Origin of the sequence: Dietzia sp. Alg238-R159, assembly GCF_900537145.1 — a bacterium.
Taxonomy (GTDB): Bacteria; Actinomycetota; Actinomycetes; order Mycobacteriales; family Mycobacteriaceae; genus Dietzia; species Dietzia kunjamensis.
The window spans coordinates 1-230,686 of sequence record NZ_UNRI01000001.1 but is presented as its reverse complement, the minus strand read 5'-3'; the positions used below and the strand labels follow the sequence as shown (position 1 = coordinate 230,686).

Annotated in this window: 203 protein-coding genes and 1 tRNA gene (1 of these 204 cut by a window edge); 85 read left to right on the top strand and 119 right to left on the bottom strand. The window is 71.2% G+C overall.

The genetic code is table 11. The features are described 5' to 3' along the window. Window positions 1-162, bottom strand: the start of a protein-coding gene (locus G6R20_RS01000) for a GtrA family protein (RefSeq protein ID WP_082923818.1). Its footprint begins 363 nt before the window's first position; 162 of the gene's 525 nt are visible here — the first part of the coding sequence; its start codon is at window positions 160-162; the stop codon falls past the left edge of the window. 65 nt (window positions 163-227) lie between these two features. On the opposite strand from G6R20_RS01000, the gene G6R20_RS00995 reads away from it, so the two are divergent. Then, entirely contained in the window at window positions 228-956 is a 729-nt protein-coding gene (locus G6R20_RS00995; protein WP_067714771.1) for a response regulator transcription factor, read from the top strand. Further along, on the top strand, window positions 953-2,065 hold the full coding sequence (locus G6R20_RS00990; protein WP_067714774.1) for a HAMP domain-containing sensor histidine kinase: 1,113 nt from the start codon (window positions 953-955) through the stop codon (window positions 2,063-2,065). Before G6R20_RS00995 ends, G6R20_RS00990 begins: the two co-directional genes overlap by 4 nt. On the opposite strand, the gene G6R20_RS00985 is transcribed toward G6R20_RS00990, so the two are convergent. Then, a complete protein-coding gene (locus tag G6R20_RS00985; RefSeq protein ID WP_143337719.1) occupies window positions 2,019-2,780 on the bottom strand; it encodes a DUF2202 domain-containing protein in 762 nt (253 codons plus the stop codon). The two genes, G6R20_RS00990 and G6R20_RS00985, sit on opposite strands and share 47 nt — an antisense overlap. Window positions 2,781-3,187: 407 nt before the next feature. Between G6R20_RS00985 and G6R20_RS00980 the strand changes: the two genes are divergently transcribed. Further along, window positions 3,188-3,370 (top strand): hypothetical protein, encoded by a 183-nt coding sequence (locus G6R20_RS00980; RefSeq protein WP_067714780.1) that lies wholly within the window; start codon window positions 3,188-3,190, stop codon window positions 3,368-3,370. 91 nt (window positions 3,371-3,461) lie between these two features. On the opposite strand, the gene G6R20_RS00975 is transcribed toward G6R20_RS00980, so the two are convergent. Further along, entirely contained in the window at window positions 3,462-4,232 is a 771-nt protein-coding gene (locus tag G6R20_RS00975; RefSeq protein WP_227022103.1) for an ABC transporter permease, read from the bottom strand. Between the two features lie 103 nt (window positions 4,233-4,335). Here G6R20_RS00975 and G6R20_RS00970 point away from each other — a divergent pair, with 103 nt between their 5' ends. From G6R20_RS00970 to G6R20_RS00940, 7 genes are all read left to right on the top strand, one after another. Beyond that, the gene (locus tag G6R20_RS00970; protein WP_096906235.1) at window positions 4,336-5,730 is read left to right on the top strand and encodes a lipase family protein; all 1,395 of its coding nucleotides are present in this window, start codon (window positions 4,336-4,338) and stop codon (window positions 5,728-5,730) included. Between the two features lie 96 nt (window positions 5,731-5,826). Beyond that, the gene (locus tag G6R20_RS00965; RefSeq protein ID WP_067714788.1) at window positions 5,827-7,275 is read left to right on the top strand and encodes an FAD-binding oxidoreductase; all 1,449 of its coding nucleotides are present in this window, start codon (window positions 5,827-5,829) and stop codon (window positions 7,273-7,275) included. Between the two features lie 464 nt (window positions 7,276-7,739). Continuing rightward, a complete protein-coding gene (locus tag G6R20_RS00960; protein ID WP_067714791.1) occupies window positions 7,740-8,501 on the top strand; it encodes a decaprenylphospho-beta-D-erythro-pentofuranosid-2-ulose 2-reductase in 762 nt (253 codons plus the stop codon). 2 nt (window positions 8,502-8,503) lie between these two features. Then, the gene (locus G6R20_RS00955) at window positions 8,504-10,498 is read left to right on the top strand and encodes a galactan 5-O-arabinofuranosyltransferase (RefSeq protein ID WP_096906236.1); all 1,995 of its coding nucleotides are present in this window, start codon (window positions 8,504-8,506) and stop codon (window positions 10,496-10,498) included. Between the two features lie 67 nt (window positions 10,499-10,565). Continuing rightward, window positions 10,566-13,943 carry an arabinosyltransferase domain-containing protein gene (locus G6R20_RS00950; RefSeq protein WP_240341219.1) on the top strand — a complete coding sequence of 1,126 codons (3,378 nt, stop codon included), beginning with the start codon at window positions 10,566-10,568 and terminating at the stop codon, window positions 13,941-13,943. Window positions 13,944-13,965: 22 nt separating this feature from the next. After that, window positions 13,966-17,331 carry an arabinosyltransferase domain-containing protein gene (locus G6R20_RS00945; RefSeq protein WP_240341218.1) on the top strand — a complete coding sequence of 1,122 codons (3,366 nt, stop codon included), beginning with the start codon at window positions 13,966-13,968 and terminating at the stop codon, window positions 17,329-17,331. 64 nt (window positions 17,332-17,395) lie between these two features. After that, window positions 17,396-17,923, top strand: a complete 528-nt coding sequence (locus G6R20_RS00940; protein ID WP_132062190.1) for a hypothetical protein — start codon at window positions 17,396-17,398, stop codon at window positions 17,921-17,923. 27 nt (window positions 17,924-17,950) lie between these two features. On the opposite strand, the gene G6R20_RS00935 is transcribed toward G6R20_RS00940, so the two are convergent. From G6R20_RS00935 to G6R20_RS00885, 11 genes are all read right to left on the bottom strand, one after another. Beyond that, window positions 17,951-19,444 (bottom strand): acyl-CoA carboxylase subunit beta, encoded by a 1,494-nt coding sequence (locus G6R20_RS00935; protein WP_163375682.1) that lies wholly within the window; start codon window positions 19,442-19,444, stop codon window positions 17,951-17,953. Between the two features lie 56 nt (window positions 19,445-19,500). Then, window positions 19,501-24,570 (bottom strand): polyketide synthase Pks13, encoded by a 5,070-nt coding sequence (gene pks13 / locus G6R20_RS00930; protein WP_163375324.1) that lies wholly within the window; start codon window positions 24,568-24,570, stop codon window positions 19,501-19,503. Window positions 24,571-24,661: 91 nt separating this feature from the next. Beyond that, window positions 24,662-26,608: a long-chain-fatty-acid--AMP ligase FadD32 gene (fadD32, locus tag G6R20_RS00925; RefSeq protein ID WP_163375321.1), complete on the bottom strand. Its 1,947-nt coding sequence runs from the start codon at window positions 26,606-26,608 to the stop codon at window positions 24,662-24,664. 174 nt (window positions 26,609-26,782) lie between these two features. Further along, window positions 26,783-27,736 (bottom strand): cutinase family protein, encoded by a 954-nt coding sequence (locus G6R20_RS00920; protein ID WP_067714811.1) that lies wholly within the window; start codon window positions 27,734-27,736, stop codon window positions 26,783-26,785. A 189-nt stretch (window positions 27,737-27,925) separates the two neighbouring features. After that, the gene (locus tag G6R20_RS00915; RefSeq protein WP_067714813.1) at window positions 27,926-28,420 is read right to left on the bottom strand and encodes a DUF732 domain-containing protein; all 495 of its coding nucleotides are present in this window, start codon (window positions 28,418-28,420) and stop codon (window positions 27,926-27,928) included. Beyond that, window positions 28,417-30,375, bottom strand: coding sequence for an alpha/beta hydrolase-fold protein (locus G6R20_RS00910; protein WP_163375319.1), 1,959 nt, complete (start codon window positions 30,373-30,375; stop codon window positions 28,417-28,419). Before G6R20_RS00910 ends, G6R20_RS00915 begins: the two co-directional genes overlap by 4 nt. Before the next feature lie 240 nt (window positions 30,376-30,615). Further along, window positions 30,616-31,740 (bottom strand): alpha/beta hydrolase family protein, encoded by a 1,125-nt coding sequence (locus tag G6R20_RS00905; RefSeq protein ID WP_096906241.1) that lies wholly within the window; start codon window positions 31,738-31,740, stop codon window positions 30,616-30,618. A 196-nt stretch (window positions 31,741-31,936) separates the two neighbouring features. Further along, window positions 31,937-34,027, bottom strand: a complete 2,091-nt coding sequence (locus tag G6R20_RS00900) for an arabinosyltransferase (protein WP_163375317.1) — start codon at window positions 34,025-34,027, stop codon at window positions 31,937-31,939. A 16-nt stretch (window positions 34,028-34,043) separates the two neighbouring features. Next, the gene (locus G6R20_RS00895; protein WP_096906243.1) at window positions 34,044-35,081 is read right to left on the bottom strand and encodes a decaprenyl-phosphate phosphoribosyltransferase; all 1,038 of its coding nucleotides are present in this window, start codon (window positions 35,079-35,081) and stop codon (window positions 34,044-34,046) included. Further along, window positions 35,078-35,713 (bottom strand): phosphatase PAP2 family protein, encoded by a 636-nt coding sequence (locus G6R20_RS00890; RefSeq protein ID WP_069388758.1) that lies wholly within the window; start codon window positions 35,711-35,713, stop codon window positions 35,078-35,080. The genes G6R20_RS00895 and G6R20_RS00890 overlap by 4 nt, the downstream gene beginning before the upstream one ends. Then, entirely contained in the window at window positions 35,697-37,697 is a 2,001-nt protein-coding gene (locus G6R20_RS00885) for a glycosyltransferase (protein ID WP_240341217.1), read from the bottom strand. Before G6R20_RS00885 ends, G6R20_RS00890 begins: the two co-directional genes overlap by 17 nt. A gap of 174 nt (window positions 37,698-37,871) precedes the next feature. On the opposite strand from G6R20_RS00885, the gene G6R20_RS00880 reads away from it, so the two are divergent. Next, window positions 37,872-38,609: a peptidylprolyl isomerase gene (locus tag G6R20_RS00880; protein WP_096906244.1), complete on the top strand. Its 738-nt coding sequence runs from the start codon at window positions 37,872-37,874 to the stop codon at window positions 38,607-38,609. A 34-nt stretch (window positions 38,610-38,643) separates the two neighbouring features. Here G6R20_RS00880 and G6R20_RS00875 read toward each other — a convergent pair whose 3' ends face one another. Then, window positions 38,644-39,906 carry a DUF5129 domain-containing protein gene (locus tag G6R20_RS00875; RefSeq protein ID WP_240341216.1) on the bottom strand — a complete coding sequence of 421 codons (1,263 nt, stop codon included), beginning with the start codon at window positions 39,904-39,906 and terminating at the stop codon, window positions 38,644-38,646. A 239-nt stretch (window positions 39,907-40,145) separates the two neighbouring features. On the opposite strand from G6R20_RS00875, the gene G6R20_RS00870 reads away from it, so the two are divergent. Then, window positions 40,146-41,549, top strand: coding sequence for a hypothetical protein (locus G6R20_RS00870; RefSeq protein ID WP_096907384.1), 1,404 nt, complete (start codon window positions 40,146-40,148; stop codon window positions 41,547-41,549). Window positions 41,550-41,628: 79 nt separating this feature from the next. Here the strand turns inward: G6R20_RS00870 and glf are convergent, their stop codons facing one another. Beyond that, on the bottom strand, window positions 41,629-42,828 hold the full coding sequence (gene glf, locus G6R20_RS00865) for a UDP-galactopyranose mutase (protein WP_069389387.1): 1,200 nt from the start codon (window positions 42,826-42,828) through the stop codon (window positions 41,629-41,631). A 409-nt stretch (window positions 42,829-43,237) separates the two neighbouring features. On the opposite strand from glf, the gene G6R20_RS00860 reads away from it, so the two are divergent. Next, window positions 43,238-45,385 carry an N-acetylmuramoyl-L-alanine amidase gene (locus G6R20_RS00860; protein ID WP_240341215.1) on the top strand — a complete coding sequence of 716 codons (2,148 nt, stop codon included), beginning with the start codon at window positions 43,238-43,240 and terminating at the stop codon, window positions 45,383-45,385. Between the two features lie 180 nt (window positions 45,386-45,565). Here the strand turns inward: G6R20_RS00860 and G6R20_RS00855 are convergent, their stop codons facing one another. Both G6R20_RS00855 and G6R20_RS00850 read right to left on the bottom strand, forming a co-directional pair. Then, window positions 45,566-46,399 (bottom strand): HAD family hydrolase, encoded by an 834-nt coding sequence (locus G6R20_RS00855; protein ID WP_067714844.1) that lies wholly within the window; start codon window positions 46,397-46,399, stop codon window positions 45,566-45,568. Further along, complete coding sequence (locus tag G6R20_RS00850) at window positions 46,396-47,217, bottom strand: lysophospholipid acyltransferase family protein (protein WP_067715100.1); 822 nt, start codon at window positions 47,215-47,217, stop codon at window positions 46,396-46,398. The genes G6R20_RS00855 and G6R20_RS00850 overlap by 4 nt, the downstream gene beginning before the upstream one ends. Window positions 47,218-47,279: 62 nt before the next feature. Here G6R20_RS00850 and G6R20_RS00845 point away from each other — a divergent pair, with 62 nt between their 5' ends. After that, complete coding sequence (locus tag G6R20_RS00845) at window positions 47,280-47,795, top strand: PaaI family thioesterase (protein ID WP_067714847.1); 516 nt, start codon at window positions 47,280-47,282, stop codon at window positions 47,793-47,795. 30 nt (window positions 47,796-47,825) lie between these two features. On the opposite strand, the gene serS is transcribed toward G6R20_RS00845, so the two are convergent. After that, window positions 47,826-49,088: a serine--tRNA ligase gene (gene serS / locus G6R20_RS00840; RefSeq protein WP_163375315.1), complete on the bottom strand. Its 1,263-nt coding sequence runs from the start codon at window positions 49,086-49,088 to the stop codon at window positions 47,826-47,828. Between the two features lie 60 nt (window positions 49,089-49,148). Then, complete coding sequence (locus tag G6R20_RS00835; protein ID WP_067714851.1) at window positions 49,149-49,592, bottom strand: ankyrin repeat domain-containing protein; 444 nt, start codon at window positions 49,590-49,592, stop codon at window positions 49,149-49,151. Between the two features lie 47 nt (window positions 49,593-49,639). Here G6R20_RS00835 and G6R20_RS00830 point away from each other — a divergent pair, with 47 nt between their 5' ends. Both G6R20_RS00830 and G6R20_RS00825 read left to right on the top strand, forming a co-directional pair. Beyond that, entirely contained in the window at window positions 49,640-50,758 is a 1,119-nt protein-coding gene (locus G6R20_RS00830; RefSeq protein WP_240341214.1) for a septum formation family protein, read from the top strand. After that, window positions 50,755-51,105 carry a metallopeptidase family protein gene (locus tag G6R20_RS00825; RefSeq protein ID WP_067714854.1) on the top strand — a complete coding sequence of 117 codons (351 nt, stop codon included), beginning with the start codon at window positions 50,755-50,757 and terminating at the stop codon, window positions 51,103-51,105. The genes G6R20_RS00830 and G6R20_RS00825 overlap by 4 nt, the downstream gene beginning before the upstream one ends. A 27-nt stretch (window positions 51,106-51,132) precedes the next feature. On the opposite strand, the gene G6R20_RS00820 is transcribed toward G6R20_RS00825, so the two are convergent. The 3 genes from G6R20_RS00820 to G6R20_RS00810 are packed head-to-tail and all read right to left on the bottom strand — an operon-like array spanning window position 51,133 to window position 53,254. After that, window positions 51,133-51,765: a histidine phosphatase family protein gene (locus G6R20_RS00820; RefSeq protein WP_163375313.1), complete on the bottom strand. Its 633-nt coding sequence runs from the start codon at window positions 51,763-51,765 to the stop codon at window positions 51,133-51,135. Next, complete coding sequence (gene pheA, locus G6R20_RS00815) at window positions 51,762-52,694, bottom strand: prephenate dehydratase (RefSeq protein ID WP_163375311.1); 933 nt, start codon at window positions 52,692-52,694, stop codon at window positions 51,762-51,764. Before pheA ends, G6R20_RS00820 begins: the two co-directional genes overlap by 4 nt. A 20-nt stretch (window positions 52,695-52,714) precedes the next feature. Further along, a complete protein-coding gene (locus tag G6R20_RS00810) occupies window positions 52,715-53,254 on the bottom strand; it encodes a hypothetical protein (RefSeq protein ID WP_163375309.1) in 540 nt (179 codons plus the stop codon). A 67-nt stretch (window positions 53,255-53,321) separates the two neighbouring features. Here G6R20_RS00810 and G6R20_RS00805 point away from each other — a divergent pair, with 67 nt between their 5' ends. The 3 genes from G6R20_RS00805 to G6R20_RS18595 all read left to right on the top strand — a co-directional run bounded on the left by G6R20_RS00805 (window position 53,322) and on the right by G6R20_RS18595 (window position 56,581). Then, window positions 53,322-54,014: a hypothetical protein gene (locus G6R20_RS00805; RefSeq protein WP_067714865.1), complete on the top strand. Its 693-nt coding sequence runs from the start codon at window positions 53,322-53,324 to the stop codon at window positions 54,012-54,014. Next, a complete protein-coding gene (locus tag G6R20_RS00800; RefSeq protein WP_240341213.1) occupies window positions 53,995-54,876 on the top strand; it encodes a CPBP family intramembrane glutamic endopeptidase in 882 nt (293 codons plus the stop codon). The genes G6R20_RS00805 and G6R20_RS00800 overlap by 20 nt, the downstream gene beginning before the upstream one ends. 223 nt (window positions 54,877-55,099) lie before the next feature. Continuing rightward, complete coding sequence (locus G6R20_RS18595) at window positions 55,100-56,581, top strand: LCP family protein (protein ID WP_240341212.1); 1,482 nt, start codon at window positions 55,100-55,102, stop codon at window positions 56,579-56,581. Window positions 56,582-56,591: 10 nt separating this feature from the next. On the opposite strand, the gene G6R20_RS00790 is transcribed toward G6R20_RS18595, so the two are convergent. From G6R20_RS00790 to G6R20_RS00775, 4 genes are all read right to left on the bottom strand, one after another. Beyond that, window positions 56,592-57,485 carry a hypothetical protein gene (locus G6R20_RS00790; protein ID WP_163375307.1) on the bottom strand — a complete coding sequence of 298 codons (894 nt, stop codon included), beginning with the start codon at window positions 57,483-57,485 and terminating at the stop codon, window positions 56,592-56,594. Between the two features lie 165 nt (window positions 57,486-57,650). Continuing rightward, window positions 57,651-58,559 (bottom strand): DUF5926 family protein, encoded by a 909-nt coding sequence (locus G6R20_RS00785; protein ID WP_069389507.1) that lies wholly within the window; start codon window positions 58,557-58,559, stop codon window positions 57,651-57,653. A gap of 91 nt (window positions 58,560-58,650) precedes the next feature. Continuing rightward, window positions 58,651-59,481, bottom strand: a complete 831-nt coding sequence (locus G6R20_RS00780; protein ID WP_069389506.1) for a glycerophosphodiester phosphodiesterase family protein — start codon at window positions 59,479-59,481, stop codon at window positions 58,651-58,653. Between the two features lie 3 nt (window positions 59,482-59,484). Next, window positions 59,485-60,327 (bottom strand): DUF4328 domain-containing protein, encoded by an 843-nt coding sequence (locus G6R20_RS00775; protein ID WP_227022109.1) that lies wholly within the window; start codon window positions 60,325-60,327, stop codon window positions 59,485-59,487. Between the two features lie 60 nt (window positions 60,328-60,387). On the opposite strand from G6R20_RS00775, the gene G6R20_RS00770 reads away from it, so the two are divergent. After that, window positions 60,388-60,756 (top strand): DUF488 family protein, encoded by a 369-nt coding sequence (locus G6R20_RS00770; protein ID WP_069389755.1) that lies wholly within the window; start codon window positions 60,388-60,390, stop codon window positions 60,754-60,756. A gap of 201 nt (window positions 60,757-60,957) precedes the next feature. After that, window positions 60,958-61,161 (top strand): cold-shock protein, encoded by a 204-nt coding sequence (locus tag G6R20_RS00765; protein WP_007629661.1) that lies wholly within the window; start codon window positions 60,958-60,960, stop codon window positions 61,159-61,161. A gap of 159 nt (window positions 61,162-61,320) precedes the next feature. On the opposite strand, the gene msrA is transcribed toward G6R20_RS00765, so the two are convergent. Beyond that, window positions 61,321-61,962, bottom strand: a complete 642-nt coding sequence (gene msrA, locus G6R20_RS00760; protein ID WP_119193495.1) for a peptide-methionine (S)-S-oxide reductase MsrA — start codon at window positions 61,960-61,962, stop codon at window positions 61,321-61,323. Between the two features lie 110 nt (window positions 61,963-62,072). On the opposite strand from msrA, the gene G6R20_RS00755 reads away from it, so the two are divergent. Next, window positions 62,073-62,276 carry a hypothetical protein gene (locus G6R20_RS00755; RefSeq protein ID WP_067714882.1) on the top strand — a complete coding sequence of 68 codons (204 nt, stop codon included), beginning with the start codon at window positions 62,073-62,075 and terminating at the stop codon, window positions 62,274-62,276. A gap of 13 nt (window positions 62,277-62,289) precedes the next feature. Here the strand turns inward: G6R20_RS00755 and G6R20_RS00750 are convergent, their stop codons facing one another. Then, the gene (locus tag G6R20_RS00750) at window positions 62,290-62,733 is read right to left on the bottom strand and encodes an NUDIX domain-containing protein (RefSeq protein ID WP_227022110.1); all 444 of its coding nucleotides are present in this window, start codon (window positions 62,731-62,733) and stop codon (window positions 62,290-62,292) included. A gap of 158 nt (window positions 62,734-62,891) precedes the next feature. Here G6R20_RS00750 and G6R20_RS00745 point away from each other — a divergent pair, with 158 nt between their 5' ends. The 3 genes from G6R20_RS00745 to G6R20_RS00735 all read left to right on the top strand — a co-directional run bounded on the left by G6R20_RS00745 (window position 62,892) and on the right by G6R20_RS00735 (window position 66,605). Further along, complete coding sequence (locus tag G6R20_RS00745; RefSeq protein ID WP_067714888.1) at window positions 62,892-63,494, top strand: superoxide dismutase; 603 nt, start codon at window positions 62,892-62,894, stop codon at window positions 63,492-63,494. A 202-nt stretch (window positions 63,495-63,696) separates the two neighbouring features. Further along, window positions 63,697-65,760, top strand: a complete 2,064-nt coding sequence (locus G6R20_RS00740) for a neutral/alkaline non-lysosomal ceramidase N-terminal domain-containing protein (RefSeq protein WP_163375304.1) — start codon at window positions 63,697-63,699, stop codon at window positions 65,758-65,760. A 77-nt stretch (window positions 65,761-65,837) separates the two neighbouring features. Beyond that, window positions 65,838-66,605, top strand: coding sequence for an SDR family NAD(P)-dependent oxidoreductase (locus G6R20_RS00735; protein WP_119193494.1), 768 nt, complete (start codon window positions 65,838-65,840; stop codon window positions 66,603-66,605). Window positions 66,606-66,721: 116 nt separating this feature from the next. Here G6R20_RS00735 and G6R20_RS00730 read toward each other — a convergent pair whose 3' ends face one another. Together G6R20_RS00730 and G6R20_RS00725 are read right to left on the bottom strand one after the other, a co-directional pair. Next, on the bottom strand, window positions 66,722-67,471 hold the full coding sequence (locus G6R20_RS00730; RefSeq protein ID WP_163375302.1) for a hypothetical protein: 750 nt from the start codon (window positions 67,469-67,471) through the stop codon (window positions 66,722-66,724). 225 nt (window positions 67,472-67,696) lie between these two features. Next, a complete protein-coding gene (locus G6R20_RS00725) occupies window positions 67,697-69,376 on the bottom strand; it encodes a TM0106 family RecB-like putative nuclease (protein ID WP_163375300.1) in 1,680 nt (559 codons plus the stop codon). A 111-nt stretch (window positions 69,377-69,487) separates the two neighbouring features. On the opposite strand from G6R20_RS00725, the gene G6R20_RS00720 reads away from it, so the two are divergent. Both G6R20_RS00720 and G6R20_RS00715 read left to right on the top strand, forming a co-directional pair. Continuing rightward, complete coding sequence (locus G6R20_RS00720) at window positions 69,488-70,333, top strand: DUF6474 family protein (protein WP_163375298.1); 846 nt, start codon at window positions 69,488-69,490, stop codon at window positions 70,331-70,333. Beyond that, window positions 70,330-70,986, top strand: coding sequence for a copper resistance CopC family protein (locus G6R20_RS00715; RefSeq protein ID WP_163375296.1), 657 nt, complete (start codon window positions 70,330-70,332; stop codon window positions 70,984-70,986). The genes G6R20_RS00720 and G6R20_RS00715 overlap by 4 nt, the downstream gene beginning before the upstream one ends. Window positions 70,987-71,254: 268 nt before the next feature. Here G6R20_RS00715 and G6R20_RS00710 read toward each other — a convergent pair whose 3' ends face one another. Next, window positions 71,255-72,820, bottom strand: a complete 1,566-nt coding sequence (locus G6R20_RS00710; RefSeq protein ID WP_069389401.1) for a succinic semialdehyde dehydrogenase — start codon at window positions 72,818-72,820, stop codon at window positions 71,255-71,257. 136 nt (window positions 72,821-72,956) lie between these two features. On the opposite strand from G6R20_RS00710, the gene G6R20_RS00705 reads away from it, so the two are divergent. Next, complete coding sequence (locus G6R20_RS00705) at window positions 72,957-73,751, top strand: MerR family transcriptional regulator (RefSeq protein ID WP_069389402.1); 795 nt, start codon at window positions 72,957-72,959, stop codon at window positions 73,749-73,751. A 55-nt stretch (window positions 73,752-73,806) separates the two neighbouring features. Further along, the gene (locus tag G6R20_RS00700) at window positions 73,807-74,694 is read left to right on the top strand and encodes an oxidoreductase (RefSeq protein ID WP_096907387.1); all 888 of its coding nucleotides are present in this window, start codon (window positions 73,807-73,809) and stop codon (window positions 74,692-74,694) included. Between the two features lie 136 nt (window positions 74,695-74,830). Here the strand turns inward: G6R20_RS00700 and G6R20_RS00695 are convergent, their stop codons facing one another. The 3 genes from G6R20_RS00695 to G6R20_RS00685 form a co-directional block, all read right to left on the bottom strand. Beyond that, entirely contained in the window at window positions 74,831-75,895 is a 1,065-nt protein-coding gene (locus G6R20_RS00695) for a hypothetical protein (RefSeq protein WP_096906256.1), read from the bottom strand. 124 nt (window positions 75,896-76,019) lie between these two features. Beyond that, entirely contained in the window at window positions 76,020-77,537 is a 1,518-nt protein-coding gene (locus G6R20_RS00690) for a phospholipase D-like domain-containing protein (RefSeq protein WP_096906257.1), read from the bottom strand. Next, a complete protein-coding gene (locus G6R20_RS00685; RefSeq protein ID WP_069389254.1) occupies window positions 77,534-78,700 on the bottom strand; it encodes an amidohydrolase family protein in 1,167 nt (388 codons plus the stop codon). Before G6R20_RS00685 ends, G6R20_RS00690 begins: the two co-directional genes overlap by 4 nt. Window positions 78,701-78,833: 133 nt before the next feature. Here G6R20_RS00685 and rraA point away from each other — a divergent pair, with 133 nt between their 5' ends. Further along, window positions 78,834-79,316, top strand: a complete 483-nt coding sequence (gene rraA, locus G6R20_RS00680; protein WP_067714919.1) for a ribonuclease E activity regulator RraA — start codon at window positions 78,834-78,836, stop codon at window positions 79,314-79,316. A 64-nt stretch (window positions 79,317-79,380) separates the two neighbouring features. On the opposite strand, the gene G6R20_RS00675 is transcribed toward rraA, so the two are convergent. The 7 genes from G6R20_RS00675 to G6R20_RS00645 form a co-directional block, all read right to left on the bottom strand. Continuing rightward, window positions 79,381-79,791, bottom strand: a complete 411-nt coding sequence (locus G6R20_RS00675; protein WP_132062233.1) for a hypothetical protein — start codon at window positions 79,789-79,791, stop codon at window positions 79,381-79,383. A 111-nt stretch (window positions 79,792-79,902) separates the two neighbouring features. Then, entirely contained in the window at window positions 79,903-80,457 is a 555-nt protein-coding gene (locus G6R20_RS00670; protein WP_096906259.1) for a hypothetical protein, read from the bottom strand. Next, window positions 80,457-80,756 (bottom strand): RNA-binding S4 domain-containing protein, encoded by a 300-nt coding sequence (locus G6R20_RS00665; RefSeq protein ID WP_227022113.1) that lies wholly within the window; start codon window positions 80,754-80,756, stop codon window positions 80,457-80,459. The genes G6R20_RS00670 and G6R20_RS00665 overlap by 1 nt, the downstream gene beginning before the upstream one ends. Before the next feature lie 25 nt (window positions 80,757-80,781). Next, window positions 80,782-81,150 (bottom strand): hypothetical protein, encoded by a 369-nt coding sequence (locus G6R20_RS00660; protein ID WP_096906260.1) that lies wholly within the window; start codon window positions 81,148-81,150, stop codon window positions 80,782-80,784. A gap of 88 nt (window positions 81,151-81,238) precedes the next feature. Continuing rightward, a complete protein-coding gene (locus G6R20_RS00655) occupies window positions 81,239-82,711 on the bottom strand; it encodes a glutamate synthase subunit beta (protein ID WP_067714930.1) in 1,473 nt (490 codons plus the stop codon). After that, window positions 82,704-87,305 carry a glutamate synthase large subunit gene (gene gltB, locus G6R20_RS00650; protein WP_163375294.1) on the bottom strand — a complete coding sequence of 1,534 codons (4,602 nt, stop codon included), beginning with the start codon at window positions 87,303-87,305 and terminating at the stop codon, window positions 82,704-82,706. The genes G6R20_RS00655 and gltB overlap by 8 nt, the downstream gene beginning before the upstream one ends. Before the next feature lie 263 nt (window positions 87,306-87,568). After that, entirely contained in the window at window positions 87,569-89,083 is a 1,515-nt protein-coding gene (locus G6R20_RS00645; RefSeq protein WP_163375292.1) for a hypothetical protein, read from the bottom strand. A 184-nt stretch (window positions 89,084-89,267) separates the two neighbouring features. On the opposite strand from G6R20_RS00645, the gene G6R20_RS00640 reads away from it, so the two are divergent. Continuing rightward, window positions 89,268-90,605 carry a DUF4921 family protein gene (locus tag G6R20_RS00640; protein WP_227022114.1) on the top strand — a complete coding sequence of 446 codons (1,338 nt, stop codon included), beginning with the start codon at window positions 89,268-89,270 and terminating at the stop codon, window positions 90,603-90,605. 52 nt (window positions 90,606-90,657) lie between these two features. Here G6R20_RS00640 and G6R20_RS00635 read toward each other — a convergent pair whose 3' ends face one another. Beyond that, complete coding sequence (locus tag G6R20_RS00635) at window positions 90,658-91,221, bottom strand: hypothetical protein (RefSeq protein ID WP_227022115.1); 564 nt, start codon at window positions 91,219-91,221, stop codon at window positions 90,658-90,660. A gap of 110 nt (window positions 91,222-91,331) precedes the next feature. Between G6R20_RS00635 and G6R20_RS00630 the strand changes: the two genes are divergently transcribed. Beyond that, on the top strand, window positions 91,332-92,483 hold the full coding sequence (locus G6R20_RS00630) for a DUF4185 domain-containing protein (RefSeq protein WP_163375290.1): 1,152 nt from the start codon (window positions 91,332-91,334) through the stop codon (window positions 92,481-92,483). A 51-nt stretch (window positions 92,484-92,534) separates the two neighbouring features. Here G6R20_RS00630 and G6R20_RS00625 read toward each other — a convergent pair whose 3' ends face one another. After that, window positions 92,535-94,049 (bottom strand): AAA family ATPase, encoded by a 1,515-nt coding sequence (locus G6R20_RS00625; protein WP_067714942.1) that lies wholly within the window; start codon window positions 94,047-94,049, stop codon window positions 92,535-92,537. Between the two features lie 224 nt (window positions 94,050-94,273). On the opposite strand from G6R20_RS00625, the gene G6R20_RS00620 reads away from it, so the two are divergent. Together G6R20_RS00620 and G6R20_RS00615 are read left to right on the top strand one after the other, a co-directional pair. After that, a complete protein-coding gene (locus tag G6R20_RS00620; RefSeq protein ID WP_163375288.1) occupies window positions 94,274-94,945 on the top strand; it encodes a hypothetical protein in 672 nt (223 codons plus the stop codon). Window positions 94,946-95,052: 107 nt separating this feature from the next. Then, on the top strand, window positions 95,053-96,174 hold the full coding sequence (locus G6R20_RS00615) for a glycerate kinase (protein ID WP_096906263.1): 1,122 nt from the start codon (window positions 95,053-95,055) through the stop codon (window positions 96,172-96,174). A 25-nt stretch (window positions 96,175-96,199) separates the two neighbouring features. Here the strand turns inward: G6R20_RS00615 and G6R20_RS00610 are convergent, their stop codons facing one another. Continuing rightward, window positions 96,200-96,844, bottom strand: a complete 645-nt coding sequence (locus G6R20_RS00610; protein ID WP_067714949.1) for a maleylpyruvate isomerase family mycothiol-dependent enzyme — start codon at window positions 96,842-96,844, stop codon at window positions 96,200-96,202. Between the two features lie 104 nt (window positions 96,845-96,948). On the opposite strand from G6R20_RS00610, the gene G6R20_RS00605 reads away from it, so the two are divergent. Beyond that, complete coding sequence (locus G6R20_RS00605) at window positions 96,949-98,523, top strand: FMN-binding glutamate synthase family protein (protein WP_067714951.1); 1,575 nt, start codon at window positions 96,949-96,951, stop codon at window positions 98,521-98,523. Here G6R20_RS00605 and G6R20_RS00600 read toward each other — a convergent pair. From G6R20_RS00600 to G6R20_RS00590, 3 genes are read right to left on the bottom strand one after another with little or no spacing between them, the layout of a single operon-like run. Further along, on the bottom strand, window positions 98,520-99,155 hold the full coding sequence (locus G6R20_RS00600) for a hypothetical protein (protein ID WP_163375286.1): 636 nt from the start codon (window positions 99,153-99,155) through the stop codon (window positions 98,520-98,522). The genes G6R20_RS00605 and G6R20_RS00600 overlap by 4 nt on opposite strands. A 46-nt stretch (window positions 99,156-99,201) precedes the next feature. Further along, complete coding sequence (locus G6R20_RS00595; protein WP_194307384.1) at window positions 99,202-99,684, bottom strand: DUF779 domain-containing protein; 483 nt, start codon at window positions 99,682-99,684, stop codon at window positions 99,202-99,204. Next, window positions 99,684-101,207 carry an aldehyde dehydrogenase family protein gene (locus tag G6R20_RS00590; RefSeq protein WP_067714957.1) on the bottom strand — a complete coding sequence of 508 codons (1,524 nt, stop codon included), beginning with the start codon at window positions 101,205-101,207 and terminating at the stop codon, window positions 99,684-99,686. Before G6R20_RS00590 ends, G6R20_RS00595 begins: the two co-directional genes overlap by 1 nt. A gap of 213 nt (window positions 101,208-101,420) precedes the next feature. Between G6R20_RS00590 and mftM the strand changes: the two genes are divergently transcribed. Continuing rightward, a complete protein-coding gene (gene mftM / locus G6R20_RS00585; protein ID WP_082923826.1) occupies window positions 101,421-102,254 on the top strand; it encodes a mycofactocin oligosaccharide methyltransferase MftM in 834 nt (277 codons plus the stop codon). Window positions 102,255-102,314: 60 nt separating this feature from the next. On the opposite strand, the gene G6R20_RS00580 is transcribed toward mftM, so the two are convergent. The 7 genes from G6R20_RS00580 to G6R20_RS00550 form a co-directional block, all read right to left on the bottom strand. Further along, on the bottom strand, window positions 102,315-102,986 hold the full coding sequence (locus tag G6R20_RS00580; protein ID WP_269502984.1) for a response regulator transcription factor: 672 nt from the start codon (window positions 102,984-102,986) through the stop codon (window positions 102,315-102,317). Continuing rightward, window positions 102,983-104,350 (bottom strand): ATP-binding protein, encoded by a 1,368-nt coding sequence (locus G6R20_RS00575; protein WP_067714959.1) that lies wholly within the window; start codon window positions 104,348-104,350, stop codon window positions 102,983-102,985. Before G6R20_RS00575 ends, G6R20_RS00580 begins: the two co-directional genes overlap by 4 nt. After that, the gene (locus G6R20_RS00570; RefSeq protein ID WP_069389263.1) at window positions 104,347-105,510 is read right to left on the bottom strand and encodes an iron-containing alcohol dehydrogenase; all 1,164 of its coding nucleotides are present in this window, start codon (window positions 105,508-105,510) and stop codon (window positions 104,347-104,349) included. Before G6R20_RS00570 ends, G6R20_RS00575 begins: the two co-directional genes overlap by 4 nt. Window positions 105,511-105,535: 25 nt before the next feature. Further along, entirely contained in the window at window positions 105,536-107,068 is a 1,533-nt protein-coding gene (locus G6R20_RS00565; protein WP_163375284.1) for a VWA domain-containing protein, read from the bottom strand. Next, window positions 107,065-108,138 carry a MoxR family ATPase gene (locus tag G6R20_RS00560; RefSeq protein ID WP_067714965.1) on the bottom strand — a complete coding sequence of 358 codons (1,074 nt, stop codon included), beginning with the start codon at window positions 108,136-108,138 and terminating at the stop codon, window positions 107,065-107,067. The genes G6R20_RS00565 and G6R20_RS00560 overlap by 4 nt, the downstream gene beginning before the upstream one ends. Window positions 108,139-108,259: 121 nt before the next feature. Next, window positions 108,260-109,531, bottom strand: coding sequence for an NDMA-dependent methanol dehydrogenase (mdo, locus tag G6R20_RS00555; RefSeq protein WP_067714967.1), 1,272 nt, complete (start codon window positions 109,529-109,531; stop codon window positions 108,260-108,262). Between the two features lie 227 nt (window positions 109,532-109,758). Continuing rightward, the gene (locus tag G6R20_RS00550; protein WP_082923828.1) at window positions 109,759-110,970 is read right to left on the bottom strand and encodes a GAF domain-containing protein; all 1,212 of its coding nucleotides are present in this window, start codon (window positions 110,968-110,970) and stop codon (window positions 109,759-109,761) included. A 150-nt stretch (window positions 110,971-111,120) separates the two neighbouring features. Between G6R20_RS00550 and G6R20_RS00545 the strand changes: the two genes are divergently transcribed. Further along, window positions 111,121-112,911, top strand: a complete 1,791-nt coding sequence (locus tag G6R20_RS00545) for a long-chain fatty acid--CoA ligase (RefSeq protein ID WP_163375282.1) — start codon at window positions 111,121-111,123, stop codon at window positions 112,909-112,911. A 61-nt stretch (window positions 112,912-112,972) separates the two neighbouring features. Here the strand turns inward: G6R20_RS00545 and G6R20_RS00540 are convergent, their stop codons facing one another. Continuing rightward, entirely contained in the window at window positions 112,973-114,781 is a 1,809-nt protein-coding gene (locus G6R20_RS00540; protein WP_069390383.1) for a long-chain fatty acid--CoA ligase, read from the bottom strand. 174 nt (window positions 114,782-114,955) lie between these two features. Between G6R20_RS00540 and cysK the strand changes: the two genes are divergently transcribed. The 5 genes from cysK to G6R20_RS00515 all read left to right on the top strand — a co-directional run bounded on the left by cysK (window position 114,956) and on the right by G6R20_RS00515 (window position 119,053). Further along, window positions 114,956-115,891: a cysteine synthase A gene (gene cysK, locus G6R20_RS00535; protein WP_163375280.1), complete on the top strand. Its 936-nt coding sequence runs from the start codon at window positions 114,956-114,958 to the stop codon at window positions 115,889-115,891. Further along, a complete protein-coding gene (epsC, locus tag G6R20_RS00530) occupies window positions 115,891-116,499 on the top strand; it encodes a serine O-acetyltransferase EpsC (RefSeq protein WP_205475691.1) in 609 nt (202 codons plus the stop codon). The genes cysK and epsC overlap by 1 nt, the downstream gene beginning before the upstream one ends. 92 nt (window positions 116,500-116,591) lie before the next feature. After that, the gene (locus G6R20_RS00525; protein WP_163375278.1) at window positions 116,592-117,914 is read left to right on the top strand and encodes a glycosyltransferase 87 family protein; all 1,323 of its coding nucleotides are present in this window, start codon (window positions 116,592-116,594) and stop codon (window positions 117,912-117,914) included. Then, window positions 117,862-118,683 (top strand): formate dehydrogenase accessory sulfurtransferase FdhD, encoded by an 822-nt coding sequence (gene fdhD / locus G6R20_RS00520; RefSeq protein ID WP_083249846.1) that lies wholly within the window; start codon window positions 117,862-117,864, stop codon window positions 118,681-118,683. Before G6R20_RS00525 ends, fdhD begins: the two co-directional genes overlap by 53 nt. 49 nt (window positions 118,684-118,732) lie before the next feature. Continuing rightward, window positions 118,733-119,053, top strand: coding sequence for a rhodanese-like domain-containing protein (locus G6R20_RS00515; RefSeq protein ID WP_069390379.1), 321 nt, complete (start codon window positions 118,733-118,735; stop codon window positions 119,051-119,053). On the opposite strand, the gene G6R20_RS00510 is transcribed toward G6R20_RS00515, so the two are convergent. Next, entirely contained in the window at window positions 119,031-120,668 is a 1,638-nt protein-coding gene (locus G6R20_RS00510) for an MFS transporter (protein ID WP_163375276.1), read from the bottom strand. The genes G6R20_RS00515 and G6R20_RS00510 overlap by 23 nt on opposite strands. Before the next feature lie 85 nt (window positions 120,669-120,753). Between G6R20_RS00510 and G6R20_RS00505 the strand changes: the two genes are divergently transcribed. The 10 genes from G6R20_RS00505 (at window position 120,754) to G6R20_RS00460 (ending at window position 134,650) form a co-directional block, all read left to right on the top strand. Further along, a complete protein-coding gene (locus G6R20_RS00505; RefSeq protein WP_172812124.1) occupies window positions 120,754-121,341 on the top strand; it encodes a TetR/AcrR family transcriptional regulator in 588 nt (195 codons plus the stop codon). Then, window positions 121,338-123,149, top strand: a complete 1,812-nt coding sequence (locus tag G6R20_RS00500) for an NTP transferase domain-containing protein (protein ID WP_067714994.1) — start codon at window positions 121,338-121,340, stop codon at window positions 123,147-123,149. Before G6R20_RS00505 ends, G6R20_RS00500 begins: the two co-directional genes overlap by 4 nt. 123 nt (window positions 123,150-123,272) lie before the next feature. Beyond that, on the top strand, window positions 123,273-123,737 hold the full coding sequence (locus G6R20_RS00495) for an Rrf2 family transcriptional regulator (protein ID WP_163375274.1): 465 nt from the start codon (window positions 123,273-123,275) through the stop codon (window positions 123,735-123,737). Between the two features lie 115 nt (window positions 123,738-123,852). Then, the gene (locus G6R20_RS00490) at window positions 123,853-125,130 is read left to right on the top strand and encodes a globin domain-containing protein (protein ID WP_163375272.1); all 1,278 of its coding nucleotides are present in this window, start codon (window positions 123,853-123,855) and stop codon (window positions 125,128-125,130) included. Window positions 125,131-125,363: 233 nt separating this feature from the next. Beyond that, window positions 125,364-126,641 (top strand): MFS transporter, encoded by a 1,278-nt coding sequence (locus G6R20_RS00485; RefSeq protein WP_069390171.1) that lies wholly within the window; start codon window positions 125,364-125,366, stop codon window positions 126,639-126,641. Further along, on the top strand, window positions 126,638-130,411 hold the full coding sequence (locus G6R20_RS00480; protein ID WP_067715001.1) for a nitrate reductase subunit alpha: 3,774 nt from the start codon (window positions 126,638-126,640) through the stop codon (window positions 130,409-130,411). The genes G6R20_RS00485 and G6R20_RS00480 overlap by 4 nt, the downstream gene beginning before the upstream one ends. Further along, window positions 130,411-132,066 (top strand): nitrate reductase subunit beta, encoded by a 1,656-nt coding sequence (gene narH / locus G6R20_RS00475; protein ID WP_069390164.1) that lies wholly within the window; start codon window positions 130,411-130,413, stop codon window positions 132,064-132,066. Before G6R20_RS00480 ends, narH begins: the two co-directional genes overlap by 1 nt. 4 nt (window positions 132,067-132,070) lie before the next feature. Beyond that, window positions 132,071-132,793 (top strand): nitrate reductase molybdenum cofactor assembly chaperone, encoded by a 723-nt coding sequence (narJ, locus tag G6R20_RS00470; protein WP_069390165.1) that lies wholly within the window; start codon window positions 132,071-132,073, stop codon window positions 132,791-132,793. Further along, window positions 132,790-133,611, top strand: a complete 822-nt coding sequence (gene narI, locus G6R20_RS00465) for a respiratory nitrate reductase subunit gamma (RefSeq protein WP_067715008.1) — start codon at window positions 132,790-132,792, stop codon at window positions 133,609-133,611. The genes narJ and narI overlap by 4 nt, the downstream gene beginning before the upstream one ends. Window position 133,612: 1 nt before the next feature. Then, window positions 133,613-134,650: a tellurite resistance/C4-dicarboxylate transporter family protein gene (locus G6R20_RS00460; RefSeq protein WP_269503020.1), complete on the top strand. Its 1,038-nt coding sequence runs from the start codon at window positions 133,613-133,615 to the stop codon at window positions 134,648-134,650. Window positions 134,651-134,709: 59 nt separating this feature from the next. On the opposite strand, the gene G6R20_RS18430 is transcribed toward G6R20_RS00460, so the two are convergent. Next, the gene (locus G6R20_RS18430) at window positions 134,710-134,847 is read right to left on the bottom strand and encodes a hypothetical protein (protein WP_167457859.1); all 138 of its coding nucleotides are present in this window, start codon (window positions 134,845-134,847) and stop codon (window positions 134,710-134,712) included. An 87-nt stretch (window positions 134,848-134,934) separates the two neighbouring features. On the opposite strand from G6R20_RS18430, the gene bluB reads away from it, so the two are divergent. Then, window positions 134,935-135,543, top strand: coding sequence for a 5,6-dimethylbenzimidazole synthase (gene bluB, locus G6R20_RS00455; protein WP_067715013.1), 609 nt, complete (start codon window positions 134,935-134,937; stop codon window positions 135,541-135,543). Between the two features lie 18 nt (window positions 135,544-135,561). Here bluB and G6R20_RS00450 read toward each other — a convergent pair whose 3' ends face one another. From G6R20_RS00450 to G6R20_RS00425, 6 genes are all read right to left on the bottom strand, one after another. Further along, window positions 135,562-136,476 carry a VOC family protein gene (locus tag G6R20_RS00450; protein ID WP_069390167.1) on the bottom strand — a complete coding sequence of 305 codons (915 nt, stop codon included), beginning with the start codon at window positions 136,474-136,476 and terminating at the stop codon, window positions 135,562-135,564. A 119-nt stretch (window positions 136,477-136,595) separates the two neighbouring features. After that, on the bottom strand, window positions 136,596-139,256 hold the full coding sequence (locus G6R20_RS00445; protein ID WP_240341211.1) for a multicopper oxidase domain-containing protein: 2,661 nt from the start codon (window positions 139,254-139,256) through the stop codon (window positions 136,596-136,598). A gap of 38 nt (window positions 139,257-139,294) precedes the next feature. Continuing rightward, a complete protein-coding gene (locus G6R20_RS00440; RefSeq protein WP_163375270.1) occupies window positions 139,295-140,104 on the bottom strand; it encodes a substrate-binding domain-containing protein in 810 nt (269 codons plus the stop codon). Between the two features lie 3 nt (window positions 140,105-140,107). Then, window positions 140,108-140,371: a MoaD/ThiS family protein gene (locus G6R20_RS00435; protein ID WP_227022118.1), complete on the bottom strand. Its 264-nt coding sequence runs from the start codon at window positions 140,369-140,371 to the stop codon at window positions 140,108-140,110. Between the two features lie 31 nt (window positions 140,372-140,402). Then, window positions 140,403-141,449, bottom strand: coding sequence for a GTP 3',8-cyclase MoaA (gene moaA / locus G6R20_RS00430; RefSeq protein ID WP_163375268.1), 1,047 nt, complete (start codon window positions 141,447-141,449; stop codon window positions 140,403-140,405). 77 nt (window positions 141,450-141,526) lie between these two features. Continuing rightward, window positions 141,527-142,957, bottom strand: coding sequence for a solute carrier family 23 protein (locus G6R20_RS00425; protein ID WP_240341210.1), 1,431 nt, complete (start codon window positions 142,955-142,957; stop codon window positions 141,527-141,529). A gap of 76 nt (window positions 142,958-143,033) precedes the next feature. On the opposite strand from G6R20_RS00425, the gene glp reads away from it, so the two are divergent. Beyond that, window positions 143,034-144,284, top strand: coding sequence for a gephyrin-like molybdotransferase Glp (glp, locus tag G6R20_RS00420; protein ID WP_163375266.1), 1,251 nt, complete (start codon window positions 143,034-143,036; stop codon window positions 144,282-144,284). An 83-nt stretch (window positions 144,285-144,367) separates the two neighbouring features. Next, window positions 144,368-144,844: a BLUF domain-containing protein gene (locus G6R20_RS00415; protein WP_163375265.1), complete on the top strand. Its 477-nt coding sequence runs from the start codon at window positions 144,368-144,370 to the stop codon at window positions 144,842-144,844. 105 nt (window positions 144,845-144,949) lie between these two features. Here G6R20_RS00415 and G6R20_RS18425 read toward each other — a convergent pair whose 3' ends face one another. The 4 genes from G6R20_RS18425 to G6R20_RS00400 all read right to left on the bottom strand — a co-directional run bounded on the left by G6R20_RS18425 (window position 144,950) and on the right by G6R20_RS00400 (window position 147,504). Then, entirely contained in the window at window positions 144,950-145,105 is a 156-nt protein-coding gene (locus tag G6R20_RS18425) for a DUF6131 family protein (RefSeq protein WP_096906278.1), read from the bottom strand. Between the two features lie 94 nt (window positions 145,106-145,199). Continuing rightward, entirely contained in the window at window positions 145,200-145,862 is a 663-nt protein-coding gene (locus tag G6R20_RS00410) for a TenA family protein (RefSeq protein ID WP_163375263.1), read from the bottom strand. Next, on the bottom strand, window positions 145,859-146,479 hold the full coding sequence (locus tag G6R20_RS00405) for a class I SAM-dependent methyltransferase (protein ID WP_163375261.1): 621 nt from the start codon (window positions 146,477-146,479) through the stop codon (window positions 145,859-145,861). The genes G6R20_RS00410 and G6R20_RS00405 overlap by 4 nt, the downstream gene beginning before the upstream one ends. Next, window positions 146,476-147,504, bottom strand: coding sequence for an AraC family transcriptional regulator (locus tag G6R20_RS00400; RefSeq protein ID WP_067715039.1), 1,029 nt, complete (start codon window positions 147,502-147,504; stop codon window positions 146,476-146,478). Before G6R20_RS00400 ends, G6R20_RS00405 begins: the two co-directional genes overlap by 4 nt. 102 nt (window positions 147,505-147,606) lie before the next feature. On the opposite strand from G6R20_RS00400, the gene G6R20_RS00395 reads away from it, so the two are divergent. After that, window positions 147,607-149,925, top strand: coding sequence for a fatty acid desaturase (locus G6R20_RS00395; RefSeq protein ID WP_163375259.1), 2,319 nt, complete (start codon window positions 147,607-147,609; stop codon window positions 149,923-149,925). A 7-nt stretch (window positions 149,926-149,932) separates the two neighbouring features. Here G6R20_RS00395 and G6R20_RS00390 read toward each other — a convergent pair whose 3' ends face one another. Beyond that, entirely contained in the window at window positions 149,933-151,018 is a 1,086-nt protein-coding gene (locus tag G6R20_RS00390; RefSeq protein WP_163375257.1) for an NADH:flavin oxidoreductase/NADH oxidase, read from the bottom strand. A gap of 85 nt (window positions 151,019-151,103) precedes the next feature. Here G6R20_RS00390 and moaCB point away from each other — a divergent pair, with 85 nt between their 5' ends. After that, window positions 151,104-152,159, top strand: a complete 1,056-nt coding sequence (gene moaCB, locus G6R20_RS00385; RefSeq protein ID WP_163375255.1) for a bifunctional molybdenum cofactor biosynthesis protein MoaC/MoaB — start codon at window positions 151,104-151,106, stop codon at window positions 152,157-152,159. After that, the gene (locus G6R20_RS00380; RefSeq protein ID WP_163375253.1) at window positions 152,156-152,608 is read left to right on the top strand and encodes a molybdenum cofactor biosynthesis protein MoaE; all 453 of its coding nucleotides are present in this window, start codon (window positions 152,156-152,158) and stop codon (window positions 152,606-152,608) included. The genes moaCB and G6R20_RS00380 overlap by 4 nt, the downstream gene beginning before the upstream one ends. A gap of 5 nt (window positions 152,609-152,613) precedes the next feature. On the opposite strand, the gene G6R20_RS00375 is transcribed toward G6R20_RS00380, so the two are convergent. From G6R20_RS00375 to G6R20_RS00330, 10 genes are all read right to left on the bottom strand, one after another. Continuing rightward, entirely contained in the window at window positions 152,614-154,152 is a 1,539-nt protein-coding gene (locus G6R20_RS00375; protein WP_163375251.1) for an HNH endonuclease signature motif containing protein, read from the bottom strand. 88 nt (window positions 154,153-154,240) lie between these two features. Further along, window positions 154,241-154,867: a nucleosidase gene (locus G6R20_RS00370; RefSeq protein WP_163375250.1), complete on the bottom strand. Its 627-nt coding sequence runs from the start codon at window positions 154,865-154,867 to the stop codon at window positions 154,241-154,243. Between the two features lie 34 nt (window positions 154,868-154,901). Further along, window positions 154,902-155,510, bottom strand: a complete 609-nt coding sequence (gene thpR / locus G6R20_RS00365) for an RNA 2',3'-cyclic phosphodiesterase (RefSeq protein WP_240341209.1) — start codon at window positions 155,508-155,510, stop codon at window positions 154,902-154,904. A gap of 34 nt (window positions 155,511-155,544) precedes the next feature. After that, entirely contained in the window at window positions 155,545-155,931 is a 387-nt protein-coding gene (gene crcB / locus G6R20_RS00360; protein ID WP_096906286.1) for a fluoride efflux transporter CrcB, read from the bottom strand. Continuing rightward, entirely contained in the window at window positions 155,918-156,325 is a 408-nt protein-coding gene (locus G6R20_RS00355) for a CrcB family protein (protein ID WP_163375248.1), read from the bottom strand. The genes crcB and G6R20_RS00355 overlap by 14 nt, the downstream gene beginning before the upstream one ends. A 14-nt stretch (window positions 156,326-156,339) precedes the next feature. Beyond that, window positions 156,340-157,191 carry a maleylpyruvate isomerase family mycothiol-dependent enzyme gene (locus tag G6R20_RS00350; RefSeq protein ID WP_163375247.1) on the bottom strand — a complete coding sequence of 284 codons (852 nt, stop codon included), beginning with the start codon at window positions 157,189-157,191 and terminating at the stop codon, window positions 156,340-156,342. Beyond that, complete coding sequence (locus G6R20_RS00345; protein WP_163375245.1) at window positions 157,188-158,045, bottom strand: thioesterase family protein; 858 nt, start codon at window positions 158,043-158,045, stop codon at window positions 157,188-157,190. Before G6R20_RS00345 ends, G6R20_RS00350 begins: the two co-directional genes overlap by 4 nt. After that, a complete protein-coding gene (locus G6R20_RS00340; protein WP_240341208.1) occupies window positions 158,042-158,779 on the bottom strand; it encodes a TetR-like C-terminal domain-containing protein in 738 nt (245 codons plus the stop codon). The genes G6R20_RS00345 and G6R20_RS00340 overlap by 4 nt, the downstream gene beginning before the upstream one ends. 435 nt (window positions 158,780-159,214) lie before the next feature. After that, window positions 159,215-159,562: an Lsr2 family protein gene (locus tag G6R20_RS00335; RefSeq protein WP_069389515.1), complete on the bottom strand. Its 348-nt coding sequence runs from the start codon at window positions 159,560-159,562 to the stop codon at window positions 159,215-159,217. Between the two features lie 142 nt (window positions 159,563-159,704). After that, window positions 159,705-160,397 carry a CbiX/SirB N-terminal domain-containing protein gene (locus G6R20_RS00330; protein WP_163375242.1) on the bottom strand — a complete coding sequence of 231 codons (693 nt, stop codon included), beginning with the start codon at window positions 160,395-160,397 and terminating at the stop codon, window positions 159,705-159,707. Window positions 160,398-160,478: 81 nt separating this feature from the next. Between G6R20_RS00330 and G6R20_RS00325 the strand changes: the two genes are divergently transcribed. Continuing rightward, window positions 160,479-161,264, top strand: coding sequence for a lysophospholipid acyltransferase family protein (locus G6R20_RS00325; protein ID WP_163375240.1), 786 nt, complete (start codon window positions 160,479-160,481; stop codon window positions 161,262-161,264). Window positions 161,265-161,291: 27 nt separating this feature from the next. Here the strand turns inward: G6R20_RS00325 and G6R20_RS00320 are convergent, their stop codons facing one another. The 4 genes from G6R20_RS00320 to G6R20_RS00305 form a co-directional block, all read right to left on the bottom strand. Then, window positions 161,292-162,158 (bottom strand): NAD(P)-dependent oxidoreductase, encoded by an 867-nt coding sequence (locus G6R20_RS00320; protein WP_163375238.1) that lies wholly within the window; start codon window positions 162,156-162,158, stop codon window positions 161,292-161,294. After that, window positions 162,155-162,937 (bottom strand): phosphoadenylyl-sulfate reductase, encoded by a 783-nt coding sequence (locus G6R20_RS00315; RefSeq protein WP_163375236.1) that lies wholly within the window; start codon window positions 162,935-162,937, stop codon window positions 162,155-162,157. The genes G6R20_RS00320 and G6R20_RS00315 overlap by 4 nt, the downstream gene beginning before the upstream one ends. After that, complete coding sequence (locus tag G6R20_RS00310) at window positions 162,934-164,628, bottom strand: nitrite/sulfite reductase (protein ID WP_067715396.1); 1,695 nt, start codon at window positions 164,626-164,628, stop codon at window positions 162,934-162,936. Before G6R20_RS00310 ends, G6R20_RS00315 begins: the two co-directional genes overlap by 4 nt. A 92-nt stretch (window positions 164,629-164,720) precedes the next feature. After that, on the bottom strand, window positions 164,721-164,900 hold the full coding sequence (locus tag G6R20_RS00305) for a hypothetical protein (RefSeq protein ID WP_143337720.1): 180 nt from the start codon (window positions 164,898-164,900) through the stop codon (window positions 164,721-164,723). Window positions 164,901-165,137: 237 nt separating this feature from the next. Between G6R20_RS00305 and G6R20_RS18420 the strand changes: the two genes are divergently transcribed. Beyond that, window positions 165,138-165,287, top strand: a complete 150-nt coding sequence (locus tag G6R20_RS18420) for a hypothetical protein (protein WP_172812132.1) — start codon at window positions 165,138-165,140, stop codon at window positions 165,285-165,287. A 57-nt stretch (window positions 165,288-165,344) separates the two neighbouring features. Here the strand turns inward: G6R20_RS18420 and G6R20_RS00300 are convergent, their stop codons facing one another. Further along, window positions 165,345-166,235 (bottom strand): patatin family protein, encoded by an 891-nt coding sequence (locus G6R20_RS00300; protein WP_240341207.1) that lies wholly within the window; start codon window positions 166,233-166,235, stop codon window positions 165,345-165,347. 55 nt (window positions 166,236-166,290) lie between these two features. On the opposite strand from G6R20_RS00300, the gene G6R20_RS00295 reads away from it, so the two are divergent. Both G6R20_RS00295 and add read left to right on the top strand, forming a co-directional pair. Beyond that, a complete protein-coding gene (locus G6R20_RS00295; protein WP_163375235.1) occupies window positions 166,291-167,760 on the top strand; it encodes an alanine/glycine:cation symporter family protein in 1,470 nt (489 codons plus the stop codon). Beyond that, window positions 167,757-168,749: an adenosine deaminase gene (add, locus tag G6R20_RS00290; RefSeq protein ID WP_163375234.1), complete on the top strand. Its 993-nt coding sequence runs from the start codon at window positions 167,757-167,759 to the stop codon at window positions 168,747-168,749. Before G6R20_RS00295 ends, add begins: the two co-directional genes overlap by 4 nt. Before the next feature lie 42 nt (window positions 168,750-168,791). Here add and G6R20_RS00285 read toward each other — a convergent pair whose 3' ends face one another. From G6R20_RS00285 to G6R20_RS00240, 10 genes are all read right to left on the bottom strand, one after another. Beyond that, the gene (locus tag G6R20_RS00285) at window positions 168,792-169,175 is read right to left on the bottom strand and encodes a hypothetical protein (protein WP_205475688.1); all 384 of its coding nucleotides are present in this window, start codon (window positions 169,173-169,175) and stop codon (window positions 168,792-168,794) included. 30 nt (window positions 169,176-169,205) lie between these two features. Continuing rightward, on the bottom strand, window positions 169,206-170,216 hold the full coding sequence (locus G6R20_RS00280) for an LLM class flavin-dependent oxidoreductase (RefSeq protein ID WP_163375232.1): 1,011 nt from the start codon (window positions 170,214-170,216) through the stop codon (window positions 169,206-169,208). 13 nt (window positions 170,217-170,229) lie between these two features. Continuing rightward, the gene (locus tag G6R20_RS00275) at window positions 170,230-171,888 is read right to left on the bottom strand and encodes an AMP-binding protein (protein ID WP_163375231.1); all 1,659 of its coding nucleotides are present in this window, start codon (window positions 171,886-171,888) and stop codon (window positions 170,230-170,232) included. A gap of 154 nt (window positions 171,889-172,042) precedes the next feature. After that, window positions 172,043-172,378, bottom strand: a complete 336-nt coding sequence (locus G6R20_RS00270) for a hypothetical protein (RefSeq protein ID WP_163375229.1) — start codon at window positions 172,376-172,378, stop codon at window positions 172,043-172,045. Window positions 172,379-172,416: 38 nt separating this feature from the next. Beyond that, window positions 172,417-173,067, bottom strand: coding sequence for a hypothetical protein (locus tag G6R20_RS00265; RefSeq protein ID WP_163375227.1), 651 nt, complete (start codon window positions 173,065-173,067; stop codon window positions 172,417-172,419). A gap of 53 nt (window positions 173,068-173,120) precedes the next feature. After that, window positions 173,121-176,318: a type I restriction endonuclease subunit R gene (locus tag G6R20_RS00260; RefSeq protein WP_163375226.1), complete on the bottom strand. Its 3,198-nt coding sequence runs from the start codon at window positions 176,316-176,318 to the stop codon at window positions 173,121-173,123. Window positions 176,319-176,877: 559 nt separating this feature from the next. Then, a complete protein-coding gene (locus tag G6R20_RS00255; protein ID WP_163375225.1) occupies window positions 176,878-177,300 on the bottom strand; it encodes a hypothetical protein in 423 nt (140 codons plus the stop codon). Window positions 177,301-177,848: 548 nt separating this feature from the next. Further along, a complete protein-coding gene (locus G6R20_RS00250; RefSeq protein WP_163375224.1) occupies window positions 177,849-179,042 on the bottom strand; it encodes a restriction endonuclease subunit S in 1,194 nt (397 codons plus the stop codon). Beyond that, window positions 179,039-180,646: a class I SAM-dependent DNA methyltransferase gene (locus G6R20_RS00245; protein ID WP_163375222.1), complete on the bottom strand. Its 1,608-nt coding sequence runs from the start codon at window positions 180,644-180,646 to the stop codon at window positions 179,039-179,041. Before G6R20_RS00245 ends, G6R20_RS00250 begins: the two co-directional genes overlap by 4 nt. Then, window positions 180,646-182,619, bottom strand: coding sequence for a DNA-binding protein (locus tag G6R20_RS00240; RefSeq protein WP_163375221.1), 1,974 nt, complete (start codon window positions 182,617-182,619; stop codon window positions 180,646-180,648). Before G6R20_RS00240 ends, G6R20_RS00245 begins: the two co-directional genes overlap by 1 nt. A gap of 180 nt (window positions 182,620-182,799) precedes the next feature. Here G6R20_RS00240 and G6R20_RS00235 point away from each other — a divergent pair, with 180 nt between their 5' ends. The 3 genes from G6R20_RS00235 to G6R20_RS00225 all read left to right on the top strand — a co-directional run bounded on the left by G6R20_RS00235 (window position 182,800) and on the right by G6R20_RS00225 (window position 185,369). After that, on the top strand, window positions 182,800-183,411 hold the full coding sequence (locus G6R20_RS00235) for a hypothetical protein (protein ID WP_163375220.1): 612 nt from the start codon (window positions 182,800-182,802) through the stop codon (window positions 183,409-183,411). Between the two features lie 35 nt (window positions 183,412-183,446). Further along, complete coding sequence (locus G6R20_RS00230) at window positions 183,447-184,064, top strand: hypothetical protein (protein ID WP_163375219.1); 618 nt, start codon at window positions 183,447-183,449, stop codon at window positions 184,062-184,064. A 246-nt stretch (window positions 184,065-184,310) separates the two neighbouring features. Next, on the top strand, window positions 184,311-185,369 hold the full coding sequence (locus G6R20_RS00225) for an NAD(P)-dependent alcohol dehydrogenase (RefSeq protein ID WP_067715405.1): 1,059 nt from the start codon (window positions 184,311-184,313) through the stop codon (window positions 185,367-185,369). 9 nt (window positions 185,370-185,378) lie between these two features. Here G6R20_RS00225 and G6R20_RS00220 read toward each other — a convergent pair whose 3' ends face one another. The 3 genes from G6R20_RS00220 to G6R20_RS00210 are packed head-to-tail and all read right to left on the bottom strand — an operon-like array spanning window position 185,379 to window position 186,893. After that, window positions 185,379-185,630: a hypothetical protein gene (locus G6R20_RS00220; RefSeq protein ID WP_163375218.1), complete on the bottom strand. Its 252-nt coding sequence runs from the start codon at window positions 185,628-185,630 to the stop codon at window positions 185,379-185,381. Continuing rightward, window positions 185,611-186,588, bottom strand: coding sequence for a WXG100 family type VII secretion target (locus G6R20_RS00215; protein ID WP_240341206.1), 978 nt, complete (start codon window positions 186,586-186,588; stop codon window positions 185,611-185,613). Before G6R20_RS00215 ends, G6R20_RS00220 begins: the two co-directional genes overlap by 20 nt. After that, window positions 186,585-186,893 (bottom strand): hypothetical protein, encoded by a 309-nt coding sequence (locus tag G6R20_RS00210; protein WP_163375216.1) that lies wholly within the window; start codon window positions 186,891-186,893, stop codon window positions 186,585-186,587. The genes G6R20_RS00215 and G6R20_RS00210 overlap by 4 nt, the downstream gene beginning before the upstream one ends. A gap of 210 nt (window positions 186,894-187,103) precedes the next feature. Here G6R20_RS00210 and G6R20_RS00205 point away from each other — a divergent pair, with 210 nt between their 5' ends. After that, window positions 187,104-187,694, top strand: coding sequence for an HD domain-containing protein (locus tag G6R20_RS00205; protein WP_163375215.1), 591 nt, complete (start codon window positions 187,104-187,106; stop codon window positions 187,692-187,694). Between the two features lie 4 nt (window positions 187,695-187,698). Continuing rightward, window positions 187,699-188,556, top strand: a complete 858-nt coding sequence (locus G6R20_RS00200) for a hypothetical protein (protein ID WP_163375214.1) — start codon at window positions 187,699-187,701, stop codon at window positions 188,554-188,556. Between the two features lie 57 nt (window positions 188,557-188,613). On the opposite strand, the gene G6R20_RS00195 is transcribed toward G6R20_RS00200, so the two are convergent. After that, window positions 188,614-188,687 (bottom strand) — tRNA-Asp (locus G6R20_RS00195). 60 nt (window positions 188,688-188,747) lie between these two features. After that, on the bottom strand, window positions 188,748-189,320 hold the full coding sequence (locus G6R20_RS00190; protein WP_240341205.1) for a hypothetical protein: 573 nt from the start codon (window positions 189,318-189,320) through the stop codon (window positions 188,748-188,750). A 235-nt stretch (window positions 189,321-189,555) separates the two neighbouring features. Between G6R20_RS00190 and G6R20_RS00185 the strand changes: the two genes are divergently transcribed. Together G6R20_RS00185 and G6R20_RS00180 are read left to right on the top strand one after the other, a co-directional pair. After that, window positions 189,556-192,480 carry a PD-(D/E)XK nuclease family protein gene (locus G6R20_RS00185; RefSeq protein ID WP_240341204.1) on the top strand — a complete coding sequence of 975 codons (2,925 nt, stop codon included), beginning with the start codon at window positions 189,556-189,558 and terminating at the stop codon, window positions 192,478-192,480. Then, complete coding sequence (locus tag G6R20_RS00180; protein WP_163375212.1) at window positions 192,477-195,917, top strand: UvrD-helicase domain-containing protein; 3,441 nt, start codon at window positions 192,477-192,479, stop codon at window positions 195,915-195,917. Before G6R20_RS00185 ends, G6R20_RS00180 begins: the two co-directional genes overlap by 4 nt. Window positions 195,918-195,952: 35 nt before the next feature. Here G6R20_RS00180 and G6R20_RS00175 read toward each other — a convergent pair whose 3' ends face one another. Beyond that, window positions 195,953-197,095, bottom strand: a complete 1,143-nt coding sequence (locus G6R20_RS00175; RefSeq protein ID WP_163375210.1) for a DNA gyrase subunit A — start codon at window positions 197,093-197,095, stop codon at window positions 195,953-195,955. Window positions 197,096-197,382: 287 nt separating this feature from the next. Between G6R20_RS00175 and G6R20_RS00170 the strand changes: the two genes are divergently transcribed. Beyond that, complete coding sequence (locus G6R20_RS00170; RefSeq protein ID WP_163375209.1) at window positions 197,383-197,766, top strand: hypothetical protein; 384 nt, start codon at window positions 197,383-197,385, stop codon at window positions 197,764-197,766. A 31-nt stretch (window positions 197,767-197,797) separates the two neighbouring features. Here G6R20_RS00170 and G6R20_RS00165 read toward each other — a convergent pair whose 3' ends face one another. Further along, complete coding sequence (locus tag G6R20_RS00165) at window positions 197,798-198,652, bottom strand: tyrosine-protein phosphatase (protein ID WP_163375208.1); 855 nt, start codon at window positions 198,650-198,652, stop codon at window positions 197,798-197,800. Between the two features lie 175 nt (window positions 198,653-198,827). On the opposite strand from G6R20_RS00165, the gene G6R20_RS00160 reads away from it, so the two are divergent. Beyond that, entirely contained in the window at window positions 198,828-200,555 is a 1,728-nt protein-coding gene (locus G6R20_RS00160; protein WP_240341203.1) for an AMP-binding protein, read from the top strand. Window positions 200,556-200,598: 43 nt separating this feature from the next. Here G6R20_RS00160 and G6R20_RS00155 read toward each other — a convergent pair whose 3' ends face one another. Then, window positions 200,599-201,048, bottom strand: a complete 450-nt coding sequence (locus G6R20_RS00155; protein ID WP_096906314.1) for a DUF4870 domain-containing protein — start codon at window positions 201,046-201,048, stop codon at window positions 200,599-200,601. 126 nt (window positions 201,049-201,174) lie between these two features. On the opposite strand from G6R20_RS00155, the gene ppc reads away from it, so the two are divergent. Then, window positions 201,175-204,036, top strand: a complete 2,862-nt coding sequence (gene ppc, locus G6R20_RS00150; RefSeq protein WP_163375207.1) for a phosphoenolpyruvate carboxylase — start codon at window positions 201,175-201,177, stop codon at window positions 204,034-204,036. A 15-nt stretch (window positions 204,037-204,051) separates the two neighbouring features. Here the strand turns inward: ppc and G6R20_RS00145 are convergent, their stop codons facing one another. Genes G6R20_RS00145 through G6R20_RS00130 form a run of 4 tightly spaced genes read right to left on the bottom strand, consistent with a single transcriptional unit; the run spans window position 204,052 to window position 207,291 of the window. Beyond that, the gene (locus G6R20_RS00145) at window positions 204,052-205,233 is read right to left on the bottom strand and encodes an MFS transporter (RefSeq protein WP_163375206.1); all 1,182 of its coding nucleotides are present in this window, start codon (window positions 205,231-205,233) and stop codon (window positions 204,052-204,054) included. A 26-nt stretch (window positions 205,234-205,259) separates the two neighbouring features. Continuing rightward, entirely contained in the window at window positions 205,260-205,991 is a 732-nt protein-coding gene (locus G6R20_RS00140; protein WP_067715445.1) for a LysE family translocator, read from the bottom strand. Beyond that, window positions 205,988-206,683 carry a methylated-DNA--[protein]-cysteine S-methyltransferase gene (locus tag G6R20_RS00135; protein ID WP_082923858.1) on the bottom strand — a complete coding sequence of 232 codons (696 nt, stop codon included), beginning with the start codon at window positions 206,681-206,683 and terminating at the stop codon, window positions 205,988-205,990. Before G6R20_RS00135 ends, G6R20_RS00140 begins: the two co-directional genes overlap by 4 nt. Beyond that, window positions 206,680-207,291, bottom strand: a complete 612-nt coding sequence (locus tag G6R20_RS00130) for a sigma-70 family RNA polymerase sigma factor (protein WP_082923859.1) — start codon at window positions 207,289-207,291, stop codon at window positions 206,680-206,682. Before G6R20_RS00130 ends, G6R20_RS00135 begins: the two co-directional genes overlap by 4 nt. A gap of 189 nt (window positions 207,292-207,480) precedes the next feature. Here G6R20_RS00130 and G6R20_RS00125 point away from each other — a divergent pair, with 189 nt between their 5' ends. Then, window positions 207,481-208,527, top strand: coding sequence for an alpha/beta fold hydrolase (locus G6R20_RS00125; RefSeq protein WP_167492357.1), 1,047 nt, complete (start codon window positions 207,481-207,483; stop codon window positions 208,525-208,527). Window positions 208,528-208,570: 43 nt separating this feature from the next. Here G6R20_RS00125 and G6R20_RS00120 read toward each other — a convergent pair whose 3' ends face one another. The 5 genes from G6R20_RS00120 to G6R20_RS00100 all read right to left on the bottom strand — a co-directional run bounded on the left by G6R20_RS00120 (window position 208,571) and on the right by G6R20_RS00100 (window position 212,299). Further along, window positions 208,571-208,999: a hypothetical protein gene (locus G6R20_RS00120; protein ID WP_163375205.1), complete on the bottom strand. Its 429-nt coding sequence runs from the start codon at window positions 208,997-208,999 to the stop codon at window positions 208,571-208,573. Further along, entirely contained in the window at window positions 208,996-209,331 is a 336-nt protein-coding gene (locus G6R20_RS00115) for an MTH1187 family thiamine-binding protein (RefSeq protein ID WP_163375204.1), read from the bottom strand. The genes G6R20_RS00120 and G6R20_RS00115 overlap by 4 nt, the downstream gene beginning before the upstream one ends. 88 nt (window positions 209,332-209,419) lie before the next feature. Continuing rightward, complete coding sequence (locus G6R20_RS00110) at window positions 209,420-210,625, bottom strand: LLM class flavin-dependent oxidoreductase (RefSeq protein WP_163375203.1); 1,206 nt, start codon at window positions 210,623-210,625, stop codon at window positions 209,420-209,422. A 25-nt stretch (window positions 210,626-210,650) separates the two neighbouring features. Beyond that, window positions 210,651-211,547, bottom strand: a complete 897-nt coding sequence (locus tag G6R20_RS00105) for an SDR family NAD(P)-dependent oxidoreductase (protein ID WP_240341202.1) — start codon at window positions 211,545-211,547, stop codon at window positions 210,651-210,653. Then, on the bottom strand, window positions 211,544-212,299 hold the full coding sequence (locus G6R20_RS00100) for an SDR family oxidoreductase (RefSeq protein ID WP_240341261.1): 756 nt from the start codon (window positions 212,297-212,299) through the stop codon (window positions 211,544-211,546). The genes G6R20_RS00105 and G6R20_RS00100 overlap by 4 nt, the downstream gene beginning before the upstream one ends. 220 nt (window positions 212,300-212,519) lie before the next feature. Here G6R20_RS00100 and G6R20_RS00095 point away from each other — a divergent pair, with 220 nt between their 5' ends. The 4 genes from G6R20_RS00095 (at window position 212,520) to G6R20_RS00080 (ending at window position 216,222) form a co-directional block, all read left to right on the top strand. Next, window positions 212,520-213,926, top strand: coding sequence for an NAD(P)-binding protein (locus tag G6R20_RS00095; protein ID WP_163375201.1), 1,407 nt, complete (start codon window positions 212,520-212,522; stop codon window positions 213,924-213,926). Further along, window positions 213,923-214,576, top strand: a complete 654-nt coding sequence (locus G6R20_RS00090) for a TetR/AcrR family transcriptional regulator (RefSeq protein ID WP_163375200.1) — start codon at window positions 213,923-213,925, stop codon at window positions 214,574-214,576. The genes G6R20_RS00095 and G6R20_RS00090 overlap by 4 nt, the downstream gene beginning before the upstream one ends. Continuing rightward, a complete protein-coding gene (locus G6R20_RS00085) occupies window positions 214,573-215,514 on the top strand; it encodes an alpha/beta hydrolase (protein WP_132062312.1) in 942 nt (313 codons plus the stop codon). The genes G6R20_RS00090 and G6R20_RS00085 overlap by 4 nt, the downstream gene beginning before the upstream one ends. A gap of 156 nt (window positions 215,515-215,670) precedes the next feature. Next, a complete protein-coding gene (locus G6R20_RS00080; protein WP_120286520.1) occupies window positions 215,671-216,222 on the top strand; it encodes a YceI family protein in 552 nt (183 codons plus the stop codon). A 186-nt stretch (window positions 216,223-216,408) separates the two neighbouring features. On the opposite strand, the gene G6R20_RS00075 is transcribed toward G6R20_RS00080, so the two are convergent. Next, on the bottom strand, window positions 216,409-217,005 hold the full coding sequence (locus tag G6R20_RS00075; RefSeq protein WP_163375199.1) for a hypothetical protein: 597 nt from the start codon (window positions 217,003-217,005) through the stop codon (window positions 216,409-216,411). 229 nt (window positions 217,006-217,234) lie between these two features. On the opposite strand from G6R20_RS00075, the gene G6R20_RS00070 reads away from it, so the two are divergent. Further along, complete coding sequence (locus tag G6R20_RS00070) at window positions 217,235-217,645, top strand: hypothetical protein (protein WP_163375198.1); 411 nt, start codon at window positions 217,235-217,237, stop codon at window positions 217,643-217,645. Between the two features lie 74 nt (window positions 217,646-217,719). On the opposite strand, the gene G6R20_RS00065 is transcribed toward G6R20_RS00070, so the two are convergent. The 6 genes from G6R20_RS00065 to G6R20_RS00045 form a co-directional block, all read right to left on the bottom strand. Then, window positions 217,720-218,628, bottom strand: a complete 909-nt coding sequence (locus tag G6R20_RS00065; protein ID WP_163375197.1) for an alpha/beta fold hydrolase — start codon at window positions 218,626-218,628, stop codon at window positions 217,720-217,722. Window positions 218,629-218,729: 101 nt separating this feature from the next. Then, window positions 218,730-218,855: a hypothetical protein gene (locus G6R20_RS18965; protein WP_275898228.1), complete on the bottom strand. Its 126-nt coding sequence runs from the start codon at window positions 218,853-218,855 to the stop codon at window positions 218,730-218,732. Continuing rightward, window positions 218,852-219,232, bottom strand: a complete 381-nt coding sequence (locus G6R20_RS00060) for a hypothetical protein (RefSeq protein ID WP_240341201.1) — start codon at window positions 219,230-219,232, stop codon at window positions 218,852-218,854. Before G6R20_RS00060 ends, G6R20_RS18965 begins: the two co-directional genes overlap by 4 nt. Beyond that, the gene (locus tag G6R20_RS00055) at window positions 219,219-220,472 is read right to left on the bottom strand and encodes an AI-2E family transporter (protein WP_163375196.1); all 1,254 of its coding nucleotides are present in this window, start codon (window positions 220,470-220,472) and stop codon (window positions 219,219-219,221) included. The genes G6R20_RS00060 and G6R20_RS00055 overlap by 14 nt, the downstream gene beginning before the upstream one ends. A gap of 41 nt (window positions 220,473-220,513) precedes the next feature. Next, complete coding sequence (locus G6R20_RS00050; protein ID WP_163375195.1) at window positions 220,514-221,620, bottom strand: hypothetical protein; 1,107 nt, start codon at window positions 221,618-221,620, stop codon at window positions 220,514-220,516. A gap of 101 nt (window positions 221,621-221,721) precedes the next feature. Next, a complete protein-coding gene (locus G6R20_RS00045) occupies window positions 221,722-222,849 on the bottom strand; it encodes a phosphotransferase family protein (RefSeq protein ID WP_240341200.1) in 1,128 nt (375 codons plus the stop codon). Window positions 222,850-223,031: 182 nt separating this feature from the next. Between G6R20_RS00045 and G6R20_RS00040 the strand changes: the two genes are divergently transcribed. From G6R20_RS00040 to G6R20_RS00020, 5 genes are all read left to right on the top strand, one after another. Then, complete coding sequence (locus tag G6R20_RS00040; RefSeq protein WP_163375194.1) at window positions 223,032-223,670, top strand: TetR/AcrR family transcriptional regulator; 639 nt, start codon at window positions 223,032-223,034, stop codon at window positions 223,668-223,670. A 167-nt stretch (window positions 223,671-223,837) separates the two neighbouring features. Continuing rightward, entirely contained in the window at window positions 223,838-226,102 is a 2,265-nt protein-coding gene (locus G6R20_RS00035; protein WP_163375193.1) for a catalase, read from the top strand. An 88-nt stretch (window positions 226,103-226,190) separates the two neighbouring features. Further along, window positions 226,191-226,751: a polyketide cyclase gene (locus G6R20_RS00030; RefSeq protein ID WP_163375192.1), complete on the top strand. Its 561-nt coding sequence runs from the start codon at window positions 226,191-226,193 to the stop codon at window positions 226,749-226,751. After that, window positions 226,738-227,625 carry an alpha/beta fold hydrolase gene (locus tag G6R20_RS00025; protein WP_163375191.1) on the top strand — a complete coding sequence of 296 codons (888 nt, stop codon included), beginning with the start codon at window positions 226,738-226,740 and terminating at the stop codon, window positions 227,623-227,625. Before G6R20_RS00030 ends, G6R20_RS00025 begins: the two co-directional genes overlap by 14 nt. A 50-nt stretch (window positions 227,626-227,675) precedes the next feature. After that, a complete protein-coding gene (locus G6R20_RS00020; protein WP_061228629.1) occupies window positions 227,676-227,915 on the top strand; it encodes a zinc-ribbon domain-containing protein in 240 nt (79 codons plus the stop codon). Between the two features lie 9 nt (window positions 227,916-227,924). On the opposite strand, the gene G6R20_RS00015 is transcribed toward G6R20_RS00020, so the two are convergent. After that, window positions 227,925-229,379 carry an MFS transporter gene (locus G6R20_RS00015; protein WP_163375190.1) on the bottom strand — a complete coding sequence of 485 codons (1,455 nt, stop codon included), beginning with the start codon at window positions 229,377-229,379 and terminating at the stop codon, window positions 227,925-227,927. Between the two features lie 172 nt (window positions 229,380-229,551). On the opposite strand from G6R20_RS00015, the gene G6R20_RS00010 reads away from it, so the two are divergent. Together G6R20_RS00010 and G6R20_RS00005 are read left to right on the top strand one after the other, a co-directional pair. Continuing rightward, window positions 229,552-230,079, top strand: coding sequence for a hypothetical protein (locus tag G6R20_RS00010; RefSeq protein WP_163375189.1), 528 nt, complete (start codon window positions 229,552-229,554; stop codon window positions 230,077-230,079). 218 nt (window positions 230,080-230,297) lie between these two features. Beyond that, on the top strand, window positions 230,298-230,564 hold the full coding sequence (locus G6R20_RS00005; protein WP_163375188.1) for an XRE family transcriptional regulator: 267 nt from the start codon (window positions 230,298-230,300) through the stop codon (window positions 230,562-230,564). The last annotated feature ends 122 nt before the right edge of the window (window positions 230,565-230,686 follow it).

The window sequence follows — 230,686 nt, the reverse complement described above, 5'->3', positions numbered from 1 at the left end:
GAAGAACCGGACGGCCTGCGTCTTCAGGTCGGTCGGGCGGGCCGGGTCGGACTCGTGGCGGGCCTCGAGGGGGTCCACGGCGCCCCGCAGGGAGTCGAGGACGGAGTCCTCCGGCGGGTCCGCCGGGCTGCCGTGGATGGGTCCGCCGCTGGATGTCGTCACGCGACCAGGGTAGATCGCCGGCCGAGGGCACGGCGTCACGCACTGCCGAGGGGGACACTGGAGGCGTGAACTCCCCCGACCCCGCCGCCCGCCGCCGCGTCCTGGTGGTGGACGACGAACCCCACATCCGCCGTGTCCTGCGCGGGTATCTGGAGGCGGACGGTTTCGCCGTCGACGAGGCCGGTACCGCGGCCCAGGCCCGGGAGCTGGTGGGCGCCGCAGACCTCGTCCTGCTCGACATCGGACTGCCCGACGGGAACGGCCTCGACCTGCTGCGCGACCTGCGGGCGGTGTCACCGGTGTACGTGATCCTCGTGACCGCCCGCGCCGAGGAGGTCGACCGGCTGATCGGCCTCGAGGCCGGGGCCGACGACTACGTGGTCAAACCCTTCAGCCCCCGCGAGGTCACGGCCCGCGTCCGCGCCGTCCTGCGCCGGGCACGCGAGACGGGTCCGGTGGTGGTCGCCACGCCGCCGCTCACCGTCGGTGCGCTGACCGTGGACGTCGGGGCGCGCGAGGTCGCCGTCGACGGATCGGCGGTCCCGCTCACCCCGATCGAGTTCGATCTGCTGGCCACCATGACGGCCGCCCCGGGGCAGGTGTTCAGCCGCCGACAGCTCCTCGACGCGGTGTGGCAGGACGGGTACTTCGGGGACGAGCGGGTGGTCGACGTCCACGTGCGCGGGTTACGGCGGGCCCTCGGGGACGATCCGGCGGCACCCCGCTTCGTGGCCACCGTGCGGGGCGCGGGCTACAAGGTCCTCCGGCCGGCGGGTCACGGGGGTGCGCGATGATCCGGACCCTGCGCGGGCGATTGTTCCTCTCCCACCTCTCGGTGGCCGTGGTCGGTGTGATCGTGGTGCTGGTGGTGGTCCGGCTGACGGCTCCGATGCTCTTCGACGACTCGCTCCGGCCCGGCGGTCCCGGTGGGGTCGGTGGGGTCGGAAACCGCGGCGCCGGCCCGGGTCTGCGCTCGACCGTCGCCGACGCGGTCACCACGGCCACGGTGTGGGGGGCGGTCGCCGGCGTCGCGGTCGCGCTCCTCGCCGCCGGGATCGTGGGGAGCCGCATGCTCCGGTCGCTGGCGGAGGTGGGGGCCGCCACCACCGCGATAGCCGCCGGGGACTACACCCGCCGCATCACCCGTCCCCCCGAGCGGGAGATCGCGGCCCTGGCCGACGACGTGACGACGCTCGCCCGGACGATCGACCAGACCGAGGCGCGCCGGATGCGTCTCATCTCGGAAGTCGCACACGAGATGCGCACGCCGCTCACCGTGATCGACGGGTACGTGGAGGGCATCGCCGACGGCGTGTTCGGCGTGGAGGAGTTGCGTCACGTGCGTGCCGAGAGCGCCCGGCTCCGGCGCCTCTCCGAGGACCTGTCGACGCTGTCCAGGGGCACCGAGGGCCGCCTCGACCTCGCGCCGACGGTCACCGACCTGGCCGAACTGGTGCGCCTCACGGTCGAGCGGCTCCGGCCCCGGTTCGCCTCGACGGAGGTCGACCTGCGGGTGGAGTTGCCCGACGACGAGGTGCGCCTGACGGTCGACCCGGACCGCGTGGCGCAGGTCGTCGAGAACCTGGTGGTCAACGCACTGGCCGCCACCGAGCGCGGCCGGGTGACGGTCTCGGTGAGCGGCACCTCCGGCGGGGCGGAGATCACCGTCGCCGACACCGGCATCGGCCTGGACGACGACTCGGCCGAGCGCGTCTTCGAGCGGTTCCATCGCGGGCCCGGCGGACACGCCGGCGGATCCGGCCTCGGTCTGACCATCGGACGCCAACTGGCCCGGGCCCACGGGGGCGACCTCACAGTCGCCTCCCGGGGCCCGGGCCAGGGGTCCACCTTCGTGTTCAGCCTCGCTCGAACGCCGCCAGGTGCTTCTCCGATCCGTCCCTGAGGTGCTCGTACACCGCGTCCAGATCGGGTTGCTCGGTGGCCGCCATCGCGGCCTCGAGATCGGCGATGTCGCGTCGCTCGAGCTCGGCGCCCACCGCCAGCGCCTCGGACTTCGAGGTCAGGCCCCGCTCCAGCCAGTCGTCGTACAGCTCCTGGAGCTCCGGGTAGTCGTACACTCCCGGGGTGGAGCCGACCGACGGGTCGGGCAGGTCGTGGTTCGCGAGCAGGGTCGCCGTGGCCTCACCGTGCCGGGCTTCCGCAGCCGAGATGTTGTCGAACCGGCGGTCCGGCCACGCCTCGCCCAACGCCACGTACAGGTCGTGGGCGAGCCGCTCCTCCTCGCGCATCATCGACAGGGTCTCGGCCTCCTCGGCCGACAACGTACCGGCGGGCGCGGGGACCTCGAGCCCGTGGCCCTGCTGGCCTGGCTGGTCTCGCTGGTCTCGCTGGCCGTGCTGGCCGTGCTGGCCGTGCTGGCCGTGCTGGCCGTGCTCCTGCCTACCCGGGCCCTCTCCCTGGCGGCCCTGCCCGGGCACGCCGACTCCCTGGGGCCCTCCGGTCTGTTCCTGTGTCGCCACCGTCGCGACCCGGGTGCCCTCCGTGGGCCCGTCGGACCCGGCCAGCGCATATCCGCCGACCCCCGCCACCGCCAACGCACCGACGGCCGCGACCGCGCCCATCGAGCGACGGATCGTCCTGTTCGAGTTCGCCATCATGATCCTCACCTCGTCCTGCCCCGCGGGTGGGGCCTCGTGTGTCGGTTCGTCCGACACCTCGATTCCACCGCCTCCGCGTGAAGCACCCGAGGGGTCTCCGTGAGGATCACGTGAAGATCGTCACCCCCCTTGCGATCAGGTCTGCGACGTGCAATTCTTTCTCCACTGCGGGCACACAAGCCCGCTTCTGGTCGAACCGGAAACGGCACATCCGCCGACTGCGTTCGATTCCGCGGGAGCGATCCGTTCCGGCCACCCCATCTCACCCGGCGCCCTCACCACCAGGTCCGCGCCATTCCCGGGTAGCCGTCGTCGCCTCCACCCAACGCATCCGAGCACGGCTCGTCGTCTCGTCACCAGTGGACGTGGCGGCTGTGCAGCTCGCTTCCCGACCAGGAGGAATCCCCATGTCGCAGTACCGAAATCCCGCCATGAACAACGCGCCGACCGCGTTCTCGTACACGCCGACCGGCCGGGCCATCCCGCCGTCATCGCCGCTGCGGACTCCGAACCGTCGCCCGGTCTCGCCGTCGTACACGCCCACCGGCCGCGTCGTCCTGTCGACGCCGGCCACCCGCGGCTCCGCCTGAGCGCGAGCCCACCGCACCGCTACTCGCGCGCGGCGCCCACCGTCCGGCCCACCGGCCGACAGTCGGGCGTCGTGCGCGAGGCGTCTCCCGGCTACAACCGGTCGGCGGCCACGAGACGGGTGGTCACCACCAGGGCTATCGCGCCACACGCGAGGATCCCGGTCGAGACGAACAGTTGCATCACCCCGGCCTCCCACGGACGGGCACCGCCGAGCACCATCCCGACGAACGCCCCGGGGATCGTGACCAACCCGATGGTGCGCGTCTGGTCCAGCGAGGGCTGCAGGGAAGTCGCCGCCGCCTCGCGGCACACCATCATCCGCGCGGGGATGTCCGTGAAGCCGAGCGACAGCGCGGCCTCCACCTCACCGTGACGGGTGGCGAGTTCGTCGTGCGCGCGGCGGCCGGACAGGCCCGCCACCGCCATGGCGTTGCCCAGGAAGATCCCCACCACCGGGATGACCGACAATCCGTTGGGGCGGACCACCCCGGCCGCGAGCAACCCCAGGACGATCACCGCCGCCGGCAGAGCCACCGCCACCGCGCACCACAGCGCATCACGCACGGTCACCCGCGCCGCACCAGCCTGAGGCGCGCTGCGCTGCGCCAGCCTCCGGGCCGCGGCCCACGAGGCGACGGACGCCATCACCACCGCGAATGCCGCCACCAGCCACGGCCGGTCGGCCACGTACCCGATGATCAGCGAGAGCGCCACGAGCTGGACGGCCGCGCGGATCGACGTCCACGGGATCTCCCACTCCTGCCCCGTGCCGCCCAGCCACGCCGCCGTCGCGCCGATAACCACGAACAGGACGACGGCCACCGCCAACGCCGGCCCGATCTCGATCATCGTCGACCCCACGTGGGAGAGCCTACGACCGACCCGCCCCGACCGGGAGGGTCCGGCGAGGTCGATGTGCCGACCGCCCGGTGGCCATGTCCGAGGCGCGCGATACCGTACGCGCATGAGGTCGCGGCGTCCCCTCCGTCCCGCCCGCGCAGTCGCCGCGGCAATCGTGTCCCTGGCCTGCGCGGTGGCCGGGGTCCCGTCCACCGCCGCGATGCCGGCACCGGCGCCCGGGTCCTCGCCCGCGGCACCGCCCGATCCGCTGGCGGCGTTCCGACCGGCACCCCCGCACGAGCGCACGCCGGAGCGATATCTGCCCAGCCCGTCACCGGATCCCTGGTACTCCGCACCGCCCGAGGTCGATCCCGCCACGGCCCCCGGGACGATCCTCGACACGAGGCCGGTGACGATCCCGCCGCACAACGTCCGCAACTTCGGCCGCGGCTGGCAGGTGCTGGTCCAGAGTCTCGACTCGCACGACCGGCCGCAGCAGATCGTCTCCACCATCATCGAGCCGGCCACCCCCTGGACAGGGCCGGGTCCGCGACCGCTCGTGTCGTTCAACGTCACCATCGATTCCCTCGGCCTGACGTGCATGCCGTCGCACACGCTGCCGCACGAGCTGAACCTCGAGATGCCACCGTTCCTGCAGATCCTCGCCGACCGCGGGTACGGGCTGGTCGTGACCGACTTCCAGGGACCCAAGGCCGCGTACGCGGCCGGACGGGCCAACGGCCGGGCGGTCCTCGACGGGATCCGAGCGGCCCGCGCCTTCGTCCCACCCGGTGAGAGCGGCCCGATGTTCGTCGACTCGCGGGTCGTCCAGGTCGGTTACTCCGGCGGCGGTATCGCCACCGGCTGGGCCGCCCAGCTGCAGCCCGTCTACGCGCCCGAGTTGACCGGTGTGCTCGTGGGGTCGTCCGTGGGCGGTGTCCCCGCCGACTACTCGGAACTGTTCGACACGATGGACGGCAACCTCGCCTCCGGGCTCTACCGAGCAGCGGTACTGGGGATCGCGCGCGAGTACCCCGAGCTGTACACACTGCTCAGCGACGCCGGGGACGTCGCCGCCCACGGGCTCCGCGACTCGTGTGCCGCCGCCAACACCGCGTCGGGGCTGTTCCCCGTCCCGCTGGCGACGCTGATTACCACCGACCCGCGGACTGACCCGACCGTGTCAGAGGTGCTCGCCCGCAACCGGCTGGGCACCGCCGACCCGGCCCACGGCGCGGACCCGCGCGAGGTGCCGACCGGCCCGGTGCAGGTGTGGCACGGGGACGCCGCCGCGCCGATCGGGCCCGGCCCGGGCTCGTCGCGGGGTCCCGGAGACCCGTTCGTCCCCGAATGGACGGCCCGGCAGCTGGCCGACGAGTGGTGCGCGGCCGGTGCCGACGTCGAGTACACGCCCGTTCCGGGCGAGCACATCCTGGCCGCCTACACCGCGGTGGGCCCGGCGCTCGACTGGGTCGACGACCGCGCCCGCGGGGTCCCGTTCACCACCGGCTGCCGATAGCGTCACCAGCGGTCGGGCGCGCCGGGGGCGTTGCGGACGTCACGCCGGGGCCGTCGCGGGGTGGGTCGGGAGCCGCTGAGCGGTACCCTCGACCCTGTGAGCACCGCCCAGAACTCCTCCCCGGCCCAGTCCGCCCTGGACACCGAACTCAAGCGCCTCACCGGCTGGGGGCGCACCTCTCCCGCGATGAGCCACGTGCTCACCCCACGGTCCGTGGAGGAGATATCGGCAGCCGTGGCGGCGGTCAACGACGCCAACGCGTCGAGCCCCGCCCACCTGCACCGCGGCGTGGTGGCCCGCGGGCTCGGTCGCTCCTACGGCGACAGCGCCCAGAACTCCGGCGGTCTCGTGCTGGACATGAGCCACTTCAACCGCATCCACGAGCTCAACGCCGAGAAGGCGCTGGCCGTGGTGGACGCGGGCGTGAACCTCGACCAGCTCATGCGCGCGGCCCTGCCGTTCGGCCTGTGGGTTCCGGTGCTCCCGGGCACCCGGCAGGTCACGGTCGGCGGCGCGATCGGTCATGACATCCACGGTAAGAACCACCATTCGGCCGGGTCCTTCGGCAACCACGTCACCCGCATGGAACTGCTCGTCGCCGACGGCCGGGTGCTGACCCTGGAGCCGAGCGGTACCGCCGACGACCCGGAGGGCACCCTGTTCTGGGCCACGGTCGGCGGCAACGGCCTGACCGGCGTGATCCTCAAGGTGTGGATCGCCATGACCCGCACCGAGACCGCCTTCTTCCTGGCCGATTCCGATCAGACCGGGTCGCTCGACGAGACGATCGCCCTGCACACCGACGGTTCCGAGTCGAAGTACACCTACTCCTCGGCCTGGTTCGACGCGATCAGCGCGCCGCCGAAGCTCGGCCGGGCAGCCGTGTCCCGCGGGTCGCTGGCCACCCTCGCCGAACTCGAGGAATACGCGCCCAAGCTGGCGAAGAACCCCCTGGCGATGGACGCCAAGCCGCTCATCACCTTCCCGGACATTTTCCCCAACGGGCTCGCGAACAAGTACACCTTCGGCCCCATCGGCGAGGTGTACTACCGGCTCGGGGTCACGTCCCGGAACCAGATCAAGACGCTGCCGGCGTTCTACCACATGCTCGACCTGTTCTCCGAGTGGAACCGGGCCTACGGGTCCAAGGGATTCCTGCAGTACCAGTTCATCGTCCCGCCCGGCGAGGTCGAGGGCTTCAAGGAGATCATCGGCGACATCCAGCGCTCGGGGCACTACTCGTTTCTCAACGTCTTCAAGCTCTTCGGCCCGGGAAACCAGGCGCCGCTGTCCTTCCCCATGGAGGGATGGAACGTCTGCGTGGACTTCCCGATCAACAGCCGGCTCAACACGTTCGTCAACGAACTCGACGCCAAGGTCATGTCGATGGGCGGCCGCCTGTACACGGCCAAGGACTCCCGCGTCCCGGCCGAGCGCTTCCACGCGATGTACCCTCGGATCGATTCGTGGATCGCCACCCGCCGGGGGATCGACCCGAACGGCGTGTTCGTCTCCGACATGGGGCGTCGCCTCGAGCTGATCTGACGGTCGACCGGGGCGGGGCCTCCCCGCCGCCGCCGCCCGGCTCCACGGCCGCGACGCGCCTCCGCCGGGGGACCGCCGGCGGGGGCTACACACGACCCCGGCCCGGCGTCACACTGGAGGATGTCCTCGGACCACGAGCGTCTACCGACGCGTCCGAAATGGAGCCCGCCATGATCCTCCGCGCCGCTGTCGCCGCAGTCGCCCTGATCGTGACCACCCCGCCCTCGGCGGTGTGGGAACGGTCCCCGAGCAGACCGGCCCCGTCACCCACCTCGGTACGCCCACGGCCACGCGCACCGCGCCGAGCCGGGCCCGGACGACCTCGATTCATCTGATCCGGGCGGCCGGGGGCCGGCCGGACCGGGCCACCGCGCAGCGGCGCACACCGCCTCGCGCCCGTCCCGATCCACCCGCCACCCGTGAGGGGCGCAGCAGCGTCGGACCCCCTCGGTAGACTCCTGCCCATGATCAATGCCGTCGGCGTCCCCCAGACCCTGCTCCTCCTCGGTGGTACCTCCGAGATCGGCCTGGCCATCTGCGCCGAGTACCTCCAGCAGGGCCCGATGCGCGTGATCCTCGCCTGCCTGCCCGGAGACCCGGGGGTCGACGACGCGCGCGCGGAGATGACCGCCGCCGGTGCGAGCGCGGTGGAGGTGGTCGACTTCGACGCCGCCGCGACCGAGTCCCACCCGGCCGCGTTCGAGCAGATCTTCGCCGGCGGGGACGTGGACGTGGCGATCGTCGCGTTCGGCCTGCTGGGTGAGAACGAGGAACTCTGGTCCGACCAGCGCAAGGCCGTCCAGATCGCCCAGATCAACTACACCGGCGCGGTCTCGGTGGGCGTGTTGCTCGCCGAACGGATGAAGTCGCAGGGTTACGGCCGGATCATCGCCATGAGTTCGGCCGCGGGTCTCCGTGCCCGCCGCTCCAACTTCGTCTACGGCTCCACCAAGGCGGGGCTGGACTCCTTCTACACCGGCCTCGGGTACGCGCTGGCCGAGCACGGGGTGGACGTCCTGGTCATCCGGCCCGGCCAGGTCCGCACGCGCATGTCGGCGCACGTCAAGGAGGCGCCGCTGACCATCAACAAGGACGAGGTCGCCCGCATCGCGGTGAAGAACGCCGGAGCCGGTAAGGGCGCGGTCTTCGCACCTGCCGCGTTCGGCGGGGTCATGGCCGTGCTCACGCACGTCCCCCGCCCCATCTTCCGCAAGCTCCCCTTCTAGGGATGCCGGTGGCGCTCCGGGGGCTCGGCCTGGCCGGCGCGGCGACGCTGCTGGCCGCCGTCGTCACCGCGGTCGTCCTCGCCGGGTTCTCCCTCGTCTCCTTCCCCGCCTACGGCAACTCCAACGTCCTGCGGGCGCTGACGGTCGTCGGTCAGGTCGCCGCCATCGCGCTGGTGGTGCTGGGGATACTGTCCGTACGCGCCGGCGAGCAGCCGGGCGGTCGGTCCGCGCTGGTCCGTCTGGGTAAGCTCGCGGCCCCCACCGGCTCCGCGTTGCTGGTCGCCGCCACACTGGGGATCCCGCTCGCCGCATCGCGGTTGTACCTGCACGGCGTGAGCGTGGACCAGGAGTTCCGCACCCAGTTCCTCGGTCGCTCGGCGACCTCGCTCGGACTGCCCGACATGGCGTACGCCGACCTGCCCTCGTTCTATCCGTCCGGCTGGTTCTGGCTGGGCGGGCGGTTCGCCAACCTCGCCGGCCTCGAGGGCTGGGCGGCGTACAAGCCGTGGTCCATCCTCTCGCTCGCGATCGCCGCCGCGCTGGTCACCGTGCTGTGGACCCGCCTGTTGCGCACCGACCTCGGGGCGGCGGTGGGACTGGCGTCGACCTCGATCATGCTCGCCTACGGCAGCCCCGAGCCCTACGGCGCGATCGTGGCGCTGTTCCTCCCGCCTGTGCTCATCCTCGCGTGGCACGCCGTCAACCCCACGGCGCGGCACGCCGGTCGCGGTGCGGCCCTGACCACCACCCTGTTCCTGGGCGTCTCGGCCAGCATGTACACGCTCTACACGGGTCTGGCGGCGGGCACCGTCGTACTCATGGCGCTGGTCGCGACCGTCACCGCCGTGTTCGCCGGCCGCCGCGCCGACCGTGCGGAGGACCGTGGGACCGACCGCGCCGACGGGGCACATCCCGCCCGTGAACCCCTCCCGCTCTGGCTGCCCGCGGTCCGGCTCGCGGCGATCGGGTTCGGCTCCATCGCGATCGCGCTCATCGTGTGGGCGCCCTATCTGCTCGCCGCCCTGCGCGGAACCCCGGCCGACTCCGGGACGGCGATGCACTACCTGCCCGACGCCGGCGCCCGCCTGCCGCTGCCCATGACCGCCGGCGGCCTCACGGGCTGGGTGTGTCTGGCCGGTCTGGTCTGGATCGTCGCCCGAGCGTGGACCTCGCGCCGCGCTCAGGCGCTGGGCCTGGGCGTGGTGGCCGTCTACCTGTGGTGCCTGGCCTCGATGGCGATCACCGTCCTGGGCACCACCATGCTCGGTTTCCGCCTCGAACCGGTGCTCATCGGTCTGCTCGTGGTGGCGGGCGTCTTCGCGATCACCGATGTCGCCGGCCTCGCCGTGCGCCTCGCCGGGCGCCAGAACGGCACCGACCGGCCCGCTGCGGAGGCGGCCGACCGGCGTCGCCGGGCCACCGCGGTGGTGGGGGTCCTGGCCTCACTGGCCGCACTCGCCCACGCTCAGGGCATCCCCGATCACCTGCACGAGGAGATCCGGCTGGCCTACACCGACACCGACGGTCACGGAGAGCGGGCGGACCGCTACCCGCCCGGGCCCGAGTCCCACTACGCCGAGGTCGACGAGACCATCCGGGAGGCGTTCCCCGGCCGGAGGCGGACCGACCTCGTCGTCGTCAGCACCGCCGATGCCTTCCTCGCCTACCACCCGTACCTGGCCTACCAGGCCGTAACCTCCCACTACGCCAACCCCCTGGGGCGGTACGCCGACCGCAACGAGGCCATGCTCCGGTGGGAGGACGCCACCAGCGGCGCCGAGCTGCACGCCATGATGGACCAGACCCCGTGGCGCGGCCCCGACGCGATCGTCACCCGCCGGTCGGGCGACGGATACGCACTGCGCCTGGCCGAGGACACCTACCCCAACGACCCCAACGTGCGACGGTTCGGCGTCACCATCCCCGCCGAGGCCGTCGAGGGCCCCCACTTCGAGGTCCACGACGTGGGCCCGTTCGCCGTGATCGTGGTGCGGTGATCACGTGGTGACGACGCGGGGAGCGGGTGACGGCCGCGGGTCCGGTGACGACCCGGGAGCAGGGACCGTGCCAGGGGGTGACGACGACGAGGTGCGCGACACCGACCGTGAGCGTCCCCTCGGACTGCACCCCTACCCCGGAATGGCCCGCCACCGCCGGTGGGCGATCATCACCGGGTTCCTCGGTGCGTTCCTCGCCGTCCTCGCCGGGATACTGCCCGTCGACCAGGACACCACCCGTGTGCAGTGGACGGCCGGGCCCGACTACGCCCCGGTCACCGCGCCCCTGGTCTCCGGGCGGCCGCTCGACCTGACGATCACCGCCCCCTGCGCGCCGCTGGCACAGGTGCCGGAGAACACGATCGTGTTCTCCACCCTCCCGCAGGACGCCCCCGGGCGGATCTCCGACGGGCTGGTCGTCCAACGCGTCCGGGACGCCGCGGGCGATCCCGTCATCGAGGTCGCGGTCCGCAACATCACGCTGCTGTCCGTGCCGTTGTCGACCCTGCGCGACCCCGCGTGCGAGACGCTGCACGTGCGCGCCGAGACCGGGATCCTCACCGCAGAGTTCACCGGCCTCGAACGGGACCCCGACGACGCCGACGACGACGTGCGCGCCGCCGTGCCCGGAAGCATGCGGCCGCAGGTCACCGGCGTCTTCACCGACCTCACGGCCGCGACCGCACCCGACGGGCTCGGTGAGTCGACGGTGGAGGTGACCGTCGACTCCCGCTACTCGTCCAGCCCCACGCTGCTCAAGCTGGTGCTGATGGTGATCGGCGTCCTTGCCACCCTCGCGTCCGTGGTGTTCCTGCACCGCCTCGACGGCATCGACGGCCGCTCGGGTCGACGGTTCGTGCCCCGGTCCTGGTCGCGACTGTCCGGGGTCGACGGCGTGGTGATCGGCGTCCTGGGTTTCTGGCACCTCGTGGGCGCCAACACCTCCGACGACGGCTACCTGCTGACCATGGCCCGCTCCGCCGGGCCCAGCGGGTACATGGCCAACTACTACCGCTGGCTCGGCTCCCCCGAGTCCCCGGTGGGGTGGTACTACGAGATCCTGCGGGTGTTCGCCGAGGTGTCCACGGCCAGTCCGTGGATGCGCCTGCCCACCCTGGTGTGCGGAATCCTGTCGTGGCTCATCATCAGCCGGGAGGTCGTCCCCCGGTTGGGCAGACTCGCCCGCACCTGGCGCGGACCGCGCTGGACGGGGGCCGCCCTGTTCCTCGCGTTCTGGATGGCGTTCAACAACGGGCTGCGGCCCGAGCCCGTGATCGCGCTGGGCGCCCTGCTCACCTGGTCGCTGGTGGAGCGGTCCATCGCCACCCGCCGCCTCGTGCCGGGCGTCGCGGCGATCGGTGTGGCCGCGTTCTCCCTCGGTGCCGGCCCGACCGGGCTGATGTGCGTGGCGGCGCTGGCCGCCGGCGCACGCGAGTTCGTCCGCATGGTGCGCCGCCGCGCGCAGGTGGTCGGATGGGCGGCGATCCTCGGACCCGTGCTGGCGGTGGGCCTCGCACTGCTCTACACCGTGTTCGCCGACCAGACCCTGGCCGCGGTCCTCGAGGCCACCCGCATCCGCACCGAGCTCGGTCCGAGTCTGCCCTGGTACGGGGAGAAGGAACGCTGGGAGGCACTGTTCGGGGTCTCCGCCGACGGCGGGGTCGCCCGGCGCTTCCCCGTCCTGCTCATGCTCATGTGCCTCGTGCTCGTCTCGGCCGTGATGCTGCGGCGTGGGCGGATCCCCGGCGCTGCCGCGGGGCCGTCCCGCCGGCTGATCGGCGTGATCGCGGGATCGTTGCTGTTCCTGGTGTTCACGCCCACCAAGTGGACCCACCACTTCGGGGTGTTCGCCGGACTGGCCGGAGCCCTGGCGGTGCTGGCCGTGATCGCGCTGCGCTCCTCGACGGTGTCGCTGAGCCGGAACCGCTGGCTGGTGTGGGCGGCGCTGTGCCTCGTCGTCGGACTCTCCACCGCCACCGACAACACCTGGTGGTACGTCTCCGACTACGGCATCCCCTTCTCGGACTCCTTCCCCGCCATCGGCGGGGTGCAGATCCAGTACGTCGCGTTCGTCGGCGGATTCGTGTGTCTGCTCATCGCCGGGCTCATCCACTCCGGGATCCTGCCCGACGACCCCGGCGCCGCCCTCCGCGTCCGCATCAGACAGGCGGTGCCCTTCCTGCGCACGCACGCCGACACCCCCGCGTCGCGACGGCGGGACGGGGGCTCCGGGGACACGGCCCGCCCGCGCCGGCGCGCCGGGATCGGCGGCGCCCCGCTGACGGTCGTCGCGTTCTCCGTGGTGATCTTCGAACTGTCCTCCGCGGTCATCGCCGTGTTCGCCCAGACCCCGGCCTACACGGTCGGGCGCGGCAACATGCGCGCCCTGGCCGGCGAACCCTGCGCACTGGCCGACTCGGTGCTGGTCGAGGAGGACTCCAACGACGGCCTGCTCGGCGCCATCGGGGCCGGGCCGGAGATCTCCCTCGGAGCCGGCGTGGTCAACGGCTTCGCCCCCAACGGTCTGCCGGACTCCATCACCGTCGACAGCACCGAGGCCTCCGGCTCCCTGGCGACGTCCGAGACCGGTGAGCGCGACCCCGGCGACGGCGTGGACGCCGGCACCACCGGTGGCCGCGGCGCCGTGACCGTCAACGGCTCCACCGTGGCCCTGCCCTTCGGCCTCGACCCGGACACCACTCCCGTCCTCGGCTCGTACCGGCGCGGGCCGCAGGTCGCCGCCGAACTCACCAGCGCCTGGTACCAACTGCCCGCCCGCAGCCCCAACCGGCCGCTACTCGTCATGGCCGCCGCCGGCCGGATCGGGAGCGGCGACCTGCGGATCGAGTACGGACGCCCCGGCCGGGTCGGCCCCGCCGGACCCACCGATTTCGAGGTCATGGGGTCCATGTCCCCCATCGACATCGGGCCGGCCCCCGCCTGGCGCAACCTGCGCATCCCGCTCGAGTCGATCCCCGCCGAGGCCGAGGTCGTCCGCGTGGTCGCCACCGACGGCAACCTCGATCCCGACCAGTGGCTCGCTGTGACCCCACCACGGAACCCGCGCCTGCGCACCCTCGACGAGGTCGTCGGCCACACCGACCCGGTGCTCGTCGACTGGGTGGTGGCACTGGCGTTCCCGTGCCAGCGACCGTTTGTGCACAACGGTGGCGTGGCGGAGATCCCCCGATACCGCATCCTCGCCGACCGGGAATCCTCCTCCGCCGCGAACTGGTGGCAGAGCGCCGGCGGCGGCGGACCCCTGCTGTGGACCACCCAGACGGTCGAGGCGATCACGGTCCCCACCTACCTCGACCACGACTGGTCGAGGGACTGGGGTTCGCTCCAGCGGTTCGAACCACTGGACCCGCAGGCGAGTCCGGCCGAACTGGTCCGCGGCAGCGAGTTGCGGTGGGGCTGGACCACGCCGGGTCCGATGAAGTGATCGTCGCCTAGAATCGGTCGTCGTGTCAGACTCCTCGCCGGCCCCGTCCCCGGAAACCGCCCCGGCCACCGGCCCGGTGGCCGGCTCGGTCGCCGCCGACTCCCGCGTCAAGCGACTCCGCCTCATCTCGATAGTCAGCGGACTCCTGGGGACCCTGTGCTTCCTCTCCCTGCCGTTCCTGCCGGTCGAGCAGACGACCTCGACCGTGCAGTGGCCGCAGAACGGGTCCGTCGACTCGGTCACCGCCCCGCTCATGGCGCACTCCCCGCAGCGGTTCACCGCCTCCGCACCGTGCACCCTGGTCGCGGATCTCCCGGAGGACGGGGGCATCCTGCTGGCCACCGCGCCCGCCGGCGGCGAGGAGGCCGGCGACCGCGCACTGTTCGTGCGCGCCTCCGCCGAGACGGTCGACGTGATCTCGCGCAACCGGGTGATCGTCTCCGCACCGCGAGACCGCGTGGAGGCCGGCGACTGTACCCGGCTCAGCGTGGTCGCGGCCCCCACCTACGTGGAGGCGGCGTTCGAGGGGATGGACGATCCCGCGGCCACCCGCAGGGTGGACGCCGAGGACCTGCGCCCGATGGTGGTGGGCGTCTACACCGACCTGCCCTCGGACACAGCCGTGCCCGACGGTCTCGGCGCCACCGTGGAGGTCGACTCCCGGTTCACTACCGACCCCACCGCCCTCAAGTGGGCCGCCATCGTGATCGGCCTGCTGGCCACCGCGGTCGCCCTGTGGGCCCTGCACGCACTCGACCAGACCGACGGCCGGCGCGCCCGCCGCTTCCTGCCTCGCGGCTGGTTCAAGATCCGGCCGCCCGACGTCGTCGTGATCGGCACACTCGGCATCTGGCACTTCATCGGCGGCAACACCTCCGACGACGGCTACATCCTCACGATGGCCCGCGCCGCCGACCCGGCCGGGTACATGGCCAACTACTACCGCTGGTACGGGGTCCCCGAGTCGCCCTTCGGCTCCCCCTACTACGACCTGCTCACGCTGTTCGCACAGGTCTCCACCGCCAGCCCGTGGATGCGCCTGCCCGCGCTCGTCGCGGCCATCCTCTGCTGGCTGGTCATCAGCCGCGAGGTCCTGCCACGCCTCGGCCGGGCCGCCCGCACCACCCCGGTGGTGCTCTGGAGCGCCGCCGCCGTGTTCCTCGCGTTCTGGATGGCGTTCAACAACGGCCTGCGGCCCGAGCCCGTCATCGCGCTGGGGGCCCTGCTCACCTGGGTCTCCGTCGAACGGGCGATAGCCACGCGCCGGATGCTCCCGTTCGCGATCGCGGTGATCATCGCCTCGTTCTCACTGGCCACCGGCCCCACCGGCCTCATGGCCGTCGCCGCCCTCATCATGGGGCTGCGGGCGGTCGTCCGCACCGTGGTCGTGCGCGGCCGCCGGATCGGCTCGTACCTCGCCCTGATCGCCCCGGTGCTGGCCTCCGGCACCATGGTGCTCATCGTCGTCTTCGGCGTCCAGAACCTCGCCGCCGTCCTCGAGGCCATCCGCGTCCGCGGCGAGATCGGCCCCAACCTCAACTGGTTCGAGGAATTCGTCCGCTACTACTACCTGATGATCCCCACGGTGGACGGGTCCCTCGCCCGCCGCCTGCCGGTCCTGCTCGTGCTGCTGTGCCTGGCGCTGGTGATCGGCACCATGCTGCGCCGCGGCAAGGTGCCCGGCGCAGCCTCGGGACCGGTCTGGCGCCTGGTCGGCGTGGTCGTGGGCACCGCCTTCTTCATGATGTTCTCGCCCACCAAGTGGACCCACCACTTCGGTGTGTACGCCGGCATCGGCGGGGCGATCGCCGCGTTGGGCGCCCTCGCGATCTCCGCGTCCGCCGTCCGGACGGCCCGCAACCGCACGTTGTTCCTGGGCGTCATCCTCGTGGTGGTCGCGCTCGCCTTCGCGGGCCCCAACGGTTGGTGGTACGTCTCCAGTTACGGCATCCCGTGGTGGGACAAGGCACCCAGCGTCCGCGGCATCGACGCCGCCACTGTGCTGCTCGCCCTGGCCGTGCTCACGTTCGCCTACGCCGGCTGGCAGCACCTCCGTCGTGACTACATCGGTGAGCACGCGCCCCGCACCTCGGCGGGTCGTCGCCGGGTGCGGACCTTCGCCGCCGCCCCCATCGCGGTGGTCGCGGGACTGCTGGTGGTCTTCTCGTTCGCCTCGTTCGCCAAGGGGATCCACAAGCAGTACCCGGCCTACACCATCGCCGCCGGGAACGTGTCCGCGCTCGCCGGCAACCCCTGCATGCTCGCCGACCGCGTCCTGGTCGAGCCCGACGCGAACGCCGGCATGCTGGACCCGCTCGACGCCACCCCCCTGCCCGACGGGTCGATCGACCCGCGGGACCGGGCCGCCGCCATCGAGGCCGGGGAGAACACCGCGTTCACCCCGGACGGTGTCGCCCCGGACCTGTCGGCCGACGCGGTGGTGGCCGACCCCGGCGCCGCCAACACCACCTCCGAGCCCGGCGGCGGCCCGTCGGTCAGCACCGGGGAGAGCGCCGGCACGGCCGGCGGCCGCGGGGCGGAGGGCGTGAACGAGTCCACGGTGGCCCTGCCGTTCGGGCTCGACCCCGCCACGACCCCGGTGCTCGGGTCGTTCTTCGTGGGCCCGCAGCGGGAGGCGAGCCTGGAGACCGGCTGGTACCGCCTGCCCGAGAACCGCGAGTCCCACCCGCTCCTGGTGATCTCGGCGGCCGGCCGGATCGGCCGCTACGACGCCGACGGGCTCTACGAGTACGGCCAGGAGGTCGTGGTCGAGTTCGGCCGGTCCGGCGACGCCGGGGTCGACACGGTGGGCGAGCCGGTGGTGCCGTTCGACATCGGTCCCGCGCCGACGTGGCGCAACCTGCGGGTGGACATGCAGGACGCCCCCGCCGACGCCGATGTCATGCGGGTCCGGGTCGACGACAACGACCTCACCCCCGAACAGTGGACCGCCATCACCCCGCCGCGCGCACCCGAGCTCGTGACGGTCCAGGAGATGGTCGGGTCGGAGTCGCCCGTCCTGCTCGACTGGGCGGTGAGCCTGCAGTTCCCGTGCCAGCGGCCGTTCGAGCACTACGCGGGTGTGGCGGAGTTGCCGGAGTTCCGGATCCTGCCCGACCGTCCGCTCGCCGTGAGCGCCACCAGTACGTGGATGTCCTACGAGGCCGGTGGGCCGCTCGGGTGGATCGAGACCGCCCAGCGTGCCCGGACGATCCCGTCGTACCTGCGCCACGACTGGAACCGTGACTGGGGTTCGATCGAGGCGTACACGCCGCTGGGCACCTATCAGGAGGACCCGCCGGCGCCCGCGGAGGTGACCACCGGGAACGAGACCCGTTGGGGCTGGTGGCAGCCCGAGGGGCCGATCCTGGTGACCGACCCGGAGTAGGCCGCACCGCGGTACCGGGAGAATGTGGTGTGCCGACACGCCCACCGTGGGTACCGTGTCGGCTATGAGCATCTCAATGACCCGGTACGCCGCTTCGGCCGCGATGGTCCTCGCCCTCGGGGTGTCGACCGCATGCTCGTCCGACGACCCGGAACCGGATTCGACCAACCGCGGCGGAGGAGAGACGGACGGTCAGACCTCGGTCGAGAACGTCTTCATCGCACCCGCCTACGCGATCGACTGTTCGCTGCAGGTGGACGCACCCGCTCAGCTGAGCTTCACCGCGGTCAACGACAGCTCCACCGAGGCGGAGACTCTCTCGGAGATCACCAGCCCCGCCGCGGAGCGGGTCGAGATCGACGCCCCCGCGGGTGCCCTCGAGATCGCCCCCGAGTCGTCGATCGCCGCCGGTCAACCAGTGGAGAACGTCGAGGACGCCGACGCACCCGACCGGCCGTTCAGGTCCTTCATGTTCGGTCTCGACGACAGCGCCGAGCCGGGGAAGTCGATCCCGGTCACCTTCACCTTCGAGCGGGCGGGGGACATCACCCTCCAGGCGGCCGTCGACGCCTGTCCGAACCAGTCCGAGTAGCCGCCCAGTCGACCCCGCCCGCGGCGGTCACATGGGCGCGATGGGGTGCTTACGCGGCGGCTCGTTGCTGATCTTGTCCCGCAGCTGGTTCAGCGCACCGCGCAGCACCAGGCGGGTCTGCGACGGCTCGATCACGGCGTCGATGTACCCGCGCTCGGCGGCGGTGTACGGGGTCGCGATGAACTCGTTGTACATGTCGATGAGCTGCTTGCGGAGCTTGGGACCCTCCTCGGGGCCCGCCTCCTCGATCTGCCGACGCTGCAGCAGATCGACCGCGCCCTCGGCGCCCATCACCGCGATGCGAGCGGTCGGCCACGCGAAGTTGAGGTCGCCACCGAGGTTCTTGGAGCCCATCACCGCGTAGGCCCCGCCGTAGGCCTTGCGCACCACGAAGGTCACCTTGGGCACCGACGTCGCCGCCACCGCGAAGCCCATCTTGGCGCCACGGTGGATGATGCCCAGCTTCTCCTGCTCCACACCCGGGAGGTAGCCGGGGGTGTCCACCACGAAGACCAGCGGGATCGAGTAGGCGTCGCACAGCATCATGTGCCGGGTCGCCTTCTCCGAGGCGTCGATGTCGAGTGCGCCGGACAGGTGGAGGGGCTGGTTGGCGATCACGCCCACCGGCTCACCGTCGACGCGCGCGAAGCCCGTGATGATGTTGGAGGCGAACTGCCCCGACGTCTCCATGAACTCGCCGTCGTCGAACATCCGGATCAGCACGTCGTGCATGTCGTACGCGGCGTTGTCCGAGTCCGGGATGATCGTGTCGAGCTGCAGGTCCGACTCCGTGGTCTCCGGCTCGAGTCCCGGGTTGATCCGCGGGGCCTTCTCGCTGGCCGACGACGGCAGGTAGCTCAGCAGGTTACGCACGTACATGAAGGCGTCTTGCTCGCTCACGGCGACGTGGTTGACGTTGCCGTTCTTGGCCTGCTGCAGGGCCGAGCCGAGCTCGTCCATGGTGACGTCCTCGCCGGTGACCTGCCGGATCACGTCGGGCCCGGTGACGAACATGTACGCCTGGTCCTGGACCGCGATCACGAAGTCGGTGGTCGCGGGGGCGTAGACGGCGCCGCCCGCGCACTTGCCCAGCATGATCGAGATCTGGGGCACGTACCCGGAGGCCGGATACTGCCGCCGGGAGATCTCGGAGTAGTAGGCCAGCGAGGTCACGGCGTCCTGGACTCGCGCGCCACCGGAATCGTTGATGCCGATGATGGGGCACCCGACCTTGATCGCGAAGTCCATGATGGCGCAGACCTTCTTGCCGAAGCCCTCGCCGACGGACCCGCCGAACACCGTGTTGTCGTGCGCGTACACGGCCACCGGGCGGCCGTCGATGGTGCCGCGGCCGGTGACCACGCCGTCACCGAACGGGTTGTCCGGGCTACCGGGCGCCTTGGCGAGCTGGCCCATCTCCACGAAGCTGCCCGCGTCGAGGAGTTCGGCGATCCGCTGGCGGGGAGGCGTCTGACCCGCGGCGTCGCGGCGGGCCTTGGCCCGTTCGCTGCCCGGATCCATGGCCTGCTCGGTCTTGACCCGCAGTTCAGCGAGCTTCTCCGCGGTCGTCTTGGCCGTCACGCGTCTGTCCCCTTCCGTACGCCCGCGTCGAGCTCGGTGAGCCGACGCGCCAGATGCTTACCGACGGTACCGACCACCGGTTCGTCGACCATCGCGAGGTGGTCCCCGTCGAGCTGGACGACCTCCAGGTCGCCGACGATGCGGGCCCAGCCGCCGTCCGGGTCGATGTGTGCGTAGCGGGGCTCGAGCTCGATCGCCCCGTCGTGCATCCGCTCCGCGCGGTACAGCACGAACGGCACCTCGGCGCCGACACCGGCCCAGGTGGACAGGTCCGCGCTCTGCAGGATCCGGTTGTCGACGAAGCTGGCCCGCTGGTGTTCGATGACACCGCCGCCCATGGCGTTGGCCTCGGCACCCAGTGCCCCGAGCAGCATATCCAACACGCCGTCCTCACCGTGCTTGGCCAGGAAGTCCCGCGGGACCTCCACGTCCAACCCGTAGGTGCGCTTGGCGAACTCCGAGTACCGACGCCACCGGGCCTCGGCCTCGTCGAGGGTGTCGGGGATCGGCTCCGACGGCTGCACGGTGTCCAGCAGGACCACCAGCGCGACCTCGTCGCCAGCGGCCCGCAGTTGCCGGGCCACCTCCACGGCCAGCGCGCCGCCGAAGGACCAGCCCCCCACGGCGAGCGGACGGCCGGCCGCGATCTCGCGGATGCGGTCCAGGTAGCTCGCGGCCCGCTCCTCCAGCGGCCCCTCGACGCGCTCGACGCCGTACACCGGGGTGTCCACGCCGAGTCGGTCGACCAGCGGCTCGTAGACGAACGACGACCCGCCGGCGGCGTGGAAGAGGAACAGCGGGGTGGCCTCGGTCGACCCCTCGGCCAGCACGCGAATGTTGCCCTCCACCGCGACCTCGGTGAACGGCCGGAGCAGGTCCGCGACCTCGGCGATCGTCGTGGCACCGGCGACCTGCGCGGCGGTGATCTCGCCGCCCGAGCGGGCCGAGAGCCGCTCGGCGAGAGCGACCCGGGTCGGCTCGTCGACCGGGGGCAGCGCGCCCGTGACGCCGGGTGCCGCGGCGCCGGTGACCACGGCCCACGCACCGAACGCCATGCGCTCGGTGTCATCGCGCGGCGCGATGGCGACCGAGGCGTCATCGCCGCCGGAGCCCTCCTCGGACGCCGGCGCGTCACCGCGCAGCGCGGCCACGTCGACGGCGCCCTCACCGCGGGCCTGCTGGGCCGCCAGGTCGCCGACCCGGTCCGGGTTCTCGACGGCGAACCGCACCATGTCCGCGACATCGTCGAGCGACGCGTCGCGCATCGCCTGCAACTCGAGCGGCGGGATGGCGAACTCGTGCTCGACACGGTTCTTGATCCGCACCGCCATGAGCGAATCCAGGCCGAGATCGAGCAGCGGGAGCTCCCTCGGCAGGTCGTCGGGGCTGTATCCCATCGAGGAGCCGATGATCCGGGCCAGGCGGTCACCGATCGCTTCGCCGGAGTCGGGGTTCCAGCGGGTGTCGACCTCGTCGTCGTCGTCCTCGTCGTCGACCACCGGCGCGTCGGACTCACTCGACACGTAGTGCTGCTCGGGCGCGGAGTCCGGGGCGATGGGGGCGCCGCCGGTCACGGCGCACTCGGCGACCAACACGAACGCCGCGGTGGCGTCGCCGGCGCGGGCGTGGACCTGCACCGACGCGCCACCCGGGTGCGGGGTCATGGTGGTGGTCACGGAACCGGCGGCCGGCAGCATGCCGGGCCGGTTCACGGCGGTGAGGGTCGCACCCTCGAGCACCGACGCCGCGGCGGCGGTCATCAGCGCGTCGACGCTGGGCACCACCTCGGCACGGACCTGCCACGCGTGGCGACCGTCGGGCAGCGCGACGTGCGAGCCCGGCATCCGGCCCTCGCCCGACCCGCCCCCGGCGGTGACCTTGGGCCACAGGGTGCGGCGCTTCCACGCAGTCCCCGGCACCGGCGCGTACCGGCCGGGGCCCGTGACGTAGCCGTGGATCATCTCCACGACGCTGGGCACGTCGATGGTGTGACCGTGCACGTACAGCTGCGCGACGGCGTGCAGGAGCGTGTCGGCCTCGGACTCCTTGCGCTTGAGCGCATGGAGCAGGTTGGGCTCCATGAGGCCGGCGTCGAAGCACGTCGCGGCCACCGACATCGCGGCCACCGGGTTGGGGGCCAGCTCGAGGAACGTCACGTACCCGGCGTCGACGGCCTTGCGTACGGCGTGGGTGAACCACACGGAGTGCCGCATGCCCTTGACCCAGTACTCCTCCGCGTGGACCGGCTCGTGACCGGCGCGGTAGAAGGTCTCGCGGTCGACGGAGGAGAACAGGCCGGAGGTGAGCTCGCGCGGCTCGAGACCCGCGATCTCCGCGGCCAGCTCACCGAGGAGCATGTCCACGTCCGAGGTGTGGCCGGCGCCGCGGACCTGCAGCTGGCGGGCGAACTTGCCCTGCTCCTCGACCCACGCGACGAAGTCGGCGACGGGCTTGGCACGGCCGCCGACCGTGGTGTGGGTGGGCGCGGCGTAGACGGCGGGCTCGACGGAGGCGAACTGCGGGTTGTCGGCGATGATCTGCGCGATCTCCTCGGCCGAGTACTCGACCAGCGCCATCGCGCCGGCCTCATCCTCCGAGACCTGCCCCTCGGCGTCGCCCATGAGACGCGAGCGCACGCAGATCACGCGGACGGCGTCCTCGAGGCCGAGGCCACCGGTCGCGTAGGCCGCGGCCACCTCACCCATCGAATGCCCGATCACGGCCTCGGGCTTGGCCCCGAGCGCGCGCAGGGTGTCGACCAGCGCCACCTGGATGGCGAAGATCCCGACCTGGGAGTTCTCCAGCTCGTACGTCTGTGAGTCATCGAGGATCAACTCCGCGATCCGGTAGCCGGCCTCGAAGTCGATGAGCTCGTCCACCGCGTCCAGGCACGAGGCGAACAGCGGGTTGGACAGGTAGAGCTCCTTGGCCATCTTCCGGTGCTGGGACCCGAAGCCGGAGAACACCCACACGTCGCCGGTGCCGGCGGGGGCGTCGGCGCTGAACACGCCGGGACCGGGGTCGCCGGCGGCCAGCGCGCGCAGGCCCGCCACGAGCTCATCGCGGGTGTGGCCCACGACGGCTCCGCGCGAGCGACCGTGGTTGCGGGTGGCGAGGGTGCGGGCGACGGCGCCCAGGTCGACCGAGTCGTCCTGCGCCTCGAGCCAGTCCGCGATCTGACCGGCCGTGGACTTGCGGCGCGACGGCAGGGAACCGGAGACGACGAGCACGGTCGCGGGGGCGCCGGGCACGGAGGTACCGGTGGTGGCCAGCTCGTCGGCGTTGCGCTCCACGGCCTCGGCCACGCAGCGTGCGATGTCGTCCGCGGCGGCCGGGGTCGCGGCGGCCGGGGCCTCGGGGGCCGGGGCTTCGGCGGCAAGGGCGTCAGGGGTGGCGACCTCGCCGGCCCGGACGTCGGAGACGGAGTCCTCGTCGACCGTGGTCTCCTCCGACGCGCGCACCGGCGCCGGCTGGTACTCGGCCACCACGACGTGCGCGTTGGTGCCACCGAACCCGAACCCGGAGATGCCGGCCAGGGCGCGCCCGCTGTAGCGCGGCCACCCGGTGGTCTCCGTGACCACGCTCAGTCGCGCGGCGTCGAAGTCGATGTACGGGTTGGGGCCCGCGAAGTTGATCGTCGGCGGCAGGGCGTCGTTGGTCATCCCTAGGATGATCTTGGCGAGGCCGGCGGCCCCGGCGGCGGACTCCATGTGGCCGAAGTTGGTCTTGGCCGAGCCGAGCAGCGTGGGGCGGTCGGCCTCGCGGCCGCGGCCGAGCACCTGGCCCAGGGCGGTGGCCTCGATGGGGTCCCCGAGGATGGTGCCGGTGCCGTGCGCCTCGATGTAGTCGACCTCGCGCGGGTCGACGCCGGCGTCGGCGTAGGCCTGGCGCAGGACGGCGACCTGAGCGTCGGGGTTGGGTGCGGTCATACCGTTGGAGCGACCGTCCGAGTTCACGGCGGACCCCTTGATGACGGCGAGGATGTCGTTGCCGTCCCGTTCGGCCTCCGACAGGCGCTTCAGGATGAACACTCCCCCGCCCTCCGACCGGCAGATGCCGTTGGCATCGGACGAGAACGCCTTGATCCGCCCGTCGGGGCTGAGCGCGGCACCGGTCTTGGCGAAGCCCATGGTCGCGGCGGGCGCGAGCATCATGTTGACACCGCCGGCGACGACCAGGTCCGATTCGTGCAGTCGCAGCGAGTTGACGGCCTCGTGGATCGCCACCAAGGACGTCGAGCAGGCGGTGTCCAGCGTCATGGACGGGCCGCGGAAGTCGAACGTGTACGAGACCCGGTTCGAGATGATCGAGTTGGAGGCGCCGGTGACCGCGTACGGCGAGGCCGCAGCGGAGTCCGAGGTGAGGAACACCTGGTAGTCGCTGGAGGACGATCCCATGAAGACGCCGACCTCGTGGCCCTTGAGGTCGCTGGCGGGCAGGTGGGCGTTCTCCAGGGCCTCCCAGGTGAGCTCGAGTGCGAGCCGCTGCTGCGGGTCGACCATCTCGGCCTCGCGGGGGCTCATGCCGAAGAACTCGGCGTCGAAGTCCCGGACCTCGGCGTCGTCGAGCCAGCCGCCACGATCGGGCGCCTCGGACAGCACCTGCTGGACGTAGGCGTCGCCGGACCACTCGGACCAGCGGGTCGCCGGGCGGGGGGTGGTGGCGTCCCGACCGGAGGCGAGTAGCTCCCAGGTCGCCTCCGGGGTGTCGGCGCCGCCGGGGAAGCGGGTGGCGAACCCGATCACGGCCACGTCGAACTCCATGCCCGCGCCGCGGTCACGGAACGTGTGGAAATCGGTGGGCGCCTCGGATTCGACCGGTCCGTTGACGACGTACTCGGCCAGCGAGGCGATGGTGGGGTGCTGGTAGGCGACGGTCGCGTCGAGTGGTCGACCGATGAGGTCCTCGAGATCGGCGGACAGGGACACCGCGTCGCGGGACGACAGGCCGTATTCCTCCAGCGAGCGGTCGTCGGTGACCTTGGAGATGTCGAGCCCGGTGGCCCGGCAGACCCAGCCCCGCATCCATTCGCGGAGCTCTACTACCGTCATCTCGCTCTGTGCCATCGTCCTGGCTCGCCTTTCCTCGGGTGTCGTCCGGTGTGTCCCGTCGCGGCGGGGCACCCGTGGTGCTTGAACCGGCCCGGCCGGGCGGACGCTACTGCGCCGGCAGGTCCGGGAAGGCGGTCTGCTGGTGACCCCCGCGCAGGGTGCCGTCCACGTAGGCCGCCTTGCACGCGCGCCGCGCGATCTTGCCGCTGGACGTGCGGGGGATGGATCCGGCGGGGACCAGCAGCACGTCCTGGGCGGTGACGCCGTGACGTGCCGAGATCGTCGTGCGGACCGCGTCCGCGATGGGGCCCGGGTCGGCCTTGCCGGCGCCGGGTGCGCGCTCGCCGACCACGACGAGCGTCTCCGAGGAGTCATCGGCGGCGATCTCCGCGCCGTTACGCGCCTCCATCGGCAGCTGGTTGGCCGGCACCGAGAACGCGGCGACGAATCCGGGGCGCAGCGCATCGGAGGCGCCCTGCGCCGTGTTCTCGAGATCCTGCGGGTAGTGGTTGCGGCCGGCGACGATCACCAGGTCCTTGACGCGGCCGGTGATGTACAGCTGACCGTCCACATAGGCGCCGTAGTCGCCGGTGCGCAGCCATCGAGCGTCGGAGGGCACGGTCCCGAACTCCCGGACCGTGCGGGACCCCTCCTCGAGGCACTCGACGAGCCGGTTGCCGAAGGTGGCGTCCGACTCCTCGGGGCGCCCCCAGTAGGCGCGACCGACGTTGGTCCCGTACAGCCAGATCTCGCCGACGCGCCCTTCGGGCAGCTCCCGCCCGGTGCCGTCGTGCTCACCCGTGGCCTCGTCGATGTTCGCCTCGACGATGGTGGCCCACTGGCTCGGTGCGACGTACCCGCAGGCGACCTGCGGGATCGCGTCCTCGTTGCCTTCCACCTGCGCCGGGTCGAGGACGGTCATGACGCCCTTGTTGAGGTCCGACCGGTCCACGTGGATGACGATCGCCTCGTCGTCGCGGCGCGGCGAGGAGACGAACAGGGTCGCCTCGGCCATCCCGTAGGACGGTTTGATGACGGTCGGTGCGAGCCCGTAGGGCGCGAAGGCCTCGTTGAAGGCACGCATGGAGGCGGGGGTGACCGGCTCCGAACCGTTGATGATGCTGGTCACGCCCGACAGGTCGAGGGTCTCGCCGTCCCTCGGCAGCCCTCGGCGTGCGGCGTGCTCGAACGCGAAGTTGGGGGCGGCGGCGAACACCCCGTCGCCGTCCGACATCGCGCCCAGCTGCGAGACCCAGCGACCCGGGCGCTGCACGAACGCGCGGGGGCTCATCACCGTGATGGTGGCCCCGCCCATCGCGGGCAGGATCACCGTCAGCAGGCCCATGTCGTGGAACAGCGGCAGCCAAGTGACCCCGCGGGACGCGCGGGTCAGCCCGAGCCCGTCGAACAGCTGCATGACGTTGGTGACCACGTTGCGGTGGGTGATCTCCACACCGGCCGGTACGCGGGTCGAGCCGGAGGTGTACTGCAGGTAGGCGATGTCGTCGGCGCCGAGATCCGGTCTGGTCCACCCCGAGCCGAGCTCCGCGGGGATGGCGTCGACGGCGACGGTGCGCGGACGCTCTCGCGCAGGCAGGGAGCGGAACAACGTCCGGACCCCGGCCGCGGAGTCGGTCGAGGTGAGGATGACCGCGGGCGTGCAGTCCGCCAGGACCGCGTGGAGGCGGTCGTGGTGACCGGGCTCATCGGGGTCGAACAGGGGCACCGCGATGAGCCCGGCGTGGATGGCCGCGAAGAACGACACGATGTAGTCGAGGCCCTGCGGCGCGAGGATCGCGACCCGGTCCCCCGGCTTCGCGACCTGCTGGAGGCGGGCGGCGATGGCGTAGAGCCGGTCACCGAACTGCGACCATGAGAGTTCGTGCACCTCGCCGTCACGGGAGGACGAGTAGTCGATGTAGCGGTAGATCAGCCCGTCCTCGGCAGGATCCTCGCGGGCGGCGGAGACATTGGCTTCGACGAAGTCGACAAGGGTGGTGCGATCAGGGATGACGATCGCCCCACCGGCGTCGTGGTACTGCTCGAACTCCACGTTGCTCCGTTCCGATCCGTCTTACGTTGGTCGACGTCGTCGACCACGGAAATGCCGGGTGCACTGACGACAAGCTTGGTCGATCCTACAGCGTGCCCCAGAGCGCATCCGAACTCCGAATCATCCGGCTCGTCAGGCGTGTCGCAGGCCGAGCCCTCGGGAGGCGTGGACGGGTCACCCGTGGGCGATCTCCGGGGCGGCGTCGACGAGCTCACGCACGTGCCCGATCGTCCACTCCGGGACCGTCGTCCCCTCGATCACGTCCGGGTTGGTCGCGTACATGGCGTGGATCGCGTTGTTGGCGACGAACTCCTGGAACCGGGCGGCGCCGTCCACGACGTTGAGCGGGGCGTTGCAGATCAGGTCTCGGGAGTCGCAGATCTGGGCGGTCCTGTCGCCGAGTTCGCCGAAGCCACCCGGGCGGGGCCCGGTCATGGTGGCGCCGGCGATGAGCTGGGTGAGCCCGGTGGCCGGCTGTAGGGAAATCTCCATCCCCTGCCCGTTTCCGGGCGACAACCCCGGCGACTGACCCTGGCCCGGCACGCGGCGGCCGTCGGCGATGAGGACCGATCCCCGGACCAGGTCGGCGGGCACCGGCCCGTTGCCGGTACCGATCTCGCTGGTGAGGTCACCCGCGATCACCGCACCCTGGGAGAAGCCCAGGAGCACGAACGACGTGTACGGGCACCGCTCGTGCGTGGCGGCGAGCTCGGCGCGGGCCCTCTCGGTGCCCTCCGCCCGGCTCTGGTCGTAGGGGATCTCGTTGGGCGCCTGCGGGTTCCTGAACTGGGCCACGTAGGGGACGGTGAACACCTCGAGCCGGTCGTCCGGGTACTGCTCGCTCAGCGGGTCGGTAATCGTCCTCAGCAGGGCGTTGGGCAGGAAACCCGGGTTGTACGGGTCGTCGGTGGGGCTGCTCTCCCAGGTCCCCGGCACGGCGACCATCTCCACGTCCGGACAGTCCGCGGGCTGGGTCAGCTCCGGCTCCCCCGGGCCGGGCAGGGGCCCGTCGGGACCCGTGGGCAGCCCACGATTCCCGATCCACCATCCGATGCCCAGCACCAGCAGGACCACCAGCACGAGTGCCCCCAACGAGCACCCGAGACGACGGCCTCTCCCACGACGCATTCCGCGAGCCACGATACGAACTCCTTCCCGGCCTCCCCGCTCGACTGGGGCGGGTGGCCGACGACCGGTCAACGCCCCGGTGGCGCTGCGGGTTCCGGGAGCACCGGGAGGGTGTCCCGTCTCACCCCGGGGCGACACGTGCCGGGTCCTGCCGGACCGGGCGCCGCGGCGCTGTGTGCATTCGTCGGACTACGGACAGAGCTGGCCCGCCGAGGCGTCCACCACGACGCGGGAGAGCTCGTCGACCTCGCGATCCGAGTACCCGCCCGCCGAGATCTGACCGGCGACCGCGTCGGCGATCGTCGTCGTCTCGTCGGCGGCGCCCCCGGTCGTCCGGATGCGGCAGATGGTGTTGCCGGCGGCGACGAGCGAATCGGAGAGGTCCGCGGTGTCGATGCCCTCGCTCTCCAACGCCGCGAGATACCCGCGCTCCCGCGCGCCGACGGCCGGGGCGGTGTACCCGGAGGCGTCCGGATCGACGGGTGCGGGCGCCTCCGTGTAGCGGCCGGAATCCTCCGTCGCGGGAACGCGCGACACCCCGGGTGATCCGCTGCCGCCCGGGGGCGGGGCCAGCGTCTCGGAGTCGGGCACGCCGGAGACCGTCGAGTCCCCTCCGCCGCAGGCGGTGAGCATCCCACCGCCGACGAGCAGCGCGGCGGTCAGCGTCGCCAACCGGGTTCTCACGACGAGATCTCCGCCCGGCCACCGCTCACGGTGATGCGGCCGCCCTCGAACTCCATCTCCTGACCGTCCCGCGTGGTGCGCAGCGGGCCGGTCGGGTAGCCGAGCCGTCCGCGTTCGTAGTCGACCGTGCCCCAGGCGTCGAACACCGGCCCACGGGGGATCACGTGGGCCCCGGTCCGCGGGGACCAGTAGATGTACCCGCCCTGGAACCGGCTGAACGCGCCGTCCCGGGTGCTCAGGGCGATCTCGTCGGTGGTCGGGTAACCCAGCTCGGAGTTCTCGGCGCCGGCCTCGCGATAGGTCTCGAGGATCTTGCCCTCGACGACCTTCGGGCCCGTCTCCTCGGACCAGTAGACGGTCCCGCCCTGGAAGCCCTGGACGACACCCGGCTTGTTGGGGTTGGTGATCTCGTCTGTGGTCGGGTAGCCGAGCTCGCCGCGCTCGGCGCCGCGCTCCTGCCACATCGCCCGGATGCCACCGCGGACGGCGTGCGACCCGGTGGTGGGCGACCAGTAGATGACGCCGTTCTGGAAGGTGGAGAACCGGCCGCGGCCGTCCGGGGTGGTGGTCTCGCCCGAGGTCGGCAGCCCGAGCACCCCGTCGGGGCCGCCCTCGGCCTGGTAGGCCGCGCCGATCGCGCCGAGGACCGAGTGGGCCCCGGTCCCCTGCGACCAGAAGGCGCGGCCGAAGCGGAAGTCGGTGGCCTTGCCGCCGCGGACGTCGTACTCGCCGGTCAGACACGGCCCCAGGCCGGGCTGCCGCTCGGCGAGGCGTGCGATGTCGCCACTCGCCGCGCACGGCTTCTCGACGTTCTCGATCCCCACCGCCGTCGCGAACTGCGGCCATGCCTGGGTCATCTCGAACTGCCAGTACGGCCAAGTGTGCGTGCCGGACGGGCGGAAATTGGCGGTGACCTCGACCCCGGCGGCGCGGGCCCGGTTGACGAAGGTCTGCGTGGTCATCCGCGAGAGCAGCTCGAGGCCGTAGCCGGGGAAGTTGGTCGGGATGTCCGGCAGGCCGGACGGCTGGTCCCAGGGCCCGGTGTTGCCGCTGCCGGCGGAGACGTAGACGCTCTGCCCGCGCATCTTCTCGGTGTGGAGCTTCGGGTCCTGTTCCTGCCAGCGCCGGGACCCGAGCGGGCCCCACATGCTCTCGGCCGGGTAGCCGCCGGCGTCCTGCATGGCCACCTTGACCGCCTCGGGCATCCCGAAGCTGGTGGTGTCGAGGAAGCCCGAGTAGCTGGCGGCGAAGTCGAAGTGATCCGGGTAACGCTGGGCCAGCATCATCGCGGCCGTTCCGCCCATGGACAGTCCGGCGACGCCGTGCTTGTCACCCACCCGCCAGTCGCGGGCCAGTAGCGGCGGCAGTTCCTGCATGAGGAACGTCTCCCACTGGTACGCCGAGCCCTTGGCGTCGGAGACCCAGTCCGTGTAGAAGCTCGACTCTCCACCGATCGGCAGGACGATGACGGCGTTCTTGGCGTCGAAGAACTGCGAGATCTTGGTCTCGAGCGTCCAGCCGCTGGCGTCGTCGCGGGCCCGCAGCCCGTCGAGCAGGAGCAGGGACGGGTAGGTGCGCTCGGGGTCGGCGTTCCACTGGGCCGGGAGCATGAGCTGCACCTGGATCGCCTGCTCCATGGCTGGTGACCGGACCCAGAGTGCCACCCGGTTGGCGGACTTCCACTCGACCTTGTCGAGCCGGACACCGGACGGCGGCGTCGACGGCACGCGCAGGGTCGGCGCCTCGGGCGCAGTGGCGGGACTCTCCGCGGGGGTCGACCGCGCCGGGCTCTCCGCCGGGCTCGTCTGCCCCGGGGTCGGCCGGGACGGCGTCTCCTGTGCCGCCGCGACGGGCGGGAGGACGAGACCGGAACCCACCACGGACGCCACGAGGGGAGCCGCGAGGAGGGACGCCCACCGGTGCCGGGGGCTCGCGTCTGAGCTGGGGGTCGCCATGTGTTGTTCTCTTCCTTGCCGCGTCGTCTCGCCGAATAGTTAGTGGGCGCGCGTCAGAACGACCCGCGCCACATGTATCCGGAGCCCGGGTCCGTGGTGCGCCCGCGGGTTCCCCTCCCGCGGCCGAACCCGGTGGTCAGATGCGACCGGGGCCCCGCACGAGAATCTACGCGCGGGGCCCCGGTGTGACGGGTGAGGACTCGCTGACGGGAGTCCGATTCGTCGGCTAACTCTGCGCGATCACCACGCGTGGGCGTCCATCACGTCGAGGATCTGCGCCGAGCGGGCCGCGATGAGGTCGTCGTTCCAGTAACCCCAGCCGTGGATGCCGGTGGTGCGGTACTCGAACGTGGCCTTGTTCGGCGCGGCGTTCATGGTGTTCTGGAACGCCAGCGTCGAGCCGCGGGACAGGCCCTCGAGGATGATGCCGTTGAACGTGTTGAACACGGACTGCAGGCTGGAGGGCTGGTCGTACCGGCCCGGGATGGCGGACCCGGCGGTCACGTACATCGGGATGTCGCGCAGCTTGGCGGCGTTGAGCAGCGGGTCGTGCTCGCCCCACTTCGGCGAGCCCGGCAGACCCCACATGGCGAACGGGTCGCACTTGCACTGGTCGAACATCGCCAGCGGGATCATGGTGTACATGCCCGGGGCCGTGGGGTTCATGTAGCCGGAGAACACCGAGACCTGCTTGAACTGGTCGGGATGCTTGGCGGCGAGCGTCGCGGCCGCGGAGCCGCCCATCGACAGGCCGGCGACGGCGTTGTTGTTCGGGGCCACGCCGAAGTGGGCCTGCAGGTAGCCGGGGAGCTCCTCGGTCAGGAACGTCTCGTACTTGTACTCGAGCAGGTTGCCGCCCAGGTTGATGGGCCGCTCCCAGTCGGAGTAGAAGGACACCTGGCCGCCGACGGGCATGACCAGGGTGATGTTGTCCTGCAGGAAGATGCGCTGGGCCTGGGCGTCGTGGGTCCACGCGTTCCAGTCGTCACGGGCGCGCAGCCCGTCGAGCAGGTACAGACCGGCGTTGCCGCCGAAGCGGGCCGGCTGGACCTGGACCTTGATGTCCCGCTTCATGGCCGGCGAGTAGACGTTGCACAGCTGGACCCAGGAGGCGACCGGGTCCCACTGGCAGCCGGGACGCAGCCAGTTACGGAAGCCCACCGGGTTCTCGTCACCACCGGCCGGCCGGAACGCGGGGGCGGCGGGCGGCGCGGCAGCCGAGCCCGCGGACCCGAGGCTGGCCGACGAGCCCTGCTCGGTCGCCTGGGCACCGGCCAGGGCCGGGGCGCCGACGACGAGCCCTGCGGCCGTCGCCAGTGCGGTGAGCCCGGCGGCGAACCTGCGCCGGAGGGTGGAGTGGGACATTCGTGTGTTCCTTTGTTCGTTCCTGGTGCCCGGGAGGGCATCGGTGACGTTCATCGGACCGGCCCCACCAGGGGGAGGACCGGAACTGCGACATCGAGTTCATCGATACTGTCGCGCACTTTGGGGCAGGTGTTACAGGTCGGGGACCATTTCGACCCCCGACTGTTACCGTTTCGAGACAACAGCGTGCGCAACACTACCGAGTGCCCTGATACTTCTCCACTTCCTCCGGCATCGGCAGCCCGCACCTCTGGACCTCGTACGCAGGGATTCTGTTGATCCTGTACTCGGCGTATGAGAATGCATTCACCACGTTGGACCAGCGCCTCTCGAGGGTCAACGGGGCCGTGTAGGACTCGATGAGTGCCTGCGTGGCGGGACACTGGAGCGCGACCTCGGCCTGGTTCACCCAGTTGACGTCGATCCACCGCGGGAAGTTGACCGGGTCCTCCACGACTCCGGTGCGCGCGAGCACCCAGTCGTACGGCAGGAACTTGTCATGCCCGATCCGGCCGTCCTCCATACGGTCCGTGTGCGCGGCCAGCGGCGAGGCGAGCCCGACGGTGTCGTAGACGTCCACGTCGAGCGGCAGGTTCATGCTGGTCATGCCGAGGTTGAGGAACACCACCGTCTTGAGGGGCTCCTCCGGCAGCTCGAACGGTGCCAACCCGGGCATCGGTCGGTCGTAGGACACCACGTCCCACCGGTCCTGGAACCCCGGCACCGGGAGGAATACCGCGCCGGTCCGGTTCCGGGTGACGTCGTTCACCAGGGCCCGCATCCGGGGGAAGTCCAGATAGTCCTCGGCGAGCAACGGGTGCCTGTGCCCGGTCCGCTGGATGTAGAACTGGCGCTCGTCGACGATCCCCGCCGACGTGATCGACTCCGGTTCCTCCCGGAACGGGTTCTCGGTGACCTGGACGGTCACCGCCCAGCCGACGACGACGAGCCACGCGGCCGCGATCGCCGGGACCGCCACCCGGCGCACCGAGGCCTCCGCGGACCCGCTGGCGGGACCGACGGGGAGGGGCACCACCGAGACCGGCAGGAGCAGGAGGAACAGAGACGGCAGCAGCACGCGGCCGTGCATGAAGTCGCCGCCGACGCGGATGACGTAGAGCAGCATCACCAGTGCCACCACGAGGAACACGATCGTGACGACCGGGGTGGAGCGGGCCCGGCGGCGCAGCCGCGGCAGGCGACCGCCCTCGTCGTCGTCGTGGTCGTCGGCGTCGTGGTCGTCGGCGCCCCCGCCATCGCCGCCACCATCGGCGGCGCCACCATCGGCGCCCCGCGGATCCGCTATCGTCCCTCCGGATCTGCTACTCCAATCCGGGTAGCGGATCCGGAGCGGGAATAGCGGATTTCCGGGGCGGGGGGCGAGGCGGGCCCGGAGGGCGACCATTCCCGCGACGAGCACGGCGGCCAGCGGCACCAGCAGGACGTACGGCGACAGCAGGTTCCACAGGTACTCGGCGCCCTTGTCCCACTTCGACCCGCCGGCGTCCTTGGCCACGGCCGTGAGCGGGTACGGCAGCGCGTAGAACGACATCCGCCAGACCTGGTAGACCACCGGGACCGTGCCGGCGAGCACCACCAGCCACCCGAGGTGACGCCACGACTGGTGGGCGACGGCCATCAGCGCCAGGAACGCCGCTGCGGCCAGTGCCATCTCGGGGCGCACCAGGGGGCCGAGCCCGGCGAGGAAGGCGATCGCGGCCGTGCCCGGGGTGGGTAGGCAGCCCAACCGGCCCTCACGATGGGGCGCCCGGGCCCACAGTTGCAACCCCAGCCACATGGCGCCGATCCAGCAGATGACCAGGCCCGTCTCGAGACCCGAGGTGGCGAAGTCGCGGGCCGGGGGCAGCATCACGTAGACCAGCACGCCGAACGGCAGCAGCACCATCGGCCCACCGGCCGGTGCGCGGCGGGTGCCGCGGTACATCACGCGGGTGCCCAGCATCGCGAACACCACCGCGAGCATGCTCAGCGTGAGCGCCACACCCAGGACGACCAGTTCGAGCCGGTACCCGACGATCTCGTGGACGCCGTAGATGAGGTACGTCCACAGCGTGGAGGTGTTGGACTCGACCCGCTCCCCCGCGTTGAACACCGGGCCGTTGCCGGCGATGAGGTTGCGGACGGTGCGCAGGACGATGAGGCCGTCGTCGGCGATCCACCGGCGCTGCCAGGCGCCGGCGAAGAAGACCGCCACCACCACCACGACCCCGGTCCAGAAGACCGCCCCGGTGCGCCCGAACCGGCGCGCCGCCGCCACCTGCGACATCGTCCGTCCGCCGGACTCAGGCGATCGACGGGACGATATAGACGCCGATCACGACGGTGAGGACCCACAGCGCCGCGAGGACCTGCAGGACGCGGTCGCCGAGGGCGATGTCCTCGGGCTCGCCTGCCTGCGCGGCGTCGACGTCGACCGCGTAGCGCAGGACGGCAATGGTGAACGGCACGATCGAGATCTGCAGCCAGATCGCCGCCCCGTTCGGCTGCGTCGGGTCGGAGCCGCGGTCGTACGCCCACAGGGCGTAGCAGAGCACGAGCACCGTCGCCGAGAGCGTCCAGACGAACCGCAGGTAGGTGGGGGTGTAACTCTCCAACGCCTTGCGGATCTTGGCGCCGGTCTTCAGGTGCAGGCTCAGCTCGGCGTAGCGCTTGCCGGCGGCCATGAACAGCGAACCGAACGCCATGACCAGCAGGAACCACTGCGAGATGTCGACCTCGGCGGCCGCGCCACCGGCGACCGCGCGCAGCAGGAAGCCGGAGGAGACGAACGCGATGTCGAGCACCGGCTGGTGCTTGAGCCCGAAGCAGTACATGAGCTGCAGGACGATGTACACGGCCACGACGATCGCCAGGGCCGGGTGCGCCAGCAGCACCGAGATCGCGATCGACGCGATGATGAGTACCACCGCCATGCCGTACGCCAACCCCACGGGCAGGACGCCCGCCGCGATGGGGCGGAACCGCTTGGTCGGGTGGGCGCGGTCGGCCTCGACGTCCAACGCGTCGTTGATGAGGTACACGCTCGAGGCGGCCATGCAGAACGCCACGAACGCGATGAACACCGAGAACAGGACGCTGCCGTCGGTGAGGGTCTGGGACCCGGCCGCCGCGGGCGCGGCGATGACGAGGACGTTCTTGACCCACTGACGCGGCCGGAGCGCCTTGACCATGCCGTCGAGGAGGTTCTTGGGCGGCGCGCCCTTGGCATCCTCCTCCGCCTCGGCGATGTCGTCGATCTCGTTGGCGGTGTGCGGTTCGGCGCCGAGGAGGTGGTGGTCTGCCCCGCCCCGGGTCACCGGCGCTCCGGACTGATCGGTCATCGCTTCTCCTCGCGGTTCTGGGTGACGCCTGGGCCCGCCGCGCCGTCGCGCAGTGTCTCGGGCAGCACGCTCTGGACGGCGGCCGAGGGCCACACGGCGCGGGTGAGCGCAGCGCAGCCCGCGCCGACCGCGGCTCCGGCGAACACATCCGAAGGGTAGTGGACTCCCAGCACCAACCTCGACGCCAGCATGACCGGCACGAGCGCCGGCGCCACCGGGACCCCGACCACCGACCCCGCGAGCAGCGCGAACGCGGTGGTCGACGTGGCGTGGGACGACGGGAAACTGAGCTTGGAGGGGGTACCGACGCCGACGGTCACCGCGGGGTGGTCCGGGCGCCGCCGACGGATGACGCGCTTGACGACGACGGAGGTGGCATGGGCGCCGACGCTGCCGAGGCCGACCATCGCCCACCGACCGCGGCGGGCCGGATCGACGGCCATTCCCGTTGCCGCGACCGCCATCCAACCCAGCGCGTGCTCGCCGACATGCGATAGCGTCACGGCCGCCTCCCGGGAACCGGGCACGGCCAACAGCTGACGCTGGATCGCCGCCAGCAACCGGACCTCGCCGGTCGGTACGGGGATCTCCACGGCGGGATCGGACACCACCGGATCAGGATTCGAAGACACGGCCCCAGGCCTCCTTGGTCACGAGATCGGCGTGGGAGTCGCGGTAGCGGCGGCGCATCTCCGGGAACCGGCGGAACAGCTCACGGTGCACGGCGGCCGACTCCTTGAACAGGGCGGCGGCGAGGTCGCGGTCGCGCTTGCGGTAGACGACCCCGCGACCGTCGGCGGTGGTGACGGTCGCGCCGTCGACCCTGCTGAGCGAGTACCAGCGGGCCTCGATCGGCGGGAAGTTCGCCTGCGGCACCTCGTGGTGCGTCTTGTCGTCCCTGCTCAGGGTGTGGGCAAGGCCCCGCGCCAGCGCCACCGCCTTGCGGACCGGGCCCCTCGGCTCGGAGTGGATGCCCGCCGGGCCACCCGACGGTGCGGGCAGGTCGACGGCCGACGGGATGACCACCGCGTCGGGGAACTCCGCCCGCATCGCGCGCACCTTGGGCAGCGCGGTGGGCAGCAGTTCGTACAGGGCCTCCGGCCCCCTCAGGAAGTCCCGGATGGCCTCGATCTGGATGGCGACCGTCGAGTACTCGAGGCACACCAGGTGCTTGACCAGCGCCTTGAGGCTGGACTGCATGATGCCCCTGTGGTCGCCGTCGTGGTACATCGACGCCACCACCAGGCGGTTGCGCAGGTGGAAGTAGGCCTGCCAGTCGATCGCGTCGTCCTTGTCCGACCACGCCATGTGCCAGATCGCCACGCCCGGCATGGTGACGGTGGGATGGCCGGCCTGCCGCGCGCGCAGCCCGTATTCGGCGTCGTCCCACTTGATGAACAGCGGGAGCGGCTGCCCGATCTTCTCGGCGACCACGCGCGGGATGAGGCACATCCACCAGCCGTTGTAGTCCACGTCGATGCGGCGGTGCAGCGGCTTGGGGTTCTCGCGGTCCGTCAGCTGGTAGCGCGAGAAGTCGTAGTCGTAGTCCGCGTGCGGGGCGGCGGTCCACATGAAGTCGTGGGCGCCCACCACCTCGCCCATGGTGTGCAGGTGGCTGCGTTCCTGCAGGTTGAGCATCTGCCCGCCGACCAGCATCGGGACCGTGGAGAAGCGTCCGAACGCCAGGGCCCGCAGGATCGAGTCGGGCTCGATCTCGATGTCGTCGTCCATGTACAGGATGTACGGGGAATCGGTCAGCCTGCGCGCCTCGTACATGATGCGGCTGTAGCCGCCCGAGCCGCCGAGGTTGGGCTGGTCGAAGATGTGGAGTCGGTCCCCGAGGAACTCCGCCGCCTCCGCGAAGCCGGGCTCGTCGCGGACCTTGCGGTCGCCCTGGTCGGGCATGAGGACGGCGTCGATCACGGCGTCGACCTCGGGATCGGAGGTCAGTGCCCGCAGCGCGGCCACCGCGTCGCCGGGCCGGTTGAACGTGGGGATGCCGACGGTGACCCGCCGGTCGTTGGGCACCTGTACGGCCGGGTCGGGCGTGCCGTCCGGGCGGGCGTCGGGACGCGTGGGCGGTGCGTCGACCGAGGAGTACCACCCGCCGGCGAGCAACTCCACGTCCGTGTCGGAGGTGAGGTCGAACCAGATCCAGCCGCCGTCCTCGAACGGGCCCAGGTCGCAGACGAACTCGACCGTCGTCACCTGGTCGGCGCGGCCCGGTTCGCCGACGACGTCACCGGTGACCGCGATCCGCGAGCCGTCGATCTTGGAGCGGTACAGGTCCACGCGACCGGAACCGCGCACCGTCAACCGGAGGACGACCTCGCCGAGGACGGACCAGCGCCGCCAGTACGCCGCGGCGAACGCGTTGAAGTAGGTGGCGAACGAGACCTCGGAGTCGGCCCCGATCCGCAGGGAGGTCCGGGCGGAGGAGTGCGCGCGCCGGACGTTGGTGGGCGCCTCGGCGAGGTAGAGCGAGCGCACGTCGAGCGGTTCACCGGCCCGCGGCAGGATGATGCGTTGGAGGCATTCCCGGCCACGTGGAGCGGAGAGCGCGACGACCGACCGCTCGATCTCGTCGATCAGTTCGTGGTGGCCGTGGTGTTCCATGTGTGCCAGTCCCCGTCCCGACGGCCGGGGGCCGCCCTCATCAGCCTTGCTGCGCCTCGCCCTGCCCGCACGGCGGGCAGGAAAGCCGGGTCGATCGTACCCGTCGGGGGCGTGATGCCCAGTCCAGCACGCGCCGCGGCCCACCCGGGCCGGCGGAAGAAGTAGGTTCGTCCCATGCACCTCACCGGATCCGCCCGCCGCCGCCCGACCGTCCGCACCGCCCTGGGGGTGCTCGCCCTCGCCACGCCCCTCGCGCTCGCCGGGTGCGGCTCCGATGACGCCCCGTCCGACGACGCGGCGACCACCGGGGCGACCGCGGCGTCCCAGTCCGAGGGCCGCGAGTCCGGCGGGTCCACCGGGGGCGCTGTCGAGTGCCCGCCCGCCGAGGGCGCAGCGGAGCGCACCACCTCGTTCGACTCGGCCCCGCCGATGTGCCTGACCGACGGCGTCGACTACTCCGCCGTCATCACCACCGACGCCGGCCCCGTCACCGTGGACCTGCTCGAGGAGAAGGCCCCGGAGACGGTGAACAACTTCGTGTTCCTGGCCCGCAACAAGTACTACGAGGGCATCACGTTCCACCGCGTCATCCCCGGCTTCATGATCCAGGGCGGCGACCCCCAGGGCACCGGCAGCGGCGGCCCGGGATACGAGTTCGCCGACGAGCTGCCCGAGTCCGGCGAGTACGAGATCGGGTCGATGGCCATGGCCAACGCCGGACCGGACACCAACGGCTCCCAGTTCTTCATCGTCACCGGCGACTCCGGCGTCTCCCTGCCGCCGGACTACAGCCTCTTCGGCACCGTCACCGACGGAATGGACGCCGTCACCGCTATCGAGGACGACGGCAGCCCGCAGGGCCGGCCGCAGACGCTGCACACGATCGAGTCCGTGGAGATCGTCGAGGGCTGAGCCCGCCCGGGCCGGACGCCCGGGCCGGGCGGCTCTAGTACCCGCTCGACCCTCCGCCGCCGGAGAACGACGCGTTCGAGTAGCCGGTGGTGGTGGAGCTGGCCGCCTGCGCCGCCTGCACGTCGTGCGCGTGCCAGCTGGAGACCACATAGAACGGAACGAAGCCGTTGTAGCCGTACCCGGCCCGCCAGTCCCGGTCGTACAGCCGGGGCGCGTGGCGGTCGCCCGCGTCGTCCGCCGTCTCGACGTCCGCCATCTCGCGCGCCCGGATCGCCTCCACGACGATCCGGTAGTCGACGACGAGCCGGGCGTAGCGGTCCATGAAGTCGGGCGCCTGCGTATCCCGGGCCAGCTCGTCGGCGCGGGTGTCCAGTGCCCGGGCCTCGGCGGCCAGTCGCTCGTCCTTCGTCCCCAGCGCCGCGGCGAGCATGTCCTCGTGCAGCTCGCCGAGCTGGCGACGCCGCACCTCGGCGTCGCCCTGCTCCATGCGGAAGAGCTGGTCGATGTTCTGCTCCGCCGTGGTCATCTGGTCGACCGTGGTGTGGGCGGTGTCGATGTCACCGGCCTTGGCGCGGAACTCGGCGTCCGTCGAGTCGGGCCGCAGGTCACCGATCCGGCCCATGACGGTGTCCAGCGCGAGGAACCGGCCGCGCACGTCCTCCCACTGGGAGCGCAGCTCGTCGTCGGCCAACGGGGAGGTGAGCGAGTTGGCGCGGATGTCCAGCCCGCTGAGCTCCCCCGCGACCCGTCCGTATTCGCGGGAGACCCGGTCGTACCGCTCCCTCGCCGTCGTCGCCTTCTTCTTGCGGCTCGCCGCGACCCCGGCGCCGACCGCGCCCGCGACGACCACCCCGGCCCCGGCGAACGCCCACGGCAGCCACGCCGGCGCGGGCTCGGGCTCCGGCGCCTGCACGGTGGGATCGGCCGCCGCCTGCGCACCCGCCAACAGCCCGACCGCGTGGTTCTCGCGCCGCATCGGGTCCTTCATCGCCTCGAGCGAACCGTCGAGGTGGCCGCCCTCGAAGAGGTCGAGCGCGGCGCACACGTCGTCCCCGCAGTAGATGCCGACGTCACGCGCCTCCGTGTCGTTGGCCACGATCAGGGTCCCCGGCGCCCACTTCTCCCTGTCCTCCGCCACGAGATCCGGTCGCTCGGCCTGGGCGAAGCGCTCGGTGGTGTCGTTGAGGTTGTCGCCGTCGTCGTCGAAGACCAGGTACTCGACGCGCGCCACCTGCGGCGGGAACGCGATGCGCCCGGTCTCGGTGCGGAGCAGGTCCTGGTCCCCGGGTGAGAGCACGCCCGCGCGGTCGGTGATGCCGACCTCGACCGTCTGCGCCGGGGCCGGCGCGGGGGCGGGGGGCCGGCGCCTGCGCGCGGGCCGGCGCGAGCGGGAACAGCAGGAGCAGCAGTCCCGCGACGCCGGCGAGCACCACGAGCAGGCGCAGGGCCGGGGCGGTCGTCGTCCGTGTCATGACCCGAGCCTAGTGCCGCAGGTGGGCGGTGGCGGCGACACCGGTCGGCGATAGTCTCGACCGGGTGTTCGTCCTGGAAACGCTCATCGCCCTCACCGTCGCCCTGACGACCGCGTTCGGCGGCCTCGTCGCGGAGGACCTCATCACCCGAGACGCCTCGTGCACGATCTCCTCCGTGCCGGACCTGTGGTCCGAGGCCTGCACGTCCCCGTCCCGGCTGGGCTGGTTCGTCGGCACCCTCGTCGTGCTCGTCGTGGCGATGGCCGTGCGGGCGTGGCTCCTCGCCCACAACGGCACCCTGTACTACCTGCGCCTGCTGCCGGCCGAGAGCGCGGACCGGATGCGCGCCGCGGTGGACGTGGCCAACGCGCGCAGCCTGGGCTTCCGTTCTGCCACCGGGTGGTTCGGCACCGCGAACGAGGTGGTGGACCTGCGCCGCGAGGTCGACCACGTCTCCGACGAACTCGAGCGGGCGATGAACGACGACGACGACGCGACCGGCTTCGTCCTGGCCCCCAACCTCGCGTTCCCGGCGGCGCTGGCGGTGGGATACGACGTCCTCCTGCGCGAGCGCACCCACCTCGCCGAACTGCCGATCGAGGCCCGCAGGCGCCGCCTGCCCGGCGGCGACACGGGCGTGCGGACGGTGTACTTCGACGACGGCGACGACATGTGGGCCGAGCGCCGGTGGCGCTCCCGCCGCAGCCAACCGGGAGCCGAACTGTCGATGATCACCCTCCCCGCCGGGTCGGCGACCGCGGCGCGGGCCGACCGGACCTCCGTGCAGAGGGTCTGGCTCTCCCTCCAGCTGGACGGGGGCGGTCCGGTGTCCGAGGTGGACGCGGGGCATCCACTGCGGGAGGCGGCGGACCTCGTCGTCGTCGTCGCCCCCACCGGCGGCGCGGGCGGCCCCACCGACGGCTCGGACGGCTCCAACGGCTCCGGCGGCGCGCGCGGCGCCGGATCGGACACCACCGCGACCCTCCGCCCCTGGACTCTCCCCGCCGGACGGTGGTACCCGGGCGCGAGCGGGCGACAGATAGACCGGCGGGCCTTCGCTCGGCTCGTCGAGGAACTGTCCGGCGCGGTCGAACAGGTCCTCGACGACTACCCGGAGGCGCAGGTCCTGCTGTCCGGTCGGATGCCGCGGAGTGTGGCGTTCGCGCTGGGCTACGTGATCTCCCAGCGCAAGGACGACCGGATCGAGGGCAAGCGCGCGGCCCTCCACCCGACCCGGGCCGACGACACCCGCGCCGAGCGCGCCCAGGCCCGGGCGGAGAACGAGGGGCTGAGCTCGCTGAGCCGCTTCTGGACCTCGGTCACCCCGGTGCTCGAACACCTCGGCGAGGCCAAGCCCACGCTCGTGCACGCGGCCCAGCGCGATGCGGTCGTGCGCGGGCTCGTCGCCCCGGCCGGCAGCACAACCGCCGAATCCGCTACCCCGACTGGGGATCCGCTATCCCGATAGGAGTAGCGGATCCCCATTCCGAGTAGCGGATCCTGGGGGTCAGGCACGCGGTACGGGCCCGGCGCCGCGGCGAGCAGGCTCAGCCCTCGAGCGGCGCCCCGTCGCGCAGGTGCGGCGCCAGGGTGTTGTCGAACATCGTCAGCGCCGAGGCGATCGCCATGTGCATATCGAGGTACTGGTAGGTGCCCAGCCGGCCGCCGAAGAGCACCTTGTTGGCGGCGGTCTCGGCCTTGGCCCGCTCGCGGTAGGCGGCCAGCCGCTCACGGTCGGTGGACTCGTTGATCGGGTAGTACGGCTCGTCGTCGCGCTCGGCGAAGCGGCTGTACTCGCGCATGATCACCGTCTTGTCGGTGGGGTAGTTCTTGCGCTCCGGGTGGAAGTGGCGGAACTCGTGGATGCGGGTGTAGTCGTATTCCGCGTCGTTGTAGTTCATCACCGGGGTGCCCTGGAAGTCGCCGGTGGGCAGCACCTCGGTCTCGAAGTCCAGGGTGCGCCAGCCCAGCTCGCCGTCGGCGTAGTCGAAGTACCGGTCCAGCGGGCCGGTGTAGACCACCGGCGCGTCGGGGCTCGCGGCACGGACGGCCTCGCGGACGTCGAACCAGTCGGTGTCGAGCACCACGTCGATCTTGTCGTCCGCCGCCATGTTCTCCAGCCACGCGGTGTAGCCGTCGACGGGCAGGCCCTCGTGGGTGTCGTTGAAGTAGCGGTTGTCGAACGTGTACCGCACGGGCAGGCGGGTGATGTTGCCGGCGGGCAGGTTCTTGGGGTCGGTCTGCCACTGCTTGGCCGTGTAATCCTTGATGAACGCCTCGTACAGCGGGCGGCCGATCAGGGAGATGGCCTTCTCCTCGAAGTTCGCCGCGTCCTCGGCGGAGAACTCGGCGGCCTGCTCGGCGATGAGCGCGCGAGCCTCGTCGGGCGAGTAGTAGCGGCCGAAGAACTGGTTGATGAGACCCAGCCCCATGGGGAACTGGTACGCCGTGCCCTTGTGCATGGCGAACACGCGGTGCTGGTAGCCGGTGAAGTCGGTGAAGCGGTTGACGTACTCCCACACCCGCTCGTTGGAGGTGTGGAACAGGTGCGCGCCGTACTTGTGGATCTCGATGCCGGTCTCCGGCTCGGGCTCGGAGTAGGCGTTACCGCCGATGTGGTGGCGCCGATCGAGCACCAAGACGCGCTTGCCGAGTTCGGTCGCCGCCCGCTCGGCGACGGTCAGGCCGTAGAAGCCCGACCCCACCACGATGAGGTCGTAGGTGTCCCACTGCCGTTCGCCTGCCATAACCGTCGGGCCTTTCCGTAGTACGTCGCCGCGGTGTCAGCCGGGTAGTGCGTCCGCCGGCCGCTCGCCTGACCGCGCGCCGGTCGGCGCGGGTGCGGGTCCCAGGGTATCCGGCGGGTCGGGGGTGGGTTCAGGGCACGCCGACGACGACGAGGTGGACGATTTCTCGAGACGACCGCGGTGACCCACGGTGCAGGTGGGGCGTCGGTGCCGTCGTACGCCGGTTCGAAACTACATCCCTGTAGTCCCAATATTCACGTCTTTATCACTTGGTTTCACGAGTTTCTTGGATAACATTGACCCCGTTCGTCACATTCGTCCCAGTGGTCGCGCTCCGGTGCGGCCTCCGGGCAGTTGTGCCCCGCAGGTGAGCAGCTTCGGGACACAGACATCTGATCTGGAGAAGCCCTTGAGAACACGACGCCGCCCCCTGTACGTCAGTGGTCGACGCCGGACCCTCGCCCTGGCGGTGGCGGTCGCGGCGTCCGTCGTCACGCCCCTCGCCGTCTACGGGGCGGACCAGGTCGTCCAGTCCGGCGACGACATCGCCACCACCGCGGGCAGCGCCCTGCCCACCGCCGAGACCGAGGTCCCGCTGGCCGAGGCACCTCCGGCCGTCGGCGTGGAGACCGACATCGCCTCCGGAGGCACCACGGTCCGCCAGGTCACCTCCGACACACCGTTCTCGATGGCTGGCGTCACCTGGAAGGGTCACAACCCGGCCGCCGTCGCCACCCTGCGCGCCCAGAACCCCGACGGCACGTGGGGCCCCTGGTACGAGGCCGAGTCCACCGACGGCAAGGGCGAGAGCGTCACCGGCACCGGCGGCACCGAGCCCGTCTACCTGGGGACCGACACCACCGCCGTCCAGATCACACTCTCCGGGATCGACCTCGCCGACACCTCGCTGGCCGACGCGCCCGAGGTCACCGTCCCCGACGACGAGGCCGCCCCGGCTCCCGCGGAGCCCGCCGAGGACGTCGCGCCCGCCGCTGATCCCGGCGCCGCTGACGCGGACGTTGCGGCCACCCGCGCGGCCGGACCCGCCGCCCCCCGGACCTCTGCTCCCGCCGCGCCCGCCGGCCCGACGTCCGAGCCGGCCCGGCCGGCCGCCGACGGTACCCCGCCGGTTCCGACCCGGTACGCGGACATCAAGCCCGTCGCCGAGACCTCGGGCCTCGACGCCGGCTCGGGCAGCGCCGACTCGATCGAACCCGCCTCGGTCAAGGCCGTCCTACTCTCCCCCGACGACACCCCGACGCCCGATCCCGAGGCGTTCGCCGACATCACCGCCTCCGGCGGCAGCGGCACGCACGGGGACATCGCGGCCAGGCAGCCGTCGATCATCTCCCGCTCCGGCTGGGGCGCCGACGAGTCGATCCGCTGCCGCAGCGCGAGCTACGACCCCACCCTCGCCGCGGCGGTCGTGCACCACACGGCGGGCAGCAACAACTACTCCCGCGAGGGGTCGGCCAGCGTCATGCGCGGCATCTACACGTACCACGCACGCACGCTCGGCTGGTGCGACGTCGGATACAACGTGCTGGTCGACAAGTACGGCCAGGCCTTCGAGGGCCGCCACGGAGGACTCAGCCGCAACGTCCAGGGCGCCCACGCCGGCGGCTTCAACGGCAACACCTGGGGCATCTCGATGATGGGCGACTACTCGACCGTCTCCCCGTCCGACGCCACGATCCGCAAGGTCGGCGAGATCATCGGCTGGCGCCTGTCGGTCGCGGGCGTCGACCCCAAGGGCTCCGACACCCACTACTCCGAGGGCACCTCGTACACCAAGTACTCGTACGGCACCGCCGTGCGCCTGCCGAACATCTTCGCCCACCGCGACGTCGGCCTCACCACCTGCCCGGGCAACTCCGGGTACGCCAAGATGGGCCAGATCCGCGACATCGCGGCCTCCTACGCCAAGAGCGGCGGGGGCGGCGCCCCGGCCCCGACCCAGCCGAGCCCCAGCCCGGGCACGGGCGGTGGCACCGGTGGCGGCGGTGGCACGGGAGGTGGCACCGGTAGTGCGGATCTCCCGTCGGTCATCACCCAGGGAAGCGTCCAGGAGGCCGTGAACTCCGCATTGCGGACAGTCCTCACCGGGGGCAAGCTCGATCCCGCGACCCTGACCCGGATCCTCACCGGCGGCAAGTCGCTGTCGGACATCCCGCTCGACGCGGGGTCGGTGCAGGACGCCATCGGCCTCGACGCGGGCTCGGCGCAGAACCTACTCAGCCGCGACTTCTCCGGCCTCGCCCAGAAGCTGTCCGGCCCGCTCGGCAAGGCACTGTCCGGAGTCCAGCGCTTCGGCGACGTCTCCCTGGTCAAGCACGAGAACGGCGCGCTGTACTCCTCCCCCGAGACGGGCACGCACCCCGTGTGGGGCGTGATCGGTGACGCGTGGGCCGCCCAGGGCTTCGAGCACGGTCCGCTCGGACTGCCGGTCTCCGCGGAGGCCGAGCGCGCCGACGGAACGGTCGCCCAGCGGTTCGTCGGCGGCACGCTGGTCTACGACCCGGCGACGCGGGAGCTCACGGTCGAACCGAACCCCTGATCCTCGGCCGGCGCCGCCCGATCACCGGGCGCGCGCCGGCCGACCACATCGTGCGGACCGGGTCCCACCAGGTGTGCACCCCTCCTCCACCCGGGGCGGCGTGCACACCGGGGAAGTGGTGGGGACCGGTCCGCATCCCATTTCGACCCATTTCGACAGGGCCCCGGTCGGGTCAGGCGCTCAGCCCCACCAACGCCGTAGGACGTGCGCGATCCCGGCTTCGTCGTTGGTGAGCGTGACCTCGTCGGCGGCCGCGTGCACGGAGGGGATCGCGTTGCCCATCGCGACCCCGTGATCGGCCCAGCGCAGCATCTCCAGATCGTTGGGCATGTCGCCGAACGCGACGGTGACCGGAACCGCGTCGGACGGGACGGCCGCGCCGGCCGCCGTCCCCGCCGCGATCCGGGACAGCCCACTCGCCTTGGTCACACCGCGGGCCGCGAACTCGATCAGCCCGTCGGTGGTCGAGTAGGTGAGATCCGCCAGGTGGTCCACCTCCCCGCGCAGTGCCGCCACCATGTCGGCGCTCGGCATACCGGGGACCCGGGCGAGCAGTTTGAGCACCGGCTCGGAGAGGACCTCGTCGTGACCCACCTCGAGGTGCGCGGGATGGATCCAGGCGTGTTCGTAGTCCGGGCTGGCCACGAAATCGGCATCCGCGGCGTCGGCGCCCAGGCGCTCGGCCGCGATCCCGCTGCCGGGCAGCAGCCTGCGCAGCACCTCGTCGATCGCGGCGAGCGTTTCGGGATCGAGAAGACTGGTGGCCAGGAACTCGCCACTGTCGGTGTCCATGATGACGGCGCCGTTGGCGCAGACCGCCAGGGGCGCGACGGGCAACTGGTCGACCACCTGGGGCAGCCAGCGTGGCGGGCGTCCGGTGGCCAGGACGAACGTGGCCCCGTCCGAGACGAGGTCCGCCACGACGGCCCGGTTCGCGGCCGGGACGAGGTGATCGTTGTCGATCAGGGTCCCGTCGACGTCGGAGGCGACGAGCAGCGGTCGGGAACGGGTCACGGAGCGTCCGGGCCCGCCGGTCCCTCCGGCTCGTCACCGGCACCGGCATCCGGGTCGACCGCATTCCGGGCACGGCGACGCATGCGTTCCGCGTGCTCGGCCTCGTCCAGGGCGGTGGCCTCCTCCAGCGTGGGAGCGGAACCACCGAGGCGGGCGGGCACCCAGTTCGCGCCGGCCGGGTAGGCGCCGTAGCGCTCCGCGTACTCCTGTTGGAGGCGCTCCAGGGTGGCCTGGATGCGGGAGCGCAGCTCCTCGGTGCACTCTTCGACGGGCTCGTAGGCCCGCATCGGCTCGCCGACCTCCATCATGATCGGCACCTTGGGGCGCAGGAGCTTCTTGGGCAGGCCCTTGGTCCACACCCGCTGCGATCCCCACAGGGTCACGGTGATGATGGGGACGTCGGCCGCCAGTGCCATCCGCACCGCACCCGACTTGAAGCCCTTGACCTCGAAGCTGCGGCTGATGGTGGCCTCGGGGAACACACCGACCAGCTCGCCGGCCCGGAGACGGGCGACGGCCTCGTCGAAGGACGCCTTGCCCGCCGTCCGGTCGACGGGGATGTGCTTGAGCTCGCGCATGATCGGCCCGGACACCTTGTGGTCGAACACCTCGACCTTGGCCATGTAGCGGATGAACCGCTTGTGCACGCGCGCCGGGATGCCGCCGTAGACGAAGTCGAGGTATCCGGTGTGGTTCATCACCACCACCGCTCCACCGACCTCGGGGAAGTTGCGCTCCCCGCGAATCGTGAGGTCCAGGCCCTGGACCTTGAACATTGTGCGGGCGAACCCGATGATCCCCGTATAGAGCAGCTCCACGGCCACCAGCGTAGCCGCCCGCACCGACACGGGTGCCCGCCCCTGCCGGTAGGTTCGGCGGGGTGGATGACGCCCCCTTCGATTCGGTCGACCCGGTGGCACGCAGCCGCCACTACTCCTGGCCGGCCCTGCCAGATGCTGCCGCGCCCGGCGCGCACGCGGGTCTGGAGGCACTGCGCCTCATCATCGACGGCGAGCGACACCTCTCCCCCGGCGCACACACGCTCGGCGTCCGCTTGTCCGCGGCCGAGGTGGGCGCGGTGACCATGACGGCCGAGCCCGCGGAGTGGGCACTGAACAACGGCGGGACGGTCCACGGCGGGATCGTCTCCGGGTGGGTGGACACGGCGCTCGGCTACGCGACGGCGACGGTCGTGGAGGAGGGCGTCGGCTACAGCACCCTCGACCTCACCGTGCGGTACATCCGGGCGCTCCGGTTGGAGCGCACGCCCGCCACGATCCGCGCGGAGGTCGAGCACGCGGGCCGGTCGACGTGCGTGGTGCAGGTCCGGGTCACCGACACCGACGGCCGCACGTGCGCCAGCGCGAGCGGCGTGATGATGCTGTTCCGCCCGTGACCCGGGCGGCGGCCCGCGAGGCGCCCGGGGTCAGCGGATCGGCTCGAGCACGTCCTTGCCGACGAACGGCCGCAGCGCCTCCGGCACCACGACGGAGCCGTCGGCCTGCTGGTGGTTCTCGAGGATCGCCACCAGCCACCGCGTCGTGGCGAGGGTGCCGTTGAGGGTGGCGGCGGTCTGCGTCCGACCCTCGTCATCGCGGTACCGCACACCCAGGCGGCGGGCCTGGAACGTCGTGCAGTTGGAGGTCGAGGTGAGCTCGCGATAGGTGCCCTGGGTGGGGACCCACGCCTCGCAGTCGTACTTCCGGGCCGCCGAGGAACCGAGATCGCCACCCGCGATGTCGATGACGCGGTACGGCAGACCCATCGCCTCGAGCATCTCCTTCTCGAACCCCAGTAGACGCTTGTGCTCGGCGTGGGCCTCCTCGGGCTTGCACCACGAGAACATCTCCACCTTGTCGAACTGGTGGACGCGGATGATGCCGCGGGTGTCCTTGCCGTGGCTCCCGGCCTCGCGGCGGAAGCAGGAGGACCAACCGCAGTACCGCTTCGGCCCGTCCGACAGGTCGAGGATCTCGCCCTGGTGGTACCCCGCGAGCGCGACCTCGGACGTGCCGACCAGGTAGAGGTCGTCGGCGTCGAGCTTGTAGACCTCGTCGGCGTGCGCGCCGAGGAACCCGGTGCCCTGCATGATCTCCGGTCGCACCAGGACGGGCGGGATCATCATCGTGAAGCCGTTGGCGGTGGCCTTCTGCGCCGCCAGCTGCAGCATGCCCAGCTGCAGCAGTGCGCCGTAGCCGGTGAGGAAGTAGAAGCGCGCGCCGGAGACCTTGGCACCGCGCTCCATGTCGAGCAGCCCCAGGCTCTCGCCGAGCTCGAGGTGGTCCTTCGGTTCGAAGTCGAAGGTCGGGATCTCGCCGACGCGCTCGATCTCCACGAAGTCGTCCTCGCCGCCGGCGGGCGTGCCCTGCTCGACGACGTTGGACAGGAGCCGCTGGAGTCGCTCGACCTCCGCCGCGGCGGTCTTCTCGGCCTCCTCGGCGTCCTTGACCGCCTGCTTCAGCGCGCCGGCGGCCTCGAGCAGCGCGGGCCGCTCGTCGGGCGAGGCCTGGCCGACCTTCTTGCCGTGGGCCTTCTGCTCGGCGCGGGCACCGTCCGCGGCCGCGATCGAGGACCTGCGGGCCTCGTCGGCGGTGAGGAGCTGGTCGACCAGCGACGGATCCTCACCACGGGTGCGCTGGGAGTCGCGGACGACGTCGGGGTTCTCGCGGAGCAGCTTGAGATCGATCACGCACCTCAGCCTAGCGGCCCCACCCGACCGGCCCGAGCCGCGACCGTGACCGCGGGTGGATCAGACGCCGAACAACTCGAGGAAGGCGTCCTTCTCGAACATCCGCGCGGTGTCGACCGCGGTGGGCGTCCCGCCGTAGGGGTCCGCACCGGCCTCGAAGAGCGCGCGGACGACCTCGCCGTACCCCTTGAACACCGCTCCCGCCAGCGGCGTCTGGCCCCGGTCGTTGGCGCGGTCCACCTCGGCGCCGCGCTGGAGCAGGGCGCGGACGGTGTCCGGGTGCCCGTTGTAGGCGGCGAGCATCAGCAGGGCGTCGCCCCGCTCGTTGGTGAGGTCCGGGCTCACCCCGGCGTCGACATACGCCGCGAGCCGCTCGGTCTCGCCGTCGCGGGCCAGCTGGAACAGCATCTGCGCGAACTCGAGGACCTCCGGGTCCACCCCGTCCCGCGGCGAGCGCACGTCGCCGTCCGCACCGGCCGGCTCGTCGTGGTTCTGTCCGCTCATGCAGAGGATCCTATCGGGACCGCACGATTGCGGCATCATGGAAGGCGATGACCACTTCCACCCGATCGTCGCGCCGTGGTCGATCGCTGCTCCGCACACGGGGCGCGGTCATGGCCTCCCTCCTCGCCATCCTGTCCGGCGGGGCGGTCACCGGTGCGCTCATGGCGTCGGCGATCAACGATCCCAACTCCTCCCGCGCCGAACGCATCGCGGCGGTCGTCCCGCAGGTCGACCCGCGCACCCTGTCCGGGCCCGCGTACGCCGAAGCCGCGCCGGGCACCTGCCTGACCTGGTCGCTGGACGCCGCGGACCGCGTCACCTCGTTCGACACGGTGGACTGCTCCGAACCGCACCGGTTCGAGGTGGCGGCCCGGATCGACCTGTCGGAGGTCCCCGGTTTCGGGGAGAGTGCGCCGCTGCCGGTCAGTGCCGAGCTGGCGCCGGTGGGGACCGAGCGCTGTCTCCCGCTGATCTCCCGGTACGCCGACGGGCGCGAGGTCGATCCCGGCGGCCGCTTCACCGGGCTCGTCGTGCCGCCCTCCGAAGAGGGCTGGGACAAGGGCGACCGGAGCGTGCTGTGCGGTGTCGCCGCCGCCGAACTCGACGGACGCTCCGCCCTGTCGACGGGCACGTTCGCCCAGGCAGACCAGCACCGCCGATGGGAGCCGGGTACCTGTCTGGGCTTCACCGACGAGGGCCTGCCCGGCGCGACCACGCCCTGTTCGGAGGACCACTCGATCGAGATCGTCGCCGACGTGGACGTCTCCGCCGTGTTCCCGGAGGGGCCGGTCCCGCCGGACCCCCGACAGCAGTCCGAGCTCACGGCCGACGCCTGCCGGGAGGCCGGTGTCGCCTACCTCGGTGACGCCGAGGCACTGCGGCGGACGACCCTCATCTCGACGCTGGTCAACCCGATCACGGAGGTCTCGTGGCAGACGGGTAGCCGGACCGTCAACTGCGGGTTGATGAAGGCCGCGGAGCCCGGCCCGTTCGCGGTACTCCGGGGATCGGCGCGCCAGGGCGTGCTGGTCGACGGAGCCACCCCGGTCGCTCCCACCACCACCCAGATCCCGCCGCCGGGTCAGCCGCCGGGGGGCGTCCCCGGAGCCCCGACCGACACGGGCCAGGGCACGGTGTCGGTACCGGTGCCCGGCGGGACGCCGTGAGCCTCCGCGTCACCGAGACGCGATTCGAGGAACTGGTGGACGACGCGTTGGACTCGGTGCCCGACGCGCTGTTCGAGGCGATGGACAACGTCGTCGTGCTCATCGCCGACCGCCACCCGGACGAGCCCGACCTGCTGGGCCTGTACGAGGGGGTGGCGCTGACCGAGCGTGACACCACCTACTCGGGGTTCCTCCCGGACACCATCACGATCTACCGGGGCGCACTGTGCGCGTTCTGCTCCACCGAGGAGGAGCTGGTCCACGAGGTGGCGGTGACGGTGATCCACGAGATCGCGCACCACTTCGGGATCGACGAGGAGACGCTCCACGCGCTCGGCTGGGGCTGAACTCGATCGGGGCTGAGCCCGCCGCCGTCAGTACCCCGGCCGCCCCAAGTGGTCGCCCCACCGCTCGCACGCCCAGCCGCCGCCATCCGGCGCGAGCTCGATGACCCCGCAGTTGGGGATCCGGTTGTCCAGCGCCCACTGCGAGGGGACGGCGCCGGCGAACACGGCGAGCATCCGCATGAGCGTGCCATGCACCACCAACACCACGTCCACGGCGTTGTCGAGATGGGACTCGCGCAGCTCGGTGATCAGCGGCATCGCCCGGTCCTGCACGTCCAGGGCACTCTCGCCGTCGGGGAGCCGGGCGTCGAGGTCGCCGAGTTCCAACCAGTCACGCACCACCCGGTTGTAGGCCAGGAGCGCCTCGGTACCGGTCTGCATCTCGTAGCGGCCGGCCTGCACCTCGTGGACGCCGGGCACGGCCTGGGTGGGCAGGCCCATCTCCCCGGCAATGAGCCCGGCGGTCTCGCGGGCGCGGGCGGCCTCGGAGCTGAGAACGACGGACGGCCTGATTCCCGAGCCGGCCAGCTCCCCGCCCACCAGCCGTGCCTGATCGCGTCCGAGGTCGGTGAGCGGCGCGCCGGGCAGGGCGGTGTCCAGGGCGCCGGCGACGTTGGACGGGGTCTGTCCGTGGCGGACCAGGTGGAGGCGGGCGCTCACCCCGCGTCCTCCCCGCGTCGCAGGCGGTCGAGCCAGTCGATCTCCTCGGCGCGGTCCGGTGGGGGCGCACCGGCCTCACCGCCGCCGGCGACGGGCCACGACCCGAGGTAGCGCAGGTCGGCGGTCCGGTGACGCAGCGCGACGAGCGCCTCCGCCACCGCGGGGTCGTCGATGTGCCCGACGAGGTCGACGTGGAACAGGTAGGTGAACCGCTCGACGCGGGTGGGCCGGGAGCCGATGCGGGTGAGGTCGATGTCGCGGATCGACAGTTCGGTGAGCGCCTGGACCAGCGAGTTGGGCTCGTGGGGCAGCCCGAAGATCACGCAGGTGCGGTCGCTGCCGGTCCGGGGCGGTGGCGGGGCGGGCCGTCCGACCAGCACGAACCGGGTGCGCGCCCCGCCGATGTCGGCGACGTTCTCGGCGAGCGGGACCAGACCGTTGATCTCGCCGGCCCGGCCGGGCGCGGCGGTGGCGTCGGCGGTGCCGGCGGCGACCTCCTCGGCGCCGGCGGCGGTGGAGGAGGTCGTCTCGATGTGGGCCCGGGGCAGGTTCATCCCCACCCAGCGGCGGACCTGCGCCGCGGCGACGGGGTGGGTCCGCAGGACGCGGACGTCGTCGGCGGCGGTGCCGGGCCGCACGAGGATGGAGAACACCACGTCGAGTTCGGTCTCGGCGAAGATCTGCAGCCGGTCCCCCACCGCGAGCGCGTCGCTGGTGGGGTTGACGGTGCCGTCGACGGAGTTCTCGAACGGGACGCACGCGTAGTCGGCGGTGCCGGCGCGGACCATGGCCAACGCCTCGTCGGGGGTGCCGGCGGGGACCGCCTCGGCATCGGCGAGCAGCGCCGAGGTGCGCGCGTCTGCGCGCAGTCGGTGCAGGGCGGCATCGGTGAAGGTGCCGGGCGGGCCCAGGTAGGCGACGGTGACCACGACGACAAGACTAGCCAGCGTCAGGGACCGTCGGCCGACGCGAGGTCCGCCGAGACGGCGTCGACCCGCCCGTCGGGCACGAGGGCGCACGTGACCACGTCGCGGATCGCCTCCCGGGCCGACCTCGACAGGCCCAGGATCCGGGCCGGGTCCGGTCCTGCGAGCGCCGCGCGGACGTCCGCCCCGGTCATGGCGGCCACGGCGCCGGCCAGAATGGCCCACACCTGGTCGGCGTCGGCGCAGCGGGGCACCAGGCCGGAACCGAACCCCACCCCGGAGTGGGCGGCCACGGCGAGCAGGTCCGCGAGGTGGTCGGCGGCGGGCCCGGGGCCGGCCAGCCCGGGGGCCACGTCGACGACCGCGGGGGTTCCCGCGGCGAGCACCCCGGCCACCGCGTCGAGCGCGGGCAGGCCGGTGGCGGCCGCGGGTTCCACCTCGACCGGGGCGGGCGCCGACCACCGCGCCAGGGCCGACACCATCGACGCCTCGTCCACCACGAGGTCGTCCAGCAGATCCGGCCGGGAGGGACCGCGACCGAGCAGTTCGAGCGACACCGTCATGGCCTCAGGTCTACACCCCGCGCGATGACCTCAGGACCACACCCCGCACGTTGCTACGCTCTCCCCGATGGGTACCGACGACTCCCCCGTGCCCGAGTACGCGGCCGACTACACCCCCGCACCGGACGACGCCCCGGACGCCTCCCACCTCACGCCCGAGGAGAAGCGCGGGCCGCGCACCGTCCACGTGGCACTGGGGTTGCTGGCCGCGTTGCTCGTCGCCGCCGTGGCCACGAACCCCGCATCGGTGCTGCCCCGCGACTCGACCCTGGCCGGCACCTACTACGTCGACGAGGGCTCCGGGCTCGAGTTGCAGGTGCCGGTCGGCTGGCGTGTGATCGACGACCCGGAGTTCGGCAGCGTGCAGCTGCGGCCGGTCGGCACCGGTCGGGCCCTGGACACCCGCATCCTCGCCGGGCCCCTGGAATCCGGGATCGCCGCCGCCGCGATCACCGATGACCAGGGGGCCGCCACCGCGCTCGCGGAGACCATCCAGTTGTACGTCCTGGGCGTGTCCGGGACCCGTGACGAACAACGGATGGCCCCCGTGGACAACGAGGCGGGGACGGGCGCCGCGATCTCCTACGTGGTGGTCCCGGACGGCATCCCCGACCAGGACTCCGGCGGCCTGGTCTACACCGCTGTCTTCGGTTCCGAGGACAGCCGGTGGTGGGTGGCGTACGTGACCACCGCGCAGCAGTCCGCTCCCGGCGTCCGGTGGATGGACCGGATCGTCGACCATGTCCGGCTCCCCGAGTGACCGCGTGGCGGTGAGCGGGTCGATGCCACCGGCTTCCGGCGCGGGACGGGTCCGCGCGGCTCTCTCGCCCCGCGAGGCGTTCGCCCGGTATGCGGCTCGGTTCGACCCGGTGACCGACCCCCGTGTCCGCCGGCTGCTGGTGGCCGAGCTCGTCGTCGTCCTGGCCGTCACCTTCGGCCTGTCCGGCGCCTACGCCGTCCTCGACCTGGTCTCCGCGCTTCTCGCACCGGCGGACCTCGGGGAGCAGACCGCCGCCCTCAACGTCTCACGCTCGGAACATCCGTGGCTCGACCTGGCCTACCAGGCGCTCGGGGTCCTGCGACTGCTGGCGTGGGCGCTGCTGCCGCTGGTGCTGCTCGCGCATTCCGGGCTCGGCGCACGGGCCGTCGGGCTGGTGCGCGACCGTCCGGGCCGTCAGATCGCGTGGGGGCTCGCGCTGACCGCCGTCATCGGCGTCCCCGGGCTGGCGTTGTACCTCGGCGCGGTCGCCGCCGGCGTTAATCTGCAGGTGTCGGCATCGGGCCTGGGCGAGACGTGGTGGCGGCCCGTCGTGCTGGTGCTGTCCGCCGCCGGCAACGGCGCCGCCGAGGAGATCCTCGTGGTGGGGTACCTGCTCATCCGGCTGCGCCAGCTGGGGGTGCCGCCCGCACTGGCCCTGGCGGCCAGCGCCCTGCTGCGCGGGTCGTACCACCTCTACCAGGGGTTCGGCGGCGGGCTCGGGAACCTGGCGATGGGTGTGGTGTTCGCGTTGTGGTGGATGCGGACCCGCCGGCTGTGGCCGCTCGTGCTGGCGCACACGCTGCTCGACGTGGTCGCGTTCCTCGGCTACGCGCTGCTCGCCCCGCACCTGTCGTGGCTGTGACCGCCCGACTCGTCGCTGTGACCGCCCGGCCACCGCTCCGCGCCCCGTACCGCTTCAGGTTGCGCGTCCCGATTGGTCCATTCGGGCAGCGCACCTGGCCGAATTGCGGACATAGGGGCAGCGCACCCCGGCACAGCGGGGCGGCCCACGCGGTTGTGACGCGTGTCCCGCCGGGGCCGTGGGACCCGCCGACCGCGGCACCGGCCAAGTAGAGTCCGATCCCATGACCGACGACTCCAGGCGCCGGCACCTCACCCCGGAGGAGGCCGCCGAGCTCCGGCGACGCGCGCGCGAACGCCGTGGCTACGCCGACCCCGGCGCGCCGCGGGACCCGTCGGCCAGGCCCGACCGGGGCGACCGGGCCGCCCGGCGGGACCCTCGCGACGCGGGCCCTCGAGACGCGGGCCCTCGAGACGCGGGCCGCGAGCGTCCGGTGGGTCGCACCGGCTATCAGCCACGCCAGCAACCGGAGCCGCTGTCCCCGGAGGAGCGGGCCCGCTACGCCGCCCGGGACCGCCGCGACCCGCGTGCCGGACGCGACCCCCGCGACCCGCGTGCCGGACGCGACCCCCGCGACCCGCGTGCCGGACGCGACCCCCGGGACCCGCGGCAGCCCGCCGGTGCACGGGCCGGCTCGCGCGACCCCTACCGGAGGCCCGTCGACCGCCGCGGCCGGCGACCCGACCGTCGCCCCCCGCGCGGGGCGGCGGGGACGCCGCGCGGCCCCCGCAGCCGCCGCACCCCGCGGCGCCGGATCGGGCCCCTGCGGATCCTCGGACTGGTGCTGGTCGTCGTGCTCACGCTCGGGGTGGTGAGCGTGCTGTGGGCGGATTCGAAACTGCAGCGGATCGACGCGCTGACCGACTACCCGGGGCGAGGCGGCAACACGCCCGGCACCGTCACCCTGCTGGTGGGCACCGACTCCCGCGAGGGATTGACCGCCGAGCAGCAGGCCCAGTTGTCGACCGGGTCCGAGTCGGACGCCGGCGGCAAGCGCACCGACACGATGATGCTCGTCTACACCCCCCGCGGCGGGGACCGGACGATGCTCATCTCCCTACCCCGTGACCTGCTGGTCGACATCCCCGGTTACGGCGAGAACAAGCTCAACGCGGCCTACACCTTCGGCGGTCCACCCCTGTTGGCGCAGACCCTGGAACAGCAGTCCGGGGTGCGGATCGACCACTACGCGGAGATCGGATTCGGTGGCTTCGCCGGGATCGTCGACGCGGTCGGCGGCGTGGACATCTGCCTCGACGAGCCGATCAACGACCCGCTCGCCGGACTCGACCTCGCCGCCGGGTGTCAGACGCTCGCCGGCCCGCAGGCGCTGGGCTTCGTGCGCACCCGCTACGGCTTCGCCGAGCAGGACCTGCAGCGCGTCCGCAACCAGCGACAGTTCCTCGGTGCGCTCATGCGCAAGACGCTCTCGCCCGGGAACCTGCTCAATCCGTTCACGGCCGTGCCGCTGGTGAACTCAGCGTCGGAGGCGGTCACCGTGGACACCGGCGACCACATCTGGAACCTCGCCATGGTGATGCGTCGACTCAGTGGTGACCCGCTCACCGTGACCGCGCCCCACGACGGGATGGCCTCCGGGTCCGTGGGCTCCTACCTCGTGTGGGGCCCCACGACGACCGGGTTCTTCGACGCGGTGGCCTCCGGGCGGACCCCGGGACCGGAGTTCCTCGACACCGGGCCGTGAGCGGCGGAGCTCAGCCGGCCGGGGTGATGGAGACGATCCCCCACGTGCCGCCGGGGTTCTCGGCCACGCGGACGCGCTGCCGGATCAGCACCGGGTCGGCCCCCGGCGGGTACTCGGTGAGGTCCACCTCCAGCAGGGTCGGTGACAGTTCGCGTACGTCCACGCAGTGAGTGGTGCCCTCGGGGACCCGCTCGACCCCCTCGACGCGCAGCTGCTCCTCGGTCATCCGGCTGGAGGGGGCGACCGCCTCGAAGGCCTTCTCGGCCGAACGCTCCACGTAGTAGGCGTGATCGAAGGCCAGCACCGCCCCGGCCGGCGTCTCGAGCGAGCCCGGCCCGGACCCCACCACCCGGCCGGGTTCGGCCACCTCCACGCACCCGGTGTCCCTCTCGTCCGCAGGGCTGACGGCCCCGCGGGTGACGACGAACCCGAGGACCGCGGACCCACCCAGCACCGCGACCCCGGCGGCCGCCAGCAGGGCGATCCGTGCCGGGCGGCGATCGAGCACCGCGGGGGCCGGCGGCGGTTCGTCATCGGGTCGGCCCCGGTCCGCGGGCGGGGCCCCGAGCGAGAGGGTGGACAGGTCGTCCGTCTCGCGCCTGGTGCTGCCGCTGCCGGCCGGTCCCGCAGGGGAGCGCAGTTCGCTCGTCGCCGGGGCGTGTGCGTCGCCGACGGCGCCGAGGGTGATGCGGGTGGGGGGCGGCGCATCGGCGGACGGTTCGCGCTCACCCGACCCGGCCCGCGCGGCATCCGAGCCACCGGCCCCGCCGGCCGACCGGCCCGCGGCGGGGACGCCGGGCATCGCGTGATCGGGGGTCGGCCCGGTCCGCAACCACGGCGGAACCGTCACCTCCGGGAGCCGGGGGGCCTCGTCGTCGTCGCCCGTCCTCGGCCGGTCGGCCACGCCGCCCCACCCCCTCACTCCACTCCGCGTCGACTCATCGCGTGACGGGTCATCGCGTCACGGGCGACCGCGGTCGCCATCGGAGTGGATCCTAGAGGCCGCCGCGCCCGGCCGGGGGTTCATACCGTGGGGGCCGGGCGCGTGGTGCTAGCGGGGAGCCGCCGTCTAGCGCAGGGTCACCTGACGGGCGCGCAGACCGTCGCGGGAGGACCGCTCGTCCGAGGTGAGGGGCGTGTCGTCGGCCAGGGCGTCACGCAGCGCGGCGTCGAGTGCCTGCAGACCCGGCGCCCATTCCTGGTGGTGCATCTCGCGGTCCAGGTCGAACACCGGCACCAGGACCCCGTGCGTGCGGAACGACCCGGCGAAGCGGGACCCCTCACCCAGATGGAGCGCGCCGGCGGCGTGCACGCGGGCGAGCGCCTCGAACAGGTCGTCCTCGTTCTCCGGCCGCACCCAGCGGATGTGTGCCTTCTCGCCGGCGTCGACCCACCAGGCGGCCTCGATGCCGTCGGCGGAGACGCGCGCCGAGGGCATCATGACCTCGTTGGCGTTGCGGATCGCCTGCTCGATCTCGGGCCCCACGTCCACGCCGTCGGCGACCCACCACGAGAAGTCGTCGTGGACGACGATCTCCAGCGGCGCATCGGCGACCACGACGTCGGCCAGTGCCGGGGTGGAGTCGGTCGGGTGCGACGAGGTGAGGGTCTCCCCGCCACCGGCGCGGGTCGCCCAGTCGACCGCGTACGCGAGATCGGCTGCCGGGTCCGGCCCGTGGACCTGCACCTGCAGGCCGACCATGGCCTGGCCGCCGAGCTCCTCGTCGCGGACCAGGCCCGCGATGGCGCCGGGCAGGACGGTCGCCAGCGTGACCTCCCGCCCACCGTCGACCGTGGTGAGGCGCGCGGTGGCCGACGGCACGAACTCGCGCATCGCCACCATGTCGCATTCCCCGGCGAACCCGGCGAACGGCCGCGGCTCGACGCTCAGTTCCTCACGCTCGGCCGCGCGCGCGGCGATCTTGGCCTGGCGGTTGCCGCCGGCCTTGGGCTCGTTGTTCCGATTGCGTCTACCCACGATCACCACGATACGGTGCGCCCCCGCCGACCGCCCGCGTAGGCGTCGGACTCGAACCCGGACTCGGGCCCGGGCTCGGCCGACCCGCCCGTCAGGCGCCCGCGGGCCCCTCGGTCCGGGGCGCGCCGCCGTCGAGGACGGTCAGCGCGCGCGAGGGGACGTTGGTGCCGACCCAGTCCACGCCGAGGTCGCGGCACAGCAGCAGGTCGGCGGGGTCGTCGACGGTCCAGCAGTAGGTGCCCATCCCCCGCGACCGCCAGTACTCGACCAGCCACGGCCGCGCCCGCAGCGTCCCGATGCTCGGTCCCATCAGCTGGGCACCGAGCCCCTCGGCCGGCCACGACTTGACGATGTTCCGACGCTCGCGCAGCTGCACCGTCGGCACGTCCGGGGCGAGCCGCCGGAACCGCCGCACGGCCGCGACCGAGAAGCTCATCATCACCGCGCGGGAGTCCGCGAACGACGCGGCCCGGTCGAGGCCGAAGTACGTCAGCTCGTCGCGCAACGCCGTCTCGACCCGGCCGCCGGACGGCACCGGGTGCTTGGTCTCGAGGAACAACCGGACGTCCGGGTACGCCTCGGCCATGACGAGGAAGCTGCGCAGCGTGAGCACCGTTTCGGGGGCGCGGTGCACGGGGTGCCACGACCCCACGTCGAGCGCGGAGATCTGCTCGAGGGTGCTGGCGTGGACCCAGAGATCCCTGTCGGCGACGCGGGTGGTGCGGGGGTCGTGGAGCAGGACGGGCACGCCGTCGGAGGTGAGGCGGACGTCCACCTCGAGCGCCTCGGCGCCCTGCTCGAGGGCCTGCTGGTAGGCGACCCGGGTGAGTTCGGGGAATTCCGCGGAGGCGCCGCGGTGTGCGACGACCCCGCTGCGGGTGGAGACGGGCGAGGGCAGGTGGGTGGTCGCGGGGACCGTCACGTCTCAATCCTTCCGGGTTGCTGACGCTTCCAGGATCCCCGCCGCGATGAACCTGCGGGTGAACCGCGGGGAAGGGTCACTGAAACTCCTCATGACGCCCCGGGTCTCCCGGACCGCCCACGCCGCGGCGAGTGCGGCGAGGGCGGTGAGCAGCACGGTGTCCGCGGCGGCCTGGGGGCCCTCCCCGCTGCCGCGCCACAGGGCGACCGCGACCGCCAGGGCGTTGACGGCCCAGGCCGCCCACCACCGCCGGAGGTCCGATCGGGACGGGGCGCGGGTCGACGCCCGGCGCAGTTCCTCGAGGTAGACGGGCAGGCGGAAAAAGTTGACGACGACGAGGAGGGCACCCACCCACAGGCCCGCCCGTGATCGGGGGTCCCGAACCGGTCCGTACGCCCGTCGCCGCATCTCCACCAGCCAGGCCGTCGCCGTGACGGCTGCGGCGATGCCCACGGCGATCGCGACGATCCCCGTCACCCAGACCAGGGCGGTGGTGAGGGCCTCGAGCCACCACGGCGCGAGGCGGTCGGCGTACCAGACCAGGGCGGCGTAGCGCAGTCCGTGGGCCACGGCGGTGGCGAGGAACCAGGCGCCGGCCGCCCGCATGATCCCGGGGGCGGCGGTGGCGAACCGGGCGGGTGCGGGTCCTGTCGTCTGCTCGAGGCGGCGCGGGATCGCGACCGGCGGCAGTCCCCACCGCGGGGTGCCGGGGTAGGACGGGGTGCGGTCGCGCCACGCCGGCCCGGTGCGGTGCCGCGGGACGGGCGGCCGCGTCACGGGCGTGGGGGGTCGCCACGGCGGGTGCGCGACCCAGCGCCACTGCCCCTGCCGCCGCGGTGTGGTCATGGCGACCATGCTGGCACAGCCCGGGTGGCGTCGGACGGCGCTGTGCCGGAGCCTGGGTCCATGTCCGTCTACTGCGTGCGCGTCCACGACCTCGTCTCGGGAGAGGCCGACCCGGCGGGGGCCCACGTCGTCCTCGTGGACCGGCTGTGGCCGCGGGGCGTACGCAAGGACTCCCTCGGTCACGACGACTGGTGCCGGGACGTGGCTCCGTCCGCCGACCTGCGCCGGGGGTTCCACCGCGGTGAACTGGACTTCGAGCACTTCGCGGAGAGGTATCGGGAGGAGTTGTCACGCGATCCCGCCGCCGGGGAGGTGGGCCGCCTGGCGACGCTGGCGGCCCGCGACGACCTGGTGTTGGCCTATGCGGCGAAGGACACCGAGCACAACCACGCCCTCGTTCTGGCGGACGAGATCAGGCAGCACATGTAGCCGTCGTCACATCAGGGGTGACGGATCGCGACGGCGTGTGTATGGTCTTCCTCAGTAGTTGAAATCGTTCGTTGTATTTCTGTAGATCCACCGTCCTTGAGAGAGGGCAGTGCGGCACCGCAGGGAAACACACAGCACGCTCTCTGCTGCAGCACCTGGGATCCCGACAAGCGGGGTACCGACTCTCGAAAGGACGCCAATATGGCTACCGGCACCGTTAAGTGGTTCAACGCTGACAAGGGCTTCGGCTTCATCGCCCCCGACGACGGCTCGGCCGACGTCTTCGCCCACTTCTCCGCCATCCAGGGCTCGGGCTACCGCTCGCTCGAGGAGAACCAGCAGGTCTCCTTCGACGTCGCGCAGGGCGCCAAGGGCCTGCAGGCGGAGAACATCACCCCGATGTGATCTGACGTCAGAGCGATCTGACGTCCTTCGGAATTAACGAGAGGGCCCGGCAGGAGAGATCCTGCCGGGCCCTCTCGCATGTCCGATGCGCCTGACCCCTCGGCGCGACCCTCCGCTCCCGCGCCCGGTCAGGCGCGGGAGCCCCCGGTCAGATGGGGGTCAGATGGGGCAGGCGACGCCGCTGCGCACGTGGCAGTCGTAGCCCCCCGGGTTCTTGACCAGGTACTGCTGGTGGTAGTCCTCGGCGTAGTAGAAAGTGCCGGACCGGACCTCCCCCAGTTCGCCGATCTCGGTGGTCAGCGGGCCATAACCGGCGGCGTCGAGCTCCTTCTGGTAGCCCTCGGCGATGCGGCGGGCCGCCTCCAGCTGCTGCGGCGTGGTGGTGAAGATGGCCGAGCGGTACTGGGTTCCCCTGTCGTTGCCCTGGCGCATCCCCTGCGTGGGGTCGTGCCACTCGAAGAACGTGGCCAGCAGCTTCTCCACCGGCAGTACCTCGGGGTCGAAGACCACCAGCACGGCCTCGGTGTGGCCGCTCGCCCCGGTGCAGGTCTCCTCGTAGGTGGGGTTCGGCGTCCACCCGCCGGCGTACCCGGCGGCGGTGGTCCAGACGCCGTCGAGCTGCCAGAGCACCTTCTCCGCACCCCAGAAACAACCCATGCCGAGCACGATCGTCTCGTGCCCCTCCGGGAACGGCGGGACCATCGGGTTTCCGGTGACGATGTTCGCCGGCGCCACCGGCACCGGGTCGGCGCGGCCCGGGAGCGCCGCCTCGGCGTCGACGACCGTGGTCGCGGTACGCATGGCGGAGTGTCTGATCGCGTCTTGTAGCCAGCCCATGCCGCCAGGGTAACCCTCCGGCCCGTTCGTGATCCGGACGTGATGTGACCAATGCCATAGTCGGCGCTAGGGTGGTGACCAGTTCGACCGAGGGGGAGCTCGACGTGACCGCTACACAGCCCGCCGCGCAGCGCCTGCGCGCCATCCTCGACGGCGAGCCGCCGCAGCCCTTCGAGGGGTCCGGCTGCAGCGATCACGTCCGTCGCCGCAACCTCCACGTGAGTGTCGCCGTCGCCCTGGCGCTCCTGCTCGTGCTCGTCGTCCTCCTGGTGATCTGACCAGGGACGGTCATCACGTCAGACAGTCTCGGGCGACGCGCACCAGCAGCGGGGCCCACGGCGCACAGGCGTCCTCCGGCAGCGTCGCGATGTGGGCCATTTCCGCGGCCGCCACCCAGCGCAACTCCGCTATCTCGGCCCGGTGCTGCTGCCCGCCGTCCACCTCGGCGGCGAAGACCTCGGAGACCAGGGAGAAGCCGGGCTCGTTGGCGGTCGCGGTGTCGAACCGCCCCAGGGGGGTGAGCCGATCGGGGGCGATGGCCACCCCCAGCTCCTCGTCGATCTCCCGGGCGGCGCACGCCCGGGGCGACTCCCCGGCCTCCCACTTCCCGCCGGGCAACATGAACCGGTCGGTGCCCGCCTTGCGGACGGTCGCCACCGCACCGTCGGGTCGGGTGAGCACGACGGCCGACACGGAGATGATGCCGCCGGCCGGGGCCGTATCAGAGTGATCCACGACCCCGATCATGGCAGGCCATCGGCTCGGCTGGCAGCCCGCGGTCGCGCAGCACGACGCACCGGTGGACGGATCACTATGGTGGAGGTGGACGTCGTGACGGGCGCCACGGGGACTCCCGTGCGCAGCCCGCCACCCAACTGAAAGGACACTCCACTATGGCCGAGTACGTTCTTCCCGATCTCGACTACGACTACGGCGCTCTCGAGCCGCACATCTCCGGCGAGATCATGGAGCTGCACCACTCCAAGCACCACGCGACCTACGTCAAGGGCGCGAACGACGCCATCGAGCAGCTCGCCGAGGCCCGCGAGGACGGCAGCATCGCCGCCAAGGCCCCGCTGCTGAGCAAGAACCTGGCCTTCCACCTCGGTGGCCACACCAACCACTCCGTGTTCTGGAAGAACATGTCGCCGAACGGTGGCGACAAGCCCGAGGGCGAGCTGGCCGCCGCGATCGACGCCGAGTTCGGATCGTTCGACAAGTTCCAGGCCCACTTCAACGCCGCCGCCACGACCCTGCAGGGGTCGGGCTGGTCCGTCCTGGGCTGGGACCACATCGGGCAGCGCCTGATCATCCAGCAGCTCACCGACCAGCAGGGCAACATCTCGATCAACATCACCCCGCTGCTCATGCTGGACATGTGGGAGCACGCCTTCTACCTGCAGTACAAGAACGTCAAGCCGGACTACGTCAAGGCCTGGTGGAACGTCATCAACTGGGCGGACGTGGCCGAGCGCTACGCCGCCGCCAAGGGCTGACCGACAGGTCACGCGCCACACGGCTCAGCAGAGCTCGCAGCGGCCCGGGCGGGGATCTCCCCGCCCGGGCCGCTGCCCGTCGGTCGGCGCAGATCGCCCGCCCACCTCCACGAGACACCCCCCGGACGAGTGTCCACTTGGGTAGCGTCAGCCGCGATGCGATGATGCGAATCACCGCGGTACGCGCACCCGGGGAGAGTCGATGTCCGCCAACCGAACGTCCGCCAACCGAATGGCCGTCAACCGCCGCACCGTCCTGGGCGGGGCCGCCGCACTCGGCGGGGTCGCCGCGCTGCAGTCACTCCTGCCAGCCGTGGCACAGGGCCAGTCCACGGCCATGTACGTCGGCCGCGGCATCGGGGACATGACCGGAGAGCCGCTGGGCGCGGGCATGAACGGGTACGCGGACACCGAGCAGCAGTCCGTCGGGCTGCATCTGCGGCAGCGGGCCCGCGCCTTCGTCTTTGCCGACTCGCCGTCGTCACCCCGGTTCCTCCACGTCACCGCCGAGATCGGTCTCGTCTTCCAGTCGATCCAGCAGGAGGTGCTGCGCCGGTTGGCCGCCGAGTTCGGCGACACCTACCACGAGGGCAACGTGGTCATCACCGCCACGCACACCCACGTGGCACCCGGCGGGACATCCGGCCATCCGATGGTCGACCTGTCGATGCTGGGCTTCCGGCCGGTGACGTTCGAGGCCAACGTGGCGGGGATCGTCGACGCCGCACGGATGGCGCACCAGGACCTCGCGCCGTCGAGCGTCGGGGTCACCACCGGCGCGCTGCACGACGCCGGCGTCCAGCGTTCCCGCGGGTCGTTCGACCGCGACACCCCCGAGGAGCGGGCGCAGTTCCCGGCGGGGATCGACCCGCGGTCGCAGTCGTTGCAGATCACCCGCGACGGCCGGCTCGTGGGCGTGCTCAACTGGTTCGGCGTCCACGCCACCTCGATGACCTCCCACAACACGATCGCGTCCTCCGACAACAAGGGCTTCGCCGCATGGCACTGGGAGCGGGAGGTGGCCGGGCAGGACTACCTCGACGGCCGCACGCCGGAGCTGGTCACCGCGTTCGCGCAGACCAACCCGGGCGACGTGAGCCCCAACCTCGACCTGGCCCCCGGCCGGGGACCGACGCCCGACGAGTGGCTCAACACCCGGATCATCGGCGAGCGACAGTTCGCGGCCGCGCGCGACCAGGTGGACAAGGGGGTCCGGCCGCTCGGCAACGGGATCGACGTCCGGCACCGCTGGGTGGACATGTCGGCCGTCGAGGTGCGGCCCGAGTTCACCGGCGACGGGCGCCCCCACCGGACGACGGTGGCGGCCCTCGGCGCGTCGTTCGCGTCGGGCAGCCAGGAGGACGGCGGCGGCGGGGACGAGCTGCCGTTCGCCGAGGGCGACCGAGGCGGCAACCCCGTCATCGCGGCGATCACCGACGTGGTGATCCCCGCCTGGCTCCGCGAGGCGCACGGCGCCAAGGACGTCCTGCTCCCGGTGGGCCTCGTACCGCAGGCCGTCCAGCGCGTGTACCCGTTCCACCTCGTACGCCTGGGCGGGCACTATCTGTTCACCCTCGGCTTCGAACCCACCGTGGTGGCTGGTCTACGGCTGCGGCGCACGCTCGCGGCCGAACTCGGCGTGGCCGAGGACCACGTCACCGTCCAGGGGTATTCAAACGCCTACGGGCACTACGTGACGACGCCCGAGGAGTACTCGGCGCAGAACTACGAGGGCGGCGCGACGATCTTCGGGCCGTGGACGCTCCCCGCGATCCAGCAGACGGCCGCGGAGCTCGCCCGCTCGATGCGCGCGGGCACCCCGCTCGACCCGGGCACCTCGGAACGGGACCTCACCGGACAGATCCCCGTATCCCCGCTGGGCAACCCGCTCGTCGACACCCCGGCACCGCTGCGGAACTTCGGCGACGTCCTGGACCCGCCGCTCACGGAGTACCGCATCGGACAGCGGGTCGTGGTGCGGTTCTGTGGCACCCACCCCAACTCCGACCTGCGCCGGGGAGACACCTACCTCGCTATCGAGCGCCGGGAGGGCGACCGGTGGGTACGGGTCCACGACGACGGCGACTGGTCCACGATGATCGTGTTCGAGGGCCTGCTCACCGTGACGAACGCGCTCATCACCTGGGACATCCCGCCCGGCACCCCGGCCGGCGCCTACCGCGTGGTCTACACGGCGTCGGGCCGCGGGATCGACGGGCGACTGTTCCCCGTAAGGGGGGAGAGCCCGGCCTTCGACGTGCGCTGACAGCGGGTCTGGGACACTGGGGACGTTAATGCTTGCACTTCCTAGTGCTCGCGTCGTCTACAGAAAGGACATCGCCCGTGGACATCAAGGGTGCTTCCGTCATCGTCACCGGCGCCGCCTCCGGCCTGGGCAACGCCACCGCGCGCTCGTTCGCCGAGAAGGGCGCGGTCGTGTTCGGCCTCGACCTCCAGCAGTCCATCGACAAGGCGGTCGAGCAGGGCATCGATGAGGGCATCACCCTCATCGCCGCCGACGTCACCAGCGAGGACGACGTCAAGGCCGCCATCGCCAAGGCCACCGAGGCCGCGCCGCTGCGCGTGGTGGTCAACTGCGCCGGCATCGCCCCGGCCGCGCGCATCGTCTCCAAGAAGGGCGTGCACGCGCTCGACCTGTTCCAGACCTGCATCTCGGTGAACCTCGTGGGCACGTTCAACGTGCTGCGCCTGGCCGCCGAGGCCATGTCCACCCAGGACACCGTGGACGAGGACGGCCAGCGCGGCGTCATCATCAACACCGCCTCCGTCGCCGCCTACGAGGGCCAGGTCGGCCAGATCGCCTACGCCGCCTCGAAGGGCGGCGTGTACTCGATGGGCATCTGCGCCGCGCGCGACCTCGCGCAGTTCGGTATCCGCGTCAACACCATCGCCCCGGGCACCATCGAGACCCCGATGCTGAAGGGTCTGACCGAGGAGTTCCAGAAGTCTCTCGAGGCCGCGATCCCGTTCCCGTCGCGCCTCGGCCGCCCGTCCGACTACGCGCAGCTGGCGAACGCGATCGTCGAGCAGGACTACCTCAACGGCGAGAGCTTCCGCATGGACGGCGCCCTGCGCATGGCGCCGCGCTAGCAGCCCCACCGGGCCCGGACCCAGCGTCCGGCGCCTGTGCCGGTACGACCGAGGCCCGCCCCCTGCGAAGGGGGCGGGCCTCGGTGCTGCGCGCGGGTCAGGCGGTGCGAACAGGGTCAGCCGCGACCGTTGTCGAGCGCGGGGCCGGGGGCCGGAGCCGGAGCCGGCGCCGGGGCGACGTCGGGGGCCGGCGCCCACGGCAGCGGCGGCAGCGGGGGCAGGGCGATACCGGCGGCGGTGAGCGACGCGTGGATCTCCGGGAGGAAGTAGATGCCCGCACCGACAGCGGCGACCGAGCCGAGACCGAGGGTCGCGGGGACGAGCGAGCCCGTGCCCGGCAGGGACCCCGCGTCGGACCCGAGGACGACGGTCGCACCCTCATCGATCCCCAGCGAGCCGGCGATGGGCGCGTAGAGCGGGGCGAGCGAGCCGGTGGTCGGCTCACCGAGCAGCGCCGAGCCCGAGGTGTCGACCGAACCGGTGCCCTCGGCCGGGGTGAAGATGTCGACCGAACCGGTGGCCTCGGAGACGGATCCGGCCAGCGGCGCGAGCGAGCCGGTGGAGGGCTCACCGAGCAGCGCCGAACCCGCGGTGTCGAGGGAGCCCTCGCCGGTGGCGTTGGCATCCAGGATGAGCGAACCCAGGTTCTCGGGGACGGAACCGTTACCGGCGGACTCGCCGCTACCGACCGAATCGCCGCTGCCCGCGGACTCGGTGCTGCCCTCCGTGGAGCCGCCGACGAGGCTGCCGAGGTCGATGCTGCCGGACGCGTCGCCGTCCTGCGCGGTGGCGACGCCGGTGGCGCCCGAGATGGCCAGGGCAGCGGCGGCCGCGACCGCTGCCGCCTTGCGGGTGGTGAACGTCATTGCGTCTCCTCGTGTGGAAAAGGGGTTCCCAGGCGCGGAGGCTCGTGGCCGACCCACCCCGGGCGGGGTCTGTGGGACGTGAGAACAGCGTTACGAGAACGAGGTTCATCGGTCCATGCCCCACCCTAGCCACACTTTCAGGTGATCAACGGCGAGAACTCAGTTAAATCCTAGTTAGAAGAAGCTCCCGAAATCCGCTCACGCACTGCGGATATCACCGCGTACTCAGCCGAGGCGGGAGATCCACTCACGCACGGCCCGGGTGGCCTGCACGTCGTCCTCGTTGTAGGTGAGGATGCGGTCGCGGCCAGTGTCCCGCTCGACGCCCCGCGCCGCCTGCGCGTCGCGGTACCAGCCGAGCGAGGCCTCGCCGCCGGCCTCGGGATCCCGCCACGTGAACCCCGCGGCCGGGGCGACCACCTTCAGCCCGAGGCCAGAGGTGGAGACGAACTGGGTGGTGACCGCCTCGTGGACGTCCACCCAGAGCGGGGAGGAGATGAAGCGCCGGACCTCGGCGACGGACGGGACCCCCTTGACGACGGCGACGGTGCCCTCCGGACCGAACCTGCCGGCCGACGAGAGCAGCCACCCGTTCTCCGCGGATCGTGAATAGCAGTAGGCCCGGAACGACCGCCCCTGCCCGGCCGCCCGGTCGCGGATGCCGGTGAGCCAACGCCAGAACTCCGCGAACGACCGCCCCTCGTCCGGATCCGGCAACCGCGCCCAGGTGGCGAACGGCCTGTACCCCTCGGCCTCCAGGGGCCGCCCGTCCCTCAGCGTGAGCAGGGTCCCCCACAGATAGGCGCCGTCGTCGAGGTGGCTCTCCAGGTCGACGTCCACCTCGATGTCCGCCCGCGGGATGCTCGGCCGGGCCACCTTGGGCACCACGACCTCACCGTCGCGGTGTGCCCTCGCCCGCAGGACCGCGTCCGAGAACGACTCGCCGTTCCAGTCCGTGGGCCGGTCCGGTCCGGCCTCCGCCAACTCCGCCACCGTCCGGATCCCCCGGGCCCTCAGCGACCCGACCTGTCCGCCGCCGACGACGAGACTGACGTCATCGGCCACGACGAGCCGGTCACGGCAGCCCTCGACGGGCCCGTCCCGATCGTCCCAGCCCTCCCACCAGGGGCAGGTGCGGCATTCGCCGATCCGGCTGGGTTCGGTGTCGAGCTCACCGCGCACCACCGCCAGCCGCGTGGCGTGGGTGCGGTCTGCGGCGTCGAGCACCGGCCCCAGGTCGTGCACCACCGCGCGCGCCGAGCCCAGCCCCAGCACCGCGCCCACCGGGGACTCCGCCGCGTGCCCCACGGCGGCGAGCAGCCGCCACGCGTGGACGAGCCGGTCCAGATCCGCGGGGTGACGCCGCACCCGGAGAGCGGGGTCGGGCGCAGGGGACCAGTCGAGCAAGCGGGTCACCGTCGCCGTCGACGCGGTCCTCCCCCGCCGCGGATCGACCACCTTGTGATTAACCACCAGCACCGGCGCGTACCCGCCGCCGGGCACGGCCGCCAGGGTGCACCGGAGGCCCGCCCGGCCCTCGTGCGGATCGGCGGGAAGAGCCGCGCCCCACACCAGCGTCGCCCCGTCGGCCAGGGCCCGGAGTGTCGCGCTCTCGTCGTCGTCGCCCGGTACGTCCCCCGGCAGATCGGTCCAGTGATCCCCCACCACGTCCACCACCACGGTGTCGGGGCGCGCGTCCCGCAACGCGCGCTCCCGCAGGCCCGCGCGTCGATCGGCCGCCGCCATCGCCCGCAGACGCACGCCCTCGTCGAGCGGCGCCGTCCGCCACCACCCCGGTCGCGCATCACGTTCCCGGGCCACGCGGTGCAGACATCTGGCCCCCGAGGCCGGCCCCACCACCGCCGCATCGGGGGCGCGGTACGTGGTGCTGCCGGCGTCCTCCATCGCCGTCCATCATGGCCCAGCCGCGGCCCACACGACGGTCCGGTCCTCAGTGCGGGCCGATTCGCCTAGGCTGGAGACCTGATGTCCGCGACGAGAGAAGGATCGACGCCCATGGGCAAGCTGACGACCTACCGCGACAAGCGTGCCGAACTCCGCGCCCATGCTTCGGCGCTCAAGTCCACGGCCATGAAGGAGGCCAAGCTCGCGGCCAAGGAGACGCGGAAGAAGGCCAAGGAGGCGCACCGCGTGGAACTGGCCGAGGCCAAGGAACGCGCCAAGCTCGAGCGCAAGAACGCCGAACGCAAGGCGAGGCGCGCCGAGAAGCGGGCCGAGAAGCGTGACAAGCTCGACCGCAGATCCGCCAAGCGGAACCGCAAGAACGAGAAGGTCCACGCCAAGCAGGAGCGCGCCACCATCAAGCGCGAGGCCAAGCTGCTGGCCAAGGACCGCAAGCTCGCCGAGAAGATCGACTCCGCCGGCCGCAAGCACGAGTACCAGCTCGCCGAGATGGAACTCAAGAAGCTCGAGGGCACCAAGCTCAACAAGGATGACCTGCAGCGGTGGCTGAGCATGGCCAAGGTCGCCACCCCGGTGCTGCTGCCGATGGTCTACAAGGCCGTCTCCAACGTGCAGGGATCGGCCGGCAAGCCCTCCGGCCCCGGAGGCGTGGACCTCGAGGCCGCCGGCATCAACGCCACCGGCCCCGGCGCCGCCCTCGGTGTACGCATCGTCCGCCTCGAGCAGACCCTCGACCAGCTCGACGTGAGCCGCGGGAGCGAGCGTGAGGTCAAGGATTTCATCTCTTCCACCCGGGGCAGGCTCACGGACCTGCGGACAGCGGTCGAGACCGCCGAGACCACGCCCACCGCGCAGCGGCGCGAGATCCACTCGTCGATCTCCGGCGAGCTCGACCGCATCAACAAGGACATCTTCGCCCGCCTGGGCGTCAAGGCGTGACGGCGCTCCAGGGCCGGCTGGCGTCCGTCGCGGTCGCTACCGCCCTGGTCGGCGGCGCGGCCGCTCCCGCGGTGGTGCTCGCACCGGTCGCCGGCGCCCACTCGGTGTTGGTCTCCATCGACCCGGAGGACGGATCCGAGCTGGACACCCCGCCCGACGAGATCGTCCTGACCTTCAACGAGGAGATCAACCAGAGCTTCGCCTCCGTCGCCGTCACCGCCGGGGACGACCGGGCCACCCGGGTCGTAGGCGACCCCTCGGTGGCGGGCGAGACCGTCACGGTCGACGTCGATGATCTCGGGACCGGCGCCTACACGGTCGGCTACCGGGTGACCTCGTCCGACGGGCACGTGGTGAGCGGATCGTCGGTCTTCACCGTGACGGGCGGGGGCGGCGGCGCGGAGGCCGGCGCAGAGTCCGGCTCGCAGCCCGCGGCCGGCGGGGAGCCCGGCTCGGAGTCCGGCTCGCAGCCCGCGGCCGGTGGAGACGCCTCCCCGGCGGGCGGGTCCGACACCGGGGCCGGCGACGAGGCGGGCGTCGCCGATGAGACCTCGGGCGAGGACACCGGCGTCAGCCCCGCGATCTGGGTCGTCGGCGGACTGGCGATCCTGCTCATCGGTGGCGCGTTCGTGCTGCTGCGCCGCGGTAACTGACGGGCGGGCACGCCGAGCGGCGAGCGGTGCAGCCGCTCCCCCGCCCGGCGTCTCGCTCCCGCGCCTGTACACGTCAGCCACACCCGCGTCCGCGCGTGGCGTCTGGCCTGCCCCTCGGGGCGCGCGAGACGCCATGCCCGGACGCGGCTGTATCACGAGATCGAGCGGCCGTATCACGAGTCGGGCCGCGGCGGCAGCACGAGGCGGGCCGGGGCGGCCGCGGGCTCCCGCCACTCGCGCGGGCCCGGCCACCCGCGCGAGCTCCCGCCTACCGCCCCGGCAGGAAGCGCATGGCGTCGGTGGCGGGCGCGAGCAACTGCTGCCACCGCGTGCGGGGCAGGAACGACGGCCCGCCCATGTGCACGACGCGCTGAGTGGCGATCGTCTGCGCCTCGGTGTACTTGAGCAGTCCCTCGTCGCCGTGGCGTCGGCCCACACCGGAGGCGCCCATGCCGCCCATCGGGCCCGCGACGGAGCCCCAGCCCGCGACGTAGCCCTCGCCGACGTTGACGGTGCCGGTCCGCAGGCGCGCCGCGATCTGCTCGCCCTCGGAGTCGGACCCCGCGAACACCGACGAGTTGAGCCCGTACTCGGTGTCGTTGGCCTCGGCGATCGCCTCCTCGACCGAGTCGACCGGGTAGATCGACACGACCGGGCCGAAGGTCTCCTCGCCGTAGCAGGTCGCGCCGGAGGGCACGTCGGTGAGCAGGGTCGGCTCGTAGAACAGCGGGCCCAGGTCCGGCCGGGCGCGTCCGCCGGCCAGGACGCGCGCGCCCTTGGCCACCGCGTCGTCGACGTGTGCGGAGACGGTGTCCAGCTGGTCACGGGAGATGAGGCTGCCCATCTCGGCCTCGAAGTCGTAGCCGGGCCCCACGCTCATGGACTGCACACGCGCGGTGAGCTTCTCGATGAGCTGCGGCGCGACGGAGCGCTCCACGTAGACCCGCTCGACCGAGATGCACAGCTGACCCGAGTTGGAGAAGAACGCGCGCGTGGCGACCTCGGCCACCTCGTCGAGGTCGGCACCCTCGGTCACGATCATGGCGTTCTTCCCGCCGAGTTCGGCCGAGAACCCGATCAGGCGCTCGCCGCACTGGCGGCCCAGCGTGCGGCCGGTCGCGGTGGAGCCGGTGAACATGAGGTAGTCGACGTTCTCCACGATCGCGCCGCCGACGGTCCCGCCCGAACCGGGCACCACCTGGAACAGGTCGCGCGGCAGGCCCGCCCGGTAGAGCATGTCGGCGGCGGCGAGGGCACAGAACGGCGTGATGGAGGCGGGCTTGATCACCACGGCGTTGCCCGCGAGCAGGGCGGCGAGCGCGTCGGTGGCGGCGAGGTTGAGCGGGTAGTTCCACGGCGCGATCACGCCCACGACGCCCTTGGGCTGGCGGCGCACCACGGCCTTGGTCAGTCCCGGCAGCATGCCCTGGACGCGCTTGGGGGCGAGCAGCCCGGGCGCGGTCCGGGCGTAGTGACGCGCGGTGATGAGGCAGTCCAGCACCTCCTCCTGTGCGGAGGCGCGGCTCTTGCCTGTCTCTGCCTGCACGATGTCCATGAGTTCGCCGCGGTTGCGCATGATCTGCTTGGCGAAGCGGGTGATGACGGCGACCCGGTCGGCGACGTCTCGTTCGGCCCACGCGACCTGCGCGGCCCGGGCCCGCTCGACGGCGGCGGTGACATCGTCGGCGGTGCCGGCGGGGATCTCCGCGAGCGGGTCACCGGTGAAGACCTCGGTGATCATCGCCGACGGGCGGCTTGAGGGATCGGCCCGGAATTCGGGGATCGCGACGAGGTCGCGGAGACGGTCGTACACATGGGGCGCGGGTCGGCTCATGGCACCGAGGCTACCGGCGGGTAAGGAAGAGCGGTACCGCCTGCCACCGTTCTTCGCCCGCCGGTCGCGGAAACCCGGGCTTGACCCTGACATCGCGTCAGGCCCCACGCTCGTGGATGTGAGAGATGCTGGAGACATGACGACGAGAGACGGGCTCACCGTGGGAGCGGTCGCCGCGCTGGTCGGGGTGAGCGTCCGGACCCTGCACCACTGGGACCGGATCGGGTTGGCGCCGGCGAGCGGCAGGACGTGGTCGGACTACCGGGTGTATGACGACGACGACGTCGCCCGCCTCCACCGGATCCTGGTCTACCGCGAGCTGGGCTTCCCACTCGCGGAGATCGGGGACCTGCTCGATGACCCGGAGGCCGACGCCCTGGCTCACCTGACCCGCCAGCGGGAGCTGCTGGTCGGACGCATCTCGCACCTGCAGGAGATGGTCTCCGCAGTCGACCGCATGAAGGAGGCGATCGATATGAACGCACCACTGACCCCTCAGGACAGGGCCGAGATCTTCGGCACGGACTGGAAGGAGGAGTACCAGGAGGAGGCCGAGCACCGCTGGGGCGACACCCCGCAGTGGGCGCAGTCGCAGGAACGCACGGCGCGCATGTCCAGGGAGGACTGGAAGCAGGTCAAGGCCGAGGGCGACGCGCTCAACGTCGACCTCGCCGCCGCCAAGCGTGCCGGCATGGACCCGGGGGCGCCGGAGGCCGCGGAGCTGGCCGAGCGCCACCGCGCATCGATCGGGCGGTTCTACGACTGCACGCATGCGATGCAGGTCTGCCTGGCGCGGATGTACGTCGAGGACCCACGCTTCGCCGAGACGTACGACGTGCACGAGCCGGGCCTGACTCAGTGGCTGGTCGCCGCCGTCGAGGCCAACGCCCGGGCGCACGGCGTCGACCCGGACACCGCCACCTGGGAGTGAACTGCCCCGCATGAGCCGGTGGGCGATGTCGGACGGCGGACGTACCCTGGCCCGCATGAGCCGATGGACCACCGCCGACATCCCTGACCAGACCGGCCGGACCTTCGTGGTCACCGGGGCGAACTCCGGGCTGGGCCTGCAGTCCACCCGCGCGCTGACCGACGCGGGCGCCCGCGTGATCATGGCCTGCCGTGACACGGGCCGCGCCGAGACGGCCCGCGCGGGGCTCGCGCACCCGGACCGCGCCGAGGTCGTCGAACTCGACCTGGCCGACCTCGAGTCCGTGCACGCGGCGGGTGAGCTGCTCGCGGGCCGCTCGCCCGACGTGCTCATCAATAACGCGGGGCTGATGAACATCCCACGGTCGCGCACCGCGCAGGGCCACGAGATGCAGTTCGGCGTCAACGTCCTCGGCCACTTCGCGCTCACCGAGCACGTCGCGCCGGCGCTCACCGACCGGGTGGTGTGGCTGGGCTCGATGATGCACCGCTTCGGCACGGTGGACCCCGACGACCTGGACTGGACCCGTCGCCGCTACGCCCCGATGCCGGTGTACGCCGCCTCCAAGCTGGCCTGCGTCATGCTCGCCTACGAGCAGCAGCGTCGCCTCGAGGCCGCGGGGTCGTCGCTGAGGGCGGTGGCCGCGCACCCCGGTTATTCGGCGACCAATCTGCAGTACCGCAGCGGCAGCCGCGTGCAGGACCTGCTGATGAAGGGCGTGGAGAAGATCCCGTTCCTCGTGCAACCGGCCGAGCGTGGGGCCCTGCCGCAGCTCTACGCCGCGACCGTGGAGTCCGTCGCGGGCGGCGCGTACATCGGCCCCGACGGCCCCGGCGAGCTCACCGGGTACCCGACGACCGTGAACTCCACCAAGGCCTCGCACGACCGCGAGGTCGCCGCCGCACTGTGGGACCGCTGCCGGGAGATGAGTGCGCAGGGGTGAGTGGTCAGGGGTGAGTCCGCAGGGGTGACCGCCCGCGGGTAACCGCTGGCGGCGCGGCCTACCGCCCGGCCTTCCGAGTGGCCCCGCAACGATTTGCCCGGGCCCGCGTGGAGGGGACGACGACGAGCCCGGGCCCCTACGCGCGCCGGCGGACGAAGGCCAGCAGCAACCCGCCCAGCAGAATCGTCCCGGCGGCGACGCCGACCAGCGCGGTGGTCCCCACGCCGGTCACGGCCAGCTCCGCGGGGGCAGACAGCTCGGCGGGGGCCGACTGCTCGCCGGGTCCTGCGGCGGCATTCCCCGCGGTCGTGGCGATGGCGGCAGGCGCGGCCGCGGCGCCGAGGGTCGCGCCCACTCCGCCGGTTCCGCCCTGCGTGTCCCCGGCGGGACCGTTCGCGCCGACCGGGGAGATGTCTGCCTCGTCGTCGTCAACCTCGTCGTCGTCGACCTCGTCCGTCGCGTCCTGCCCACCGTCGGCGGCCGCCGCCTCGGCCTCGGCGCGACGGCGCTCGTTGTCCTCGTACGGATCCTGCAGCGCGGCGATCTGGACCGCCTCGATACTCCCCGCCAGCGCGCCGGGCAGCTGGGTGCCGGCGGCGTCCGCGGCGTCGGTGAGCAGCGCGCCGCCCTCGGCCGAACCCTCGACCAGCCCGTGCCAGAAGTCCAACTCGTGCGGATAGAGCTCGCCGGCCTGCTGCCGCTCCCCCAGCGCCGTGAAGAAACCGCCCGCGAACTGCACGCTCAGTACGGGGAAGATGTACTCGGGGATCGCGATCGATCCCAGCCCGATGGTGCCCGACCCGAGCGACCCGGTCGGGTTGGCGTAGACGGACCCCGGCAGGCTGCCCGAGGACGCCACGGACGCCGCCGCGGACCCTCCCGCCGACCCCAGCGCCTCGAGCGGCGCCACCGAACCGAGGGTCTGCCCCAGGGACAGTCCGGCGTCCGCCACCGGGGCGCTGCCCGTCTCGCGCAGACCCTCGGACCCGAGCGCCCCACCGCCGATGACAATCTCCTCGGGCAACTGGCCGACCAACTGGTCCACACTGCTGTTGCCCGTCTCCGCGGGCAGCGCCGAACCCGACCCCGAGTCCCCCTGCGCGTACGCCACGGCGGGGACCGCGACCGCCGCCACCACGGCGGTCGTGACGGCGGCGCCGAGGCGCCTGGTCCGGACTCCGGAACCACGGGTCTGGGGCATCGGGCACAGCCTCTCGTCGCAGGGGCGGGCCTGTGCGACCCGCGCACGCTGAGCGTACTACTGCGGTGCCGCCCGCCCGTAGCGCCGGCTGTCCGGCCGGACCCGATCCGCCGCCGGACCCGGCCTACTGCAGCGCTGAGGTGAGACGTGCGACGTTGTCGACGTACCGCCCCGGCCACGGGCGGCTCATCCACGTCTCGATGCCCAACGTGGTGCAGTCCTCAAGGTAGGAGTCCACCACGTCGTTGAGCTCCGCGACCGCCTCGCCGCCCAGGGCCAGCAGACTGATCTCGAAGTTGAGGTTGAACGAGCGCTGGTCCATGTTGCTCGAGCCCACGATCCCGGCGTAGTCGTCGATCAGCACCGTCTTGGTGTGCAGGACCGCCGGGGAGCGGAAGCGGTGGATCACCACCCCGGCCTCGAGCAGCGCGCGGTAGTAGGACCGCTGGGCGTGGTGGACGAGGAACTGGTCGGCGTGTTCGGGGACGAACAACTCCACCCCCACCCCGCGGAACGACGCCGACGTGATGGAGTGCAGGAGAGCGTCGTCCGGCACGAAGTACGGGCTGACGATCCGCACCCGCTTCCGTGCCTGGCCGATGAGCTGGGTGAACATCCGCAGCCCGGGCTGCGTCCTGTACCCCGGGCCGGACGGGACCAGCTGGAACGCGCTCACCGGGTCGCCCGCCGTGGGATCCCCGCCCTTGCGTCCGGGCGCCAGTGGTGCGCCCTGCGCCACGTCCTCCAGCGTGCCGATCACCTCGCCGGACTCGGAATACCAGTCCACGGCGAACACGCTGTCCATCGCCTGGACGATCTCCCCGCGGACCTCCATCATCAGATCGACCCACTCGCGGCCGAGCCGGGCGTTGCGTGAACTGCCGTAGTGGCGCTCGATGAGGTTCTGCGACCCGATGAACCCGTGCACCCCGTCCACGATGAGCATCTTGCGGTGATTGCGTAGGTCCGGCCGCCTGAACCGGCCGCGGAACGGGTTCACCGGCAGCATCAGGTGGAACTCCACCGGGGTCCGCCGCAGCCGCTTCCGGAGCTTCGTGAACCCCCGGTAGCGCAGTGACCCGAGGTGGTCGACCAGCACCCGGACCACGACCCCCCGATCGGCGGCCTCGACCGCGGCGGTGAACAACTCGTCGGTTTCGGAGTCCCACGACTGCGCGTAGAACTCGATGTGCACGTGGTCCCGGGCGGCACGGACCGCCTCGGTCATCGCCGCCAACGACCGCGTGTAGTCCGAATGCAGGCCGATGAAGTCCCCGGACATGGCGGGGATCGCGGTGAGGGTCCGGTTCATCTCCAGGATGGTCCGCACCCCGGGCCCCACGCGCACTCCGTCGGGAACGGTGGGCCGCTTCTCGAGCGCCCTGGCATAGAGATGGTTCGCCTCGGCCTGGATGAGGTGCCGTCGCCCGGTGATGTAGGGATTGCCCAGCAGGAGGAACAACGGCACCCCCACCACCGGGATGAAGAGGATGGCGAGCAGCCACGCCTGCGACGACGACGGCTGCCGGTTCTCGGGGACCATCCCCAGCGCGAGGATCTTGATGACGTACTCGGTGATGAGCAGGCCCGAGGTGACCCCTGCCGGGAAGGACAGGTCGAGACCCACCACTGTGGGGTTCACTTCGTCTGTCGGGTCAGGACAGTCCCGAGGGCGAGGGCACGGGGGTCGATCACCGTTCCGCCCCGCATCGTCCACCGCACCACGCCCGCCAGGGCACGCTGGGCGTACACCGAGTCCGCAGAGCCCAGCTCACGGGTCCCGGGCAGGACGACGAACGCGTCGTCGTCGGCGACCGCGGCGAGGTCCGCGCGCAGGCCGACCCGGATCTCACCGCGGTCCCGCAGGCCCACGACCCCGGCGGTGCGCGTGGCCATCCACCCGGCGACGTCGGCGAGATCGAATCCCCGGCGACGGGCCTCGGTCCACACGACCGACAACCCGAGCCGGGCCGAGGCCACGGCGTCGATCGTGCCGTCGCGCAACGCCTCCCACAGCAACTCGCGGTTGGCGGCGTCCCGGATCGGCGGGTCGAGCCGCGCGACCGCAGCGCCGCCGTGGGTGACCTCGGAGACCAGCGCAAGCATGTGCGGGCTGGTCGAGGCGGTCACGGCCAGTCCGTCCGCCCTGGCTTCGCGCAGCAGGGGCAGTTCCTCGTGGTCGGACACCGCCCGGACGTGCAGCCGGCCACCCGTGCGCCGGCAGACCTCGAGAAGCCCGGGCAGATCGTCCACCCCGGCGTCCACCGCGAACAGCCCGCCGGCCTCCGCGACCTCCTCGGCGGCCGCCACCACCTGTGCGGAATCCAGGGTCGGCGCACCGGCGACACCCTTGCCGGCGGCCACCGCCGACACCCCGAACACGCCACGATCCAGCAACGTCCCGAGCCCGCCGAGATTCCCCGGAACCGCCGCGCCCCACAGGCCGACGTCCACCGTGGACTCGCCGGTCACGTCCTGTCTCCAGCGGTCCACGTCCTCGGGGGTGATCGCGACCGGGTCGCCGTCGGTTCCGTAGTCGATCACCGAGGTGATCCCGCCCTGAGCCGCCGAACGCGTGCCCACCGCGACGTCCTCGGTACTGACGTGCGGGTCGACGAGTCCCGGCATGAGGACCACGTCATCACCGAGCGCGATCGTGTGGTCGCCCGCCAGACCGATGTCCCGCGCCTCCGACCCCGTCCGCACCGACGAGATCACTCCCCCGTCCACCGTGACCGCCGCCTGTTGGATGCGATCGTCGATGACCGCGCGCCGGGCGTGGATCAGGAGTTCGTACTGGGCCACGGGTGGCTCCTTCCGGGTTCTCGGACGATGGCGGGGCACCCTTCACCCGACATTGTCCCCCACGGCGGGCTCCCCCGCGGGAGCGCGGCCGGATAGCGTTGCCATGACCAGACCACGCCCCAGGAGGCCCCGCATGACCGACACCCCCGCCGGATTCGTCCACACCGCAGACCTCGTCGACGAGATCGGCGAGGACGTCCGCAGCTGTGACACCCAGTTCCGCGACCTCGGTGGCCGGACGGAGTTCTTCGGCCCCGTCTCGACCGTCCGGTGCTTCCAGGACAACGCGCTGCTCAAGAGTGTGCTCGGCGAGCCCGGCGAGGGCCGGGTCCTGGTGATCGACGGCGGTGGCAGCCTCCACACCGCGCTGGTGGGAGACCTCATCGCCGAGCTCGGCCGTTCCAACGGCTGGGCCGGGGTCGTGGTCAACGGCGCCATCCGAGACTCGGCGGTCGTGGGCGGCATGGACTTCGGATGCAAGGCCCTGGGCACGAACCCGCGCAAGTCCAGCAAGACCGGCGACGGCGAACGCGACGTGACCGTGAGCTTCGGCGGGGTCGACTTCGTCCCCGGTGACACGCTCTACGCCGACTCCGACGGGATCGTGGTGCGCTGACCCGACCGGGTCGTTCGTCGCACCCGCCCGAGCGCCTGCGGGGTGTGCCCGCGGGCGGGGTCGCTCAGGAGGCTCCCCCGAGGCTCGCGACCGGGATGGTGAGCACGTCGCCGATCGAGGCCTCGGGACCGTAGCTGCCCAGGGACCCAGGCGCATAGGAGCCCGTCGCGTTGGGCAGCTCCACCGACAGGATGACCGAACCGGCGTTGATGAGCCCGGTGAGCAGGTCCGTCAACGAGCCGGTCCCGAGCGACCCGTAGCCGAGGCTGAGAGTGGAGACGGCCGCGGCCGCGGGCTCGAGGTTCATGCACCGCAGAGCGTCGGTGTGGGTCGTGATGTACAGGCATCCGGCGGCGGCGTCCGGATCCATCGGATCCACGCGATCGATCTGCTGTGCCGTCGCCGTGCCGGCACCGGTCAGCAGCGCGGTGGCGGCGAGTGCCGAGACGGTCGCGGCGAGGGTGGTCGTGCGCATCGGGATCCTCCGGGTCGTCGCCCCGCCCCACGGCGGGGTCTCACCCGGGAGATGGTATCGGGGGTCACACCCGGGCGGCGCGCGACGCGGCGTCCCGGCCTGCTCGGTCGATCAGGCCTCGCGGCGGATCCAGCGCAGCAGAGGCCCGAGTGAGACCCGGTCGGTGAGGTCCAGCCCACCCAACTCGAGCATGGACTCCTCCTCCGGGGTGCGCTCGGATTTGCGACGCAGCGCCGCGAGAGCGGTCTTCACGCCCAGCCGCTGCCGGAATCCCAGCTGGTCCGGGGTGACCACGCCCCGCAACTGGAAGAGCTTGAGATCGCGGAGCTGATCGCCCGAGAACTCACTCGACATGAGCTCGATCCGGGCGTCATCGGTGACCGGGGTCGGGCCCACCATGACGACCGCGACCCGGCGCCCGGCCTCGACGAGCGCCTCCCAGTTGTCGCGGATGAACGCCGAACCACCCAGCCCGCCAGCCGCCCGCATCCCGGTGACGAGGACGACCGTCCCGGCGACGACGAGTTCGGCCGGGTCCACGGAGTCGTGATGGGTGGCCCGGGTGTCGAATTCCTCGGCGAGCCAGGTGGCGTAGCGCCTGGCGCCGGGGTCATCATCGTGCAACACGACCGGAGCCTGGATCGTCCGCCGCGTCTCGTCCGCCATCAGGCCTCTCCCCGTCCGTCGCGCGCGACCACCCGGGCTGCGCGGCCCCCGATCTCCACCACGTCGCCGTCGACCAGACCGCGACCGCGACGGGTGTCCACCTCGTCGTTGACGCTCACGGCGCCGGAGGTGACCGCGTCCTTGGCCTCGGCACCCGAATCGAGCAGTGATGCCAGCTTGAGGAACTGCCCCAGCGTCAGCTTGCTGCTCAGGTCGCATTCGACGTCGTCGACGGGTGGACCGGCCGGCGGGGGTGTCACCCGGCCGGTCCGTCCTCGTCCTGCGATGTGGCGGCTCATACGCCCGAGCCTATCGGGCGCGCCGTCACGCGAGCGGACCCGTCCTCGCGGGCTGATCGCCGGGCAGGTCCCCGCGGCCGCGTCGCGTCACCAGGGCCAGCCCCGTCCCGCCGGCCACCAGTGCCGCAGCGGCCAACGCCAGCGCGATGATCTGCACGCCCGACATGCCCGAGGCGTCGTCGACCTCCTGCTCGTCCACGTCGGGGGACTCGCCCCTGGACGGCAGTGGTGGCAACTCGCTCAGCACGGGCAGGTCCGTCACCACGGCCCGGCCGCCCGGTCCCGGGAGCTGGGCGCCCGGTCCCGGCAGCTGGGCCGGGGCCACTGGCGCCCCGCCCAGGACGACCGCAGCGCAGAGCGCGGCGATCATGCTGGCGGGGCGACGGCGGACCATGGATGCCTTCCGAGACGAAGGCCGGGCGGCCTGATATCAGAATAGACCTGATCTTAGGTTCCATTAAGGTCAGGCGCCACGGCGGATCTCAGCGCTGTGCCACGTCCGTCGGTCGGACCGGCTCCGGCAGCGCCGTCTCCCCCATGAGGAAGCGATCCACCGAGGCGGCGGCGGCGCGCCCCTCCGCGATGGCCCACACGATGAGCGACTGCCCGCGGCCCATGTCGCCGGCCACGAACACGCCGTCGACATTGGTCGCGTAGGTGCCGTCACGGTCCACGTTTCCGCGGTCGGTGAAGTCCACCCCCAGGTCGGAACAGAGTCCGGCCTTCTGGGCACCCGTGAAGCCCATCGCCAACAGCACCAGATCCGCCGGGTACTCGAAGTCCGTACCGGGAACGGGCTCGAAGCGCCCGTCCACCATCCTCACCTCGGAACCCTTGAGGGCGGTGACGTGCCCGTTCTCCCCCACGAACTCGGCGGTGGACACGCCGTAGACGCGCTCACCGTTCTCCTCGTGGGCGGAGGCCGTGCGGAACATCAGCGGGTACATCGGCCACGGGGTCGAGGCCGCACGCGTCGCCGGCGGGCGGGGCATGATCTCGAAACTCTTGACCGACCTGGCCCCCTGACGGGTCGCCGTGCCGAGGCAGTCCGCGCCGGTGTCGCCGCCACCGATGATGATGACGTGCTTGTCCCGCGCGTGGATGGCGGGCAACCCGTCGGCATCCACCACCGGGTCGCCGACCGCGGCCTTGTTGGCCAGGGGCAGGTAGTCCATGGCCTGATGGATGCCCTCCAGCTCACGGCCGGGCACGGGCAGGTCCCGCCTCATGGTGGCGCCGCCGCTCAGCACCACCGCGTCGAACTGCTCCCGCAGCTGCGACGCCGTGATGTCCTCGCCGACGTTGACCCCGGAACGGAAGACCGTTCCCTCGGCCTCCATCTGCGCGAGACGCCGGTCGAGGACCGCCTTCTCCATCTTGAACTCGGGGATCCCGTAGCGCATGAGTCCACCGATGCGGTCATCACGCTCGAACACCGTGACGGAGTGTCCGGCGCGCGTGAGCTGCTGCGCGGCGGCCAGACCCGCCGGGCCCGAACCCACGACCGCGACGGTCTGACCCGTACGGAACGACGGGATCACCGGTGCCATGCCGCCGTCGGCCCACGCGGCCTCGGCGATCTCCACCTCGATCTGCTTGATCGTCACGGGCGGCTGGTTGATCCCCAGGACGCAGGAGCCCTCACACGGCGCGGGGCAGAGCCGGCCGGTGAACTCAGGGAAGTTGTTGGTCGCGTGCAGACGGTCGACCGCCGCGTCCCACTTCCCGCGGTGCACCAGGTCATTCCACTCGGGAATGATGTTGCCCAGCGGACACCCCTGGTGGCAGAACGGCACACCGCAGCTCATGCAGCGGGAGGCCTGGGTCTTCAGGTGATCCTCCGGGAGGGTCGTCGACTCGTAGACCTCCTTCCAGTCCATGATGCGCAGGTCGACGGGGCGGCGTTCGGGCAGCTCCCGCTCGGTGTGCTTGAGAAAGCCCTTCGGGTCAGCCATTTGCGGCCTCCATGATCGCCTCGTCCACGTTGCGTCCGTCCTTCTCCGCCTGCTCGATGGCCAGCAGCACGCGCTTGTAGTCGCGCGGCATGACCTTGGCGAAATGATTCACGTTCTGGGCCCAACCACCGAGGATCTCCCGGCCCCGGGCCGAATCGGTCTCCTCCACGTGGCGCTCCACGATGCCGCGGAGGAATTCCACGTCCTCGCTGGTCAGCTCGTCGGTGTCGACGAGCTCCACGTTGAGGTTCTCGGGCAGGACGCCCTGCGGGTCGTAGAAGTAGGCGACGCCACCGGACATGCCGGCCGCGACGTTGCGTCCCGTCTCCCCCAGCACGACGACGCGTCCACCCGTCATGTACTCACAGGCGTGGTCGCCCACGCCCTCCACCACCGCGGTGACGCCCGAGTTGCGCACGCAGAAGCGCTCGCCCACGATGCCGCGGAGGAATACCTCGCCGGCGGTGGCGCCGTAGCAGATCACGTTGCCGGCGATGATGTTGTTCTCGGCCGCGAAATCGGGGGCGGCGTCCTCCGCCGGGCGGACGACGATGCGTCCCCCGGACAGTCCCTTGCCCACGTAGTCGTTGGCGTCACCGAACACCCGCACGGTCACGCCGGAGGCGAGGAACGCCCCGAGCGAGTTGCCGGCGGACCCCGTGAAGCTCAGGTCGATCGATCCCTCCGGGAGCCCGGCACCACCGTGCGCCTTGGAGATCTCGTGGCTGAGCATGGTGCCCACCGAGCGGTTCACGTTGCAGATCGGGTAGCTGCCCGCGAACGGCCCCGTCGCGGGATCAGCGATCACGGAGCGGCTGTCCTCGATGAGCCGGCGGTCGATGACGCCCTCGAGCTTGTGGTCCTGCGACTTGGTGTTCCGCAGGTCCTGGTGCATGAACGGGGACTCCGCCTGGGCGAAGATCGGCGCCAGGTCGAGCTTCGCGACCCGCTTGTTGTGGGCGAACGCCCGCGACTTGTCGAGGCATTCGGAGTGTCCGATCGCCTCGTTCAGCGAACGGAACCCGAGCTCGGCGAGGTACTCGCGCACCTCCTCGGCGATGAACTCCATGAAGTTCACCACGTACTCGGCCTTGCCGTTGAACCGCTCGCGCAGGATCGGGTTCTGGGTGGCGACACCGACGGGGCAGGTGTCGAGATGGCACACGCGCATCATCACGCAGCCGGCCACGACGAGCGGAGCCGTCGCGAATCCGAACTCCTCGCCGCCGAGCAGCGCCGCGACGATGACGTCGCGCCCGGTCTTGAGCTGCCCGTCGACCTGGACGACGATCCGATCCCGCAGGCCGTTGACCAGCAGGGTCTGCTGGGTCTCGGCGAGACCCAGCTCCCACGGGCCGCCCGCATGCTTGAGCGAGGTCAGCGGAGACGCGCCGGTGCCACCGTCGTGGCCGGAGATGAGCACCACGTCGGCGTGCGTCTTGGACACACCCGTCGCGACGGTGCCCACACCCTGCTCGGCCACGAGCTTGACGTGGATCCGGGCCTCGGGGTTGGCGTTCTTCAGATCGTAGATGAGCTGCGCCAGGTCCTCGATCGAGTAGATGTCGTGGTGCGGCGGCGGCGAGATCAGCCCGACGCCCGGGGTCGAGCCACGAACCTCGGCGACCCACGGGTAGACCTTCCCCGGCGGGAGCTGGCCGCCCTCGCCCGGCTTGGCGCCCTGGGCCATCTTGATCTGGATATCGGTGCAGTTGGCCAGGTAGTTGCTGGTCACACCGAACCGGCCTGAGGCCACCTGCTTGATGGCCGACCGGCGCCAGTCACCGTTGGGGTCGGGGCTGAAGCGGTCGATCGACTCGCCGCCCTCGCCCGAGTTGGACCGGGCGTGGAGACGGTTCATGGCGATCGCCAGCGTCTCGTGGGCCTCGGCCGAGATGGAGCCGTAGCTCATCGCGCCCGTGGAGAACCGCTTGACGATCTCCGAGACGGGCTCGACCTCCTCGATCGGCACCGGGGGACGGGTCCCCTTCAGCTCGAACAGGCCGCGGAGGGTGGCCAGACGTTCCGACTGGTCGTCGACGAGCTGGGTGTACTCCTTGAAGATCTCGTAGCGACCGGAGCGCGTGGAGTGCTGGAGCTTGAACACCGTGTCCGGGTTGAACAGGTGGTACTCGCCTTCCCGGCGCCACTGGTACTCCCCGCCGATCTCGAGCTCGCGGTGCGCGGCCTCCTCCGGCCGCGGCAGGAACGCGAAGCGGTGGCGACGGGCCACGTCCTCGGCGATCTCGTCGAGCCCGATGCCGTCGATGGGGCTGATCGAGCCGGTGAAGTACTCGTCGCACAACTCCTGCGAGAGCCCCGTGATGTCGAAGAGCTGCGCACCCGTGTACGAGGCCAGGGTCGAGATGCCCATCTTGGACATCACCTTGAGCACGCCCTTCGCGGCGGCCTTGCGATAGTTGGCGCAGGCCGCGGGGGTGTCCACCCCGGTGAGGTGACCGGTCTTGACGAGCTCGTCGATGGACTCGAACGCCATGTACGGGTTGATCGCCTCGGCGCCGTACCCGAAGAGGACCGCCATGTGGTGGACCTCGCGGGCGTCTCCGGATTCGACCACGAGGCTGACCCGGGTACGGGTCTTCTCGCGGACGAGGTGGTGGTGCACGGCTGAGGTGAGGAGCAGCGACGGAATCGGCGCGTTGCGCTCATCCGACTCCCGATCCGACAGCACGATGATCGTGGCGCCATCCTCGATGGCGTGGGAGATCTCGCGGCGGATCCGCTCCAGGGCGATGCGCAGGCCGCGGCCGCCGTGAGCGACGTTGTACAGGCCGCGGACGACCACCGATCGCAGACCGGGACGGGTCTCGCCGGCCGCCATCAGCGTCGACAGCTCGTCATTGCCGAGGATCGGGTTGTCCAGGCGGATCTGGCGGCACGACGCCGGGCCCGGGTGGATGAGATCGCCCTCGGGGCCGAGCGTCACGCCGTAGCTGGTGACGAGCTCCTCGCGGATCGCGTCCAGCGGCGGGTTGGTGACCTGGGCGAAGCGCTGCGCGAAGTAGTCGAACAGCATCCGTGAGCGCTCCGACAAGACCGGCAGCGGCGTGTCGGTGCCCATCGATCCGATCGCCTCCGCACCCGCCCCGGCCATCGGCGAGACGAGGATCCGGAGCTCCTCCTCGGTGAATCCGAAGACCCGCTGCCTCAGCACGACACGCTCGTGCGGCATGTACGGGTGGTCGACCTGCGGGAGATCCCCGAGTCGGACCATGCCCTCGTCGAGCCACTGCTGGTACGGGTGCTCGGCGGCCAGCTCGGTCTTGATCTCCTCGTCGTCGATGATCCGCCCCTGGGCGGTATCGACCAGAAACATCCGGCCCGGGCGCAGGCGGGTCTTGGTGACGACCTTGTCCTGGGGGATGTCGAGGACGCCGACCTCGGAGGCCATGACGACGAGCCCGTCGTCGGTGACCCAGATCCGGGACGGGCGCAGACCGTTGCGGTCGAGCACGGCGCCGATCACGGTGCCGTCGGTGAACGTGATCGACGCCGGTCCGTCCCATGCCTCCATGAGGGAGGCGTGGTACTCGTAGAACGCCCGCTTGGCCGGGTCCATCGTCTCGTGGCGCTCCCACGCCTCGGGGACCATCATGAGCACGGCGTGGGGCAGGGTGCGCCCTGCCAGCGTCAACAGTTCCAGCGCCTCGTCGAAGCGCGCGGTGTCGGAGCCGCCCGGGGTGCAGATGGGCAGTGCCGCCGACAGGTCCTCGATGTGCTCGCTGGACATGAGTGACTCGCGGGCCCGCATCCAGTTCTCGTTACCGCGGGCGGTGTTGATCTCACCGTTGTGGGCGACGTAGCGGAAGGGGTGGGCCAGCGGCCATGCCGGGAACGTGTTGGTGGAGAAGCGGGAGTGGACGATGCCCAGGGCGGACTCCACACGCTCGTCCTGGAGATCCAGGTAGAACTCCGGGAGCTGCTTCTCGGTGAGCATGCCCTTGTAGACGAAGGTGCGAGGGCTCAGGGACGGGAAATACACGGTCTCCGAGCCGAGGTCACCCTTGCCGGGCCCCTTGGAGCCCAGCTCGTGCTCGCAGCGCTTGCGCACGACGAAGCACTTGCGCTCGAGGTCCAGCTCCGTGAGCAGCGCCCCTCCGGGGCCGGCGGCCTTGACGAAGATCTGGTGGATGCTGGGCTGCGCGTCGCGTGAGATCGCGCCGACCGTGGAGTCGTCGACCGGGACCTCACGCCACCCGATCACGGACACGCCCTGTTCGGCGGCGATCCGCTCCACCATCCGCATGGCGTCCATCGCGAGCATGCGGGACTGGGGGAGAAAACAAAGGCCGGTGGCATATGCACCGGCCTCAGGCAGTTCTACGTTCTGCTCCTCACGCATCACTTCGCGGAGGAACAAGTCCGGTACCTGGATCAACAAGCCCGTGCCGTCACCGGTGTTGGCCTCGGCGCCAACGGCGCCGCGGTGCTCGAGGTTCACCAGTGCGGCGATCGCCTTCTCGACGATGTCCCGGGACTTGCGTCCGTACATATCCACAACGAACGCGACGCCACACGAGTCGTGTTCGTATTCAGGGCGGTACAGGCTCTTGGGGCCGGGAGTCGTCATCATGTATTCGCCTTCGCTTGTCGACGGGCGGACTCCGTGGTGTCTGGAGCACCCGTACTCAGAGGACCGAAGTGCTCTGGCTCGGAAATAATATGGGCAGAAGGGGCGCAGCACACAAATCGGGAAAGTCAAACTGTGGCCCCTGACATGGGAAGCCGAGTCCACCTTGTGAGATTTCTCTCAGGGTACGCGCCTCACGCCCACCCGAGATGGCGGAAGGCCCGCCCCGGGCGAATGCTCCCGGGCCGGGCCTTCTCTCAGATAACTCACCGAATGAACGGCATTGGTGGCAACGTGACACCGTCCGGCAGCGCGACTTCGTAGTCACCCAACGATCCGGTCATCACGATGGCGGCATTGACGCCCACCGCGGCGCCTCCGACTCCGGCGACACCCGGCTCGCCCCCACGCCCGTTCGGCGTCGGGGGCCCGGGCGCAACCGGCGGCGCGGCGACCGCCGGCGCTGCCGCGACCGGAGCGGGGAGGCCCGGCAGCGGCGGAAGCGCGAGCCCCATGTTGGCGCCCACCTGCAGGATCATCGGTGCAGCAGCCACGGAACCGCCGATGAGCGCGACAGGCAGCAGCAGCGGCAGTGACCCCACAGCCGATCCTGCGGACCCGAGTGGGGCCAGCGACGCCGTGAGGGACCCGAGAGGAGCGAGGGAGCCGGTGGCCGATCCCGGTTCGAGAGATCCCATCGGCAGGGAGCCCTCAGACGAGCCTTCCTCCAGCGACCCTTCATCGGACCCGGCCGACAACGGTGCGAGGGAACCCCCGTCGAGGGAGCCCTCCAACGAGCCGTCGAGCGAACCCTCCCCCGTCCCGTTGCCCGAACCGGCATCAGAACCGGACGACAACGGCGCCAGGGACCCCTCCACCGACCCGTCCTCCGAACCCATGTCATCCGACCCGCCATCGGAACCCGCCGACAACGGCTCCAGCGATCCTCCCACCGATGCGAGAGGCAGGGAGCCCAGAGCAAGGGACCCGGGCGCGAGTGAACCGAGGTCGACCGACCCCTCCCCGGGCTCGTTGTCCGACCCGCCCTCAGAACCGGCCGACAACGGCGCGAGCGAACCCGCATCCAGCGACCCCTCCAACGACCCGTCACCCGAACCCAGATCATCCGACCCGCCCTCAGAACCGGCTGACAGCGGCGCCAGCGAGCCATCACCCGCCTCGGAACCGGACGATCCGAGCGCCAGGAGCAGAGTCACGGCCACGAGCGATCCGCCCTCGGCGGAACCGGGGTCCAACGACCCGTCGTCCGAGCCGGCATCCGAGCCCGCCGACAACGGCGCCAGGGAACCCGCATCCAGGGACCCCTCCTCCAGCGACCCTTCGTCAGAGCCCACGTCATCCGACCCGGCATCGGACCCCGCGGACAACGGCTGCAGCGAGGCTGGGTCCAGGGAGCCGGGGTCCAGCGAACCGGGGTCGAGCGATCCCGGGTTGAGCGATCCGGTGTCCGGGGACGACCCCGACGGCACGGAGCCGGGGTCCAGCGAACCGGGCCCCGAGAGATCATCCGAGCCGGTATCGGAACCGGCGGACAGCGGCTCCAGCGAGCCGGGATCCAGCGAGCCGCTCGGTATGCCTCCGTCGAGCGATCCGCCCTCACCCGACCCGGCCGAACCGAGCAGCAGTTCGAGGTTCAGACCGAGCTCGCCGTTGAGCGACCCGGTCTGGGCACCTGCGATCGCCGGCGAACCGGCGGCAGCGAGCAGCGCTGCGCTGGTGAGCGCCGCCGCCCTCAGATGTCGTGCGCGTTTCGAAGACATAGTCGATCCTTCTCTCGGTGTCCCTTGCTTCTGCCGGAGGATGCAGCGGATCGCCTGCACCGATCCCCTTACCTGACCTAAACATCGCGTAAACTCAGAATACTGTTACCTAGATCACATTACTACCGGTGAAACGACATATATTTGACCTCGTCAGCGGCCTGCGGCCACCTACGCTCGATGGGTGACCACTGCGCCCCACACCCTGTCGTCCCCGGTCCCGCCGCTTCGCCGCATGGCGGACGGCACGGTCAAGCAGACCAATCCGTTCACCGGCACCGAGGTGTGGACCGTGCCCGGTCGGGCGCACCGGCCCATCGACCACTCCCCCGGGCGGGTCACCGCGGTGGACCCGTCCGCCGCGGAGGCGCACTGCCCGTTCTGTGTGACCCGGCTGCGCGAGACCACCCCGGAGAAGGCGCGCGTAATCCGCGACGGCGACACCTGGCGGGTGCTCGAGGAGGTGTCCGCCGACGAGCTCGATGCCACGACCCCGGAGTTCCGGCTGTTCGGCAATCTCTTCGAGATCGTCTCACTGGACTACTGGAAGGCCGTGCACGGTTACCGCATCCCGGCCCGCGCGGCCGCCCACCAGTCCGCGTATCTCGCGACCCCGTCCGGCGCCGAGCACGTCCGCGCGCTGGTCCGCGCCCGCATCGCCGCAGCGCAGGGCGACCCGTCGGCCGTGGATGCCATGGGCCCGGCCGAACTGGCCACGCACTCGGAGAGCTTCTTCGGCGGCTGTCACGACGTGGTGGTGGCACGCCGTCATCTCACCGACGGCGCCACCGCCAGCGACCGCCACGCCGCGTCGGGCGACCTGACCCCCGCCGAGCACGAGCAGTTCACCGCCTTCACGGTCCGCGCGATGCGAGGCCTGTACCGCGACAACGCACACGCGCGGTACGTGTCGGTGTTCCAGAACTGGCTCGCGCCCGCGGGCGCCTCGTTCGCGCACCTGCACAAACAGCTGGTGGCGATCGACGAGATCCCCGCCAAGACCGCCCGCGAGGCGGCCGCGCTGGGCGGCGACACCGACCTCTACAACCGGCTCGGTGTGGACCACGCCGCGGCCGAGGGGTTGGTGCTGGCGGAAAACGAGCACGCGGTCGCGGTGGTGGGCGTGGGGCACCGCTACCCCGCGCTGGTGGTCTACTCGCGGTCGGCGGCGAGCGCGCCGTGGGAGCATTCGGCGGCCGAGCTGCGCGGCGTCTCGGATCTGCTGCACGCCTGCCACGCGGCGACGGGTCGGCTGGTGCCGTGTAACGAGGAGTGGCACACCCGCCCGCCTGAACGGGGTGTCGCGGCCATGCCGTGGCGGATCGTGCTGAAGTGGCGCATCTCGACACCCGCCGGTTTCGAGGGCGCGACCGGCGTCTACGTCAACACGATCGACCCGTGGGGCTTGCGTGACCGGGTGGTACCGCGCCTGGCAGAGCTCCGCGCGCAGGGCCGGATCGCCCACATGGCGGTGGGCACCGAGTGCGGGGACGTGCGGGGGGCACTTCGGTACGGGCGGTGAGGACGACGACGACGACGAGGTGGTGGCCACGCCCGGCCGGCGGGAGGGCGGGTCAGTGGCCGCGGACGCCGAGGCCGCGGACGCGGCCGGAGGCGCGTGAGACGACACGCGTGTGGATGACGCCCCGCGCGGGGGCGGCGGTGGCCTCACGGATGCCCGGGACGGAGGCCGGGATCACCACCGGCGCGGCGAGACCCGCGTCGAGCAGCATCGCGGTGGGCGTCTCCTCCGAGCCGCCGTTGATGCTGCAACACAGTTGATAGGCGTCCTCGTCCCGCCAGATATTGACCCAGTGGACGTCGAGTCCCTCACGGGCGGCCCGGCGACGCAGCGCCGACGAATAAGGGCACCCCGGCCTCCACAGCACCACCACGGCGCGACCCGCGTCGGCGACGGACCGCACGGTCTGGAGTGGCTCGTGACCGGAGGCGCGCAGCGGGGAGTTCCACAGGGCCAGCACCAGTGCCGCGACGAGCACCACGGCCGCCAACGGCGCGCCGTGTCCGAACCCGATGAGCGTCCACGCCGTGGCACACCCGAGCGCCAGAACGGCTGCGGGGCCGAGCCAGTGGCCGGGGACGAGCTCCCGCCCGGCCCGTGCGAAGGGATGGGTCACGCCGATGACCATACGCCCCGCGGTTCGGGGCGTGGGGCCCGCTTCGCCAGAATTGTGACCTGACAACGAGTCTGGTGCCGCCCGACCGGTTGCGCGGTAGCGTCGGCCCCATGACGGATCCGCCGCCGCCCACTGCGTCCCGCACATCGGCCACCCGCAAGGTCCGGGACCTCACCGGACCCGGGATCACCACGGTCTTCGGGATGGAAGGGACGGATCTGGGCATCCTGACCCGGACCCCGTCCGGGCGCCTGCTCGCGGTGTTCGGCGACACCTTCGCCGGCGCCGGGATGGGCGCCCCCCATGTGGGGCGTCCGCACCCGGGTATCGAGCAGTGTGCCCCCACCACGGATGAGCGTCCCGGACCCGGAAACCCGGACTGGCGCTCCCCCGCCGGATTGTTCTCCGACACCGTCGACCTGTCCGAGGGGCTCGAGTGGACGGACGCCGCCGGCCCGGGCCCGCGGGACTACGCCGCCCAGCTGATCGACTATGTGCACGGCCGCGGTTGCTCGACCGTCCTCCCGAGCGACGTGCTCACCATCGGAGACACCATGTACCTGCACGTCATGGTCAACGACGGCCTGGGCACCGTCACCCGCACCCGGATCCACCGGTCGACCGACGACGGCCGGACCTGGGAGCCCACGGGGGCGGAGTTCTCACCCCTCCTCGAGGGCGGCCATCGCCAACTCTGGACGTGGGAGCTCGGCGGGGACGGGTTCGTCTACGTCCTGTCCACAGGGTTCCAACGGGACAAGGGCGTCATCCTCATGCGGGTGCGTGAGGAGCACCTCGCGGATCCCGACCTCCGCAGGTGGCAGACCTGGGGCTTCCGGAAGGGCGCCTGGGGCTGGGGCAATCCCACGACCATCGTGCTGCCCGGCCGGATCGGCGAGATGTACCTGCGTCGGTGCGAGGACTTCTGGACCCTCACCTACTTCGATGCCGAGCACTACCGCATCGACTGTCTGACGTTCCCGCACATCGGGGCCGACCTGCTCGACCGCTCGGTCACCACGCACACCACGCTCCTGCACGGGAGTGCGTGGGGCGACGAGTCGGACGGTTCCGACCCCGGGGCCGGGCCCGCGCGGGTCGCCCAGCTCTACTGCGGCTGCCCGGTGCCGGGATCCACGCCAGAGGAGTGGCACTTCGTGGTGAGCCAGTGGAACACCCACGACTCGGCCGCCGGGCCCGCCGGGTGGCCGTATCGGTCCATGCAGTTCGTCGGCTCGATCCCGCGCCCTCCGCGCGACTGAACCAGGATCGCGGCTCAACCAGGGGCCCGGCGGACCAGGGGCCCTGGCGGCTCACGCCCAGGGCAGTGGCCCCAGCTCGCGTTCGGCCCACCGGTGCACGGCGGCGTGGTCGCGCACGTCGAGCCCGGCGGTGTCCACCTCTATCGCATCCGGCCACGGCGGCGTCGCCACCAGCTGGGAGTCCAGGACCTCCACCGTGGCCTCGGACGGGTCGGCGCCCACGGCCGCCCGCGCGGTGATCCGCCGAACCAGCTCGTCGCGGGGCGCGGTGCACGCGATCTCCACCAGCTCGGCGTGCGCGTCCACGGCCACGGTCTCGGCCTCCGCGCGGCGCCGTGGCTCCAGCCAGGTGGCGTCCAGCACCACCGTTCGCCCCTGCGCGAGCAGCCCGGCGGCGCGGGCGAGCATCTCCGCGTAGACCGCGTCGATCGCCGCGTCCGAATACCGGTCGGCGGCGGCGCCCGCGATCTCCCCGCGGACCACGTCGGAACGCAGCAGGTCCGCCGACAGCGCCTCTGCCAGCGGCGCGGCCAGCGTGGACTTACCGGACCCGGACACCCCGCCCACCAGCACCAGACGGACACGGCACCGCAGCAGTGAGTCGACCGCCCGGTCCGCCAACACCAGCGCCCGGCGGGCCTCGCCGCCGGCGGCCCCGTCGTCGGCCTGCTCGGCGCGGATGGCGGTCACCTTGGAGCGGACCAGGGCACGGTAGGCGATGTAGTGGTGGACCAGCGAGGGCGGCGCGTCATCGCCGGAGAAGTCGCGGTAGGCCTCGAGGAGGACGACGGCGAGGTCCCGCGCCCCCGCGGCGTCGAGATCCATCGCCAGGAATGCGATGTCAAGCATCGCGTCGCCGAACCGGAGCCGGTCGTCGAACTCGAGGCAGTCGATCACCCGCGGTCCGTCGTCGGTGAGGTAGACGTCGGCGGCGAGGAGGTCCCCGTGGCCGTCGACGACCCGGCCGGCCGCCACGCGGGACCGCAGCAGCGGGGCCCGCCCCCGCAGATAGCCCGACGCCAGGGCCGCGATGTCGTCGACGATCTCCGGGGCGTCCCTGCCCACGTCGAGTCCGCGCAGGTGGTCGAGGGACTCCGCCCACAACCGCGCCACCGCGGCGGGGGAGCCCGCGGCGTCGATCTCCTCCGAGCGGGGGCTGGCGGCGTGGAGGTGGTCGATCTGCCGGGCCACCTCGCGGATGCCGGCCACGATGTCCGGATCGCCGTCCCCGGTCGAGCCCTCCTGCCGCGACCGCACCAGCGCGGCGAGGCTCCGGTGCGCGGGGAGGCGACGCATCCGCACGACGTGATCGATCACCTCGCCGTCGGGGCCCCTCACCTCCAGCACGCCGGTGTAGACGTCCGGGGCCAGTCGACTGTTGAGCTCGACCTCGCGGCGGCTCTGCTCCGCCCGCGCCTCGACGGTGGTGTTGTCGAGGAAGCCGAGATCCAGTGGCTTGCGCACTTTGTGAGCCTGGTCACCCCAGAGGATGATGAGCGCACTGTGGGTCTCCACGAGGCCCGGAGGGCCCGGCGTCGCGGGATCTGATGCTCCGGACACGGTCATGGACCCAGCCTAGGCAGGGACGACGCCGCCCGTGGCGCCTCCGACGGACCCGCCCGACCCCGCGGGTACACGCGAGTGACCGGAGTGTTACATCAACGCGCCCTCACGATTCGGACCCCTTGCGCTCTCCCAGACCGCTTGTAGGGTCGCTGACGCACCTCGCTTCCGACCGGGGTGCCCGCGATGAGAGACATCGGGGTCGATGTAGATCGGAGACGTGCTCTATGACGAACACTCACCGGAAGACCACCAACCGCACCACCGCGAAGATCGCCGCCGTCGGCGCGTTCGGACTCGGTGCCGCCATCGCGTTCCCGGGCCTGGCCGCCGCGGAGGCCCCCACTGACCCCACCGCCAGCCTCGCCGACATCACGGGCGAGGACGGCAGCCTCGAGGGCGCCCTGGGCACCGACCTCGACCTCGACCTGGGCAGCCTGGCGTTCAACCTCAACCTCGATGCCGAGACCCCCAACCCGGGCTCCGTCGAGCTGGGTAGCCTCGGCGTCTCGCCGAACACCGGCAGCGCGCTGATCGACGGCAACTCCGGTTCCGCCGAGGACGAGACCGAGACCGCGACCGGGTCGGCCACCGGCTCCGCCGACGAGGATGCGACCGACGCCGACGCCGACAGCGGCTCGCTGGGCAGCAGCGACGAGACCACCGATGACACCGACGGCGTCACGACCGCCGCGGTGACCGAGGAGGCCCCGGCCACCAGCGGTTCGCTCGGCAGCAGCGACGAGGCCCCCGCCGACGAGACCGCAGCCGAGACCGGGTCGCTGAGCGGCTCGCTCGCCGGCCTGAGCTCGGGCGCCGAGGACGGCGACGGCACCATCGTCGACGCCGGCGCCGAGCTCGAGGCCGACGCCGGACTGAACTTCGGCTCGCTGGGCTGATAACCCCCGCGTCCACGACGCGCCTTCCCGGCCCGGGATCGTGACCCTCCCCCTCACGATCCCGGGCCGTCGTGTGTCCGCCGACACTCATGGGGGATGATGCAGGTGTGACGATCGTCGTGGCCTGCGGGGCCTTCAAGGGCTCCCTCACCGCTGTCGAGGCGTGCCACCACGCGGCCGAGGGCGCCCGTCGGGCGCACCCCGACACCGATGTGCTGGAACGCCCGGTCGCCGACGGTGGGGGCGGCAGTCTCGAGGTGATGGTCGCCGGCGGCGCCCGGACCGTGCCCGTCACGGCATCGGGGCCCACCGGCGAGCCGGTCGAGACCTCGTTCGCCGCCATCGACCCCGACACCGCGTTCGTGGAGATGGCGGACGCCTGCGGCCTGCTGCGACTGCCCGGCGGCGAGGCCCGCCCCCTGGAGGCGTCCAGCCGCGGGGTCGGCGAGGTGATGCTGGCCGCGCTGCGATCCGGCCGCGGCAACATCCACCTGGGCATCGGCGGCAGCGCGTCCACCGACGGCGGCGCCGGGATGCTCGCCGCTCTCGGTGCGCGTTTCCTGGACTCCTCCGGCACGGAGCTGCCCGACGGCGGCGGCGCGCTGGTCAACCTCGACCGGATCGACCTCGACGGCCTCGACCCGGCCGTCCGCGCCGCCCGCATCCTCGTCGCCTGCGACGTGGACAACCCGCTGCTCGGTCCGCTGGGCGCGGCCCGCGTCTACGGCCCGCAGAAGGGCGCGATCCCGGACCAACTCGACGAGCTCGAGGCCGGCCTGACCCGCCTGGTGCGGGTCCTGCGAGCGCAGGGACTCGACGTCGACCCGGATGCGCCCGGCTCCGGCGCGGCCGGCGGGGTCGGCTTCATCGCCCGTGAGCTGCTCGGCGCCTCCCTCGACCCGGGGTTCGAGGTGCTCGGCACCCTCACCGGTCTCGAGGACGTCCTGTCCGCCGCCGACCTGGTGATCACGGGCGAGGGCCGACTCGACGACCAGACCATGCACGGCAAGACCCCGATGGGAGTGGCGGCCCTGTGCCGGTCCCACGCCGTCCCGGTGGTCGCGGTGTGTGGCCGCCTGGATCTGGGGGCCGACCGGGTCGCCGAGGCCGGGTTCGCGGCGGCGGCCGCACTCACCGAACGGGAACCCGACCTGGCCCGTTCCATCGCCAACGCGGGCCCGCTGCTCGAGGAGGTCGCCGCCGAGGTCGTCTCCCGCATCCTGCCCTGAGGCGGCGTTGTCACCAGCGGTGCGGTCAGCCGATACGCCGGCGCAGTTCGTCCACTCCCCCGCCGGACAGCTCGTCGAGGAACACCGGCCGGCCCGCCATGGCCATCACCAGCGCCAGCGTCGGCCCCTCTACCTCCGGACCTGCGCCGGCCTCGAACGGCCCGTCGGTCGCCCGTAGGCGCAGTCCCTTCACGAGCCTCGCACTGTTCACCGCGAAGTCCTGCGACGCATAGAACCGCGCGACCCCGGTCAGGGGATCGACGGGGTAGGCGCGGGTCAGGCCGAGGGGCCGGCGGATGTCCTCCGCGTGCACGATCGTCTCGCCGAGCCACGCCGCGGGGTCCCCGAAGGGTGACACGCGGAGCGACGACGAGTCGACGAAGTTCTCCAGCGTCCCGCCGGGGCTGTCGCGGAGCTGCTCCCGCATCCTCCGCCGGTTGTGCTTGTCGGTGTCGAACCCCGCACCCACGATGCTGCGGACCCACCGGACCCGGCCCGTCCGGGCGACCGCCGTCAGATGGGCGAGGACCTTCTCCACGCTCCACCGGGTGCACAGCGACCCGGTGCGCCACTCCGCGTCGCGCAATGCCCCCAGCTCGTCGGCCAGGGCCGCGCGTTCCACGTGGATCGCCGCCCACAGTCGGTCCCGGTCGGCACGGGTGCGGCCCATGAGAACTCCTCCGTCGCGGTTGGGGTGGTCTCATCGAACCACGCGGCCCCGCCCGGCGGTGTGGTCCATGATGGAACCGTCCCCGCCCCCGACTGGAGGTCGACATGCGCAAGTGGCTCCTCGGCGCGCCCCTGGCCGCCCTGGCCGCGGTCGCGGCCACGGACCTGCGGCAGACCAGGTTCCCGATCCTGCGGACGTTCCCCGTCCTCGGACACGCCCGCATGGCGCTGACCGCCATCGGACCCGAGCTGCGGCAGTACATCGTCGCCAGCAACGACGAGGAACGGCCGTTCACCCGGGATCAGCGCGACTGGATCTACGAGTCCGCCGAGTCCCGGGGGACCACGTTCGGGTTCGGTACGGACAACGATATCGAGTTCCTCGAGGGCTACCCGATCATCAAACAGCGCACCTTCAGTGACGTCACCCTGTCCGCGCTCCCCCATTCCGGACAGCAGCTCCCGCTCCCGCCCGCCAAGGTGCTCGGCGCCGCCCGCGGCCGGGCCCGCGCGTTCCGGCCGGACTCTTTGGTCAACATCTCGGCGATGAGCTACGGCTCGCTCTCCGCGCCCGCGGTCGAGGCTCTGGGTCGGGGTGCCGCCCTCTCGGGAGCCCTCCACAACACGGGTGAGGGCGGCCTGAGCCCCTACCACCAGAACGGCGCGGACCTCATCTTCCAGATCGGCACCGCCTACTTCGGGGTCCGCGACGACCGGGGACGGTTCGACATCGACAAGCTGGTCGCGCTCACCGAGAAGCACCCGATCCGGGCGATCGAGATCAAGCTCTCCCAGGGCGCCAAACCCGGCCTGGGCGGGCTCCTCCCCGCCGCCAAGATCAGCGAGGAGATCGCTGCGATCCGCGGGATCCCGATGGGTGAGGACTGCGCGAGCCCCTCCCGGCATACCGCGTTCAGCGACGTCGACTCGATGCTCGACCTCGTCGAGGACATCGCCGACCGCACCGGCCTGCCCGTCGGCATCAAGTCGGCCATCGGCGACATGACCTTCTGGGAGGAACTCGCCACGGCGATGGTCCCGCGCGACCGCGGCGTCGACTTCATCACGATCGACGGCGGGGAGGGCGGCACCGGCGCCGGTCCGCTCGTGTTCACCGACGCGGTGTCCTTGCCCTTCCGCCTCGGCTTCCCGCGCGTGTACTCGGTCTTCGCCGAGGCGGGACTCACCGACGACGTCGTGTTCATCGGCGCCGGCAAGCTCGGCATCCCGGAGAACGCCGTGGTAGCGCTCGCACTGGGCGTGGACATGATCAACGTCGCGCGGGAGGCCATGCTGTCAGTGGGGTGCATCCAGGCGCAGAAGTGCCACACCGGCGGCTGCCCCACCGGTGTCGCCACCCAGAACCCGTGGCTGGTGCGCGGGGTGGAGCCCACCGCGATGGCCGAACGCTGCTCCAACTACATCCGGTCGCTGCGTCGCGAACTCGTCAAGGTCGCCGGCGCCGTCGGCGTCCCCCACCCCGGCCTGATCGGCCCCACCGACGTCGAACTCGCCCGCGGCACCCGGGACTCGCACACGCTCGCCGAGATCTACGGCTACGGCGACGGCTGGGGGCTGCCCGGGCCGGACGACGCGCGGGCCGTCACCGAGATCATGGTCGCCGCCGGCGTCGCCGAGCACACCGCGGCGATCACCCCGCCGGGCGTCGAGCCGGACTAGTCGCTCCCGGCGGCCCCCGCGCGCAGCAGTCCCAGCTCGCGGTTGAGGTTGGCGTGGGCCTGCTTCTCCCACATGTCGCGACCCGCGCGGGTGAGGAACACGGATTTGCGCTCGAGCAGTCCCTCGAGCGCGGCGATCCGCCCGGCGACAAATCTCTCGCCCGGGACGTGGGCGAACTCGTGCCGCACGTCCGCGGCGTAGGTGTCGTAGGTCTCCGGGTCTGCGCCCAGGACGGCCAGGTCGGCGTCCGAGAGGACGGCCCCGTCGAGGTCCCCGGGCTCGACCCGGTGCCCGCCCATGAGACGGACGAGGCGCGCGACCTCCTCGACGGGCGCGGCGGGGTCGAGCAGTTCCTCGGCCAGCGCCGCCGACTTCTCGTTGTTCTCCGCGCCCGCGGGATCGAACACCGCGGCGTGCAGCCACGCGGCCAGTCGGACCGCCGTGGCGTCGAAGGTCTCCCCGTCCGCCTCGAGCGCGTCCACGGCCCGGAGCACCGCCCGCAGGTGCGTCTCGTTGTGGTACCGCCGCTTCGGCTCGTTCCAGCGTCTCAGCAGGTCAGCCCGCAGCTCGGGGGTGAGGAACCCGACGGGGGCGTCGAGCGGGTCAGCGGAGGCCGTGCGATCCGTGTCCATGGTCGGACTCTACCGCCGAACCTGCGCTGATCCGCGCCGGATCGGGTTACTCCTCCAGCTCCGAGCCCAGCCTCGGTGGGAACTCCTCGAGTGCGGCGAGCTCGGCGGTGTCGAACGTGCGGGCCCTGGACAGGAACCGCTTGCCGGTGGGGTTCTCGAGGCTGAACCCCGAGCCCCGTCCCGGGATCGCGTCCAGCACCAACTGCGTGTGTTTCCACGTCTCGAACTGGGAACCCGAGATCCACACGCGGACCCCGGGTGCCAGGTCCAGCTCCCCCACCAACACGTCGCGCTGCCCCACACGGAACTCACCGTCGGGATAGCACATGGGCGCCGAGCCGTCGCAGCACCCGCCGGACTGGTGGAACATCACCGGGCCGTGCCGGCCGACGAGCTCGCGGATGAGCTCGACGGCCGGCTCGGTCGCCACGAGGCGCGGCGGTAGGTCGGCGGGCGCGCCCTCCGGGGGGAGCGCCCGCGCGGCGATGCGCACGCTCCCGCCCGAGGGCAACCCGCACACGTCGTCCATCAGAAGAAGCCCTGCGGCTTGCCCGAGTAGCTCACGAGCAGGCACTTGGTCTGCTGGTAGTGGTCGAGCATCATGCGGTGGTTCTCGCGGCCGATGCCGGACTGCTTGTAGCCGCCGAACGCCGCGTGCGCCGGGTACTGGTGGTAGGTGTTGGTCCACACGCGGCCGGCCTGGATGGTGCGGCCGGCCCGGTAGGCGGTGGTGCCGTTGCGCGACCACACACCGGCACCGAGTCCGTAGAGGGTGTCGTTGGCGATGGTCATGGCGTCGTCGAAGTCGGTGAACGAGCTCAGGGACAGGACCGGCCCGAAGATCTCCTCCTGGAACAGCCGCATCTTGTTGTGACCGCGGAAGACGGTCGGCTGCACGTAGTAGCCACCCGCCAGGTCACCGTCGAGCTCCGCCCGGGCGCCGCCGGTGAGCACGTCCGCGCCCTCCTGCTTGCCGATGTCGATGTAGGACAGGATCTTCTCCAGCTGATCGCCCGAGGCCTGCGCGCCCAGCATGGTGTCGGTGTCGAGCGGGTTGCCCTGGGTGATTTTGTTGGTGCGCTCGATCGCGAGTTCGGTGAACTCGTCGAAGACCGACTTCTGCACCAGCGCGCGCGAGGGGCACGTGCACACCTCGCCCTGGTTGAGGCCGAACATCGCGAACCCCTCGAGTGCGGCCTGCCGGAAGTCGTCGTCGGCGTCCATGACGTCGGCGAAGAAGATGTTGGGGCTCTTGCCGCCCAGCTCGAGGGTCACCGGGATGAGGTTCTCGGAGGCGTACTGCATGATCAGCCGCCCGGTGGTGGTCTCGCCGGTGAAGGCGACCTTGCGGATCCTCGGGTTGGAGGCCAGGGGCTTGCCCGCCTCGGCGCCGAAGCCGTTGACCACGTTGAGCACGCCGGGCGGGATGAGGTCACCGATCACCGACAGCAGGAACAGGATCGACGCCGGGGTCTGCTCGGCCGGCTTGAGCACCACGCAGTTGCCCGCGGCCAGTGCCGGGGCGAGCTTCCACACCGCCATGAGGACCGGGAAGTTCCACGGGATGATCTGGCCGACCACGCCGAGCGGCTCGTGGAAGTGGTACGCCACCGTGTCCTCGTCGATCTGTGAGATCCCGCCCTCCTGCGCGCGGATACACCCGGCGAAGTAGCGGAAGTGATCGATCGCCAGCGGGATGTCGGCCGCCAGACACTCGCGGATCGGCTTGCCGTTGTCCCACGATTCGGCCAGGGCGATGGCCTCGAGGTTCTCCTCCATGCGGTCGGCGATCCGGAGCAGGACCAGCGAGCGCTCGGCGGCGGAGGTGGCGTTCCAGGCCGGGGCGGCGGCCCACGCGGCGTCCAGGGCCGCCTCGATGTCCTCGGAGGTGCCGCGGCCGACCTCGCAGAAGACCTGACCGGTGATCGGGGTGACGTTCTCGAAGTACTCGCCCTTGACGGGTGCCACCCACTCGCCGCCGATGTAGTGCTCGTAGCGGCTCTCGTAGGACATCACCGAACCATCGGCGCCGGGCTGTGCGAAAACGGGCATCGTGCCCCTCCTTCTCCTCCGCGCGACCCCCGTGGTCGTCGCTGTGATGTAGGACACTATCCGCGGCGGGGTTGCAGCAACGTTGCACGACGGACGATTCCGTCCGACTCCGTGCGGGCACTGCCCGACCGGACAGGCCCCACCCGTTCGACCTGCCGGAATCCACCGCATCCCCTCGCCGCGGACGTCCCGACCGCCCTACCGTCAGCCCCCATGGAGACCACCGCGAGACCCGGGGCGACCCGAGAGATTTCCGCGATCCGGGGCGGACCGGGCCGACGCTTCGGGGCGTTCACCGTCGTGGCCGACGCCCATCGGGTACGGATCGGGCACGACCTCAGCCACGACGAGGTGAGCGAGGCGGTGATCCCGGCCATGTCCCGAGACCTGCTCGACACCGGGGTCCTCCACACCGTGGACGAGTTCCACCGGGCCGTGACCGCGCTCGTGACCTCCCGGGACGGGAGCTGGCAGGAGTGCTGGTCCGACTACTACCGGTCCTCGATCGCAGCACTGACAAACGGCCACTGCCCGTTCTCCCCGGTCCACGACCGGGCGGTGGCGGAGTTGGTCGGCGACTCGGCGCTGGAGATCGGGTGTTGCTTCGGGTTCCTGTCCCTGCGGCTCTCACGGGAGGGGGCCGGGACCATCGCGGCAGATCTGGACCCCACCGTCCTCAAGCTGCTCCGGACCTGCGCACCGGCCGGTGACACCCTGCCGACCCCCGTCTGTCTCGACGCGCGGACGACTCCCTTGGCGACGGACACCGCGGACACCGTCTACCTCGTCCACGTCCTCGAGCACCTCGACGAGGACGCCGGCTGGGACATGGTCCGCGAAGCCCTCCGTCTGGCGCGACGCCGTCTGGTGATCGCCGTCCCCTTCGAGGCGGTGGCGGTGGCACAGTACGGGCATGTCCGGACCTTCGACATCCCCACACTGACGAGCCTGGCCGCCCGGATCGCGACGGTCGGACACGGCCGGTCGGCCGGTATCCGGACGAGGGTCGACGAACACCACGGGGGATGGCTCGTGGTGGACACGTGAGTCCTCTCGCCACCCGCCCTACTCCAGCCCCGCTCGCCTCCCACCCCCGCCCGTCGCCGGTCAGAGCAACCCCTGCCGACTGGCCACGTACACCGCCTCGGCACGCCGGGAGACCTTGAGTTTGCGCAGGATGTTGCTGATGTGGAACTTGGCGGTGGTGGCCGAGATGAACAGGGCCTGACCGATCTCCTTGTTCGACATCCCCTCCGCCAGCAGCGTCAGGACCTCGATCTCCCGGGCCGACAGGGCCTCGGACGCCGAGCCCCCGCCCTTGAGAGCGTCGAGCACCATCGACGCGGTCCGGGTGTCGAAGGCGCTCTGCCCCGCCGACACCGACCGGACGGCGGTCACCAGCTCGGTGACATCCACGTTCTTGACCACGTACCCACGTGCTCCGGCCCGGACCGCACGCACGACTATCGCCTTGTCGAGGAAGGTGGTGAGCACCAGCGGGGCGACGTCGGGGAACAGGTCCCGGACCGCTGCACAGACCCGCAGTCCGTCGAGTTCGGAGCCGCTCCCTAGTTTGAGGTCGATCACCGCGACGTCCGGGCGGGTCGAGGTGATGACCTCCAGCGCCGAGTCCGCGGTCGACGCCTCCCCGACCACCTCGATATCGGGTTCCCGCTGCAGCATCAGCCGCAGCCCTTCTCGGAGGACCGCGTGATCGTCCACCAGGACGGTGCGGATCGTCGCCGGTGGGGTCATGGGGCCGGCCGCCGACGGGGTCATCGGACCGGCCGCCGGTCCGCACCGTCGACGCGGGGCGCCACCACCGTGATCGCCACCCCGCCCAGCTCGGACTCCGCGATGCTCATCACGCCCCCCACCAGTTCCGCCCTCTCCCTCATGTTGACCAGCCCGTGGCGCTCGTCGGGGGACCCGGTCCGGGCCGCTTCGAGCAGGTGGCGCAGGTCCTCCGGCCGGCCCTCGCCGTCGTCCTCCACGGTCAGACCCACGGCCTCGTCACTGAAGTCCACAGTCACCACCACTCCGTTCCCCCGCGAGTGTCTCGCGGCGTTCGCGAGCGCCTCACCGGCGATCCGGAGCAACTCGTGCTCGATCTCGTGGGTCGTGGGGAACTCGCTGCCGAGGAGCCTGACCTCGGTGGACATGCTCGACGGGACGTGGAGACGGCAGAGATCCTCGATCAGCCGACTCAGGCTCCCGTCACCGTCGTCGATCGTGCGGAGGGCGTAGATCACGGACCGCAACTGTTCGACGGCCTGGTCGGTCAGATGCACCGCCTTCTCGAGCAGCGGCCGCTGCTGCTCGGCCCGTCCCACCGCGTCGAGGCCGAGTTGGAGATGCATCCCCGCGCCGAGGACGAGCTGGGACACGCTGTCGTGGAGTTCCCGGGCCATCCGCGACCGTTCCACGTCGAGGATCCGCTGGCGATGCGCGGCGTCGAGCTCCCGGTGGGCGATCTCGAGTTCGGAGTTCCGCCGGGACAGCTCCACCACGTGCCCCCGGGCCTCCTCGTACGCCTCCTCCGCCCGCGCGAGCAGCGTCTCCTTGTCCCGGAACAGGACGGAGTTGTGCAGGGCCACGGCCGCCTGCGCGGCGAGGATCCGCAGGACCACGGTGTCGATGTCATCGGCCGGTCTCCCGGGGTGGCGCCACGACGCCAGCCCGCCGATCACCCCGCCGTGCAGGATCAGCGGCACGGTCACCGCGTCGGGGCCGCCGGCCTCGGCCACCTCGGCGGAGCGGCCGCCCCGGAGCACCGCGAGCAGGACGTTGACCACACCCTTGGGCAGACCGTCCGGCACCGGCGCGAGATCCCGCCCCTCGAACGCCACGAAGCGCCCCTCGGGGTCCACGAGGACGTGCCGTGGTTCGACGGACGGGAGCTGACCGTCCCGGAGGGCCACCAGCGCCCACTGGGCGTCGAGCTGGTCGTACGCGACCCTGAGGACGGACAGCATCAACTCCTCGGGCCCCTCGGCGGTCCGCACCAGCGCCCCGGAGACGCGATCGAGTGCGTGCATGGACCGTCGCAGCCGCGATTCGGCCGCACGGTACTGGTCGAAGAAACTTCTCTTGACCGACCGCAGGCCGAGGAGTGAGTCCAGGTCCGTGGGCCCCTCGGTCATGACGCCTCCCGATAGAGCCGTTCGACGTCCTCGAGGGTGACGGGACGCGGATTCGTGGCCATGCAGAGATCGTCGAGCGCGTGCGCGGCCAACGTGGGGATGTCCTCGCCCCGGACTCCCAGGAGCGAGAGTCCCGACGGGATCCCGACCGACGCGGAGAGGTCCCGGAAGCGGTCCGCGACCCGGTCCGTCACCTGGCCGCCCCGGGAACCGACGGTGACGCCGGCCGCGCGCGCCAGGCCGGCCATGCGGTCCGGAGGCATCACCACCCCGTTGTGTCGGACGACATGGGACAGCAGGACCCCGTTGATCTGGCCGTGGGACGAGTCGTACCGCCCGCCCACCGGGTGGCTCATCGCGTGGACCGCCCCCAGCACGGCGTTGCTGAACGCCATCCCCGCCTCGAGCGACGCCAGCGCCATGTCCTCCAGCTGCACGTGACTGAGCCTCTCGCCGGCCGCGAGCCTGTCGAGCGACCGCGCGCACAGCTCCACGGACCGCAGGGCGTGGGAGTCCGTCAGCGGGCCCGCCGCGCGCGAGAAGTACGCCTCCACCCCGTGCGAGAGCACGTCGATCGCGGTCGCCGCCCCCACGTCCTCGGGGACGGTCGCATGGGTACTCGGGTCGATGACCGTCACGTCCGGCACCAGCGACCGACTCACGATGGTCACCTTGGTCCGGCGGTCCGAGTCGTTGACCACGCAGAACTGCGAGACGTCGGCCCCACTGCCCGCCGTCGTCGGCACGGCCACCACCGGGGGCAGCGGCAGCCGGACACGGTCGACCCCCTCGTACTCGAGGACGTGCCCGCCGTTGGAGACGACGAGCGCGACCCCCTTGGCGGCGTCGATCACCGAGCCGCCGCCCACCGCCACGATCACGTCGCACCCCGAGGAGTGATAGGTCTGCGCGCCCTCGAGGATCTGGGACGCGCGCGGGTTGGGGCGGACGTCGGACCACACGACCGGCTCGGCACCCTGTGCCCTCAGCCCCTCGACGACCGTGCCCGGCCACGGGGTGAGTTCGAGCCACGGATCGGTGACGACGAGGGGGCGACGTGCGCCCAGTCCCATGGCGGCGGTCGCGGCCTCGGGCAGGGCTCCGAAGCCGAAGAGGATCTCCGGCGCGTGGAACTTCGCCACCCGGCCTTCCGACGACATGACCTCACGATAGGCCCGGGGCATCTCAGGCGAGCGAGCTTCCCAGCAGACCTGCCCGTTCGGACAGTTCCGCGGGGTCACGCGCGGTCACCACCCCGTCCAGGTATCGCGCATACGCGCTCAGTCCGCACGTGGGCCGGTTCCAGTACCTCCGGGCCTCCGGGGTGATCCACGCCATCCGGTGGGCCCGCCTGCTGATGCGGCCCACCAGGTCCTCCCGCGGATCGAGCCCGTTGCTCCGCCCGTCACCCACGATGAGGACCGAGGTCCGGGCGTCGATCAGGTCGCCGTGGCGGTCGAGCAGCTCGGCGAACATCCGGCCGTAGTCGCTGCTCGCCTCGAGATCCAGTCCGGGTGCGGACAGGACGGTCGCCAGCGCGTTCTCGCCGGACGACGACAGGAGGTGGTCCGTCACGTCGACGGGTCGGTCGACAAAGGCGACGACCGAACACCGGTTGACCTTCTGGTGCAGGCTCTGGGCCAGCCGCAGGACGAAGCCGGTGACGGGCCGGACCGAGAGCGACACGTCGACCAGGATCAGCAGCTTGAGCGGACCGGGGACGCGGGTCCGGTTCATGATGGTGAACGCCTCGCCGTCCGTCGCCCACGCCCGACCCAACGTGGAGCGAGAATCGAGCAGTCCGCGGGCGAACGGTCGCGATCGTCGGCGGGGGGCGCCACGGATGCGGCGCATCACCTCGTGGGACGCGCGTTCGAGGTCGGCGCTGTCGGTCACCTCCCGGCCACCCCGGACCTCGTCGTCGTCGACACGTCCGTCGGTGGCGTCCTCCGGGAGGCTCTTCAGGAACGCGAGCACCGCGTCGACGAACATCCCCGCCTGCTCGCCTCTCAGATCCCCGCCGTCGTCACCGTGCGCCGCATACACCTGACGGGCGTCGTAGCCGTCGAGGGTCCGCAGGACGTCGAGCGCGTCCGCCCATTCCAACGACTCCTCACCGGACACCGAGATCGCGGAGGACCCCATCTCGCCGACATGGTCCGATGACGCGCGGTCCACCTCGATCTCGTAGGTGACCGAGGACTGCCACCGCTCCGCCCCCTCCTGGACCGCGAACTCCTCCTCCCCGGTCGCGGTCGAGAAGTCTGAGTCGTCGTAGTGCATGTCCTCGTTCCGCCGGCTCGTCTCGTCTCCCTCGACCAGATCCCCGATCTCGGCCGGGTCCAGGTCCGACGGGGTGGAGGGCGAGGACTCGTCCGTGTCCAGCTCCAGTTCGTCGGGCAGTCCGCCCACCTGCGGGGCGCCGCCGTGGGCCCCTCCGGCGTCCTCGGTACGGGTGGTCAGCACGCCCAGGAAGAAGCGGTCGAACACCGCGTCGAATCCCCGGTTCTCCCGCTGGTACTTGACCGTCACCGCACGGAGCGCCGCCCGCAGGGCCTCGGGCCGGGACGTCCCGACCATCGCGAGGACTGTCCGCAGCTCCACCACCTCGGCCGGGGAGACCGCCACCTCGCGCTCCCTGAGGAGTCGGCCGAACGCCACGGAGGCGATGTCAAGGACATCCGAGGGCGAGAGGCGGGACGCCGTCCCGGTCGTCATCGCCGTCCGGTCCCGCGCCCGGCCCCGCTGCGGGCCCGACCGGCCCCGAACGCGGCGGAGGTCGACGCCCCGGTCGCATCGGCGGCCGCCCTCATGTCCCGCCCGTTCCCTGCCGGCTCCTCTCCGGGGGCGCCCCCACCGCCGAGCACGCCGCGGGCGACATCGTCGTCGGACCGGTACTTCAGAAGGGCGGCGGACAGGACCCAGCCGAGCTCCGGACCGTCTCCTCCCCACACCGACGCGGCGCGGGCCGCGTCCACCACCTCGGAGATCGACGGAGGCTTGCGCAGCGGCATCTCGCGCAGTCGCCGCGCCTTCTCCACCACATCGGCCGCCACGGTCTCCGGAACCTCCGGTGCGCGGGATCGGACGATCTCCGTCTCCCGTGCGGCGTCTGGGAAGTCCACGTGGAAGTGCAGGCACCGGCGCTTGAGGGCACTCGACAGCTCCCGGGTGTCGTTCGAGGTGAGGATCACCCAGGGGGTGGTGCGTGCGCGGTAGGTGCCGAGCTCCGGGATCGTCACCTGTTTCTCCGCGAGCACCTCGAGCAGCATCGCCTCGAGCGACTCCTCCGTCCGGTCGATCTCGTCGATGAGCAGGACCACCGGGTCCTCGGACATGATCGCCTCGAGCAGCGGCCGAGTGACCAGGAAGTCCTCACCGTGGATCCCCACCTCCATCTCCGCCAGCGCGGCAGAGGCGGCGGCGAGATCCTCGTGCACCTGCAGTTCCACCGTGATCCGATCCCGGAGCATCTGGACGTGGAGCAACTGCTTGGCGTAGTCCCACTCGTACAGTGCCCGGGCGTCGTCGAGTCCCTCGTAGCACTGCAGCCGGACTAGCCGCCGACCGAACGCGGAGGCGAGCGACTTGGCCAGCTCGGTCTTGCCCACACCGGCCGGCCCCTCCAGCAGCAGCGGCCTGTCGAGGACCGTCGCCAGGTGCACGACCGTCGCGAGTTCCCGGTCGATGATGTAGCCCGTCCCGCGGAGCGCCTCCTGCAGGACCTCCACGTCGATCACCGCGTCCGCGGGACCCACCTCGTCGGGGCGATCGTCGATGACGTCCATGGTCGGGCCCTTCCCGTGTTCTGGATGGTGGTGTCCCCCCGGGGGGCGCGCGGGACGGATCCGCTCGCCCGCCCCCGGGGAGGACCTGGTGGGGTTAGTGCGACCTGCCGGCGCGAGACGGTCAGTACGAACCGGTCATCGCGTGTTCGACCATCGGGATCAGTGACTCGACCGTGGACTCACGCGGGTTACCCGGGGTGCACGCGTCCCCCATCATGTGTTCGGCGATCCTGCGGATGTTCTCCGCCGAGGTATCGATCCTGTCGCCCTTGCCCTTGTACTTGCCCGTGTCCATCTGGTTCTTCTCGTACAGCCCGGGCGTGATCTGACTGAAGTTGTCGGGGATACCGACGTCCTTGGACAACCGGATGGCGGCCTCCACCGCGGCGTCGGCGGCCTGGACGGTCGTCATGTTGCGGGTGTCCACGCCCATCTGCGGCGCGAGTTCGGCGTAGCGCTGGTAGCGGGACGGCAGGTTGTACTCCCACACCCGGGGCAGGGCGATCGCGTTGTTCAGACCGTGGTGCGTGTCGTAGTAGGCGCTGATCGCGTGGGACATCGAGTGGATCATGCCCAGGCCGCCCGAGTTGAACGCCTGCGTCGCGATGTACTGCGCGTTCATCATCCCGGTCCGCGCCTCGAGGTTGCGGGGGTCGTACACGGCCGTCGTGAGGTTGTCCGCCACGAGTTTGGTCGCGTACAACGCATTGCCCAGCGACGGGGCGAAGTCGAGCCGCGAGACGTACGGCTCCGAACAGTGCGCGAGGACGTCGAAGCCGCAGTAGGCGGTGAAGTGCTGGGGGCAGGAGTAGTAGAGGAGCGGGTCGTCCATCGCCAGCGAGACCAGGCTGGCGTCGTCGAACGCGACCCACTTGTGCGGGTGGTCCATGTCCGAGGTGTCGGTGATCACGTAGGCCCACGAGGTCTCCGCACCGGTCCCCGCAGTGGTGGACACCGCGATGTGCGGCGGGTTCTCGAAGTTGGTGGACTTGGAGAAGCCCTGGAACTCGTTGATGTCGCGGCCGTCGTGGGCGATCACCACGCGCGCGCCCTTGGCGGCGTCGTGGCTGGAGCCACCGCCCACCGAGATGATGCCGTCGCACTTCTCCGAGTTGTAGAGGGCCGCGGCGTCCATGACGTTGTAGTCCTTCGGGTTGGACTCGACCTTGTCGAAGACCACGACGTCGAGCCCCTGATACTCGATCTTGCCCTTGAGCTCCTCGATGATCCCCGACCCGCGTAGTCCGGTGGTCATGATGAGAACCCGGGTCATCCCCAGCTTCTTGGCCTCCACGCCGAGGATGTCGTGTGCTCCGACACCCAGCAGAGCCTTGGGGAGAGGGTGGAACTCCTTGATCGGCATGTCCCAGATCTGATTCAGTTCGATCGCCATCGTGCGCCTCCTGCTCGAGCGACCCCCACCTTCGGCGGGGCGGTGAATGTGACACCGATCACTCTTGCCCGGCGGCCGCCCTGTCCGGAACAGCTACTGCGGTGTTCTGTCCACCCGGCACACACGGACAACCCGGATGGCACCGCCGCACCTACCCGAACGGACGGGCCCGGGCCGATTCGTCCCCGACATTCAGGCCACCGTCGCCGTCGCGATCCCCGCGCCCCTCACGCCCCGAAGCGCTGATCGAGGACGCGACACCGCGCCTCGGCCGCCGCGACGGTGGAGGCGTCCGCGTACCGGGACCGGGCCAGGCTCCGCCACGCGGCGAGGTCCTCCCGCCCGGCGCCGGCGACCCAGGCCCTGAGGACGGGGAGCCGATCAGCGGACAGGACCGCGGCCCGCACCATCGAGTGGAGCTCGAGCCGCAGGTCGGCCACCCCGGGAGCGTCCGAGGCCGGCAGGATAGGTCCCGGATAGGAGGCCACCGCCTTCATCACGTCCCCGGAATCGAGTGCGTCCGTGACCTCTCGGACGTCGGTGACCAGAGCGCCCGGGGCCAGGCGGTAGGGCCTCGAGGCCACCACATCCGGCCCGAACACCCGCCGGAGGCGGGAGACCTCGGCGCGGACGCTGACCTCGTCGAGCCTGTCGTCGGCGAGCAGTTCCGCGAGCGCCCCTCCCGTCAACCCCTCCGGATTCGCGTCGAGCAGGACACAGATCTCGGCATGCCTGCCGGTCAGGGCACGCCCCGCGCCTCCCGGGCCGTCCCCGTCGAGGACGCCGGCCCCCGCACCGAGCACCCGCAGCCTCACACGCCCTCCGAGGGGGTGGTCGACCCCGCCTCGCCGGGGGACGACGAGGCCGGCGGCCGTGCGCAGCTCGCCCTCGGCGAGCATCACCGTCGCCCGTATCAGCGCGAGCATCTGGTCCGAGGTGGCGCTGCTCGGGCCGGTGACGTCGATGAGCCCGATCAGTTCACCCGTGGCGGGGTCGTGGACCGGCGCCGCCGCACAACTCCATTCGTGGGCCATCTCAAGATAGTGCTCGGATCCGCGGACCCGCACCTCGGTGTCGTGCCTCAGCGCGAGCCCCGGCGCGTTGGCCCCGACCGCCTCGTCCGTCCAGACCGCGCCGGGGATGAACGCCATGGACTCCGCGCGGGACCTGACCCCGCGGTCACCGATCACCCGCAGCAGTCGTCCCCGCTCGTCCGCGACAGCGACGATGTGCCCGCTGGAGACCACCCCCGGGACGAGGACGGACTCGACCACCGGGAGGACCGACGCCATCCGGTGCTGCGCCACGTGGCGGGAGAGGTCCGGACCCTCCAGTTCGACCGACGGCGCGACCACCGTGGGGTCGATCCCCCGGTGCCTGCTGCGCTCCCACGACTCGGCCACCAGCAGGCTCGCCGCGGGTCCCGTACCCCCGAACATGACGCTAGTGTAACCCATATCACAGTAACGAGGATCACGAACCTGACGCGCCCCTCATAAACGGATCTAAACAGACCGTGATGAACACGGATGGCGAGCAACCCTCTACACTTGACAGTGATACAGGCCACACATGACCTAAGGATCGCGATGACGACCGAGTTCGCCACCCCTCCCGCCTCGAAGCCCTTCCCCGTTCCGAACCTGGCCAGACTGGTGTTCAAGAACGCGGAGGAGGCCCCGAACGACGTCGCAGTGCTGCGCCGCGTCGGTAGCGACTGGAAAGAGGTCACCTGCGCCCAGTACCTGGAGGAGGTCAAGGGCGTGGCCAAGGGCCTCATCGCCCGCGGCGTCAAGCCGGGGGACCGCCTCGCGATCATGAGCCACACCCGCTACGAGTGGTCGCTGATCGCCTGGGCGGCCTGGTCCGTCGGCGCGGTGACGGTGCCGATCTACGAGACCTCGTCGTCGGCCCAGTGCAACTGGATCCTCACGGACTCCGGGGCGACCGTCGCGGTGGTCGAGGACCTCGACCTGCGTGGGGTGCTCGCCGCGGAGACCGAGTGGCAGGGCGACATCCTCGTCATCGAGAACGATCTCGTCGCCCAGCTCACCGAGGCCGGCGCGGCCGTCTCCGACGAGGAGCTCGAGCAGGCCTCGCTGGCGATGGGCCACGAGGACCCCTGCGCGATCGTCTACACCTCCGGCACGACCGGCAAACCCAAGGGCTGCGAAATCCTGCACGGCGGGTTCGGCGGCGTCGTGGTGGCCGTGGAGGAGCAGCTCCAGGACGCGTTCGTACCCAACAGCCGCACCCTGATCTTCCTGCCGCTGGCCCACGTCCTCGCCCGCATCCTGGAGGTGGCCTGCTTCTACAAGCGCGTGGCCGTGGCGCACGAGCCGGACACCACCAAGGTCATGGAGCGCCTCGGCGAGATCCACCCCACCTTCCTGGTGTCGGTGCCGCGCGTGCTGGAGAAGGTCTACAACTCCGCCGCGGCAAAGGCAGAGAACGCCGGTGGCGCGAAGGCCAAGATCTTCAAGGCCGCCGTCCAGACGGCCATCGACTACTCCAAGGCCCTCGAGAACGGCGGCCGGCCGTCGGCCGCGCTGAAGGTCAAGCAGAAGCTCTACTCGAAGCTCGTCTACTCGAAGCTGCACGACGCACTGGGCGGCGAATGCGACCGCATCATCTCGGGCGGTGGGCCGCTGGGCGCCCGCCTGGGCCATTTCTTCCGCGGCGCCGGGTTCGACCTGCTCGAGGGCTACGGCCTGACCGAGTCCTCGGGCGTCCTCACCGTCAACCCGACCAACCGGGCCAAGATCGGCACCGTCGGCACGCCGATCCCGGGCGTCACAATCCGCATCGCCGAGGACGGCGAGGTCCTGGCCAAGGCCAAGACACTGTTCAAGGGCTACTGGCGAAACCCGGAGGCGAGCGAGGCCGCGTGGACCGGCGAGTGGTACCACACCGGTGACATCGGCGAGCTCGACTCCGACGGCTACCTGTCCATCACGGGTCGCAAGAAGGACCTCATCGTCACCGCCGGCGGGAAGAACGTCTCGCCGTCACAGCTCGAGGACCTGCTCACCTCCGACCCGCTGATCAGCCAGGCCGTCGTGGTGGGCGACAACCGCAGCTACATCGCGGCGCTCGTCACGATCGACCCGGAGACGTTCCCGGCGTGGCGGGACAGACACGGCAAGACCGGCGAGGTCTCGGACCTGCTGCAGGACGGCGACCTGGTCGGCGCGGTCCAGGACGCGGTGGACCGGGCCAACAAGTCGGTCTCCCGCGCGGAATCCATCCGCAAGTTCAAGATCCTCGCGGCCGAGTTCTCCGTCGAGTCCGGCGAACTCACTCCCACCCTCAAGCTCAAGCGCAACGTCGTGCACGACCGGTTCGACAGCGAGATCGAGTCGCTGTACACCGGCGCCTAATCCGCCGATCGTGGGAGCGCCCGGGCCCGGACGGGTTCCGGGCGCTCCCACATCCGCCCGATCAGACGTACATGCCCTCGATCTGCTCGGCGTAGTGCTGCTCGACCACGTGCCGCTTGACCTTGAGGGTCGCCGTCAACTCGCCCGAGTCCTCAGTGAAGTCGCGGGGCAGTACGACGAACTTCTTGACGCCCTCGGCGTGTGAGACCTGCCGATTGGCATCGTCCACGGCGGCCTGGATCTCGGCGCGCAGCGCGGGGTCGGTGACCAGGTCCTCGACCGGCCGGCCGCTGCGATCGTTCTCCGCCGCCCAGTTCTCGAGCTCGACCTCATCCACCGTGATCAGCGCGGAGACGAACTTACGGGCCTCACCGATGAGGACCGCGTGGCCGACGAGTCGATGCGCCCGGATCGCGTCCTCGATCTGCCCCGGCGAGACGTTCTTGCCGCCGGCGGTGACGATGATCTCCTTGGCGCGACCGGTGATCGTCAGGTATCCGTCCGCGTCGAGCGAACCGAGGTCACCGGTGGCGAACCAGCCGTCGCGGACGGCCTCGGCGGTGGCCTCCTCGTTGTTCCAGTAGCGGTCGAAGATCAGCTCGCCGGCCAGTTCCACCTCACCGCTGTCGGCGATCCGGACGCTCGTCCCGGCCACGGGTCGCCCGACGGTGCCGATGCGCTGGCAGCCGGGACCGTTCACGGTGGCGGCGGCGGTGCTCTCGGTGAGCCCGTAGCCCTCGTAGACGGGCACGCCGACTCCGCGGAAGAAGTGCGAGATGCGGTCGGGCAGGGCGCCGCCGCCGGAGATGGCGTACTCGCACCGGCCGCCGAGCGCCTCGCGGATGGCCTTGTAGACGAGCAGGTCGAGCGCCTTGTACCGGGCGGCGTGCAGGAGCGAGGGCCGGCGCGCGTCGTCCAGTCCGTCGTTGCCGCGCAGACGGCTGTCCTCGATGGCGACCGCTTCGGCGCGCTCGAAGATCCCCCTCTGCACCGCGCCCTTGGCGGCGGCCTTCGTGGCGATCCCGTCGCGCACCTTCTCGAAGACGCGGGGGACCCCGAGAATCATGTGCGGCCGGAAATCGGCGAAGCGCGGGAGGATGGTGGAGGTGTCGTCCCAGAAGCCGACGGTCGCGTCACCGAGGTAGACCGTGTAGGTCACGGCGCGGGCGAGCACGTGGGCCAGTGGCAGGAACATCAGGACCTTCTTGCCCTGCTGCGCCATCGACCCGATGGGGTGGTCGAGCAGCGCGTGACACTCCGACAGGAGGTTGCGGTGGGTGATCACGCAACCTTTGGGCCGTCCGGTGGTGCCGGAGGTGTAGATGATCGAGGCGGGGGTGTCGAGCTCGAGAGTGGCCACCGCGGCGTCCAGGGTCTCGGCCTCGACGGACTCGCCGTCGGCCTCGAGGGCCTCGAGCCCGCCGTCGTCGAGGTAGAGGATCCGGGTGCAGGTGTCGGGGACGGTCGTGTCTCCGACGACGACGACGTGTTCATCGTTCTCGGCCACGAGAACCTTCGCCGCGGAGTCGGCGAGAATCCATTCGAGTTGCCCCGCCGAGGATGACGGGTAGATCGGCACGGTGATGGCTCCGGCGGTCCAGACGGCGAGATCGACCAGCACCCATTCGAGGCGGGTTCCGGCCATGAGCGCCACCCTGTCCCCGGGCTCGACGCCGGCCGCGATGAGTCCGGCCGCGATCCTGTCCACGCGCTCGACGAGTTCGGCGTTGGAGACGGATCGCCACCGGCCGTCGACGTGATGGTCGAACGGGACCGCCCGCGGCGCCGTGGCGGCGCGCCCTCGCGCCACCACCGGGATCAGGTCGGAACGTATGAAGTTTCGCTGGGCGGGGACGGTGATCTCGCGCATGCCGGAGGCGGCCTTTCGGGCGACGATGAAAATGGAGCGCAGTCGATTATCGGCCCGCCGGGCGCTCGTGGCAATCAGGGGACCATTCCCTGGCCACACCCTCGTGCCCTGTCGTCCCATCACGTACACTCACGGATAGACAGACCTGTTCATTCTTCAGAACGGAACCCCCACATGGCGCAGATCTACTCCGACATCAGCGAGACCATCGGCAAGACCCCGCTGGTCCGCCTCAACTCCCTGACCGAGGGACTGCAGGCCACCGTCCTGGCCAAGCTCGAGTCCGCGAACCCGGCCGCCAGCGTCAAGGACCGCATCGGCGCCGCCATCATCGACGACGCGGTGGCGTCGGGCGGCCTCAAGCCGGGTGGCACCATCGTCGAGGGCACCTCGGGCAACACCGGTATCGCGCTGTCCATGGTCGCCGCGGCCCGTGGATTCAAGGCCGTGATCGTCATGCCCGACACCATGTCGGTCGAGCGCCGTGCCGTCATGCGCGCCTACGGCGCCGAGCTCATCCTCACCCCCGGCTCCGAGGGGATGAAGGGCGCGGTCGCCAAGGCCGAGGAGGTCGCGGCGACCCGCGAGAACGCGGTCCTGGCCCGGCAGTTCGCCAACCCCGCGAACCCGGACGTCCATCGCCGCACCACCGGCCCGGAGGTCTGGGAGGACACGGCCGGGGAGGTCGACGTCTTCGTGGCCGGCATCGGCACCGGTGGCACCATCTCCGGCGCCGGCGGCTACCTGCGCGAGCAGAAGTCCGACATCCAGATCGTGGCCGTGGAGCCCAAGGACTCCCCGCTGCTGACCGAGGGCAAGGCCGGTCCGCACAAGATCCAGGGCCTGGGCGCCAACTTCGTGCCCGAGATCCTGAACCGTGAGATCTACGACGAGGTCGTCGATGTAACCCTCGAGGATTCGCTGGAGATCGCCAAGCGTCTCGGCAAGGAGGAGGGCATCCTCGCCGGTATCTCGTCCGGTGCCAACGTGTGGGCCGCGCTCGAGCTCGCGAAGCGTCCCGAGAACGCGGGCAAGACCATCGTCGTCATCGTGTGCGACTACGGCGAGCGCTACGTCTCCACGATGCTGTTCGAGGACTACCGCGACTGATGTCGGGAATCTCCGACCGCCCGGTGGGGTTCTGGCGCACCCTGCGCGAGGACCTCGCCGCGGCGCGCGCCCACGACCCGGCCGCCCGCGGTGACGTCGAGAACGCCGTCGTCTACTCCGGCCTGCATGCGATCTGGATCCACCGCCTGTCCCACCGACTCTGGAACGCGGGGGGGTTCGGTCGGACCGCCGGGCGCGTCCTGTCCCAGTTCTCACGGTTCCTCACGGGGATCGAGATCCATCCCGGCGCCACCATCGGCCGACGGTTCTTCATCGACCACGGGATGGGCGTCGTCATCGGTGAGACAGCGGAGATCGGCGACGACTGCATGCTCTACCACAGCGTCACCCTGGGCGGGGTCTCGCTTAAGCAGACCAAGCGTCATCCCACGCTCGGCGACCGTGTGACCGTGGGCGCCGGCGCGAAGATCCTGGGTCCCGTCGAGATCGGCGACGACTCCTCGGTCGGCGCCAACGCCGTCGTCGTCAAGAGCGCCCCCGCCGACTCGATCGTCGTGGGCATCCCGGGCGAGGCACGGCCTGCCAGGTCCACCAAGGAGGAACTGCGCGACGCGCAGTTCTACATCGATCCGGCCATCTACATCTGAGGCGGATCCCATCGAGAAGACCGTTCCGCACGCATCGCCCGAGTGACGGCGTGCGGAACGGTCTTCTCGTTGACGGACTAGGCTCTCCGGCTGTGCGGACGCTTCCCACCACCTACTGGCTGCGCGCCCCGCTGGCGCTGCTGGCCCTCGCCTCGGTCGTCATGGTCCTGCGGGCGCCCGACGAGCGGACCCCGTGGTGGGGCATCACCGGGAACTTCCTCGACGTCAACGTCTACCGCTGGGGCGGCAGCGCCGTCCTGAACTCGATCCCGTTGTACGACGGACTGCTGACGGGTGACGACTCCGGGCGCTTCTACCCGGAGATGCCGTTCACCTACCCGCCGTTCTCCGCACTGCTGTTCACCCCTCTGGACCTGGTGACCCCGCGGCTCATGGAGGCGGCGTGGCTCGCGCTGACCCTCGCTCTGCTCTACCTCGCGGTCCGGATGTGCCTGCGCGCACTGGACTACCGCCCGGACCGGGTCACCGCCCAGGTCTCGCTGAGTCTCGCGCTGATCGCCCTGTCCACCGAGCCGGTGCGGACCACCGCGTGGTTGGGCCAGATCAACATCGTGCTGCTGGTGGCGGTGCTGGCCGATCACCTCGCCTGGAGGTCGGGCCGCCGGTGGGCGGGGATCGGTTCGGGTCTGGCCGCGGGCATCAAACTCACCCCGGCGTTCTTCTGGGCGCACTGGGTCCTCACCGGACGCTGGCGCATGGCGGTCGTCTCCGGGGCGGCGTTCGCAGGCACCGTCGCCCTCGGCTTCGTGCTGATCCCCCGCGACGCCGCGGACTACTGGTCGGGGACCCTGTTCGAATCCCAGCGGATCGGGCACGACGCCATGTTGGCCAACCAGTCCCTGCGGGGTGCCATGGCCCGTCTCGCCGGCACGGAGATGGCGCCCACCTGGGCGTGGCTGCTCGGGGCCGCGGTGGTGGCGGCCGTCGGCCTGGGCGTCGCCGCGCTGGCCCATCGCGCCGGGCACCAGCTCCTCGCCCTGACGTTGGCCGGACTGACGATGACCATGGTCTCGCCGTTCTCCTGGGGCCACCACTGGGTGTGGTTTGTCCCGCTACTCGTGCTGACCGTGCACTACGCGATCGCCGCCCGGCGCTGGTATCTCTGGCTGCTGCCGGCGCTGCTCTGGGCGGCCACCGCGAACTGGGTGCAGAGCTTCCCCGACCCGAACTTCCCGGACGACCGCTGGGTGGCGATGGGCCTGTTCATGCTCGGCGGCGACATCCCGCCGGTCATCTACACCGTGATCACCAACGCCTACCCGCTGACCTGGTTGGCCGCGGTGGGGCTCGCCGCCCTCCTGCTCCTACGCGCCGGCCCGGACGGCGCTAGGCTGCGCGACTATGGGACGGCGGACGACTCGTCACCCGGCGCGCAGGATTCTCGCCGCGGGTGACGTCAGGCGAGAGGTGGCGACGCTCGCCGTCGAGGAACCACTCGAGATCAGGGTCGGCGGCCAGCCGTTCGTCGTGACCATGCGGACGCCGGGCGACGACATGGACCTGGCGGCGGGCCACCTGGTCTCCGAGGGCGCCGTCTGGAACCGCGAGCACCTGCCCGAGATCTGCTACTGCACCACCGTCAGTGGCCGGACGGAACAGGACTACAACACCCTCACCGTGACCCTGTCACCGGACATCCCGGAGCCCCGCTCCGCGCGGGCGTCCACCATGAGCAGCGCCTGCGGCGTGTGCGGCGTTGACTCGATCGACGAGGTCCGGCGCTCGACCCACTTCCCGGCCGAGCCGGCGGAGCCGCTCATCGATCCCGCGGTCCTGCTGTCCCTGCCCGACCGGCTCCGCGAGCACCAGCGGGTCTTCGACAAGACGGGGGGCGTCCACGCGGCGGGGCTGTTCTCCCCCACCGGCGAACTGCTGTGCCTGCGTGAGGACGTGGGGCGACACAACGCGGTGGACAAGGTGGTCGGCTGGGCGTTGCGCGAGGGGCGATTGCCGCTGCGCGGGGCCATCCTGCAGGTCTCCGGCCGGGCCTCGTTCGAGCTCGTGCAGAAGGCGTCGATGGCGGGGATCTCGCTCCTGTCCGCGGTGAGCGCGCCGTCATCGCTGGCGGTGGACCTCGCCGCGGGAACCGGCGTGACCCTGGCCGCCTTCAGCCGGGTCGACCGCGCCACCATCTACACCCACCCCGAACGCATCCGCGATTGACTCACCCCAACCCTGGCGAACTAGATACCCCCCAGCGTATCTTTCAGGCATGGTTTCCACGACTGACATAGACACCTTCGCCTCCCACCACCAGGAGGGCGCCCCGCTCATCGATGTCCGCGAGCCCCACGAGTACATCGCGGGCCACGTCCCCGGCGCGCGCCTGATCCCCCTGGGCGACGTCGCTTCCGCCCCGGATGTCGCGCCCGAGGGGACCACCGTCTTCGTGATCTGCGCGTCCGGCAATCGCAGCAAGTCCGCCTGCCGGGCGCTGGAGGCCCGGGGCATTCCGGCCGTCAGCGTCGACGGAGGGACCAGGGCCTGGGCCGCGAGCGGACGACCCGTGGTCACCGGTCCGGACGCGTCGTGACCCCCTGCGATCCGGCCACCGGGTAGCCACTCGTTCCACCGGCCGCGCCGACCGGGGCGGGATCGGCGCCGGGGTCGGGGTCGCCGGGGGCGTCAGTGTCGGTGTCGGTGTCCCCGAGGGCGACGTACCCGCGACCGGGCGCGACGAACAACAGCAGGACCGCCGCGCCCGCGGCCACCATCCCCAGGGTGAGGAGCGCCGACGAGATGCCGTCCGCGAAGATCCCGACGGCCGCGTCGACGACGGCCTGCCCCGCCGGCCCGGCCGCGGCGCCGAATTCGCGGGCGCCGGCGAAGGAACTTTCGACCGCCTGCCGGCCGGCCTCGGGGACGCCGGGCAGGACGTCGACGATCCCCGCGGCGTAGCGCCCGGCCAGGATGCTGCCCGACAGCGCGATGCCGATCGCGGCGCCGACCTCACGCATCGCGTCGTTGACGGCGGCGGCCACGCCCTGCTCGTCGGACGGGACGTCCGAGACGATCGCCGACGTCGCCGGTGCCGTCGACAGCCCGAGCCCGATACTCGAGACGAGCATGGGCCAGAGGATGTCCCAGTACCCGGAGTCCACGGACAGCCGGGAGAGGAAGACCATCCCGGCCGCGATGGCCCCCACGCCCACCACGGACACCGCCCGCAGCCCCACGGCCGCGGTGATGCGCGGGGACAGCAGCGAGAAGACCATGACCGGCACGACCATCGGAGCCAGGGCCAGCGAGGCGGACAGGGCGTCGTAGTCCTTGACCAGCTGGAGGAACTGCACGATGAGCAGGAAGAACCCGAAGATGGTGAGGAACTGCAGCGCCACCGACACCGAGCCGGTGGTGAACCCGCGTCGGCGGAAGTAACGCACGTCGAGCAGGGGGTCCGCGACGCACAGCTCGACCAGGACGAAGGCCACGACGCTCACCGCCGCAACGAGGAGCGCCACGATCACCAGCGGCTCGGAGTAGCTGGTGTGCGCGCCCTCGATGAGTCCGAAGACCACCCCGCCCACCGCGAGGGCGGAGAAGACCGCCCCGAAGACGTCCGGCCTGCCGACGCGGGAGGCCACGGACTCGCCGATGGTGAAGGCGGCGACCAGGACGACCAGGCCGATGACGGCGTACACGCCGAAGATCGCCTTCCAGGTCCACACCTTGAGCATGAGCCCGGATCCGAGCAGGCCGATGATGCCGCCGACCCCGGCGAAGCCGGCCCACATGCCCACGGCCGCACCCCGGCGATCCGGCGGGAAGCTTGCCGTGAGCAGGGACAACGTGGAGGGCATGACGAAGGCGGCGCCGACACCGGCCACCGCACGGAGCATGATCACCCACAGCGGCGAGTCCAACCACAGGGGCAGCGCCGAGGAGACGGTGAACAGCGCCAGGCCCACGATGAGCGTGGCCCGGCGGCCGAAGCGGTCCCCCAGCGCACCGGCGGTGAGGACGAGCGCCGCCAGTGCCAGCGTGTAGGAGTCGACGATCCACGTCAGCTCGGCCTGGGTGGCACCGATGTCCACGGCGATGTCCGGCAGGGACGTGTACAGGGCGGACATCGTGGCCACCACCAGGGACACGGCCACGAGGTTGACGACCAGCAGCCACCGCCGCCGACCCGCACTCATCTCCAACATATCTGCCTCCGCTCCACGGAAACGATACCGTCGGTATCGCATGGTGCGCCCACCCTAGCGCACCGGACAGGCCACAATGGAGGCCATGTCGACCCCGGATCCGCGGCGCGCCCGCTCGCAGGGCAAGTTGCTCGACGCGGCGGCGTCGCTGTTGCTGTCCGGCGGCGCGGCGGCCGTGACCGTCGACGCGGTGACCCGGCTGTCGGGGGTCGCCCGCACCACCCTGTACCGCAACTTCCCGTCGACGGACTCGCTCATCGCCGCGGCGTTCCGGCGACTGCTGCCCACCCCGACACGCCCCCCGGCCGACCTGCCCGTCCGGGAGCAGCTCGTGCACCTGGCCGCCTCGATGACGCAGCTCATCCAGGACGCGCCGCTCCAGCAGTCGATGTTGGGGTGGCTGGCGATGGGCCGCGACGCCGGTGACGACGACGAGGTGGGCAGGCTCCGCCGCAGCGTGGTCGAGTCCTATACCGAGCCTCTGCACGCCGTCCTCTCCGATGCGGAGGAATCCGGAGCCCTCATCCCCGGCGACCGCGATCTGGCCGTGGCGCAGCTGGCCGGCCCCGTCGTCCTGGCCCGGATGATCGGCCTGCGCCCGTACACCGATCAGGACGTGGAGCGACTCGTCGACGACTTCCTCCGCGGCCGCCTGGCCGAGGACGCCGGATGACGGACGGCGGCACCTCGGACAGTGCTACCGCGGTCGCCGTCGGCGCGATCGTCCTCACCGGGGGTCGCGCGAGTCGCCTCGGCGGGGTCGACAAGGCGCGACTGGCGGTGGCGGGTCGGCCGATGGTCGAGGCGGTGCTCGGCGCCGCCCGGGCGGTGGCGGGCCCCGTCCGCACCGTGGGCCCCGGGGGCGACACCCGCGAGGATCCGCCCCACTCGGGACCCGTCGCCGGGATCGCCGCGGGACTGCGGGCGCTCCCGCCGTCGGTCGACCTCGTCGTCGTCGTCGCCTGTGACCTGCCGGACCTCGACGCCGCCACCCTCCGCGCCCTCCTCGCCGCGCTCCGGCCCGCCGCCACCACCCACGCCCCCGGCGCGGCACTCGCCGTCGACGTCGCCGGGCACGACCAGTATCTCCTCGCCGTGTGGGACCGCCGCGCCCTCGCCGCGCGCCTGGCCGCCCTGGAGGCCTCCGGCGGCGTGAGCGGGCGACCGGTACGGGCCCTGTACGACGACGAGGAGGTCGTCCGCGTCCCCGTCGGCGACCCCGCACGCGACGTGGACACGTGGGCCGACCTGGCCGGACACGGACCGGTCGCGCTCCCACACGTGGGGGCCGTCCTGCGCGCCGGGCTGACCCCGCTGCCGGCGGACGTGCGCCCGCCCCTGGCAGCCGTCGGCGCGGTACTCACCTCACCGCTGGTCGCCGAGGACCCGATGCCGCGGGGGCCGGTGTCGGCGATGGACGGTTACGCGCTGGCCGGGCCCGGCCCGTGGCGACTGTCCGGTACCGCCCGCCGCGCCGGGGACGGTTCGTCGGCGAGGCTGACCCACGGCACCGCGGTGCCCATCGCGACCGGCGCCCTCGCCCCCGCCGACTGCGACCGCGTACTGCGGCACGAACTGGTGACGGTGACCCCGGCCCCCTCCGGCCCCCCGGTGGTCGCCGCCCTGCCGGGGGGCGACGGGGTGAACGACCTCCGCCCCGTCGGCGAGGACTGGCCGGTCGGTCACGAACTGGCCCCGGCGGGCGTCGAGCTCGACGCCGCACTGGCGTCCGCGGCCCTGTCCGCGGGGGTGACGGGGGTCCCGGTCCGGGGGCCGGTGCGCGCGACGCTGGTCACCACCGGTGACGAGGTCCTGCCCGCCGACACGCCGTCGCCGCTGCCGCCGGGTCGGATCCGCGACACGGTCGGCCCGCTGCTCGGCGGGGTCCTGGCGCGGGCGGGGTTCGTCGGCGTCGGCCCGCCCGGGCACTGCGCGGACACCCCGGACGCGCTCGACGCGCTGCTCGACGCCGGCTCCGGCTCCGTCGACGCGACGACCGGCGACGTGGTGGTGCTGGTGGGGGCCACCGGCCGCGGGGTGGCCGATCTCCTCCGCCCGGCCCTGGCGCGCACGGGCGCGCGGATCGTCCTCGACGGGGTCCGTGTCCGCCCGGGAGGGTCGCAACTCGTGGCCGTCCTCGCCGACGGGCGCATCCTGCTGGGGCTGCCCGGCAACCCGCTGGCGGCGGTGTCCGCGGCGGCGACCACGGGCCGGGCGCTGGTCGACGCCCTCACCGGCCGCCAGCGCACACCCGTTTCGAGGCGCGTCCACGGACTGGCCGACCTGGCCACCCCGGGCCGCTCGCGGATCCTGCCCGCCCGACCGGACGGCGCCGGCGGCTGGCACCTTGCCGACCGCGTGCGCACCGCGCACCTGGCGGATCTGGCGGGCGCGCCCGCCCTGGCCGTGGTGCCCGAGGGCGGGGGCCCCGACGCCGACGCCGGGGCCGACGACCTCGTGGAGATCATCGACTGGATCTGACCGGCCCGCGGCGGGGCGTTCCCGCAGGTCGGAGGGCGGCCCCAAATGACCAGTTCAGAAGGTATTTGAGATCACCGGCATCAAATGCGCCCGACCAGCTCGCAATATGGCACGCTCGGCGTTGTGCAGCTGTCCCGGTCCTCCGATCTCGCGCTCCGCGCTCTCATGCGCCTCGCCGTCGCCGATGAGCGCGGCGACCGCATGACCGCCGCGGCGATCGCGGAGTCGGTGAACGCCTCGACCTCCCACGTGGCCAAGCTCGTCTCCCGGCTCGTCGACCTGGGCCTCGCCGAGTCCCGGCGCGGCCGGGGCGGGGGGCTCGTCATCACCGAGGCGGGCCGACACGAGTCGGTCGGGTCATTGCTGCGCGAACTGGAGGGCCCCGGCGAGGTCGTCCAGTGCGAGGGTCCGACGCCCTGCCCGCTCGCGGGCAACTGCGGTCTGCGACGAGCCCTCGTCGACGCTCGCGAGGCGTTCTTCACCGCCCTCGACCCCCTCACCGTCGAGGGCATCGTCCGGGCACCCACCCGGCAGGTGTCCCTCAGCCTCGCCACCGCCCCACGGCCGGACCCCGGCCCGGGGTCCTGACCACCCGCATCACCCCCCACCCCGCATCACCCCCCACCCCACATCACCCCCACCCCGCAGTCCGGCCCCCACGGTGCCCGGGCCACCCCGTCACGCCCCGAGAAGGAGATCCCCCATGACCACGTCGCTCACCACCCTGGAGTCGATCCTCGCGCACCCCCGCGAGCTGTCCGAGGAACACGCCACCGTCATCCGCGCGACCCTGCCGGTCATCGGCGCCCACATCGACGAGATCACGCCCGTCTTCTACCGGACGATGTTCGCCGACAACCCCGAGCTCCTCCGCGACACCTTCAACCGCGGCAACCAGAAGCTGGGCGCCCAACAGCGCGCGCTCGCGGCGTCGATCGCGACCTTCGCCACCCTGCTGGTGGACGGCCGGAGCCCGGTCGACATGCTCTCCCGGATTGGGCACAAGCACGCGAGCCTCGGCATCACCCCCGACCAGTACCAGGTGGTCCACGACCACCTCTTCGGCGCGATCGTGGAGGTCCTGGGCGAGGCGATCACCCCGGAGGTCGCGGCGGCGTGGGACGAGGTCTACTGGATCATGGCCGCCGTCCTGGTGGACTTCGAGAAGGCCCTCTACGCCGAGGCGCAGGTGGAACCGGGGGACGTCTTCCGCATCGCCACCGTGATCGCCCGGGAGGACGTGACGGATTCGGTCGCCGTGTTCACCCTCGGTGGTCCCGACGGCGAGCCGCTGCCCGACTTCCGCCCGGGCCAGTACACCTCCGTCGGCGTGGTCCTCCCCGACGGCGCGCGCCAGCTGCGTCAGTACTCCCTGTCGACGGCACCGGGCGAGGGCACGTGGCGCATCGGTGTCCGCCGGGTCGACGCCGAGGTCCGGGGCGGGCTCGGCTGCCCCGCCGGCGAGGTCTCGGGCTGGCTGCACGCCCACGCCGAGGTCGGCACCACGATCCAAGTCACCCTCCCGTTCGGCGACCTCGTCCTGGACGCCGCCGGGATCGGCCGCGACCAGGACGCCGCGCCCGTGGTCCTCTGCTCGGCCGGGATCGGCATCACCCCGATGCTCGGGATGGTCGCCCACCTGTCGGCGACGGAGGACACCCGTCGCGTGCTCGTCCTGCACGCCGACCGATCGCCGGCCGACCACGTCCTCGCCGAGGAGGTCGCGGGCGAGTCCTCGCTGCTCGCCGACGCCGAGGTGCACACCTGGTACGAGCAGGGGGCGGACACCGTCGCCGGCCCGGGCGCGGTCCACCCGGGATTCATGGACCTGGCGACGGTCGAACTCCCCGAGGGGGCGCACGTCTTCCTCTGCGGGTCGACCGGCTTCCTCCAGTCACTGCGCCCGCAGTTCCTCGAGGCCGGCGTGCCCGCCGAGCGGCTCCACGCGGAGTTGTTCGCCCCGAACGACTGGCTGGTGTAGTCCCGCCGGCGTGGGCCCGGATGGCCTCCGTCCGGGCCCACGCGCAGCCCCGAAAGGCGCGTGCCCGAGTGTATTTGACCTGTAACAACTCGTGGGCGTGTGGACGAACTCGCGGACACTCGCCGCGATCTGGCAGACACTCGGGGTCCGGGCGGTTCCCCCTCGAACTGGCCCGGCGCAGCGAGACAAAACACAGATCCGACGCAGCGAGAGCCGACGCGAAAGGACCCATGGTGTCCTCAGCACCAGATTCCGCGACCCGCGATGCGGGGCCCCCTGTCGTCCCCGACCCGGGGAAAGCGAACCTCGCACTGGCCCTGTGCTTCTCGGGATTCCTTCTCACCTTCTGGGCGTGGGCCCTGATGGGACCGCTGGGCGCGACGTACAAGGACCAGTTGGGACTGACGTCGTTCCAACAATCGCTCGTCGTGGCGTTGCCGGTCGTGGTCGGGTCACTCGGCCGGATCCCCGTCGGCGCGCTCACCGACCGCCTCGGCGGCCGCACGATGTTCCCGCTGATCGCCGCGCTGACGATCCTCCCCACCCTGTTCGTCGGGTTCGTCGACAACAGCCTGACCGTCCTGCTCATCGGCGGATTCTTCCTGGGCATCGGCGGCACCTCGTTCGCCGTCGGCGTCCCCGCCGTCAACTCCTGGTTCCCGCCGAACCGGCGCGGCACGGCGATCGGCATCTTCGGCGCCGGCATGGGCGGCACGGCCATCGCCGCGTTCACGACCCTGCGGCTCCGCGAGGCGTTCGGCGACCAGGCGCCGTTCGTCCTGGTCGCGATCCTGCTGGCCGTGTACGCGGTCGTCGCCCGGATGCTCCTAAAGAACTCGCCGACCTGGACGCCCGCCCAGGGAAACTGGGTGGTCAAGGCGGCCAGGACCCTCGCCCGTCCCGTCACCCTCAAACTGGCCTGGCTCTACGCGATGGGCTTCGGCGGGTTCGTGGCGTTCTCCGTCTATCTGCCCACGTACCTGCACAACTTCTACGAGTTGGAGACGGAGGACGCGGCCCTGCGGACCGCCGTGTTCGTGGTGATCGCGGTGGCCTGCCGACCCCTCGGCGGCGCGCTGGCCGACAGGTTCCCCGGCGCCTGGGTGCTCATCGTGAGCTACACCGTCACCGGGTTGATGGCCGCCGCCGCGACGGAGCGCATGCCGCTCGTCAGCGCGGATGCCGGCACCTTCTACCCCGTCGGGACGGCGGTCTTCCTGTTCATGGCCGCGTCGCTGGGCACCGCCTCCGGCGCCGTGTTCGCCCTGGTGGCCGAACTGGTCGAGCCCACCGCGGTCGGGTCGGTCACCGGCATCGTCGGTGCCGTCGGAGGCCTCGGCGGCTTCGTCCCCCCGCTGCTGCTCGGCTACTTCTGGACCGCCCACGGCAACTACCGCGTCGGGCTGCTCCTGCTCTTCGTCCTCTCGATCGCCACCGCCGCCCTCACCTGGCTGTGGTTCCTCCGTACCCGTCGCAGTGAGCCCGCCGCCACGGAAAGGACCCCGGCATGACCAGCATCGACTCCCCCCGCCCCGCCTCGCCGACGCCGGAGGGCCGCGGCACCGGGTCCGGTCGGATGGACGGCCCCGCCTCCGATGCCCTGCTGCGGGCCGGCCGGTTCTTCCGCCGGGGGGAGGCCTCCGACGACCTGCGGACCGTCACGCACTCCGGCGGGCGGGAGTCGGACGTGTTCTACCGCGACCGCTGGAGTCACGACAAGGTCGTCCGCTCCACGCACGGCGTCAACTGCACGGGCTCGTGCTCGTGGAAGGTGTACGTCAAGGAGGGGATCATCACCTGGGAGTCGCAGCAGACCGACTACCCGGACATCGGCGACGACATGCCCGGTTACGAGCCCCGCGGCTGCCCGCGCGGCGCCGCCTTCTCCTGGTACACCTACTCCCCCACCCGCGTGCGCTACCCCTACATCCGCGGTCGGTTAATGGAGCTGTGGCGCGCGGCCCGCGCGGAGCACTCCGACCCGGTGGACGCGTGGGCCTCGATCGTCGAGGACCACGAGAAGACCGCCTACTACAAGCGGGCCCGCGGCCACGGCGGACTGGTGCGCTGCCGGTGGGAGGACGCGATGGAGATCGCCGCCGCCGCCCACGTCTACACGGCCAAGACCTCCGGCCCGGACCGCGTCGCCGGGTTCTCGCCCATCCCGGCGATGTCCATGGCCTCGTTCGGCGCCGGCTCCCGCTTCATCGAGCTGTTCGGCGGCTCCATGCTGTCGTTCTACGACTGGTACGCGGACCTGCCCGTGGCCTCGCCCCAGGTGTTCGGCGACCAGACCGACGTCCCAGAGTCCGCGGACTGGTTCAACTCGTCCTACCTCATCATGTGGGGCTCCAACGTCCCCGTCACGCGCACCCCGGACGCCCACTTCATGACCGAGGCCCGCTACCGGGGCCAGAAGGTGGTGGTGGTCTCCCCCGACTACGCGGACAACACCAAGTTCGCCGACGAGTGGCTGCACCCGCACCCCGGCACCGACGGCGCCCTCGCCATGGCGATGGTGCACGTCGTCCTCACCGAGTTCTACGCCCGCCGGTCCACGCCGGAGTTCGAGTCGTACGCCAAGAAGTACACGGATCTGCCGTTCCTCATCACCCTGCGCACGCGCGGGGACGGGTCGGTGGTCCCGCACAAGTTCGTCACGGCGGACATGCTCGCCGACGGCGTGCTCGAGGCGGCCCCCGGGGAGAACGCCGCGAACAAGACCGTCCTCATGGACGCCGTGACCGGGCGCCCGGTGGTCCCGAACGGCACCCTGGGCGACCGGTTCGGCGAGCAGGGTGCCGGGAACTGGAACCTCGACCTGGGTGACATCGACCCCGCGTTGAGTCTGCTCGACACCCTGGAGGGCACCGCCGAGGTCGTCCTGCCCCGCTTCGACACCGTGCGTGGCGACGCCGGGACCATCACCCGCGGCGTGCCCTACCGGACGGTGAGGGGTGACGACGGCGAGGACCTGCGCGTCACCACCGTCCTGGACCTGATGATGGCGCAGTTCGGCGTGGCCCGCCAGGGCCTGCCGGGCAGCTGGCCGAGCGGTTACGACGACCTCGAGCCCTACACCCCGGCGTGGCAGGAGCAGCACACCGGCGTGCCGGCCGCCCAGGCCGAGCGGATCGGTCGCGAGTTCGCCCGCAACGCCCTCGAGTCCGGCGGCCGGTCCATGATCCTCATGGGCGCCGGCACCAATCACTGGTTCCACTCCGACGTCATCTACCGGGCCTTCCTGGCGCTGACCATCCTCACCGGGACGCAGGGTGTCAACGGTGGCGGCTGGGCCCACTACGTCGGGCAGGAGAAGGTCCGGCCGCTGACCGGGTTCCAGCAGGTGGGAATGGGCCTGGACTGGTCGCGCCCGCCCCGGCAGATGATCGCCACCGCCTTCTTCTACCTGCACACCGGACAGTGGAAGTACGACTCCTACGGGGCCGACGTCCTGACCGCCGCCACCGGCGAGAACCGCTTCGCCGGCCTGAGCACCCCGGACCTCGTCGCGATGTCGGCCCGGCTGGGCTGGATGCCGTCCTACCCGACCTTCGACGCCAACCCGCTGGACCTGGGCGCGGAGGCCGCCGACGCCGGGGTGCCGGCGGCCGATCACGTGGTGGGCCGGATCAAGGACGGGTCACTGCGGTTCGCCGCCGAGGACCCGGACGGCCCCGGCAACGCGCCCAAGGTGCTCACCGTGTGGCGCTCCAACCTGCTCGGGTCGTCGGCCAAGGGTGACGAGTACTTCCTCCAGCACCTGCTGGGCACCGACTCGTCACTGCGCGCCGACCAGGCGCCGGAGGGCCACCGCGGGCGGGACATGGTGTGGCGGGAGGACGCCGAGGACGGCAAGTTGGACCTGCTCACCACGCTCGACTTCCGGATGACGTCCACGACCCTGTTCTCCGACCTGGTGTTCCCCGCGGCCACCTGGTACGAGAAGCACGACCTGTCGTCGACGGACATGCACCCCTTCGTGCACTCGTTCAACGCCGCCATCAACCCGCCGTGGGAGACCAAGACGGACTTCGAGACGTTCCGCCTCCTAGCCGAGAAGGTCTCCGAGCTCAGCCACGGTCACCTCGACATCCGGACCGATGTGGTGGCGACGCCGCTGGGGCACGACACCCCGGACGCGCTCGCCAACCCGGGCGGCACGGTCTCGGACTGGAAGGACGGCTCGTGTGAGCCCGTCCCGGGGAAGAACTTCCCCAAGATCACCGCGGTCGAGCGCGACTACCGCCTGCTCGGGGAGAAGTTCGGGTCGCTCGGCCCGCTCGCGGAGGAGGTCGGCATGCCCGTCAAGGGACTCATGCTCAAACCCGACAAGGAGATCGGGGTCCTGCTCAAGTCAAACGGCGAGACCCGCAAGGGCGTCGGGAAGGGTCGACCGCGGCTCGACACCGACATCCGGATGTGCGAGGCGATCCTCACCCTGTCCGGGACGACCAACGGACGGCTGGCGACGCAGGGGTTCGAGCAGCTCGAGGCCCGGACCGGCCGCGAGCTGGCGGACCTGTCGCGGGGCGAGGAGGGCAAGCGCATCACCTTCGCGGACACCCAGTCCCGGCCCCAGCCGGTCATCACGTCCCCCGAGTGGTCGGGGTCCGAGCACGGCGGCCGGCGGTACAGCGCGTTCGTCATCAACGTCGAGCGGCTCAAGCCGTGGCACACGCTCACCGGGCGGATGCAGTTCTTCATGGACCACGACTGGATGGCCGAGATGGGCGAGCAACTGCCGGTGTACCGGCCGCCGCTCAACATGCACCAGCTCTACGGCGAGCCCGTCCTCGGCTCGGATGACGGGTCCGGCGGCGCGGCGCTGACCGTCCGCTACCTCACCCCGCACAACAAGTGGTCGATCCACTCGGAGTACCAGGACAACCTCCTCATGCTCAGCCTGTCCCGCGGCGGGCCGACCATCTGGATCAGCAAGGAGGACGCCGAGCTCATCGGCGTCGTGGACAACGACTGGATCGAGGCGGTCAACCGCAACGGCGTCGTCGTCGCCCGCGCCATCGTCTCCCACCGCATGCCGGCCGGAACGGTCTACATGCACCACGCGCAGGACCGCGTGGTCGACGTGCCGATCGCGGAGGCGTCGGGCAAGCGCGGCGGTATCCACAACTCGGCAACCCGCATCCTCATCAAACCGAGCCATCTCATCGGCGGGTACGCGCACTTCAGTTACGCGTTCAACTACATCGGCCCCACCGGAAACCAACGTGACGAGGTGACGGTCATCCGCCGTCGCTCCCAGGAGGTGCAGTACTGATGCGCGTCATGGCCCAGATGTCCATGGTGATGAACCTGGACAAGTGCATCGGCTGCCACACCTGCTCGGTGACCTGCAAGCAGGCGTGGACCAACCGGTCCGGCACCGAGTACATGTGGTGGAACAACGTCGAGACCCGACCCGGGCAGGGGTATCCCCGGACGTACGAGGACCAGGAGCGGTGGAAGGGCGGCTGGGAACTCGGCAAGAACGGCCAGCTCAGGCTCAAGGCCGGCGGGCGGATGAAGAAGCTGCTCCAGATCTTCTCCAGCCCCACAATGCCGTCGATCGACGACTACTACGAGCCGTGGACGTACGACTACGACACGCTCGTGTCCTCGCCCCTGCAGGAGCACACGCCGGTAGCCCGGCCGTACTCGCTCATCAGCGGCAAGCCGATGAAGATCTCGTGGTCCGCCAACTGGGACGACGACCTGGGCGGTTCCCCCACCCACCTGAAGGACGACCCGATCCTGGCCAAGGTGAGCGAGGAGATCAAGGCGGAGTTCTCCGAGACCTTCATGTTCTACCTGCCGCGCATCTGCGAGCACTGCCTCAACCCGTCGTGCGTGTCCTCGTGCCCGTCGGGCGCGATGTACAAGCGGGTCGAGGACGGCATCGTCCTGGTGGACCAGGACCGCTGCCGCGGCTGGCGCCAGTGCGTGACCGGCTGCCCGTACAAGAAGGTGTACTTCAACCACCGCACGGGCAAGGCCGAGAAATGTACGTTCTGCTTCCCCCGCGTCGAGGTGGGCATCCCCACCGTGTGCTCGGAGACGTGCGTGGGACGCCTGCGGTACATCGGACTCATCCTCTACGACGCCGACAGGGTGCTCGAGGCGGCCTCCGAGCCGGACGAGCACAAGCTGCTCGCCGCGCAGCGCTCGTGTTTCCTCGACCCGAACGATCCCGAGGTGGTCGCCGCGGCCCGCGAGGCCGGCATCCCGGACGACTGGGTCGAGGGCGCCCAGCGGTCGCCGATCTGGCAGCTCATCTCCCGGTTCGAGGTGGCCCTGCCGCTGCATCCGGAGTACCGCACCATGCCGATGGTCTGGTACGTCCCGCCGCTGTCGCCCATCGTCGACCGGGTCGCCGCGGACGGCGGTGACGGCGAGGACGCCGACACCCTCTTCGGCGCCATCGACACCATGCGCATCCCCATGGAATACCTCGCGGAGCTGTTCACCGCGGGCGACGTGGACGCCATCCAGGTGGTGCTCAACCGACTGGCCGCGATGCGCACCTACATGCGTGACATCAACCTCGGCCGCGAACCCCGTGCGGAGATCTGCGACGCCGTCGGGATGACCGAGGAGGACGTCTACGACATGTACCGACTCCTGGCCCTGGCCCACTACGACGAGCGCTACGTGATCCCCACCGCCCACCAGGAACAGGCCCACTCGCTGGAGGAACTGGCCACCGAGTGCAGCCTGGACTACGAGGGCGGGCCCGGGATGATGGGCGAGTCCGGGCCGTTCGGCGAGGGCTCGGGTGACCAGGCCCTGCCGATCGCCGTCGAGAGCTTCCACGCCCTCAAACAGCGGCAGACCTCGGACACCATCGCGTCGCCGGGCGACAAGTCCAGAAGGGTCAACCTCCTCAACTGGGACGGTCTCGGCACGGGCGGCCTGTTCCCCGGAAGCAAGGACTAACGCGATGGGTGCACAATTCCTGGCCGGAACCGGCTTCGGGAGCGACCTGTTCGCGCGGGTGCGTCGGGCGGTGGGTCCCGGCAGCGGGCCGGCGGTGGGCCGCGGCGCGCCCGGCGACCCCGCGCTCTACCAGGCCGTCTCACTGCTGATCGACTACCCGACCGCCGAGCTGATCGACCGGCTCCCGCTCGTGCGCGAACTGGCCGGGGAGCGGGGCGCCGTCGCGCGGCCACTGCTGGGTCTGGTCGACCATCTGGAGTCGACTCCCCTCGACGACCTGCAGTCGGAGTACGTGGAGACGTTCGACATGCGGCGCCGCTGCTGCCTCTACCTGACCTACTACCGGTACGGGGACACTCGCAAGCGCGGCACCGCACTCGTCGACTTCATCGAGACGTACAAGGCGGCCGGTGCCGAACTCGGGGCCGGGGAGCTCCCCGACCACCTCGGCGTGGTCCTCGAGTTCGGTGCGCAGTGCGATCTCGACGGCTGCCGTGCACTGCTCGTCCAGCACCGCGCCGGTCTCGAGTTGCTGCGGATCTCGTTGGCCGACCGCGGCTCGCCCTGGACCGGCGCGCTGGAGACCGTCTCGGCCACCCTCCCGGCTATCGGCGGGCACGACCGCGACGCCGTCAGCAGACTCGTCGCCCAGGGGCCGCCCGACGAGGAAGTCGGCCTGGAGGCGTTCACCTCCTCGTCCTACCTGGAAAGCGGGGCCCGGCCATGATCGGAACGACTGCAGCCGAGGTGACGATCCTGGACATCTTCCTCTGGGTGATCCTGCCGTACGTGTGCCTGGCGATCTTCGTCGTGGGCCACTGGTGGCGGTACCGCTACGACAAGTTCGGGTGGACCACCCGTTCCAGTCAGCTCTACGAGTCGCGCCTGCTCCGCTGGGGCAGCCCGCTGTTCCACTTCGGCATCCTCTTCGTGGTCGGCGGCCACATCATCGGCCTGGTCATCCCCAAGTCGTGGACCGAGGCCGTGGGCATCAGCAACGACGCCTACCACTGGATCGCGGTGATCACCGGGGCGATCGCCGGCTTCTGCACCGTGGTCGGACTCGTGATCCTCATCTACCGTCGCCGCACGGTCGGGCCGGTCTTCTCCGCCACGACCGTCAACGACAAGGTCATGTACGTCTTCCTGGCCGCGACGATCTTCCTGGGCATGGCCAACACCATCGTCGGCAACATCCTCAGCCACTACGACTACCGCGAGGAGCTGTCGGTGTGGTTCCGAGGCATCTTCTGGTTCCAGCCCGATCCGGCACTGATGCTGTCCGCGCCCATGTCGTTCAAGCTGCACGCGATCGTGGCGTTCCTGCTGTTCGCCATCTGGCCGTTCACCCGCCTGGTCCACGTGTTCTCCGCGCCGATCGGCTACCTGTGGCGTCCCTACGTCGTGTACCGGTCGCGTCCGGCAGGCCAGTTCGGCAACCGCCCGTACCGCCGGGGCTGGATGCGCGAGGACGTCGGCGACGTGAGCCGCGAGATCGGCGCCGGGCGGGCCCGGTCCGGATCGAGCCGCGTACCACGTCACTGAGGTGACCCGGTCACGCAGCCTCCCGACGCCCGCGCGACTGTCTCCGGGGTACTTCGCCATGGTCATGGCGACGGGGATCGTCGCCGTGGGAGCCGGGCAGCGGGGCTGGGAGACGGTGTCCGTGATCCTGATCGTGCTCACCGCGATCGAGTACGGGATCCTCGTGCTCCTCACCTTGTGGCGGCTGATCGCCTTCCGCGCCGAGGTCGTCGCCGACCTGCATGACTCCCGCACCGCGTTCCTCTTCTTCACGTTCGTCGCGGGGACGAACGTTCTCGCGGTGGCGCTCGCGGGGCGGCACCTGCTCGTGGCGTCCGTGGCGCTCCTCTGCGTCGGCGCGGCCGTCTGGATCGTGCTCGGCTACACGGTCCCCTGGGTCGCGGTCCTGTCCCGCGACGAGCGCCCCGTGGTCGCGGAGGCCAACGGCACCTGGTTCATCTGGGTCGTCGCCAGCCAGTCGGTGGCCGTCGCCGCGGCGACCCTGGAGCCCCACTTCGAGTCGGCCCGCGACGCCCTCGCGATCGTGGCCGTGGCGTCCTGGTCGGTCGGCGTCGTCCTCTACGTGGCGTGCGCGGTGTTCGTCTCGCTCCGGCTCATGCTCTACCCGCTGGATCCGCGGGAGCTCGATCCCCCGTACTGGGTCTCGATGGGGGCGGTGGCGATCACCGTCGTCGCCGGCGCACGGATCGTGGAGATGTCCAGCGCCCCGATGGTCGACGCCGTGCGAGGACTCGTCGCGGGCCTGGTCGTGGTGTTCTGGTGCTTCGCCACCTGGCTCATCCCGGCCCTGGTGGCGGTGGGGGTGTGGCGTCACGGGATCAAGAGGGTGCCGTTCCGATTCGAACCCACCTGGTGGTCGATCGTCTTCCCGCTCGGCATGTACGCCGTCGCGGGGATGTACCTCGGGCGGGCCGACGACCTGCCGATCGTCGCCTGGATCGGCGAGACGTGGATGTGGGTCGCGGTCGCGGCCTGGCTCATCGCGCTCGTCGGCATGATCCGATCCAGACTCCCGCGGGTCACGCGGGTCCCGACATGACGGGCCGGAGTGGCGGTGCCGAACCCGCCCCGCCGTCAGGGGCGGGACGGGTCGAACCGTCAGCGCCGGCGGTTGCGCATCTTCTCCGCGAACTCGCGGGCCTTGCGCTGGTTCTCGGGCTTCGAGGCCTCGCGCTTGACCACCTGTACGGCCTTGAGCGCGATCCCGCTCCTCAGTGCATTGCGTAGGAATGCCATCGTGTACCTCCATGTCCGGGGGCGCCAGTCTAGAGTCGGTGGGCCCCTACCGCGACCGGCCGAGAGTGGAGTCCGAGGAGTACGGATATGAGAAGTGACGGCGACGCCCTGTGGCGCATCCTGTCGACCCGCCGCGACCATCGTCACTTCCACCCGACACCGGTCGCGCGGGAGACCATCGAGCGACTGCTCGAGGTCTTCGCGGTCGCGCCGAGTGTCGGACTGAGCCAGCCGTGGCACGTCACGGTGGTCGAGGACCGCGCCGTACGGGAACACATCCACTACGGCTTCCGCGCGGTCCGCGCCGCCGAGGCCGAACGGTTCGGCGGCGAACGCCGCGAACTGTACGACTCGCTCCGCCTGGAGGGCATCCTCCAGGCGCCCGTGGGCCTGGTGGTCAGCCATGTGCCGCCGCCGGGTCCGATCCTCGGGACCACCAGCGTCCCGGCGGCGACCGAGTACAGCGTGGTCGCCGCGATCACCCTGTTGTGGCTGGCGGTGACGGCGGAAGGCCTCGGTATGGGATGGGTGAGTCTCGTGGAACCCGGCCATCTCTCCGACAGCGTGCGGCTTCCGCCGGGCGCACGCCCTCTGGCCTACCTGTGCCTCGGGTACCCTGCCCTGGAGCTGGACGAACCACTGTTACAGACCGTCGGGTGGGGACGTCGTTCCCCGCTGTCCGTCGACTGGGTCTGACCACGCCGGGGACCGGGGTCAGGCCCGCTCGACCCCGACCTCGATGACGGTCCCCCACGGGTCGTCGAATCGCAGGACCGCGCCGTCGTGACGTGTCTCGATCCGGTGGTCGGCCAGTCGCTGCCGGAGTGCGTCGACATCGTCCGCGGTGGGCAGCTCGATGTTCACCCGGCCCAGGCCCAGGGCCGCCGCGCGCGGGCCGGCGCCGGCCGTGCCCCAGGTGTTGACCGCGATGTGATGGTGGTACCCGCCGGCGGCGATGAACAGTGCCGAACCGACGTCGCTCATCACCTCGAAGCCGAGGGCGTCGACGTAGAAGTCGCGGGCTGTCCCGATGTCGCCGACCTGGAGGTGGACGTGCCCCAGTGCCGCGGACGTCCCGATCGACGAACCGGCGACCGGCGGGGTGAGGTGCGTGCGCAGGAAGGCGTTGGGGTCAAGCGGGTTGGTGGCCACCTTCAGCAACCCGTGGGGCTCGGTGGCCCAGGTGTCGCGGGGCCGGTCGGTGTACAGCTCGACACCGTTGCCCTCGGGGTCGTCGAAGTAGAACGCCTGACTGTAGAGGTGATCGGCGCTGCCGGTGAAGGATCTCGGCGCATGCCGGGCGACCGAGGCGACGGCCGCGGCCAGCGACGGCTCGTCGTCGAACATCACCGCGGTGTGGAACAGTCCGGCCTGCCCCTGCCTGCGCGGCGGCAGCTCGGGCATGCGGCGCATCCGCACGATCGGTCGACCCGCCCGGCCGAGCACGGCGGTCTCGCCGGCCTGCTCGAGCACGTCCAGGGCCACGCCGTCGGCGTAGAACGCGATCATCGAGTCCAGGTCCCGGACCAGGAGTTCGACCGCGCCCATGCGCGTGTCCGCCGCGAGCAGGTCGTCGGCCGGGCGCTCGGCCAGGCTGCGGGGATCGGGGTTCTGGACGTAGACGGGCATGGTGCCCTCCTTGCTCTCGGCATCGCGGTTGCGTGATGTGTCATCTATATCAACCGGCCCACCCGCTCGCCTATTCCGTGATGCGTCACCCACCCCCGCGGGACCGCCGGCCGGGGCGCCTACTCAGTGACGTCGAGGAAGCCCGCCGCGCCCTTCTCGGCGTCGGCGAACGAGTGGTCCACGAACGTGTAGCGCCCGGGCTCGACGAAGGTCATCTCCACGAACCCGCCCTGCGACGGGGCCAGGTCGAGCGCCTGTGCGCCCCCGTTCCCACTGCCGAAGGCGTCCCGCCCGTCCCGCAGCAGGTAGGCGCCCTCCTTGTACACGGTGTCGAACTGTGACCCCACCACGTGGAAGCTCGTCCCGTCACTCGGTCCGGCCGCCACCACCCACACGCGCACGGTCTCGCCGACCCGGGCGGTCAGCGGGTCCCGCCGGTACTGGGTCGCGTGCCCGTTGAACATCACCAGGTCGGGCTGCCCGGCCGCGATCTTGCCGGAGTCGAACGGCTCGTCCTCGGCACCGAGGTACGACTCGGACTGGACCAGGGCGTACTCGCGGTCCACCTCGGTCAGGCCCGGCGGGTCCACGATGAGCGCGCCGAACATCCCCGCGGCGACGTGGCCGCTCATGGGCGCGGTCGCACAGTGGTAGAGCCAGGCGCCGGCCCGAGTCACGGTGAACCGGTACTCCAGCTCCTCGCCCGGCGGGATCGTCCGCATCACCTCGTCGGGACTGACGTCGCCGGCGTGGAAATCGATCGAGTGTCCGATGGTCCCCTCGTTGCGGAGGGTGACGATGAACGTGTCACCCACCGTGCCGCGGAGGGTCGGGGCCGGCAGCCCGCCGTTGTAGGTCCACACGGGCCGCACCACCCCGGGCGCGAGTTCGCCGGTGGTCTCCTCGACCGTGAGGGTGATCCGGTGTTCGCGGCCCGTCGGGGCGGGTGCGAGGGCCGGGTCGCGGGTCACGAACTCGTCGGAGGGCGGGGCCAGCACGTCGATCGCCTCGGCGGGGGCGATGCCCGCGGCGCCCCCGGCCCCACCATGGGCGTCGTGCCCGGCGGCGGGATCACCGCCCTCGACCCGGACCTGGAAGGTCATGCCCATCGCCCTGTGCCCGGCGATCGTGCACCATCCCTCGAGGGAACGCCCGACCACGCCGGCGTCCACCGTGGCGGTTCCGCCCGGGTCGACCCTGCCCGAGCCGGCCCCGTTGGTCAGGTACAGGTCGTGCACCGTCGTGTCGTCGTCGTTCGTCAGTTCGATCACCAGCCGGTCGCCGGCGGGGACCGTCACCGTGTTCGGTTCGAACCTCATCCCCACCGCCGTGACCTGCACGGTCGTCGTGTTCCCGGTCGGGGTGACCGACGCGGCCTGACCGGTGCGGCGGAGTGGCGAGGACGGGTCGGCGGCGAGCGCGGCCCCCGTGGCGAGGACCACCACCAGCGCGGCGGACAGCGCGCCGACCAGATTCCGCCGACGGCCGGGCGCGATCTCCGGCCGGGACGTGCCCGGGGTGACGCGGGCGGGCTTCTCCCCGGCCTCGCGGGCCGCGGCCGCGCCCCGGATGACGGCCAACTGCGCGCGGACGGCGCGGATCATCACCGGCAGGAACAGCGCGAACCCTCCGAACGCCAGCGTGGAGCCGACGACCCGGGTCCAACTGGTCCCACCGGGCACGAGGAAGACGGCCAGGCCGGCGTTGACCAGGACGAGGCGGAAGGCGACCAGGCGGTTCATCTCCACCATCCCCGCCCGCACCGCCGCCGGACCACCCCGCATCACGGTGGGCATGAGGAAACTCATCGCCCCGAAGAGGATCTGGGCGGCCGCACCGGCGAGCAGCGGGGTCGTGACCTGTCCCAGTTCGCCGATCCTGCCGGTCGCGACGAGCCACGTCGCCCACCCCAACGACACCGGCAACCACACCAGCCCACACGCGATACTCATCGAGGCGAACTCCCGCGGCGGCGCCGTGCGCGCGGTGCGGACGAGGTGGACCAGGTGCCACAGCACGGCCAACAGGTACACGCCCAGTGCCGTGGCGGTCACCGGCGTCACGCCCGCGAGCGAGCCCGCCGCGGCCACCACCACCGCGACCGACATCACCCCCAGGGACCGGACCGCTGCCGCGTCCTGACCGGCGGCCATGGGGGTGCGCAGTACCGTCGCCCAGAAGGTCACCAGGGTGGTCAGGACGGTGATCCCGACGAACCCCAGGACGTTGACCGCGAGGTGGAACGCGTGCAGGCGGACGGCCCACTCCCCCGGGACGCCGACCCCCATGAAGGCACCGGCCACCGCCCCGGCGGGCAGGAACGCGGCCGCCACGGCGTAGTACCGGACGATCGGCCGGAACCGGGTCGGTTCCGCCGCCCGCAGCTGCCCGACCAGGTCCACGACGTACCAGGCCACCGCGCCGCCCACGACCGTGGCGCCGGTGACGATCGGGATCGGCCACGACCCGATCATGCCCACGACCAGGACCACGATCCCGGCGTTGAGCAGCATGATCCTGCGCACCTGGAGCGCGCGTGACGCCTCCGGGGGTCGCCGGTGCAGCAGGGTCTCGGTGAAGTGCTGGCCCCACACGAGGATCGAGTTGGTGAGCAGGCCCAGGGTGAAGACGTGGACGATCGTCCACGTCGCGGCGGGCACCCACCGGTGGACCACACCCAGCAGCACGAGGGCGATCATCCACAGCTGCACGGGCCGGGTCGCCCGGCGGTGCCACGACCCCTTCCGCCGGGACGGGGTCCGGGGTGCCGCGGTGTCCATACCGCCGAGTCTAGGGCCGCCCCGAACCGCGCAGACGCCTACTGCGGCAACGGCGCCAGCCCGGCGTTCTCGAGGGCGCGACGGCCGCGGTCCGACGTCACCAACTCGAGGAACTCGCTCGCGGCCGCGCGCTCGGCCCCGGCGTCCGGTCCGTCCTCGGCACCCGGGATCCTGGCCACCGTGTACCGCGTCGTGCCGGCGTCCTGCGCCAGCTCCCAGTCGCGCTGGTCGACCTCGGCCAGCGCGACCCAGCCGTGGGACGCGGCGACATCGGTGCGGTAGACGATGCCCACGTCGAGTTCATGGTCCGCCAGGCGGGCCGCGAGCGCGCGCGAACTCGGATCACGGGGGACCCCCGGCGGGGTGGCCACGCCCGCCACGGCCAACAGCGACTCCGCCGCGCGACCGCAGGGGACGTCCAGCTCGCACAGCCCCACCCGCAGGTCGGGCCGTTCCAGGTCGCGGAGGCCGGTGACCTGGCGCGGGTTGCCGGACGGGACCGCGACGACGACGTGGTTGCGCGCGAACACCACCGGTTCGACCGCCACTCCCGTATCGACGAGCCACTGCATGGAGCCCTCGTCCGCGGAGGCGAAGACGTTGATGTCGTCGCGGGCGGGCATCCCCTCGGCGATCGTGTCGGAGCGGCCCAGTTCCAGGCTCACCCGGACCCCGGGGTGCTCGTCCTCGAAGACGTCGACCATCTCGGTGAACGCCTCGGACAGGGACGGCGAGGCGGCGACCCCGAGGGTCATGACGGGGGAGTCGGGCTCCGGCTCGGCGCACGCGACGGTTCCCGAGCACGCCAGGGCGAGAGCGAACGCGCTGACAGCCCGGCCCCGGTTCACCGATCAGCCTCCGGCGAAGGGAGGCAGTACGTCCACCTCGGAGACACCGTCGATCGAGGCGTGGGGGTCCCGGGTCGTCTCCTCACCCACGAGGAACGACGACACGGTCACGATGCTGGCCAGCGGCTCGCCGTGTCGCTCGCAGACCTCCCGCGCCAACTCCCCGACGGTCGTGGCCTGTGTGTGCAGCCGTTCGCGGGCGGTACCCGCGGCGTCCTCGGCGGCCGCGTAGTACCCCACGGTGATCACTCTCGGTGTCCTGCTCACGACGTCAACCCTATCCTCCGGCACTGACACGTCAACCACCTATGGCGCCCATCGACCGCCGCGGCCTGTGGAAGGCGGTGCCGCCGATGCCGTGTCCTGCCTGCTTGCCCCACATCGCGCCGCGCCAGACCTCGGCGATCTCGTGGTCGGGCGCGCCCGACCTCAGCACCCCGAGGACGTCCGTCTCGTCGTCGCTGAACAGACACGACCGCACGGTCCCCTCGGCGGTGAGGCGGGTCCGGTCGCAGGCGGAGCAGAAGTTCCGGGTGACGGTCGCGATCACCCCGACCGTCGCGGGCGCACCTCCCACGGTGCGTCCTGCGACCCGCCACATCTCGGCCGGCGCGGACGGGTCCTCGCGCCCGGCGGGAACGAGGTCGAAGCGGGTGCCGAGGGAGTCCAGTACGTCCTGCGCGGTCACCATCTCGGCGCGCGACCACGTGTTGTCGGCGTCGAGCGGCATCTCCTCGATGAAGCGCAGTTGCACGCCCTCCGCCAGGGCCCACTCCAGCAGGTCGGGCGCTCCGGGCAGGGTCGCCCGCAGGGGCACCGCGTTGACCTTCACCGGGTCCAGGCCGGCCTCGACCGCGGCCCGGACGCCCCGCAGGACGGACGGCAGCCGGTCCCGGCGGGTGAGTTGGGCGAACTCGAGGCGGTTGACGGTGTCCAGGGAGATGTTGATCCGGTCCAGACCGGCCTCGACCAGCGCGCCGACCCGGTGTTCGAGCCCCACGCCGTTGGAGGTCATCGCGATCGGCAGGTCGGGGCACTCGGCCCGCGTGCCGGCGATGATGCGCTCGAGGTCGGCCCGCATGAGGGGTTCGCCCCCGGTGAAGCGGACCTCGTGCACGCCCAGCTCGCGGTGCGCCAGGGCGACCAGCCGGATCACCTCGTCAGCGGTCATCCGCGCGGCGTCCGGGATGGGCGGCAGCCCTTCCTCGGGCATGCAGTAGGTGCAGCGCAGCGAGCACTTCTCGGTCAGTGAGACGCGCAGGTCGCGGGCGACGCGGCCGAAGGAGTCGACGAGCAGCGGGGTAGCGGGGCGCGTGGAGGGGCTGCGGGTGTCCGGTTCGGTCACGGCGCCCACCTCCCTCCGCGGTCGCGTGGCTCCGAGTGTAGGGGGCACCGTCAGGCGGCGCGCGACCGCCCGTCCGGTCACCTACCCGCCGTGTCCCCGTTCGCGGCGCGCCCCTGTGGGGTGGGGACGTCCGGGGCGGGGACGTCCGGGTTCGGCCCCAGCAGCGTGAGCTCGTGGATCTCGTCGCGCTCGGCCTGGTCGCGCAGCTGTGGCGCGATCGCCCGTCCCAGGTGGTAGCCCAGGACCACCACGAGGGTGCCCAGCGCGATGCCGCCGAGCTGGAAGTCGTCGGTGATGAGCAGGGTCGTGTCGCCGACCGCGATCACCACACCCGCCGCCACCGGCACCAGGTTGAGCGGGTTGCCGAAGTCGACCCGGTTCTCCTTCCAGATCTTGGCGCCGAGCAGGCCGATCATGCCGTAGAGCACCACCGTGATGCCGCCGAGCACGCCGCCCGGGGTCGCGGAGATCACGGCCCCCAGCTTGGGGGAACACCCCAGCACGATCGCGGTCAGCGCGGCCACCACGTACGCGGCCGTCGAGTACACCTTGGTCGCGGCCATCACGCCGATGTTCTCGGCGTACGTCGTCGTCGCCGATCCACCGAACGAGGTCGCCAGCACGGTTCCCGCGCCGTCCGCGGCGAGGGCCCGGCCCATCAGGCCGTCGGTCTCGGTGCGGGTGATCTCGCCGATCGCCTTGACGTGCCCGGCGTTCTCGGCGATGAGCGCGATGACGCCCGGCACCACGAGCAGTACGAACGCCAGCGAGAAGTCGGGCGCGTGGATACCCACCACGCCGGCGGCCTCGTCGGTCATCGGCGGCAGCCCGATCCACGGCGCGTCCCACACTCCCGACCAGTCCACGCGCGGGCTCTCGGGCCCGGTGACCAGGTCGAGCACCCAGGACAGGACGTAGCCGAAGACCAGGGACAGGAAGATCGCGATCCGCCCGGCGAAGCCCTTGAGCCCCACGGTCATTCCGATCAGCACGATCATCACCGCCAGTGCGACCCACTGGTCCTGCGGCCAGTACGTCTCCGCCACCACCGGCGCCAGGTTGAAGCCGAGCAGCATCACCACGGCGCCGGTCACCACCGGCGGCAGGATCGCGGTGACCACGCGGCCGCCCACGACGTGCACGATCAGGCCCACCACCAGCAGCGTCGCGCCGGCGACGAGCATGGCGCCGGTCACCTCGGCGCTGGTGCCGCCCTGCGCGCGGATCGCGGCGACCGCGCCGACGAATGCCACCGAGGTGCCGAGGTAGCTGGGGACCTGCCCCTTGACCACCGCGAGGAACAGCAGGGTGCACACGCCGGAGAAGAGGATCGCCAGCTGCGGGTTGAGCCCCATGATGATGGGGAAGACGAATGTCGCGCCGAACATCGACACCACGTGCTGGGCGCCGATCCCGATGGTCCGCGGCCAGCTCAACCGCTCCATGGGGGCGACCACCTCGCCGGGTCTGATGTTCTTGCCGTCGCCGTGTACCGACCAGAGACCCACTTCTTCCCCACTCTCGCTGCTTCCGGCCGCACTCGCGCGGACCGTAGGCACAGTACAACGCGGTTACGGTGGTGACATGACCTCCCTGCCCGACAGGCCGAGCCGCCCGTCCCCCGCCGAGTACCGCGAGCTCCTGCGTGCGCACCTGGAGCCGGTTCTCGAGCGGGCCGCCCGCAGTACGCACCTGCCGCTCGCGGCGTGCGCGGACTCGGTGCTCTCGGCGGCGTTGCGGGCGTCGGTCGACCTGCCGCTGTTCGTCAACTCGCAGATGGACGGGTACGCGGTGCGCTCCGCTGACGTCGCGGGGGCGGGACCCGACTCGCCGGCGCGGCTGACGGTGGTCGGGGCGGTGCACGCCGGTGACGGGCCGGGACCCGATGTCGACGACGACGAGGCCTGCAAGATCATGACCGGTGCGCCCGTCCCCCGGGGTGCCGATTGTGTGGTGCCCATCGAGGACACGACCGTGAGCGAGACCGACCCCACTGTCGTCCTGGTGCATGCGCCGCGGTCGCGGGGCGAGTTCATCCGTCGCCCGGGGGACGATGTCCGGGCCGGCGACGTGGTGATCGACGCCGGGGTGCGGTTGCAGGCGCGGCACCTTGCGGCGGCGGCCTCGCTCGGGGAGTCGGGACTCGATGTTCGGCCGCGGCCGCGGGTCGGGGTGGTGGCCACCGGCTCCGAGCTGGTGGCGCCGGGGCAGCCGCTCGCGCCCGGGCAGATCTGGGAGTCCAACTCGATCACCCTGGCCGCCGCGCTCAAGGCGTGCGGCTGCGAGGTCACCACGACGCTCATCAGCGGCGATGACCGCGCGGCGTTCACCTCGACTCTCGACGCGGCCGCCGGGGACGCCGACCTCGTGGTGACCGTCGGCGCGGTGTCGATGGGCGACGCCGAGGTCGTGCGCCAGGTGCTCGCCGACCGAGAGGGCGCCCGTTTCGCCCCGATCGCCATGCAGCCCGGCGGCCCGCAGGGGCTCTCGAGCTGGCGTGGCACTCCCGTGGTGTGCCTGCCGGGCAACCCCGTGAGCGCGATGGTGTCGTTCGTCGTGCTCCTGCGGCCGGTCATCCTCGAGGCCGTCGGCCGCGCGCCGGTCCGCCCCGTCCGCGCCCGCCTGTCCCGCGACGTCACCTCGCCTGCCGGGCGGGTGCAGTACCTGCGGGCGGCGCTGGCCGCGGACGGCGACGGCCGGCCCACCGCCGATCCGGTCTCGGGCCCCGGCTCGCACCTCGTGGCCTCGATGGCCCGGGCGGACGTGTTGATCGAGATCCCCGCCGACGTCACCTCACTGGAGTCCGGCGCCGAGGTCGACGTCCTGCCGCTGTAGGGGCACGCCGTACAGTCCGGGGGAAGGTGCGTTGACCAGCCTGCGCACGTCGTACTTCGCCGCGGGCGAGAACGGGGGTCCCGATGCGTTCCGACGCCGAGCCGACCGCGGTGCCGGACGAGGGCCTTCTCAAGTACCTCGTGTACACGAGTACGCCGACCAGGCAGATGGTGCCCGAGGACTTCGAGTCGATCCTGCGCACTGCCAGGCACCGCAATCGTCGCGTGGGGATCACCGGCATCCTGCTCTTCCGGGACGACTGCTTCATGCAGTTCCTCGAGGGCCCACCGGCCGAGATCGATGCCCTCCTGGACGACATCATCGCCGATGAGCGGCACCACCACCTCCGCGTGATCCTCACCGAGACGACCGTCGACCGCAGCTTCCCCGATTGGCGCATGGGATTCGGGACGCCCGGGGCCCACGAGCCGGCCGGCCTCCACGGCGTGCGCGACAGTTTCAACGTCCTCGCCGCCGGTGCGGACGGGGGCACGGTGCGACGGGCGGCCGACGACGTGTCGACCTGGTTCAAGGCGAAGGAACACTCCGCCGCGTCCTGACCCGGCTCAGCAGACGGGTAAATGACGAGCGTCCGACGCACCCGCTACTAGCGGGATGTGCGCCGGACGCTCGTGCTCACCCCGGGTCAGATGTGACCCGGCGTGTCAGAACCAGTGTTTACGTCCACCGACCGCGCGGCCTGCCGCACCGAGGATGACGAGGATGACGCCGATCGCGATGAGCACGAGTCCGATCGTCCAGAGGATGGGGATGTCCAAGAGGAATCCGAGGATCAAGAGAATTGCGCCAAGAATGATCATGTAGTCGTCCTTTCACCGTAATTTTTCAGGAACGACTGTGCGTACCCACGTCCCACAGAGTCCGCGACCGATCGCGCCCGGTCACGCCCGCGCCTCATCCTGTGCTGTCGAGCGCTTGCTGCCAGAAGTCGATCTCCAGCCGGGTGGCCGTGCGGAACACCTCGGTGAGCTCGTCGAGGCGGCGGCCGGTGAGTCCGCCCTCGGACAGCACGTCGAGCTGCTCGATCGCGGCGCGGGCGGCGGCGGTGAACTCCGCGCCCGAGTACTCGGAGATCCATTCGCCGTACGGGTGCTCGCCGTCGTGCTCGGCGAGCCGGGGCACCAGGTGCGCGCCGATCTCGGCGTAGCCGATCGTGCACGGGGCCAGCGCCACATGCAGGTCGAGCAGGTCCCCCGCCATGCCGGAATCCAGCACGTACCGGGTGTAGGCGACGGTGGCCTGCTTCTCGGCGGCGGCCTCGAGCTCGGCGCGCGGGATGCCCCACCGTTCGGTGAGCCGCAGGTGTAGCTCGGTCTCCGCGAGGATCGCGCCGGTGGCCCGGTGGGCGGCGGTGATGTCGGCCAGGGTGCGGCTCTTGTAGGCCGCCAGCGCGTTGGCGCGGGCGAATTGCACCAGGAAGTGGAAGTCCTGCACGAGGTAGTCACGGAACACCGCGAGCGGCAGCGTCCCCCGCCCGAGTTCGGTGACGAACTCGTGGCGCGTGTACGCCTCCCACTCGGGGCGGCAGCGGTCCTTGAGGGTCTCGAACAGGGTCACTCGGCTCTCCCGTCGTGGGCGGACATCAGGCGGGCGACCATCGCGCCGTGAGGTCGGACTCCCGGCCCGGTCCGCGTGTAGGTCTCGATCACCTCGAAGTCTGCCATCCGCAACTCCTCCGACAGGGCCTCAACCGACCAGCGGTAGGCCCCGGCCACGGCGTGATCGAACCGTTCGACCTCCGCACCGTGGAAGAACCCGAGCAGTAGTCCGCCGCCGGGGCGCAGACACCGCGCCATCCGCAACAGCGTCGGTCGCACGGTGGCCGGCTCGTGGTGGATGAGCGAGTACCAGGCGAGAATCCCGGCGACCTCGCCGGGCGACCGGGGTAACGCGTCGAGGTCACCCACCTCGAATCGACACCCGGGATGAGCTCGGCGGGCGTGACTCACGAACTCCGGTACCTGGTCGACTCCGCGCACGTCGACGCCCCGGGCCGCCAGGTGGCCCGTCCAGTGCCCTGGGCCGCAGCCTGCATCGATCAGCGGCCCGTCGAGCTGATCCGCCCAGCGCGCGACCAGCTCGAGGTCCGAGGGGTGGACCGACGCGATAGAACCGAGGTGGTCGATGTACTCCTGTGCGCGGCTCGAATACGCCGCTCCGACCTCCCCGGTCACGACGACCTCCCCCGTCGGCGACTCGGCTGTACACCCTCCCACCGGCGGAAACTGCGGGAGAAGGTCGCGGTCTCGGAGTAGCCCAGCTCGGCGGCCACCTCGGCCACCGGGACGTCGTGCACCAGCAGCTCGAGCGCCCGCTGATGCCGCACCTCGTCGACCAGCGTCCGATACGAGGTCCCTTCCGCTCCGAGGTGGCGTCGCAGGGTGCGGACATCGACGTGCAGTTCCGCCGCCACGTCCGCCATCGACGGCCAGGTCCCGCGCTCGTGCCGGAGCCGGCTGCGCACCTGGCCGGCCACGCCGACCCGCGCGAGCCTGTCGGCGAGGAGCTCGCGGCACTGCCGCTCGAACACTCGCGCCGTGTTCTCGTCGCCCTGCGGCAGCTCGGCCTCGAGGGCCTGTCGCGAGACGGTCAGCCGGTTGCGCGCGGCGTGCGGCGTGACCGTGTCCGGCGCCAGGCCCCACGCGTGCCCGACCAGCGCCGCGCTCTCCGGGCCGAGGGTCGTCTCGAGCGAGACCGGCCCCAGGTCGATCCGGGCACCGCGGAACGCCGCGGCCAACCCTGCCAGGTCCCGCTCCACGACGAAGGTGCGCACGTCGGCGGGGATCTGGTCGTCGGCGGCGACCAGGACCGCCCCGCCGTCCGGGCCGTCCACCTCGAGAGAGAACTGCACGTGGGTCGGGGACAAGGCGAGATAGGGGATCGCGCGATCGATCGCCGCCCGCACGGTGGGGCCCGCGAGCATCATGAAGCCGATGACGCCGGTCCGTCCGATGGTGGAGTGGGCACCGACGCCCGCCCCCAGCCCGGGCCGGTCTCCGAGGCGCGCGAGCAGGGTGCGGATCACCGTGAACTCCTGGTGCGCCCAGATCTGCGCGGTCTCGTCGTGGAGGTCGCCGGGATCGAGGCCCGTGCCGGCCAGGCACTCCGTCGTCGTCATCCCGTGGGCCAGCCCGCCCTCCACCATGATGCGGACGCCCTCGGTGCCCCGCGGCACCGCCCATACCGGCGAGGAGTCCATCGGCCGACCGTAGCAACACCGGGCGGCGGATGTCCGAAAATGCCAACTCTGCGCCCGTTTGCGACCTTCCCGCGCCCGCGTCGGGTGGTTAGCGTCACAGTCATGACTCTCGCCGCACGCGCAGGAACCGCCCAGTCAGCCGGCCCCACCGGCCTCGCCGACGAGATCCGGGCGCTGTACGCGCGGGCCAAGGCCGCCGTCGGCGAGGACGACCTGGCGCACATCCGCAACGTCACCGCCTACGGCCGGGCGATCGACGCCCGTCGCCGCGAGTTGCTGCGCGAGGGCGGGCCGCGGGCGATCCGGCGGGCCACGGCGCTGGAGATGATGTACCGGCTCATGCAGTTCTCCGAGCTCGGGCACAACATCGTCCACGGCAGCTACGACCACCTGCCCGGCAACGGCGACTATCACTCCGACCGTTACGAGTGGGACTTCAACGTGGACGTCGACCACTGGAAGACGATGCATCACGTGGGCCACCACCCCAACACGAACATCGTCGGCAAGGACCACGACCTCGGCTACAGCATCTTCCGCGGCAGCGCCGGACAGGACTGGTACGGCCACCACCTCGGTCAGGTGGCGCTCATCTCGGCGCTGGCGGCAGCGGCCCCGGCAGCGGCTCCGTTCTTCCTGGCCAACATCGCCCGCAAGGTTTCCGGCGACCCGTTCTTCAGCGCCTATACCCTGCGCTCGCCCGCCCGGATCGCCGGACGCGACCTGAGGCGTCGCTTCATCGACGAACCGTTCCGCTCGGGGTGGAAGCCGCTGCCCACCCTGCTGGCCAACTACTCCGGCGGCGTCACCGGCTACATGGCCGTGTTGTTCCTCGTGTTCATCGAGCACCACGCCGGCGAGCTGGAGCTGTTCACCGACCCCGGCCCCGACGAGACCGCCGACCAGTACTACGAGCGACAGATCCGGGCGACCCGCAACTTCCTGCCCAGCATGCAGATGGACGACGCCCTCGCGCGGGTCCTGGAGGAGGAGGTGCCGTTCGCCGATCGCCCCGACCTGCGGATCTTCTACGGCGGCCTCGACACCCACGTCGAGCACCACCTCTTCCCCGACCTACCGCCGTCGATGCAGCGCCGGATCGCCCCGGAGGTTCGGGCCATCGCTGCCAAGTACGGGCTTCCGTACCACGAGACGCCGCTACTCGAGACGGTGCCGCTGATCGCCAAGACGCTCACCGGGCTGTCGGTCCCGTTCGGCGAGCGCGAGTTCGGCCGCCCCTCGACACTGTTGCGCGACCCCGCCTCACTCGTACGCCGCGTGCGCGCCGGGCTGTCCTACAGGCCCCTGCCCGAGTCGCCGTACCTGGACAAGCCGCGCTTCCACAACGTGCCGGTCAGGGTCCTGTCCGCGACGCCCGTCGCCGACGGCCAGGCCGTGTCGGTGCGGTTGGCCCGCCCGCGCGGCTGGGAGGACATCGGGTGGGATGCCGGAGCGTACGTGTCGCTCCGGGTCGCCGGCGGAGGCGATCGCGCCGGCGATGGTCAGGGCGGCGAGGAGTCGGTCCGCCAGTACAGCCTGGTCCGCGACAGTTCGGACGCGGAGGCGGATGCCGGGGGCGCCATGGAGATCTGCGTCAAGCGCGTCGAGGGCGGGCGGGTGTCCACCCGGCTCAACGACTCGTTGCGCGCGGGCGACCACGTGACACTGGTCGGCGTGCCGCAGTCCTCGGGCGACTTCCCGACGCCCTCGCCGGGTGCGAAATCCCTGCACATCGCCGGCGGGGTGGGGATCACCCCGATCATCAGTCTGTTGCGCCGCATCGCCCGCGACGCGCGCCGCGGCCAGCCCGACGGAGCCACCGGTACCCGCCCCGACGCGACGCTGCTGTACGTCAACCGCGACGACCGCTCGATCATCTTCGAGTCCGAACTCCGCGAGCTCGCCCGCGACTCCGGCATCACCCTGCACCTGTTCACCGATGCACCGTCCGCGCGCGAGGACCTCTCCACCTGCCGACTCGGCCCAGAGCTCCTGCAGCGCGTGGTCCCCGACGCCGCCGATCGCGAGACCTACGTGTGTGCCCCGGCCGCGCTCATCGACCTGACGCGCGGGTGGCTGCGTGACCTGGGCCAGCCGGCCGGGCGGTTCCACGCCGAATCGTTCACCGCGCCCGAACTGGACCGGCCCGACGACGACGGCAGTCGCTACACCGTCCGTTTCCGCCGCACCGGCACGGCGGTGGAGATCGACGGTGCCACCACCCTGCTCGAGGCGGCCGGCCGCGCCGGGATCGCCGTGTCCACCGGCTGCCAGCGCGGGCTGTGCAAAGCGTGTGTGACGCCCAAGCTCAGCGGCACCATCCGCGCGGAGGCCGCCGACCGTGCACCCGGCGCCGTCGCGCAGGAGCGCGTCACCGTCTGCACCGCGTTGGCCTGCTCGGACGTCGAGCTGGATCTCTAGTCGGCCGTCACCACTTCCCGCGCGTGTACTGCGGCGGGTACGGCGTCTGCCGCCAGTCCAGGCCGAGTTCGGCAGCCGCGCGCTGTGGCCAGGCGGGCTCGCGCAGCGCGGCGCGCCCGAGGAACACCACGTCAGCGCGCTCGTCGACCAGCAGCTGTTCGGCGTACTCCGGGTCACTGATGAGCCCCACGGCGCCCGCCAGGACTGCACCCGACGCGCGCACCTCCTCGGTCAACGGCACCTGGTAGCCCTGCTCCAGTTCGACCGGCGGCCGGTCGGGGGTGTTGGCGGCCGAGGAGACGTCCACCAGGTCGACCCCGTGCTCGGCGAGCCGGCCCGCCAACCAGCGCGAATCCTCCGGGGTCCAGCCGCCGGGCACCCAATCCGTGGCCGAGATCCGGACGAACAGTGGCTTACCTTCCGGCCACACCTGCCGCACCGCGTCGCAGATCTCCAGCAGCAGCCGGGCCCGGTTGTCGCGCGAACCGCCGTAGGAGTCGTCCCGCTCGTTGGACAGCGGCGAGAGAAACTCGTGGATGAGGTACCCGTGGGCGGCGTGGATCTCCACGACGTCGAACCCGGCGTGGTCGGCGCGGCGGGCGGCGTCGGCGAACGCGGTCACCACCGCGCGGATCCCGTCGACGTCCAGCGCCTCCGGTCTCGTCATGTCACCGAACCCGATCGCCGAGGGCGCGACCGTCGTCCACGCACCCTCCTCGGGCGGAAGTGAGCCGACCGGGTATCCGGGCCACGCCCGGTACGCCGACGCCTTCCGCCCGGCGTGCGCCAGCTGGATGCCGATCGCCGCCCCCTGGGAGTGCACGAAGTCCACGATGGGCGCCCACGCATCGCGCTGCGTGTCGTTCCACAGCCCGGCGTCCTCGGGACTGATCCGCCCCTCCGGCACCACCGCCGAGGCCTCCGCGAGGATCAGGCCGAACCCGCCCTGCGCCCGCGCGCCCAGGTGCACGAGATGCCACGGCGTGGGCACCCCGTCACGGTCCTCGCACGAGTACTGGCACATCGGCGAGAGCCACACCCGGTTCCGGATCTCGAGGTCGCGGATACGGATCGGTTCGAAGAGCATCGCCATGTCCGCGATTAAACCCGCACCCCGTGACGCCCCGCCTCGCCGCACCCCCGGAGCCCGCCGCACACGGCCGACTACCGTGAACGGCATGACTGACGCGCCGACCGGACAGGGCTCATCACCCGAGCCGCAGCTCACCCACCTCGACGCCGAGGGCCGCGTGCGCATGGTCGACGTCGGCGACAAGGCCGTCACCACCCGCACCGCCACCGCCGAGGGGATCTTCCGCACGCGCCCCGACGTCGTGACCATGGTCGCAGGAGACTCGCTGGGCAAAGCCGACGTCCTGGCCACCGCCCGCCTCGCCGGGATCGGCGCGGCCAAGAAGACCTCCGAGCTCATCCCGCTGTGCCACCAGATCCCGCTGAACTCGGTCAAGGTGCACTTCGACCTCGACGACGAGGCCGGCGAGATCCACGTGAAGGCCACCGCCAAGACGACGGGCAGGACGGGTGTCGAGATGGAAGCCCTGACCGCCGTCTCCGTGGCCGGGCTGACGCTGCACGACATGGTCAAGGCCATCGACCCGCTCGCCACCATGGACGGGGTCCGCCTCGCCGCCAAGACGGGCGGCAAACGCGGTGACTGGACGCGAGAATCCGAGGAGACGACCGGGAACGACGACGACGAGGTGACGCGCGCGAACACCGGGCCCGCCGCGCTCGATTCCGGCCGAAGTGGTGTCGTCGTCGTCTCCTCCACCGCCGCCGCGCACGGCCACCGCGAGGACACCACCGGCCCCGCCATCGAGGGTTGGCTCCTCGAGCGCGGTTTCTCGCCGGTCGAGGTGCACGTGGTGGCCGACGCCGACATCGCCACGGCCGTCACCGAGCACGTCCGCCGCTCCCCCGCGGTCCTGTTCACCACCGGCGGCACCGGGGTCGCCCCCGACGACCGCACGCCGGAGGCCACCGCGCCGCACCTGGAGCTGGAGCTGCCGGGGGTCGCCGAGGCGATGCGGGCCCGCGGCCTGGCGGCCACGCCGACGGCGGCGATGAGCCGCGGGCTCGCGGGCTTCGCCGGACGTACCCTGGTGGCGAACCTGCCGGGCTCGACGGGCGGAGTCCGCGACGGGTTGGCGGTCCTCGACGACCTGCTCGAGCACCTGCTCGACGTCCACGCCCACGGAGGAGGACACCGATGAGCGTCTCCAGTCCGCTGGTGGACATCACCGACCGGGAGATCGACCCGCGCGAGGTCGAGAAGGCCGTGTGGACCAGCGCCGACGGGGCGATGGTGACGTTCTCCGGCGTCGTGCGCGACCACGACGGGGGCCGCGAGGTCCACGACATCGAGTATTCGGCCCACCCCACGGCCCGGGACACTCTCGCCCGGCTCTGCGACGAGGTCGCGGTCGAGCACACCTCGGCGGCCGATTCCGGGCGTACGGTCCGCGTGTCCGCCGTCCACCGCGTGGGCGTGCTGCCGGTGGGCGAGGTCGCGGTGGTGGTGGTCGCTGTGGCTCCGCATCGGGCCGAGGCGTTCGCGGCGTGTTCGGAGCTCATCGAGCGKCTCAAGCACGGGGTGCCCATCTGGAARCGGCAGCGCTTCACCGACGGCGTCTCCGAATGGGTGGGCGTCGGCGACTGCTGAGTTGGTCAGGCCGGCCGTCTGCGGGGTCGGTACCTGTCCTGACCCGGCGGATTGATGAGTGTGCCGTCGTCGGCGACGATGCGGTCGGCGAAGGCGTTCCACTCGCGTTCCCAGATGGCGTCACGGGCACGGGCCAAGGGGCCCTTGGGTCTGGTGCGGTGTTCGTGTCCGGTGTCGGTGATGATGACGAGTTCACCCAACGGCCCGGACCGGTAGGCGTTGGTCCCGAACGTTTTCTCCCGGTGGTGTTTGCGGCACAGGCAGACGAGGTTCCACTCGGTGGTCGGCCCGCCGAGCTCGGGGTCCTTCGTGTTGAACGCGATCACATGGTCCACGTCGCAGGCCTCGGCGGGAACCGAGCACCCGGGGTGGCGGCAGGTCCCGTCGCGCATGCGGATTCGCTCGGCCATCGCGGGGGTGATCACGTAGCGCAGGGCGTGCTCGGGGGAGTCGAGCACGCCGGGGGCGGGGTCGATGAGCTCGAACCGCACGCTCGCGTCGTCGCCCTCGAGCAGTTCCGTGCAGAGCCAYTCGACGCTGCTGTAGGTGCCGTGGACGAACTCGACACGGTTGGGCAGGCCCCGGGCCGCGGAGGCGATCACGCTGATGCGGATCGGCTGACCGGCCCGCGCGGCGTTGCCCAGCGTGGGCCGGGGGAGGTCCGCCCCGAGCCTGACGTCGCCGAGTKCGATGCCGTCGTGCTCGGACGCAGGGGCAGCGGCAGGGTCGGTCGCGCAAGGGCTGGTCGCGGACGGGYCACCAGCAGGCGGATAGACGGCGAGCGCGGCGAGGGCGTCGGCGCGGAGCTGATCCAGGGAACCGTCCAGTCCGTCCGCCGAGGCGGCYGACGCATCGGTCTCGATGCGACGACGRAGGAGYTCGGCATCGGCGGCGGTGAGCYTGGCCCACATCGTGGCCATGCCGTTCCGGTCGCCGCGGAAWCGGACCGAGCGGGTGGCGGCCGCCGCKGCGGYGGCGTCCTGCGCGGCAGCCGGGTCGTGTCGCTCCACGGCGTCATCGATCGCCGAGTCCACYGCGTTGCGGGTCGGCCGGTCGCCACCGTCGAGATCGTCCGTGAAGCGCGCGACCACCTCGTCCTCCACGRCCGACACGATCGCGTCCGGCACCTCCGCCAGGCGACAYGCGATATCGACCGCCAACTGCTCGGGCAGYAGCCCGCGGTCGACCGTGGATCGCAGACGGGGCAGCCGCCGGTGGATCTGCGTCCCGGCCGTCACCAACCGCGCGGCGTGCCARCACGTGAGCTGRCACGCCGCCACGAGGTGATCGCGGGCCCGGGCCTCCGGATCCAGCCGGGCGTACGCGGGTCGGCGYGAACCGGCGCCGGCCTCGTCGGCCTGCTCCGCCTGTGCCTGSKCGGMCCGGGCGAACTGTTCGACCAGGACATGCGCCGCCTCCAGCCGTGTGGCCCCGGCGCGGTTCTGCGCCAGCGTCGCGGCACGGGCCGCCTCGCTGACGGCCTCCATGTCGACCATGCCGAGGGGCTCGGGTACGGCGAACAGCGCACTCGTCGTCGTCACCATTCCACCCCCTCCGCCACTGACATCGAACCTACATTCGACAGTACCCGCGCCGGCGCATTAGTACAAGAGTTCGATCATCTTCGATCACTCACCCCAACCGGGTACCCACCCACTGCGCCAGGATCCGCGCGCAGGCGTCGACACCCTCGACCCACGTGGTGCCCGCGGACTCGTCGGCGGCATCCGAGACGTGCTTGACCAGTCGCGTGGGCACGCCCAACATCGCGCCCGCCGCGGCCACCGCATACCCCTCCATGTCCACCAGGTCGGCGATCCCGGCCAGACGGTCCCGCACCGGGCCGCCCGCGACGAAACTGTCGCCGGTCGCGAGCACTGGCGCAGCCGATCCCCCGGGCCCCGACGGCGCGGCGGCGTGCTCGGGGGTCACCGCACGCAGGGCGGACAGCGCCAGCGGCGGGCCGTCGTGCCGGCCGGTGACGGCGTGCAGGGCGGGGTCGTCGAAGTCGTGCTGGAACACGGTCGCGATCTCGTGCGTGCCCTCCATGCCCGGGTGCAACCCGCCCGCGGTGCCCACGTTGACCAGTTCACGCGGCCGTGCCCCGCCACCGAGCGCGTGCGCGACGGCCACGGCCGCGCGCAATTTGCCGACGCCGGTGACGAGCACCGGGAAGTCGGTGACGAAGTGCCGTGCCTCCTGCTCCAGCGCGACGACGACGAGAGGGTGAGCCGGATCGACGGTCCCGATGAGTTCCACGCGCCATACGGTAGCCGTCGCGGGGCCTGTCCGTTCACCCCCCGGGCGGGTCCCACCAGCGTCGCTCGCCCGCACCCAGCGGCAATCGGGCGACGACCTCGTGGCGGGCCCGGCCCCGCGGCCCCTCGCCGAGGAACGAGTCGACGAGTGCGATCTCGGAGACCTCCCACCGGCTGCTCGTGAAGGTGTCGAGCACCCGCAGCCAGGCGGTCGCATCGTCGCGACCACCGAGCCGCGCGAGCGTGAGGTGCGGACGGAACCGGGCGCCGTCCGGGACGCAGCCCGCCGCGTTGGCGGCCGAGCGGACGCCCGCCGCGAGCGCGTGGAGCGGCCGATCCTCGGGCTGATCGACCCCCGCCCACAACACCTTGGCCCGCTCAACCGAGGGGAACGCCCCCGCGCCGGCCAGCCGGAGAGTGAACGGCTCGTGCTTCCGGGCGACCGCCTCCACCCGCTCGGTCAGCTCGTCGAGACGCCAGTCGTCGACGTCGGGACAGAACGTCAGGGTGAGGTGCCACTGGGCGGGGTTCGTCCACGTCAGACCCGGCCGCGGCTCGAGGAACCGCTCCAGCTCCTCGCGAACCTCGCCGGGCGGCATGACCGCGACGAACATCCGGTGCCCCATCACTCCACCGTGGACCATGCGCCGGTGGTCCACAAGCCCGAGTCGTGATCCATCACGAGCCCGCGAGCCACCACCCCAGAGCGGCGGCGGCCACCGTGGCTGTCATCGTCCCCACCCCGTACGCCGCCGCGGTGAGGAACCGGCCGTCGCGGGCCAGGCGAACGGTGTCATAACTGGCCGTGGAGAACGTCGTGTAGCCGCCGAGTGCTCCCGTGCCCAGCAGCACGGCCACCGTCCCGCCGCTTCCCGTGGGTCCGGCCAGCAGCCCCATGACCAGGCCCAGTGCGAACGAACCCGACACGTTGACGAGGAACGTGCCCAGCGGAAACCGGCCATGCCACCGCGCGGCGACCGCCAGGCCCACGCCGTAGCGCAGGGCCGCGCCCACGCCCCCGCCGAGCGCGACCCACACCGCCATCACGGCGTCACCCACCGTCATGACCCCTCGATCCCAGCGCCATCCCGAGCACGGTGGCCACACCGCCCAGCACGAGCGTCGCCGCGGGATAGACCATCGCGCCGACCCCATCACCCGCCCGCGCCAGGGTCGAGACCTGCAGGGCGATGAGCGAGTAGGTGGTGAACCCCCCGCAGAAACCGGGGCCGAGCAGTAACCGGGCGTGATGTCGTCGTCGTTGTCGTCGTCCCTCTCGTCGCCACACCCCGCCCTCGGGCAGCACGGTGAGGACGACCCCCAGTGCGAACGCGCCCACGACGTTGATCGCGAGCGTCACGGTGAGGGCCGGCGGCGCCAACTCGGAGACGACGACCCGCGCGAACGTGCCAGCCGCCCCGCCGACGGCGACGACGGCCATCGAAGTGAGAGTGACCATCGCGGCGGGGAACCTCACGTGGACAGTCCGGCCTCCAGGGCGGCGTCGAGGCCGTTGCGATCACCGGTGATCTCCAGGCCCTCGGCGTCGGCGCCGACGCGGCCCCACAGCAGCAAGGCGAGCGTCTCCGGCGGCCCCGCCACCTCGACCGCGCCCGTAGAGTCGGGGCCCGCACCGTCCGCACCGGGCAGCTCCCACTCCAGCGCGCCGAGGGCGCCCGCCCCGACCGGCTCGGCGCCCGCGGCGAGGCCCACCGCGGCCGGGCCCTCCGGGGCGTGGGGGACGCCGCGGAGGCGGATCGTCACCGCGAGCGGCGCGACGTGGGCGGCCATGTGCGGGCGCATCACGGTACAGAACTCGTCGATCGTGTCGACGGCGACGTCCTCCGGCACGGGCGTCGTCGCGGCGCCACCGTGCAGGGCGTTCTCGACGTCCCAGCGGTGGACGAGGGTCTCGTGGAGCTGGCGCCGCGGCCAGAAGTCGGCGCGGCCCGGGCCGGAGAAGGTCCAGACCAGGGCGTCGGGGGCCGTGTCGGTGAACGTCGTCATCATCTCGGCGGTGAGACCGGAGTACCAGTCGGCGAGCGCGGCGGCGCCCTCGGTCACCGGCGGCGCGGACTCCATGACCGCTCCCCTTCCCCCGGTCCGGGTGTCGGGCGTGGCCTCGCGGACCGTGGCGGCGCCCCACCAGTTGACCGCGCCCAGGTGGACCACCAGGTCGTGCACGGACCAGCCCGGGCACGAGGCCACCGGGGCGGTGACGTCCGCACCGGTCCCGAGCCCGTCCCCGGCCAGGGCGTACCGCACCAGCCCGACCTGCGCCTCGAGCGCGTCGAGCATCCTGGAGTAGGCGAGCCGGGAGGTCATACGCGGGTCGCCTCGTCGGACCCGGGGCGGTCGTTGCCGTCCGCCCGGCGGCGGGTGAAGTCGATCTGTCGCCCCGCGTTCGACACCGCCACCACGGTGCCGGTGCCGAAGATCCCGTCGCGGTCGAACAGCGAGGCGGTGCCCACGGCCACGCCGTCCGCGCTGACGTGCTCGTCGGCCTCGATCCCGATGTCCCCCGACCGGGGCAGCCGGGCCAGCGCCACGGTGAGGTCGGCGTTGATGAAGCCGATCCCCTCGTCGCCCCAGTGCGTCATGAGGCTCGTGGACTCGGACACGATCACGGCCCGCTGGAACGGGGAGGCCGGCTCGCCCTCCACCACGTCCAGCGGGTGGATCCAGAAGCGCTTGCGCTGGTCGTTCTGGTGCACGCCCATGTCGCGGTCCCACGACGGGCCGGGCTCGCCGCTGCCGAAGAACACGTTGGTCCCCGGCCCGGTCTCCCCCGGATCCGCGTCGGCCGGCGCCGCGAGCTCCCGGCCGGACCGCCACACCGTCCCCGGTGGCTGTTCACCGCGGCGCAGCTGGACGAACGTGGCGCGGGCGACGGCCTTGCCCCCCTGGATCAGCCGCGCGTCGGCCACGCGGATGCGGTTGCCGCTGCGGATCTCCTCGGTCTGGACGACCAGGGGTTCGTTGCGCACCGGCGCGAACAGGTCCACCGTGAGGCGGGCGGGTTGGAACTCCTCGGCACCGAACTCGTGCTCGAGCGACCGGGCGGCCGCCACCACGACGGCCGGGCCGTTGACCATTCTGTCCGACCAGGCGCTGCGGGCGTACCGGGTGGGCAGGTACGCCCCGCTGTCGTCCAGGGTGAAGAAGGCGCGTTCGCTCATCGGGCCACCCCGTCCGTGCCGGTGGCGCCGGCGTACGCGCCGAACCCGGCCGAGCCGCCCGCCGACCCCGCCGCCCACGACCGCAGGATCGCCGCGAGCTGCGTCTCGAAGTACTGCTCGGCGCTGGGCGAGGACCGCCACACACTCAGCTCCAGCGACACGACCCCGTGCAGCGACGCCCAGATCGTGGTGGCGGTCTCGTGCACGTCGGCCGACCGGAACACGCCCTCGTCGACGGCCGCGTCGACCACCTCGAGCAGCGGTTCGCGCCACAGCGCGTCGACGGTGCTGTCCCCACCCCTGCCGTCCCCGGCCCCGGCGATCCCGGCTCGCGGCGACCGCACCGGCTCGCCCACGACCAGCCCGTACAGGCCCTGGTTCTCCAGTGCCCACCGCCGGTACGCGCGGCACAGTGACCGCATGTCGCCCTCGACGCTGTCGTGGCGCAGCGACTCGCGCAGGGCGACCGCGAGTTGCCGGTCGGCTTCGTGCGCGACGGCCGCGAGCAGCCCGGACTTCCCGCCGAACATCGTGTAGATCGCCGTGGTGGAGGTGCCCTGGGAGGCGGCGAGCGGCCGCAGTCCCAGCGTCTCCGGCGCCGCGTCCCGGAGCCGTCGCGTGGCCTCGTCGAGGATCCCCCGGCGCAGCGCCTCGTCGTACTGGGCGTGGTGGGGGGCGCGGGTCGCGGCCTGGGTCGAGGCGCGGGTGGCCGCGCGCGGCGAGGATGGGGTCACCCCGGCAGGGTACGACGACGACGACGACATCGGCGTCATAGCGGCGTGGCGTGTCGCGGCAGACGCAGTGATGCCGCTGTCGTGGCGCCGCCATCACACCCGCGTCCCACACCGGACCGGCGCCGCCGAGCACGCCGTGGCAACGGTGTCCGACCTGCTGTGACGGTGTTCCGATCCACGCATGGCTGCGCGCCGTCTTCGGTCCGTTCCGGACGCACGACCCGGCTGAACGAGGACATGAGAATTCGGCGCCGGGCCGGGCAACTCGAGAGAGTCGGCGAGCCCCGAACGGTCAGCATGCGAAAAGAAAGGCCCGCAGCCCCTCGAGGGGACTACGGGCCTTTACCTTTGTGCGCGATTCCAGTTCGCCGCCTCGTCGAGTGGCGACAGGGTTAGTGCGCGTCCGTGTGTTGTTCGTACAGACCGGTGTCCGTATCAGTTGGCCGCGGCGTACGCGTCCATGATGTCGGACGGAATTCGGCCGCGGTCGGAGACCTCGTAACCGTTGCTGCGGGCCCATTCGCGAATCGCCTTGGTATCGCCCGAGGACGACGAGGACTTGGCCGCGGCCCGGCGTGCAGGCTTGGCCTTGCCACTGGACGAGACACGATGGCCGTTCTCCACGTACGGAGCCATTACCTCGCGGAATTTCTCAGCATTCTCATCGCTGAGGTCGATCGTGTATTCCTTACCGTCGAATGCGAACGTGATCGTATTGGCGTCGCTGCCGAGATCCGTTCCGTCGAGGTCGTCGATGTACTGCACCTGGAACTGCTGTGCCATGTGTTCTTCTCCCTTGGCCGGCCCTGTTCTCTATATGAAGACATTATGCACAGGGAGGTCGACATACGCACACGTATGTTTTGGATAACGCTTCTCGACAATGTTTTCAGTGCTGAACTTTTCGGGGATATCCCACAGTTGTTCAGTGGCCGAAAGAGTCGGAATTCTCGCGATATCTCCGCACGATGAGATCGACGATCTCCGGGTGTGCGCCGAGTGGCGGAGAGACGATATCCCCGCCTGCCGCGGCCATTCGATCGGCGAAGAAACCGGGGGCGAGAAGGTGGGTCGCGACCGCCACCCGTCGTCGCCCCGCGGTGCGGAACTGCTCGACCGCCTCGGCGACGGTCGGGACCGCCGCGGAGGCGAAACCCGAGGTCACCGGCACGCCCATGAGGTCGGAGAGCCTGTCGGCGAGCGCCCTCGTCTCCGCGATCGACGACGCGTTCTTACTCCCCGCCGCGCCCAGGACCACGGCGTCCGCGCCGAACGCGCCCACCGCGCCGGCCTCGGCGAGCCGCTGCATCAGCGCCCGCACGACCTCCGGTTCCGCACCGAGGTGCGGCGTCTGGACGACCGGGCCGGGGGCGTCGCGGCAGGCCTGCCCGACGTCGTGGGTGACGTGGTAACCGCGGGCAAGGAAGGCCGGGACCACGACCGTCGGTGCGCCGTCGGTGAGGATCCGGCCCGGGCCGGGTGACTGGACGTCCACCCAGGAGAGTCGGCAGTCCACGCCGGGCAGCTGCTTACGCGCTTCCAGCAGGACCCGACCCAGCACGCGGCGGCCCGCCGCCGCCCGGGTGCCGTGGGCGACCAGCAGGAGGCGGGGGCTCATGACGTCATCCCGGGAGCGTTCACCCTTCGAGCATGCCGCAATCCGGGTGCGGGGCGGCACCCGCTCGGCGACACTGGGGGGATGAACGCAGGCGGCAGGCGGGGTGCGCGGCCAGAGGTGACCGTGGCCAACTGGGAGGCCGTGTACGACTTCTACGGCCCCGGTCGTCGGCGCGACGGCTTCACCCACCCGCTGCTGGCCCTCGTCGGGGCCGTTTATGCCCCCGAGCTGCGCATCGCGCCGGGGACCGTGTCCGAGCTGCACCGTCTCCACGACGCCGGGGTGGGGATCGTCGTCGCCGCCAACCACCCGTCCAAGCACGACCCGTTCGTCCTGGCCTCGGGCGTGTTCGACAAGCGGGTCCGGTTCCTGTCGAGCGGCACCGGCCTGACCAAGGACCCGCTCTTCCGGGGCCCGCTGCGTCCGGTGTTCGAGTACACGGGGACGGTCCCGGTGTTCCGGGCCAAGAACTACCAGGGCACGGCTCGGGAGGTGCACGACGCGGCGGCGGCCCGGCTCATCGGTCTCTGCGTGGATCGTCTCACCTCGGGCGGCGTGGTCCTGACGTTCGTCGAGGGGACCAACTCCTCGGCCGACGACCTGCGCACGCTCCGTCTCGGCTCGGTCAAGAAGGGGGTGGGCCAGATGGTCCGCGGGGTCCGCGAGGAGGACGGCCGGGTGGCGGTCCTGCCGGTCGGGATCGTCTACCACGGGCGGGAGCACGCCAGGACACCACCGCGACGCCCGGTGCTGGCCGCGGGCCGGCCCATCGTATGGGAGGACCCGGGGGCCCCGCCGGCGATCGACGAGGTGCGTGGCGCGGTGCGGGACGGTATCGACGACGCCCTCACCGCCGCCTGGGAGTAGACGGCCGCCCTGCCCGGACTGCCCTGCTCAGACCACGCCGGGGACGACCTCGAACTCCACCCCGACGGCGTCGAGTTCGCGGGCCCGCGCGGCCAGGGTGGCCGCCGCCGCGATCCGCACGACCCCGTGACCCGCGGCGAACCGCGTCGCCACCAGTTCGGCGACGCGGGCGGCGGGCAGGCCGGGTCCGGTCTCGAGCACCTCGACGTCGTCGTCGAGCTCCGTCAGTAGCGCGGCGTCGGCCGCGCCGTCGGTGACCAGGACGTCCGCGGCGTGGACGAGGCGCCGGGCGCGCACGGTGAGCAGGTCACCGTCGCCGGAGCCACCCACGAGCGCGACCCACCCGGTGGCCGGGCGGCGACGCGCGCGCAGGCCCGCGGGTGCGGTGGCCAGCGAGCGCGCCACGTGGCGTCCCACGCGCACCGACCGCCGGGGGTCGCCGGAGTCGACCGCGATGCGCACGAGGCCGGCGGGCGTCGCGACGGCCGTCCGCGCGGGTACCCGCGCCGAGCCGAGCCCGGCGTCCCCCGCGGTGACACACCAGATGCGGCGCTGCTCGCACAGGGCGGCGATCTCCGCATCGACCAGGGGGTCGCCGGTGGCGATGTGCACCATCCAGGGACTGTCCAGGTCGGATGGGGTGAACGACCTGGTGACGACGACGAGGCGGTCGGATGCCCGCTCCGCGAGGTCGGCCATGGCCGGGTCGACGCGCGGGGCCACCACCTTCAGGACGGCGCCGGCCTCGAGGAAGGTCTCCGCCCGGCGGGCCGAGACGGGCCCGGCACCGACGAGCAGCACCTCGCGACCGGCGAGGCCGACGGTGAGCGGGAGCCCGTCCAGCGCCGGCGTCGGTGCCGGGCCGGCGGGCGACGCCGAGAGCGCACTGGTCACAGGTGGATGCCGCACTCGGTCTTGGACGATCCCGCCCAGCGGCCCGAGCGGGGATCCGCTCCGGCCTCGACGCGGCGGGTGCACGGCTCGCAGCCGATCGACGGGTAGCCGTCGTCGAGCAGCGGGTTGAGCAGGCACCCGTGCTCGGCCGCGTAGTCGTGGACGCGCTCGAGGGTCCACGCGACCAGCGGGTTGATCTTGACCATGGAGTGCTTCTCGTCCCACTCGACCATGGCCGCGCCGGCCCGGTGGTCGGTGTCCACGCGGCGCAGGCCGGTGATCCACGCCTCGTAGCCGGACAGGGCGGCGTCGAGGGGCTCCACCTTGCGCAGGCGGCAGCACAGCTCGGGGTCGGTCTCGAAGGGGCGCGGGCCGAGGGCGGCCTCGTGCTCTTCGCGGGTCGCCGGGCTGCGGACGTCCACCACGTTGAGACCGGGAGTGGCCGCGAGCGCGTCGCGGACGCCGACGGTCTCGGAGAAGTGGTAGCTGGTGTCGAGGAACAGCACGTCCACGCCGGGGGCGTGGGGTGCGGTCATCTCCGGCACGACCGTGTTGGCCATGGAGCAGGCCACCGCGAGCGCGTCACCGAAGGTCTCGCCCGCCCACGCCAGGACCTCGGCGGGGTCGATCTCGGAGTGGTTGCCGTAGAGGCCGCGGTCGTCGAAGCGGCGGCCGGCCTCCTCGGCGATCGCCTTGAGCTCGGCGGTGGTGCGCTTCCGGCCGGGGCCGGGGGTGAGGACCGTGCTGCGGGGCAGCAGGTCCAGGGCTACAGCCGTCATACGAGGGCCTCCTCATCCACCCGGTGCGCCCACTCGGCGAAGGTCTCGCCGCCGGCACCGGTGTCCATGTACTTGCGGATCACGCGCTCGACGTAGTTGGGCAGCTCTGCCGACGGCACGCGGAGGCCGCGGACCGTGCGCCCGAGCCCACCCGACTCCTGGTCCTGCGAGGCCAGCCCGCCACCCAGGTGGACCTGGAATCCGGGGGTGTCACCGTCGAGCAGCTGACCCTTGAGCCCGATGTCGGCGGTCTGGATCCGGGCGCAGCTGTTGGGGCAGCCGTTGAGGTGGATCGACAGCGGCGTGCGCAGGGGCGCGTCGTCGGCGAAGCGCCGCTCCAGCTCGTCGACCAGCGCGGTCGCCGTGTCCTTGGTGTCGACGAAGGCGAGCTTGCAGAACTCGATGCCGGTGCACGCCATGGTGGCGCGGCGGAACGAGCTCGGGCGGGCGTACATGCCGATCTCGGCCAGTCCGTCGACCAGCTGGTCGACCTTGTCCGGCTCGACGTCCAGCACGAGCAGCTTCTGGTGCGGGGTGAAGCGGACGCGCTTGGATCCCGCGGCCTCGGCGAGGTCGGCGACCTGCGCCAGTTTCTCGCCGCCCACGCGCCCGACGGTCGGGGCGGCGCCCACGTAGTAGCGGCCGTCCTTCTGCTCGAAGACGCCCACGTGGTCACCCGAGCCGACACCGCGGCGGGGTGCCGGGCCGTCCGGCAGCTCGCGGCCCAGGTACTCGTCCTGCATGACCTGGCGGAACTTCTCGGCGCCCCAGTCCTTGATGAGGAACTTGAGCCGGGCGCGCGTGCGCATGCGGCGGTAGCCGTAGTCGCGAAAGATGCCCACGACGGCGGCCCAGACCTCGGCGGCCTCCTCCTGGCGGACGAACACGCCGATGCGGGTCGCGAGCTGCGGGTTCGTGGACAGGCCGCCGCCCACCCACAGGTCGTAACCGGGACCGAGCTCGGGATGCTCGACGCCCACCAGCGAGATGTCGTTGATCTCATGGACCACGTCCAGGCTCGGGTGGCCGGTGATGGCGGACTTGAACTTGCGCGGGAGGTTGGAGAACTCGGGGGTGCCGATGTACTTGGCCTTGATCTCGGCGATCACCGGGGTGGGGTCGAGGATCTCGTTCTCGGCGACGCCCGCCACCGGGCTGCCGAGGATGACGCGCGGGCAGTCGCCGCAGGCCTCGACGGTGTCGATCCCCACGTCCTCGAGCCGCTGCCAGACGGTGGGGACGTCCTCGATGGCGATCCAGTGGTATTGGATGTTCTGCCGGTCGGAGATGTCGGCGGTGCCGCGGGCGAAGTCGGTCGAGATCCCCGCGAGTACGCGCAGCTGGTCGGTGGTGACCGCGCCGCCGTCGGTACGGACGCGCATCATGAAGTACTCGTCCTGCAGCTCGTCGGCCTCCAGCTTGGAGGTGCGGGAGCCGTCGAGGCCCTGCCTACGCTGGGTGTACAGGCCCCACCAGCGCATACGGCCGGAGAGGTCGTCCGACGGGATCGAGGCGAAGCCCTCCTTGGAGTACGTGTCCAGGATCCGCTGGCGCACGTTGAGCGCGTCGTCGGTGAGCTTGAACTCCTCGTTGTGGTTCAGCGTCAGCTTGCCGTCGATCTTCCACTGCCCCTGCGGCTTGGGCGCCCGCGCGGGACGAGCAGGGCGGGGGGCGGCTGCAGTATCGGTCATGCCCGCGACAATAGTCAGAACAGACTGGTCTGTCTATCCAGGGTGACCTAACCGACCCCCGCCCGCCCGTCGTCACTCAGGTGACGTCGAGTTCACGCCCCCGGCAAGGTCGAGCCGAGATCCCCGGCGATGCCGAACAGGGTCCCCCAGAGGATCTGGACGATGTGGAACGGGAGGAACGTCGCCGAATCCACGAGGGTCGAGCCGGACTCCTGTACGAGACTGCCGGCCGCCGCCATCGACGACCCGGCGAGCTCTACGAGACTTCCCATGATGCACTCCTTCCGGAGCTGATCTGACGACCCATCCCTGTGGTGGATCCGCACCCCAGACGCCCCGCCGTCAGCCTAGGCATTTCCTCATAAAGTGGGAACCATGCAGCATAACGGTTAGGCAATTAGTTAAGGAGCGGAAAGGTCACGATTCGGCGGTGGCGTCGGCCCCGCGACCGACCGTTGTGTCTGAGACATAGCCCACAGCTGGTGGGTACCACATCGAAAGGACACACCATGTTCTCCGATTTCTGGGCAGGACTTGCAGCGGGCTCGGCCGAGCTCATCCCCGCGCCGTTCGGTTCGGCGGCCATCGACGGCCTGCTGCGCCTCCCGGCCTACGTACTCGGCACCCTCAGTGGTGGCGCGGAGCTGTTCGGCTCCTGATCTGACTCGACACGCCCCGGTGGTCCGCCACCGGGGCGTGTCGCGATTTCGGAAGCTTTACATCCCGCAGAAGTCGAGCCAGGTGTCGACCTCACGCCTGGCCTGCTCCCGCCCGAGGACATACGCCTCGGCGAGACGGTCGACGCGCCGCTCGTAGCTGCGGATCATCACCCGGTGCGGCCGGAAGACCAGTGCTTCGCCCGACTCCTCCAACGCCTCGATCTCGTCGAGGGTCTCGTTGTAGAGGGCCCAGCGGTGCATCAGCGCCTCCCCCACCGCCGGGAACCGGCGGAAGTAGGAGCGGTAGAACGGCGTCAGCCGCCGTGGCGGGATCTTCCGATACCCGTGCGGCTGGGTGAGCACCACCAGGAACTTGTCGTACCCCGCGTCGCGAGCCTCCGACAGCGGGATCCCGCCGTCGTGACCCAGCGCCCCGTCGACGTAGTACTCGCCGTCGATGAGCACGGGCGGCATCCACACCGGCATCGTCGACGACGACCGGACCATCCTCATGAGGTCGCTCATCGACGTGATGTCATCCTCGCCCCAGAAGACGGTCTCTCCGTCGGAGCAGCGGAACGTCCCGATCCGCGCCTCGGTACCGCTGGCGTCGAACGTCTCGAAGTCGTACGGGAGCACCTCGTCCGGCAGTCCGGCCTGCTCGTAGATGTACTCGGCGTTGAACAGACCCTTGCCGCGGGCGAAGCTTCGCCAGTCGCCGAAGTTCGGGTCCGCCGCCATCTCCACGAAACTCTTGCGGGCCCGGACCGCGTCGCGCGACACGTAGTTCGCCAGGTGGGAGGCACCCGCCGAGATCCCCGCGACCAACCCGGTGTGGATGCCCGCCTCGATCAGCGTCTCCACGACACCGGCGGTGTGCACCGCCCGCATACCGCCGCCCTCGAAGAGCAGGGCGACGTCCGGGGCGGTCGGTGCGAAGTCGGTCACGACTCCCAGGGTAGGTCGGATCGCCTCCGCGGCCGTGATCCGATACCGTCACCGTGTGAGCGCTGTCACCGATTTCATCGTGTCCATCAACGACGTCTACTGGTACGCGGTGATTGCGCTACTCGTCGTCGCCGGTCTCTACTTCTCCGTCACCACCCTCATCGTCCAGATCCGGATGTTCCCGGAGATGATCAGGGCGATCTTCGAGAAGCCGTCGGACATCGACGAGGGCAGGAAAGGCATCTCCGCCTTTCGGGCCTTCACCATCTCCGCCGCCTCCCGCGTGGGTACCGGGAACGTCGCCGGCGTCGCGATCGCGATCACGGTCGGCGGACCGGGCGCGGTGTTCTGGATGTGGCTCCTCGCGATCGTCGGCGGCGCCACCGCGTTCGTCGAGTCCACCCTGGCGCAGCTGTACAAGGTCAAGGGCAAGGACTCCTACGTGGGCGGGCCGGCCTACTACATCCGCGACGGGCTGGGCTGGAAGCCGCTGGCCATCGCCTTCGCCGTGATCATCACCGTCACCTACGGGTTCGTGTTCAACGCCGTCCAGGCCAACTCGATCGCCCAGTCCGTCCGCAACCAGTTCTCCCTCGAGGGCTTCACCCCGGGCCTGATCATCGGCATCGCCCTGGCCCTCGTCGTGGGCGCCGTCATCTTCGGTGGCGTCCGCCGGTTGTCCGCGGTCACCGAGATCCTGGTCCCCGTGATGGCGGTGGCGTACATCGTCGTCGCCCTCGTCGTCGTCGCGATCAACATCACCGAGGTCCCGGGGATGATCTCCCTCATCGTCGGCCACGCGCTCGGGCTCCGCGAGGTCGCCGGCGCCGCCGTCGGCGCGGCCATCATGCAGGGCATGCGCCGAGGACTGTTCTCCAACGAGGCCGGCATGGGCTCGGTGCCCAACGCCGCCGCCACCGCATCGGTCTCCCACCCGGTCAAGCAGGGCCTCGTCCAGGCGCTCGGTGTCTACTTCGACACCATCATCGTGTGTTCGGCCACCGCATTCATCATCCTTCTGGCCAACCCGGAGTTCGGCGGTGACCGCGAGGGCATCACGCTCACCCAGGACTCGCTGGCCGCCTCGGTCGGCGACTGGGGCGTGCCCTTCCTCATGGTGGTCATCTTCTTCCTCGCGTTCTCCTCCATCCTGGGCAACTCGTACTACGGCGAGGCCAACATCACCTTCCTGCGCGGCAACCCCGCCGCACTGCGGACCTTCCGCATCCTCGTGGTGCTCGCCGTCCTCGGTGGCAGCCTGGGCTCGGTCGACCTCATCTGGAACCTCGCCGACCTGTTCATGGGCGTCATGGCCACCATCAACCTCATCGCGATCATCCCGCTCGGCGGTCTCGCGGTGGCGCTCCTGCAGCACTACCTGCAGCAGCGGGCCAAGGGCCACAACCCGGTGTTCCACCGCGACGACCTGCCCAAGGCGCGGAACGTCTCCTCGTGGGACGGCACCGACCCCATGACCCACCAGCACGTCGCCGACGAGGCCCGCGAGGTCAAGGCCGAGGAATGACCCCCGGCACGAGCGCCCGCGACCGCTTCACCGCGCTGCCCAAGGCGCACCTGCACGTGCACCTCGAGGCGGCGATGCGCGAGGCCACCCTGAGGCAGTGGTGCGCGGAGGACGGCATCGAGGCGCCGCCGCTCGTGGAGTATGCGGACTTCACCGCGTTCCTCGGCGCGTACGGCCTGCTCATCGACCTGCTGCACACCCCGGAGCGGGTCGGGCGGCTACTGGACGAGGTGGTCGCCGACGCCGCCGCGCAGGGTGTGGTGGCGCTGGAGTTCGCGTCGATCCCCGAGAAGGCGGTCGCGTTCGGCTCAGCGGAGGAGGCGCTCGAGTTCATCCTCCCGGCCGCGGCCGCCGCCGGGCGCCGTCACGGCGTGTGGACCGGGTCCATCGTGAGCATCGACCGCGGCGCCGGGCCCGAGCACGCGCTGGAGGCCGCCCGGCTCGCCGCGCGGTTCGCCGACCGCGGCGTGGTCGCGGTGGGTCTGGTCGCGGACGAGCGCGGCAACCCTGTGGCCGACGCGGCCGGGGCGTTCGCGATCGCCCGCGACGCCGGGCTCGGGGTGGTGCCCCATGCCGGCGAACTCGCCGGCCCGGACGAGGTGCGCTCCGCGATCGAGCTGGGCGTGGACCGGATCCAGCACGGCGTCCGCGCGGTGGAGGACCCCCGGGTGCTGGAGCTGCTGGCCGAGCGCGGGACCTGCCTCGACGTGTGCCCCACCTCGAACGTCGTGCTGGACGTGTACCCCTCGCTGGAGGAGCACCCGCTGCCGCGGCTGCTCGAGGCCGGGGTGCGCTGCTCTCTGGGCGCCGACGACCCGCTGCTGTTCGGTGTGGACGTCGTGGACGAGTACGTGGCCGCCCACGAGCGGATGGGCGTGTCGGTGGCGCGGCTGGTCGGGGTGGCGCGGGCGTCGATCGAGTCGTCGTTCGCGCCGGACGACGTCAAGCGGGACGCGCTCGCCTTGGTCGAGGCCTGGCGCCTCGACTGAGCGCGGGGCGGACCCCGGGTGGGGTCAGGCACCCGGGTGGGGTCAGGCGCCGCGGCGGATGCTGTCGGCGGCGAGGATCATCGGCACCTGGAGCGGGAGCCGGCCCCACGCGATCACCTGATACGGCCACACGGGCTTGCGACGCCAGGCGCGGACCATCTGCAGGTTCCCCGGGAAGACGCCGATGAACAGTGCGGTCGCGACCGCGCCGCCCAGCTTCCGGGTGGCGGGCGCGGCCAGCAGCCCGGCGACCGCCACCTCCACGACGCCCGAGCCGTAGGTCCACGCGCGCCGACTGCCCGGCAGTTCCGGAGGGATGAGTCCGTCGAACGGCCGGGGCGCGACAAAGTGCAGCGCCCCCATCGTGCCGAGGGCGGCGGGCATGGCCCAGTAGCGGACGGTGCCGCGGGTGGTCGCGTTGCTCATTCGCCCGAGACTACGGGGGCGGCGGGCCCCTCACCGGACCTCGGGTAGGACCCGCTCGCCGAGCAGGCGGAGCGACTCCCAGCCCGCCTCGACCGGGATCCCGCCACACAGTGGGTGGTTGGTGATGAGCCCCAGGTCGCCGTCACGCACGAGTCGTACCAGCTGGTCGGGGGTCGCCACCACGTAGACACCCTCGTCGCGCAGTTCGTCGACGGTGCGGGCGTCGGAGTGCACGAAGGAGTTGCGGGTGCCGCCGGCGTCGCCGGCGCCGGCCTGCCAGGCGCGGTATCCGAGGGCGTCGGCGAGGAGGTGGTGGCCGTACCGCGCCCAGAACCGGTCGGGGTCGTCGGCGCAGAACACCGTCGCGGGGCCGGGAACGGGTTCGCCGACGAGGCCGGGCCGATGCCCGTGTGCGAGGCATTCCGCCCGGTACAGCGCGGTGAGCTCGGGATCGTCGACCTGCGGCTGGAAGTGCATGCCGAGTCGCCCGGCCCGCCGGGCGGCCGCCCTGCCACCGCCGAGGAAGATGAGGGGGTGGGGGTCGGAGAACGGCCGCGGGGTGGGCGAGGACCGCGGGGAGCCGTCCGCCGGGTCGTCGCCGACCGGTTCGCCCCGCCAGGCGGCCAGGATGGTCTCCAGCTGGGCGTCGAGACGGGCGCCCCGTGTTCTCCACTCGCGTGAGTGCAGCGCGTACTCGACCGGGCGGTAGCCCAGTCCGAAGGTGAAGCTGACCCGGCCCGAGGCGAGGTGGTCGAGGACCGAGATGTCCTCGGCGAGACGGACCGGGTCGTACAGCGGCGCGATGAGCGCCCACACCGTGATGGGGACGCGGCTGGTCACGGCCGCGACCGCCGACGCCGCGATGAGCGGGGACGGCAGATAGCCGTCCTCCGAGGCGTGGTGTTCGGAGAGGTTGACCGCGTCGTGGCCGGTCTCCTCGGCGTAGCGGGCCATGTCGAGGGCCGCGCGGTAGCGGTCCCGGCGCTCCTCCGGCCCGGCGCCCGGCGCGCGGAGGTCGAACCGCGTGACGACGTAGACCATCAGACCGCGACCACTACACCCGCGCCCCGGCCAGCTCGGTGTACGCGGTGCCCCGCTCGTCGCGCTCCCACCAGGTGTCCGCCGGCGCCCCGCCTGCCCCGGTGTCGCCTGCCCCTGTGCCGCCTGCCCCGGTGCCGTCCGCGCCGGCGGCCCCCACGCCCTGCCTGATGAGCTCCCGCTTGAGGATCTTGTTGGTCGCCGTGGTGGGCAGGTCCACGGAGATCCGGACCCAGCGCGGCCACGCCTTGGGCGACAGGTCCGGCTGCGAGGCGAGGAACTGCTCGAAGGCGGCCGGCTCCAGCTCCGAGTCGTGGCGGGGGACGATCGCCGCGGCGAGCTGGTCACCCACCCCGCGTGGATCGGGCAGACCGTAGACGGCGACCCGCGAGACCGCCGGGTTGCGCAGCAGGATCTCCTCGACGATGCCCGTGGCCATGTTCTCGCCGTCGACGCGCAGCCAGTCCCCGCTGCGCCCGGCCAGGTAGACGAAGCCGTCCGCGTCGCGGTAGGCCAGATCGCCCGACCAGTACATCCCGTCCCTCATGCGGTCGGAGGTCGACGTGTCGTCGTTGTAGTAGCCGGCGAAGAACCCCGCCCCCTCGGTGTTGACGAGTTCGCCCACACACTCGTCGAGGTTGGTCACGGCGCCGTCGTCGTCGAACACCGCGCGGGGACACTCCTCCCCGGTCGCGGGGTCGTACACGGCGACCCCCGGGAACGGTTCCCCGATCGACGCCAGCGGCGAGTTCTCGGTCCGCACGATGATCACCGCGAGCTCGGTGGAGCCGTAGGCGTCGCGGACCTCGCACCCGAACCGCTGCGCGAAGGCGGGGATGTCCTTGGCCGCGGCCTCGTTGCCGAACGCGGCGCGGAGCGTGGTCTGGGCGTCGTCGGGGCGGGGCGGGGTGTCGAGGATGTAGGCCAGCGGCTTGCCCACGTAGTTCATGTACGTCACGCCGTAGCGGCGGATGTCGTCCCCGAACCGGGTCGCACTGAACCGGCGGGCCAACGCCATGGTGGCGCCCGCCGCGATCGCCGGGGAGAAGCCGCTCATGATGGCGTTCGAGTGGAACAGAGGCATGGACAGGTACAGCACGTCCTCGGAGGTCAGGCCGAACGACGGCGCGAGGTTCTCCCCGGACATCGTCACCGTGAAGTTGCCGACCTGCACCGCCTTCGGATCACCCGACGTGCCCGAGGTGAAGATGAGCATGAACGGGTCCATGGCCTCCACCGGCGGCGGGTCCTGGGGTGCGGATGACGACGCCACCAGCGCCGCCCACTCGTCGGAGTCGGTGTCGATCACGCTGACCTCGCCCAGGTCGAGGCCGTCCAGCAGCGGCTTCAGCTCGGAGTCGGTGAGGATGACCTGGCTCTCGGACTTGCGGATGTCACGGGCCAGCCCCTCCCCGCGGCGGGTCGCGTTGAGCCCGACGGTGACGTACCCCCCTGCCGCGCCCGCCGCCAACGCGTAGAGCATCTCCGGGGTGTTCTCCAGCAGCGTGGCCACGTGGAGCGGTCGCGCGGGATCCAACATCCCCGTGACGGCGCCGGCCCGGGCGTCGGCGCCCGCGAGGTAGTCACGCCAGGTGATCGAGGTGTCGTCGTAGCGAATCGCGACGGAATCGGAGTCGGCGTGGCGGCGGAGTTGTTCGCGGACGGTGTCGGCCATGTGGGAATTCCTTCACGGGAGGCGGTGTGATCTGGATCATAGCCACACGGTTGACGACCGTCAGGGGTTATCGACGGACGGCCGCATGAGCGGTCAGCCCTCGCCGTCGACCGCCCCGGGCGCCAGATACCCGGTCACACGTCACAAAAAGAACTCAAAGAAACACCGCAATAGGTATGAGCTTAAAGCTCACGCCGGGCACCCTTGAATCGAATTTCATGTTAAGCGGGGCATCGACCTGGTTGACCGCATTTTCAGACTGTTTCTCGACTTCCGCGTTGACCAGCTGGACCAACTCGTCGATGGCCTGTGGATTAATTCGATCGAGGACCTTGTTGCGAGACAGTATTGGTTCGTCCTCCTCGCACCGAGATATCACTTTCCCGATAACGGTGAACTCTCCGTCCAGTATGCGATCCTCATCCTCAACCACAAAATGGGCAACGTCACAAATCGTGACAGCGGTAACAACATCGTCGCCTGATCCCACCCGCCCATAGTATTCCCTTGTATTTGGACTCCGGAAGTCTATTCGCAACGCCTCCATAGCAGCCCTGGCAACAGAAGAGAGAGACCCAGACGACGCCTCTGCGCGGGCGATAGCAGCCTGTACAGCTTTCTGGTCAGGTTTTTGCTCGCACTGTCCGCCTGAAGCGCAGACTTGAACGCGAAGTGCTGCACAACTCGTTCAACAAGCTCTGGAGTCGCAATATCCAGCATCGATATTATCTGGCTGGGCTGAAAGTCGGCCTTGTACATGACGAAGTCACCTGGACGAAGTCCGCTAGCTTGAGCTGCCCCTGAAACATCTTTTATAGCATCGAGATTACGCAAGGACCGGATAGCGGCATGCAGGTAATACGACTGCGTGTACTTGGAGTTTGACGTGTACATACGACCAGTAGAAGAGGAAACATCCTGCCCGGAGGAGCTCCCACCTCGCAATGATCCTTCCAGTTCGAGTCCCGCCATTTTCGCGGCCCCCCTTAGAGAATTGTTACCATCCTTGACCAGAGAGTCGCTATCCGATTCGACTTCTTCAGAGGATTGGCTAAAATCAGTTAATAGTGGACGCTGATAGGCCTGCTGCAGTATCCCTTCGACATATTCGGCATTCTGATAGATTGATATTGTTATCGGGTGCGCGCCGCCAATCGGCTCGGCTTCAATGATCTCCATTGTGCCCACTTCCTTTTTGTCCAGTCTTGCTGATCTTTATGACTGCGATCGGCTCACTCAACCGCTTCTGCGTACCTGGGCGCCAGTGCCTCCATCTGCTGCATAACCTGTTGAATCGCTTCTGGCTGCTTGTCCGGCGGGTACTTGTACTTGCGCAGAGTCCGCTTGACCGATGCGCGGAGCTTGGCTTTGACGTCCTCGCGAACCGTCCAGTCGGTGCGGATGTCGCGACGCATCGTGGCGACGATCGAGCGGGCGATCTCGGCGAGGACGTCGTCGCCGAGGACGTCGACCGCGGACTCGTTCAGCGCGACCACGTCGTAGAACGCCAGTTCGTAGCTCTCCAGCGGCGGTTCGAAGCGCTGCCCACGGTCGGCCTCCGCGCTGACCTCCTTGGCGAGCTCGACCAGCTCGGCGATCACCTCGGCGGCCGTGAGTTGCTGATTGGTGTACCGCACCATCAGCTCGTTGACGCGCTCGGAGAACAGCCTGCGCCGTACCTCGTTGCCGTGCGTGACCGTCGCGGCCTCCTCCAGCAACGTCGCCTTGAGCGCCTCGATCGCCAGGTGCGCCTTGGAGGGTTTCTGCGCCTCCTCGACCCACTGCGGGGTGAGCGTGTCCAACCGCGGAAGCGGCAGTCCGGCTTCGCGATAGATGTCCACGACTCCGGTGCTCGCGGCGGAGTCGACGATCAGCTCGCCGAGAATGCGCTTGATCTCGTCCGGGACCAGCTCTCCGGCGCCGATCCTTTGTTGCGCGTCGAGCTTGAGCATCCAGACCCGGGCCTCTTCGACGAACCGCACCTCGGGCCGGACCGTGTCGAGGGCGTCGTTCCCCGCCGCCAGGGCCCACGCCCGCGCGAGTTTGGATGACAGGTCGCGGAAGCGGTCGGCGAGAGGGCGCGCGTGCGGGTCGTCGTCGTCGCGGTTTCCCGGTGTGCCCGGCGACCGGAGGCGGGTGACCACGGTGAGGAGCGCATCGCGCCAGCCGGTCTTGGCGTTGGCGTGCCCCTGCGCCTTCCACTCGTCACCGATGAGCTCACGCACGCCTGCGAGCAGGTCGAGCACGATCTGCGCGGCCTCCTCGGAGGTGCGGCCGACGAGCCGGTCGCCGCCCTCCGGGGCATCGCGGGTGAACTCCTCCAATGCCTTGGAGAGGTTGTCGGTGAGCGGCGCGTAGCCCACGAGCAGCCCGTCCTGCTTCCCACGGAAGGTGCGGTTGACGCGGGCCAGCGTCTGCATGAGCAGCGCCCCCTTGAGCGGCCGGTCCACGTACAGCGTGTGCAGCGCCGGGGCGTCGAAGCCGGTCAGCATCATGTCCTTGACGATGATCAACTCGAGCTCGTCGTCGGGGTTCTTCACCCGCTGCTTCACCGCGGCGATCGCACTCGGACGCCGGAGATGCCTGGTGACGTGCTCCTCGTCGCCCGGATCGGCGGTGTAGACCACCTTGACCTTGCCCGTGTCGTCGGCATCGGAGTGCCAGTCAGGGCGGAGGGCGACGATCTCCTGGTACAGGTTCGCGGCGATGGATCGGGTGGCGCAGACGATCATCGCCTTGCCCGGGACACCCAGGAAGGGCCGCATGGCGTCGCGGCGGGTTTCCCAGTGGGTCACCAGGTCGGCGGCCAGGGTGCGGATGCGCTCGGGGGCGCCGTAGACGGTGTCGAGCTTGGCCACCGCCCGCTGGAGTCGTTCGGCGTCCGCGGCGTCGAGGCCGCTCAGTGCCTCCTCCGCGGCGTCGTCGAGCGACTCGTCGTCCACGCCGGGCAGGCGCGCCAGGCTGATCAGCCGCGGTTCGTAGACCACGGGGACCGTGGCGCCGTCCTCCACCGCCCGGTGCAGGTCGTAGACGTCGATGTCGGCGCCGAAGACGCGGCGGGTGTCGCGCTCCCCCTCGGTGATGGGGGTCCCGGTGAAGGCGATGAGGGTCGCGTGCGGCAACGCACTCTTGAGGTGCGCGGCGTACCCGTCCAGGTTGTCGTAGTGACTGCGGTGGGCCTCGTCGGCGATGACCACAATGTTGCGCCGGTCCGAGAGCAGCGGGTGAGTCGCTCCGGAATCGCGCTCCGCCTTACTCAGGCCGAACTTCTGCAGGGTGGTGAAGTAGATGCCACCCGAGCGACGGTCCGCCAGCTGTGTCCGCAGATCGTCGCGGGTGCGGACCTGCGCTGGCCGCTCCGGGAGCAGATCGGAGATCTGGAAACCGTCGAACAGTTGGGAGTCGAGCTCGGTGCGGTCAGTGATGACGATGACCGTGGGGTTGGCCAGTCGCGGGTGACGCATGATCTTGGCGGTGTAGAGCTCCATCTCCATGGACTTGCCGGAGCCCTGGGTGTGCCACACGACGCCGGCCCGGCCGTCGGAGTCCACGGCGCGGACGGTGGCACCGACGGCTTTGGTCACGGCGAAGTATTGGTGGGGCTTGGCGATGCGTTTGATCAGGCCGGACTCGGTGGAGTCGAAGGCGGTGAAGTCGCGGTGGAGCTGGCCGAATCGTTCGACGTTGAACACGCCGTCGATGAGGAGGTCGAGTTCGGTGATGGGTTCCGCGGAGCCGTCGAGGGTGGTGAGGGGGGCGATTCGGCGGCCGTCGTCGTCGACGTTCCAGGGCGCGAAGTGGTTCCACGGGGTGAACGGCGTGCCGTAGCGGGCGGAGAGGTCGTCAGTGGCGACGACGACGACGGCGAAGCGGAACGCCATGGGGAATTCATGGAGATAGGTGCGCAGCTGGTTGTACGCGAGCTCAGCGGTGGCGTTCTTGGCGCCCGGCTTCTTGAGTTCGAATATTGCCAGCGGCAGTCCGTTGACGTAGGCCACCACGTCGAATCGCCGTTCGTGTTCGCGGCTGCGGACGGTCACCTGGTCCACGGCGTGGTACCGGTTGCGCGAGGCGTCGGCGGACAGGAAGCGGATGACCGGGGCGACCTCGCGGCCGTCGTCGTCGATGTAGGTCAGGCCCTTGTAGCCGTCGAGCAGGATGCGGTGGATTCGATGGTTCTCGGTGACGGCGTCCTGCGACTTGGGGGTGATCACCTCAGCCATGGCCTGCTGCAGGTACTCCTCAGGCACGTCCGGGTTGAGGTTGATCAGCGACTGCAGGAGGGTGCCCCGCAGGACGATGTCGTGCCACGAGTCGCGCTCCCCCGAACCGGGCGCCAGGGACGGGCCGGAGCGGTGCTCCCATTCGCGCTCGGCGAGGGCGTCGAGGATGCCCTGCTCGGCTTGGGCCTCGGACCAGCCGTAGTTCATCGCGTCTTCTCCACGTCAGAGCGGCGGGAAGCGTGGCCTGACATGAAAAAACCTGCCCCCAGAGGGGGCAGGTGGTATGCCCCGAGGATAGCGTCGGCGCTGCAATTGAGCAATGGACGTCGGGCAGAGGTTCCCGTTGATGGGCCTTCGACGAGCCCATCACTGTAGGCGTCACTGTATGTGTCACTGCACAGTGACCTACAGTGAGCAACACTGACGAACAGTGACGGGGCGCGCCTCGCGGCAGCTACTACGCCGCTATTGCTCGGCCTGCGCCCACTCGAGGTGGACCGGCTTTCTTGGCTCGTAGCGTCGACCCGAGGCCGACTTAAAGAAGGCGCGAATCCGTGCTGACCTGCTATTCTGACGCCCTGAGACGTACCTTTCTTACTTAGATTTTTGGCTAGCTTCATTAGATCGGTCCTCACTTATGAAAGCCACCGGCACAACGAGACGCGGTTGCGTGCATTGCGATTCTCGCCGTGCTTCCTCAGGACAGTGCCGATGAATCCGTCCGGATATACGTGCGCTGCAGATGGCCGATCGTCCGTCGACGGGGCTAGGCCGTTTCCAGTTGCCGTGTATCTCGCATCTCGCCAGCCCTGCTCGGGAGCGCGAGCGCGAAATTTATCGCCCACTCCGCCTCTTTAGCGGCGGCGATGAGCATTCCAACCTCTGCGTCCTGATGCACCTGTTCGGTAGGCGCGTCACTCGCAGTGATCGCACTCTCCGCAGGTATCAGATCCGCACTATAGATCTCTTGAGCGTCCGTCACGACGAAGAGGTTCGCGCAGCCGTCCGTGCGGCCAGCCTTGACTAGAACGTCCGAGACCCGCTCATGTTCACTGACGATGAGAATGGGCCGCCCGCCTCGATTGTCAGTGATTCTGGCGTCGATCTCACCCGTCGCAACTTGGCGATGAATCCGCCGACGGCAAGAAGCCAGTAGGTCGCTTCCGCTCTCCCACTCCTGGTGTGACATTGAGCAGCCTCCTCTCCCGTTCCGACCAGCGGTCGTGCACCTCAGAATATGCCTCATCGTATGCTCCGGCGACGTCTCCCACCCGGTCAAGCCTGCGAAGATGCTTGACGTTGCGCTGTGGCGCGCCCTCGTCGTCTTCGTGAACGTGCGCCGATCCGTCAGCACAATCTGCTCGCGCCAGCTGATACCAGCCTTCGTCACCGGGCTGCAGCTGCACGAAATGTTGGAGGACGAACTCAGTCATCACCGTTCCCTGCATCCACGTCCAAGTGCAGAGCCTGGTCGTATCCGACACCGCCTCGATGAACGGACCATACGCCTCACATTCGCGTCGGGGAGGCCGGACGTACTCGCCAGCCGGACCTTCGGCGTCCGCAAAATCGTCCTCCGCGACCTTCCGGGCACGACGCTCTTCGCGTTTTCGCGCTGGCCCAAACTTGTCGCCCCCCATAGCGCTCGATCCTATTTCACTTCCCTGTGGCGCAGGTTTCCCATCAGCCGGAAGATCAGAAAACTGCTAGCGAGTAACCGACACATTTGACGACCGCTTACACCACGTCACCAACTGCACCCTCGGCGTCCTTGACGGTGATCCGGCCGTTCATGAGCAGGGGCAGTAGTTCGTCGCGGGTGCGAGCGAGCCTGTCGTTTTCCGCCTGACACGAAGACTGGCGCTCACGGACCGCTTGAGCCGTCCTGTTGAACCTCTCCAAGTCCTCCGGCGAACACTCAAGCACGGGCAACCTCTTGAACGTGCCGCGGGAAATCTCGAGGAACGTTGCTCCATTCGCCCAAGTCTCAAACTCGGCCGTTCGGGCCCGCACTTGACTTTCGAGCCACCATTGCATCTCAGACTCGACCGCATTGAGCACGATGAATCCTTGATTCACGGCCATTGGTTTCCGAGCGACAACTACCGCGCCGATAGTCGCACGCGATGTCATCAGGATGCTGCCTTCCGGGTACAGCGGAGACGAGCAGCTTTTTAGCCCCTCCTCGCTAATGCTCCGGGTTGTGCGAGCAAGCCACGGGCCATCGACAGCAGTGACATCCGTTGGAGTCGCCCAGGCGACGTCACCGTCCCAATAAGCTGGACTCTTGGTCGAGGGAGTCCCGCCGCCTCCAATATCAGCAACATCGGCAAATGTGCGCCCCGCCGACGCCTTTGGCGTCAAGGAGTAAAGCGCGCAGATCAAGGCATCACCTGCATCCACTACGCGTCGGTTCGCGACGATCTTGTCGTCCAGGGCGCCGAGGACCTCGGCGATGAGCTTCTGCTCCTTCGTAGAGGGCAGCCAGAACTCATAACTCAAGAAATCGTCGCGGCCGAGATCGAGATTGGTCGTTCCGGTACCAAGGGACTTGCAGTGCGCGCGGCATTGCGGGCTTCGTAGAGTCCAGTAGAGAAAAGACCGACTTATCGGAGCATCCTCGAGAATGTCAACAGCGATGGTGTCCTGCGTCAGACGCGCACGATCAAGACCGTCCGGCACGCGAGCTGCGGCCCCGAGAAGCGCCGCCTCTTGCGTCATGTCTTTCAGTGAGACATAAACATCACCAGCTGACACGGCGATACGGTCTGCGAACTCCTCGGGGTAGTGCCGGAGCTTGTCGCCCTTGAAACCCCCTTCACGCGCAATCGTTCCGAGTCCTAGAAGGGGTGCACCGACCTCCCCAACTAGTGCGCCCTGATACGAATTGCCCCGTCGCAGAGTGACCAGTTCCTTCAGTGCTGTCTTCATCCGAGCCTCCCCAACTGCTCACGAACGACGGCGTCCAGCCGGGCCGACTCATCGAGTGCCGCGGTCAGCTCGCCGGTGAGCCGCGCGATCTTCTCGTCGATCGGCTCGTCGTCCTCTTCCGCCTCGGGGACGCCCACGTAGCGGCCCGGGGTGAGCGCGTAGCCGGCGGCCTTGATCTCTTCGAGCGTGGCCGACCTGCAGAAGCCGGGCACGTCCTCGTACTCGCCCACCGCAGAAGGGCGACCTCGCCAAGAGCGGAACGTCTCGGCGATGCGCTGCAGGTCCTCCTCGCTCAGCGTGCGCTCCACGCGGTCGATCATGTGGCCGAGCTCGCGGGCGTCGATGAACAGCACCTGCCCCCGACGATCCACCGACCCGCCCTTGCCGGCGGCCTTGGTCTTCGCAAAGAACCACACGCACACCGGGATTCCCGTTGCCCGGAATAACTGCCCCGGCAAGGCGACGATGCACTGCACCACGTCACCCTCGACCATCGCTTTGCGGATGTCGCCCTCGCCGCTGGTCGAGGTGGTCATGGTCCCATTGGCCATCACCACACCGGCCTCACCGTTCGGCGCCAACTTGGAGAGGATGTGCTGCATCCACGCGTAGTTGGCATTGCGCTTGGGCGGCACCCCGTAGACCCAGCGCGGATCGTCCTCGCGCCGCGCCCAGTCCTTGATGTTGAACGGCGGGTTGGCCATCACGTAGTCGGCCTGCATATCCGGATGGATGTCCCGGGCAAAGGTGTCACCCCACCGCGAGCCCAGGCCCTGCGAATCGATCCCGTGGATCGCCAGGTTCATCTTGGCCATCCGCCACGTGCGCTCATTGAGCTCCTGCCCGTACACGGCGACGTTGGTCGGATCCTCCTTGTGCCCCTCGAGGAACTTCTCCGTCTGCACGAACATGCCCCCCGACCCACAGCACGGGTCGTACACGCGCCCCGAATGCGGTTCGAGAATCTCCACCAGCGTCCGCACCACCACGGGCGGGGTGTAAAACTCGCCGCCGCGCTTGCCCTCGGCCTTGGCGAACTTGTCCAGGAAGTACTCGTAGACCTCCCCGAGCAGATCCCGCGCCTTGGAGGCGCCACCGCCGGTGAAACGCGCCGCGTTGAACAGGTCCACCAGCTCACCCAGTCGACGTTGCTCCACATTGTCCCGCCCGAACAACACCGGCAGCGTGCCCACCAGCGACTCGTTGGCCTGCATCAACGCGCGCATCGCGGCGTCGATCAGCTCACCGATCGACTGCGCGTCGTTGGTCGACGACGCCGGGATCCCCTTGGCGTGCCGCGAGAGGTACTCCCAGCGGGCCTCGGCGGGCACCCAGAACACGCCCGAGCCCAGGTACTCGTCGGCGTCCTCGAGAGTCTCCGCGAGGTAGGCCTCGTCCTCACCGGAGAGCTCCTCGCGGATCGCGTCCCGGCGCTCTTCGAAGGCGTCCGAGACGTACTTGAGAAACACCAACCCCAGCACAACGTCCTTGTACTGCGACGCATCCATGGACCCGCGGAGCTTGTCCGCCGCCTTCCACAGCGTGTCCTTGAGTTCCTTGGGGGTCGATGCCTCCATCGGCTTCGGAACCAACACTTTCGCCATCAGGCGTTCTCCTCGTTGTTCTGCTCTGAGTAGTTGTGGTCTATGCGCAGCGTGCCCGCCGCGAGTCCGTCGGAAAGTTCTGTGGTGAGCGCGTCGAGCGCACTCAGTTCGGCCAGGAGCCGTGCCCGATGCTCGGCGGCCCGTGCCGCCACCGTGCGCCAAGGGCTACAGGCGTCGACGACGACGGTGCGCAGCCGCCAGGAACGGCACTCCGATCCCCGTGCAGCCGAAATATCTCGAACCGCGAGCTCGGGAAGAATACGTCGCGATCCCTCGACCGGTTTCAGACACCGCAGGATCCGCGCCGGCGCCTGAACGGCATTGCCGCCGACTGCGTCGATGATCGCGGCCGGCCCCCTCGTCGTCGTAAACACCACGTCGCCCGGCTCCGTGAGCCGGAAACGAGGCGCGCGTCGGACCAACTCGACCAGGTCGACCGACCTCGACCCGATCGCGCACTGGCCGCGCACCTCGTCCGGGCCGATCACCCCGATGCCGCCCGGACCCGCCGCGAAGACCTCCGCGGGGATGCGCACGCCCGTGATCACCCGGGCCGGCCGGTGCTTGCCCGTGGTCGCCGCCCTCCACGGCAGGGAGTGATCAGCCGCAGATCCGGCCGCCACCACCTCGACCCCGTCGAGCACCCGGGAGGCCGACGCGTCGCGCTTCTCCCACAGGCGGGCGAGCGCATCACCGCCGTCGTCCGCGACGTCGGTGGTGACCGGCAGCGCGAGCGCGGATTTGCTCACCACCGCCTCGGTGAGCCGGTGCTCGCTGCGCAGGAACGCGTGACTCCGCCGTGCGGCGCCTCCGCGGAGAGCCGCGACAGCGTCAGAGGCGAGTGCACGGTTCTCCCGCGTATCCAGCGCGTGGGCCGAGTGCTCCCCGAACGTCGTGAAACTCCGCGCACCCGCGGTGTCGCCGGACTCCCCCAGCACCCACAGCGCCATCCGACGACGACCACCGAACCGGCACAATCCCCGCGGCAAGCGAGCGACATAGCGAAGGGGCGCCGCATAGTCGCCGCCTGTCCCGCTCAGGATCCGCCGCCGATGGTCCGTCCCCGGCAACTCGTCGACCAGCAGCGGCGCGGGCGCGAACACCACCGCGGCGCTGCCCGGCTCGAGGCCCAGCACCACGTTGTCGATCGAGTCGAAAAAGTCCACAGTTCGATCCTTGGGAATCGTCGCCCACTGTCCGACGAGGAGCGTGGCTGCGGCATCGGTCGCCGGCTCCAGGTGGGCGCCGAGTGCGGCGAGGTACCGCCAGAGCAGTCGATCCACCGGCCCAGTCGGGCCATCCGGCGCAACGACTCTCGGCCGATCCGACTCGGCAGACCTGGACACCACGCGCGCGAGCAGGCGCAGCCCGCCCGGACCCCACGGCACGAGTGCCCTGTCGGAGTCACCGGCCAGCGCCGCGACGACCTCACACGTCAGTGCGTCGCCCATGTTGGTGAGCGACTCCGAGGCGAGCGGCGCGTCCTTGGCCTCCTGACGCCGCGCCAACCGTTCGAGAACCCGTGTCGCAGTGATGCCGGCTTCGGCGAGGCGATCGACGCACGCGATCAGGCCGCTGGCACGCAGTGCCCTATCCGCCTGCGCCACGGACAGAACCGACTCGACTCCGTGTCCCACCGGAAGCGTCGCGAGGTCGTCGCGGCTCTGGTCAGCCAGCGGGGCGCCGGACAGCGCGTGGAGCAGGAGAAGCGCCGAGGCGTCGTCAAGTTGCGAGGCCGCCTCGTCCATCAGCGACGAGAACAACGCCGCATCCTCATGCGCCTCCGGGTTGTTCCCCCGGCCGGTGACACGCAGCCAGCGGCCGACCTCGTCTGCGGAGAACACCAGCTGCGCCGGGTGCACGGGCGCGGGGAACGGACTATCAGATCCGGTCGACCGGGAGCGCCACACCGACACGACCGGGCGTTTCACTCCGGCGAGGTCGGCGATCTGCTGCATGGTCAGCGTCTCCACGTGTTCACCTCCGTTCGGTCCGTCAGGTCTGCGATGCGGACGACGCTACCTCCGAATCCGACCGCCTCGTACCCTCTCGCCGATAAGCCTCCTTACCCCTTTGGGTGTTACCACTCCAGCGGGGTCTCGAGGAATGGTCTCCCCGGAAGCCAACCGCACTCGATCCCCCGGAGGTCACTCGTGAACGACGCCTTCACGGTCGACCACCTCACGGATTGGAGCCTCCTCGAATGGTGGCTTCACTACCTCGGCGCGATTGCCGTGCCCGCTTTGGCCATCGTCCTCGTGGTGGCCGCCTATCGAGCGTGTCGCGCGATCGACCGCCTGAGTCTGCCGAACCTAGTCGAGGCAGCAGTCGGTGTGGGCCTGGTCGCCGGCGCCTTCGCGGTCGTGTTCCTCGGGCTGAACTGGCACATCGACTTGCTGTACGGATCGCTACGTCATATCCCAAGTGCGACCGGGGCTGTCGTGGCCGGCCTCGGCACCGCGCTCTTGTTCGCCGCAGCTTCCGTGGTCCTGGCACTCAAGCTGGGCACTACCCGGCGGCGCCGGCTCGCCGTGATCGCCCTCGCCGCTGCAATACCCGCAGTCTTCACTCTCGTCCATGACGGCCTCTACCGGGATGCGACCGCGTCCACGCGCGATACGGCGAGTGTCGGTATGCAGTCACCCACGCGAAGCGCCGCAGGGGCCCAGCCGAATCGACCCAGCGACGCCCCAACGGACGTTCTGCCGCGCTCCCCTCCGGCAGACCAGCACGCACTCCCACCCGAAGGCCTCAGGGCCGCATGACCATTCGAATACTCACTTCATCAAGGAGAATTTCCATGTCCACAACTTCCCTCCGTACCTACGGCACCGCCGCCGTGACCGCCGCGCTCCTGGGCGCAGGCTCATTCCTCGCGCCGGCCATCGCCCAGGCGCAGTTGGTCGACCCCGTCGACCCCACGGACATCATCAAGATCGACTCGCCTGACCTCACCGTGAACGTCAACGGCACCACGGCGAACTTCACCGTCACCGCCCCCGAGAACATGGCCTGCGTCGGGCCTCTGGTGGTCGAGGGTGCGATCAGCGAGAAGGACATCGACCCCGAGACCTGGAACGAGACCTTCTTCGAGGACCTGTTCAGCAATCCGGTCTGGCCCACGAAGGAATCCGACCTGCGCGTCGTGGTCAACGAGTCCAGCGACCTACTGGACGAGGAGGGGGCCTACGCGAGTCCCCACAACGTCAGCGTGCCGGGCCTTGACGACGGGGACTACGTCGCCACGTCGATCTGCGTCACCGAAGACAGCATCGCGCCCCTCGCTGCGACCGATGAGATCTCGACTCTCGCGGACGTCCAGTACCCGGTCGAAATCCACTTCCGGAACTTCTCGGTCACCACTACCGGGAGCGTCAATCTGGGCAGCGTCGACGTGTTCGGCAGCCTCGGGAGCTGACCACCTGGACCGAGGGCGTCCGGCTCGTCGCTCAGCTGACGTAGCCGGACACCCCGGCCCGCTGTGAATCGACTCATTGCCCTTCTGACATGGCGGTACGAACCCTTCGGGAGTCGTACGCGGCCTGGCCGGGAGGGCATTGTCGTGTACCCGCTCCGCTGCGGCCGCAGATGCCGTGGCGGCGGCGCACGCCGAACATTCTCTACTGTGGCGTGCACACCTGACCCGACCCGAGGGAGACCACACATGGACGTCGCCGCCGTCGCCGCCACCGCACCGGACGCACCCCTGGAGAAGACCACGATCCGGCGTCGGGACACCGGCCCGGACGACGTGCTCATCGAGATCGAGTACGCCGGCATCTGTCACTCCGACATCCACCACGTGCGCGGCGAGTGGGGGAAGACCACCTATCCCGTGGCACCCGGGCACGAGATCGTCGGCATCGTCCGGGAGGTCGGTTCCGAGGTCACCCGGCACGCGGTGGGCGATCGCGTGGGCGTCGGGTGCCTGGTCGGCGCCTGCCACGAGTGCGCCTCCTGCCAGGCCGGCCAGGAACAGGAGTGTGAGCGCGGGTCGGTCGCGACCTACGGCTCCCCGCTGCCCGAGGGCGACCCCGAGGGCCCGGTGACGAACGGCGGCTACTCGACCCACATCGTGGTCGAGGAGCCGATGGTGGTGTCCGTACCGGACGGGCTCGACCCGGCCGCGGCGGCGCCGCTGCTGTGCGCGGGGATCACCATGTTCTCGCCGCTGAAGCAGTGGAATGTCGGCCCGGGCACAAAGGTCGCGGTGATCGGCATGGGCGGACTCGGACACGTCGGGGTGAAGCTCGCGGTGGCGATGGGTGCCGAGGTGACGGTCCTGTCGCAGACCACCTCCAAGCGGGACGACTCGCTGAAGTACGGCGCCGTGGAGCACTACGCGACCGCCGGCGACGAGGGCAAGGCCACCCTCCGGGAGCTCCGCGGCACCTTCGACGTCATCCTCAACACCGTCTCCGCGAGCCTGCCGATGGACCGGTTCCTCGCCACGCTCAAGCCGCGCGGGGCGCTGGTCAACATCGGTATCCCGACCGAGCCGATGTCGGTGCGGGCAGGGTCCGTCGCCGCTGGGCGCAGGATCCTGACCGGGTCCATGATCGGGGGGATCCCCGAGACCCAGGAGATGCTCGACTTCTGCGCCGAGCACGGGATCACGGCCGATATCGAGCTCATCTCGGCGGACAAGATCAACGAGGCGTACGACCGCGTCGTGAGCTCCGACGTCCGGTACCGGTTCGTGATCGACGCCAAGACGTTCTAGGGGTGGGCGTCAGCGCCAACCGAACAGCCAGCTCCCGACCATCGTGACGACGACCACGGTTGTCGAGCCGATGACGACCGATTTGGTGTAGCCGTCGTTCCAGCCAACAGACATCAAACGCGTGAACTCGGCCCACCTCTCGGCCCAGTAGCCGACCTCGGGCTCGAGAGCCGGATATTCGTACGGCCGAACCCGGTTGTCCCGCGGGTCTTGTTGCCCGTTCTCGTACTGTGCCCCCACGTCACCCCTCCAACCGTTCATCGAACAACTCGTCGTGCATCACATCGCCGGTCCTCTGCCCCAGATAGGTACCCACGGCCGCACCGATGCCGGCGCCGATGAACGTGCCCACCGGACCGAAGATCGATCCCATCGCCGCTCCACCAGCCAGCCCGCCGAGTGTTCCGCCTCCCAACGCAGTGCCCGTCTCCAGGAGGGCTTCGCGGGTCGACGTCCTCCCCTCGGCATGGGCCTTCACGCCGTCGTACACCGTAAGCCCGCCACCGACCGGACCGGCGACCCTACCGAGCCCCCGCAGTCCTGTCGCCGCGGCTCTGCCGAAGTCATCCGGGGCCGGGTTGAGCGTGTGTCTCCCCCGCGTCAGTGGATCGAGTTCATCGGCGACGTCCGGGTAACCCCGTGACGCGGCCCCCGTCATCGCGTCCACACCGCGACCCGGCCACGGGTCGTCCGGGCCCGGGATCGGCGACCGATCGACCTCGGGTGGGATCGCGGCGTGCAGCCGAGCGGCGATCTGGTCGATCTCGCGCCCGTAGTGCTCATCGAGGGAGCGAACGGTGTCGACCGCGGAGCTGATCGCCTCCGCATGCTCATCGACCGTCGATTGATCGATGTCGTCGCGACCCGACAACGGACGCACCGACGATTCGCTCACCTCGAGTCCGGCTGCCCCGGCATCGGCGATCCGATCTCGAACCGTCTGAACTGCCGGCCCCAGAGCAGCGTGCGAGCTCCGGAGAGCATCAGCCAGATCCTCGAGTCCGTCAGCCAGCGTGCTGACGTGCGACTTCTCACGTTCCACGGTGTCGAGGACGGCGTCAGCGGCCGCCCCGTCCCAGCCATCATCCAGCTCCATCGCACCGTCGACCAGGTCCCTCCGGATGCCCTGCGCCACCGAGTGCTGCCGGCCGACCTCGCCGCCGGCCGCCGCCAATGCGGACACGTCCCAACGACGAATGTCCGCGACTGTCCAGCTCACCGCCGGGCCACCGCTGCGAGGAGAGCCGCGAAGTCCTCATCCTCGGCCTCGAGGAACCGGTGCGCCTCGGCCGCGAAGTCGGCCAGGCCCCCGAGCCGACCCGCGATTCTCTCGGCGCACACCGCTGCCGCACCGCACGCGCGGTCCACCGCCTGCTCGATCGCCGACCCGCCCGGAAGACCGCCGCCCAGCCGCGCCGCGACCTCGGGAAACGCCACCTCCGTGGCCGCCTCCCCGCAGTCGCGGAACACCGAGACCGCGCTCGCGATCTTCCCGGCATCCGCCCTGATCGTCCCGTCGGGCACGAGCCCTCCTCGTCGTCGTTCCGGTCTACTACCGGGACGCCCCCGTGGCGTCCTCACCACGTACGACGCGCGCCCCACGCCGATCGGTTCCCCCGTGTCGTACCCGTGGTGTGTACTCGGGAGTGTGGAAGGGACACCGGTCACCGCCGGTTCCACCCACGACCCGGCGGCGTCGCCCGGCGTCGGGACCTCTCCCTCGAGGAGTGCACCATGTCGCTCACCTGGACCCCCACCCTCGACCGCGCGCTCGCGGTCGCCGCCCGCTGCCACGCCGGCCAGACCCGCAAGGACGACCCGACGCCCTACATCGCCCACCCGGTCGCGGTGGCGCTGATCGTCTCCGACTTCACCGACGACGAGGACGTGGCGGTCGCAGCGCTGCTGCACGACGTCCTGGAGGACGTGCCGCCATCGGTGTACTCGGCCGACGACATGACCGACGAGTTCGGCGAGCGGGTCACGGAGCTCGTTCGCGGCGTCTCGGAGGAGAAGACCGCCGGTGTCCAGACCCCGCCGTGGCGGGTGCGCAAGGAGGGCTACCTCGCGCGACTGGCCGAGGACTCCCACGAGTGCCTGCTCATCTCGGCCGCCGACAAGATCCACAACCTGCGCTCGATGGTCACCGCGCACGAGCGGCTGGGCGGTGACATGTGGGGCCTGTTCAACGCCGGGCCGGAGGAGAAACTGTGGTTCTACCGCGCGATCGCCGACGCCGTCGCCGAACGGCTCGGTGACTGCACCGCCTCGCGAGAACTCCGCCGGGCGGTCGACGACGTGGCCGCCCTCGCCCCGGTGGGATGAGGCCGTGCGTGACCAGCTCTCCGGCCCGGGCAGCGCGCCGCTGCGTCCGGCGGAGAACCCCTGGGATGGTTTCCAGGCCACCCTGGCCGGCCATCTGCGCAGGTCGGGGGCGGTCGGCGCGATGGAGTTCACCGCGCCGTCCGACGCGTCCGGAACGCGGGGGCGGTGCGTCGTCCACCTCGCGCCCGGCGGTGAGCGCACCTGGGTGACCGTGCGCCTCGCCGGTCACCCCCTCGTGGAGGAGATGATCGCCCACACCGCCCCCACCGCGCCCGGCACCATCGCCCGGGCGGTCGTCGATGCCTGCCGCGACCGGCTCGGGGTACCGCACCCCCAACTGCTGACTCTGCGCTGCCAGGGCACGGTCGGGCGGCACACCGGACCGCTGCGTCTGCTCCGCTGGGACTCGATCCCCATCGGCAACGACCCCGCCGACCACCCGAACCCCATCGACGTGGCGGTGGAGGTGGCCGACCACGAGGACGCCCGGGAACGGTTCGAGGCGATCGTCGAGAGAGTGACGGGACGGGCCTGCGTGGTCGACGACCGCGGGGCCATCGTCTTTGACCACGTCGGCCACCGGATGCACGTCTCGTTCGCCGAGGACGACCCGTACGCACGCCTCTGGGCGTGGGTCGTGCGGGGAGTGCGCTCCAGGTCCGACACGGCGCTCGAGCTGGCCCGACTCAATCTCGACGACGACCGCACGTCGTGGATCCTCGACGGCCGGCACGTCCTGCAGCGGACCACCGTGCCGGTCGCCCCGCTGCTCCCCCGCCACGCCCAGGTAGCGCTCGAACACTTCCTGTTCACGTTCTCCTCGACGCGGGACGCGATCGCCGCGAGGCTGAGGCCGCGGTAGCCGGACAGACGAAAGCCGGTGCGTTCGGCGTGGACCGAATGCACCGGCTCTCTCCGGCGACCCTGACGGGACTCGAACCCGCGACCTCCGCCGTGACAGGGCGGCGCGCTAACCAACTGCGCCACAGGGCCGTGCTCGTGGCACGAGGCAAAACACTAGCGGAACCCCCGACCGCGCCCTCGACCACCCCGTCACTCCGCCCAGAAGGACACCATCGGCTGGCTCGAGATCAGCTCCCCACCCTGGTAGATCCACATTCCCGACGAGTCGATCGAGTAGAGGACGTCGTTGTTGGCGACCATCGCCGAGCCACCGGAGACCGCGGGATCGTCGATCTCCACCCCGGCCCCGTCGGCGTAGCCGCGGTAGTAGTACCGGCCGTTGTCCGGATTGACGCAGATGGAGAACGAGGCCTGGGTGGTGCGGCCGATCATCGCCGCCGGATCACCGGCATTGCACCGTGCCTGACGGTTGTCGACCCAGCCGGAGGAATCCGCGCCGGCGGGATACCCGACGGTCGGCGACGAGCGGGTCGCGGGCGCCTCGCGGGTGACCGTGACGGTCTCGCGCTCCGGCGCGGTTGTGTAGGCGGTCTCCGTGACCGGGGGCTGTGAGGGAGCCGTGGGGGACGACGACGAGGAGACAGCGACCACCTGACCCGACCCGTCGCCGGAGACGCCGCCCGGGCGCAGGAAGAGATAAGCGATCGCGCCGATCAGCGCCAGCGCCAGGATCGCCAGGAGCGCGATGAGGGCGATGGCCACGCCGGAGCCCCCGCGCTGTGGTTCGGACTGATACCCGGACCCCTGCCATCCCTGCGGTGTCCGCGATCCTGCCGCCCCATTGTCCCAGCCGTACGACATCGGCGGTGCCCCCTCGCTTTCCGCTGCCCCGGGTGGGCCGGTCTGACCGGACGGTAGCAGCAGGGTCCGACGCCGTCAGCGGTGATGAGAGACCGTCCACCCCGGGGTTGTCGGACCCGTGGGGCACCATGGCGGTGTGACCGGATCCCAGGCTCATCCCACCGCCCTCGCCGCCGAGGTGCACCGCCTCCGCGGTACCGACCCCCTCGGCCGCATCACCGTCCTCGTGCCCTCGTTCGGTGCGGTCCGGGACCTCGTCCGGGCGTTGGCGCTCAGTGGTGGCTCGGTCAACGTGGCGGTGCGGACCGCCTCCCAGGTGATCAGCGAGCTCTCGGCTCCCGCACTGGCACCGAGGGCCGCACTCCCGTTCCCGCTCCTAGCCGCCGCCGTCGAGAAGGCGTTGGACGCCGACCCGGGGTACCTCGAGTCGGTCGCCGCCGAGCCCGTCACGGGGCAGGCTGTGGCCCAGGCCTGCCTGCGGCTCGGGACCGTCGAGCCGGGGTCGGTCGGCGCGCAGACCCGCTTGCACTCGGAGGTCCTCCGGCTGGCCGACGAGGTCCACGCGATGACAGGTGCCGCGTACTACACGCAGTTCGAGGCCGTGGGCATCGCGCTGAAGCGTCTGGACGAGCTGGGCCGGATCGTGCTCGCCGCACCGTTGCGCGGGACTCAGGCCGAGCGCAGGCTGCGGGCCGCGCTGGATCAGCGCGGTATCTCCCCTCTTCCCGGCACCGGATCGGACCATCTCGCCTCTGCCGCCGAGCCCGGCACCGGGAAGGCGGTCACCGGCACCCACGTGCTCCACGCGTCGGATTCCGATGACGAGGTGCGCGCAGTGGTCCGATTCGTCCGCTCGCGTCTCGCAGACGGGGTCCCCGGCTACCAAATCGGTGTCTACTACCCCTCACCGGACCCCTACTTGCGGCTTCTCCACCGAGCCTTCGCGGAAGCCGGGATCACCGTCTACGGCCCCTCCGACGCGGCACTCGGCCGCTCCCCCGCCGGCCGTACGATCGTGCGGCTGCTGGGCCTGGATGCCGACCGGATGCCCCGCGCCGATCTCCTCTCGATCATCGCCGAAGGTGCGATCGCCCCGTTCGACGACGACGGCGCCGCCGTCTCGTCCCGGCGGCTCGAGATCCTCACCCGGACGCGCTTCCCCGTCATCGGTGCCGGCGACTGGGAGCGACTGGCCGAGTATCTGCAGGCCGAGCCTGAGGCCCTCGCCGAGTCCGAACGGGCCGCCGCTGCCGCGCTGCTGCGCCTGATCCGAAACATCCGTTCCGGACTCGCTGCCGTCGACGCCGCGCGTACCTGGACGGAGGCCACACGGGCTGTGACAGGTCTCGTCGCCTCACTGTTCCGTCAGGCCCCCGACCGGGCCGCCGTGCTCGCGGTGCTCGGTTCCCTAGGCGATCTGGATACGATCGCGCCGGCGATCACCCGGGATCGCGTCGTGGGTGCGGTCGCCACGCGACTGGACGCGATCGGTGACCGTGTCGGCGAGGAGGGCGCCGGGGTCGCCCTGGGGCCGATCGACGACGCCGTGGGTCGCGATCTGGACACCGTCTGCGTCGTGGGAATGGCGGAGGGATTGCTCCCGGTCCTGCACAAGCCCGACCCGCTCGTCCCCGAGGGCGCGGTCGAGCCCCCCTCCTCCGAACGACTCGACGAGCGGTACCGGGTTCTCCAGCTGGCGCTGACCGCCGGCTCCGAGCACCGCATGTGTTCGTTCCCCCGTGGGTCGATGCGAGGCGGCGGCGACCGGATCCCGTCCCGCTGGCTGCTGCCCACCCTGTCCCGACTCGCCCGGAAGTCCGTTCGCGCCACCAAGTGGCAGCAGGACGTCGACGGATGCCCGGCCGTCACCGCAGTGCCCTCGTTCGTCGACGGCGTGCTCACCCCGCCGACCGCCCTCGGTTCGGACCCGGCCACCCTCGCCGAACTGCGGATCCGGGACCTCTCCGCCCACGGGTGGCTGGCTCGGGCGGATGCCCCTGATCTGCTGGTCCGCGCCCACGAGATGCGTCAGGACCGTCGGCGTGGCCGGTTCACGCGGTTCACCGGCGACGTCTCGTCGGCTGCCGACCTGCTCACCTTCCTCGACCATCCGCTCTCGCCCACGAGGCTGGAGGATTGGGCACAGAGTCCCTACCTGTTCTTCCTCTCCACGGTGTTGCGGGTCCGAACGCTCGACGACCCGGCTGCAGATATCGAAATGGACCTGCGCGACTACGGCGACCTGGTCCATTCGATCCTCCAGCGCTACATCTCCGATCGGCTGGAGACCGGGTCCGGCCCGGACCGCGACCTGCTCATGAGAGCGCTTCGCAGCGAATGCGAGGCCGCCATCGCGACCTCGCCGGGCCTCGTGGCCTCGTTGTGGCGCCGAAGGGAGATCCTGCTCGGAGCCGAGCTGGACCGGTGGTTCTCGGAGGATGAGGTGGACTTCGAGGCGGGGTGGGCCCCAGCCGCTACCGAGCTCGGGTTCGGCCGACAGGCCCCCGACGGCTCGGTGGTCCAGATCCCGTTCGAGGTGACCACCTCCCGCGGCGCGACATCGGTCCTCCTCGCCGGGTCCATCGACCGGCTCGATGAGCGCGGAGACGCCCAGCGGGTCACCGACTACAAGACCGGGAAGCCACCGGAGTCAGAAGACCGGCCGACCGAGGATGATCCCACCATCTCCGGCACGCGATTCCAGTTGCCGCTCTACGCCGCGGCCGCCGAGGCATCCCACGACCTCCCGGTTCGCGAGGTGCGGTACTGGTACTGCACCGAGCGCGGGGAGTTCGAGCAGATCTCCCTCGACATCACCGTCGACGTCATGGCCAAGGTCCGTGAGGACGTGGGCAATCTGGTGGACGCCCTCCAGCGGGGCTGGTTCCCGCTCAAGGGCGGGCGAGGGTCGTCCCGTGACCTGGCCAAGCTCATCGGGGGCACGGAGCTCGACCGCGCCTGGGAGCAGCTGTCCCAGCAGGTACCGATCGCGTCCCATCCCGCATTCGCCGGCCTCGTCGCCGCCGACCCGACCGAGAACGAATCGGAGACGACCACATGAGCCACCTCCCCGACCGGGCCGCCCGTCTCCGCGTGGAAACAGACACCTCCGCCACGCTCTTCGTGGAGGCCGGCGCCGGGACCGGAAAGACCCATGCCCTGGTCAGCCGGCTCAGCACGCTCCTGTTGGACGACGCCGTGCCCGTCGACCGAATCGCAGCGATCACCTTCACCGAGAAGGCGGCCGCCGAGCTACGCGACCGGCTCCGCGTGACATTGGTCGACCTGCGCGCCAAGGGCGACCACCGGGCTGATGCCGCACTGGCGGGCCTCGACACCGCCGCGATCGGCACGCTGCATTCCTTCGCCCTGCGGCTGCTCTCGGAGAATCCCCTCGAGGCGGGGATCCCGCCGAGGGTCACCGTCCAACAGGACACCGCAGAAGCCACCGCCGTCGAAGCCCTGTGGCAGGAGTCCGCCACCCTCCTGTTCGGCAGCGGCCCGACCGCCACTCGATCAGGCAATCTGGCGCAGGCAGTCGACGACATGCTCGACGCCGGCGTGAATGCCCACGCGTTCCGCGAGGTGGTCGAGGCACTGCACCGTGACTGGGACCGCCTGCCCACCGATCCCCTGTACCCGGACGTCGCGGACCTGCCCGTGTCGCCGGATCTGGCCGAGGTGGTCGCTGCCGTCGGATCGATCGTCGGGTGGCGGGACTCCTGCCAGGACGAGACGGACAAGCTCTACGCCGTCCTCGACGACCACGAGACCTGGCTGGCGAACCTGCAGGACGCCGCCACGGACCCGACCGCGTCACCCTCCTGGATGGAACTCCTGGGAGATCCGGTCAAGGCAGGTCGCGGCGGCAAGGGCGCGAGCTGGGGCGGGACCGACGTGGTCAAGGAGATCAAAGAGGAGATCAAGCAGCTCTCCTCCGTATGCGAGGCGATCCTCGTCGAGCACTGGCGTCCACGCATCGCGGTGGTGCTCGACGCCCTCATCCCCGTGGTCCGACGACACGCCGCCGACCGCCGCCGCCACGGCACCCTGCAGTTCCACGATCAGCTCGTCCTCGCGCGCGAACTACTGCAGAACCCGACGGTCCGCGAGCGGGTCCGGGCACGCTACCAACGGATCCTCATCGACGAGTTCCAGGACACCGACCCCATACAGCTGGACATCGCCGAACTGCTGACCACCGCAACCGACGGCTCCGGACCCGAACCCGGCCGGCTCTTCACCGTCGGCGACCCCAAGCAGTCCATCTACCGGTTCCGGCGTGCCGACATCGCCACCTATCTCCGCGCCCGGGGTGGCGCCGACAACGTGGGCGGGGTCGAGATCGAGCGACTCAGCACGAACTTCCGTTGTTCACGTCCGGTCCTCAACTGGGTCAACGAGGTGTTCTCAGAGGTACTCACCGCCTCCGACGGCATCCAACCCGAGTACCGGGATCTCGAACCCGCACCGAGCCGGCCCGAGCACGACCCCGCCCACGGGCCGCGACCGTTCATCTTCCGCACGGAGGACGTTCCCGAGCACTGCCCACCCGACTCGAAGGAAGCCACCGAACGCCACTGGACCGAGGCCTCCGATGTGGCGAGGGTGATCGCCACCGCCATCCGGGAGAGCTGGACCCACGAGTCCAAAGAAGGTGGGCAGACCCCGCTGCGACTGGCCGACATCGCGATCCTCCTGCCGTCACGCGGGTCCCTGCCCATGCTCGAGACCTGCCTCGACCACGCCGGGATCGACTACCGCACCGAGGCCTCGTCGATCGTCTACGGGACACCTGAGATCCGCGACCTTCTCCTGGCCGTTCGCGCCGTGGCCAACACCGCCGACGAGGCCTCCCTCGTGGGCGCGCTGAGGTCACCGCTGTTCGGCTGCGGTGACGACGACCTCCTGCGTTGGCGCGCCGCCGGTGGCACCTGGGCTCCCGGCGCACCGGCACCCACGGACCTCGAGGCGTCGCCCGTCGCCGAGGCGATGGGCTACCTCTCGGCCCTGTCCCGCGACACCCGGCGCCCCGGCGAGCTGTTGGAGAGGCTCGTTCACGACCGCATGGTCTTCGAGTCCGTCGCCGAATCTCCGCGCCGGCGCGACCTGTGGCGGCGGATCCGGTTCGTGATCGAGCACGCATGGCAATGGGAGGAGTCCGCCACCGACCCCGCGCGTGCCGACCTGCGGGATTACGCCGCCTGGGCATTGACGCTGACCGCGGAGGACGCCCGCGTCCCCGAAGCCGCCATCCCCGAGATCGGGGTGGACGCCGTACGCATCAACACCATCCACGCCTCAAAAGGCCTGGAGTACCCGATGGTCATCGTGGCCGGGATGAGTCGGGGCTGGCCGAACGGTCAGGGCCGGCTCCTGTGGACCGACGACGAGACTCCCCGGCCGGCCGTGTCGTTCTCCGCTGCCGTCCGCGATCCCGGGTACACACCAGCCGCCGATCTGGAGAAACAGCACGCCCGCGCCGAACGGATCCGGCTTCTCTACGTAGCCACGACCCGCGCGCAGAGCCGCCTCGCGGTCTCCGGCCATGGCTACGCCCTCAACACCGACGGAAAACCCAAGGCCGGCCTGTGGGGGACACTCCTCGGCTCCGTCATCGAAGACGCCGATGCGCCCGATCTGGTCGAGTACGGCGAGAACCTGCTCGAGGTTGCCGCCGCGCCCGCCGTGGACGTGCCCGACGAAGCGGAATGGGTGGAACGCAGCCGGCGGATCTCTGCCAGGTCCGCCGAGCGCGCGGGCTGGTCGGCGACCCGGATCGTGCACCCGGAAGCCGAGAGTGCCTCCGACGGCACCGGCGACGACGCACGCGACGACGAGGCCCGAGAACCGCGCCCACTTCCCGAACGGCTGGCTGCCGCGTTGCGCGACCGGTTCAGCCCGGCCCCGACGCGACCGGACGAGTTGCCGCCCGCACCGCGGGGCACCCCGCTCGCCTCCGGGCCGGACGTCGGTACCGCCGTGCACTACCTGGCCGAGTACACGGACCTGAGCCGCCTGCTCGGGCCGACCGCCGACCGCGACTCCTCGATCGCGGACTGGGAGCGATGGGCGGCGGACCAACTAGTCGCCCTCGGGTTGGGGGGCGCCCTGCGCGGGAGCCGGAACCCGGAGGCCGTCGCGGAGATGGTTTCCGTCGCGCGAACCGCACTGACCTCCGAGCCCGTCCGGCGGGCGGCGACTCGCACCCACTGGGCCGAGCTACCCGTGGCGGGGCCGCTGAGCACAACGGACGGGACGACGGTCGCGGTGGACGGGGTCGTCGACCTCGTGGTGGAGGAAGCCGACGGCTCGTTGACGATCGTGGACTACAAGACCGACGTCGCCGTCACGGTGGACACCGTCGACGAGTACCTGCTCCAACTGTGCGCCTACGCCGAGCTGCTCGGTGGCACCACCGGAAAGACGGTGCGGCGGATCGAGCTGGTCTTCTGCCGCGGGGCCCGCCCGACGGTGGTGGCCCGCGACCTGGGCTGACGACCCGCCCCTGCGGGGGCGGGGCCCCGACGAGGTCAGCCCAGGTTGCTCCACACCACGCGGCCGTCCGCGACCGCGGCGAGTGCCGAGTCGCACGGGGCGCCCACCGTGAAGGCCTGGTAGAGCTCGACCAGCAGATCCACGACCGAATCCCACATCCGGTGAAGGGGCTGGCCCCCGCCGTACGCCCACACCGAGCCGGCGTCGCGACCGGCGCGGTAGCAGACCGCATAGCCGAACCCGCTGCGCTCGGCGAACGGCCACAACCGACCCGCCCACGTCGCGTCACCACCCGGCTCAGACCCGAGGGTGCCGGTCCCCATCGCCTGCTCGAACCTCGCCGCCTGCACGTCGAACCCCTGCGCCGCCGTGAGTGGCTCCGCGAACGGGAACAGCCCCTCTACCGCATCGAGGCCCGTCCTGCGCAGGTGCCACAACATGGTGCGGATCCCGGTGGCGTCGTCGACGCCGCACCTGTCCAGTAGAGCGCCCGACGAACTCGCGGACCACCGGGGATCGTCTGTACACGGTGCGCCGTCGCTGGCGACGACCGGGGCCACCCGAAGGAGCTCCGCGAGGGCGTCGGCCAGTTCGCCGATCTGCTCGTCGAGCACCGCCGAGGCGTCGTCCTGCCCCACCATCGACCGGCGACCACCAGCCGACCGGCCGCCGGTACCCGACGCCGGCGGGTCCGGGTGAGGCTCGGAATCGGGGGCGGTCCGGGACTCCCCCATTGCGGAACTGATGCGCGCGAGAGCGCCGTCGAACTCCTCGCTCCACCCGCCACCGGCGACCCAGTCCTCCTCGGCGGCCGGAGGCACGGTCCGCAGCGGGGCCGGTGGGGGCGGGGACGGCTCGTCGGGGATGGCGGGCAGAAAGCCGGTGACGTCGGCCAACAGGTCCATCCGAGCGCGGCGGCCCTCGTCCATCCGCGTGCGCTCCGAGCGGGTGAACGCCATGACCGGCAGGGTGAGGAGCAGCGCCGCCTGACGGCCGGTGAAACCGAAGCCCAGCTTGAGCGCCCGACGCGCCTCGACCGGCGACTCTGCGTCGCGGATGGCCGCCATCACCCCGTCGATGTCCTCGCACGCCCGGAGGATCGCCTCCGCCTCGTCCCAGGACCGCCCGATGTCGTCACCGGGTTCGAACCATCCACCGACGGCACGCGCAGCGCCCACGACAACCCCCTCTTCACGTCGACGAACCACACATTCGCCCCCTCAGATCCGCGGGAATCCTACGCCCGCCCGCGCTCCCGTGGCGGTTCCAGGATGGCGCCACGGCGCCTCCGGCACAGCGTCACGGCCGCGGCCCCCGAGGCGGCGGCCACAGGGGCGCGCATCCGACCGGATGTGACCGATCTCTCCACCGCGGGTAGGGGGGTTGACCAGCACTGATGACGTACAAACGGAACCCTCAGGAAGGACCGAGGTTCCGGCGAGGATCGCTGCGTAGGGTCCGGATCATGAGCAACACCCAGATGGTTGAGGAGCGTCGGCGGGGCGGATCGGAGACCACGGCGACCCCGGGCGTCGACGGCGGCACCCGCCCCGGCACCGGAACACTCACCCAGCCCACCACCCACGCCACCGTCCTCCCGGCGCCACTGACGACGATCATCGCCGTCCTGGCGGGCGGACTGCTCGGCGTCGCCGCGGTCTACGGGGTGGCGTCCAGGCTGGCCGGCTCGCTCACCGCGGTCGCGGCCATCGTCATGGTCTTCGCGGTCACGCTGGCCGGCCCCCGGGTCCACGCGGCGGCCCGCACCGAACTCGGGCGGACGATCGCGGTCACGCTCCAGGCGATCGGGTTCGGCGGCGTCGTCGGCGCGCTGGTCATCGCCGCCTGAACCATCGCCGACTGAGCCATCCCTATCCTGGTCAGCCCCGCCTGAACCGCGCGGACAACTCGTCGACAGCCGCCTCCTCCACCCCCGCGCCCTCCACGAGGTATCGCCGCGCGTCACCGAACTCGCGGGCCAACGCATCCAGGGAGCGGCGGAGGTTGGCCTCCTCGACGCCGATGAGCACCTCTATCGCCTCGAGCTTGTCGGGCATCTCCGCCTGCACGTAGGTACGGATGGAGGAGACGAAGTCCGCGGACATCTCCCGCGTGAGCAGGTAATCCGCGATCACATCCTCCTCCCGGACACCGGCGACCAACTGCACCAGCGCCGAGACCCACCCGGTGCGGTCCTTGCCCGCCGTGCAGTGCACGATCGCCGGGCCGGACGACACGGCCAGGGCGTGGACGGCCCGACCGAACGCCCGCCGCTCGTGATCACCCACCACGAACCGCTCGTATGTCGCGGCCATCTCGCGCCGCGCCTCCTCGGCCCCGGCCAGGCCGGACGCACTGAGGGTCGCCGCCGAGGTGTGCCCGCCCAGCACGTCGATCGGCAGGTACTCGGCCCCGGCGGGGACGACGTCGGGCTGCTTGTCGATCTCGGCGCCGGTGCGCAGGTCGACGACGGTCGAGACGCCGAGTTTCTCGAGCACCGCGAGGTCGTCGTCGCCCACCGCGAGGGTCGTGGACCGGTAGACGAGACCGCGGGCCATCGACCCGGACGGACGGAGTGCGTAGCCCGGGCCGGCCACGTCCCGGAAATTGTGGACGCTGGTGAGTCGGACATCGCTGACGACGAATCCGTCCCGGTCGAGGCCGACCTCGTCGTCGTCGGATCCCCGGACGACACCCTCGTCCACGTCGACGTTCCCGCCGTGTTCGCCGACCATCCCACGCCCCTGTTCGATCCCCGCGCGCCCACGTGGCGCGCCGTCGCCTCGTTCCTACCCGATGCCGGCCGGACACGCCCACCGAGTGGGCCGGTGACCACCGAGGCTGACACCTGTCAATGTTGCTGGCCGTTTCGCCTGTGCGACGGGGCCCGGTCGCCTAGTGTCCGATCTCATGACCACAGCAGACTTCAATCCCGGGCACGACATGCAGCACGCCACGTTCGGCGACATCCTCATCGAGCGTTCCACCGACGACCACCCGGGACTGCTGTTCGAGGACGCCGCGTGGACCTGGCGCGAGTTCGTGGCCGAGGCCGCCGTCCGCGCGGAGATCCTGCGCGGCTGGGCGGAGGAGCACTCCGGCTCGTACGCGGACCGACCCGACCCCTACAAGCACCTCCACGTGGGCATCCTCCTGGAGAACGTGCCCGAGTACCTGTTCACCCTGTGCGGGGCGGCGCTCGCGGGCGTGACCATCGTCGGCATCAACCCCACCCGGCGCGGCGCCGAACTCGCCTCCGACATCCGGGGCGTGGACTGCGACGTGATCGTCACCGACGCCGACGGCACCGCCCTGCTCGAGGGCCTCGACACCGGCGTCGCCGCGCAGTTCGACATCGACTCCGACAAGTGGCGCGGCCTGCTCGCCGATCACGCCGGCGCCGAGCCCAGGCTCCACCCCGACGAGGCGCGCGACCCCCACACCCTGCTGGCACTGCTGTTCACCTCCGGCTCGACCGGCGCCCCCAAGGCCGTCATGTGCTCGACCGGCCGCATGGCGATGATGGGCACCATCAACTACCGGGGCCTTGTCCGCGACGACGTGGCCTACAGCGCGATGCCGCTGTTCCACGGCAACGCCCTCTTCGCCGCGTTCGCCCCGTCCGCGTACGTCGGCTGCACCTTCGCGATGCGCCGCAAGTTCTCCGCCTCGGGGTTCCTGCCCGACGTGCTGCGGTACAACGCCAGCTACTTCAACTACGTCGGCCGGTCACTGTCGTACATCCTCGCCCAGCCCGAGGTGCCCGAGGAGAAGCAGACGCGCCTGCGGGTCGTCTTCGGCACCGAGGCCTCCGTCCACGACCGGACCGAGTTCGAGCGCCGCTTCGGTGTGACCCCGCTCGAGTCGTACGGCAGCAGCGAGGGCGGCGTGGTGATCAGCCACACCGAGGACACCCCGCCCGGCGCGCTCGGCGTGGCCGGCGCCTACATGGACGTCGCGATCCTCGACGCGGATGAGAACGAATGCGCCAGGGCCGAGTTCGATGCCAACGGCGGCCTGGTCAACGCCGGCGAGGCGATCGGCGAGATCTGCAACGTCACCGGCGCGAAGCTGTTCGAGGGCTACTACCGCAACCCCGAGGCCACCGCCGAACGCAACGTCGGCGAGGTCTTCCACACCGGTGACCTGGGCTACCGCGACGCGGACGGGTACTTCTACTTCGCCGGCCGCTCCGGTGACAGGATCCGCGTGGACAGCGAGAACTTCTCCGCCGGGCCCGTCGAGCGCATCCTCGACCGGTTTCCCGGCGTGCTCGTCGTGGCCGTCTACCCGGTCCCGGACCCGCGCACCGGCGACCAGGTCATGGCCGCCATCCAGCTCGAGCCCGGCGTGGAGTTCGACGCCGACGCGTTCTCCGAGTTCTGCCGCACCCAGCCCGACATGGGCACCAAGTGGGCGCCGCGGTTCGTGCGCGTCATGACCGAGATGCCGGTCACCGCCACGCGGAAGATCTCCAAGCCCCGCCTGCGACGGGAGTCCTGGATCGAACCCGGCGAGGTCTACCTGCGTGGCGGCGCGGCGGGCGACGACGACGTCTACCGGCCGCTCACCGACGCCGACCGCGAGGCCTTGCTCGCCGAGTACGAGCTCCACGGGCGCCGGCCCGTGGGGGTGTGACGGCGGGTGGCGTGAGGGCTCGGCCGCTGGCCGGGGAGCGCGCTCAGCGCAGGACGCGCAGCTGGAACGGGTAGTTGATCGTCCGCCCCTGGGTCGCACGAACGGTGCCGATGACGTGGCCGATGATCTGCGCGAGGAAGGACACCGCGAGCAGGATGAGGCCGATGGGCAGTCCGATCACCGTGAGGATGAAGATCCAGCCCACGATGCTCATGATCCACAGGCCGAGGTTGAAGTTGAACGACCCGGCGGCGGCCTGGCGGACGAACGGGCTGCGGTCCTTGTAGATCAGCCACATCACGAGCGGGCCGACGAACGAGAGCCACCCGGCCGAGAGCGCCATCGCGATGAGGCTTGACGCGTGCGCCAGTGCCGCGGGGGTGCGGTCGTCCGGGCCGACGGCCGGGGGCTGGTTCCCGTACCGGGGGTCGCCGTACCCGCCCTGTCCGAACTGGTGGTCGCCGTACTGGTGGTAGCCGGGCTGCTGGGTCATGCCTCCAGTGTCCTCGCCGGAATGGATCCGCGCATCGGGGATGTCCCGGGGATCTATCGACGGCGGGGCGGGGGTTCGGCGGCGGGATTCACGCGGATGTCATACGGCGCGCCTACTGTGGCAGCCATGGCCGATCCCACCAGATCCGACGCGCCCGCCACCGCCTCGGACGTGCCCGAGCCGGACGATTCCGAGCGGCTCGACGACGCCGTGCGGCCCCTGCGCGACGACGTGCGTTTCCTCGGAGCCGTGCTCGGCGACACGGTGCGCGACCAGGCGGGCGGGACGGTCTTCGACCTGGTGGAGACCGCCCGGCGCACCGCGTTCGCCGTCCGCCGCTCGGAGGCCGACCGCGACGAGGTGGCGGCCCTGTTCACCGATGTGCCCGCCACCGAGATGATCCCCGTCATCCGGGCGTTCTCCCTGTTCGCGCTGCTGGCCAACGTCGCCGAGGACCTCCACCAGGAGCGCCGACGCCGCATTCACACCGCCGCCGGTGAACCGCCGCCGGACGGGGACCTCGAGGCCACCTGGGCGCGACTGGCCGAGAACGAACCCGAGCCCGCGAGGCTGGAGACGGTGCGCGCGACGGCCCGGGTGGCGCCCGTGCTCACCGCGCACCCCACCGAGACCCGCCGGCGCTCGGTCTTCGAGATCACCCGACGGGTGCTGGACCTCATGCGCCGCCGCGACGCCCTGCGCACGGGGTCGGACGGGGCGGGTAACCGGGACCGCGTCGCCGACGCCGAGCTCGAGCAGGTGGAGCAGGACATCCGCCGCCAGGTGCTCACCCTGTGGCAGACGGCGATCATCCGCAGCCAGCGCCCCCGGATCGAGGACGAGGTCCTGGGCGGCCTGCAGTACCACGAGGCCACGCTCATCGACGTGATCCCGCCGCTCAACGCCGAGATCGCCGACCGTCTCGGCTCCGGCGACCGCCCCGTCGTGCGCCCCGGCTCGTGGATCGGCGGGGACCGCGACGGCAACCCGTACGTCACCGGGGACGTCGTGCGCTTCGCCACCGAGCAGGCCGCCGAACTGCTGCACCGCCACTACACGGAGGAGTTGCGCCTGCTCGAGCGGGAACTGCCCCTCTCGCGGCGGGTCGTGGACGTGCCCATCGGGCTCAGCGACCTCGCGGACTCGCTGGTGGAGACGGACGGGGAGCTCGCCGCCGCGCGCGAGGACGTGCCGTTCCGCCGCGCCGTGCGGGTGGTTCGCCGTCGGCTCGCCGCGCGGGTGAGGTCCTCGTCGTCGTCACCCGGATCGTCGCCGGACGCGATCGGTCACGACGACGACGAGGCCTACACCTCCCCGGCGGAGATGCTGACCGATCTGGATGTCATCGACGCCGCGCTCGGGGCCTGCGGTGGCGAGCTGGCTCGGTCGCCGCGTCTGCGGGACCTGCGGTGGGCGGTACGGACGTTCGGGTTCCACCTGCAGGCACTCGACATGCGGCAGAACTCGGAGTCGCACGAGGAGGTGCTCACCGAGCTGTTCGCCCTGGCCGGGGTGAGCGAGGACTACTCGGCGCTGGACGAGGACGCCCGTGTGGAGCTGCTGCTGCGCGAACTCTCACACGACCGGCCGCTGCTCGGGCCGCGCGCGGAGCTGTCAGAGCTGGCGGCCAAGGAACTCGGGGTGATGCGGGCGGCCGCCGCGGCCGTGGACCTGCTCGGCCCGGAGGTAGTGCCGCACTACATCGTGTCCATGTGCGGGACGGTCTCCGACCTGCTCGAGCCGGCGGTGCTGCTGCGCGAGGTCGGATTGTTCTCGGGCGACCCCGCCGAGCCGCGCTCGAGCGTTCGGCTCATCCCGCTGCTGGAGACGATCGACGACCTGGCGGCGGGGCCGGACATCCTCGACACGGCGCTCGCGATCCCGCAGTTCCGGGCGCTCATCCGGGCGCAGGGCGACGTGCTGGAGGTGATGCTCGGCTACTCGGACTCCAACAAGGACGGCGGGTACCTGGCCGCCAACTGGGCCCTCTACCAGGCCGAACGCGACCTCGCCGAGGCCGCGACGCGGGCGGGCGTGCACCTGCGCTACTTCCACGGGCGCGGCGGGGCCGTCGGACGGGGCGGCGGCAACTCCTACGAGGCGATCCTCGCGCAGCCACCGGGCGCGGTGCAGGGCGCGCTGCGGATCACCGAGCAGGGCGAGGTCATCTCGGCCAAGTACTCCGAGCCGCGGCGGGCGCGCCGCAACCTCGAGGCGCTCGTGGCGGCGACGCTCGAGGCCTCGCTGCTCGACGTCGAGGGTCTGGGCGACCGGGCCGGGGAGGCGTACGGGGTGATGGCCGAGCTCGCGCGGCTCGGGCGGGCGGCGTACGCGTCCCTGGTGCACGACGACCCGGGGTTCATCGAGTACTTCACCACCTCCACCCCGGTCGCCGAGATCGGGGAACTCAACATCGGGTCCAGGCCGTCCTCCCGCAAGCAGACGTCGAGCGTCGAGGATCTGCGGGCGATCCCGTGGGTGCTGTCGTGGTCGCAGTCGCGGGTGATGCTGCCCGGCTGGTTCGGCGTGGGCACCGCACTGCGGCAGTGGGTCGACGCCGAGGGCGAGGCGGCGGCCGGGGAGAGACTGGCCACGCTCCGGCGGCTGAACGACGACTGGCCGTTCCTGCGCACGACCCTGTCCAACATGGCGCAGGTGATGGCCAAGGCGGACATGGGGCTGGCCGGTCGCTACGCCGAACTCGTCCCGGACGCCGAGGTGGGTCGGCGGATCCACGGGGTGCTCACCGACGAGTTTGAGCTGACCCGCGAGATGCTGCTGGAGATCACGCGGCAGGAGACGCTGTTGGACGACAACCCGGCGCTGGCCCGCTCGGTGCGCAACCGCTTCCCCTACCTCGAACCGCTCAACGTGCTGCAGGTCGAGTTGCTGCGCCGCTATCGCGCCGGGGACTCCGACCCGGCGGTGCGGACCGGCATCCAGCTGACCATGAACGGCCTGGCCACGGCCCTGCGCAACTCGGGGTGATCCTCGACGTGCCGGCTAGCGTAGCTGTCGCTGGGTGAGCGGGATGAGCAGCGCGCACACCACCGCCAGCCCGGCGATCCACGGGACCGGACCGCCGGCGCGCGAGAGCTCGGCGAGCACGTACGGCGTGGCCATCCCGAGGTAGGCCAGGACGTAGAACACGGCCACGAGCCCGGCGTGGTCCCGCGGTCCGGACTGCAGCTCGACCTCGACCAGCCCCGCCACCAGAAGCGTGGCGTATCCCACGCCGAGCAGGACCGCGACGGGCAGCAGCCACAGGGCGCGGCCGGGGAGTGCGGGCGAGGCGGCCAGCAGCGCTCCGGCGGCCATCCCGAGCGAGGCGGCGGCGAGTCCCATGACCGGCGGCCGGGACGGTGGTGACGCGGCCGCGATCCTGCGGACGGCGGGTTGGACCAGCACCCCGGCGCCCAGGGTGACCCCCACCATGACGCCGGCGTACAGGGTGGGCCGGCCGAAGGCGTCCCCGCCCAGCAGGTCGGCGAGCACCGCGAACGACATGCTGGCGCAGCCGAACACCAGCGGGGCCCACGGCGCGACCCCGAGGAGGAACCGACGGGTGCCGGCCGTGGCGGGGATGAGCGGGGCGGCCTCCGGCCCGTCGTGCGGCTCGTACGGGTCCGCGGCGCCCCACGCCGCGACCAGCGCGATCGTCCCAAGGATCAGATGCGGAATGTACGCCGAGAAGAGCGGGGCGGGGGCGAACTCCCCGACCATGCCCGCCGCCAGGCCGCTGAGTCCGAACCCGCCGGTCAGCGCGATGGCCGCGCGCCGCGCACCGGTGCCGGGTGGCCCACCGGCGGAGAGCTCACGCACCCAGGCACTGCCGGCCCCGAACGCTGCCCCGGACGCCAGCCCGGCGAGGAACCGACCCAGGTACAGCCACAGCGAATCCTGCGGCCCCAGCAGCATGAACAGCGTCGCCAGCAGCGACAGGACCAGGACGGGCCGCATGAGCACACGGCGGCCGTTGCGGTCGGACCACCGGCCGGCCACCAGCAGGGTGGGCAGGAGGCCGACGATGTAGACGCTGAAGATCGCGGTGACGCTGGACTGCGACAGCCCCAGCTCGGCGCGGTACAGATGCAGCAGCGGGGCGAACTGGTTGGCGCCCCAGCCCACCGCGAACACCGCGAGGGCCACGCGCACCCAGCTGCGACGGTCGACCTGAGAATCCATGGAGCAGAACCTAGCCCGCGCGCGTCCTACGCGAGCGCGGTGACCACGAACGCCACCCCCACCACCACGAACAATGTGCTGGCCACGACGTCGACCCACGGCAACAGCCGTCCGACCCGCTCGTTGACCACCCGGTGCGAGGCCACCAGCGCGAGCCCGCCGAACCAGGCGAGCGCGACCGCGATCATCCCGGCGACCAGGGCCACCGACCACGCCGGCGAGACCTCCTCGCGCAGGAACGGGGTGAGCACCGCGCCGAAGAACACCAGGGCCTTGGGGTTCGCGAGGTTGGTGACCAGACCGCGGGTGAAATCCGCCCGCGGCACCAGATCCGCTACTCGAAATCGGGATCCGCTATCCGAATCCGGGTAGCGGATCCCGATTGCGAGTAGCGGATCCGAGGGCGGGGCGGTGGCGGGTGCGGCGGTGGTGGCGGGTGCGGCGGTGGCCGGGGGTGGGGTCGCACCGCGCGAGCGCCACCAGCCGCGCAGACCGAGCACGCCGAGGGTCGCCAACAGGAGTCCGCCGGCGACCTGGAGACCGGTCATGACCTGCGGGTACACGCGCACGAGGGTGGCGACTCCGGCGAACGCGGCCGCGAGCCACACCGTCAGGCCGGTGACGATCCCCAGCGCGGTCGCGAGACCCTGACGCCGTCCGGCGAGGGCACGTTGGAGGACGACGACGACGTCGGGCCCCGGCGAGACCACCGCGATCGCCCAGACACCGAACAGGCCGAGGAGCTGCGCCGCGGTCACGCCGCCGATTCCATCTCGAGGAGCCGCTGCTTGGCCGCGAGCCCGCCCCGGTAGCCGCCCAGTCCGCCGTCCGAGCGCAGGATCCGGTGACACGGCCACACCAGCGGCAGCGGATTGGTCGCGCAGGCCGACCCCACCGCGCGGACGGCGCCGGGCCGGTCGAGTTCGACGGCGATCTCGCGGTAGGTCGCGGTCCGCCCGTACCCGACCCGGGCCAGATGCTGTTGGACCTCACCACGGAACCCGCGGGCGAGGCGGGTGTCGAGGGGCAGGTCGAACTCGCGGCGGCGGCCGTCGAGGTACTGGTCGATCTGGGCCGCGGCCGCGTCGAGCACCGGCGACCCCGAAGGCGCGCCGAGGATCCGGGGTCCGACCCGGTCGGCCAACATCTCAAGGACCACCCCGGAATCCTCCACCTCGAACGCTACGTACACCAACCCGGCCGGGGACGCGGCCAACAGCAGCCCACCGATCGGGGTGTCGACGCTGCGGTAGGCCACGTCGACCAGGCCCTCGCGCTCGGCGTCGCGGGCCAGGCGATCCCGCAGTCGGGTCGTGTCGGCGGGGGCGGACCGCAGGATCGACGCCGCGCCGGCCTCGGAGATCGCAGGGTCGTCCGCTGCCGGATCGGGCGCCGCCGGTTCGGGCGCCGCCGGGTCGTGCGCCGCCGGATCGTGGATCGGGTCGGTCATGACATCTCCTCCGTGGGACGGTGCGGTTCGAGAGCACGGCGCGGTTCGAGGTGACTGTGCGGTTCGAGGGGACTGTGCTGGTCGAGGTGACCGTGCGGTCCAAGTGTGGTGCGCAGGCGGGCGATCCCGTCCGCGGCCGCGCGCCGGGCCGCCGCCTCGGTGCCGCCGGCGAGTCCGGCGATCTCGGCATAGCGGAGCCCGCCCAGATACCGGTAGGCCACACAGATGCGCTGCCGGGTGGGCAGGGCGGCGACCGCATCCCAGACCCGCGGATCGCCGACCTCGTCGTCGTCGACCCCCGTCGCTCCCCGCGCGCCCCCGGGACGTGGTGTGCGGGCGTCGAGAACGGCGACGTCGTCGGCGGCCCCGCTCGGTGCGGCCTCCCGGACCGAACGCCGCACCACGTCCACCGCCCGGCGGTGCGCGACCCGGACGAGCCAGGCCTCGACGTCGGTGTCGTCGGGCAGCCTGGGCCAGGCGCGGAGTGCGGAGAGGAACGTCTCGGACCAGGCGTCGTCGGCGTCGGGGCCCGGGCCGAGCACCGCGCGGCACACCCGCAGCACGGTGGGACCGTGGCGGTCCACCGCGGCGTCGAACGCTGCCCTCATGTGTGTCGATCCTGCCCTCGTGGTCGCTGCCGGGTGCGGGCGCCCCGCAGACGGGGCATGCGATGGTCACCGGGTAGTCGCGCGGCGCGCCGGTTTCGTGAGGCGCGCCGGTTTCGTGAGGCGCTGCGGTTCCCCTCGCTGAGTCCGGGACGCATACTGGTCTGACCGTCACGCCCCGGGGGGTCTGAAATGCTCGGTTCCCGCACACCCTCACGCCCGGCCGGCCGTCGCCCGGCGCACCGCACGAGCCGCAGAAGCCGAGCGCGCCGCACCGGACTGGCCGGTGCGCTCGCCGCCCTCGCGCTGTCGATCCCCGTCGCCACCGGGGTGGGCCCGGTGCCGGACCGGGTCGCGGACCGGGTCACGCCGGCGGCCCGGGCGCAGGTCCAGCTCGGCCCGCTCGGCGACTACCTGCGCGACCTCGACCCCACCGGCGAGCTGGGGCCGTACGTCACCGAGGCCCTGAACGGGATCAACGGGCCGATCGGCGATCCCGGTCCGCCCGCCGCCGCGGCCGCGCCCGTGACCTGCCGACCCACCGTGGCGCATCCGCGGCCGGTGATCCTCGTCCACGGGACCTTCGACAACGGGGCCGACACGATGCCGCGCCTCGGCGATCCGCTACGCCGTCAGGGCTTCTGCGTGATCGCCCCGACCCTCGGCGCCTACGCGGGCAACCCGGCGCGCGGCGGGCTCGACTCGATCGTCGCCACATCGGGACCGCAACTGGCCGGGGTGATCGACCACGTACGCGCGGTGACCGGGGCCGAGCAGGTGGACCTGGTCGGTTACTCGCAGGGCGCCGCGATCGCCGGGTACACCACCAAGGTGCTGCGGCCGGGCGCGGTGAACCGCGTGGTCTCCGTGGGCGGGTACTGGGGCGCCGACAACAGCGGCCTCATCCCGAACCAGCTGCCGCGCGAGGTCGCGGCTCTGGGCCTGTGGGCCGCGAACCTGCGGGGACTGGCCGAACTGTCCCCGGGCAGCCCGCTGATCGCCGCCTGGTACGGGCTCGACCGCACCCCGTTCCTGCCCGGCGTCGGCTACACGCTCATCGCCACGCGCGGCGACCACCTGCTCCCTCCCGAGCGCAGCTTCGTCCCCGGTCCGGGCGTGCGGTGGGTCGTTCCCGAGGACGCGTGCGGGGGCCGACCGAACTCGCACGGAGGGATGGCCGTCGACGCGCGCACGCACGCGATCGTCGCCGGGGCACTCGGCGGCGCCGGGGGGTGCTGAGCGGACGGGCCCGGCGGCGGGGCCGGCGGTCGCCCTGGGGGCGTCAGCGCAGCTCGCGGGAGTGGTGCTGGTAGAGCTCGTAGGCGTCACGCAGCCCGAGGCCGGGGTGGGCGACCCGCAGGCGGCGCACCGCGTCGATCTCCCCGGAGGAACCGCGCATCGCCGCGGCGATCTGCTCGGGGCGGATCGACGCCGCGATCCGGCGGGAGCGTTCCTCGTTGCGCCCGCCGAGCCACCAGCGGTGCGCCGCAGCGCCGAACAGCATGACCGCCATCGCGAGCCACAACAGCACGTCCAACATCGCGGCCCGGCCGGAGAGCACCTGCACAACTACCACCACGAGCGCACCGAGCCCGCCGAGCACGGTGGCCGCGACGTACGCCACCGCGGTCCGGCTGCGTGACCGCGCCACGTGGTCGATGGCCGACTCCGCCCGGTCCGCGATCCAGTTCGACGGGTGGGGAGAGGTCACGCGCGACCCTCCTCGTCGTCGGACTCCCGGCCACCCGCGAGGTGGCGCTCGACCCGTTCCACCTTGCCGCGCAGCTCCCCCGACCGGCCGGGCCGCAGGTCCGCCTTGAGCACCAGGCTCACGCGCGGCGCCACGGCCAGCACGGCGTCCGTGGCGGCGCGGATGACGGGCATGACCTCGTCCCACTCGCCCTCGATGGTGGTGAACATCGAGGTGGTCTCGTACGGCAGGCCGGAGTCGCGGACCACGCGGACGGCTTCCGCGACCGCGCGACTCATGGATGCCGAGTCGTCCGCGGTGGACGTGGGGGCGACGGAGAACGCGAACAGCATGGCATCACCGTAATCCCGCCGGGCCCCGTCGTGCAGATCGGCGGGCCCCGGCGATACCTGGGTCACAGACCCACGTCACACGCCACCGTCACACCCTCGAGACCGTCTGCGGCACACCCGCGGTGTACCCGGCCTCGGCGAGCAACTCCCGCACGCGCGGGATGACCTTGCTGCCGTAGAGGTCGATGGAGGTCATGAGGTCGTCGTGCGGGGTCGGGCCGCTGGCGTACTTGAGGTCGAAGCGGTCCAGGCCCAGCATGCGGACGGTGGTGGCGATCTTCTGCGCGACCGTCTCGGGGGACCCGACGTACATGGCGCCCGATCGGACCTCGCGGTGGAAGTCGGCCTCGGTCGCGTCGCCCCAGCCGCGCTCGCGGCCGATCTGGTTGCGGTTGACCAGCCAGTGGCGCGCGGACAGCTCGGCGGCCCGGGCGTCGGTCTCGGCGACGAACCCGGGCGAGTGCACGGCGATCGGCAGGCGCGGCGCGGCCGCTCCCCCACCGGCCGTTCCCCCACCGGCCGACCCGGCGCCCGCGAGCTGGGCATTGGCCTCGCGGTAGAGGTCGGCGAAGGGGGCGAACCGGCCGGCGGGGCCGCCGATGATCGCGAGCATGAGCGGCATCCGGTAGCGGGCCGCGCGGACCACGGATTCCGGGCTGCCACCGACGGCGATCCACGCGTTCAGCCCGTGCTCGGTCTTGGGGTAGACGTGCTGGTCGACCAGCGGCGGACGCAGCTCACCGGACCACGTCACCGGCCCCTCGGGCAGCAGCGCGGCGAACAGGTCGAGCTTCTCGCTGAACAGCTGCTCGTACCGGGCGAGATCGAGGCCGAACAGCGGGAACGACTCGGTGAACGACCCACGGCCCAGCACGACCTCGGCCCGCCCGTTCGACAGGGCGTCGATGGTGGCGAAGCGCTGGAAGACGCGGATGGGGTCATCACTCGAGAGGACCGTGACCGCCGAGCCCAGCGTGATGCGCTCGGTGCGGGTGGCGATGCCGGCCAGCAGGACGTCCGGGGCGGAGACGGCGAAGTCGGGGCGGTGGTGCTCGCCGATGCCGAACGCGTCGACCCCCACCTGGTCGGCCAGGACGGCCTGCTCCACGACGTCGCGCAGGACCTGCGCGTGGTGGACGGGCCGACCGCCGCGGTCGACGGTGACGTCGCCGAAGGTGTCGAGACCGAAGGCGACATCCTGGGTGGAGGGGTCACCGTGGGTGGCGTCGTGGGTGGAGGGCGACGACGACGAGGTGGGCGTCGCGGGGTCGTGTGCGGAGGCTGACGAGTTCATGCGGTCAGCATAGTTGATCCGTCATCTACATGGCGGGGTGTGCCGCCCGGACGCGGGACGCGCGGACGTACCGGGCGATCATCCGGTCCATCACCCCGGGCGCAAGTCGCTGCAGTCGCCACGTGGCCCGGGCGCGGGCGGGCTCGATCACGAGAGCACGGTTGCGGGCGACGCCGTCGAGCACGCTCGCCGCCAGCCGGTCGGGGTCCAGCGGCCGACGCACCCCCTGGCCGTCGAGGTAGAAATGCCGACCGTCGAAGCCGTCGAGTTCGCCCTTGTCGAGGATCGCGGTGTCGACCGCCGCCGGGCACACCACGGTCACGCCCACCCCGTGACCGGCGGCCTCGGCACGCAGCGACAGCCCGAGCCCGACGACCGCGTGCTTGGTCATCGCGTAGCTGGTGATGAGCCCCGCCGGGCACAACCCGCCCATCGACGCGGTGAGCACGATCGCCCCGGCCCCACGGTCGATCATGTGCGGGTACGCGGCGTGCACGCAGTGGACCACCCCACGGACATTGACGTCGATGATCGCGTTCCACTGCTCCAGGGTCAGCTTGTCGGTGTCGCCACCCCAGGTGATGCCGGCGTTGGCGAACATCAGGTCCAGCCCGCCCCGAGTGGAGACCACCCCTTCGACGAGGGCGGCCACCGCTGCGGCATCGGTGACGTCGAGGTGCGCCGGTTCGGCACTCCCCGCCCCTGCCGACCCGGCGCCGGGGCCGGACCTCGTCGTCGTCACCTCCTCGGCGACCCGACGCGCGGCGGCGAGGTCGATGTCCGCCACCACCACGTGCGCGCCGGCCGCCACGAGGGCACGGCAGAGGGCCGCGCCGATCCCGGACCCGCCGCCGGTGACGACGGCCGACGCCCCGGCCAGCCGCGGGCCGCGCAGGGCGCTCACCGACCTGGGCGAGGTCACGAGAACGCCCTGGTCGCCAGTCCGAGCACATCCGGGTAGCGGCGCAGCTGGGCGCCACCGTCGATCGCCAGGTCCTCCCCCGCCATCCAGTCCGCCTCGGCGAGGTGGAGCACGGCGCGGGCGACGTCCTCCGCGGTCCCCCGGTGGGCGATCGCGGAGTTCTCGGCGTACTCCTCGGCCAGGCCGGGGATCTGCAGGACGGGCTCGGTGAGCGGGGTGACGAGGAAGCCCGGCGAGACGGTGTTGACCCGCACCCCGCGCTCGCCCAGCTCGAGGGCCGCGACCTGGGCGAGCATCACCAGGCCCGCCTTGGCGGCACAGTAGGCCGCCATCCCCCGGCCGGGCTGCCGCGCGTTGAGCGAGGCGATCGCGACCATGGACCCGCCGTCCCGGACCGCTCGGCCGCCGTGCTTGAACACCAGGAACGCGCCGGTCAGACACACGTCGACGACCCGGCGGAACTCGGCGGTGTCGTGGTCCGTCACCAGGCCCAGCGTGCTCACGCCGGCGGTCGTGACCACCAGGTCCGGGGCGGTCCCCGCGAACAGCGCCTCGACCGACGCCTCGTCGGTCACGTCGACGGCGCACGCCCGGTGCGCCGGGCCGAGCTCGGCGGCGCGGGCGGCGGCCGACTCGGCGTCGAGGTCCCCGATCGCGACCTGCCACCCCCCGGCGGCGAGAGCACGGGCGGTGGCCCACCCGATCCCCGACGCCCCGCCCACGACGACGGCGGACCGGCCGCGCGCGGCCACATCGGAACCGTCCGAGGAACTGTCGCGGTCAGGGGTGGGGACGTGTGTGCGATCCGGGTCCACGGGGCCTCCAGTAGGGTTGACGGCCGGCCTCGGCGGGGTGGTCCGCCGGGCCGGAGGAAGCTGTTGACGACCGTCAACACGGGCCATAGTGTGATCCGCGCCATAGCTTTCTTGTCGGCGAGTCTGCCTCGCCGAGGGATCCGCCGAAGGGGTTCGCATGACATCGACCTGCACAATCGCCGTGATCGGCGCGGGCATCAGCGGCCTGACGACGCTGAAGATGCTCCGCGACTACGGGATTGACGCGGTGTGCTTCGAGGCGTCGGACCGGATCGGCGGGAACTGGGCGTTCGACAACCCCAACGGCAGCTCGAGTGCCTACCGCTCGCTGCACATCGACACCTCCAAGCACCAGCTGAGCTTCCGGGACTTCCCGATGCCGGAGGAGTTCCCGGACTTCCCCCACCACAGCCAGATCAAGCAGTACCTGGACGACTACGCCGAGGCGTTCGGCCTGCTGCCGGCGATCGAGTTCGAGACGCGGGTCGAGCATGCCGAGCGCCTGCCGGACGGCGGGTGGGAACTGACCACGTCGCGCACCGGGTCGGCCGCACAGGCCGGGGCCGGCGGCACGGGCGGGTCCGGCGAGACCGAGACGCTCCGCTTCGACGGGCTCGTGGTGGGCAACGGACACCACTGGGACCCGCGCTTCGCCGATTTCCCCGGCGAGTTCACCGGGGAGATGATCCACTCCCACGCCTACGTCGACCCGTGGGATCCGCTGCACCTCATGGACAAGAAGATCCTCGTGGTGGGCCTCGGCAACAGCGCCGCGGACATCGTGGTGGAACTGTCGTCCAAGGTCATGCGCAACGAGGTGACGCTGTCGACCCGGTCGGGTGCGTGGATCGTGCCCAAGTACATCGCCGGCAAGCCGGCCGACAAGTACTTCGCGACCTTCCCGTACATCCCGTACTCGTGGCAGCGCAAGGCCATCCAGGCGATGCAGCCGATGTCGGCCGGCCGGCCGGAGGAGTACGGCCTGCCGACCCCCAACCACAAGTTCTTCGAGGCCCACCCCACGCAGTCCGTCGAACTGCCGCTGCGGCTGGGGTCCGGGGACGTCGTCGCCAAGGGGGACATCGCCCGACTGGACGGCCGGACGGTGCACTTCGAGGACGGGACCAGCGGCGAGTTCGACGTGGTCATCCAGGCCACCGGGTACAACACCACGTTCCCGTTCTTCGACCGGGACTTCCTCAGCGCCGACGCCCACAACCACGTCCCGCTCTACAAGCGGATGTTCACCCCGGGCATCGAGGACCTCGCCTTTGTCGGCTTCGCCCAGTCCACCCCGACCCTGTTCCCGTTCGTCGAGGCGCAGGCCCGGCTGGTGGCGGCGTGGGCGGCCGGGCTGTACCGCACCCCGCCGGTGGCGGAGATGGAGCGGGTGATCGTGGAGGACGAGAAGAAGTACATCGGCCACATGCTCGACACACCCCGCCACCAACAGCAGGTCGACTACTTCCTCTACGAACGCGACCTGCGCACCCGGGAGATCCCCCACGGCCTCGAGCGCGCCCGCGAGCGCGGCGCCGCCCTGCGTGACCGGGTGACGGCATGACGCCGGCCGCCCCCTCGGCGAACACCTCCCCCCGCGGCGACCGGCGCCGCGAGGCCCTGCTCGCCGCGCTCGACGACCGGCTGCGCACCACGGCCCTGGACGACATCTCGGTGGCCGACCTCACCGTGTCCGCGGGGATCACCAGGTCCGCGTTTTACTTCTACTTCGACTCCAAGGCCGCCGCCGTGGGCGTCCTGCTGGCCGCGGTCCAGGACGAGGCCCGCGCGGCGGTCGAGACGATCGTGGGCGGCGAGGGAGACTTCCGCACGCGCGTGGCCGGGGCCCTCGAGAAGCTGACCGACCGCGTGTTGGAGAACGCCCACATCTACCGGGCTCTGCTCACCGCCCGCAGCAAGCACGAACAGACCCGGGCGCTGTGGAACGAGGGCCGCCGGACGCTGGCCGCCCCGATCGCCGAGTTCCTGCGCACCGAGCGCACGGCCGGTCGGGCGCCGGACGGCGTGGATCCCGAGGCACTCGCGGTGGGGCTGATCCACATCAACGAGACCGTGCTCGAGCAGCTGGCCTACGACACCGACGGCCCCCGCGAGCCACTGCTCACCGTCGCCACCGACATGTGGGTCCGCTCGGTGTACGGCCGACCCGACCCCGCGGTGGACCCCGCGGCAGACCCAGGGAGAACCGCATGACCAGCCCCGTCGACATCGTCTTCCGGTCCGGATCGGGGCCGGACGCCGCCGAGTGTCGCGGCTGGTTCCTGCCCGCCGCCGGCGGGGCGGAGAGCGCCGGTGACGCCGCCCGTGCCAGTGAGGCGGGCAGCCCCTGCGTGGTGCTGGCCCACGGGCTGGGCGGTACCGCGGACTCCGGCCTCATGCCGTTCGCGGAGGCGTTCGCGGCCGCCGGGTACGCCGCGCTCGTCTTCGACTACCGCGGCTTCGGGCGCTCCGACGGCCAGCCCCGCCAGGTCGTCTCCCCCGCCCGCCAGCAGGACGACTACCGGGCCGCCATCGCCGCCGCGGCCGCCCAACCCGGCGTCGACCCGACGCGCATCGTGCTGTGGGGCTGCTCCCTCGCGGGCGGTCACGTCCTGGAGGTGGCCCGGGGCCGCGACGACATCGCGGCCGTCATCTCCATGATCCCCCTGGTCGACGGGCGGGCCGCCGCACTGGCCGCGGCCCGCCAGCACACGCCCGCCTCGCTCCTGCGGGCGACGGGGACCGCGATCGCCGCCAAGGCCGTGGCGGCGACGGGACGCCCCGAACCGCTGCTCCCCCTCGTCGGCCCGCCCGGCTCGAGCGCGCTACTGTCCCTTGACGGGTACGAGGAGGCCTACACCTCCGTCGCCGGGCCGACCTGGCGCAACGAGGTGGGCGCCTCCATCGGCACCGAGCTGGGCTCGTTCCGGCCCGGCCGGCACGCGGAAGACCTCGTCGTCGTCCCCGTGCTGGTCCAGATCGCCGACCTCGACCGCAGCGCCCCACCGCACGCCTCCGCCACGGCCGCCTTCGCCGCGCGCGCCGAGGTCCGGCACTACCCGGGCGACCACTTCGACCTCTTCGCCGGCCGGCCGTGCCACGACCGGGCCGTCGAGCACGCGCTGCACTTCCTCGAGAGGCACGTGGGCTGACCTGCGGCGACACGTGCGTCGGCGATGTCGGCGCACGGTTCCACGGGCAATTCCCCCATGGTTGTTGACATGTCATAGAGGTCGGCCTATATTGGGTGACACAACAGTTAACTGCTCGGCCCCGCCGGCCGGGCAACCCCACCCGAAGGAGTCACCATGACCGCCAACCTCACCGACCTGACCGGCACCTGGACCCTCGACGACACCCACACCCGCCTGGGCTTCGTCACCCGCCACGCGATGATCACCAAGGTCCGCGGCTCGTTCAACGACTTCACGGGCACCGTCACCGTGCCCGCCGAGGGCATCGAGGGCGCCACCGCCCAGGTCACCATCAACGCCTCCTCGATCGACACCCGCAACGCCGATCGCGACGGCCACCTCAAGTCCAACGACTTCTTCGACATGGAGACGTACCCGGAGATCACGTTCACCTCCACGAAGATCGCCGCCAACGGCTCGGGCGGCGTGGACGTGACCGGCGACCTCACCATCAAGGGCACCACCAAGTCCGTGACCATCCCGTTCGAGTACGAGGGCACCGCCACCGACCCGTTCGGCAACCAGCGCGCGGGCTTCGAGGGCACCACGGTCATCAACCGCAGCGACTTCGGCCTCACCTGGAACGCCACCCTCGAGACCGGCGGTGTGCTGGTCTCCGAGAAGGTCACCCTGGAGATCGAGGTCTCGGCGATCAAGAGCGCCTGACCACTCGCCCGCCACGGCTGGCGGGCCCGCCACCGACCGGGCCCGCCCCACACAGTGCACGCTCGCCCCGGCAATCGCCGGGGCGAGCGTTCCGTTTCGGGGGCGGGGCCAGACGGGGCCGGGCCAGGCAGACGGAGCCGGGCGGGGCGGGGCCGGGGACGGGCGGGGCCGGGCGGGCCGGAAACCCTAGGAGACGACGGCGAGGACCGCGGTGTGTGAACCGTCCGCGTCCTGCCAGGTCGCGCTGAGCGTGCCCGGCGAGCCGATGAGCGGGCGGTCGGCCTCCGCGTCGTTCTCCTCGGACACGACCCGGATGACGTGCAGAACCGCGTCGGAGCCCTGGGTGATCCCGTCGCCCCCACCGCGGATGTTGACCGGTGACGGCGTGATCGAGCCGTCCTCGACCTGCAGATGGTCGGCTGCGGCGTCGCGGTGGCTGATCACCCGGCGGACCTCGGCGACGTAGACCGGATCAGCGGAGGCGTCGTAGACCCAGCGGCGGCCGAGGACCGAATGCTCCATCTCGCCGACCAGCGCGTCATCGGAGTCGTCGAGCTCGGATCCCCGATAGGTCACGGGGACGTGAAAGGTGCGGGCACCGTCGGTGAGGAGGAACGACTCCATCCCGACCTCGCCGGCGGGATCGACGAACCGGTAGGCGGTCACCTGCTCGAGGCCCTCCGGGTCGCCGTCGAACCACTCCTGGTGGCGGACCCAGGCCCGGAGCAGGTCCAACTTACCCGGGTCGAGGACGGCGTCATAGATCTCGGCGGTTCCACTCATGCGCTAAGACTCCCCGAATTCGCCCGGTCCGGCAAACGCGAACCGGGGCTGACGGGTGTATGAAGAAGAATTCGCGGGAGCGCCGTTCCCGCTGCGTAAGTGGGCAGACCACCCGACCGCGCCGGCCACGCTGTGATGCGGATCACAGCCAGTCAGCGGGGGTGGCCGTTACGGTTACCGCCGTATCGCCGGGGAGACCCCCCGGATCCCGATGAAAGGTGTGACCCCCATGAAGAAGACCATCGCCGTGATCGGTTCCGCTGCCGCCCTGTCGTTCGCCGGTGCCGGCCTCGCCGCCGCCCAGAGCGACCTGCCCGGACTCGACGGGTCCGAGGGCATTCCCGGTTCCAGCGAGGTCGAGGGCGTCGAGGGCGTCGAGAACGCGGAGGAGGTGTCCGCCGTGGCCCAGCAGCTCTGCGGCACCATCTCCGCCTACGACTTCCTCGGCTCCGTGGGCGGCTTCGCCCAGGGCCTGGCGGGCGAGGACTGTGAGGCCAACGCCGACGCGGCGATCGCCGCAGCGTCGTCCGGCGACATCTCCGGTGCGATCGACATCCTCCGCGGAATCGAAGCCGACGTCCCGGTCGAAGACGGCGAAAACGACGACGATGAAATCATCGTCGACCCGGTTGACGACTGATCCGACCCCGGCGCCCACCACAGCGCCCACCCGGCCCCGGCTCCCTTTCAAGGGGGTCGGGGCCGAGTCGTGTCCTACGGCTGGTCTACCGGCTCGTCCACTGCGGTGACCAGCGCGCTCAGCGTCTCGGGGTCGATGTGCCCCGGCTGCGTCTCGGTCATGAAGTCCACGATGATCCGCTCGACGGCCGCCGGGTCCTCGACGTGCGGGTAGTGGCCGGTCCGCTCGACGATCGCCAGGCGGCTGCCGGGGATCGCCTCGTGGGTGGCGTACCCGTGGGAGACGGGGATGATCGGGTCGCGGTCGCCCCAGATCAACTGGAACGGCAACTGCCCGGCCAGGTGCAGCCGGTTGGCCGCCGACACCGCCTGACCGCGGTTGTCCACGACCGCGCGCAGCGTCTTGAAGAACGTCCTGCGGTGACCGGGCCTACTGAGTGAGTCGTACGACATCCAGGACTCGGTGATCGCGTCGGCCCGGATGCCCAGGCCGGAGAAGAAGCGCCCCACCGAGTTCCCGGCGTTCACGAAGACCGGGGCCGCGCCGATCGTCAGCAGGAGTTCGGCGCCGGGGACGGCCAGCATCCGGAGGATCCAGTTGACCTCCTTGCCCAGGCCTCCGCTGCCGATGAGGACGATCCGCTCGCAGTACTCGGGGTACTGGTAGACGAACTGCATGGCGACGCCGCCGCCGAGCGATTGCCCGATGACCGTGCATCGCTTGATGCCCTTGACCACCAGCAGGTCGCGCAGGGCGGAGGCCATCGCGCCGAGCGAGTAGTCGTCGAAGTCGAGTGAACTCTCCCCGTGACCGGGCAGGTCCGGGGCGATGACGTGGAAGTGGGCGTCCAGGCGCGGGATGAGTTCGCGCCAGGTGGTCGAGCTGCCGGCCATGCCGTGGATGAGCAGGATCGTCGGCTTGCCCTCGCCGGCTCCCGCCTCGCGGTAGGCCAGCTCTCGTCCGTGAAGTGTCGCGGTCTGCATAGTGATTCCCCCTCGGGGACGGCCTCCCGCGCCGTATCTCGTCGCAGGGAGCACCTACCGTCATTGTGCGCCCCGCGGGGACGTTCACGCAGTTCCCCGTGTCACATCTGGGCCGAAAACTTCCGGATCAGCCGCCGGTGACGATGCCTGAACAGCGCACCGACCACCATCCGCACCACCGGTCCCGGCAGCACCGTCCGGGGTTCGGCCCGCAGGGTGTCGGTCACCCGGGTCGAGCCGTCGGGCAGGTCGTCGAGCTCCCGGCGGTGCTCCCACACGCGGCACGACCCAGGCTCGAGCGCTCCTGGAAGTAGCGCGGCGCCTCCATCCCGGTGATCACCAGGTCGTCGAACTCGACCGGGACGATCCCCGCCAGCAGGATCCACGCCCGCCCCGCCGGGCGACCGAGCGGGAGGTCCGCGATCGACGCCCCCCGCAGCGACCTGGGGAACCGCATCGTCAGCAACGGGCCGAACTCGTCCGCGACGCCCTCGGCCGTGACGACCCGCGCCCACACCTGGTCCCGGGGCGCGGGCACGACGCTCGAGCGCACGACCACCACGCCGGGGGTCCGAACAGCGGCCCGCCCGTCACCGCGGCGCATGGTCCGGGGTTCTCGTGGCCGGTTCGGCGGGATCGGTCTCGTCGTCGTCGCGGTGGAGGCGCCCCTCGTCGTCGTCACCGGTGGGGTGAGCCTCGCTGTCGGGCCCGGACACCTCGTCGCGCCCGGGCACCAGGCCCGGCCCGAGGTTCTCGCCGCCGCCGGCAGAACTGCCGCCCCGGGCCGCGAGGTGGCGCACGACCGTGTTGGCCATCGCCGTGACCGGCACCGCGAACAGCGCGCCCACGACACCGAACAGGTACGTGCCGGCCGTGACCACGAGGATCACCGCCAGCGGGTGCAGCGCCACGGCATGGCCCATCAGCAGTGGCTGGAGCACGTGCGACTCGAGCTGGTGGACGACCACGACGATCGCCAGCATCGCGAGCGCGATCGCCGGCCCCCGCTCGACCAGCGCCAGGACCGTGGGGATCACCCCGGCGACGAGGGTGCCGACGATGGGCACGAACGACGCGAGGAACACCACCACGACGATGGGGATCACGAACGGCACGCGCAGCAGCAGCGCGCCCAGGCCGACGCCCGCGGCGTTGATCGCGGCCACGGTGAGCTGCGTGCGGGTGTAGGCGCCGAGGCTGCCCCAGCCGCGGCGAAACGCGGTGTCGACGTGCTCGCGGCTCGCCCGCGGCAGCCACCGGACGAAGAACTCCCAGAGCTTCTCGCCGTGGTAGAGGAAGAAGAACAGCGACACCAGGCAGATGAGCACGCCCGCCACGGCGTCCACGGCCGTGTGCCCGAACTGGACCGCGCCGGCCGCGACCGCCTCGGAGTTCGACTCGATCCAGGTGCGGGCCTGGGCGACGGCCTCCTGCAGTCGGTCCGCGGTGAGGTGCAGCGGACCGTCCTCGAGCCACCGCAGGGCGGCGTCGGTGCCCGACGAGATCTGGTCACGCATGCGGGGCACGCCGGTCGCGAGCTGGGTGGTGACCGCCGCGAGCGCGGCGAGGATGACCGTGAGGACCCCGACGACGACGACGAGGGCCGCCGCAGCCCGAGGGACCCGCTCCGGGATGCGGTCCACCATCGGGCGGAGCATGGCCGCGAGCAGGACCGCGATCGCCAGGGGCGCGATGATCACCGACAGCCGACCGACCGCCTGCCCGACGAGCCACCCGCCGCCCGCGATGAGCAGCAGGCACGCCGACCAGCCCGCCGCCAGCACGACCGGGTACGGCAGGTGCGCACGGTCGAAGGGCGTGGCGGTCGGCGAGCCCTGGGTCATGACCTCGATGTTAAAGCCTTTTCAAGACTTCTCAGGTCACATCACGGGGCGAGGTCGGTCCAGCCCACGAAGCCACTCGGATCGTGGCGGCCCAGCACGCCGTGCTCGAACATGCCCCAGCCCTCCGCGCCGTCACACGTGGCCCGGGCGATGTGGTCGATGGTCTGGTACGGCATGAACGCCAGGAGCTCGGGGTCCGTGAAGTCGTACGCCGTGGACAGGCTCCAGCCGCGCCCCTTCCACTGGCCGTGCTGCCAGTCCGGGTCGCCCACGTATCCGGATCCCATGCTCAGTGGGATGTAGCCGAGGCTCTCCACCCCCACCACCACCGGCTCGCCGGTGGGCGTGGTGAGGTGGATCCGCGCGGTCTCGGGGTGCCGGGTACCGCTGCGGTAGTCGATCTCCACGCGCGGCCAGCCCAGCTGCTCGACCCGGCCGTCCTTCCACGTGCGGGTGGCGTGGCTCAGGGTGCGGTGACCGTCCGGGCTCTCCTGCATGATGATCATCAGCGCGTAGTCGTCGAACCGCAGCGGGACGTACGTCCACCAGTGGCCCTCACGCGGCTCGTCGGCCGAGCGACCCTTGGGCTCCGGGTCGCCGCTGGGACGAATGCCCCAGGAGCGGTCGCGGCTGCCCATCCACACGTCGGGATCCACGGTGAAGTCGGTGCCCTCGGCGGTGAGCGTGCCGGACCAGCTGCCCACCTGGGCGAAGCGCGTGGCATCGAGGATCGGCCGGGGCCCGTCGAGCAGCATGTGCCGCTCCTCGAGGACCGCCTCGAACGAGCCGTGCCAGGTGAGGTCGAACGAGAGGTCCTCGTGCTCGCAGAGCAGGCGGACGGTCCGCAGAGGCTCGATCACCTCGACCCGGTACCCGCCCACGACCGAGTCGAGGGACCGCTCGTCGCTGGCGTCGGAGAAGCGGACCGAGCGTTGCCGGTCGCCCTGTCGGACGGTGGCGAAGGCGTCGATCACGCCGAGATTGGGGTACACCCCCAGTCCGGTGACGAGGTAGACGTCCCCGGTCCGGTCATGGGCGTTGAAGTAGTAGCGGTCGTAGAAGTTGCGGTCACTCGTGGCGACCTGCGCCATCGAGAGCGGGGACTGGTGGACCGGGTACTCGTCGAGGGGCGCGGGCTTGATCGTCATGGACTCTCCTGGGAGTGCTCTGGGCCGGCGGTACATGCCGGGGGGCGGCGGTGTGGGGCGGTGGGGTGGTGCGGTCGCGGTGCGGTCGGTCCGCCCGGGTGTCAGTCGGCGATCATCCGCGCGAGCATGGCGTGGTGCAGGACGTACTCGTCCGGGTTCTCGTGCGCCTCGACCTCGCCGAAGTGGACGCGGCGGCGCTCGATCTGCGACATCACGCTGCCGTGGCGCAGGGCGGCGTAGGTGCGGAAGAACTCCAGCTCGCGAACCGGTGACCCGGTGAGCTCCTCGTATCGGGCGACCACGGCGCCGTGGGGGAACAGGTCGGGCAGGCCGGGGAAGTCCCACTGCTCGGCGATCTCCTGGAACATGTCGTGGAAGAACAGGAACCAGCCCAGGTCGAGCTCCGGCGGGGCGAGGGTGGCCGACTCCCAGTCGAGCACGGCGGCGGGTTCGACCCCGTCGAACATGATGTTGCCGATCCTCGCGTCCCCCCAGCAGAGCACGTCCGGCGACAGCTCGGTGGGCCAGTTCTCCTCGATCCAGTCGAACGCCCGCTCCAGGACCGGGATCCGGAGACCGTCCTCCCGGCGGGTCCACTCGTAGTAGGCGCGCTCGTTCTCCACGTGGGCCCGGAGACTGTCGACGCCGGCGGCCGGCGCGGCGTCCCCGAGCGCAGTCCGTGGGTCCGGGATGCCGTGAACCCGGGCCAGCACCTCCACGCTCACGTCGCGCACCCGCGCCCGCCCGGTCTCGTCCAGCTCCTCCACCACCCAGCCGCCGAACACGTACGGCGGGTTGTCGACGGGGACCCGGCCGGAGACACGGTCCATCACCAGGAAGGGCACGCCCAGGATCTCGGGCGAGTCCTCGACCCAGCGGACGTCGGGCACCGGCAGGTCGGTCCGCTCGCGGACGGCGCGCATCACGGCAGCCTGCCCGGCCAGGTCGTAGTCGGGGAACACCGGGAACGAGGAGGCCTCCGGCGCGAGTCGGGCCACCACCTCCGCGCGCTCGTCGCGCCCGTCCGCGGTCCACTCGGCGTCGAGCAGGACGGAGATGCTCGACATGCCCGAGCTCTCGGGGCGCCGGATCGACGTCACGCGGACCGGTCCCGTGCTGCCCACCCGCTCGGCCAGCCACGTCTCCAGTCGGGCCCGGACCTCGTCGAGGTCGGTGGTCGAGGTGATGATGTCGGTCTTGACGTCGTCCGCCGTCACGTCCTGGCTCATGTCCGTCGTTCCTTCTTCCGGTGACACGCCCTTCTTCCAGGCGGTGAGCTAGATCACACCACGAACGTAGACTTGCGTCTAGGTTTTACGCCGACCGATATCGTGGACCCGGACGCACTGCGAGCCACCGAGCCGCTGAGCCGCTGAGCCGCTGACGAGGGGACGAGGGGACGAGACGCCAGATGCAGACGTGGCCGCCGATCGACACCGAACCGCCGCCCGATTCCTCCCGGCGCGCGCACAACAAGCACGCGGTCCGCACGAGCCTGCTGCAGGCCGCCCGTCAGCTCTTCGCCGAACGCGGGGTCGCCGAGACCACAGCGGAGGAGATCGCCGAGGCGGCCGGCGTCTCCCGCGCGACGTTCTTCAACTACTTCCAGAACAAGCACGGCATCGTCATCGCCCTCCACGACGCCCACGTGTCCACTCTCGGACTGCTGGTCGACGACCTGCTGTCCGAGCCGCTGACCACCGCGGGTCGGCTCGATCGGTTGTTCGCGGACGTCGCCGCCACCGCCGCCACCGCGCCGGTCTACTTCGCGTCGCTGACCGGCGAGCTCGAGCGTGAACTCGCCGTCCCCGCCGTCAGCGCCGCCCGCACCGAGAAGCTGACGTCCACCCTGGTGCGACTGTTGACCCCTGGAGTGGCCGCCGGGGAGGTGCGCGAGGACCTGCCGCTGCGCTTCCTCGCCCAGATGGTCGGCTCCACCTACATCTCGGTGATCCGCTACTGGCGTGAGTCGCCGGACTACGACATCACGCTCAACAGTGCCCGGGCGTCGCACTTCCTGACCGGCGCCCTCGCCCCAGGGAAGGGCTGACCGGACGGTCACCGACTCACCACGGTCGGCGGCCCCGGAGGCGCGAAGTTTACGTCGGTCCGGGTGGTCGCGCGACAGGTTGCAGACCTTCGCCAGTGGAGCAGAATCGCCTGCACGGCTGGAAAAGCCAGTGCACCCAGAACGATTCTCATCCCGAAGGAGTGCCGATGCCCGACAAGAAGTCCGACTCCAAGTCCGCCGCCCGATCCGCGGCCGAGAAGCTCGTCGACAGGGCCGAACAGTTCGCCGACGACCTGGCCGGCAGCGCCGACGTCGTCCCCGGCACCCCGGGGTCGCGACCGCCGACCGTCGCCGAGCCCACGGAACCCACCAGCCCGCTGCCGCCGAAGGCCGACCAGAAGGGCGCGACCCCGTACGGCCCGACCGGCGCGGAGCCGCCCGGCTCGGTCACCGCCCGCGAGGAGGTCATGCGTCAGCAGGGCCAGTTCCTCACCACCGCCCAGGGCGGGCGCCTGTCCGACACCGATCACTCGCTCAAGGCCGGTCGTCGCGGACCGGTCCTGCTCCAGGACCACCACCTGCGCGAGAAGATCATGCACTTCGACCACGAGCGCATCCCGGAGCGCGCGGTCCACGCCCGTGGGGCCGGTGCGCACGGGACGTTCGTGGCCAACGGCGCCGCAGCGAGCGTCTGCAAGGCCGGCGTCTTTGCCGAGGGTAAGGAGACCGAGGTCTTTGTCCGCTTCTCCACCGTGCTCGGTAACCGCGGATCCGCCGACACCGTCCGCGACACCCGCGGGTTCGCGACCAAGTTCTACACCGACGAGGGCACCTGGGACCTGGTCGGTAACAACATCCCGGTGTTCTTCATCCAGGACGCGATCAAGTTCCCCGACGTCGTCCACGCCGCCAAGCCGCACCCGGACCGCGAGATCCCGCAGGCGCAGAGCGCGCACGACACCTTCTGGGACTTCGTCTCCCTGCACACCGAGGCGCAGGCCCACACCATGTGGAACATGTCGGACCGCGGCATCCCGCGCTCGTTCCGGATGATGGAGGGCTTCGGTGTCCACACGTTCCGGATGATGAACGACGCCGGCGAGACCAGCCTGGTGAAGTTCCACTGGAAGCCCCACCTCGGCGTCCACTCGCAGGTGTGGGAGGAAGCCCAGATCACCGCCGGCATGGACCCGGACTTCCACCGGCGCGATCTGGCCGACGCGATCGAGGCCGGTGCGTTCCCGAGGTGGGACCTGGGAATCCAGGTCTTCCCGGACACGGTCGACGAGAACGGGGTGAGCGAGATGTTCCACGGCATCGACCTGCTCGACCCGACCAAGATCGTCCCCGAGGAGCTCGCGCCGGTCCAGGTGATCGGCACGATGACGCTCAACGCGAACGTCAAGAACTTCTTCGCGGAGACCGAGCAGGTCGCGTTCCACCCGGGCCACCTCGTGCCGGGCATCGACGTCACCAACGACCCGCTCCTGCAGGGCCGACTGTTCTCGTACCTGGACACCCAGCTCACGCGTCTGGGCGGGCCGAACTTCGGCCAGATCCCCATCAACCGCCCCCACGCCCCTGTCAACGACATGCTCCGCGACGGCTTCCACCAGTCCGCCGACCACGTGGGCGTGGCGCCGTACCAGCCCAACAGCCTCGACGGTGGGTGCCCGTTCATGGCGGGCACCACCGACGGTGCGCTGGTGGAGGTGGCGCAGCAGATCGCCGACGCGCAGGTCGTCCGCGACGCCCCGGCGACGTTCGACGATCACTACTCGCAGGCGACGCTGTTCTACACCAGCCTCACCGAGGTGGAGAAGGCGCACGTCGCCGAGGCGTACACCTTCGAGCTGGGCAAGTGCTACGAGGAGGCCATCAAGATCCGGCAGGTCGAGCAGCTCGCGCACATCGACCATGACCTGGCCGTCACCGTCGCGTCGGGGCTGGGGCTGCCCGCGCCCGCGAAGGTGCCCGTGGCCGAGGTCGTCACCAGCCCGGCCCTGTCCCAGATCGGCAAGGAGTGGCCGTCCGACGGGCGCCAGATCGGCATCCTCGTCACGGAGAACTCCGACGTCGCCGCGGTCAAGGAACTCGAGCAGGCCGTGTTCGACGACGACATGGTCCCGCTCGTGATCGGCCCGGTCGGCGGCAGGCTGGGCGAGGGCGAGCCCGACGCGACGGTCGCGATCTCGCGGACCTATCAGACGCAGCGGTCCATCGAGTTCGATGCCCTCGTCGTCGTCGACCTCCCCGCCCACCCGCGGACCGACGTACTCATCAGCGAGATGTACCGACACAAGAAGGCCATCGCCACCCTGGCGCCCATCGACCGGTACGTCGACTTCGGGCTGACGTCGGACACGCCGGGCGTGGTCGCCGTGGACGCGGCGGCTGGCGTGCTGCCCGCGCTCAAGCCGCTGCTGGCCACCCACCGGGCGTGGGAGCGGCCCGACCCCGCCCGCATCTGACGCAGGGCACGGAGCAGTAGCCGGACGCCGTGGGTCGGGGATCGCGAGAGGTCCCCGACCCGCGGCGTGCGCGGGTAGCGTCTCGGCCATGAGCGACCACCCCGCCACCCGTGAGGCCTCCGCCCGCGAGAGTCCTGCCGGCCTCCGCCTCGAGGCGCGGCGGGTGATCTCGGCCCCGGCGGACCGCGTGTTCGCCGTGCTGTGCGATCCGGACGGCCACGTGGCGATCGACTCCTCGGGGATGCTCCAGGCGGCCGAAGGATCGGTGGTCACCGCCGAGGGCGACCGGTTCGTCGTCCACATGGACCGCGAGTCCCTCGGCGACTACGACATGGGCGAGTACGACGTCACGGTGATCATCACCCGGTTCGAGCCGGACGCCGAGATCGCCTGGACCATCGACGGGGCCATCACGCCCCCGATCGGCCACACCTACGGCTACCGCCTCATCCCGCTGGGCAATGGCGATAACGGCGATGGCGACGGCGCCGAGGGGGCGCGTACCGAGGTCGTCAGCTACTACGACTGGTCCGACGCGCACCCGAAGTGGCGCGACTCGGGAGTACTGCCGGTGCTGGACGCATCGGCGCTCAAGGCGACGCTCGGAATCCTCGACCGGGCGGTCAGGAGGGGATATGTCCGCGGCTGATCCGAATGCCCACCGGCCGGACCTGTGGTTCTCCCGCGACGGCATGGAGCTGCGCGCGGTGGACTCCGGGCCCGCCGACGGCGAGGCGATCGTCCTGCTCCACGGGTTCCCGCAGCGCACCTCCAGCTGGGACCTCGTGGCGCCGCTGCTGCACGCGGCCGGGTACCGCACCCTGGCGCTGGACCAGCGCGGGTACTGCGAGTCCGCCCGCCCCCGTGGTCGGCGCGCGTACCGGCTGTCGGAACTGGTGGGGGACGTCCTCGCGCTGCTCGACGCCGCCGGCCTGCCCGACGCCCACGTGGTGGGTCACGACTGGGGCGCCGCCGTGGCGTGGGGTGTCGCCGGGGCGCACCCCGAGCGGGTCCGGACGCTCACCGCCGTGTCGGTCCCCCACCCCGCCGCCTTCCTCAAGGCCATGGTCGCCTCCGATCAGCTACGGCGATCCTGGTACATCGGGCTCTTCCAGCTGCCGTTCCTGCCGGAGCGACTGCTCACCTCGGCCGGTCCGCTGCCCGAGAAGGCCCTGGCCGGGATGGGGATGACGCCCGAGATGATCGAGCGCTACCGGCGTGAGATGGTCGTCGCCGGCGCGATCCCCGGGGGACTCGGCTGGTACCGGGCCCTGCCCTTCGCCTCACCGTCCCGCTCGACCGCGCCGGTCCGTGTGCCCACCATGTTCGTGTGGAGTGACCGCGACCCGGCTCTGGGCCGCGGGGGCGCCGAGCGGACCCGCCGGCACGTGGACTCCGACTACCGGTTCGTCGAGATGGGCGGGGTCAGTCACTGGATCCCCGACGAGCGGCCGGCAGAGCTGGCCGATGCAATCGTGGCCCGCGCCCGGTCGACCGCGGACGGCTCGGGTCCCGGGTCCTGAACTCCACCGCACCGGGTGCGCGCGGCCCGGTGCGGTGTCACGCTGGGCCGATGTTCTTCATCTTCGGTTTCAAGAACTCGTCCCGGAACCTCGGGCTGGCCCGGGCCACGTGCCCGAACTGCGGCAACGTCGCCGCACAGCGGGTCGACCGTCGGAAGCGAGCGTTCTCCCTGTTCTTCATCCCCATCATCCCGCTGGGGTCGTCGTACACGGCCACGTGCACGGCGTGCGGCATCACCACCAAGATCGACCGGTCGCGGGCCGACGGGATCCTGTCCGGCGCGTACTGATCCGGCCGCTCAGCTCTCCCGCGCCGGCACCGCTGGGGCCGTGGCCTTGTCCTCCCACGGTGGCGGGATCGTGGCGGCGACCGCCGCGGCAAGGAGGGTCGCGCCGCAGCCGAACATCAGACCGACCCGGAATCCGGTCTCGGTGGGGACGAACAGCCCCTCGAAGTCCATGGACATCTGGGTGAGCAGCACGCCGAGCACCGCGGCAGAGGTCGTGGTGCCGATGGAGCGCATGAGCGTGTTGACGCTGTTGGCCGAGCCCATCTCGGAGGTGGGGACCGAGGCCATGATCAGCGCGGGCATCGCACCGTAGGCCAGCCCCACACCGCCGCTCACCACGATGCCGACGGTCATCACACCCCAGGTCGATCCCATGAGGAACAACCCGGACGCATAGCCGACCGCGACCACCAGCGCTCCCAGGATGAGCGTGGTCTTGGGGCCGCGGGTGCCGATGAGTCTCCCGCTGAGTGGGGAGACCGCCATCATCGCCAGCCCGCCGGGCGCGCTCCACAACCCCATGGCCACCATCGACTGGCCCAACCCGTGTCCGGTCTCGACCGGGAGCTGGAGAATCTGGGGCATGATCAGCAGCTGCGCATAGAGGCCCATGCCGATGGTCACCGAGGCGATGTTGGTCATCAGGACGGGGCGACGGGCGGCAACCCGCAGGTCCACGATGGGTGACGGGTGCCGGAGGACCCACAGCGCCCATCCCGGCAGTGACACCGCGGTGAGCGCCAGCAAGCCGAGGGTCAACGGGGAGCTCCAGCCCCAGTCGGCGCCCTTGGACACCGCGAGCAGCAGCGAGATGAGGGCGATCGCGAGCCCCACTGCGCCGATGACGTCGAGCGTGCCGTCCGGTTTGGCGGCCGGCAGCGTCCGAAGACGCACCATCATCATCACGATGATCGCCACGCCCAGGGCCCCGGACCCCCAGAACATCCACTGCCACGAACCGTATTGCGCCAGGGCGGCCGCCGCCGGGAGCCCGAGCGCCCCTCCCACTCCGAGCGACGAACTCATCAGACTGATCGCCGGTGCGAGTCGACGCGCCGGGAGGATCTCGCGCATCGTGGCGATGCCGATGGGGATCACACCGATTCCCACGCCCTGCAGGGCGCGCCCGATGAGCATCGGCCACAGCGAGGTGGCCAGTGCGCACAGCACCGAGCCGACGACCATGACCGCCGTGCAACCGATGAGCACGTACTTCTTCGGATAGAGGTCTCCCAGTCGTCCCATGAGCGGACCGGCCACCGCTCCGGCGAGCAGCGTGATGGTGACGACCCAGGAGGCGTTGACCGCGGAGGTGTTGAGAATCGCCGGCAGCATGCCCAGCAGCGGGATGACCAGCGTCTGACTGAGAGACATGACGATGCCGCCGAAGGCGAGGACCGCGATGAGACCGTTCTCGTCCGACCGGACGGTGTCGGCGTCCCCACCGCGCGTTCGTGCCATCATCCCGTGTCCTTCCGACCGAGGCTCGCTTCCGGAGCCTCTCGTCGGACATTACAGACAGGTGTCGAACGGGTTCTCGTTCCGGGCACGGCCACCGTGTTCGACATGGCGGTCCGACGTGGCGGAATCCTCGCCCACTATTGTCTGCCGCTGTCCGCAGTGCGACGATGAGCGGGTGGACACCACCGGCTCGACCCGGCGGATCACCCGCCGGCCCACCGTCTCCGTGGGGGCGTTCCTCGCCGCCACGGCCGTCGCACTGACCGCCGCCGTCACGGCCCCGGCCACCGCGAACGCCCAGGACTCCTCCGAGGCCATCCCGCGACTGTTCCCCGCTCCCGACCGCGTGATCGCCGTGGGCGGCTCACCCACGGGGCTGTGCGCGGGCGCGATCTCCACCACGCTCGACGGCGACGGGTACCCGGACACGGCGTCCGTCGCCTGGGCCTTCGCCGTCGCCGGGGTGGGTCCGTGCAACCTCACCGCCACCCTCTCGTGGCGCAACCTCGACACCGGGGCCACCGGGGAGAAGGTCGCGCAGGTCCCGTTCCCGCGGATCTCGACGGGCATCCCCGATCCGATCTCCCACCCCTACGAGGCGCAGATCTCCACCGGCCCGGGCCGGGTCGAATACCGACTCACCACCACCGGCGGGGCCGTCGCCGGGCCGATCGTCGTGGAGACGGTCGCCTACGACGGCTGACGACGCCGGGGGCGCGCAGCACCCGGACCGGGCAGCCGCTCCGGGCCAGCATCGTGTCGGTTGCCAAACCGGTTCCAGTAGCGGACGTGAGCATCTCCGGATGTGCACTCACCAGCGGAATTAGAAGTGCCGCTAATTATCGTTATGTAAAGTAGTACTTTTTGAGAGCGTCCACTACTACTTGACGACATACTCAGCGCAGGCGAATACTCGGGACTATGGAGACCTCTCGCCTGGTCGAGCTCATTGATGCTCACAAGCACACCTACGGCGTCAGTGAGGCCGAGCTGGCCCGCCGAATCGGGATCACCCGCCAGAATCTGTACTTGTGGCGCACCCGCGGTCTGCGCGGCCTGCCGGCCCGAGCGACTCTCGATGGCATGGCTACCGAACTGCATCTTCCGTATGTCCGGGTTCTCGAGGCGGCCTTGCGCGATGTCGGCTACCTCGACGCCACCGACGGATCCCCCGGCGTACTGGCCTGACCGCCCCTGACCCCCTCGGCCCGGCCGCCACCTGATTCGTCTTTCGTCCCGCTTTGGCATTTCGACAGCACAGCTCCCCCCTTGGCCTTGCCCCTCCCTGTTCGCTCGCATGTGCCCTCCGT

Excerpts from the sequence above, each read along its gene's own strand:
- G6R20_RS00990 (WP_067714774.1), top strand. The coding sequence starts at position 953 with ATGATCCGGACCCTGCGCGGGCGATTGTTCCTCTCCCACCTCTCGGTG.
- G6R20_RS00985 (WP_143337719.1), bottom strand. The coding sequence starts at position 2,780 with ATGATGGCGAACTCGAACAGGACGATCCGTCGCTCGATGGGCGCGGTC.
- G6R20_RS00980 (WP_067714780.1), top strand. The coding sequence starts at position 3,188 with ATGTCGCAGTACCGAAATCCCGCCATGAACAACGCGCCGACCGCGTTC.
- G6R20_RS00970 (WP_096906235.1), top strand. The coding sequence starts at position 4,336 with ATGAGGTCGCGGCGTCCCCTCCGTCCCGCCCGCGCAGTCGCCGCGGCA.
- G6R20_RS00960 (WP_067714791.1), top strand. The coding sequence starts at position 7,740 with ATGATCAATGCCGTCGGCGTCCCCCAGACCCTGCTCCTCCTCGGTGGT.
- G6R20_RS00955 (WP_096906236.1), top strand. The coding sequence starts at position 8,504 with ATGCCGGTGGCGCTCCGGGGGCTCGGCCTGGCCGGCGCGGCGACGCTG.
- G6R20_RS00940 (WP_132062190.1), top strand. The coding sequence starts at position 17,396 with ATGAGCATCTCAATGACCCGGTACGCCGCTTCGGCCGCGATGGTCCTC.
- G6R20_RS00935 (WP_163375682.1), bottom strand. The coding sequence starts at position 19,444 with ATGGATCCGGGCAGCGAACGGGCCAAGGCCCGCCGCGACGCCGCGGGT.
- pks13 (WP_163375324.1), bottom strand. The coding sequence starts at position 24,570 with ATGGCACAGAGCGAGATGACGGTAGTAGAGCTCCGCGAATGGATGCGG.
- G6R20_RS00920 (WP_067714811.1), bottom strand. The coding sequence starts at position 27,736 with ATGCGTCGTGGGAGAGGCCGTCGTCTCGGGTGCTCGTTGGGGGCACTC.
- G6R20_RS00910 (WP_163375319.1), bottom strand. The coding sequence starts at position 30,375 with ATGGCGACCCCCAGCTCAGACGCGAGCCCCCGGCACCGGTGGGCGTCC.
- G6R20_RS00905 (WP_096906241.1), bottom strand. The coding sequence starts at position 31,740 with ATGTCCCACTCCACCCTCCGGCGCAGGTTCGCCGCCGGGCTCACCGCA.
- G6R20_RS00900 (WP_163375317.1), bottom strand. The coding sequence starts at position 34,027 with ATGTCGCAGGTGGCGGCGGCGCGCCGGTTCGGGCGCACCGGGGCGGTC.
- G6R20_RS00895 (WP_096906243.1), bottom strand. The coding sequence starts at position 35,081 with ATGACCGATCAGTCCGGAGCGCCGGTGACCCGGGGCGGGGCAGACCAC.
- G6R20_RS00885 (WP_240341217.1), bottom strand. The coding sequence starts at position 37,697 with ATGGAACACCACGGCCACCACGAACTGATCGACGAGATCGAGCGGTCG.
- G6R20_RS00880 (WP_096906244.1), top strand. The coding sequence starts at position 37,872 with ATGCACCTCACCGGATCCGCCCGCCGCCGCCCGACCGTCCGCACCGCC.
- glf (WP_069389387.1), bottom strand. The coding sequence starts at position 42,828 with ATGGCAGGCGAACGGCAGTGGGACACCTACGACCTCATCGTGGTGGGG.
- G6R20_RS00835 (WP_067714851.1), bottom strand. The coding sequence starts at position 49,592 with ATGAGCGGACAGAACCACGACGAGCCGGCCGGTGCGGACGGCGACGTG.
- G6R20_RS00830 (WP_240341214.1), top strand. The coding sequence starts at position 49,640 with ATGACCACTTCCACCCGATCGTCGCGCCGTGGTCGATCGCTGCTCCGC.
- G6R20_RS00810 (WP_163375309.1), bottom strand. The coding sequence starts at position 53,254 with ATGACGGTGTCGCTCGAACTGCTCGGTCGCGGTCCCTCCCGGCCGGAT.
- G6R20_RS00805 (WP_067714865.1), top strand. The coding sequence starts at position 53,322 with ATGGGTACCGACGACTCCCCCGTGCCCGAGTACGCGGCCGACTACACC.
- G6R20_RS00800 (WP_240341213.1), top strand. The coding sequence starts at position 53,995 with ATGTCCGGCTCCCCGAGTGACCGCGTGGCGGTGAGCGGGTCGATGCCA.
- G6R20_RS18595 (WP_240341212.1), top strand. The coding sequence starts at position 55,100 with ATGACCGACGACTCCAGGCGCCGGCACCTCACCCCGGAGGAGGCCGCC.
- G6R20_RS00775 (WP_227022109.1), bottom strand. The coding sequence starts at position 60,327 with ATGACCACACCGCGGCGGCAGGGGCAGTGGCGCTGGGTCGCGCACCCG.
- G6R20_RS00770 (WP_069389755.1), top strand. The coding sequence starts at position 60,388 with ATGTCCGTCTACTGCGTGCGCGTCCACGACCTCGTCTCGGGAGAGGCC.
- G6R20_RS00765 (WP_007629661.1), top strand. The coding sequence starts at position 60,958 with ATGGCTACCGGCACCGTTAAGTGGTTCAACGCTGACAAGGGCTTCGGC.
- msrA (WP_119193495.1), bottom strand. The coding sequence starts at position 61,962 with ATGCGTACCGCGACCACGGTCGTCGACGCCGAGGCGGCGCTCCCGGGC.
- G6R20_RS00745 (WP_067714888.1), top strand. The coding sequence starts at position 62,892 with ATGGCCGAGTACGTTCTTCCCGATCTCGACTACGACTACGGCGCTCTC.
- G6R20_RS00740 (WP_163375304.1), top strand. The coding sequence starts at position 63,697 with ATGTCCGCCAACCGAACGTCCGCCAACCGAATGGCCGTCAACCGCCGC.
- G6R20_RS00730 (WP_163375302.1), bottom strand. The coding sequence starts at position 67,471 with ATGACGTTCACCACCCGCAAGGCGGCAGCGGTCGCGGCCGCCGCTGCC.
- G6R20_RS00725 (WP_163375300.1), bottom strand. The coding sequence starts at position 69,376 with ATGGAGGACGCCGGCAGCACCACGTACCGCGCCCCCGATGCGGCGGTG.
- G6R20_RS00720 (WP_163375298.1), top strand. The coding sequence starts at position 69,488 with ATGGGCAAGCTGACGACCTACCGCGACAAGCGTGCCGAACTCCGCGCC.
- G6R20_RS00710 (WP_069389401.1), bottom strand. The coding sequence starts at position 72,820 with ATGAGCCGACCCGCGCCCCATGTGTACGACCGTCTCCGCGACCTCGTC.
- G6R20_RS00705 (WP_069389402.1), top strand. The coding sequence starts at position 72,957 with ATGACGACGAGAGACGGGCTCACCGTGGGAGCGGTCGCCGCGCTGGTC.
- G6R20_RS00700 (WP_096907387.1), top strand. The coding sequence starts at position 73,807 with ATGAGCCGATGGACCACCGCCGACATCCCTGACCAGACCGGCCGGACC.
- G6R20_RS00695 (WP_096906256.1), bottom strand. The coding sequence starts at position 75,895 with ATGCCCCAGACCCGTGGTTCCGGAGTCCGGACCAGGCGCCTCGGCGCC.
- rraA (WP_067714919.1), top strand. The coding sequence starts at position 78,834 with ATGACCGACACCCCCGCCGGATTCGTCCACACCGCAGACCTCGTCGAC.
- G6R20_RS00675 (WP_132062233.1), bottom strand. The coding sequence starts at position 79,791 with ATGCGCACGACCACCCTCGCCGCGACCGTCTCGGCACTCGCCGCCACC.
- G6R20_RS00670 (WP_096906259.1), bottom strand. The coding sequence starts at position 80,457 with ATGGCGGACGAGACGCGGCGGACGATCCAGGCTCCGGTCGTGTTGCAC.
- G6R20_RS00665 (WP_227022113.1), bottom strand. The coding sequence starts at position 80,756 with ATGAGCCGCCACATCGCAGGACGAGGACGGACCGGCCGGGTGACACCC.
- G6R20_RS00660 (WP_096906260.1), bottom strand. The coding sequence starts at position 81,150 with ATGGTCCGCCGTCGCCCCGCCAGCATGATCGCCGCGCTCTGCGCTGCG.
- G6R20_RS00655 (WP_067714930.1), bottom strand. The coding sequence starts at position 82,711 with ATGGCTGACCCGAAGGGCTTTCTCAAGCACACCGAGCGGGAGCTGCCC.
- gltB (WP_163375294.1), bottom strand. The coding sequence starts at position 87,305 with ATGATGACGACTCCCGGCCCCAAGAGCCTGTACCGCCCTGAATACGAA.
- G6R20_RS00645 (WP_163375292.1), bottom strand. The coding sequence starts at position 89,083 with ATGTCTTCGAAACGCGCACGACATCTGAGGGCGGCGGCGCTCACCAGC.
- G6R20_RS00630 (WP_163375290.1), top strand. The coding sequence starts at position 91,332 with ATGACGGATCCGCCGCCGCCCACTGCGTCCCGCACATCGGCCACCCGC.
- G6R20_RS00625 (WP_067714942.1), bottom strand. The coding sequence starts at position 94,049 with ATGACCGTGTCCGGAGCATCAGATCCCGCGACGCCGGGCCCTCCGGGC.
- G6R20_RS00620 (WP_163375288.1), top strand. The coding sequence starts at position 94,274 with ATGACGAACACTCACCGGAAGACCACCAACCGCACCACCGCGAAGATC.
- G6R20_RS00610 (WP_067714949.1), bottom strand. The coding sequence starts at position 96,844 with ATGGGCCGCACCCGTGCCGACCGGGACCGACTGTGGGCGGCGATCCAC.
- G6R20_RS00605 (WP_067714951.1), top strand. The coding sequence starts at position 96,949 with ATGCGCAAGTGGCTCCTCGGCGCGCCCCTGGCCGCCCTGGCCGCGGTC.
- G6R20_RS00600 (WP_163375286.1), bottom strand. The coding sequence starts at position 99,155 with ATGGACACGGATCGCACGGCCTCCGCTGACCCGCTCGACGCCCCCGTC.
- G6R20_RS00595 (WP_194307384.1), bottom strand. The coding sequence starts at position 99,684 with ATGGACGACGTGTGCGGGTTGCCCTCGGGCGGGAGCGTGCGCATCGCC.
- G6R20_RS00590 (WP_067714957.1), bottom strand. The coding sequence starts at position 101,207 with ATGCCCGTTTTCGCACAGCCCGGCGCCGATGGTTCGGTGATGTCCTAC.
- mftM (WP_082923826.1), top strand. The coding sequence starts at position 101,421 with ATGGAGACCACCGCGAGACCCGGGGCGACCCGAGAGATTTCCGCGATC.
- G6R20_RS00580 (WP_269502984.1), bottom strand. The coding sequence starts at position 102,986 with ATGACCCCGTCGGCGGCCGGCCCCATGACCCCACCGGCGACGATCCGC.
- G6R20_RS00575 (WP_067714959.1), bottom strand. The coding sequence starts at position 104,350 with ATGACCGAGGGGCCCACGGACCTGGACTCACTCCTCGGCCTGCGGTCG.
- G6R20_RS00570 (WP_069389263.1), bottom strand. The coding sequence starts at position 105,510 with ATGTCGTCGGAAGGCCGGGTGGCGAAGTTCCACGCGCCGGAGATCCTC.
- G6R20_RS00565 (WP_163375284.1), bottom strand. The coding sequence starts at position 107,068 with ATGACGACCGGGACGGCGTCCCGCCTCTCGCCCTCGGATGTCCTTGAC.
- G6R20_RS00560 (WP_067714965.1), bottom strand. The coding sequence starts at position 108,138 with ATGGACGTCATCGACGATCGCCCCGACGAGGTGGGTCCCGCGGACGCG.
- mdo (WP_067714967.1), bottom strand. The coding sequence starts at position 109,531 with ATGGCGATCGAACTGAATCAGATCTGGGACATGCCGATCAAGGAGTTC.
- G6R20_RS00550 (WP_082923828.1), bottom strand. The coding sequence starts at position 110,970 with ATGTTCGGGGGTACGGGACCCGCGGCGAGCCTGCTGGTGGCCGAGTCG.
- G6R20_RS00545 (WP_163375282.1), top strand. The coding sequence starts at position 111,121 with ATGACGACCGAGTTCGCCACCCCTCCCGCCTCGAAGCCCTTCCCCGTT.
- G6R20_RS00540 (WP_069390383.1), bottom strand. The coding sequence starts at position 114,781 with ATGCGCGAGATCACCGTCCCCGCCCAGCGAAACTTCATACGTTCCGAC.
- cysK (WP_163375280.1), top strand. The coding sequence starts at position 114,956 with ATGGCGCAGATCTACTCCGACATCAGCGAGACCATCGGCAAGACCCCG.
- epsC (WP_205475691.1), top strand. The coding sequence starts at position 115,891 with ATGTCGGGAATCTCCGACCGCCCGGTGGGGTTCTGGCGCACCCTGCGC.
- fdhD (WP_083249846.1), top strand. The coding sequence starts at position 117,862 with ATGGGACGGCGGACGACTCGTCACCCGGCGCGCAGGATTCTCGCCGCG.
- G6R20_RS00515 (WP_069390379.1), top strand. The coding sequence starts at position 118,733 with ATGGTTTCCACGACTGACATAGACACCTTCGCCTCCCACCACCAGGAG.
- G6R20_RS00510 (WP_163375276.1), bottom strand. The coding sequence starts at position 120,668 with ATGTTGGAGATGAGTGCGGGTCGGCGGCGGTGGCTGCTGGTCGTCAAC.
- G6R20_RS00505 (WP_172812124.1), top strand. The coding sequence starts at position 120,754 with ATGTCGACCCCGGATCCGCGGCGCGCCCGCTCGCAGGGCAAGTTGCTC.
- G6R20_RS00500 (WP_067714994.1), top strand. The coding sequence starts at position 121,338 with ATGACGGACGGCGGCACCTCGGACAGTGCTACCGCGGTCGCCGTCGGC.
- G6R20_RS00490 (WP_163375272.1), top strand. The coding sequence starts at position 123,853 with ATGACCACGTCGCTCACCACCCTGGAGTCGATCCTCGCGCACCCCCGC.
- G6R20_RS00480 (WP_067715001.1), top strand. The coding sequence starts at position 126,638 with ATGACCAGCATCGACTCCCCCCGCCCCGCCTCGCCGACGCCGGAGGGC.
- narH (WP_069390164.1), top strand. The coding sequence starts at position 130,411 with ATGCGCGTCATGGCCCAGATGTCCATGGTGATGAACCTGGACAAGTGC.
- narJ (WP_069390165.1), top strand. The coding sequence starts at position 132,071 with ATGGGTGCACAATTCCTGGCCGGAACCGGCTTCGGGAGCGACCTGTTC.
- narI (WP_067715008.1), top strand. The coding sequence starts at position 132,790 with ATGATCGGAACGACTGCAGCCGAGGTGACGATCCTGGACATCTTCCTC.
- G6R20_RS18430 (WP_167457859.1), bottom strand. The coding sequence starts at position 134,847 with ATGGCATTCCTACGCAATGCACTGAGGAGCGGGATCGCGCTCAAGGCC.
- bluB (WP_067715013.1), top strand. The coding sequence starts at position 134,935 with ATGAGAAGTGACGGCGACGCCCTGTGGCGCATCCTGTCGACCCGCCGC.
- G6R20_RS00450 (WP_069390167.1), bottom strand. The coding sequence starts at position 136,476 with ATGCCCGTCTACGTCCAGAACCCCGATCCCCGCAGCCTGGCCGAGCGC.
- G6R20_RS00445 (WP_240341211.1), bottom strand. The coding sequence starts at position 139,256 with ATGGACACCGCGGCACCCCGGACCCCGTCCCGGCGGAAGGGGTCGTGG.
- glp (WP_163375266.1), top strand. The coding sequence starts at position 143,034 with ATGACCTCCCTGCCCGACAGGCCGAGCCGCCCGTCCCCCGCCGAGTAC.
- G6R20_RS00415 (WP_163375265.1), top strand. The coding sequence starts at position 144,368 with ATGCGTTCCGACGCCGAGCCGACCGCGGTGCCGGACGAGGGCCTTCTC.
- G6R20_RS18425 (WP_096906278.1), bottom strand. The coding sequence starts at position 145,105 with ATGATCATTCTTGGCGCAATTCTCTTGATCCTCGGATTCCTCTTGGAC.
- G6R20_RS00400 (WP_067715039.1), bottom strand. The coding sequence starts at position 147,504 with ATGGACTCCTCGCCGGTATGGGCGGTGCCGCGGGGCACCGAGGGCGTC.
- G6R20_RS00395 (WP_163375259.1), top strand. The coding sequence starts at position 147,607 with ATGACTCTCGCCGCACGCGCAGGAACCGCCCAGTCAGCCGGCCCCACC.
- G6R20_RS00390 (WP_163375257.1), bottom strand. The coding sequence starts at position 151,018 with ATGGCGATGCTCTTCGAACCGATCCGTATCCGCGACCTCGAGATCCGG.
- moaCB (WP_163375255.1), top strand. The coding sequence starts at position 151,104 with ATGACTGACGCGCCGACCGGACAGGGCTCATCACCCGAGCCGCAGCTC.
- thpR (WP_240341209.1), bottom strand. The coding sequence starts at position 155,510 with ATGGTCCACGGTGGAGTGATGGGGCACCGGATGTTCGTCGCGGTCATG.
- crcB (WP_096906286.1), bottom strand. The coding sequence starts at position 155,931 with ATGACGGTGGGTGACGCCGTGATGGCGGTGTGGGTCGCGCTCGGCGGG.
- G6R20_RS00355 (WP_163375248.1), bottom strand. The coding sequence starts at position 156,325 with ATGGTCACTCTCACTTCGATGGCCGTCGTCGCCGTCGGCGGGGCGGCT.
- G6R20_RS00350 (WP_163375247.1), bottom strand. The coding sequence starts at position 157,191 with ATGACCTCCCGGCTCGCCTACTCCAGGATGCTCGACGCGCTCGAGGCG.
- G6R20_RS00345 (WP_163375245.1), bottom strand. The coding sequence starts at position 158,045 with ATGAGCGAACGCGCCTTCTTCACCCTGGACGACAGCGGGGCGTACCTG.
- G6R20_RS00335 (WP_069389515.1), bottom strand. The coding sequence starts at position 159,562 with ATGGCACAGCAGTTCCAGGTGCAGTACATCGACGACCTCGACGGAACG.
- G6R20_RS00330 (WP_163375242.1), bottom strand. The coding sequence starts at position 160,397 with ATGAGCCCCCGCCTCCTGCTGGTCGCCCACGGCACCCGGGCGGCGGCG.
- G6R20_RS00325 (WP_163375240.1), top strand. The coding sequence starts at position 160,479 with ATGAACGCAGGCGGCAGGCGGGGTGCGCGGCCAGAGGTGACCGTGGCC.
- G6R20_RS00315 (WP_163375236.1), bottom strand. The coding sequence starts at position 162,937 with ATGACGGCTGTAGCCCTGGACCTGCTGCCCCGCAGCACGGTCCTCACC.
- G6R20_RS00310 (WP_067715396.1), bottom strand. The coding sequence starts at position 164,628 with ATGACCGATACTGCAGCCGCCCCCCGCCCTGCTCGTCCCGCGCGGGCG.
- G6R20_RS00305 (WP_143337720.1), bottom strand. The coding sequence starts at position 164,900 with ATGGGAAGTCTCGTAGAGCTCGCCGGGTCGTCGATGGCGGCGGCCGGC.
- G6R20_RS18420 (WP_172812132.1), top strand. The coding sequence starts at position 165,138 with ATGTTCTCCGATTTCTGGGCAGGACTTGCAGCGGGCTCGGCCGAGCTC.
- add (WP_163375234.1), top strand. The coding sequence starts at position 167,757 with ATGACCCCCGGCACGAGCGCCCGCGACCGCTTCACCGCGCTGCCCAAG.
- G6R20_RS00285 (WP_205475688.1), bottom strand. The coding sequence starts at position 169,175 with ATGAGCAACGCGACCACCCGCGGCACCGTCCGCTACTGGGCCATGCCC.
- G6R20_RS00280 (WP_163375232.1), bottom strand. The coding sequence starts at position 170,216 with ATGGTCTACGTCGTCACGCGGTTCGACCTCCGCGCGCCGGGCGCCGGG.
- G6R20_RS00275 (WP_163375231.1), bottom strand. The coding sequence starts at position 171,888 with ATGGCCGACACCGTCCGCGAACAACTCCGCCGCCACGCCGACTCCGAT.
- G6R20_RS00265 (WP_163375227.1), bottom strand. The coding sequence starts at position 173,067 with ATGGAGATCATTGAAGCCGAGCCGATTGGCGGCGCGCACCCGATAACA.
- G6R20_RS00260 (WP_163375226.1), bottom strand. The coding sequence starts at position 176,318 with ATGAACTACGGCTGGTCCGAGGCCCAAGCCGAGCAGGGCATCCTCGAC.
- G6R20_RS00255 (WP_163375225.1), bottom strand. The coding sequence starts at position 177,300 with ATGTCACACCAGGAGTGGGAGAGCGGAAGCGACCTACTGGCTTCTTGC.
- G6R20_RS00250 (WP_163375224.1), bottom strand. The coding sequence starts at position 179,042 with ATGAAGACAGCACTGAAGGAACTGGTCACTCTGCGACGGGGCAATTCG.
- G6R20_RS00245 (WP_163375222.1), bottom strand. The coding sequence starts at position 180,646 with ATGGCGAAAGTGTTGGTTCCGAAGCCGATGGAGGCATCGACCCCCAAG.
- G6R20_RS00230 (WP_163375219.1), top strand. The coding sequence starts at position 183,447 with ATGTCCACAACTTCCCTCCGTACCTACGGCACCGCCGCCGTGACCGCC.
- G6R20_RS00225 (WP_067715405.1), top strand. The coding sequence starts at position 184,311 with ATGGACGTCGCCGCCGTCGCCGCCACCGCACCGGACGCACCCCTGGAG.
- G6R20_RS00220 (WP_163375218.1), bottom strand. The coding sequence starts at position 185,630 with ATGAACGGTTGGAGGGGTGACGTGGGGGCACAGTACGAGAACGGGCAA.
- G6R20_RS00205 (WP_163375215.1), top strand. The coding sequence starts at position 187,104 with ATGTCGCTCACCTGGACCCCCACCCTCGACCGCGCGCTCGCGGTCGCC.
- G6R20_RS00180 (WP_163375212.1), top strand. The coding sequence starts at position 192,477 with ATGAGCCACCTCCCCGACCGGGCCGCCCGTCTCCGCGTGGAAACAGAC.
- G6R20_RS00170 (WP_163375209.1), top strand. The coding sequence starts at position 197,383 with ATGAGCAACACCCAGATGGTTGAGGAGCGTCGGCGGGGCGGATCGGAG.
- G6R20_RS00165 (WP_163375208.1), bottom strand. The coding sequence starts at position 198,652 with ATGGTCGGCGAACACGGCGGGAACGTCGACGTGGACGAGGGTGTCGTC.
- G6R20_RS00160 (WP_240341203.1), top strand. The coding sequence starts at position 198,828 with ATGACCACAGCAGACTTCAATCCCGGGCACGACATGCAGCACGCCACG.
- G6R20_RS00155 (WP_096906314.1), bottom strand. The coding sequence starts at position 201,048 with ATGACCCAGCAGCCCGGCTACCACCAGTACGGCGACCACCAGTTCGGA.
- ppc (WP_163375207.1), top strand. The coding sequence starts at position 201,175 with ATGGCCGATCCCACCAGATCCGACGCGCCCGCCACCGCCTCGGACGTG.
- G6R20_RS00145 (WP_163375206.1), bottom strand. The coding sequence starts at position 205,233 with ATGGATTCTCAGGTCGACCGTCGCAGCTGGGTGCGCGTGGCCCTCGCG.
- G6R20_RS00135 (WP_082923858.1), bottom strand. The coding sequence starts at position 206,683 with ATGACCGACCCGATCCACGATCCGGCGGCGCACGACCCGGCGGCGCCC.
- G6R20_RS00130 (WP_082923859.1), bottom strand. The coding sequence starts at position 207,291 with ATGAGGGCAGCGTTCGACGCCGCGGTGGACCGCCACGGTCCCACCGTG.
- G6R20_RS00125 (WP_167492357.1), top strand. The coding sequence starts at position 207,481 with ATGCTCGGTTCCCGCACACCCTCACGCCCGGCCGGCCGTCGCCCGGCG.
- G6R20_RS00115 (WP_163375204.1), bottom strand. The coding sequence starts at position 209,331 with ATGCTGTTCGCGTTCTCCGTCGCCCCCACGTCCACCGCGGACGACTCG.
- G6R20_RS00110 (WP_163375203.1), bottom strand. The coding sequence starts at position 210,625 with ATGAACTCGTCAGCCTCCGCACACGACCCCGCGACGCCCACCTCGTCG.
- G6R20_RS00095 (WP_163375201.1), top strand. The coding sequence starts at position 212,520 with ATGACATCGACCTGCACAATCGCCGTGATCGGCGCGGGCATCAGCGGC.
- G6R20_RS00090 (WP_163375200.1), top strand. The coding sequence starts at position 213,923 with ATGACGCCGGCCGCCCCCTCGGCGAACACCTCCCCCCGCGGCGACCGG.
- G6R20_RS00085 (WP_132062312.1), top strand. The coding sequence starts at position 214,573 with ATGACCAGCCCCGTCGACATCGTCTTCCGGTCCGGATCGGGGCCGGAC.
- G6R20_RS00080 (WP_120286520.1), top strand. The coding sequence starts at position 215,671 with ATGACCGCCAACCTCACCGACCTGACCGGCACCTGGACCCTCGACGAC.
- G6R20_RS00075 (WP_163375199.1), bottom strand. The coding sequence starts at position 217,005 with ATGAGTGGAACCGCCGAGATCTATGACGCCGTCCTCGACCCGGGTAAG.
- G6R20_RS00070 (WP_163375198.1), top strand. The coding sequence starts at position 217,235 with ATGAAGAAGACCATCGCCGTGATCGGTTCCGCTGCCGCCCTGTCGTTC.
- G6R20_RS00065 (WP_163375197.1), bottom strand. The coding sequence starts at position 218,628 with ATGCAGACCGCGACACTTCACGGACGAGAGCTGGCCTACCGCGAGGCG.
- G6R20_RS00060 (WP_240341201.1), bottom strand. The coding sequence starts at position 219,232 with ATGCGCCGCGGTGACGGGCGGGCCGCTGTTCGGACCCCCGGCGTGGTG.
- G6R20_RS00055 (WP_163375196.1), bottom strand. The coding sequence starts at position 220,472 with ATGACCCAGGGCTCGCCGACCGCCACGCCCTTCGACCGTGCGCACCTG.
- G6R20_RS00050 (WP_163375195.1), bottom strand. The coding sequence starts at position 221,620 with ATGACGATCAAGCCCGCGCCCCTCGACGAGTACCCGGTCCACCAGTCC.
- G6R20_RS00045 (WP_240341200.1), bottom strand. The coding sequence starts at position 222,849 with ATGAGCCAGGACGTGACGGCGGACGACGTCAAGACCGACATCATCACC.
- G6R20_RS00040 (WP_163375194.1), top strand. The coding sequence starts at position 223,032 with ATGCAGACGTGGCCGCCGATCGACACCGAACCGCCGCCCGATTCCTCC.
- G6R20_RS00035 (WP_163375193.1), top strand. The coding sequence starts at position 223,838 with ATGCCCGACAAGAAGTCCGACTCCAAGTCCGCCGCCCGATCCGCGGCC.
- G6R20_RS00030 (WP_163375192.1), top strand. The coding sequence starts at position 226,191 with ATGAGCGACCACCCCGCCACCCGTGAGGCCTCCGCCCGCGAGAGTCCT.
- G6R20_RS00025 (WP_163375191.1), top strand. The coding sequence starts at position 226,738 with ATGTCCGCGGCTGATCCGAATGCCCACCGGCCGGACCTGTGGTTCTCC.
- G6R20_RS00020 (WP_061228629.1), top strand. The coding sequence starts at position 227,676 with ATGTTCTTCATCTTCGGTTTCAAGAACTCGTCCCGGAACCTCGGGCTG.
- G6R20_RS00015 (WP_163375190.1), bottom strand. The coding sequence starts at position 229,379 with ATGATGGCACGAACGCGCGGTGGGGACGCCGACACCGTCCGGTCGGAC.
- G6R20_RS00005 (WP_163375188.1), top strand. The coding sequence starts at position 230,298 with ATGGAGACCTCTCGCCTGGTCGAGCTCATTGATGCTCACAAGCACACC.